Source organism: Gracilibacillus sp. JCM 18860, from assembly GCF_055395245.1.
The window spans coordinates 3,493,339-3,724,024 of the sequence record NZ_AP043868.1 but is presented as its reverse complement, the minus strand read 5'-3'; the positions used below and the strand labels follow the sequence as shown (position 1 = coordinate 3,724,024).

The following is a 230,686-nucleotide window of genomic DNA, read 5'->3' as shown; positions in this document are numbered from 1 at the left end:
AGAATTTGCTCATTCCCCATATATATTTTTTCAATACCCTGATGGCTTGGTCCATACGTTAATCCAACCTCTTGAAAAGCCTTATATGTCTCATCTCGTGATAATACTTTCTGACTACAATCTTCCTTAAGAGTAGGTATATCCAGTGTGACAGTTTCTTCCGTCTTACAAATATCTGCACGACCTCGATGATAAATGACATCATCTGACAAATCATCCCGCATTTCATATACTATCTCGTCATCCTTTATAGCTGATAAAGTCATATGCATCTTTTGAGGCCCGTCTTCAACCAAGAATGGCTTTAACCAAACCATTTTATATAAATGGATGCTTAAGGGCACTGGTTGAACGACCTGTTCGATTGCCACTCTTGCCATTTCTAAATAAGCCATCCCTGGCATCATTCGTTTCTCATGCACTAGATGGTCTTTAAGAAAACATTCACCACCAGAAAACGTGGAACTAAACTGTAAACCTTGAAGATCCGAATTATTTTCCTGTAGAAGGGGGTGAATATTGGTCTGGTGTAATACTTTTTTCTCCGCCTTTTTCTTCTCATCACTTCGTTCATAATACTTCTTAGCAAACGGATATGATGGGAGGTGGATACGCTTCGGCTTTTCTAGCCCATATAATGCGTCCCAATCGATTTCTGTGCCTTCTACCCACGCCTTGGCAATCTTGTTCAGCTCACCATCAGACACCCATTGACTCACCACTTCTTTTGGAACTTCTTCCTTGTCTTGTTCAAGTAATCCATCGTTTGCCTCTTTACTCTTTTGCCCTTGCAAGGTATTAGCAGAAAGCTTTCCTGCAGCAAAATCCCTTAAGGCGCTAATAAGCTCACTCATACTATCTACCTGAAATATGACTCGTTCTACCATTGCCTCTCTACCAGTTTGCAGCGTATAGGCTAATGATGATATTGAAAGCTGGTGTAACTGTCCTTGTTGTTCCTTCTGGTTAAGAAAAGACTGCAACTTCTCAGCATATGCAAGTAAACGATCCTTTTTTCGTGCAGATAACGGAATTAACATAGAGCTCCCCCCTTAATCCTTTACTTCACTTGGTTTATGTTCCTGTACCACTAGATGCGCATTGGTTCCACTATGGCCAAACGAGTTAATCGCAGCGAGCAAGGGTTTCCCTTGCTTGGAAACCCATGTCTCTGTTTCTGTGTTAATGTAAAAAGGAGAACGATGTAAGTCAATTAGCGGATTTAAGGTTTTAAAATTAATTAGCCTAGGAATTTGACGTTGAGTAATGGATAACAGTACTCGTATTAAACCGATGACACCCGCTGCCGCACCAGTATGACCGATAGAAGACTTGGTACTGCCTATGGCGCAATAATGCTCTTTCGTCGTATATCTTTTAAAGGCACGGATAAGTGCATTTACCTCAATTGGATCACCCAATTTTGTTCCTGTCCCATGTGCTTCGACATAGGAAATATCATTTGGATCAATTTCGTACTTTTTATATATATCCATTAACAATCGTTCTTGCGCTAAACCATTTGGGGCAGTAATCCCATTGCTAGCACCATCCTGATTTATTCCCGATCCAACAATGACACCATAAATAGGGTCACCGTCTATTTCGGCCTGGTGAAGCGGTTTTAATACAACAATACCTACCCCCTCTGATAAAACAGTACCATCTGCTTTTTCATCAAAAGTAAAACATTTCCCTGTCGGAGATATCATATCTATCCCTGACAATGCTACAAGCGAAGAGGTGTCCAAGTTAGCATAAACGCCACCAGCAATTGCCAGATCAGTCTCCCCCTTACGTAAGCTTTCACAGGCGAGATGAATAGCTGTGGCTGAAGAGGAACAGCCAGTATTCACGACCATTGCCGGTCCCATTAGGTTTAAGTAATAGGATAGACGGGAGGCAACAATTGCATCTGACGAACCTGTAAAGGATTCATGATAATAATTTGCTGGCTCTGCCCCAATAAATACCCCAACAGGTGCTTCTGACAATTTTTTAGGATTATATCCTGCATCCTCCAATGCCTTCCAGCTTTCTTGTAGTATAAGCTTTTGGTGAGGACTCATCGATGCTGCCTCCCGGGGTGTAATATTAAAAAAGAGTGGATCAAATGCATTCTTTTCCGTTAAAACCCCACCCCATTTACTGTAAGTTTTCCCTGACTGTTTTACCTTATCGAAATACTGTCCTTGATCGAGATAATTAGGGGGGAGTTCATGTACACCATCATGCCCATTTTTGAGGTTTTCCCAAAAGGTAACCAAATCTGGTGCATCAGGAAACTGGCCAGTCATTCCTACTACAGCGATAGCCTGCGCGTTATCTTTTACCATTTTTGTTTCAATTTTTTGACTATTTTGAAGAGGAATCGATGGATTTCTCTGTGACAATTCTTGCCTAGAGTCATCCTCAGATGAATGTCCTTGATCATTATCCAGTTGACTTAATATATGATCATGATATAAATCCGCAATATAGTCTGTTAGACGTTGAACCGATGTATAGTCAAATAAAATCGCACTGTTTAAATCAATTTTGAAAAACTCATTTAACTGGTTAATAAAGGCTACGCCTAGGATGGAGTCCACCCCATATTCAGAAAAGGCAACTTCCGGTGAAATTCGATCACGGTTCACCTTAAGAGCGATGGCTAGCTGCTCTATCATGATACCTTTTACATAGTCTGTGATCTTTTTATCGGAAGGATTCACCTTGGTATCCGCTTTGGGGACGACTGAGTAGTCTTCCGTGACCACATGCTCTACTTCCCTTTTTACTTCTTGTGGTGCAGGTAGTCTAATCCAACCATCACTTTCTGCTACAATAATCCGCTGACCATTTTTAGGGCCATGCTCTCCTAAGAAAGTTACTTGTTTAAATCCTTCCTCCTCCATTACCCTTTGCCAGGTTGGGGGATCAATCAATGGAGACCCGTCTATTCGCAAATCGTCATCTTTGAAAAGCCACCAGCCATCCAATAGACCAAAGGTCACCGTGGCAAATAGATTCTTTTGGGTCATTTCATTTAAAAGGATCAATCCATTTGGTTTTAGAACCGATTTCACCTGTTTAAGGGTTTCTTTGATTGATTGAGTGGCATGAAGTACATTGCTTGCAATTACGATATCATAAGAACCTGCTTCAATCCCTTGCGTAGACAACGGTTGCTCCACATTCCAGGTTTGAAAAGTCAAATTGGAATAAGCTTCGCCATACTGCTCTTCTGCAAATAAAAGAAATGACTTAGAAATATCCGTATAGACATAATCTATATGATTGGAGTAAGGCTTGATTCGCTTTAAGACAGTAGCACTCGTTCCTCCAGTTCCTGCTCCTGCTTCAATAATTCGAATGCGCTTCTGGGGATGCTTAGCGACCCTTTCCTTAATATACATCTCCATAACATCTGCCAATATAGAATTAAAATAATCAGAAATGGCATTTTCTTTATAGATGCCCTCCACGTTTTGAATGGAAGAATTCGCAAAAAGCACATCTGTAGCTAAAATCCGACCTTCTAAGATGTCAGGTAGCTTTCTAAGACAGGAATCCAACAGTTTTATCTGAACCTTCCAATCTTGATCTTCACTATATTCAGAAACCGTTTTCTGCCAATCCTGCCATATTATATCCTCTGACTTTATATCTGCTACTGTTGACACTTGATCTTCCTTATAATGAATATAACCATGACCCTCTAAGATACGTAAACACTCGGACAGCCAGCTATGATATTTTGTCTTGATATTACTTTTGTTGTATATATCCTTAATGTTAACGGTTGTTCCTCTTGGTGGAAGACCAAGAGGACAGAGCTGTACAAATAGTAAGGCTGCCACTCTCGCTTCCATCTGAGTTACCAGCCCTTCTTCAATCGCGCCTTGATAAACTCTATCTGGCCATTGTAAAAATGAATGAAGCATAGGTTCCGTCGTCGGACGATAAATCGCCACTTTACCTGATTTTACCTTCATCATTTCCTTTACAGCAGAGGTAGGTCTTAGACATAGATTTTGCTCTAACAGACCTTTGGTAAGAAGGTTTACACTTTGGACAAAACAGTCAAACCCTTCCCGGTCTTCCAATGAACTAGTGTGATTTTCCAAAGACGTGCCTGCAACTGACGAATTCCAAAAACCCCAATTAATTGTACCGACCGGAAACCTTGATCGATGTTTTAGGCTACGCACCCAGGTATCTGCAAATGTCACTCCTGTCGCATAAGCAGAAAACTGTGAAGCACCCGAGAACGAATAGGCCTGTCCTGAAGAAAAATAAAGCATAAAATCAAGCTCTTCATCCACGAAAGCCGAATAAAAGGATAATCCCCCTATCGTTTTCACATTAAGAATATTCATAAACTCCGCTTCTGTTGTCTGACGAATTGTATTTTCGAAGGAAAATACTACCCCCGAGAAGATTGCACCATGTATAACGTGAAATTGCTCTTTAATCCTGTTTACTGCCATCTTCATTTGCTCTTCATCCGTCACATCTGCTTGAATATAAGACAGTGAATCTTGAAAAGGCTCCATTTTCTGCTGGATTACTTGATCCTTCTCTGGCGTTCTTCCAATCCAAATGACGTGAGCTTCATAGTCAGCAATTAAATAGCGGGTAATAATCCGACCGATGGTACCACTTCCACCAACTATTACATAAATCCCTTTGTTCCTAATTCCGTTCGTTTCAAGGTGTCTCCTATCATCCATTTCATAAAAGACTTGATGATAACGCCTTCCATCGTCTAACTTAATTACTTCACCACGATGTGAAGGTGGTTCACTGACAACCTTTTTGATGACATCTTCTTTTACCTCTTGGATATCTTTAGTAGAAAGATCTAGGTTACGTATCCTTAGCCGATGATCACCCTGTGCCGCGGAATAAACAAGCCCAGTAATGCCTCCACCATAAGGACTAACTGGGTGTTTGCTTAACGTATAGTTATCCGTAGTCACTATATAAAAGTCGATCGGCTTATTCATCGGTTGACTGTCATTTAACTCTTTCAACAGACGTAATAGCTGTACCTCATTACGGACCTGGCTTTGTTTTATTTTTTGGGGTTCAAGTCGATCCTCTTTATCGGCATGTTCCGCAAGAAAAAAAAGACGATCTATTGACCCACAATCAGCGAGACAGTAATGGAAAGCTGATTCATCATAAATGTCGCATTCCCATTGATCTGAGGCGTGTTGCTGAGTGATGTCGCCCAGACAGATTTGTACAATATGTGGCCTAGTAATCCCCATATGGTAATAGTCAATTATTGCCTCTTTTAAAGTAGCTGCTGATTTCTCATAAACAATGACAACCTGTTGATCAGGTGGTCTTTCACTAGGGACTACTTGCGCCTCTTCCCAAACCGGCAAATACATACATCCATTCAAAGAAGATGATGGTTGCTTCTGATTAGAAGTTTGCTTTGAATTTAGGGTGACATCAGGTTGTTCTACTTCCTTTCCAACATCTGAAAACCAACATTTTTGCCGATTAAAAGGATATGTAGGTAAGCTGATACGACGAGGAGTACCATCGCGATAAAGCATATTCCAATCAATCTCGAGGCCTTTCACCCACATTTCCAACAATTTCTCATATTTTCCTTTTGTTAACCAATTACCTATAATGACCTTCATCTCATCATCCGATGATATCGTCGATAACACTGCTTTTCCTGCCTGGGCTGTTCCATGAAATACTTCATTGTTTTCTTCTCCAGCCAGAAATGCCGTTAATTTCTTCTTAAGTTTTTCTATGGAATCAGCAGTTAAAGCTAGTCTCTCTTCCATTGCCTCTCTACCAATCTGTAGTGTATAGGCCACATCCATTAAATGGCGTTCATCAAAAGATTCCATCGTTTCCACCAGGCGTTCAACCCTCTGCCTGAGTGCGGAGGGATCTTTAGCAGAGAGAACAATAATGGCAGGGTGAGCATGCTCATGATGCTCCATTATTTTGTCTGGATTAAATTCCTCTACCACTACATGCGCATTGGAACCACCAGCCCCAAAAGCGGAAATGCCCGCACGTCTTGGATACTTTTTTTCCTCCCCTTCCACATTAATTACTGGTCTTTCCCAATTTTCTAAGGTTTGTTGTACTTTAAAAGGTGTATGATCAAAATCAATGTGCGGATTTAAGACTTCGGTATGTAAGGAAGGGACCCGCTTCTTATATTTCATTTGTAGTAACACTTTGGTTAATCCAGCAATCCCTGCTGCCCCTTCGCAATGACCGATATTCGATTTTACCGAGCCAATCGAGCAAAACTGTCGATCACTGGTATAGTTATCGAAAGCTTTTTTTAGACCAGTAATTTCAATCGGATCACCTAGGACTGTTCCCGTGCCATGGGCTTCGAGATAAGTGATGGTTCGTGGATCAATATTCCCTTGCCTTAAAGCTCGTTCTATTACTTTTGTCTGGGCATTTGGATTAGGAACAGTATAGCCATTAGTCTTACCACCGTGGTTAACTGCTGTTCCTTTGATCACACCATAAATATTATCTTTATCGCGAATCGCCTCGGCCAAGGGTTTTAATAAGACTGCCCCTACACCCTCACCGGGAACATAGCCATCTCCATCCTTTCCAAAACTCTGGCACCGACCATTACTTGATGCAAAATTTCCTTGGCCAAGCAATAGATACTTATTGGGGTGAATGGAGAGATTAACTCCTCCAGCAATTGCCAGTTCACATTCCCCACTTTTGATGCTCTGACAGGCAAGGTGCAATGATGTTAAGGACGATGAACACATGGTATTAACTACCAAACTTGGCCCTGTAAGGTTGAAAAAATAGGAGACCCGATTAGCGATCGCTGATAGATTACTCCCTAGAGCAAGGGCATTTCCCTTAGCTTGCTCCTCGGAACCATACAACGGATATTCCTCATACATTGCGCCTACAAATACCCCAACCGCATCAGCAGTATGTAAGCCTTCTTTGGAATAGCCAGCGTCTTCCAATGTTTCATAAACACATTCTAGGAATAGGCGTTCCTGTGGATCAAGTACTTCTGCCTCTCTTGGGGAAATATTAAAAAAGAGCGGATCAAATTGATCTACTCCCTCGATAAATCCACCCCATTTACTGTTGACTTTACCCGGTTTATGCTTGTCCTCATCAAAATACAATTGATGATCCCATCGATTTGGGCTGATCTCGGTGATACTGTCTATTCCTTCTTCAAGATTCTCCCAAAATTGCGCAATGTTATTCGCACCTGGATATCGACCGGCTAACCCAATGATGGCAATCCCATCTTTTTGTTCCGAAGAGACCGTTTCGGACTTATCGTTTTTCGGTTCCTTTCGTTTCTTTGAAAAAAGTGACGGCTGCAAGTCATCTTGTCTTACAGCCGAATTCTCCTCGATTCCGTAAAGCTTGGCCAATATTTGCGAATGGGAGTTTACTAGATAGTTAGCCAATTCACGAATCGTTTGATATTCAAAAAATAGTGTCTTAGATAACGGTCCAAAATGTTCCTCTAGTTTTCTAGTTAGTTTCATAATCATAACGGAATCAATGCCATAATTCTCTATGGGCGCATTGGAATCTAATCGATCCACAGGTATTTCTAATACAGCAGATAAGCGCTTTTTAAGATAGTCAAGCGCAATCAACTCAAGCTGATCCGTTTTTGATTTTAAATTAGGACTGCTTTGTATCTTATCCACATGCTGTGATATATACTCTGCCAGCTCTTTTAGAGTGCCCTTTGCCATAATTTGAGCAGGTGTTAGCTCTATACGGTATTGCTGAAAGAGGCGTTCGGTTAATTGCTTAAGCAATACCTGATCTAATCCCAGCTCTAACCATTCTGCATCTTCACTAATAAGGGTTGTCTCTAGACTGAGTAGATCTACCAGGATTTGCTGCAATTCTTGCAGTATTTCAACCTTGGGACTAGATGAAAAGATTTTAGACATTCTTTTAACGGCCTCTTCCTTGTTAATGGTATTATTTTTAATTTGCTGGTATAAAGACTTAACCGTATCATTCATATGCTTCACCTCTTACCAAATAGTTTATGCCTAACGGTGGAATTGGAGCAGTTCAATAAACTGGTTCTCTGTCAGTTCGTTACTAGTAATCTGCTCTATCAAATTCAGATAGAACTTATCATCATTCTTCGTTTCTTCCCACTCCCCTACAAAATGACACAACTTATCACGATCACCTGCAAGCACCATCACTTGTTGATAAGGAGTGGACAATGCTTGATAAAAGGCACGAATGCCCGAATTTGGCGTTAATGCGACCATACCTGTTTCTTTCCACTGTCTCTTCTGTTCGGATGTAACTTTCATACCACCATCTTCCCATAGTGGCCAGTTAATCGAGATGGTACGTCCTTTTCTTCTATCGTTTTCGACAAGGGAGTGACGATAGTATGCATATTGATCCACAAAAGCATTGGCGGTGGCATAATCAGCTTGTCCGATGTTCCCCATCACACTTGCAATGGATGAAAAGATCACAAAGAAATCCAGGTGGCAATCCTTGCTAGCTTCATCCAGATTCACGGTACCCAATACTTTAGGGGCCAACACTTTGGAAACCTGTGCTTCTGATTTTTGGATGAAGAATTGATCATCAGTTACACCAGCACCATGAATAATTCCACTAAGATCTCCATATTCCGCTTTTATATCCACAATACAATGCTCAACAGCTTGCAAATCTGTCACATCAAGCATACAATAGCTTACCTCTAACTCGCTATCTTGGAATTCATTTAGCCATTGTTGCATATCCATAGTAGGCTGGGAACGCCCTACAAGAATAATAGCACCCTGACGAACATGTTGTGCTATCTCTTGGACCATGGTTTTGGCAATTTCTCCATTTCCACCGGTAATCAGATATACTCCCCTTTCTTGCCATGGCAGTGATGCTTTCCTTTCCGAGGATGGTACCTCTTTCCAAGTCAATACGTGCCGTTTATCGCTCTCTTGATAGGCAACCTGTGGTGTCGTCATTAACTGTCGATTAGCATGAAGAATACTTCGTATATGTTCACTTTTCATCTCATCATTTAAAACCACGCACTGTCCCACAATATTTGGATTTTCTAAATGTGCGGTTTGCAACAACGCTCCAAGTGCCTTACCAAAGGATTTTTCCGACTGGTTAAATAGAAGAATTTGAACAGGCACAATATTGGTCGGTTTTTTCTTCAGGACTCCTTGTATAATATGAAATGCCTGTAAGGCATCTTGGACAAATTGTTTTGCCAGATCAGATTTGTCACGATCATAAGGAATTACATGACACTCTTCATCTAATAATTGGTCGTTTATTTCCTTTGCTTTTTTTGGGTCTGCCCCATAAATAATCACATGACCGTTCTCCTCTTTAAAGGAGTGCTTTGTGGATAGGTCTTCGTTTTCCTCCCAATCCGGATAAAAGAGTATCATATCTTGTACTGGCTCTTTTTTTAATGTTAAACCTTTAATGAGTAGAACACAGTCACCCCTATGATCACAAACATCTATATCCACTTTGATTATGCCCTTACCACTATTCCTTTGGCGAACAAAAGCCCATTGTGATTCTAGACAGTCTCCAATGAGTAACAATTCATCCATAGCAAATGGTAATGACAAACCCTGTCCCGCCTCTGATAAGGTCAATCCAACGGCAGATTGTATAGCTACATCCAGTAAACAAGGATGTAAAGTGTACGCATCCTGTTTATTTTCCATGCATGCAGGCAAATGGATTTTGGCCAACGCTTGCCTCTCTCCCATATAGATCTTTTCAACACCTTGAAAATGAGGACCATATACAATTCCCATCGATTGAAAAGCCTGATAGCAATCCTCACCTGTCCATATCCGCTGTTGGCATTGTTCCTGTAGCTCGTATAAGTCCAAACGATGTGTCTCCTGACTAAAAGAATTTAGCTCTATTTTCCCATCACAATAAATGTTATCTTCCCCATCCATCTGCTGATAGATAGAATAGGTCATCGATTGATCATCTTGTGGGGAAATGCCAATAGTTAAGGGAGATTGTACGTCTTGTTTTCTAATAGGTTTAGCCCACATGACATCTTTTAGACACACCTCGCCATTACCTTGCACATTCTTCATAGACTTAGCTACAAAGCTGGCCATCTCTAAGAAAACAACACCTGGTAATACACCAATGCCATCAATGATATGATCTTGAAAATAAAATTCCTTTTCCTGTAGCATCACGCTATACTTAAGGCCCTTAACATCAGAGATATTTTGATAAACGAATGGATCCATTCTATTATTCTGATAGGTATCCCGTTTTTCTTCTATCCAGTAACGCTCTCTTGCAAAAGGATAAGTCGGCAAACTAATACGTGACGGTTTTTCATGCTGATAGAGGAAGTTCCAATTAATCGTTGATCCGTTAACCCATGCCTCCATTAAAGAACGATATTCCCCAATTTCTATCCATTGAGTAATTGATTCTTCTGGGGTAATAGAGGAACCACCATGAGCCGCACAACTTCCAGCTATCCAATCATGTTTCTCTTCCTGATGTATAAAAGAATCAAGTTGTTTACGCAAATCCTCAATAGAACTAACTGCAAATGCCAGCCTCTCTTCCATTTCCTCACGTCCTGTTTGCAACGTAAAAGCGATATTGCCCAAATGACCATCTGTATATGCATGCTGCTCGATAGCATTGACTAACCGCCTTGCCTGTTCCGTTAACTGTTCTTCTGTTTTGGCAGACAAGACAATAATTACCGGATGATTTGGTGTTATAGACATGTTGTCATTCTGGGCGTTGCGCGGAATATATTCCTCAATTAACAGGTGGGCATTCGCTCCTCCAGCACCAAAGGAGGAAATACCAGCTCGTCTAGGGGATTCTTGCATTTTTCCATCCTTATAAATGACTGGTTTCTCCCAATTCGCTAGTTTCTGTTGAACCATAAAAGGCGATCTTTTAAAGTCAATATCAGTATTAAGATCCTCAGCATGAAGGGAAGGAACTAATTGACGGTGCTTCATTTGTAATAGCACTTTCGTTAAACCTGCAATCCCAGCCGCACTCTCACTATGCCCAATATTAGACTTAACGGAACCAATCGCACAAAACTGACGATCATCTGTGTACTTTTCGAAGGCAGTGGTTAAGCCATGAATTTCAATGGGATCTCCAAGGGCTGTTCCCGTACCATGTGCTTCGATATAGCTGATAGTACGCGGATCCAAGTTAGCTCTTTTTAATGCCTCCATGACCAGCTGTGCTTGAGATTTTGGATTAGGTACGGTATATCCATTGGTTTTCCCTCCTGCATTAATCATACTGCCCTTAATGACTCCATAGATATGATCACCATCCGCTTCAGCTTGATCCAATGGTTTTAAAACAACTGCACCTATTCCTTCACCATCTACAATCCCATCCGCCTTTTGACTAAAAGGCCGACTTGTGGATCCAGGGGACAGCATAGTCATTGCGGACAGCTTAAGAAAATGATCTGGATGAACAATTAAATTAACACCTCCAGCTATAGCGCAGGTGCTGATACCACTATAAAGGCTCTCCAGCGCTAGATGAATAGCTGTTAATGAGGAAGAACAGGCTGAGTCAATCGCTAGACTAGGTCCTTGGAAATTCATCATATAAGATACTCTGTTGGCTATCGACCAATAACTCGCACCAGAAGGATAATGACCATTCATTGCTCCAACAAATACTCCTATTTTTCGGTCTTTACTAAGATTTGCCGGCGTATAACCTGCATCTGAGATACTTTCATAGCAAGCTTCCAAGAACACCCTTTCTTGAGGGTCCATTCGCTTAGCCTCTGCAGGTGAAAGATGAAAGAAATAGGGATCAAATTGATCAATACCTTCAATAAAACCACCCCATTTAGTATACATATAATCATCTTTTCCAGGCTCCTTGTCATAATACTTGCGCCAATCCCACCGCTCCTTTGGAATTTTAGTAATAGCTTGTTTACCTGATCTTAACAACTGCCAATATTCATCGATATTACTCGCCTTTGGATAGCGTCCGGCGATGCCAATAATGGCAACATCGAAAAGAGGTGTTCCAGATTTAGCCTCTTGCCTCTCGACGTGTCGTAAACTATCATGTTGACGTCTCAATCTTCTTTTTACTTTGCGTGGTGGTGAGGAAGCCTTATGAATCGGTCGGTCTACTGTTTCAGCTATTGTCAATAAGTCTTTCACCTGCTGCGAATAATTTTTAATTAAATAGTCGGCTAGTTCATCCAAAGTTTGATACTCAAATAATAGCGTGCTACTGATATCTGCAAAATTTTTTCGTAAAGCACTGGTCAATTGAGTGACCAAAATAGAGTCAAACCCATACCTCTCCAAAGCCTCTCTACTATCAATCTGTTCGGATGATAGATGTAAAATATCCCCGACTAAACGTTTAATATATGCCACACAGGCACTATGCAATGTGTCTTCCATCTTGGTAGACTGTGTGGAAGACACTGGTACTTGCTTTTGTCGAGACTCCACACGTTTCGGTTGTTCATCGATCGGTTTATTTTTCCTTATCACGCCATTGCTTTCTGCTAGAATTATATGTTGCTGCCCATTGACAAGGGAGGGAACCATCGTACGAAAACCTTCTGACGCTAAGATTCTTTTCCACTGATCCACTGTAACTAGTGGGGACCCCGGAATTCGCAATATACCATCCTCGTATAACCACCATCCATCCAACAAACCAAAGGTAAAATGATTAAATAATGTTCGGGCCGTGGTTTCTGTTAATAAGAGTAATCCATTCTTTTTTAACAACGCCTTCGTATTTCGTAATGTCTCCCTCAGTACCGGGGTGGCATGGAGGACATTACTGGCAATAACTACGTCATATTTCCCAAGCTCCATCCTTTGATCCTCAAGGGGTTTGGTTACATCAAACAACCGATAATTAATCCGCTTATTCCAGTCACCAAAGTACTTTTCAGCCGATAACAAAAACGCCTTCGAAATATCTGTGTAAGCATACTCATCAATAATCTCAGCATATGGCTTAATTTGCTTTAATATTTCTTCAGTACTTCCACCTGTTCCTGCTCCAATTTCTAGGATCCGGACGGGCTTATTATTCTGATGGAGCTGTCTCTGTTGAAGATAGTTTACCAAAATGGCAGCAAGGTTCTGATTATAGTAATCTGCAATTGCATTTTGCTTATATATCCCTTCCACTAATTCAATGGAAGAATTAGGGAACAAAATATCTGTTGCCGTAACTTTTCCTATTAATATATCAGGTATATTCTCCAAGGCAGTCTCTATTAAGGTGAGATGGGAATGTATAGCTAGCTCAGCGCTCCAAATCCGCTTAAAATGATGCCACTCCTGCCAGCTTGCCTTGTTATCAACCGAGTTCGCTACAACTGAATAGACTTGATCCTCCCTCGAGAGGTATTTGTACTCCTCAAAGAGAGTCGCAGTTTCTTCCATCCATCGACCATAATTAGGTTGAAGCCCTCGGGTTAAATCTGTCAAACTACCCTGCTCGTCCTGAAACCATCCAGCCTTTTGTAGCTGACTCCACAACAATTTCACCAACAGGGGCTGAACTTGATCCATACGGTGAATAATTTCCATAACGGCTTTTCCTTCTTTTTCTCCCAACTTAGGCACCGTAGATAGGAGACTATCCATACAAGGTATAATCTCCTCCTGGAATATAGAGAGAATCTCAGTTGTTTCTTTTTTCTGCTCCTGCCAAGGACGGAGGGTATGAATATAAGCTAGTTGTGGAAGAGGGTGTGACAGCAAAAAGTCCAGTGCAGCCATTCCCTCTGGTCCTTCAATTGAACCAATTCCAGCTTGAGTCATTTTGTTCTGATATTTTTCTTCCGCTACTGCACCGACACTCCCCCAATAACCCCAGTTCATAATCTTCACTGGACAAGACCATTCCCTCTCCATCGCTAAAGCAAACGCATCCTTAAAGTTGCAACCTGTTGCATAATTACTTTGTCCAGCTGCGGTTGCAAAAGATTGAATGGAGGAGAAGAACAGCACAAAATCAAGGGATTCATCGGCAAATACTTGGGCCATTCGAACACTGACATTTACCTTGGCAGTTAATGCCTCTCGAAAAGTTTCTTCGTCCATCTTTACGAGTGCCTGATCTCTTAAGACAATGGCTGAATGAATCACACCCTGTATCTCTCCATATTTCTGCTTAATTTGTTGATATGCTTTTTCCAGTGATTGTTTATTAGAAGCATCAGCTGTAATATATTTAGGAGCCGGACCAATGGTAGCTAATCGATTGATTTTGGTACGAATTGCTTCATCTTCTTCCCTCCTACCAATCCATATCACCCTCGCCTGATAGTGACGAATAACATGCTCACTCCAGACTTCGCCAATGCCGCCTGCTCCTCCAATTACTACATAAAGGCCACCTTTTTTGTAAGGAGCTTTGGGTACTACGGTTTGCTCAATCTGAATTAAGCGCTGATGGTACCAGGCCTCTTCTCGGTAAGCCAGCGTTTTATGTGGTAGACTTTGTATATTGGTAAGGGGCTGAAAATTATCTCCCTCTTCTAAGTCCAATAGGCGAATTAGCCAACCTGGATATTCATTTGCTAATGAACCTGCCAAGCCGTATAAAGCGGAAAGATTAGGCTGAATTGGCTCATGGGGATGAATCTGTTGCGCCCTTACTGTCACTATCGTCCATTTCAATTCTTTCGGTCCATAGTCCAATAAAAGTAATGCCTTAATCACCTTAAACATGGCCATCACCGTTTGTTCTTGATCAGAAATTAACGCATCATCTGTTACCAACGATACTGGTAGTTCCGGCATGCACCAGATTAACTCAGTCATATCAATTGGTTTAAATTTGGCCATAATTCCTTTAATGGTAGTCTCAGCATCAAAATATAACACATGGGCTTGTGGGTATTGTTGTGCGACAAAGGCTGTTTTCTTATCTGCCTTTTGACCAATAATAACAACAGGGTGTTTTGATGAATTTGCTTTCTGTTCACTATTGTATTGAATTCGTTCCCAGACTGGTGTAAGCATAAGGTGACCTGGTGATCTATTCGGTTCCGCCTCTTCTGTCATAACGCGGGTGATCAGACCATTTATCGTTAGACAAAGATGTCCCTCCTTATCACAAAGGACAATGGTCAGCTGGTCATCAGTCTCCCGACGAATCCATGCCCACATGGCTTCTTTCGTCTCCCTATAGATGGTCGCTTCCTCCATCGCAACGGGCACGGATGTTTGAAGCTGGGTGAAGTCTGCCTCAAGTCCTATGGCTGCCTGAATGGCTGCATCCACCATTCCCGGATGAAGTCCTTCCTCCACCCATGGAGAAGAAAGCATAAGCTGAGCCAGCACCTCTTCCTTTCCTATATATAGTTTTTCGATGCCTCGATGGCTTTCGCCATACTGAATGCCAATGTTAGTAAAGGCTGTATACACGTCTTCCTTGTCTAGCACTTTGTCTCCACAGGTTTGCTTTATTTTTGAAATATCCACTGGTGGCGAAGCTACCTCTGTGATGAGCTCCGCGCTTCCTTCACTATAGACTACTTCTTCCCCTTCCTCCGATTCCCGATAGACCTCGAAATGGATAGTCTGGTCCTTTTCCACCATTAATCCCATATGTATCTCTACCGGTACTTCTCCGACAATGAGGGGACGTAGCCAGCTTATCTGCCGGAGGCAGAGTCCTTCTTCCTCCAGCCGCCCGCCAACTGCCTGAGAAACAGCTGCTCGCACCATTTCCAAATAGGCGCTTCCTGACAACATCCGCTCTCCTTTGACCACATGATCGGATAGAAAAGGTTCTTCCCCTGTGAAACGCGCTGTAAACCGCTGTTCATAGAAGTCCGATGTATTTCGATGCAAGAGGGGATGAATAACTTCCGTTATTCCCTTCTGCTCTTTCACTGGTAGCCAATACCGCTCGCGCGTAAAAGGATAAGTTGGCAGACTGATTCGTCGTGGCTTAACCTTGCGGTATAATCGGTCCCAATCAACCGGCATTCCCCTTACCCACAGCTTTAGGAGTTTGTCATATTTGCCCTTTTGCTGCCAAGTCTCTAGGATCGCCCCCATATCCTCATCTGCCAGAACCGCCATGGCCGCTTTATGTGCTTTCACTTCTCCTCGATAATAATCGGTCCTATCCGATTTTGGGGAGATAATATCGGTCAATTTGGTCTGAAGATCAGCCACAGAAGTTACCACCACTGCCAACCGTTCATCCATTGCTTCTCGACCTACTTGTAACGTATAGGCAATATCCCCTAGTTCCTGATCGGTCCAGCCTTCTTCGGTGATGACGGAAAGCAATTGCTTCGCCTGCTCCAACAGCTGTCCTTCACTTTGGGCGGAAAGAACGATTAAATATGGGCCTGGATAAACATTCGTTGTCTCTTTTTCCACTTCTGGTTTATATTCTTCAATTACCACATGGGCATTGGCGCCACCGGCACCAAAGGAGGAAATACCTGCCCGTCGCGGACGCTCGGAGGGCTGTTTCCATTCAGCTAATGTTTGTTGTACCGCAAAAGGAGTCGAGGCAAAATCAATATGCTGATTTAAGACCTCCGAATGAAGGGATGGCACGAATTGTCCATATTTCAGCTGAAGGAGGATTTTACTGATTCCCGCAATCCCAGCAGCACTCTCTGCATGTCCAATATTGGATTTCACTGACCCTATGGCACAATACTGGTGTTCTTGGGTATAGGCCTCAAAGGCCTTCGTTAATCCGGCAATTTCTATCGGGTCACCAAGAGCGGTCCCTGTACCATGAGCTTCAATGTAGTCTATAGTCTGGGGATCAATCTTTGCCTCCCGCAATGCGTGTTGAATCACCTCTGTCTGAGCATTAGGATTAGGAACCGTATAACCATGGGTCTTCCCTCCATGATTAACCGCCGTTCCTTTGATCACACCATAGATATGGTCGCCATCCTCTACTGCTTGAGTGAAAGGTTTTAAGAGAACTGCTCCTACGCCTTCACCAGGGACGTAACCGTCCCCTCCTTCGCCAAAGCTTTCACAACGTCCCTTGCTTGATAAAAATTCCCCCTGATTTAAGGCGATATACTTATTAGGATGAATGGAGATATTCACTCCTCCTGCAATGGCCGCTTCACAACTGCCCTGTTGTATGTGCTGGCAGGCTAAATGGATCGCCGTTAAAGAGGAAGAACACATGGTATCCACCGCCATACTCGGGCCATGAAAATTACAAAAGTAGGAGACCCGGTTCGCTATCGAGGCAGCGTTCCCGTTAACCGCCACCGGTCGGCCCTTCAGCTGCTCTTGTGCTCCATATAATTGGTACTCTTCATACATTACGCCGACAAATACCCCCACCTTCCCAGCATCTCCTTGTCCTTGGCCAAGCGTTTGGCGGGTATATCCAGCATCCTGCAGCGTTTCATACACACATTCTAAAAAGAGGCGCTCCTGTGGATCCATCCGTTCTGCTTCTCGTGGGGAAATATGAAAAAACAACGGATCAAATCGGTCAACATCCTGGAGGAAACCCCCCCACATCTCTCCGTTTTTCGGCGTTTGCCAAAGATCTAAGCGTTCCTCTGGCACGGGGGTCACACAGTCTTTTCCAGCTTTTAAGTTAGCCCAGAACTCCTGCATATTACGAGCACCTGGATAACGCCCTGCCAAACCGACAATGGCAATATCAGATGAAGAGGTGGAGGTCGTCCGAAAGCTTTTCGGTCGCCTGCGCGAACGCCTCTGATGTTTTTCTGTGACCACTGGTGGGGAAGCAGGCTTAGGCTGACTGTCGCCCAAGACTTTTGTCAATGCCTCCCGATGATGTTGAAGGAAATAGCCTGTTAGTTCCTCCAGCGTTTTATATTCAAAGAACAAGGTTTTAGGTAATGGACCGAAGAATTCTTCTAACTGCTGAGTTAGTTTTAATACCACCACTGAATCCATACCATATGTCATAAAATCAGCATCCGATTCTATTTGCTCTGTAGGTAACTTTAATCCCGCTGAAAGAAAGCTTTTAATATAATCCGTCGCCTTCTCAGTCATCGAATCTTGATCTGGTGTCAAATTAATTACTGACATATCATCTACTTGAGGAGCTTTTTGAATAGGAAGACGAGAAAGCATCTCCTGAAATCGACTACGCTCTCCTGCCATAACCATTATTTGTGAATAGGGGAGGGTAAGTCCTTCATAGAATGCCTTCATCCCCCGAGTGGTCTCCATCGCGACCATTCCAGTACTTTTGCGCATCATATCTTCCGTTTCCGAATCGAGGTGCATACCACCATCCTGCCATAACGGCCAATTAAAGGAGATAGTGCGCCCTTGTCGTTTCTTTTCTTCTACTAGTCGTTGGCGATAGTGAGCATAAGCATCCATAAACGCACTCGCCCCCGCATAATCCGACTGTCCTACATTTCCCATCCCACCTGCTAATGATGAGAAGATAATAAAGAAGTCAAGCGGGCAATCTTGGCAAGCTAGATCTAGATTGACCAATCCATGGGTTTTAGGAGCCATCACTTCCAAGAATTGTGAGGGAGACTTTTTAATAATAAAGTTATCCCTAATAATACCTGCACTGTGAATGACACCATGGAGCTGACCATATACTTTCAGAATATCCTCTACGAAGTGTTTCACTGCTAAGCGGTCGGTCACATCTATCTGACGATAGACCACCTGCATCCCCATTGCCGTTAATGCTTGAATGTTTACCTCCTTTTTCTTATCCATAGGGGAACGACCTGTAAGAATTAACGTACTTTTTGAAGTATGTCGCGCTATTTCTTTAGCAAATAGGAGTCCCAAACCTCCCATACCCCCTGTTATTAAATATACTCCTCCCTCTTTCCAAGGAAGAACAGATGATTTGGAGGTTGTCTCTAGAACTTGCCAATTGGCGATATAACGTTTTCCATTCTCATAGCGAATATTGTCTGGATGAGAAGAAAGTGCATTCTCCTTTAACTTCTCTGCAACCTCTTTCGCTGACTTATTCGTCTCCACAGCGATCATTTGCCCAATCATATGCGGATTTTCAAGATGCGCTGTCTGAAGAATTGCCCACAACCCATCATATAGTTCCTTTTCTTGAAGTGGAATAACCACTTGAACCAATATTTTCTGTTTATGGTCTGCTTTCATCATTTGCTGTAAAACTTCAAATAGCTGAAGAGCATGTTGTTGGAAGCGTTCACTATGATAACCTTTAATCGTCTGTAGTTCTATACATTTTCCCTTTTCCAGAAATTGCGGTAAATGATCCGAAGAAAGGTCTGCCATACCACAAAGGATGATCTTGTGTTCATCATAACTTGCAGCCGTTGCTTTCACTGACTGCTCTTGCCATTGTGGATGAAGTAAAAGATGGTCAATGGAGTCCTCGATACTAGGAACCCCCATTACTTCAACTGCTAGACCTTTGATTTCAAGACAAGGATGTCCCTCCTTATCACAAAGGACAATGGTCAGCTGGCCATCAGTCTCCCGACGAATCCATGCCCACATGGCTTCTTTCGTCTCCCTATAGATGGTCGCTTCCTCCATCGCAACGGGCACGGATGTTTGAAGCTGGGTGAAGTCTGCCTCAAGTCCTATGGCTGCCTGAATGGCTGCATCCACCATTCCCGGATGAAGTCCTTCCTCCACCCATGGAGAAGAAAGCATAAGCTGAGCCAGCACCTCTTCCTTTCCTATATATAGTTTTTCGATGCCTCGATGGCTTTCGCCATACTGAATGCCAATGTTAGTAAAGGCTGTATACACGTCTTCCTTGTCTAGCACTTTGTCTCCACAGGTTTGCTTTATTTTTGAAATATCCACTGGTGGCGAAGCTACCTCTGTGATGAGCTCCGCGCTTCCTTCACTATAGACTACTTCTTCCCCTTCCTCCGATTCCCGATAGACCTCGAAATGGATAGTCTGGTTCTTTTCCACCATTAATCCCATATGTATCTCTACCGGTACTTCTCCGACAATGAGGGGACGTAGCCAGCTTATCTGCCGGAGGCAGAGTCCTTCTTCCTCCAGCCGCCCGCCAACTGCCTGAGAAACAGCTGCTCGCACCATTTCCAAATAGGCGCTTCCTGACAACATCCGCTCTCCTTTGACCACATGATCGGATAGAAAAGGTTCTTCCCCTGTGAAACGCGCTGTAAACCGCTGTTCATAGAAGTCCGATGTATTTCGATGCAAGAGGGGATGAATAACTTCCGTTATTCCCTTCTGCTCTTTCACTGGTAGCCAATACCGCTCGCGCGTAAAAGGATAAGTTGGCAGACTGATTCGTCGTGGCTTAACCTTGCGGTATAATCGGTCCCAATCAACCGGCATTCCCCTTACCCACAGCTTTAGGAGTTTGTCATATTTGCCCTTTTGCTGCCAAGTCTCTAGGATCGCCCCCATATCCTCATCTGCCAGAACCGCCATGGCCGCTTTATGTGCTTTCACTTCTCCTCGATAATAATCGGTCCTATCCGATTTTGGGGAGATAATATCGGTCAATTTGGTCTGAAGATCAGCCACAGAAGTTACCACCACTGCCAACCGTTCATCCATTGCTTCTCGACCTACTTGTAACGTATAGGCAATATCCCCTAGTTCCTGATCGGTCCAGCCTTCTTCGGTGATGACGGAAAGCAATTGCTTCGCCTGCTCCAACAGCTGTCCTTCACTTTGGGCGGAAAGAACGATTAAATATGGGCCTGGATAAACATTCGTTGTCTCTTTTTCCACTTCTGGTTTATATTCTTCAATTACCACATGGGCATTGGCGCCACCGGCACCAAAGGAGGAAATACCTGCCCGTCGCGGACGCTCGGAGGGCTGTTTCCATTCAGCTAATGTTTGTTGTACCGCAAAAGGAGTCGAGGCAAAATCAATATGCTGATTTAAGACCTCCGAATGAAGGGATGGCACGAATTGTCCATATTTCAGCTGAAGGAGGATTTTACTGATTCCCGCAATCCCAGCAGCACTCTCTGCATGTCCAATATTGGATTTCACTGACCCTATGGCACAATACTGGTGTTCTTGGGTATAGGCCTCAAAGGCCTTCGTTAATCCGGCAATTTCTATCGGGTCACCAAGAGCGGTCCCTGTACCATGAGCTTCAATGTAGTCTATAGTCTGGGGATCAATCTTTGCCTCCCGCAATGCGTGTTGAATCACCTCTGTCTGAGCATTAGGATTAGGAACCGTATAACCATGGGTCTTCCCTCCATGATTAACCGCCGTTCCTTTGATCACACCATAGATATGGTCGCCATCCTCTACTGCTTGAGTGAAAGGTTTTAAGAGAACTGCTCCTACGCCTTCACCAGGGACGTAACCGTCCCCTCCTTCGCCAAAGCTTTCACAACGTCCCTTGCTTGATAAAAATTCCCCCTGATTTAAGGCGATATACTTATTAGGATGAATGGAGATATTCACTCCTCCTGCAATGGCCGCTTCACAACTGCCCTGTTGTATGTGCTGGCAAGCTAAATGGATCGCCGTTAAAGAGGAAGAACACATGGTATCCACCGCCATACTCGGGCCATGAAAATTACAAAAGTAGGAGACCCGGTTCGCTATCGAGGCAGCGTTCCCGTTAACCGCCACCGGTCGGCCCTTCAGCTGCTCTTGTGCTCCATATAATTGGTACTCTTCATACATTACGCCGACAAATACCCCCACCTTCCCAGCATCTCCTTGTCCTTGGCCAAGCGTTTGGCGGGTATATCCAGCATCCTGCAGCGTTTCATACACACATTCTAAAAAGAGGCGCTCCTGTGGATCCATCCGTTCTGCTTCTCGTGGGGAAATATGAAAAAACAACGGATCAAATCGGTCAACATCCTGGAGGAAACCCCCCCACATCTCTCCGTTTTTCGGCGTTTGCCAAAGATCTAAGCGTTCCTCTGGCACGGGGGTCACACAGTCTTTTCCAGCTTTTAAGTTAGCCCAGAACTCCTGCATATTACGAGCACCTGGATAACGCCCTGCCAAACCGACAATGGCAATATCAGATGAAGAGGTGGACGTCGTCCGTAAGCTTTTCGGTCGCCTGCGCGAACGCCTCTGATGTTTTTCTGTGACCACTGGTGGGGAAGCAGGCTTAGGCTGACTGTCGCCCAAGACTTTTGTCAATGCCTCCCGATGATGTTGAAGGAAATAGCCTGTTAGTTCCTCCAGCGTTTTATATTCAAAGAACAAGGTTTTAGGTAATGGACCGAAGAATTCTTCTAGCTGCTGGTTCAGTTTTAATACCATAATGGAGTTAATACCATACTTCTCTAAGTCCATATCATGAGCTATTTCTTCTGCATTAACCTTAAACAACAAGGAGAGGTTCTCTTTTAAATAGTCAATCGTTTTTTCCCATAAACGCGAATTTTCTTTAGAAGGTTTGGTTGACTGCACAAACTGTACAAGATCATAAAGCGTACTCTTCTCTGCAAAATCCAAAGTGGTTAACTCTAACCCAAATTTGTTATTTAACCGATCTGCTAATTGGGTTAACTTTAAAGGATCAAATCCATTTTCACTCAAAGGGACATCATGATGAATCTCTTTGGCATCAATAGCCAACACTTCTGCAGCTATTTTTTTTAATTCCAACAATAGATCACTAGTTTCAGAGTCTCTCTCCTTATGTTGGTACAACTGTTTAAATTGCTTAGAAGCTTCTTCTGGTCTAATCTCTTTTTCTTTTAATTGTCGATAGATATGTCTCCACTTTTCATCCATTTTTTTCCTCCCCCTTATCTTGAAGTCATTAGAATTTTCTCAACATCTTCTTCCGATAATTCTCCTTTCCAAATTCTCTCGGAAAGTTGACGATAAAAAGCCTCTTGTGCCATTAAACCAGCAGTCTGTCTTGTTTCAAAACCTAAGATACGTACACATACCATGCCATCCTCATCATATACATCGATATCGAACAGTTGATCATTTTCATTACGCTGGATATGTACCCACACCTGGTTGGGACAGGGTTGATAAATAAAGATAGCTTTAAGCCTAAAAGGCAGCCTATCTAATGGAGCTTTTAATACAATAGTAAAACCTGCGGTCGCTTGGAAAACAGCATCCAACAATCCCGGATTAAGGTAACACTCGCTACCAATAGACTCTGGTGGTACTGTTAACTTCGCGATGGTCTGATTCTTGTGGAGATAAAGACATTCTATTCCACGATGGGAAGGACCATAATTTAGACCAGCTGCACGAAAAGATGGATAAATTTGCTCTGATGAAAGGATATTCCAAGGATATTGAGACTTTATTTTTTCAAGGTTTTCCCTTTTAGGATGCTTTAACTTAGATACCTTCATCATACCTTGAGCATGTGTTATAGCTGTTTGATCATCAAAATAATCTGATCCGCTGTAAATATCATATTCTACTAATCCATCCTCTTTTGATATCAAGGCAATATGTACCTCTACTTGCTCATCATCGACCACTAAAGGTTCCATCCATATATGCTCTTGTAAATAAATAGAAGTTGTACCTTCTTCTAAAGTACTCGCAATCTCTCGATCTATCCCCTGCTCAAGGGCAGCTCTCGCCATTTCCAAATATACCGATCCAGGGAGCATCTTCTTCCCCTGCACGTGGTGATCGGCTAAATAGGGTTCTTGTCCAGTCATAATCGTTGTAAACCTTTGAGTCGACAGATCAGATGTATTACGATGAACTAAAGGGTGTAGTGAAGTTTTACTTAGTGTAGGTATACTTTGTTTAGGAAGCCAGTAGTGTTCCTTAGCAAAGGGATAGCCTGGTAAACGAAGGCGCCGAGGACGATCCTCTTTGTAGAGTATCTGCCAATCTATCATTTGACCTGCTAACCAATGTGAGATAAGTGTTTCAGGATCAGCTTGTCGAGGAGTATCTTTCATACTCTTCCTCTTTTTTACATAGCTCGTGTATAATCCTTTAGGTTGCTCATCATGGAGATATGCTGCTAACATATCAATAGCTGTACGTTTATCATTCATCCAAAACGCAAGACGATAAACCATTGCCTCCCGACTGGTTTGTAGAGTAAAGCACATATCGGTGAGATTAACATTTTCTTGTAATTCTAACCATTCTTTCATGATGCCTGCATATTCTTTAAGTTGTTTTTCTGTTTTGGCAGATAAAACAAATAAGGTAGGCCTACTGTCGTCGATAATCGGTTTTGACCCTCTTTCATTCTTTGTTTCATAAGCCTCTATTACCAAATGAGCATTGGTACCACTAAATCCAAATGAACTAACACAAGCCCGTCTTGGTGAATTCGCATCCCAAGGGCGTGTTTGTGTATTTACATAAAAAGGGGAGGTATTAAAATCAAAGTGTTCATTAGGTTCTTTAAAGTGAAGAGTAGGCACCAATTTCTTATTCTGCATACATAACAGTACCTTCTGTATGCTTGCTACACCAGCAGCTGCAGATGTATGGCCAATATTAGATTTAACGGAACCAATCGCGCAATATTGCTTTTTATCGGTTTTTTCCTGAAAGACAGTTGATAACGCTTTAAGTTCTATAGGATCACCCAATTGAGTACCCGTCCCGTGCATTTCTGCATAACTAATAGTAGATGGGTCAATATTGTACTTTTGGTAAATACTACGTTCTAAATCTATTTGGCTTTTTACACTAGGGGCAGTTAAACCATTTGTTTTTCCATCTTGATTACTTCCAAATCCTATAATCACGCCATATATTAAGTCATTATCTGCCTCAGCATCCTGTAAACGTTTTAACACCAGAGTACCAACGCCTTCACCAGGAACCATGCCATCACTAGATTGATCAAAAGCCTTGCACCGCCCCTCTGGTGAGAGCATTTGTGTCGCGCACATTTCAATATAAGGCTTAGGGGTGAGGTACAATGTTACCCCACCAGCAAGAGCCATATCAATTTCTCGATTAAGTAACGCCTCGCAAGCAAGGTTAATTGCTACCAAGGAAGACGAGCAGGCAGTATCAATAGAAAGGGCCGGACCTTTTAAATTAAGAAAATAGGCAATACGCGCCGATGCAATGGAAGCATAATTACCAGTCATATCAGTTAAACCATATTGCTGTTCACATAACATTCGATAATATTCATTTGCCATAATTCCTAGGTATACCCCACAATTCTGACCATTCAATGACTCTGGCGTATAACCAGCATCCACAAAAGCCTGATAGCCCTCCTGAAGAAAGAGGCGTTGTTGTGGATCCATGGTTTCCGCTTCTGAAGGGGCTATATTGAAAAACCGGGGGTCAAAGCTGGCAACATCATCTATCATCCCTAACCACTTACTATATATTTTCCCCTCATCACTAGGGTAAGGTTGATAGTATGAGGCAACATCCCAACGAAAGGAAGGAATTTCGCGAATGGAATCACGACCTGCTACAAGGTTTGACCAATAGGCGTTGAGATTATCGGCATCTGGATATTTTCCAGACATTCCAACGATGGCAACAGCTTCTCGATGATTATTGCTAGCCATATGATTTTTTAATTGATTTTTTGCCTCTTTGGATGAAATCTTTCCCTCTTGTAAGGCTTTTAAGATAGCTTTTTTGTTTACCATGTCCCTTCCCCCCTTAAACCAGATTGTATTCTTGCAAAAGATTATACGCCTTGTTCATTTCCAATGTGCCTTGCTCCACTTTTTCCAAAATCTCCTCCAATGTAGGTGACGATAATAGCACTGATTCTTCATCATCTTTTTTGTTTTGATGCTGCATCCAATTGGCAAACTCACGTAAGGTCGGATAGTCATATAAGGTGGTTGCCTCCATTGTGACCCCATAACGCTTATTTAAAACTCGGATCCATTCTACACCCAAAATAGAGTCTAGACCCAAGTCTGAAAATTGAACATCTTCATCAATATCACTAGGATCTAGGTACATAATTTCAGCCAGACTTTCCGCCAATTCGGTTATTAAAGTCCCATTAGCGGTTGATGGCTGTTGATCTCCCTCATGAATAGACTGGATATACTGTGTTAATTCGTGAATGGTCGGATAATCATAAAGAGTTGTAGCATCTAGTGATAGATTCAACGTCTTATTAATAAGACGCATCCATTCCACGCCCAATATAGAGTCTAAGCCCATATCATAAAAGTTCCGATTAATATCCACCGTTGTTTCCTCCATAAATAAGGTCTGAACTAGACTATCGATAAGCATATCTTGCAGTTTTAACCCATCTTCTTCTGAATATTGGGAGACCTGATGTTCAACTACAGGTTGATCAATCTTTGATAAAGTTTGTTGTGATAAAGCCTGGACCCGTTGACGATCAGACCATTTAGGCATGTTTGTCAACGATGGTAGTTGAATCTGTTCCTGTTTTAACTCTTGTTGTTTAGTATTCGTCAAACTAAATGATGGCTTTGTTTTAGGTGATAGACTAACCAATTCTTCTGGCAGCGGTGAGGTATTGACACTAGGCTCTTTCTTCGATGATTGATTGTTTTTTTTCGGCCAAAAGCTTTTACGTTCAAAGGGATATGTAGGTAAATTAATCCGTTGTGGTAGGTTATCCCCATATAACAGCTTCCAATTCACCTCGCCACCTTTTATCCAACAAATAACAGCTTCTTGCCATTGTCCTTTTTCAAAATTGTTCATATGTTTCTTTATCTTCTCATTTTCTTTAGTTAACGTACCTGTCAACAGATTGGATGGTGATTTTCCTTGGTGATAGATTCTAAGAGTTTGTAAAACCTCTTCCAAAGAATGGGCGGTGAATGCCATTCTATACTCCATAGACTCACGACCAACCTGCAAGGTATAGGCCAACTGTCGCAAATCTATTTCGGAGTTATTTTGAATAAAATGGAATATCCGATCCGCATAGACTTTCAATTGTTTCTCATTTTTAGCTGAAAGCACTATCATTACTGGTTGATTTGGCTTATTATGATTATCGTTCTTATCTAATACTTTCTGCGGCAGATACTCTTCCACTACAAGATGAGCATTTGTTCCACTAAAACCGAATGAGCTGACAGCAGCACAGCGTGGTTTTCCTTGGAGCGTTTTCCACGGTTGTTTTTTCGTATTGATATAAAAAGGGCTATCCGTTAAATGAATGTGCTCATTTAAACGATCATAATGGATTGTTGGTGGAAGGGTCTGGTGTTTGATAGCCATAAGCGTTTTAATCAATCCCGCAATACCTGCTGCTGGCAGCAAATGGCCAATATTGCTTTTAACAGACCCTAATGCGCAATACTGTTTTTTAGTAGTGAAGGATTTAAAGGCCTCTGTCAGTGCATCTACTTCAATGGGATCACCTAGTTTAGTACCCGTTCCATGTGCCTCAACCAGTGTGATATCGGTTGGGTTAATGTCAAATTTTTTATAAACTGCTTTTTCCAATTCCATCTGTGCCTGCCCATTAGGTGCCGTTATTCCGTTTGTTTTGCCATCCTGATTGACACCCCAACCCTTAATAACACCATAAATTGTATCCTTATCTCGAACTGCATCACTTAATCTTTTTAGCAGAACCACTCCCACTCCCTCACCAGGAACAAATCCATCCGCCTGTTGATCAAATGTCCGACAATGCCCCTGTTGTGACAGCATCCCGGCCTTACTAGTCATAATATGGAGGGAAGGATCAGCTATCATACATACCCCTCCAGCAAGTGCCATATCACTGTTGCCCAATACGATGCTGTTACAAGCCTCAGCAACGGCTACTAAGGAGGATGAACAGGCAGTTTCAATTGCTAAGGCAGGGCCACGCAAGTTGAGCAAATAGGAAATTCGAGCAGCTAAAATGGATGTCGTACTACCCATGAGAATACGTGAATTTAAGTCTTTTTCACTGAATAATTTTTCATAATCACTTGTTGCACAACCCGCAAATACACCACATTTGCTGTTTGAAAGGTCTGAAGGCTTTATACCGGCATCCTCTATACAACTCCAACAGCTTTCTAAAAACAGTCTTTGTTGTGGATCCATAGTCATTGCATCCACTGGTGGGATGTTGAAAAATGTCGGATCAAATTTATCAAAATCTTCAAGACTTCCCATCCATTTGCTTGTGCTCTTCCCCGGTGCTTCAGGATCAGTATCATAATAGTGTGCAATAGGCCACCTAGTAGAAGGAATTTCTGAAATACAATCTCTGCCATTGATAATGTTATCCCAAAATGCACCTATATTATCTGCTTTAGGAAACTGCCCTGAAATACCTACAATTGCAATATCTGTCTCCTTAGAATGCTGTTTCTCATGAACTCGTTGTGGACTGGTAGCAACATCTTTAGAGCTATATCGAGTTTGTAAATGTTCGGCAGCCTGTTCCATCAACATAACAGCAATATCTACCACATGACGATTTTTCCAGTCTTCATAAGGTGTACCTTTTACCCATTGATTAAACGCCCCTAAGGCTGGCCCACAAAATATTTGGAAGTTATCTTTTTCAGATAGATCCCCATTAAGTGTGGCCCTGTTACAATAAGCAAAATACCATTTGAAAATAAGCACCAGCTTAAAGCGCGGATTCACCTGCGCTTCGGCTAAATGCTGTGGGTTTTTCTTTTTCTTGTATTCACAAACCAGTTCCCATACTTCTGCAAAAGTGCGTTTAAAATAATGGCTTTCAATTTCTTGTTTAATCTCTTGAGGGATTTCTTCAATTGAATTATACTGCATAAACAGTTCATAGAGCTTATTAGCCCGGTTAGAAAATTGGGTATGCTTACTAACTACTTGGGCTTTAGCACCAATTTCAAACATATCTCCAGCAGCTGTTACAGCTGTATCATGAATGGAAATAGAACTTAGTAACTCTTTAATTACATCGTGTGCTCCACTTTCAACCGTACACTGGTTGATGGAGCCTGTGAAAACAAAGTCTGCTCCCATCATAAAGGCTGATGCCACCGCCTCTGGAGTACCTATCCCACCTCCACATCCAACAAGGATCGGTTCAGGATATAAATGGTTTTTCTGAATTTCCTTTCGAAGTGCTAGTACAGAAGGAACAAGTGCAGACAACACACCTTGGTCGGTATGACCACCAGAGTCTGCCTCTAAAGCAATATCATCAACCATTGGTATAGATTTCGATAATACCGCCTCTTCTTCTGTAATCCACTTTTCTTCTAACAATTGTTCCACTAAGTCCTCAGGTGGTGGTGCCATCAATTGTTTGGCTATTTCCAATCGAGAGCATTTGCCTATGATTCTTCTAGGAAAATATAGACTGCCATCCCTCTGCTTCTTTATCCCTTTGATACGAGCATAAACGAATGGTGCCGTTATGGTAGAATAAGCGGATGCTTCAATAAAAGGAACCTCATGGTTGATAAATAATCTTGCTTGCTCCCATTCTTCTTGCTGATTATTCATATTAGCAATCAGGCACATGCCATAGGGCTTATGTGGTCCTAAAGCAGATTGAATATTTTGAATATGTGATGCTACCCTGTCCCCATCTAAACCAGCACTACCAAAAAAGCTTAGCAATTCAGCTTCTCCCATTGAAATCACCATGGCTTCTGAAGCGACCCCTTGTGCCATTGAACCCGCCATATAGTTCGATTTGCAACGATAGCGGGATTGAAACAACGGGTTTCCAAGACTTTTCGGACTATTTGCCATTTCTGAACCATTTGTATTCTGCTTAGGTAGAGAAGGTCCCTTTAAAAAGGAAGTGGCGGATGCTTTATTTATAGTCTGTATCTCTAAACTCCTTTTCTTATCCCCTTTTTCGTTAGGTAACAAGGAATTCTGTTTAGAAGGTCGCTTTTTTCGGTGATTCAACTCACTAGAAACATATTGAGCAAAGTCACGTATGGTCGGGTAGTCGTACACTTTGGTAGCTTTAACATCTATTCCATAAGTTTTATTTAAACTCTTAATCCACTCAACGCCAACTATAGAATCTAATCCTAATTCGATGAATTTTTTACCTGGTAAAATCATCTCACGATCAATATATAAGGCTTCTGCTAAACTATCTGCTAATTCTTCCTCCAACTCTTCCAAGTCCTCTTTCTCACGGGACTGCACTTCTAAACTATCTTGCTCAACATCATCTATCGATACATTTTCAACAGGAAGAGAAGTCGTTTCATTAATTTTATTATCATCTACATTAGTAGATAATGTGTCAATATTTTTTGAATCAGAATAATCTTCTATATAATTCTGTTTAGCCTCTACTACTTCTGTAGGAACCCAATAAGAATCCCGCGCAAACGGATAAGAAGGCAAATGAATTCTGCCAGGCTCTTCCTTCCACATTTGCTCCCATGGTATATCATAACCTTGACAGTAAAGGTTAGACAGCCCTTGCATAATCTCTTGATATTGATCTGAAGTTTCTACTTTTTCGAGTCGTTGTATAAGATCACGCCCAAACAATTCCATAACCTTTTGACCAATAAATTCTTCTGAAACGATATTCCTATAGCTATTAGGCAAGGATTCCCCAACATTAAACCTTTTCATTAGGTATAGAGCATCCGTCTTGTCTTTTACTACTACTACATAACGATGACGAAAATGCTGGCGACCATGTAAAAGGGTATAACTGACTTGTAAAAGATCCGCCTTCTGCCCCTCCGGGCCTTCCAAATAGGCGATTAAATCGGTTACCTTTTCAGCCAACGCCTCTTCGGTCTTTGCCGACAGTGCCAACAAATAATATGGGAGCGATGTTCCCTTCTCGTCCCGTTCCTCTTTTGAATAGCTCTCTACTACCAAATGCACATTGGTTCCACTCATTCCAAAGGCGCTTACTGCTCCTCGACGAGGTTTTCCCGGGCTGTCTTTCCATTCTTGATTGGTCTTATTGACATAAAAAGGGCTATTTTCCCATTGGATATATTTATTTTCCTGTTCACAGTGCAAGCTAGCTGGAATGGTTTCATGTCTTAAAGCCTGCACCATACTAATGAGACTCACCAGTCCGGAGGCCGCAAAGGTATGTCCAAAGTTGGTTTTGGTGGACGTAATCGCACAAAACCCTTCTTTTTTCGTATAGCTTTGGAAGGCATCCCGTAGGCCATTGACTTCCACTGGGTCTCCCAACCTTGTCCCCGTGCCATGGGTGACAATATAGGATAAGGTTTCCGGATCAATACCATACCGATCATACACCGAACGGTAAAGCTGGGATTGGACCACCCCGTTCGGGGCGGTAATACCGTTGGTTTTGCCATCATAGTTCATACCACTCCCCCGGATTACCGCATAGATCGGATCTTGATCCGCTTGCGCTTGTGAAAGGCGCTTAAGCACCACCGCTGCCACCGCTTCTCCTGGTACCATCCCATTTGCACGTTCATCAAAGGCATAACATCGCCCATCTGGGGATAACATGCCAGCTTGATCAATCGCTTCTAGCGTCTGTGGCAGGAGCACTAGATTCACCCCAGCGGCAATGGCTGTGTCACAATCCCCCATACGTAGGCTTTGACACGCCTGATGCAATCCGACTAATCCAGAGGAACAAGCGGTATTGATCGCCATATTCGGGCCACTAAGATTGAGCACATAGGAAAGCCGTGCGGCCAATATCGCATCATGATTAGAGGTAATCGGACCATCGAAGCCACTGAGATACTGGTAATCGCCATTTTCTACCCCAACAAACATGCCAATCTGTTGACGCGCTAATTGCTTTTCCCCATAGCCTGCATCCTCTAATGCTTTCCAAGCTTCCTGGAGTAATAAACGCTGGCGCGGGTCCATGTTCTGCGCTTCCCGTGGAGAAATCCCAAAAAACGTGGGATCAAATTCCCGTACGCCTGGCACCATGCCGAGGCGCCATGGTTCCCCCTCTTCCGACCAACGGGTCGTTGGTTGAACCTGCTCTTCTCCTTGGACCAGACGCTCCCACAGTTGCGCAATATTTCGTGCCCCAGGAAATCGGCCACTCATCCCTATCACGGCAATAGGTTCCGTATCTGGCTGGGTTGGTGCCGCTGGCACCTGAGGAGCGGATGGAGATTTTCGTTCCTCTAGCTTTTCTGATCTGACTGGCTGAGACGATTCCTTCGGCGCTGGCTGGTCCTCGGTTGATAAACGCAAGGATGGCTTTTCCCTTGTCGTCCCTTCCCTGTAAAAGTCGGCCATGGCTTCTTTGTGTTCCGTCATATAATAGTCCGTCAACTTCCCTAACGTAGGGTAGCCAAAAAAGAGAGCCGGGGTAATCTCCACCTGATAATGATCGGTCAATTGTTCGGCAAAGGTGGCTAAGGTAATCGAATCAAAACCAAAGTCCGCCAGGTTACTCTCTACCTGCAATTGGTGCCGCGGGATTTGTAATAGCTGGGAGGCGATTTCCTTTAAATCCCACTCTACACATTGGGGAACACTTAACCCCTTCATTTCTTCGCGCCGTCCTTGCCCGGCTGGCACATCCAAGACATCAGGTTGCTTCGGTAATGGCTCCACTGTCTCCGGCTGGTTTATCCCTAGAAATCGGTAGACTCGCTCCGGTTGACCAGCCAGAACCAAATGCTGAGTGGAGGACTGACCGAGTAAGCGCTCAAAAAGAGCGAATCCTTCCTCTGTTTCCAAGGCTCGTTGGCCACTAGAAGCGAGATAGAGATGGGTCTGTTCCTCGTCTCCTAGCCCCATTCCCCCTTCTTTCCATAGGGGCCAATGGATCACGAGCGTCTTCCCAGGGTATATTGCTTGCCTTTGATCAGCATAGGCCAGGAGGAAACGGTTAGCGATCGCATAATCTCCTGCCCCCATATCTCCCAAAATTGCCGAGGAGGAGGAAAAATAACAGACAAAATCAAGGGATTCCGAGGCGAAAACCTCATCCAAGACCTGGACCCCTTGCACCTTCGGAGCTAACACATGTGCAAAATCAGCCGCAGACTTTGCCAAAAGAGGCGCTGTACTCGCTACCCCCGCCGTATGAATGACCCCGTCGATTCCTCCGAATCGATTCTTAGCCTCTGCAAGGACCGCTTCCATTGCCGCTCGATCACAAACATCCGCCTGACAGTACACCACTTGGCTGCCTGTTTCTTCCCATTGCTTGATCTCCGCCGCTAAGGAATCGGATAACGGGGACCGTCCTGTTAACACCAAATTGACAGATCGCGAGCGAGTGAGGTTAACCGCCAATGAACGGCCTAAGCCCCCTCCACCGCCGGTGATAAGATACGTACCACCTTCTTGAATCTGCCCTTCCCCTTCCGTGATATCCGTCGACTTTATTCGGCAAACATGCCGTTTCCCTCCGTCATAGAGCACACTCTCTAGATCAGGGGTTCCGAGCTCGTCCGCGAGCCTATCCAGCCACTTCGTTATGTCCAGCGCTTCGGAGGTGGCTTTTTGTAGGATTCCTGCGACCTCCATCTGAGGGAACAGAAAACCCAGGGATCGCTCCCAGCCCATCCAAGATTCGAGATAGCTGCGTTCCAGTGGACTCGTCCACTCCCCTGCCCAGACGAAACGGGCTGGCTTCGCTTCCTGCGTTGCCTGGAATAGGTGGAAAAGGGGCCTATAATCGCTAAGGAAGTGCGGTTCCTCCAATGGCCACAGATAGAGTAAAGCAAAGCCCGTCCCCCAGTCAGCCGCTATGCGCTGAAGGGTTTGGCGGTAAGCCGCTCCATCCTCTCGAGGGAGCTGGTAAGAATGGGCATTTTCCCGAGAAGCTTTCGGTCCCTGGGCAATAAAAATGACCTCCGTCCCAGGATAACGGGTTTGAAGGCCTGTACGCCATAATGATTGATAGCTAGGATCGGATAGAAAACAGACCCACACCTTCGGTGGGGCCCATCGCTCATCCGGTAGCTCTTGTTGTTGCCAGTTTTCCGCAAATGTCATTAACCGGGTTTCCTCCGCCGATTTTCCCATCGCTTCCGCTACTGGAGTCTGGGAGGAATCGGACACAAAAGAGGCTTCCTTCGTAGGAGCCTTAGCCGTCTCTGGTTGCGGTACCCAATACCGATCGAGCGAAAAAGGATACGTAGGTAGTGGCACCCGGCCATATCGACCTTCCTTAAACAAAGCGAGATAATCTAATTCATATCCCTGAACATATAAATCGGCCACAGTAGAAAGGTTGTCCATATAGTCTTCCTTATTAATTTTGCACTGAGCAATACAATGGTTACCAAATTTCTTTAATGCCGGCAGTTCCCTCTGTTCCCTTTCATATATAACATGAGTAAATATAGAAGAAGTAGATTTTCGCTCAAGCCATTGTGCTAATTGAGCAACCATATCCTGCTGATTACGTACTACACAGGCTAAACGATGATTAAAATGCTTTCGACCTACCATTAAGGTATAGCAAATATTCCCAACATCCTCTGTATTGCTCTTACTATAATCAATCAGTTGTTGAGCTTGCTTTTGCAAAGCCTCCTCAGATCGAGCCGACAAAACTAATAAATAACCAGGCATATCCGGATGATTGCGGACTACTTCTGGTGCCTCTTCAATCACCATATGAGCATTCGTGCCACTCACTCCAAATGAGCTTACTGCGGCACAGCGTTTAGCACCTGATTTAACTTCCCACTCCTTTAATTCAGTATTGACATAAAAAGGACTATCTTTAAATTCAATATTGCTATTTCCTTGATCAAAGTGTAGTGAAGGGGGGATTTTGCGATGTTTTAAGGCCAAAAGAACCTTAATAACACCAGCAATTCCTGCAGCCATTTGCGTATGACCAATATTGGTTTTAATCGAGCCTATAGCACAGTAGGACTTCTTATCTGTGTAGTGTTTAAATGCCTGTGTCAACGCTTGATATTCAATTGGATCCCCCAATTTAGTTCCCGTTCCATGTGCCTCTACCATCTGAATATCCTTCGGGTTGATACCAAATTGTTTATAAATATTCTGCTCTAACTGAACCTGGGAACGAAGGCTGGGTGCTGTAATACCATTAGTTGTACCGTCTTGATTTATACCAGAACCCCGGATGACACCATAAATGTGGTCACCATTAGCAAGGGCATCTTCTAATCGTTTCAGTAAGACTACACCAACTCCTTCACCAGGAACAAATCCATTGGCTCGATCATCAAACGTATAGCATTGTCCTGAAGGAGATAACATTCCAGCCTGATGTTCTGCTTTATATAACTCAGGTGTGCAGCGTATAGATACTCCACCAGCTAATGCCATCTCTATTTCACCTGTCCATAATCCTTGACAGGCCACATGCATCGCTACCAATGAACTGGAACAAGCTGTGTCTATCGCAATAGCTGGACCCTGTAGATTCAGATAATAGGCAATCCGAGCTGGAATGACAGAACCTAGATTCCCCCAAAAGGCTTGGGGTACCTCATTGGAGGGGTAATTATGCATTAGATGGTGATAATCACCCTCACTACCTCCTACATATACACCACACGACCGACCTTGTATACTTTTTCCAGCATAACCAGCATCCTCTAGGGCTTGCCAACATGCCATTAAAAATAGACGTTGCTGAGGGTCCATATGGTTTGCTTCTACGCCTGAAATATTAAAGAAGAAGGGGTCAAATTGATCAATATTCTCAATAAAGCTACCTATTTCCCACCTCTTTACAGTTTCATCTTTATCATTTTGCCCCCTCCAGCGAGTTGTATGGTCAACCAAATTAGTTCCCTTAGATAAATGCTCCCATAATTCATGCACATTTTCAGAATTAGCAAACCTGCCACTTATCCCTACAATAGCTATCGGGCCTTTCTTTTCAACATCTGACCCACGTTCTTTATAGCTTCTCTTCTCTTCTTTTGCTCCTACCACTTGTTCTGAAGAGGTTTCTTCCATAGATGATGGCGTCTCCTGTCCAAAAGAAGTAGTAATAGCTTCATTGTAATGAGTCAAAAGAAAATCCGTTAATTGATCAATGGTCGTAAAGTCAAAAAGTATGGTTGTTCCTAACTCAAGTGAAAAGGTGCTGTTAATTGTTTGAATGAGGTTAATTCCACTAATTGAATCAACACCGTAATCGCGAAATGCTGCCCCAAAATTAATGTTTTGAGCATCAGTTGATAAGGCATGTGATAAATGTTCTGCCATCCAGTCTTTCAATGCCCTCGCAATGTGATCATTCTTTACGGTGGTGACAGCTGGTTGTTTTTGCTCCCCTTGTTTAAAAGGTTGTTTTAGCATGGCTACTTGGCGCAGTTGGCCATCACTTAAACCCATAATAATCTGTTGACCTTTTTCATGGTCTTCTGCTACAGGAAATTGAACCTGTTTAAAGCCTTCTTGCTTCAATACTTCCTTCCATCCATTTGCAGATATAGCTGGACCACCAGATAGGCGCAATGTATCGTCTTGGAATAACCACCAGCCTTCCAAAAGACCAAAGGTCAAGTGTAGAAAAAGAGAGTTTTCACTAAGCTCATTTAAAATCAGCATACCATCCTTCTTTAATACCGCTTTAACCTGTTGCAAAGATTGCGCAATCTCTTTTGTGGCATGAAACACATTGGTCGCAATGGCAATATCATATGTATCAATTCGAATGCCTTGCTCCAAAGCTTCAGCCTCTACATTGTATACGGCATAATTGACAAAAGGATAAGCTTCTTTAAACCTTTTTTCCGCATAAACAAGAAAAGCTTTGGAAATGTCGGTATAGCAATATTCTTCTACATTGTCCCTATAGGGCTCTAAATTTTTCAACACAGAGGAACTTGTGGCCCCTGTACCTGCTCCGATTTCAATGATCCTTATACGCGCATTCGGATCCTGATGTAAAAGCTCCTGTATATATTCAACGACTTTCTGAGCAAGAATATTATTAAAATAATCAGCAATGTCATTATTTTGGTATATTCCTTCCACCAGTTCCATGGAGGAATTAGGAAACATAATATCTGTTGCCAGTATCTCACCAGTCAAAATCCGTGGTAAGGAACGAAGGGTATGTTCTACCAAAATCGTCTGTGCCTTAGCATCTTGATTAGTCAACCAATACTGTTTTTTCCTTTCCCAATCCTCCCAATCATCCATTTCCTGCGTAAAAGCAGGGTTCACACTATAGCGATTGGACTCATCACAAAATACACAGTGATTATCCATTAAAAACTGGAGACTGCGTTTCAACCATTTAGCATAAATTGATTGCAACCCCAGTTTCTTTTGCATATCCTCTAATGTCAACTTTTGATCATTTAAAATGCCAAGAGACTGTAATTGCCGTAACAATAATTTCGTAAGTAGTTCTTCCATATCCTCCATTTGAAGACCAAATGATGATAGATTTGTAGGTTCTTGATCAGTAGTTGCATCCTTCTCTTGTACCCAATAACTCGTTCTACAAAATGGATAAGGAGGAAGCGGTACCTTTCTATTTTTTTGATATAAGCCTGTCCAATCCATAGGATGGCCTTGTACATACAACTCGGATAATTTCACAACATAATCCTGATATCGATCCATATGTAATATCGTTTGATTAGACAAAGTATGAATTAACTGTTGTCCATAATTTATCAGTTCGAGATCTGATTGATAAGTAGTAACCCGATGACACCACGTCTCGTCTTCCTCAAGCCCCGCTTCTATCACTTTAAACAGTTGTTGCCTAAGTTCCGTCAAATTACTAGCAATAAAGGTACAACGAACATCATAATGACTTCGTGCCACCGATAAGGTATAAGCTACTTCTTCAGCAGAGTAATGCTCGCCTTCACTCTTTATCCAGAAAGCAAGATCGACTAGCTTTTGACGTAAAGCTTCTATGTTTTTAGCAGATAATAAAAATAGATAATATGGCTTAGGGATGGATGATATTGATTGCGGTGATTGGTCTACCCATTCTTCAATAATTATATGAGCATTGGTCCCATTGGAGCCCAACGCATTTAACCCTGCCCTTAAAGGTGTACCTGAAGAAGCTTTCCATGGAGTCAATGTAGTATTAAACACAAAAGGACTGTTTCTTAATGGATCCTCTTGATCTAGTTCTATTAAACGGTTTGGAGGTAAAACTTGATTTTTCATTGCCATCAGAATTTTAAATAATCCAGCCATACCAGCTGCCAGTGTAGCATGGCCAATGTTAGGTTTATGAGATCCGATAACACAATATTGAGTTTTATCTGTAAATTCTTCAAACACTTCAGAAAAAGCCTTTAGCTCCATTCGATCACCCAATACGGTACCAGTACCATGTGCTTCAATATAGCCTATCGTTTCAGGGTTAATCTGTGATTTAGTATAGACTTCTTTAATTAATTGCTTTTGGGAAGCAACACTTGGTGCTGTCATTCCATTAGTTTTACCAGCTTGATTAATAGCAGATCCCTTAATAACCCCATAGATATGGTCCTGATCTCGAACTGCAGCATCTAGCCTTTTTAGCACAGCCATGCCTGCACCTTCTCCCAAAACCATTCCATTGGCCTCTGGATCAAACGCTTTACATTGCCCCTCCGGTGATAATAAACCAGCCTGAGAAGACATCTTAAAAAATTCAGGCGTACTTGCAATAAAAACTCCACCAGCTAGTGCCATTTCCGATTCACCCTTGCAAATACTATCACAAGCTAAATGAATGGCAACCAAAGAGGAAGAACAAGCTGTGTCCACTGTCAGACAAGGACCCTTAAAATTAAAGAAATACGAAATGCGAGATGCAAGCATTGACATCTCATTCCCCCAAAAGGTGTATGTATCCATCTCATCCTTTAATTTTGACCTGTAGTCAGATGTTCTTCCTCCAATAAATACGCCAACCTTTTTTCCAGCCAATTTTTCAGCAGGGTAATCAGCATCCTCAAAAGCCTTATAGGTTTCCTCCAAACATATGCGCTGTTGTGGATCCATCCTTTCTGCTTCCTCTGTGGAAATATCAAAAAAGTCTGCATCAAATTGATCAATATGCGATAACATTCCGCCCCATTTACTGACTGAGCGATTTTTTTGGTTCGCCTGTGTTGTGAAGTACACCTTTTCATCCCATCCAGGGCGTTGAATTTCTTTCACACAACAATCTCCTGCTTTAAGATGTGTCCACAACTCCTCAATATTTTCAGAGTCTGCAAACTTACCAGCTATTCCGATAATTGCAATATCCGTAGATGAGTCGTCACTTATAGCATTCACAGAGGTGGCGCTTTTTTCTTCTATAAAGTATTGCTTTTCTATATGTTCAGCTAGCTCAGGAATACCACGAAAATCAAAGATTACTTCAACCCCTAATTCTAAATCTAGACTATCATTTACCGCTTCAACAAAGTCTACTGCCATAATGGAATTCATACCTAGCTCTAGAAAACTTTTATTGAGATCCAAAGGCTGATCTGTACCAACCACTTGAATAAACTTTTCAATTAATTTCTCTTTAATCGAATGTTCCGTTCCTTGATTACGCCTCATTTTTCCATTCAGTCCTCCTTTTTATAGTAAAAGCAAGGATATGTTCCGCAACCTCTTGCCAACGAGAACCCAACATCATGTCATGGCCCATTTCAGAAAAGATTATCGGTTCTGTTCGGTAAAATCGCCCAATCGAATGAGTGGTCTTTTTTGAGATCATAGCATCCTCATCCGTTCCTAGCACTAAAAGGGGAACTTGAGCTATTGTATTCTTAGGTACTACTCGTTTTAGGCAATCACTGCTAGCTTTTATTGATTCCGGTTGAAGCTTCTGGTTTAAGTCGTATTTTTCGCCAGGCTTTTCGTCATATAAAAATAAATCCACTGGAAAGTTGGTGGTTTTGCCCTGATTATATAGTTGCAGTTGAAAAAATTTCTTAGGGTGCTTGAACAACAGCCGTATTAAATCCTTCAGCATTCCTCCAGGCGGAATCGAAGCCAGTAAAACAGCTGAATCCACTCTATCCGGATGCTGATGCATGATTTTTTGTACGACTGCTCCTCCCATGGAATGACCAATAATAATAGGTTTTTGTTCAAAGGTTTGTAATACACGGTAGACATCTTCTACATAATCATCCATTGTATAGGTATGTAGTTTTTCATACCCATCACTTTGGCCATGTCCCCGAAAGCTTATGGCATAGGACTGGAAACCATGAGCTTGGAAAAAAGGAAGGAAATATTCCCTCCAGCACCAGGCAGCATGATTTGCCCCATGAACAAAAAGGAGTGGTGGTGTTTCATTCCACTCCGAGGAGGTAGTTTGAATGACTTCTATTTCTCCCATATGGTCCTTTCCCTTCTATTGAAAATCAAATAAACCTAGTTGATTTTTTCGCATACGAAATTTAATAAAATGCTCACGATTTAGTTGAAGATAAATATTATTCTTACGAAGATGCTCCATCGTTTGTCCCGGTGGCATCCCAAATGAGTGTCCGGGAAAGATACAAACATCATTTTTTATTTCTCTTTTCAATCGTTGAATGCTAGAATACATGGCTTCCGGTGAACCTCCAGGTCTTATGCAGACACCACAGCCTTCTGTAAACAGGGTATCTCCTGTAAAAAGGCTGTTTCCTAGGTGAAAACACATGCTACCCGTTGTATGGCCCGGGGTTAATAGACAACGAAACGATAATCCTCCCAATGAAAGAGAGTCGTTATCGTTGATAGCGTGCAGTCGCTCACATCGAAAACCGGAAGCATTAATCTCCTTTTGCGACAAAAATACATCCGGTTGCATAGCTTCACTTAATGTTGGTACCAGATTCGTATGGTCGTAATGAGAATGAGTCAAAAGAATCGCTCGAAGTTTAGCATTATTTTTTTTCAGTAACTTGGTTATTTTTTCTAATTCCCATGCCGGATCAATCACAATAGCATTTCTTGAGTTTGGCTCCACAATTAAATAAGAGTAATTAATAAAAAATTGATAACTCATTTTCAGAGAATATTGTTTATAAAGCATTCTTGTTGCTTTTTTCGAAAAGGATTTCAGCCAAACCTCCGAGATTTCTCGCTTCTGACAACTCAATACTAGGAATTTGTAAGGAAAGTGCTTCTAATGTCATCATAATAATTTCCGCTCGATCAACAGAATTGGCACCTAAATCCGCCAACCTGTCTTCCCACTCAAAATGATGTTGTTCAAGTTCTGGTACAATTTCACGTGTATGCTGTACTAATATAGAAAAAATGTCTTCTTTACTCATATTATTTCCTCCTTAGATAGTAACCGTTTGTAGTGATCCTGATTCTTTTACAGCCAAAAGCTGTTGAAAACGTTCGGTTAGTAGCTGCGCCGTCTCATCCATTAAATATTTTCCAATATGATCCACATGACGGTTATGCCAATTTTCTAAATCGGTTCCTTTGACCCATTCATTAAAGGACCCTAAAGCAGGTCCGCAATGAATCTGAAAATCTACTTTAGATTCCTGCTGATCGTTTAGTGTCAATTGATTGGTATAATGGAAATACCATTTAAATATTGCAGCCATTTTTTGTTTAGGGTTTTTTTCGAACTTCTGCAAATCTTCTGTCGTGTAGTGGTCTCTAATTTTTGCATAAACCTCTTCGTATTTGCACTTAAAATATATTTCTTCAATATGCTCCCGCACATGCTTATCTATAGATTCCCACGACTCATAATGACGGTACAATTCCCAAAGCTTATTGGCACGCGCTGGGAAAAAGACTCCTTTTTTCAAGACTTGAATTTTGGCACCCAGTTCAAAAAGATCACCAGCAGGTGCATATTCCGTATCCTGTACATTCATTTGTTGCAACAAATTTTTTGCAGAATCACTAGTATTCGCTTCGATGGTACATTGATTAATGGAACCTGTTAGAATATATGCAGCACCGAGGGTAAAGGCCGCTGCTGCTGCTTCAGGTGTTCCAATCCCACCTGCTGCCCCAATACGAATCTCTCTATTATAAGCGTATTTTGTTTGAAGGCGATCCCGCAACCGAATAATGGTCGGAAGTAATGCATAGGCCACACCAGCATCTGTATGCCCACCGGAATCAGCTTCAACGGTAAGGTCATCTGCCATTGGAATTTGTCGAAGCCATTTGGCCTCCTGGGAAGTAATTTTCCCTTCCATCTGTAGCTTATTGAGTAGACGTTCAGGTGGAGGACTTAAAAAAGCCTCAGCGACTTCCGGCCTCGAGACTTTAGCAATAATACGATGATGACATCGAATGGAATTATCTGAAGAAGGCTTTAATCCTTTAGCTCGATAGATAATTAAGGCAGGTGTTATACCGAGAAAAGCGGATGCCTCCATAACTGTCACGTTATATTTTAATAGTAGATGGACGATTTCTTCTTCCCTTTGGGGATGATTAAACTGATGAACTAGATTAATACCATATGCTTCCCCTTGATTTAACCCCTTTTGGATAGTGATAATCGCTTGTTCAATTTCCACTGGTTTTAATCCACCACTACCAAAAAAGCCCATCATTCCTGCTTTGCCTACTTTCACCACTAAATCGGTAGAAGAAATGCCTCGGTACATCCCACCAGTTAAGTATGCATACTTAAGGTTGTAATCCCTCTTAAAACTATCACTTCCTAAGGAAGAGGCCGTCAAGCATAACCGAGGAGGTGAATCGGAAGGTGGAACATTTTGTTCAGTCCTTCTTCCCATAGCTTCTTTATCCTTTGTCAACCTATCCTCTACGATCAAAGGCTTTGATTTATTTTTAATTTGACCAATTAAACTGGTTAATACATGACCCGGGCCTAGCTCTAGAAAATCTATCTCTCCCTTCCCCATTAAATAACGGATACTTTCGGTCCATTTCACCGGATGATCAATTTGAGCAATAAGATTAGCTTTTATATTCTCCCCATAAGGCCTAGCCTCAACATTGGATATGATAGGGATAGCTGGGGGAAAGAAGTGAAACTCATTTAAATAAGAGGAAAATTCCGATTTTACTTGTTGCATATAACGAGAATGAAAAGCACCACTTGTTTTTAAAGGGATAAACATCTGCACATTGGGCGTTTTTTCGAAAATTCCCTCTGCTTGTTTTATCTCCTCCTTCGGACCAGATAAAACTATTTGTGTAGGTGAGTTGAAGTTAGCAATATCCAATTGATCCAATCCGTTTAATGCTAATACTTCCGCAATTTGTTGTTCATTCAAACCGAGAACTGCAGCCATACCACCACCGTAGCATTGGCTCATCAACTCCCCTCTTTTTTTAACTAGCTTAAGACCTGTTTCGAAGTCAAATACCCCTGCCGCAAAAAGAGCATTATACTCCCCAAGACTATGACCTGCCACATAATTTGGCTTTTCATCTGTTTCTCTAGTCTTTTTAAGATAGTGAAATGCATTCACGGTATACAATGCTGGTTGTGTGTATTGAGTTTGTCCTAAAATCTCATCTGGGTTTTCCAAACAAACTGTTCGAATAGAATACCCTAATATGTCATCAGCAAGCTTCGTTAAGCGGGAGAACTCTGCAAATAATTCTTTACCCATCCCCTTTTGCTGGGACCCTTGCCCCGGAAAAACATAAACGGTCATTCTCTCATCTCCTTCATTTTGTTTTGCTAACTCCATTGAATGGAGTAGAACCATATCAAGTTATGTATTAATCCCATCTAATATAGGAATACCTTGGCATAATAATTGATAAATAGAGTCCTTTGACCAATGAACCCCTTTAGGATGAGTAATCGAACAAACATAGGATGAAAAGATAAACGATGTCGTACAAAACTGTGGAAAGTAATTGAAATAACTTGTTATAACTGGATGAGCTACTTCTACTGTACGGATCGAAAAAATATCAATTGGGGATGTAAATCCCGTTTTTAATACTTTGGACAAGCTTTCTTTGACTGACCAGAAAAGTGTGAGCGAATGAACCGAAGAAAAAGGTAGTGATTTCATCACCATATGTTCTTCATCCGTCATCTGTCCAGCTAATACTACTTCTTTATCTGTTTGAATTCTCTCAATATCCACACCTAGGGGGCAGACATCACCATAGGCTAATGCCATACCTAAATCATCGCAATGGGAGATAGTGACTTGAGTTTCTAACCCATGAACAATCGGTTGGTGGAAAATGCCTGGTTCAATTTCTATAGAACTTAACCTTTCTTCACCACTTAGTAAAGAAACAGCATTTTTCCCTGCATATCTGCCCGCTAAATAGCTTTTGATTCTATTTTTAAACGTCAATTTATCTAAATAGGCAATTTCCTTCGGATGCAGAAATACTTTTGTTTGTAGGTAATCATCATAAGAATTGGAATAGCAAAGGCAACAAGTCGATAGAAAATTTCGTTCTTCCTCTTCTTTAAATACGAGATGGGTTGTCCACAGCATCGGCAAGCTTTCGATGTACATCAAGGCCATCCTTTCACCAATAAAATATGCTTTACATTAATAGAATAGATGGATAGTAGCAAAAAGGAGTATGAAGTTAGCCAATTCGTCTCTTCTTATCCTATTTTTTGGAGCTATCACGTTATCTCTCAAACCATGCCTCTATTCCAATAAGACCCTCATGTAAATCACATGTTTCAAAATCACTCTCTTTAACAAATCCCAGAAATTTCTCCTTCGTATAGGCTTGCTTAATCACTACATTCCGAAACATCCACTTGATAATCATAGCATTCAACCCTTTGAAGCCCATATCTTTCGTTACAAATTTATTAATGTCAGCTTTAGGCACATCCCCTTTAAAATCGATAATGACTACTTTTCCTCCAGGTTTTAAAACCCTTCTCATTTCATTTAAACATTTAACCGGTTGAGCAAAATTCTTAAAAGCGGCACGACAAACGATTAAATGAAAGCTTTGATCATCAAATGGCATATTTGCTGCATCACCATGACGGAAATCAATATTTAAACCTGCTTTATCAGCATTGTTTTGTGCCATTTGCACTAACTTATCACTAATATCCAACCCGGTAATTTGAAAATCGCCTAATTTAGCCAATTCCATCGATAAATATCCAGGACCAGGAGCAAGATCAAGCACAGAATCTCCATCAGATAAGGCTTTTAATACCTTATTTGCATCTTGTGTGTATTTTTTGATTTTTTTCTTAGTGTTTTTAGCATACCACTTACCTATAAAACCGTTCATTTCTGGTCCCTTATAACTTTTAGTAGGATTTACAGACATTTCTTTTCACTCCTTCAAATAGTATTATTCCTTTCCTAATGGCAATAGATCGACGTACAATACAACCATTTCAAGATGGCATAGCCTTGTGTTCTTTCATCTCTGTTATTCCCCATTTCCATTTACCTGATCGATAATATAACCAACTACCTACTGCTAGTACGATAAAGCTGGCTAAAACAGCGTACCATACACCCGTTACATTCAAGCCCACTTGTGTAAGTATTGCAGCTACTGGTACCCTTATAACAATGAGAGAAACTAAAGAAAATAATAGCGTAACTCCGCTTTTTCCAGCTCCATTAATAATGCCATTGCAAGCATATAAAAGTGCAAAGAAGAGATACCCTAAGCTAATGATTTTCAAATAATCTACACCAATATTGACGACTGATGGGGTAGTGATAAAGATTTTAATAATATAATCTGGGAAGAGAAAACAGGATAGAGCAATTAAAAACGTAAAAGGAATATTAACAAGTAATCCTCCACGAAAAAGGCTTTTGATTCCCTCCATTTTTTTCCCATGTACAAATTGCTTTGTTAAAATTGTTATAGCTATCATTACCGCAATCGCCGGTAAAGCGACAATGGAATCAATTCGGCTAATAACATAAAACGCTGCAGTTGCGTCACTTCCAAAAGGGTTAACAAAAATAATAATGCACGTGTATCCTAAAGCTAACAGAGATTGTTGAATAAAAACAGGCATACTCACAGGTAATAAGGAGAATAGAATATCACGATCTAATCTCCATTGTGTCGGTTTAATGAATAGGCCCTTATAATTACGCAAGAGATATCCCAATGAAATAAAAAACGCCACTACTGAGACAATAAAAGAAGCAAATACAGCCCCATACAATCCTAACTCAGGGAAAGGCCCAAACCCGACGATCCACATAGGTACTAATAGTAAATTTCCAGCTGTAGCAATCGCTATAAAGAGCATTCTCGCAAAGGTATACCCTACATCTTTCAATAAGGATGTAATTAAAAATGAGAAATACATAATCGTGAACCCTAATGCCATAATCCGTAAGTATCCTGTAGCTAGCTCCATAACGCTTCCAGGAGTCCCCAATATGGTAAGAATCCCTCGAGCAGCTAAAAATACCCCTATGGTCACCAACAACACGCTTAAAACTGAAAAGGTCCATGACACATTAATTTGTTTTTGGTTATTATCTCGATCTATCTTTTTTTGAAAACCTTGTAACATTGGCTTTGAAGTTAATTTGGCTGCTCCATTAGCAATTGCGGACATTGCTAAAACGATAGGAAAGCATGCCCCTACAGCTGCGACAGCCTGGCTTCCTATCAAATGGCCGACCCATATAATATGTATAAGGCCATCTACCATCACTAATGCACTTTCAATAAAAATTGGGAAAGCCAACTTTATAATTTTACCTCTCACTCTACCTTCTCCCTCCATGAACTCCTTGGATTTTTTGTTTACTACTTTTCCCTACATCATGAATTGACAATTTGGAATATACACTTTCCAACGCTTTGACATTATCCGCGTATGGTGAAAGAATACTAAAAATGGATAGATCATTTTGTTGCTTAAATTGAGCTTTTGCTAGATTAGCTAGAGTACCCGATGGACCTAAATCTATTAAGATCGCCCCATCATGATCCACCACTTCTGTTAAAGCACTAGTAAATCGAATTGGTTCTCTTAGCACTTCCCAAAAATAGGTAGCATTCATATTTTCCTTCCTATATCCAGTCACAGAGGAATAGAATGGGATAGTTGGTGTCTGATAATGTAATTCCGACAAGCGATTTTGGATAGCCTTACCAGCCACATCAATGTAACTAGAATGGAACGGAAAGGTTACAGGTAGCCTAAGAAAAGTAATTTCTTTTGTACGAAGATATTGCTCTATCTTTTTTACCCCCTCCAAATTGGAAGCGATTACAAAATGAGATTCATTGTTAATCGCGGCGAGATAGGAATGATGATGAAGAAGAGGTACCTCTTCATAAAGACTTGGAGAAGCTAGGATCGCAATCATTCCCCCTGGCTGACTAAATTTCTTTATAAAAAGCACTTGATCAATTAAACTATTTAAGACGTCTTCTTGGTGAAATACATTGGCCACTACTCCAGCTGCATATTCCCCTAAGCTTGATCCTATTACCGCATGTGGACGTATTCCTTTTTTGATCAGTAAATTAGCTAAAGCAACTTCAATCATAAAAATAGCCGGTTGCGTGTAGAACAAATCACTAAATTCATCGCTTTTCAATCGATGTTCATCATAGATATACTTTATTACCGAATTCCCTGTGGCCCTTTGAAAAGTAGCATCCAACTGATCCAAGTTCTCTTTAAAAATTGATTCCTGTTCATACAGCTCCTTTCCCATTTGAAAAAATTGAGATCCTTGTCCTGAAAACATAAAAATAATTTGGTCCTTCATGATTTCATCACACCTTACTTTCGACATCACTCTACTATGGATGTAATTATTCAAATAGACTAATAGAAGGAGTACCTTCATAAAAAGATAAATAGGAAATTACCGGAACTACTAAAGTTACTATTTAGCATTTTTCATATGCACATGTTCCACAGTCGCAATGGAAAGGAGCTTAATTATCGTTTTACTGATACTAAAAAAGCCCCCTCCAATTATATTGGGGAGACCTAGTGCAATTATTTAACAATGCATTACTGCCCGTCGAGAAACAGTGGAAATTCTCTACGGGGAAAAATAGTGCAGAGATGAACAGTAAAAATGGCAAACTGAATACTAGTCCACTCACTCCCCCTCTTTTTTAAGACCTACCTGAAGGCGGAAGTGGAACCGTCATACCAGCTATCAGTTTGTTCACAGATGCTTTAATATTATGTTATCTATAACTGCACTTTGCAATTTGCAAATATGTACATTCTAGCTTTATCTAACGTGCCGAAACATCGATTAGACCGCTAAAAATGATTATAGTTTATTACAAAAATTATTATAACATCCATTAATTATTAGTCAAGAGAATTTATGGCATTTAACTTTTTCTTAAAATAACATTTAAAAAAAGGTGCAATTTAAGTAAAATAATGTTAATATATAGAAAACATGGATAAAACTAAAGTTGTTTCGGCACTTTAGTTAAGATATGTTGTTATATTTTATTTTGTAGTGTACTGGTTCTAATAGATTTGTACATGAATAGGCGAAGCCATGTTTTTATGAGGTTTGGCTTTATATAGAAAATTTTCCTTATTCTCCTTTGAATTACTTAGATCAAAAAAAGTGCATAATATATCACTATATCCAAAACACATTCAATTGCCTATAGAATGTGTTTTTTCTATTAAGTTAATTTGGAATACTTAGTTGTTCACTGAAAAGCTTAATAAGCTTTCATATACAATGAAGGAGAGATAATCTATGAAAAAGAAGAAAATAGTAATGTTGAGTGTGTTGGGATGTGCTATGGTTTATAGTTTATTAAGTAATAAACCAATTGACAGAAAGAGCTTTAATAAAAGAAAAGGAGGTATTACAAGAAGAAAATATATCGAAATTCATCGACAACCCTATCAAATCTAATGTTTATCAATAACTAACCTTTCATTGTATTGCATATTTCAAATAGCTTTTTTTATTTAATTAACTATATCTCTTTATGAGGAGGATGACAGATGTTAACAAATCGTCGTTTCTTTACTTCTGAATCAGTTACTGAAGGACATCCAGATAAAATTTGCGACCAAATTTCAGACGCTATTTTAGATGCCATTCTAACGAAAGATCCAAATGCACGTGTTGCAGCAGAAACTTCTGTTACAACAGGGCTTATTTTAGTCACTGGGGAAATTACAACGTCTATTTACGTTGATATTCCTAAAATTGTTCGTAAAACGGTGAAAGAAATTGGATATACTCGTGCGAAATACGGTTTTGATGCCGATACTTGTGCTGTATTAACCTCTATTGATGAACAATCATCCGATATTGCTATGGGTGTAGACAACTCATTGGAAGCTCGAGAAGGCAAATTGAGTAATGAGGAAATCGAAGCAATCGGTGCTGGCGATCAAGGTCTAATGTTTGGTTTTGCTTGTAACGAAACGGAAGAGCTTATGCCAATTTCCATATCTTTAGCACATCAATTATCTCGTCGTTTAACAGAAGTACGTAAAAAAGAAGTTCTTCCTTACCTTCGTCCAGATGGCAAAACGCAAGTTACTGTAGAATATGATATAAATAACCATCCTGTCAGAGTCGACACGATTGTTATTTCAATCCAGCATGATCCTGAAGTTTCACTAGAGAAAATTAAACGTGACATTAACGAACAAGTTATTCAACCTGTCATACCGAAAGAATTACTAGATAACGAAACAAAATATTTTATTAATCCGACTGGCCGCTTTGTTGTAGGTGGACCTCAAGGGGATGCCGGTTTAACTGGTCGTAAAATTATCGTCGATACATATGGTGGATATGCTCGCCATGGCGGTGGTGCATTTTCAGGTAAGGATCCTACAAAAGTTGACCGTTCCGCGGCTTATGCGGCCCGCTATGTTGCAAAAAACATCATAGCTGCAGGTTTAGCAGAAAAAGCAGAAGTCCAGCTAGCATATGCAATTGGGGTAGCACAACCTGTATCCATTATGGTCGATACTTTTGGAACTGGTAAAATAAGTGAGGATATCCTTGTTAATTTAATCAGAAGTAACTTTGACCTTCGTCCAGTAGGTATCATTAAAATGTTAGACCTACTTCGTCCAATCTATAGACAAACCGCAGCCTATGGTCACTTTGGTCGTACAGATATTGTTCTTCCTTGGGAACGTACCGATAAAGCAGCATCTTTACTTGAACAACTTCGAGAATCAAACCCTTCATTGGTCTAAGTAGATATTTCCATATTTCCACAAAGTACAAAAAAGAAACCTGTACGAGATACGTAAGGAGAGAGACTAACCCTTACAATTTTTTCAAAAAATCACAGACTCTTTTTAAATAGATTTATTCCGTTTAATTTCCTTTATTTCTGCCCATAGCTTTACGATTTCATCACCCATTCTTCTCAATCAAAAAAAGATAGAAGATAGATCATTTAGATCCATCTCTATCTTTTTGTTTTTCGCTTATTTCCGTACAAATATAACTGACGACCAACCATTTATTATCTTATGCTTCGTCTCTATTTTAGCATTCTTCTAATAAGATAACAGAGTAAGAAGAATGATAGGGGATTGCAAGATGATTGAATCATAGCTTCTCTAACACAATTTTATTCTAGATAAAGTTAGTCTATCATTTTAATTTCTTGTGAAGATTCTCTTACTACAAGCTCTGGTTGAAAGATAATATCTTTAATAGTGGGAGATTCCTTAGATTTAATTTCATTAATGAGAAGCTTTGCTGATTCTTTTCCTATATCATATGAAGGTTGCCTAATAGTAGTTAAAGGAGGATTAATATGTTTCGCCCATATCGTATCATCGTAGCCTACAATACCAATATCTTCAGGCACTTTTTTATCTAATTTTTTTAATGCCTCTATCAATTCAAGCGTTAACATATTGTTAGTGGAAAATACCCCATCTATCATGGCATGATCTACTAAATATTTTTTTATTTGTTGGTTTGCTTTTCTAAGACTTGTAATTTCTAAAATATAATAAAAGTTTTCCGTCAAACCATGAGAAGTAAGTGCTTCTTGATAACCCTCTATTCTTTCCTGCCAGGTACTAATATTTTCATGTTTAAAAGTAATTGCCAATATATGCTTTCGACCATTTTCCAACAAGTGATTGACTGCCATAAAACCACCTTTAATATTATCAACAACGACATTGTTTGCATGGATGCTAGGTATTTTTCTATTGATGACGACCATGGGATACTTATTTGCTACTAATTTTTCATATAGGGATTGATTTCTAACGGTTGGGTTAATAACTATTCCATCAACCTGCCTCATCTGAAATTCTTTAATATATTGCTCTTCAAGTTTTGGATCACCATCAGAGTTACATATCATGAGGTTATAACCTTGCTCTTTACAAGTATCCTCAACACCTTCTAGTACTTTAAACCAAAATTCGTTTCGAAAATTAGACAAAACAATGCCAATTACATTCGTTTTCATTGACTTTAACCCTTTTGCTAACGCATTAGGTCGATACTCTAACTCTTCTACTACTTTTAATACTGTTTTAATAGTTTCAGGGGTATTATGATCAAGATTACCATTTAAGATCCGCGAAACTGTTGTTTTGGACACTCCGGCTTTTTCAGCAACATCAGCTATTGTCACCCTCACAGCTATCACCAATTTCCCATTTATTCATTATTTTCCAATTCCATGCACTTATCATATCATAATAAATACATATCTCCTAAATTATCCCTTTAAACCGCCTGTAGTGATTCCTTCGATTAAATACTTCTGAAAAAATATAAATACACCGAATAAAGGAATTAACGATAAAGTAGACATAGCGAACATTGGCCCCCAGGCACTCTCTCCAGCGGAATCCAAGAACATTCTAAGTCCCAGGGCCACCGTATATAATTTGATGTCGCTAATGTATAACAACTGACCGAAGAAATCATTCCATGTCCATATAAAAGTAAAAATCATTGTAGTTACAAGAGCGGGAATAGACAATGGTAAAATTAGATACCAATATGTCTTAATCTTTCCACATCCATCTATCTCTGCTGCTTGTACCAATTCATTTGGAATCCCTCGTATAAATTGAACCATTAAAAAGACAAAAAACCCTTCCACTGCAAAGAATTTCGGTAATACCAGTGGATAATACGTATTGATCCAGTCTAAATGATTAAACACGATATATTGCGGGATGACAGTAACATGGAATGGTAGCATAAGAGTCATCAGCATCAATGCAAATAGGATAGATTTAAATTTAAACTTCAATTTGGCAAAAGCATATGCTGCCATGGAACAAGCCATCACATTACCAATAATCGCTAATACCACAATCAACAGCGTGTTGCCAAAAAATAATCCAAATGTATATCCAGACACACCTTTCCAGCCCTGTGTGTAATTATCCATTGTCCATTCTGACGGAAAAAATGATACAGAATTAAAAATATCTGAAGGTTGCTTAAAGGAACTGCTAACCATCCAAAACAATGGATAAAGCATCACTATCCCTAAAATGATAATAAAACTATGGATAACAATTTTCTTTATCTCCCTCTTATGTTTGGGTTGCTTAGACTTCAGAACTACTCTGGAACTACTTTCCATTTTTATCACCTCTAGCCTTGATAATAGACCCACTTTTTCGATGTAGCAAAAACAATAGCAGTTGCAAGTGCAATAACAATTAGTAAAATCCAAGCCATTGCTGAAGCATATCCCATCGCAAATTGAGTAAACCCTTTTTGATAAAGGTATAATGTATAGAATAAAGTTGAATTTAGAGGACCACCAGTTCCACCTGAGACAATATAGGCAGGAGTGAATGCTTGGAATGCTCCAATAATCCCCATTACTAAGTTGAAAAAGACAACCGGAGTAATCAAAGGCAGAGTTATCATAAAAAATTGCTTTAATGGCCCCGCGCCGTCAATCTTTGCTGACTCATAAAGCTCGATTGGTACTTGCTTCAGTCCCGCTAAAAAAATCACCATAGATGCTCCAAATTGCCAAACCATTAATATAATTAAAGTGTAAAGTGCAGTATCTGGAGTAGATATCCAGTTAATGCCCTCCAATCCGAACTTATCTAGAATATTATTCACTAAGCCATTGCCTCCAAATATTTGTCTCCACAGAATGGCAATAGCTACACTGCCACCAAATAATGATGGGACATAGTAAACGGCCCGATATATTCTCAAGCCACCAATTCCCTTATTTAACAATACCGCTATAAATAAGGCAAAGGCCAACTGTAAAGGGACGCCTATTAACACATAAATAAAGGTGACTTTTACACTTTGCAACCACTTCGGATCTGAGAAAAGCGCCTCATAATTTTCAAGACCAATCCAAGTAGGAGCATTAAACATGTCATAACTAGTAAATGAAAAGTAAAGGGATGCCCCCATCGGAATTGCAGTTAATGTTAAAATACCTATTATCCAAGGAGTTAGAAATAGGTAGCCTATCCCATTATTCTTCCAAAATAATTTGAATTTTCCCATAGCGAATACTCCTTATCCCCAGAATCTCAACATTTAACGTGTTATAAAAAATCAGATTCAATTAAGAATAAAGAGATTTTTTAGCATAATTGAATCTGATCTTTAACTGTTAAACTTGGCTATTGTTCCAATATACTTCTTGCCTCATTCAAGAAGTCTGCCACTGCCTGTTCTACCGATTTTTGACCGAAAGCAATTGCTTCTGCATTGTCGGAAAATAGGGTTTCCACTTGATTTACCCCTTCTGGAGCATAAGCAGCAGGTTCAGCTAATTCCACAGTAGTTTGAATATATTCCACTGCTCTTTGCTCTGGTAGGGTAAGTTCTTCCATCACTAAATTAGAAGCCTTTGTACCTGCTGGAGGGCCTTGTTCCGTTTTGAATATTTTTACAGATTCATCATTACTAACAAAAAACTCAATAAATTTGGCAGCGGCATCTTTATGAGGGGAGTCTTCTGTAATACTGAGATAGGCCCCTTCGATATATTCACCATTTGGACCACCTTCAATATGTGGATGACGTACTATATTAATTTCACCTTCTGCCATCTGTTCTTCATATAAATACATCTGGTTGGCTGGTAATCCAAGTAATGCTACTTTTTTTGTGGCGAACATATTCGCTTCTAATGGCAACCCCTCATACTCATTGCTAGTAGCGGCATCTGGTATCACACCATCTTGTCTCATTTGATCCCACATTGTCCACCAATCTGTTAATACTTGTTCATCAAAGCCTAATTTTCCATCCTCAGTAAAGAGATCTTGACCACTTTGCCGTGCAAAATATCGAAACAATGGTTGTAGCTGGCCACCACTTCCATCCTCCACAGCCCATCCATCTCCGCCCATTGCTTCTTTAATTTCATAGGCCTTATCGACAAAGTCATCCCAAGTCCAATCAGATTCAGGATAGTCAATTCCTAAGTCATCAAAGACTGCTGTATTATACACAAAACCAGGCATGGTAATTCCTTTGGCAACCATAACAATATCTTCCCCAACCTTCCCACTATCTAGAGCAGCCTCTGGAAAATCTGATAAATCTAGTTCTCCATTTTCCACCTTATCATTCAGTACATGCAGTGCACCTCTCCTAGCATAATCTGATACATAAAATTGGTGCATACTAACAACATCTGGAGCATTCCCTCCCGAAACTTGTGTAGTTAACCGATCCCAGTAATCTTCCCAGCCTCCAAATTGTCTATCTACTTTTATATTAGGATACGCTTCTTCGAATAAATCAATGATTTCATTGTATTTTTCATGACGGCCTGTATCTCCCCACCAGGAAAAACTTATCTCAATTTGCTCACCAGACTTCGTACTATCGTCATCTGATTCACCTTTATCTGCTTCCTCATTATTACTAGAACAACCTAATAGTAATAAAAAGGTAAATGTTATCATGATGAACAACCATAAACTTTTCTTCATTGTTTGATCTCCCCTTTTTCAATACATTAGCCAAACAATACAAATAAATAGAAAAAATTGATCCACAAACTTAGCCAAGCTATCAGTAAACGACACAGATCAAACACATTCTAATGAATAAGGTTTTTACTTATTGCTGCGAAATCTAATTCTCCATCTTCCTTTTCTGCTAATTTATACAATTGTAAAGCAAGGGATGCTATTGGTAATACCGATGTTCTGCCTTCATCTACTGCTATTTGTACATCCTTTTTCATTAATTTCAACTTAAAACCAGGATCAAATTGTTGATTTACAATGGAATCAAGTTTATTCATTAACATCCATGACTGACCAGAGCTATCCCCAATTACTTCCTTCAGTATGGCAGTATCTACATCTAGTTCTTTTGCTAGGCTAATAGCTTCAGATGTTGCAATCATATGAATGCCTGCTAGCATTTGATTGATCGCTTTGATTGCTTTACCAGTACTTACATCACCAACAGAATAGACATTCTTCGCCATTGCACCTATTACTTCCTCTACTTCATTTAGTGTAAATGGATCACCTCCCACCATCGCGGTTAATGTTCCATTTTCTGCACCAGAGGTTCCCCCGCTAACAGGAGCATCTAGTATTCGAATCCCATTTTCGCGATAGACTCTATCCAAATTTTTGATGGCATCAGGCGATCCAGAGGTCATTTCTATTAAAATAGCATTTTCCTGAAAGGCTGCTATTATTTCCTCTGAAAGTAAAACTTCATTTAACTCTTGATCTGTTGGCAGAATCGAAATAACAACCTCGCTGCTTCGTATTACTTCTACTAAATTAGAATGAACTTGTGCGCCTTGTTTTTGGAGAACTATTACAGGGTCGGGATTTACATGTTGAGCAACCTGTAGTTCAAACCCTTGTTTTAGTAAATTTTGCGCCATTGGTAATCCCATAGCTCCTAACCCAATAAATCCTACCTTTTTCATAATTATCCCCCCACCTATTAGATTACTATTGAACCGTATCGTCTAATTCCCAGCCAAGTTTCTCATACAACTTTTTACGTCCTGCTTTATCCCCGGTTAATTCCTGATGAGCATATTTGGCAACTTCCTTGGCATATTTACTTGGTACCACTACTACCCCATCCCCATCTGCTACGATGACATCATTAGGATAAACAGCCACACCACCAATAGCGACGGGAACATCTTTCTCATAATAACGGATTCGCGTCTGATCCATTCCTTGCGAGACAAACCTTGACCATACGGGAATCCTTTGCATGATTACTTCATCGGTATCACGGATCCCTCCACCATTTGTAAGGTAACCTACTACCCCTTTATGGAGATGGTCTAAGGTATTATTGGAACCTAATATCCCTACATCTGTTCCAGCTACATCCATGACGATGAAATCCCCTTCTTCGATATCGTTTGCCCACTCATCTGTACAAACTTCACTGTAATACCATTTCACCCACTTCGTATATTCGTCCCCCGTCACGTTTGGGACAGGCCCTTCAAAAGGTAAATAACGGGCGGTCCTAGCTATCCCTACTACTTTTGTACGGAATAGTGGACGAATATGATGATCTACGGTGCCATAACCATGTAGCCCTACCCAGTCCATCCCATCACGTACGTCGGTTACTCGTAAGTCTTTGTACAAATCTAGTATTTCTTCACGATTAAATTTACTCATCTTTCATCACTCCTAATTATTTATTGGAAATCGTTACACCAATGAACACGAAGAAACCTTAGACCACTCTATATAAAGGAGGCTTATCCTGTAATACCCTTAGTAGATTTTTCGCTGCAACTTCCTCCATTTTCAGTCGAGTTTCTACGCTTGCACTCCCAATATGCGGTAAAGTAACCACATTAGGTAAAGACACAAATCGATTGGTGCTATCTATTGGTTCTTGTTCAAAAACATCAAGACCGGCTGCCCAAATTTGTTGATTCGTTAGAGCATGGTAGAGTGCATCTTCCTTTACAATTCCACCTCTTGACGTATTAATCAAAATACAGGTATCCTTCATTAAACTAAATTCTTTTTCCGCAATCAGGTTTTTCGTTTCTTCACTATACGGCACCAACACACATATATAGTCAGAAGTTTTTAATAACTCCTCCCATTCAAGATAATGAACGCCTAGTTCCTTTTCATGCCTTGGCCGCCGATTCCGATTATGGTACACGACATTCATTTTAAAACCTTTCGCCCTTCTTGCTAAAGCAGATCCAATACGTCCCATACCAATAATTCCTAGTGTTGCGCCATAAATATCTCTACCTGTTAATTGCATAGGGGACCATGTTAACCATTGGTTCGTTTTAATATAGTCAACCGCTTCTACAATTCGACGGGCAGTAGCCATTAATAAGGCAAACGTTAAATCTGCCGTTGTCTCTGTCAAAATATCAGGGGTATTCGTGACAATAATGCTGTGTTTCTTAGCTTCTTCGAGATCTATATTGTTATAGCCAACAGCCATGTTGCTAATCACCTTTAAATTGGGGGCCAAGCTTATTATTTCTTTATCAATTGTTTCAGTGAGTAAACAATAAAGACCTTCTACCTGAGACACTTCTTTCATTAATACCTCTTTTGGTACAGGTAGATCTTCTCTTCCCCACATGGAAACCTCACAGTACATTTCCAATTTCTCTTTCACACAAGCCTCTAACTTTCTCGTCACATATATTTTCGGTTTCATAAAGAGCTCCCCTTTTCTAACTAATCATGAGAGGGAAAGATTAATATTCAATATATACTGTTTTTAATTCTGTAAAAAACTCAATATTAGAGCTACCAACAGAGAATGCCCCAAAGCCAGAATTTTTGGTGCCTCCAAAAGGTAAATGAGCTGCGCTTGCCGTTCCATGATTGATATGCACCATTCCCGATTCGATTTTTTCCGCAAAGGAATGAGCAACAGTAAGATCTTCTGTAAAGATAGATGCTGCCAGCCCATAATCTACATCATTCGCAACAGATAAGGCCTCTTCCAGATTGTCTACCTCAATGATGGTTATAACTGGGCCAAATATTTCTTCCTTAGCTATCCTCATAGTAAGATTTACATTATCCAATAGTGCCGGCTTCATATAAGCACCTTGCTCATAGCGATTAGTCTTTAACACTTCTCCACCGTATATAAGATTAGCTCCTTCTTGAATACCTATCTCAATATAGCTTTGCACACTATCCAAGTGCTTCTTATTTACTAGTGGGCCCATATTTGCTTTATCATCCCAGGCAGGACCAATATTTATTTTTTCTAATTCATTGATTAATGCATGGACAAGCTCCTCTTTTTTGTCTTGTAATACAATCACTCTACTAATTGAGGTACACCGTTGCCCGCTGCAATTACAGGCAGCACTGATAATTTGCGTAGCTACTTGATGGACATCCGAATAGTCCAGTACAACAGCTGGATTTTTTCCGCCTAATTCTAATTGTGTTTTGGCAAACCTTGAAGAAGTCAATTGATTAATTCGTTTGCCTAAATCAGTAGAGCCAGTAAAACTAATCCCCTTCACATCTGGATGAGCAACTAGTGAGTCGCCAACGGTAGACCCACTGCCCACGATTAAATTAACTACACCATTGGGAATTCCAGCTTGGGTAAGTAATTCCATTATTTTAGCAGACGTCCATGGTGTTGCAGTTGCAGGCTTATAAACAACCGTACATCCATAAGCTAGTGCTGGTGCTATTTTGCGAATTGGGGTTACCATAGGGAAATTCCATGGAGCGATTTCTGCGATCACACCTATAGGATTTCTGGTAGTAGCATTCCAAACATTTTTTCTTTCCGCAGGCAGTGTATTTCCTTCCATTCTGAAAGCTTCTCCAGCACAAAAGCGCGCTTCCTTTGCCGCTCTAGTTACTTCACCAATAGATTCACTTAAAACTTTTCCTTGCTCTGCCGATACCATAAAAGCTAGTTCATGAAGATTTTCTTCTAACAAATCTGCTACTTTATAAAGAATAGCTCCTCGCTCAGGGCCAGGTAATGTAGACCAAGTTTCAAATGCATTACTTGCTGCCTTTACTGCTTGGTTAACATCTTCCTTAGTAGATTTAGGGAAAAATGCTAATGCTTGCTTATTATTGGCAGCATTATAAATGGTATAAACCTCTCCACTTGTGCTAGATACCCACCTGCCATTTATATAGTTTCCATAAGAATATGGCTGAAGATTTTTAAGGAACTGTCGCATTTTTTCTCCCAAGGTCATGACATTCATCACTCCTCACTTAAACCATGACAGATTTGCAAATATTTATTAAATCATTTACGGTTGGTTTGACAGGGTTAATCGGGGTGTTTCCAGATAACATCGCTTCTTTAGCAACTTCTTCTAAGTCTTCTTCTTTGACATGAAAGTCAGATAAATTTTGGCTTATCCCAATATCCTCGTTTAGTTTTCTAATAGCATTGACAGCTCTTTCAGCAGCTTCTCTATCAGATAAGCCAGCTATTTCCTCACCAAAAATTTCAGCAATTTCAATGAATTTTTTTGTATTTCCAATTAAGTTAAATCGCATTACTTCTGGTAATAATATGGCATTTACTAATCCATGTGGAATATTGAATTTTGCACCTAATGGAATGGCTAAAGAATGTGCGAGACCAAGTCTTGTCGTGTTAAATGCCATAGCTGCCATTGTACTCGCCAATAACATGTCTTTTCTAGCATTCAAATTCTCCCCTTGTACAACAGCCAGCCTTAAACTTCTAGATATAAGTTTCATAGCCTCTTTGGATAATGCTTCAGATATTGGCTGTGTTTCTTTATTAACAAAGGATTCTAACGCATGAGTTAATGCGTCCATACCAGTTGTAGCCGTAAGATGTGGAGGCAAGGTCAGGGTTAGTTCCGGATCCACTAACGCAATAGTTGGGCAATTAAACATACTGCCAACACTTAATTTCACTTTTTTTGTTTTATCAGATAATACCGAAAATCTCGTAATTTCACTACCAGTACCAGCAGTAGTTGGGATAGCAATAACTGGGTTACCCTGGGTAGGTACTTTATCTAAGCCAACATAATTACGGATGTCTCCACCATTACCAAGTAAAAGTCCAACTGATTTTGCAATATCAAGTGAGCTTCCACCACCAACCCCAATCACTACATCACAGTGACTTTCCTCTGCCAGCTGGTAAGCTTTATCCACTGATTCTATCGTTGCTTCTGTGCCAATATCATTAAACACTAGGTATGGAATGTTGGCTTTCTTTAGTGGAGCCTCGACTTTTTCAATAATTCCAGCGTGTAAAACACCTTGATCACCTACAATCAGCACTTTATTCCCTCTTACCTCATCTATATAATTTGCTAGATGGTCTACTTTACCAGCACCAAATTCTATTTTTACAGGCATTTCATATCTGAATTTTTCATTGACAAACATTGCTACACACCTTTACCTTCTGTATTATGGTTGAGCATTAAGGCATCCTTTAGCGATACGCCATATTTCATACCTATATTGGTTAATTCTCTTTGTACGTTCTGAGATAAATTAATACCATTCTTTTTCCTTTGTTCCGATCTTCTGCTTTCCATCTCACCAGGTATGAAAATTTCCTCAACATCTTCTGCCTTTGGTTCTGTTTTAATATCACGGATATATAGGTCCATTCTATGTTTAAATGTTTTAATATCCATAAACTTATTCACGTCAATGGTTATAAAAAAGTGACCAACGTTCTGAGGGGCCTTCCAATTTTCATACATGTTGTTGACATATTTCCCAAACCCAGCTCCGGTTAATACACCTGAAAAAATATCGATAAACATCGAAATGCCATAGCCTTTGGGCCCTCCTAATGGTAAAACAGAACCCTTCAATGCCTCTTCTGCATTTGTAGTGGATTTACCATTTTTGTCAATGGCCCATCCATGTGGAATGGCTTCTCCTTTTTGCGCGGCAACTATAATTTTACCTCTTGCCACTACACTTGTTGCCATATCTAATAAGAATGGTTCACATTCTCCACATGGAATGCCAACAGCTAAAGGATTCGTCCCGATAAATGGTTTTATCCCTCCCGTTGGTGGCATCGTCTGTGACGCATTGGACATAACGATGGTAACCAAATCTTCCTTTAAGCCCCTTAAAGCATAAAAGGCTCCTGTTCCAAAATGATTAGAATTTTTTACTCCAACCATTCCAACACCGTTTGCTTTTGCCTTTTTCATCGCTAGCTTCAATGCTTTATCTCCCACTACTGCACCAAAGTGATTGCATCCGTCTATTAAAGCGGTGGACTCATCTTCTTTTTCGATTCGGATTTTTGCTTTGGGGTTAATCATTTTTTGCTCGACCCTTTTTAAATAGATAGCTGTTCGAACCACACCATGAGAGTCTACACCACGCAAATCAGCTTGAACCAATGATGCAGCTACGATATCAGCTTGTTCCTTCTCCACTCCCGCTTTAACAAAAACACTAGAACAAAATTCCTGCAACCTTTTGTAGTGATAATGATTGAGGGTTGTCAATTCCATTCACACCCTTTTTCTTTTAAGATTGCATCTACCCAAGTTCGATCTACACTGCCATTTTCTATTGCTTGAAATATTTCTAACTCATTTTTCTCTTGAGATTTTATGTGTTCCAGTATGTCTAATGTTAAGGTCTGCGGAATAGCAATCACACCATCTTCATCGCCCAACACCAAATCACCTGGTTGTATGACCATTCCATCGATTGATATTGGGACGTTTATTTCACCTGGTCCATCCTTGTATGGTCCTCTATGTGTTACTCCTCTAGCATAAACTGGGAAATCGCCATTCCAAAAAGCTGAGGAATCTCGGATTGCTCCATTGATGACAAAACCTTTGATTCCTTTTTTTATCGATAATTTCATCATGATTTCCCCAACAATTGCATTCGTTGTATCCCCGCCAGCATCGACAACTAACACATCCCCAGGTTCTGCAAGATCAATCGCTTTGTGTACCATTAAATTGTCCCCTGGTCTTGTTTTGACAGTTAAAGCTGCGCCTAGTAATTTTCCCAGCATACAATAAGGTTTCAATTTAGTTCCACCAGAAAACATTCTGCTCATGTTGTCGCTCACATGTGGTGTCACCACATTTTCAAATTTTTTAATCACTGTTGAACTAACCTTCGACTCTCTTTTTAAAATTCTAAAGCCTATATTCTCCAAACATCCTTCACCTCTTTTGCCTACTACTAATATTGCGGATTATTGAACCGTATCGTCTAATTCCCAGCCAAGTTTCTCATACAACTTTTTACGTCCTGCTTTATCCCCGGTTAATTCCTGATGAGCATATTTGGCAACTTCCTTGGCATATTTACTTGGTACCACTACTACCCCATCCCCATCTGCTACGATGACATCATTAGGATAAACAGCTACACCACCAATAGCGACGGGAACATCTTTCTCATAATAACGGATTCGCGTCTGGTCCATTCCTTGCGAGACAAACCTTGACCATACGGGAATCCTTTGCATGATTACTTCATCGGTATCACGGATCCCTCCACCATTTGTAAGGTAACCTACTACCCCTTTATGGAGATGGTCTAAGGTATTATTGGAACCTAATATCCCTACATCTGTTCCAGCTACATCCATGACGATGAAATCCCCTTCTTCGATATCATTTGCCCACTCATCTGTACAAACTTCACTGTAATACCATTTCACCCACTTCGTATATTCGTCCCCCGTCACGTTTGGGACAGGCCCTTCAAAAGGTAAATAACGGGCAGTCCTAGCTATCCCTACTACTTTTGTACGGAATAGTGGACGAATATGATGATCTACGGTGCCATAACCATGTAGCCCTATCCAGTCCATCCCATCACGTACGTCGGTTACTCGTAAGTCTTTGTACAAATCTAGTATTTCTTCACGATTAAATTTACTCATTTCCCATCGCTCCTTTTTCAATTTATCGTTTTCCAAAAACCTTTTCCATTTACGTTTGCTACATCATTTTCGATATTTGAGAGCAAGTATGATAAGACTTTTCCTTTACTCTAAGCTGTTTATTAGATCATGTGTCTTGGAAATCGATTTCTAAACAGAGATAAAAACATAATTAAAAAGGTTATATTCCCATTTATATTGATTGATTTTTAATTAATTCCACTTTTCTATAAAATTTTAAAAAAACACTGAAAGTTATAGAAGTTATCGTTTTTTAATTGATAGTGTTAAAAATAGGATAATCGTATAGATAGAGCTTTACGTTTGTTGATTGGGATATGCTATATGCCTATCTAAACTTGCAAGTAATATATAAATATAAACGCTGGTACAATCTTTGCAATTAAAGACCCTAATTAATTTCGTTATCTTACTCCCCTCTCAAATCCCTATATTTTTCAAAGTTAAACCTAAACAAATTAAAGTATAATCTGGCAATAATTGTGCTATGATGTGACCAAAGGTAATGGAAGGAGATGGTAAATACAAACCATTTAATGTAAGCGTTTCATTTATGGGTTTGATAGATTAACGATGAACAGGAGGTTTTTATAATGAAAAAATTATCGAAGGTTAGCATTATAGTAATTCTCATGTTTTCAGCTTTTTCCTTAAGTTTTACGAAAGAAGTTTCGGCAGGGATAGCAGATGAAAAGTTTCTTGGGAATATTATCAGTCATTATGTGCCATCTGACTTTGGTGTTTATTGGGATCAGGTAACACCCGAGAACTCAACTAAATGGGGAAGTGTGGAATCAACGAGAGATAATATGAACTGGACGAATGCGGACACAAGCTACAATTTTGCCAAAAGTAATGGTTACCCATTTAAATTTCACACATTAGTTTGGGGGAGCCAGGAGCCGAGTTGGGTTAGTGGCTTATCTACTTTCGAGCAAAGGGCAGAATTACTAGAGTGGATTCAAGCATCTGCCCAAAGATATGGTGATGCAGAATATATTGATGTCGTTAATGAGCCTTTACATGCCCCTCCTTCTTATAAAAATGCCATTGGTGGCGATGGAGCAACTGGATGGGATTGGGTTATATGGTCTTTTGAACAAGCAAGACAAGCCTTTCCTAATGCAGAATTACATTTAAACGATTATGGTATCATTAGCGATCCGAATGCTGCTGCCCAATATATAGAAATTGTTAATCTGTTAAACGAAAGAGGTTTAATCGATGGAATTGGTATTCAATCACACCATTTTAATATGAATAACGTCAGTGTCACTACAATGAACCAAGTATTAGATATGCTTGCTGCTACGGGTGTCCCAATCTATGTGTCTGAATTGGATATGAGCGGTGACGACCAAACACAATTAGCTAGATACCAGGAAAAATTCCCCGTCCTTTGGGAGCATCCAGCTGTTAAAGGAGTGACATTATGGGGGTACAAAGAAGGGGAAACATGGGCACAGGATACGCATCTAATCACGAGTTCAGGCGAGGAACGGCCAGCTCTTCAATGGCTAAAGCAATATTTTAGCTCATCAGGAGAAACTGGTGCGTACGCTAATTTCGAATCGGGTTTAGATGGTTGGAGTGGCACGAATTTAAACGCTGGCCCGTGGTCGACTGATGCATGGAGCTCTAAGGATTTGCGTTCATTACAGGGTGATATTAATATGTCTAGCGGGGATCAACATTATTTATCGAAAAAAGGACATTTCTCCTTTGCTGGTAATGAGCTAAGAGCCACTGTAAAAGGCGCTTCTTGGGGTAACTATGGTAATGGACTTGGCGTGAAATTATTTGTTAAGCATGGAGAAAATTATGACTGGAAAGCAAGTGATTGGCAAACAATCCGTGCAGGGGGAGAAATTAATCTAAGTTTAAATTTATCAGGAGTCCATAAATCAGATATTCGTGAATACGGTGTGCAGTTTATTGACGGCAGTAATTCATCAGGAGTGACAGCTGTTTATGTAGATAATGTTTATTTGTCTAATTAAGGTACTTGGAATGAACCGACTTTTCTCGCACAAAAACAGCTACTAATCTGAAGTGACTCCATAAAGTTAAACAAGTTATTTTTTTAGACAGCTTGCGAGGTCTGAACCCGGTATTGAACTGAGCTCAGGCCTTTAAGTTTTGCATTGATACGTTTGTTGTTTTAGTAATCGATATACTTTGCTAATTCTTTCTTAGAATGTTCTACACTTTCGAATTCGTTTAGATAAAGAAATTCTGATCTCATAATGCCAAAGAAGTTTTCCATGACTGCATTATAGTAACAGCTTTACGTGGGATTCTGCGAGCCTCAAGAGTCCTTTCACCAAAAATTCATGCCCTAGTTCATAGACTACTTGCGCTTTATTGGTGATTTTTCCTTGTTTTGAACTAAGGCATTCACCATACGCACAAACTCTTCAGTTGGTGCTTATTTTTTGTTGCTTTTTTATTTTCCATGGGTGGACGCCCTTTTTTTTGACTTTAAGGCGTCTATATCCGTGATATTCAAATTGCTTCACCCACATTCGAACGATTTAATGAATCGCCCCTAATGATGTTGAAATATCTCGCACACTTTCCCTGCCACTTTGATAAAGTAATACAGCGTTCATTTTTTGTTCTGATGTAAATTTAGTCACAAAATAATCCACCTCTAATTGCTGGTTATGTCTAACAATTGGGGTACAGTTCACTTTTCATACATTTGCAAGTATAGAGGGTCTAAAACAATTAGTAACTCTTTTTGAGGAAAACAACTGGATAAAAAATCATGGAATTGCAACTAGTCTTCAAAAAAAGTTAAACCATAAACAGTTAAAATCTTTCATTCATGCAGTAAAAGCACAAAGAGGAAAACAAATTGGTGAAGAGGCTGCTGATTACCTTCACAGAGATGCAAATGAATTAATGGAATAATTCGTGCCTCATAGTGGATTAGATGCAAAAAAGCAAAAATAGAGTAGTAGCACCTTAGCTACTGCTCTATTCGTTCATTGTGATTCAAGATGATGAAGATCTCTTCTCATTCTTCTGGTTTTGAATTTTTTTTTGTAGTTTGCATGCTTTCTTCTGGTGCTTGTGTTACGCGTTTAATAAAGAACGAGAGCACAAGACTGATGAATGCAAAGAATAACATGGTAAAGTATGCGTCATTAATACCTTGAATAGATGCTTCCATTATCAAATCTTCATCTGTTCCGGTGGCACCATTTGTCATCATTTCTTGGAGGTGATCCTTCGTTCTGCTTGTCATAATTGTAACAATTAGTGATGTACCGATTGCTCCTGCTACTTGACGGGTTGTATTTGATATTGCTGTTCCGTGAGCGTGTAAACTGTTCGGTAATTGATTTAAACCTGCCGTTTGAAGAGGCATCAGGAATAGTGCCATACCTAATCGACGGCCGGCATACATTAAAATCAATACGGTGTAGCTTATCGAATCTGTCAAATTAGTAAAGGTATAAGTCGTAAGCAAGATGATGATTAATCCGATAATCGCGAGCCACTTCACTCCAAATCGATCAAACAGCTTTCCAACCATAGGACTTAATAAACCCATTAATAGAGCACCAGGTAACATTAACAAACCTGATTCAAAAGCAGTAAAGCCCCTTGCGTTTTGTAAATACAGTGGTAATAAAATCATATCTGCATACATGACAAACGTTACAGTACAGTTAATAATAGTCGTTAAGGAAAACATATTATAACGGAAAGCTCGCAGGTCAAGAAAAGGATCATTTGATTTAAGCTGCCTCCAACTAAATATCCAGATGGTGCTAAAGCCGACAAAGAGCGATATTACAACTTCCCAATGCCCCCAGCCAATATTACCTGCCTCACTAAATCCGTATAAAATACCGCCAAACCCAATAGTAGACAACACGAGACTGATAAAATCCATTTTGCTGGTTGTAGTTTCCGATACATTCTTCAAAAAGATCGACGCGCAAATAATAATGATAAAAACAAATGGAATCATTCCATAAAATAAAACGCGCCAAGAGAAATTATCTAATATATATCCGGCTAATGTTGGGCCAACAGCAGGCGCAAAAATAATTGCCAGTCCAACTGTTCCCATTGCTGTTCCTCGTTTTTCTGGTGGAAATAATGATAATACGACATTCATTAATAATGGCATCATGATACCTGTTGATGCGGCTTGGATCAGTCTACCAATAAGTAATACGGCAAATGTTGGTGCAATTGCCGATACAATTGTCCCTGCTAGGAAAATTATCATGGCCGCTAAATATAATTGTCTTGTTGAGAAGCGTTTCATTAAGAATCCGGTGACTGGGATTAATACACCGTTGACTAGCATATAGCCAGTAGTTAGCCATTGTCCAGTAGACGCTTCTATATTGAATGCTTCCATCAGTGGTGGAAGTGCAACTGTCATAGTGGTTTGATTAAATAATGCAAAAAAAGAGCCTAGAATCATAATGGATAAAATCGACCATTTTTTCACATTATCACCAGTGTTATCGCTAGATGTCAATCTTGTTCATCCTTTCTGTAACCGTCATTGTCTATAAAACTACTTAATTTACAAACTGTTGTCTAAATACAAGCACAAGGAATATTATAAGGGTTATCGTACTAGCATTCAACAAACAATAATTTATAAAGTGTAAATTAGTTTACAAAGTAGCTAATAGTGTAGCAAAATAGAAACAAATACTACATTAAATAATTAAATGTAAATAGTCTGGAGAAAAAAGAATGGTAAATAAAAAGGAGAAGATCGACCCACGTATCCTTCGTACAAGAAAGCTGCTACGAGATGCCTTTATCGAGTTGCTGTTAGAAATGGATATCAAAAAAATTTCAGTTAACAGATTGGCAGAAAAAGCAACCATTAATCGCGTTACCTTTTATTTGCATTACAAGGATATTACCGATATGATGGACAAGATGGCGGATGATATGGTAGAAGATATTTCAAATGTAATTGAAGAGGCAAGAGTCAATCGGACATCCAATCAGCCTACAGGTGAAGTATTGGCCAAATGTCTGGAATACATTGCAGCTAATGCTAACTTTTATAAAGTCGTTCTGACAACAAGGGGAGTTCCATTATTTAAAGATCGTCTCATGCAACTTTTGGTGGAGAAGATCATGTCAGGAATAGAAAATAGAGGCAGTGAATCTTTTGGTGAGAAAGCAGGTATCCAAAAAGAAATTTTAATCTGGTATGATTCTTCGGCGTTGATAGGTACTATCGTTGCATGGCTAAAAAACGACATGCCCTATAGTCCAAATTATTTAGCACAGCAGTTCGCTTTAATTCATAACCGGCATAAATGAAGCTAGCACATAAAATGATTGAAACGCTTTTCGGGTTTAATTATTTCGTATTGAACATTAATCCGTATTCAAAATAGAAAATTATACTACTTATATCTCATGAAGGTGGATATCATCTACTAAAACTATAGCTACAAAAACTTTGACAATGGGGCTTTCACTTAATACGTTAAAAACACACAAAATTTAGCATTTTAGAATTAAAAACAAAAAGACAGGGAAAACCTGTCTTTTCACTTTGCTAATAACATTTTGTAACTTGTGTATATAAAACCTGACAGATGTATGATAACCTAACACCCTAGAGTTTAGATACATACTTGGCACACCAGCAACTACTTCTGCTTGGAGATAGTGGCTGTTTTTAGCAGTTAAGCTAATGCTAGCTTAAAGTAGAATCATTAGACTTTCTAGCTTTTAATTAATCCATACTCTTCTTCCGAATTAACCAGGTTATGATAAATATTTTTCCTTGAAATTAACTCATGATGTTCCCCTTCTTCCACTACTAATCCTTTTTCTATCACAAATATATGGTCCGCATTTTTTATCGTTGACAGCCTATGTGCAATGATAATTGTTGATTTACCCCACATATATTTTAACGCCTTACTTTAGAGCCATAAAATCACCCCCGGAAGTTAGATTTTTCACTCTAACTTTCGGAGGCAGTTTCTCATTATTTTTTTCCAATAATATTTTGCTCTTTTGCCATTTTCTTCGCTATCCTTGGTGCATCCCATAGTGATGGGAGAAGAAGTAATGAAACTGGCGCTGCTGTTACAACAATAAAGTTTTGCAACATATCGACCGTTTCTTCGCCAATCGCTAATAAGGAAACAGCAACAACTCCAAACATTAGTGCCCAAAAGACGCGAATTAAACGACTAGGCTCATCGGTACCACTTAAAGTCACCGCAACAGTATAGGACATTGAATCGGCCGTTGTCGCAACAAAAATAATCGATACAATGATAAAACCAATCGCCAGTACGATGCCAAATGGGATTTGATTCATGATTGCCATCACAGTTGCCGGCATACCACTTTCATTTAGTGCAGTTGAAACAGAACCAGGGTTTTCCATTTCATAAAAAATACCTGAACCACCAACTACAGTGAACCAAAAATTACTAACAATCGGAGCAATAATGGATACTGCGATAATCAATTCTCTTATTGTTCTTCCTCGAGATATCCTGCTGATAAAAATAGCCATCATTGGACCATAGCCGATAAACCAACCCCAGAAAAAAATCGTCCATGACCCTAGCCAAGCCTGATCTACCCGATATAAGCTCATAGTCAAAAAGTTTTGCAGATAAAAGGCTTCCGAACCGATAAATAGATCGATAATAAATAAGGTTGGTCCGAGAATTAACATAGCAAACATTAAAACAACAACCAAACTAACATTTACTCGGCTTAGCCATTGGATACCACGCTCAATACCAGTTGCCGCCGAAATCGAAGCAATCACAGCTAAAAAAATAATGATCAAAGACTGTGTGATAAAAGTATTTGGAATACCCCATACCGCCTCCAATCCATAACCAACTTGAAGCCCAAGGAAACCGATTGGTCCTATTGTTCCAGCTGCTGTTGCTATAATGGAGACAATGTCAGCCGAAGAGCCAATAAAACTATTTTTAAATATTCTCTTACCAAACATTGGGTATAAAAAGGTGCGCGGCTTAAGTGGATAGCCTTTGTGATAATGGGCATACATAAGCACAATCGTCGCTAAAGTACCCAAGCTTGCCCATGCTGTGAAGCCCCAGTGTAGGTAACTTTGTGCCATTGCAGGAAATGAAGCTACCATTGTTCCTTCTTCAATACCTGTAAATAGCGGTGGCGTAGTCAAAAAGTGAAACATTGGTCCAGCCGCGGCCCAAAAGACTCCCCCACTAGCTAAAAGTGTACACAAAATCATAGCAATCCAACGAAAATTGCTATTCTCCGGTTTCTCCATTTTGCCAAGCCGTACTCTTCCATAATTGCTAAAAGCTAGTATCAATCCAATGACAAACATCACGAGCAGTAACACTTGCCAATAGGCACCAAAATACTTTGCTGCAAAAAAGAAGGATTCACTGATCCACTGCCCCACTAATTTTTCATTTAAAATGGAAGCGATGACGAATAGAACAAGCAGTCCTCCACTTACAATTAAGGTTATCCAATCCAATCTTTTTTTCTTCCTAGTATGGTCATCCATTCTTTTCCTCCTATAATAAATCCACCACATAACTTTTTATGTCATTTATTATTCGTGTCCTTTATCCATAAACTTATTAATTCAAAAAAGTTAAAGATAAATTTATATGTATTTAAACACAGACAATAAATTATAGATTAGTGAGGAAAATAAGTCAAAAACATACTGCCAAACTGCCTCGATAATATAATAAGTTCTACAAAAAAGCGTTAATCCTTCCTGAATTAACGTTACCCGATAGCAAAACCTTCCCCCACCCCTTGGATAGGCATAATGAAGGAATTAAAGGGCAATAGATCCGTTGAGGCATGGGAGGGATAGTCTCCAAGGACGGCGTGGAGAATGCGTGCAGTATATTTTGGAGATAAATGGAGAGTTTTTAAAGGCTCCTCTATTCCCACATGCCTTCATGTAGCCTTTATTATCAATATTCATTCCATCCATCGGTCATTGTTCTTAGAAGTGGTTTGAAATCCTGCGAATAAGCGAGCATTTGTGATTAAATAGAAGCTAACTGAGGGAGTTTTAAGTGAATTCCTTCACTTTCTAATGGTATTAGCTATAATAAAAAATTACTTATCCCAATAAAAATGATAGTGAGAGTACTGGTCAAAGCCTATGGATTTATAAAAGGATCATTATTATGAGTGAGAAGTATCATTAGTATCATCCATATGGATACCTGAAGAAGTCTTTACAGAGTATACAAACGCATGCTCTATGGAAGAACATGCGTCTCAAGAAAGGCTCTTTTATTAATATTTTTTAGAGGATCAGGTAACCACAGCGCACATTGCGTTCTTTTCGTCGTGTGTTGCCTATTATACTCTCTCCCCACTAATTGATTTAAAATCAACCTTAGAATTTTTATAAAGGTGGTACAAAAGACTAATGAATACATAAGTCCAAGCAATGATTGCTATATACACCATAAACCTAGGAATCACCATTAATATTGGTAAATTTATGGCTTTGGATAGTTGCAATGTACTAGTTGTATACATGGCAATTGGGAAAACCATTCCCCATAATTGTGGTTCATAAGAAAGTGGATAGCGATTATATAAATGTCTCCATATCATCAGTATAAACAATAATGGTATCCACCATGTTCCTGTAATCCAAAAGAATAGTGTAAAGCCTTTTAAAAAAGGGGTAATTTCAACCAGCAAAGACCATTTTTCTGCATGAAGAATTAGTGTAGAACCAGCTAATGTAGTAATTGCAACTGCCCCCATGTTAATCCAATACGGTGGTGTAAGTGCTGCGAATTCCAATTTTAAAAAAGTGAACCTGTAAAAAATAAGCGTAATAATATTTAAATAGAGCATACAGCCAAGGAAATACATGCATAATGTCAAAAATAATACAATGACTTGACCATTTTCCATAGATGGTGTTAGAAGCGTACCGAGTATGGAAATGGATTGTGTTGCAACAGCTGCGATCAACCAAGCCCCATTTATCCCCTCCGTAATGGAAGGCTTATCCTTTCTAATGGTGACAGCTGTAAAGAATGTATACATAATAAATAACCATAGTATTATGGCAAGTCCCCATAAATAAATAGCAATAGCAAATTGTTCAGCAATTATGATTAGTTGACTTCCAAATACACAAGTCCCAGCAACAAAAGTAAAAAAACCAGGTCCGAGAGTGTGGCTAGTTATGTCGGCCAGTACCCTTGGAAAAAAGAATATTATCCGGAAAATAGTGAGCACCCATAAAGTAATATAGGCGAACACATTCATGTATAACAGGATAGTGGAAAATAAAACCATATCAAGGAGATAGGCACCGATAGACAATGCACCCGTAGCCATTACAAGTGCAAAATAGCCAGGGAAAAAATTTTTTAAATTGTACTTTACTAAACGTAACACATACTCACTCCCGATTGTTGAAGCTACTTAATTAGTTTCCATTTAATTTTTACTTTTGGTCTCTCTTTAATCAATAGCCATACATCTAAAAGGAAAACAGAGATAATAAATGATAGTATTGCCTTGTTCATACTACTGCTCAGATTGCCCACAGGAGGCTTATTTATGGTTAATGCCATGAAAAATTCAATAATAGCATACAGAAAAAAAGACATCATTATAAGTAACAGGCTTAGGTTAAGGGCTTTCAAATCAACTCCACCTCCACTATTTATTAAAACAATTATAAACAAAAAGATGGATATTTACTGTGATTGTCATCACTTAACATCCTATATTGAGAGAGTTTATAACAATTTTACTCTTACTGTTCAAGCCTTATACCTTTCATCAAAAAAGTGAAGGCCTCTGTATAATTTAGCAGAAATTAGAGAAAATAAAAGGAAAGTATCTGTCAAACTATCACTAATTATACAAATGGAGGTGTTTTACTTGAATCAGCCTTACCAGTGCCCTAAATGTAAAACAAACCGTTCTCGTTTTAATGTAATCGAACAAGTAGCCAAACCAGTGAAATTAAACGCAGCTACTGGAGAAGTGATTAATAATTACGAGCAGGAAACGTTAGAGGCTTTTCATGTCGCGTACAACGGTCCTAACAGGAGAATACAATGCGGTATATGTGGCTTAATTGAAGATGAAAACACCTTTATTAAGCATGCCCAAACACGATAAATAAATCATGGAGGATGAAAATATGACCAAAAATCGTAAAGGACCGAAACAACAGGAACAACCTGATTTACCTAAAAGTGCTCAACAGCCCTATGGTGAACCATTAGCAGGATCACATAAAGTAAAAAATAAAAATCATACCCGTCAAAAAAATGATGCATCACATGATATGTGAGAATTCTGGAGTAGGAATTATTCAACACAATTTATCATCAAAAGTACTTTACTTCCTGATATTCAAAAACCCTCAAAATTTCTTGACTATAAACGGTTTTAGAGGGTTTGCCTTATTATTCTACTATGTTTAAAACGTGTATTGCTCATTCAACATAAGAACCCTTTTACTAAGTTACACCTCATAAGGTGCTTCAATACCTAATAATTTCAACCCTTCTTTTAATACAATTTATGAACGGAATGTACAAGAGACTTGATTGTTTTTGCTCATGATCTTCTAAAATACGAACGGAGCCATAATAATATTTATTAAACGCCTTGGAAAGTTCAAGTACATATTTTGCTATTTGTGTGGGTCATTCCCTTTAAATGCTCGTTCAATAATATCTGGAAAAGCAATTAAATTCGTTATAATGGACCAAGTTTTCCATCAACTATATCTATCTCTCCATTACTTTCCTGATAATTCCCTTTCCTTAATAGGGATGATGCTCGTGCATGACATATGGATCTGTTTCTCCTTCAAATCTCAACATATCTTCCAATGAGAATTCAATATCATTTAAACGATAGTTCTTTAAATCATGGAATATAACAGCACCAACCCCAACCTGTTGAGCCATCATCGCTTTTGACTCAAGCATAAGTTCTACAAAAATAGCATTAATCCTTCTTGAATTAACGCCCCCGTTAGTTATACATAAAAACTTATACATTAATTGCATATTATATAAATAATGTGACAATAAGGAATTATTTCTTACCTTTTAGTTCTAAAAGTATAGGTGCTATATTTAGTAAGATAGAAACAATTGTCAAAAACCATAATGCCCTTTCCATACCAGGTACTACATCTGATAAAGCTGCCCAATCTTCCACTTTTACCCACCGAGATACAAGACTGTATTCTGCACAAAGAGTTAATGCTGTAAATGATAATCCCATCGCCATAGCAAGCTTATAATCCTTTCCTGCTTTATACATATAAAGATTTATAAAAGTTGCTACTATAGCAATCACCCCTAATATTACCCACATAACGATACCTCCATATAGTTTTATTTATGTCCTGTAATAATACTAATGTGCTTCATCTCAATTTTTTGCATTACTTTTTTATTGGACACTTAATACGGCTAATCTTATCTCACAGTAAATGCTCAATCCTTTTGTAATTGCTTATTGAACAAATCTGTTTCGTTACTTTAATAACTCCATGCTAACATAATATTCCAAGAGACAACATAGAATTTAAATAAGAAGGCAATCATTTTAACTGATTGCCTTCTAAACTTTTCCCCCCTTTGTTAATAGTTTTATATTTATTTTGATAAGATATCACCTTTTTTATAAATCTTATATCCTGCTAGTATACCTACCAAAATCAATAAAATAGCGAATAGGTTTATAACAGTGAAATTAACTATATAGTCACTTCGAGAATAGCTACCTGCCATTGCAGCCTGAAAAGCAATCCGTCCCATCATAGGAAATACCTCATCCAAAATATTTGTTATAAACAATATACAAATTCCTATAACAGCTATTAGATTGCAAAAGAAAAAAAGAATTTTATTCATCTTAACTTCCCCCTACCATTTTTATTTCTCTAAATTTAACTAATTCTTGTTGAACTCTACTGCTCGCTCGTACAATAAAGCGACTTCCTTATTAAACAATCATACCCGTTAAGGCAGTAAGAAACGTTTCTATTAGCTCGTCTAATTGAATATAAGGTTTAAATAATCTCCATGTCCTCTTATGAGTTCAATTTCATTTTCAGAAGAAATCCAAAAGTAATGAAATGTTAAACCTTCTTCTTTGTCTCCACCAGTAGGTTTATAATCCCATTTATCTTCGACAACGTTTACAGTTAGCTTATAAAAAAATCGATTATGTATCGCACCATCATCATTCTCCCAAAAGTCTTCAGTGATTAAATCTACAACCTTAAAATTCCTTAGTCCCGTTTCCTCTTTCATTTCCCTAATAACTGCATTTTTTGTATCCTCATTAGGCTTAACTGTTCCTTTAGGCACCTGTATGCCTGCTTCGGTGATTGGATGTTGAAAAACTAGTACCTGTGTTTTCCCATCTTTTATTCTTGTTACATAACCATAAGCCTTTTTAATTGGATTCATCCATATTTCCTTTCTATCTCTAAATATTTTTAATTAATTTTATTAACAACCCTTCTCATTTCCAAAAAAATACGCAGCAACAGACACCTTATTGTGTCACTCGCACGCTTTACATCTAAATCACCATTTTAATATTAAACCCCTGCCATATTGGGGAAATTGTAACTCTTAATCGTAACTTCATTTTTATACCAGTCAGCACTCGCTCAGCAGGAGGACGAATAGAATGCATTTCAGCCCGAAGGACCCCAACTTGTGACGCTAACACCGACCGATGGAAGTCTCACTTTATTATACAAAAATACCTAACCATATTGCGATAGCAAGAGCGAGGCAAAGCAGCCGCTTCTCAACTGCTGTTAATTCCTCTACATTCTCTCCATTTACTCTTAAGACAATCCTGATTGCATAAACTAAGATAATACCAACACCTATTGCGGCAATCGGACGTGTACAAGCAATCCAGATGAATAGCAATCCTACAATCATGAAGTAAAGTAAAACAGGAAATTTGGCTCCTTTAGTTCCCATACGTTCTACTGCCCATACGACAGACGTTCGTTTCATTGGTTTTGCTTTTTGGTCTGCATGTCTGTCAGGAATATGATGAAACATGACCCATGCCATGCACCAAACGGCATTAACGAGCGCATTTTGCCATGCCCAAACTGGTATAGATTCTAGCATTATCCATGGCAAGGCAATGGCTATCGCTAGCATGGTAGGAAATAAGCTGAACCATTCTCCTATAAAAGGAATATAAGCAAATTGAAATGGCTTCAAAGAATACGACACTGCACCCCATATACCAACTAAGGTTAAAATGGCGAATTCTAGATAACCGAATATAGTAAAGAGAAAAGCCATTAAAATTAAGAAAACACTCATCATTGCACCAAGCTGTTTTAGCATGGTGATCGTCATTGTATTCGTTTGGATCACTCTACTTCCACCAGAAAGTATACCTGGACTATATTGATCTGTTCCCGATTGATGGTCCGCTATATCATTTAACACATGCGTTAATACACCATGGATCAAAATAGCACCTACCAAAAGCACAGAGGTGGTTCCCAATAAGGTTAACCACGAAATTTGATAATAGAAAATCAATGGCAGGAGCGTAGATAGGATCGTTGCTACACTGGAGAATACAACGGCAACTAGACGTAATAACATACCAATTCCTTTTAGACTAAATGCTGATTGGGCTGGAATCATGGCAGACATCCTTTTTATTTTTAATTATGGGGTACAGACAATACTTTAACGAAAATATTCGAACAAATATCTATATAACCAAAATTCTTAATAACTTCATCTATGCGAGTAACGTGTTGCTTTAATAATGCACTATGCATACCTTTATTTCTAATAATCGGTAAAGTTTGTCGAAAAGAACTTTGTTAAGTTTTTAGAATTAAGTTAACATTAAAAATTGGGAATTTTATCTATCCAACTAGCAGAACGAACCTGCAAGAATAGGAGCTTTGTTTATAAAAGGCTACAGCTATCTTACCTGCTACGACAGAAAAAGACCGCCACAATTGACGACCTTCTTGTTATACATTTGCACCCTTTATTTTTTAAGAAGGTATTCCTAACATTTTTGATACAGAAGAGAGGATAAATCCAATACCTATAATGAAAATAATCAATCTTACTAAATAAGGTAATTTACCAAAATGCGGAGGAAAAAATGAAATAATACCAACTACTAAAAACAAAATCCCTATAAACAAATTTACTATAATTTCCAACTCTATCACCTACAATTTGACTTTTTCTAAATTAAAAAAGATGGTACAAATGAAGTAGTAAATCATAATTGTTACTTTTTAAGCTTGTTTCAAAAGCATTTCCGTGTTCAAAAGAAGGATTGAATTAGTAACGCTATTCTTCTTACTATGAAAATCAATACCCAATATGCATCCCCCTCTCCTACTCCGTTATATTCAACGAGCATCTACTTATAACGTTCATCTAATAATTGTATTATCTTTTGGTTCTGTTTCACTTGAGTTTCACTATTTGATTTGATTTTGTAAATCCATATCAATAACAAAACTACCGCAACAGGTAAACCGATATATACAAACAAAATCCAAATAAATGCTAAACCCTCCATTATAATCCCCCTTTTTTTGTTTGTATCTTCCCTTTTACGCCGGTAATTAGATAAATTACCACTTTCCATTCTAATTTCATTGACCAGATAAGGTACAGCTTATATTGCCGACCTCGTTTATCTCTTTTTCAATTTAAAAACAATAAAATCAGGACATCTAAAATCCTCTTCGAATGTTGGATATTTATTTAACATCTCTTCACTTGGCTTGGGCTCAACTAATCCTTCTAATGTAAAACCCGCTTTGAGGAAGGCATTCACGTAACTGGTTAGGGTTCGGTGGAATAATAGGATTTTTTCCTGTCCTCCCATCCTTTGTTCATAGGCACCTTCATAGAAATATTGATCTACATTCCAGTGCAATTTTTCGCCGTCATCTTTTTTCTCCCATCCACTAACTGGAGTAATAAAACAGGGATGTAAAATCGAGAAAATAAAACTGCCATTGTTTAGTAATAAACGATACATTTCTTTGAAAACCTTTTCATAATTAGCAAGGTCTTGTATGACCATATTCGAAACAATTAGATCAAAGCTCTCGTTTTCTAAAAAATTTAAATCCTCACAATTCCCATGTCTATAATCAATTGATAAATTAGGAGAAGTTCGTTTCCTAGCAATTTCTATCATCTTTTTTGAATAATCAACTGCTGTAACATGAGCCCCAGATTTGGCTAAAATTCTACTAAAATATCCTTCTCCACAGCCAGCATCTAAAATCTTTTTGTCGCTTTCTTTGCCAATCAGTGATAACAATGTTGGATTTAGAAAAACCTCCTTATGAAGGTCTCCTTGTTCTGCATGACTCTCAGAATATGTATCGGCATACCTATCCCACCTCTCAATAGCTTCCTCCGTACCGATAGATTTTTTCATTTTCCACCCAACCCCTTTATTTGTAACTCTCATTCTTAAAACTTTATCATTTTCACAGGTTTAAGTACATTCTTTAAAGGAATTTTGCACAGTATATTTTCACAATAACTAACACCAGATATAATCCAATTGAAATCAGCAGTCCCTTTTTTTAAGTTAAAAAGATTTAGAATTGAAAATCCCCATTCTTCATTAGCAGGACTTCAGTTCCATCTCCTTCTATCCCCACCACTTTCATATCTTCGGTACCAAAGGTCACATTGACTAACAAAAGTGAAGTATTGAGACCCGCTGCCTTCAACTCTTCCTCAGATTGGCTAATGCCATTTTGAATATTGGAAGGAGAGGCATTTCCGATTCCAATATGACAGGACGTATTTTCATCAAACAAGGTATTGTAAAAAAGAGTATCTGTCTGAGCAAGAGGTGATTGATTAGAGACTAGGGCAATTTCACCTAGATAACGTGAACCCTCGTCTGTTTCGATTAGCTGTTGTAATACTTCCTGTCCCTTTGCGGCATAATAGTCGGTAATCCGTCCCTCTTGAAAGGTGAAATAAAAATCATCAATGACCCTTCCCCCATAGATAAGAGGTTTAGTACCTACCAGTTTACCGTTTACCTTATTTTTATGGGGAGCAGTAAATATTTCTTCCGTAGGTATGTTTGGAAAGAAAAGTATTCCATTTTTATCTATGACACCTCCACCGAGATAAAGGTGATTTTTCGGTAGACCGATTAATAAATTCGTTCCACGGCTATTTGTAAAATGTAGTGCTTCCAATCGGCTCTCGTTTAAGAATTTTTTTCGGGACTCAAAGGCCCTATTGTGACTCTCCCAATCATTTATAGGATTTTCCCCATCTGCTCGAGATCCTTTTAAAATTAACTTCCATAATGATTGGACAGCTTCTTCTTTACTTAGGTCGGGAAACACTTTAGTTGCCCATGCAGCGTACGGGACAGCTAGAAGGCACCAACGTATCTCGTGGGATCTAATTTTCGCATAATAATCACTCAATTTGGTACGAGAAGCTTTTTGGAAACGACTTATCCTTTCTGCGGGAACCTCCTTAAAGACATCTAAGTTTTCAGAAATAATATGGATGTAAGCAGCACCTGCATCGTCCCATTCCTTAAAACGGGCAGCCTTCCAATCAGGAAAGTGATCGATGGCACTATCAGCTGCATGTAAGTAGAATTCTTTGGTTGATTGTTCATCTGTCCAATCGATAAACACATCGGAAGCTCCTGACTCATAGGCAACAGTTTGGATTAGACGTGCAAACGTAGCATTTTGTATATCACTATGAATAATCAATAATTGATTTTTTTGCAGATTTACACCAGCTCGTACAGCAAGTTCTGCATATTTTTTTAACTGTACTTCACTTATAAATTCATATATTTCTTTCATTATTTAGTATCTCCTCTGTGATGTTTTTGTATAATTTTAAACAGAACTCTAGCCTACTTAAACTTCACCTATACTATCCCTTAGCATTATCTTTTTACCATTTTAACATAATATCCCAATACGCTTTTAATTTTAGACAAAAAAAAAGACGATCATTAAAAGATCGTCATGGGTGTAGAGCAAGGTTTGTATCTTAGACGTATCACTATTTCTTACTTAGATAGTACTGAAATAAACGTATTTAAAGCTAAACGGTTATTTAACATACTTGAACAAAGTATTCTTCTCTCCCAAAACCCTTCTAATGTTGAGACTTCTGTGATTCCCCATTTTATTTTCAATCAGAATTTTGAGTGTACCTGAGTTATTCATTTGCGCTATGGAGCCATGTCTCGTCTGTCTTTGTTTCACTTCATCTCCTCGTAGAAGAGCTACAATTAGAAAAAATCCTTTTTGTACCGAACAGCTAAGTAGATTGCTGAGGCAAGGAATGCAAAGGAATATTTAAATAAGAAGAAAATTTGCCACATATATTCTTTTGGGAAAATCACATCACACAAAACAATTACACATAAGATTAGGAGGGCACTTTTTAATTTTATTTGATCTGTTCTCTCATCAGCTTTACCCATTTTTTTCTGTAATACGTAGGATAGAATTCCCGCGACAAATAGCAACACAAAACCGCTAACAATGAGAATATTCCAATTTCCTTGCGATTGTTCCGCCCAAGACTTTAACGGGTTAAACATTGCGTTAGAGATATCCGAGATATTAATTATCATTTTGATCATTTCCTTTCACATAAGTAAAAATATCGTTTATATCGACTTTAAAATATTCAGCAATTCGATAGGCTAACAGCAGAGTCGGAACATAATTTCCTTTCTCCATGACAAAGATGGTTTGTTTGGAAACCCCGACTTTCTCTGCCAACTCTTGCTGAGACATTCTGGCAAGTACACGATATTCATAAACCCTATTTGATATCGAATCGCCAAAATCTTTCTTCATGAACATCACCTCTTGTCTCAAATTATAAAATATTTCATTATAAAAGTAAAGTATACTTATACAAAAGATTATTCTACTTTATCTTTAAAAAGAAAAAAGCAGATCAGACGCATATTTCGGAAGGGGAATTTTAATTTTCTATAATTATAAAAATGTACAAAATGGTGATCCTTGCAGGTATGTTCCTAAATGTTTAGACAGATATATCAAATACTTTATTCTACAGAAAGAGGCCTCTTTTCTCTATGAACATCCTTTCATGCATGTCTTTTTACACAAAATATTTTTCACTCTCATTTTTCCAATATTGACCCAATTATAAAAACTCCTATATAATAACCTTACATTTAGTCTCATTAGGAGTGATCGCCATTCAACAGTTAATCAAACAGAAAGTGTTGATCTTACTTATAATCTCCATTCTATTAATTAGTTTCTATATTTTTTTCCCACTTCTATTATCAAGCATGTTGTCCAAGCAGCATTCGATGTACCTGCCCCTTGCCTGGGGGTATGTTTTTTCCATATTTGTTTTGACGTGGAGCATTGGGCTGTTTTATACGTATTACATGAAAGCAGTTGACCGCAAATCCTTAAGTGAACAAGCTAAGGATTAGGAGCGTCTAATTATGAATGTTACCTACCTTGTATTCTTTGCGATTATCTTAATTGGAACATTAGTTATTACACATTGGGCGGCGGCGCGTAGCCGGACTACCCACCAATTCTATGTGGTCTCCGGTAGTTTAACAGGTTTTCAAAATGGTCTAGCAATTGCAGGGGATTACATTAGTTCAGCATCTTTTCTTGGAATTACAGGATTAATTGCCTTTTATGGATATGATGGTTTTTTATATGCAACGGGTTTTCTCATTTCGTATGTGGTGTTGCTTCTTTGGGTGGCAGAGCCTGTTCAGCGTCTTGGAACCTACTCAGTTGCAGATGTAGTGTATGAACGGTTTCCGAAGCGGGGGATTCGGGTAATGGTCGCGATTAGCAGTATTCTCATTTCCATTTTATATATGATTCCACAGCTTGTCGCATCAGGTCTTCTCGTTCGATTATTGTTAGGTGTTGATTATACAGCCTCTGTTTGGATCATCGGTATATTAATGACTTTATACGTCGTTTCAGGCGGGATGGTTGCGACTTCTTGGGTACAGATCATTAAAACAGTGCTGCTTATGGGTGGCACATTACTTGTCGTACTGATCTTACTCTCATGGGTGAATTGGAATATTCCACAGTTGATTCATGATGCCAAAACTCAAAGCCCTCACGGTGAGTCGTTCTTTTATCCTGGGCATTTATTTGATCATTCGATGGAAAAAGCATCCCTTACCTTGTCATTAATTCTAGGTACATCAGGCTTACCTCATATTTTGCTTCGATTTTTAACCGTAAAAAATGCGAAGGAAGCTCGTATGTCCGCCATGTCAGCCACTTGGGGGATTGGGCTATTCTATTTAATGGCCCTTGTGTTAGGAGTTGGAACCATTGCGATTGTAGGATGGGATTCCTTAGTCAGTTCTGATCCTAGTGGAAATCTAGCGGCACTTTTACTTGCAGAAGTGGTGGGTGGTGACTTTTTAGTAGCATTTGTGATGGCTGTTGCTTTTGCCACGATTATTGCAGTAGTGACGGGACTTATTTTTGCTGCGACATCAGCTTTTTCTTATGATCTTTATCATCACATTTGGAAACGAGAACAGACAGGTGTGAAAGAATTATTACTAGTTGCTCGTAGTGGCGCTGTCGCCATTGGGCTCATTTCTATTATTCTATCGATTGAGATGGAGGGTGTGAATGTTGCTTTTTTAGTCTCTATGACGTTTGCAATTGCGGCATCTAGTATGTTCCCACTACTTATTCTAACGTTTTATTGGAAGCGCTTCAATATAATAGGGGCATATTCAACATTATTAACAGGCTTTGTTGCTGCTATCCTGTTTATTTTCCTCGGTACTGAAGGTGCGGGTATTTTGCCATTAAGTAACCCTGCGATTTTTTCCGTTCCCTTAGGCTTTTTAGGAGGACTTATAGGAACATTATGGGCGAAACAAAAGCCAAGCTACAATGATGAATCCTTTATGTTACGTGTGCATATTGACAAGCAGGAGGTTCCACCACATGATTGAGTTGATGGTGATATTACTTGAACGTATTGGACTTCTATTATTAGTTGCGTTTATGTTAACCCAAATTCCAGGATTCCGGTCATTGTTGGATCGGGACATAGCTTGGGACACCGTATTTTATCATGCCCTTATTTTTGGTCTTATGGGCATCTTAGGTGCACACACAGGAGTCATTATGGATCAGGAATCATTAGTCATCGAATCATGGAAGCTAACGGTGGATAATCATGAAATTTTAATAAGTTCTGGAATGGTTATCGTGATGATTGCAGGGCTTCTTGGTGGTCCTTATGTGGGTCTTGGGTCTGGATTAATAGTCAGTTTATATATGGTTTATATTGGCGGAGGTGCGTGGTTTGCTAATAGTCTGATCAATCCATTTGCCGGGTTGATTACGGGATGGACGGGTCAGTTTTTTTCAGATGAAAGGGTCATAGCTCCTGTAAAGGCGTTATTTATTGGGATGTTCCCGCCTGTATTGTACATGGGCATGATCTTAATGTTTATCCCAGATCAAGAGGCAGGAATTAGAATTGTCAATCATATTGGAATTCCGCTCGTCCTTACAAATGCAATTGCCCTTGCGATTATTACGATGATGATTCGTTCTGCTTTAAAAGAAATGGAACGTGAAGCGGCGCTCGAGACAAACCGGGCGCTATCCATTGCGGAGAAAACTCTTCCACATTTAAAGGATGCGACACTAGACAGTAATGCCAAAGCGATGGCTGATTTACTGTATGAAGAGTTAGATGCTGCGGCAATTGCTATTGCGGATCAACATAAGGTGCTAAGTTTTGTTGGGGAAGGACAGGATCATCACCAAGTTGGAGATCCAATCAAGATGCAGTTGTCACAAGTAGCGTTAAATACAGGAGAAATTCAGGTAGCGTATAATCAAAGTGAACTTCAGTGTTTGCATGAATCATGTCCACTTCAGACGGCCATTATGATACCCCTTTATCGCTCAAGAGAAGTTATTGGCTTAATTAATTTGTATTTTAAACACTCCCAACAAATCCGAGCTGTTGAAGTGGAATTGGCAAAAGGACTTGGAACCATCATTTCTAATCAGCTGAGCGGGTTTGAAGCAGAGAGAATGAAAGAACTATTAAAAGAGACTGAAATTAGAAATCTCCAGGCGCAAATTAATCCACATTTTTTATTTAACACATTTAACTTAATCCATTCGTTAATGAGGGTTGATTATGAGGAAGCTCGTCGCATTCTAGTTCGGTTTAGTCAATATATGAGAGCTAATCTAAATATCGCAAGTAAATCACTTATTCCGTTAACAGAGGAAATGAATCATGTCGATGCCTATTTGGATATTGTGAAGGCTCGCTTTCCTGATCGTCTAAAAATCTATCGAAAAATTGATGACAGCATTATAGATGTTCTCATACCTTCTGCAACCTTACAGCCACTAGTCGAAAACTGTATAGAGCACGGGTTAAAAAATGTGACATATACAGGTGTTATCAACATTCATATTGGACAAAGCTTGGAAGGAATAACGATGGAGGTTTCCGATAATGGGGTTGGCTTTCCTGAATCATTACTCACAACAATCGGGAAGAAGCCTTATTCAAATCGAACTGGAAATGGTACTGCTTTATATAACGTGAACGAACGACTTAAAGGCTTACTTGGAGACGAGGCACAGCTAATGTTCCGTAATTTAAAACAAGGTAGTTCGGTGTCATTTACCATTCCGATTGAGGAATACTAAACGATTAGAAAGGAGCGTGAGGTCACTTGAGTATACATGTGTTAATTGCAGAAGATGAACGTTTAGCAAGGGAAGAATTAATCTATCTTTTAGAAAATGAACAGGATGTCGTCCTTTGTCCAAGTGCGAGAAATGGAGATGAGTTAATGAAGCATTACCAAGATCATGCACCTGACGTGTTATTTTTAGATATACACATGCCTGGTATGAACGGTATTGAAATAGCGGAAACTATCCGACGAGCAAATCCGCTCAATCAGCCCCTGATTGTTTTTACTACGGCATATGACCATTACGCCGTTCAAGCTTTTGAACTTCAAGCCATTGATTATTTACTAAAACCTTTTGATCAAGAGCGATTCAGTGTCACCATGCAAAGAGTGAGGCATGCTCTGAATGCACGGTCCCCTAAGACTAAAGCAAAAGTGGATAAATTAATTATACAAACTGATGAAAAGATGGTCGTATTAAATCCGAGTGATATTGGCTATGCGGAGCGTATTGATCGTATGATTAAAATTTACACATTAAAAAATGAAGTCATTATAACGAAAATGAGCTTGAAAGAATTAGAAGAGAAGTTAAGTGCATTTCCTTTTTATCGCCCTCATCGTAGTTATCTTGTGAATTTGGATGCCATTGAGGAAATCACTCCTTGGTTTAACGGAGCTTATAATGTCGTCATTCGGGAACCACTCCACTCAAAAATCCCAGTAAGCCGAACCGCTGCGAAAGAGTTTTTTGAAGTACTTGAAAATATATAAAGGTGAGAGAAAAAGGTAATAACGAAAGCTATTTGTAGTAATATTAATATTTTTAATACCAACATTTTAAACCAGCTATTCTACATTTCAAACAAGAATTTCTACAATTTAAGCATGTCTACAATTGAATAAAGGACTCTGTTAATATACTGAATACAAAAGTTAGAGTATTCCGTATTTTTTTCTGATTGAATGAAAGCGTTTTCTATATCGGATACTCTATCAAAGAGAAAGGGTGAGGAAATTGAATCAAAAGAAGCAGCTCAATGAGAGACAAAAGTGGTATTGGAAAAAAAATATTCGATTCATTATAAGTTTATTGGTTGTTTGGGCAGCCGTTGCTTATGGCGGTGGTATTCTATTCGCAAAACCGTTATCTAATATTCAGTTATTCGGTGTCTCCTTTTCCTTTTGGATTGCACACCAAGGTGCGATCATCGTCTTTTTCTTGCTTATTTTAACTTATGCAATCAGAATGGACCGGCTGGACCGAGAATATGCCAAGTTACTTAAAGAGGATAGGGAGGGATAAGGATTGAGTGTTGAAGCGATTACGATTACGTTGGTTGTTATTACGTTCATTATTTATACAGGGATTGGCTGGTGGTCACGGGTTAAGGATACATCAAGCTTCTATGTGGCAGGTCAAAATGTTCCGACCGTCGCAAACGGGGCAGCGATTGCGGCTGACTGGATGTCGGCAGCATCCTTTATTTCGATGGCTGGCCTTGTTGCCTTTTTAGGCTATGATGGAACGATCTACTTAATGGGATGGACAGGTGGTTATGTTTTATTAGCATTACTGCTTGCTCCTTATTTACGTAAGTTTGGGAAGTTTACGGTTCCAGATTTTATTGGGGATCGTTTCTACTCAAGTAGTGCTCGCGCTGTTGCCGCGATTGCGACAATTTTCATTTCATTAACCTATATATCAGGACAGATGCGTGGTGTAGGGATTGTCTTTAGTCGGTACTTACAAGTCGACATCATTGTCGGTGTTCTAATCGGGATGGCGGTTGTTGGTTTCTTCGCACTACTTGGCGGAATGAAAGGTGTTACTTGGACTCAGGCAGTTCAATATTTCGTTATTATTATCGCATTCCTAATCCCGGCTTGTGCGATTTCAGCTCAGTTAACAGGTAATCCTGTACCGCAATTAAGCTTTATTACAAGCGATATTGTAGAGCGACTTAGCCAAATTCAAATTGATCTTGGGATGACGGAATATATGGCACCATTTACTAATTTGTCGATGTTAAATGTATTCATGATGACGTTAGCTCTTATGGCTGGTACAGCAGGTTTACCTCACGTCATCGTCCGTTTTTACACAGTTAAAAGTGTACGTGCTGCTAGATGGTCTGCTGTTTGGGCGATTATCTTTATTGGACTATTATACTTAACAGCTCCTGCAGTTGGGGCATTCGCAAAGTATAATTTAATTGATACGATTGCGGATAAACCAGTTGAAGAAGTTCAAGACATCGAATGGGTGAAAAAATGGGAGACAACGGGCTTACTTCAGTTTGATGATAAAAACGGCGATGGCAACGTCAATTATACAGCTGGTGATGATAATGAAGTGATGATTGATGGAGATATCATTGTATTATCGACACCAGAAATTGCGAACCTAGCGCCATTTATTATCGCCCTGGTTGCTGCAGGTGGGCTTGCAGCCGCCTTATCAACCGCCTCAGGATTACTGATCACGATGACCAGTGCCGTCTCGCATGATATTTACTATAGGATTTTTAATAAATCAGCAAGCGAGGCGCAGAGATTGCGTGTCGGAAGGATCACGTTATTAATTGCTTTACTCGTTGCGGCCTATGTTGGTATTAACCCACCAGGATTCGCAGGTGAAGTGGTTGCCCTTGCCTTTGGGCTTGGGGCTGCAAGTTTATTCCCAGTCATCTTGCTTGGAATTTTTGATAAACGAATGAATAAGGAAGGCGCGATCGCAGGTATTCTAACCGGTTTGGTCTTTACATTGTTTATGATCGGAACTATTCTATCCGAATCCATTTTTGGTACAGAAGGGGCACTCATTGATAGTTTCTTTGGCATTAATGCTCAAGGTGTCGGAGTTGTCGGAATGTTATTAAACTTCATTGTGAGCTTTATTGTGTCAAGAATGACAACAGAGCCACCTCAAGAAATTCAAGAGCTTATTGAAGATGTAAGAGCACCAGAGATTGATGAGGATGTAAGCTAAAAACTTTAGATAAACGAAAGGGGTAGCGTGATGAATTGGACACTCATATTTGGTTGTTTAGCGATACTTGTGTATTTATTAAGTCCTTGGATGAATATAAAAACAGTGCAACGGGTGATTGGCATAACATTATTTCTTGAGATCTTCTATCTCTCCGGCCACTACATTAGGGAATGGCCGTTTCCAACACCGATAATATTATTGCAGTTATTAGTCGTGTCTGGCCTAGGTGTGGCGTTAGGAGTCTGTTTTTCAAAAATTTGGCCTTTACCGCTTCATAAAGGGGTTGAGCGGATCTTTCGAACATTTTTAATCATCATTCCATCTTTGGGGCTAGGGATGGGACTGCAAATTCTGCTTCAAGGTGCTTACGCAACACAGGCAATTTATCTACTCTTTGCGTTAGCAGCATGGATTGGATCAGGTCAATTTATTAAGGTAGAAGATAGTGAAGAATCTGTTTCTAATAGTAAAATAGCTAGTGGAGTGTCTTAATAACTATCGCTACCTATTCTATAAAAACAGTCTTAAAGTTAAATGTTTCACTTTAAGGCTGTTTTATTTAGCAATGATTATAATCCAATTTGTATTCTAGTTATCCAAATCAAAAGTTTATTTTCTAATTTTTCATCTCATTCCCCGTCATAACTAAGTTGCTACATTCTGGCATGTCTTATAACTGTCAATATTCTCTTCTCTAATAGATCCTTAAGTAAACTGATCGGCCCATTAACCTTTAGCATAATCCCTCTTTCAACTTTGATTTTTCTAAGTACGATTGTCGAAGTTTAGCATTTTTCTTAATTAATTTGATTTCTCGTAAATTAGAAGGACATGTTACCTCTATGAAAATATCGGCCCAGAGTTAAGGCAGTATTTATGTGATAGTAATATGTGAGAATTCCTTGATTATCAAATTTACCAATGGAATGGAATCGAATCTTTACAGATTCTAGATGAAAAGTGACATTAAAGGACAAGTTGACCAAGCTGCTCATATAATAGCGTTTCAGTGAAATTTGGTTCTACAATCGCGTGATAAAAATCGATCAGTGAAAAAAAAGAACACAAAAAAGGCGATACGCTCCGTAGAGAATACCGCCATATCGATGTTTCAAATACCGGTGGTCGGGGTCGAACCGACACGTCCGTGAGGACACGGGATTTTGAGTCCCGCGCGTCTGCCAATTCCGCCACACCGGCATAAATAAAATGGAGGCGGCAACCGGATTTGAACCGGTGATAAAGGTTTTGCAGACCTCTGCCTTACCACTTGGCTATGCCGCCTCGATAAAATCATTATATGGTTATTAGGTGAAAATGTTAATTAATAATGGAGCGGAAGACGGGATTCGAACCCGCGACCCCCACCTTGGCAAGGTGATGTTCTACCACTGAACTACTTCCGCAAAATGGCTGGGCTAGCTGGATTCGAACCAGCGCATGACGGTACCAAAAACCGTTGCCTTACCGCTTGGCTATAGCCCAACATTTGAAAGTAAATGGGGCGGCCAGTGGGGATCGAACCCACGCATGCCGGAACCACAATCCGGTGCGTTAACCACTTCGCCATGACCGCCATCATACAAAAAACAGGGGTAGTAGGAATCGAACCCACACTGGAGGTTTTGGAGACCTCTGTTCTACCGTTAAACTATACCCCTACGAAAAATAATACATATATTAATAAAATGGTGGAGGGAGTAGGACTCGAACCTACGAACCCGATGGGAGCGGATTTACAGTCCGCCGCGTTTGGCCAACTTCGCTATCCCTCCAAATAAAATAAATTAATTGAGAAAAAATAAAAGGTGGTGGCTCGGGACGGAATCGAACCGCCGACACACGGATTTTCAGTCCGTTGCTCTACCGACTGAGCTACCGAGCCATTTTCAATGAATGATTTAATTTTGATAAGTAAATTTAGTGGCGGTCCGGACGGGACTCGAACCCGCGACCTCCTGCGTGACAGGCAGGCATTCTAACCAACTGAACTACCGGACCATTGTAGAAAATACTTGAAAGTATTTTGGTTGCGGGGGCAGGATTTGAACCTACGACCTTCGGGTTATGAGCCCGACGAGCTACCAGACTGCTCCACCCCGCGATGATAAGAAATATTAAATTGAAATCCATAATGTTACAAATAGTGTAGTCTACGGTGACCTCTGCATCTACTAGCTTACTCTTAGATGTAGGGTGCTTCGAGGTTACTCGAAGTTTATTCGGTGGATGTTTTACTCGTTGCTCCACCCCGCGATGATATGAAATATTTAATTAAATGGTGGAGGATGCAGGGCTCGAACCTGCGACCCCTTGCTTGTAAGGCAAGTGCTCTCCCAGCTGAGCTAATCCTCCGCCGCACAGGATGTGCAAGTGCATGCATTGCGACAGGACGTCGCGATCTTAGCATGCCATCCTTAATAAAGTAGCAATAACTAATGATTACTGTGGTTATTATGGTGACCCGTACGGGATTCGAACCCGTGTTACCGCCGTGAAAGGGCGGTGTCTTAACCACTTGACCAACGGGCCTATATTTAAAGTGGCGGAGAGCGAGGGATTCGAACCCTCGGTACGGCGTTGACCGCACACACGATTTCCAATCGTGCTCCTTCGACCACTCGGACAGCTCTCCATTGGCTCCACAGGTAGGATTCGAACCTACGACCGATCGGTTAACAGCCGATTGCTCTACCACTGAGCTACTGTGGAATGGAAATAAATTGCTTGGCAACGTCCTACTCTTGCAGGGGCGTGAGCCCCAACTACCATGGGCGCTGGAGAGCTTAACTACTGTGTTCGGTATGGGAACAGGTGTGACCTCTCCGCTATTGCTACCAAGCTTGTACTGCTTATAGTTAATAAGTATTTAAATATTTTTAGTGACAAAGAATATTATACTATGTATTTCAAAAAAATCAAGCTAAATTATAATATACTTTCAAAACTAGATAAGAAGTAGACAAACCATCGGTTTTTCATCCAAAGAACGTATAGATAAGTCCTCGATCGATTAGTATTCGTCAGCTCCACATGTCACCATGCTTCCACCTCGAACCTATCTACCTCATCGTCTCTGAGGGATCTTACTCACTTAAAGTGTGGGGAAGTCTCATCTTGAGGGGGGCTTCATGCTTAGATGCTTTCAGCACTTATCCCTTCCACACGTAGCTACCCAGCGATGCTCCTGGCGGAACAACTGGTGCACCAGCGGTGTGTCCATCCCGGTCCTCTCGTACTAAGGACAGCTCCTCTCAAACTTCCAACGCCCACGACGGATAGGGACCGAACTGTCTCACGACGTTCTGAACCCAGCTCGCGTACCGCTTTAATGGGCGAACAGCCCAACCCTTGGGACCGACTACAGCCCCAGGATGCGATGAGCCGACATCGAGGTGCCAAACCTCCCCGTCGATGTGGACTCTTGGGGGAGATAAGCCTGTTATCCCCGGGGTAGCTTTTATCCGTTGAGCGACGGCCCTTCCATTCGGTACCGCCGGATCACTAAGCCCGACTTTCGTCCCTGCTCGACTTGTAGGTCTCGCAGTCAAGCTCCCTTCTGCCTTTACACTCTTCGAATGATTTCCAACCATTCTGAGGGAACCTTTGGGCGCCTCCGTTACTCTTTAGGAGGCGACCGCCCCAGTCAAACTGCCCACCTGACACTGTCTCCGAACCGGATCACGGTTCTGGGTTAGAAGGTTCATACAGCCAGGGTGGTATCCCACCGGCGCCTCCACGTAAGCTAGCGCTCACGCTTCCAAGGCTCCCACCTATCCTGTACAAGCTGTACAAACATTCCATATCAGGCTACAGTAAAGCTCCACGGGGTCTTTCCGTCCTGTCGCGGGTAATGCGCATCTTCACGCATAGTATAATTTCACCGGGTCTCTCGTTGAGACAGTGCCCAAGTCGTTGCACCTTTCGTGCGGGTCGGAACTTACCCGACAAGGAATTTCGCTACCTTAGGACCGTTATAGTTACGGCCGCCGTTTACTGGGGCTTCAGTTCAACGCTTCGCTAATGCTAACGCATCCCCTTAACCTTCCAGCACCGGGCAGGTGTCAGCCCCTATACTTCGCCTTTCGGCTTCGCAGAGACCTGTGTTTTTGCTAAACAGTCGCTTGGGCCTTTTCACTGCGGCTTACTCGTAAGTAAGCACCCCTTCTCCCGAAGTTACGGGGTCATTTTGCCGAGTTCCTTAACGAGAGTTCTCCCGATCACCTTAGGATTCTCTCCTCGCCTACCTGTGTCGGTTTGCGGTACGGGCACCCTTTTCCTTGCTAGAGGCTTTTCTTGGCAGTGTGAAATCCGGAACTTCGGTACTCATTTTCCCTCCCGATCACAGCTTGTGATTGCCAGACGGATTTGCCTATCTGACTCACTCACTGCTTCGACGCACACGTCCAGTCGTGCGCTTTCCTTATCCTACTGCGTCCCCCCATCACTCAAACGGAATTGGGTGGTACAGGAATATCCACCTGTTGTCCATCGCCTACGCCTTTCGGCCTCGGCTTAGGCCCCGACTAACCCTGAGCGGACGAGCCTTCCTCAGGAAACCTTAGGCATTCGGTGTAGAAGATTCTCACTTCTATTTCGCTACTCATACCGGCATTCTCACTTCTAAGCGCTCCACCAGTCCTCACGGTCTGACTTCACTGCACTTAGAACGCTCTCCTACCATTGTTCGTAGAACAATCCGTAGCTTCGGTGATACGTTTAGCCCCGGTACATTTTCGGCGCAGCGTCACTCGACCAGTGAGCTATTACGCACTCTTTAAATGATGGCTGCTTCTAAGCCAACATCCTGGTTGTCTAAGCAACGCCACATCCTTTTCCACTTAACGTATACTTTGGGACCTTAGCTGACGGTCTGGGCTGTTTCCCTTTCGACTATGAACCTTATCACCCATAGTCTGACTCCCAAGGTAATATGATTGGCATTCGGAGTTTGACTGAATTCGGTAACCCGGTGAGGGCCCCTAGTCCAATCAGTGCTCTACCTCCAACATACATCCCTTGAGGCTAGCCCTAAAGCTATTTCGGAGAGAACCAGCTATCTCCGTGTTCGATTGGCATTTCACCCCTACCCACACCTCATCCCCGCACTTTTCAACGTACGTGGGTTCGGGCCTCCAGTCAGTGTTACCTGACCTTCACCCTGGACATGGGTAGATCACACGGTTTCGGGTCTACGACCCCCTACTATCTCGCCCTATTCAGACTCGCTTTCGCTGCGGCTCCGTGTCTTCCACTTAACCTTGCAGGAGATCGTAACTCGCCGGTCCATTCTACAAAAGGTACGCCGTCACCCATAAAAGGGCTTCGACTACTTGTAGGCACACGGTTTCAGGTTCTCTTTCACTCCCCTCCCGGGGTGCTTTTCACCTTTCCCTCACGGTACTGGTTCACTATCGGTCACTAGGGAGTATTTAGCCTTGGGAGATGGTCCTCCCGGATTCCGACGGAATTTCACGTGTTCCGCCGTACTCAGGATCCACTCTGGAGGAAACACGCTTTCGACTACAGGGCTGTTACCCGCTGTGGCTGACCTTTCCAGATCGATTCGTCTAACGTATTTCTTGGTAACTCCGTATAGAGTGTCCTACAACCCCAAAAAGCAAGCTTTTTGGTTTGGGCTACTTCCGTTTCGCTCGCCGCTACTCGGGAAATCGCGTTTGCTTTCTCTTCCTCCGGGTAATGAGATGTTTCAGTTCCCCGGGTCTGCCTCCTCTATCCTATGGATTCAGATAGAGGTTCTACTCCATGACGAGTAGAGGGTTTCCCCATTCGGAAATTCTCGGATCAATGCTTACGTACAGCTCCCCGAGACATATCGGTGTTTGTCCCGTCCTTCTTCGGCTCCTAGTGCCAAGGCATCCACCGTGCGCCCTTTTTCACTTAACTATACTCATGCTTCAGATGAAAAAGTCGTTGGTTTTTATTTGATGTCTTGTCATCAGTTTCGTGTTGGCTTCTTTTGGTGCCTTCACGTCCTGATTTCTTCTTATCTAGTTTTCAAGGTACAGCTTCCACACGAGGTGGTGACTTCTGTATTCGTCACAAGACGTGACGGGTTTTAACAGAAGATCCTCTGAGCATCAATCGCTCAAAACTGAACCAAACAACCAAGTACAATCTATGATGATCTACGCTAGTAGACCATTTCCTATTGTGTCTAGCTCCAGCACCCAGCGACTAGCACAACTTCCCTCACCTCCGTACGATAAGTCAACATCAAGTCGCTAAGCTCCTTGTGTTTCCTTTATCTCCTTCGGTTCAGTCCAGTTTGTACGTCGCTAACCGGGTGCTTCCGCCTTTCACTTTATCCTTAGAAAGGAGGTGATCCAGCCGCACCTTCCGATACGGCTACCTTGTTACGACTTCACCCCAATCATTGGCCCCACCTTCGGCGGCTGGCTCCAAAGGTTACCCCACCGACTTCGGGTGTTGCCAACTCTCGTGGTGTGACGGGCGGTGTGTACAAGGCCCGGGAACGTATTCACCGCGGCATGCTGATCCGCGATTACTAGCGATTCCGGCTTCATGTAGGCGAGTTGCAGCCTACAATCCGAACTGAGAATGGTTTTATGGGATTGGCTTCACCTCACGGCTTCGCTGCCCTTTGTACCATCCATTGTAGCACGTGTGTAGCCCAGGTCATAAGGGGCATGATGATTTGACGTCATCCCCACCTTCCTCCGGTTTGTCACCGGCAGTCACCTTAGAGTGCCCAACTCAATGCTGGCAACTAAGATCAAGGGTTGCGCTCGTTGCGGGACTTAACCCAACATCTCACGACACGAGCTGACGACAACCATGCACCACCTGTCATTCGGTCCCCGAAGGGAACTCCCTATCTCTAGGGACATCCGAAGATGTCAAGACCTGGTAAGGTTCTTCGCGTTGCTTCGAATTAAACCACATGCTCCACCGCTTGTGCGGGCCCCCGTCAATTCTTTTGAGTTTCAGCCTTGCGGCCGTACTCCCCAGGCGGAGTGCTTAATGCGTTAACTGCAGCACTAAGGGGCGGAAACCCCCTAACACCTAGCACTCATCGTTTACGGCGTGGACTACCAGGGTATCTAATCCTGTTCGCTCCCCACGCTTTCGCACCTCAGCGTCAGTTACAGACCAGAGAGCCGCCTTCGCCACTGGTGTTCCTCCACATCTCTACGCATTTCACCGCTACACGTGGAATTCCGCTCTCCTCTTCTGTACTCAAGTTCCCCAGTTTCCAATGACCGCTTGCGGTTGAGCCGCAAGATTTCACATCAGACTTAAGAAACCGCCTACGCGCGCTTTACGCCCAATAATTCCGGACAACGCTTGCCCCCTACGTATTACCGCGGCTGCTGGCACGTAGTTAGCCGGGGCTTCCTCGATAGGTACCGTCAAGGTACCGCCCTATTCGAACGGTACTTGTTCTTCCCTAACAACAGAACTTTACGATCCGAAAACCTTCTTCGTTCACGCGGCGTTGCTCCGTCAGACTTTCGTCCATTGCGGAAGATTCCCTACTGCTGCCTCCCGTAGGAGTCTGGGCCGTGTCTCAGTCCCAGTGTGGCCGATCACCCTCTCAGGTCGGCTATGCATCGTTGCCTTGGTGAGCCGTTACCTCACCAACTAGCTAATGCACCGCGGGCCCATCTGTAAGTGGTAGCTTGCGCCATCTTTCCACTTCGGTTCCTATGAACCAAAGTACTATCCGGTATTAGCCCCGGTTTCCCGGAGTTATCCCAGTCTTACAGGCAGGTTGCCCACGTGTTACTCACCCGTCCGCCGCTCGTTCCACTCACGTCCTCCCGAAGGATTCAGTCAGCTTCCCGCGCTCGACTTGCATGTATTAGGCACGCCGCCAGCGTTCGTCCTGAGCCAAGATCAAACTCTCCATAAAATAGATGCACCGAAGTGCTTGTGTTGATCAAGCTCGCTTAAAGCTAGCATGTTCTTACTTTTTTGTACTGGTTGTTTTGTTCAGTTTTCAATGATCAATGTTCGCCGTCTTTTTGCGACAGCTTTTACATAATATCATCATCACATAATATTGTCAATACATTTTCTGAATGTTTTTTCATGTGATTTCCCAATAAAATGGTGACGCCGTTTAAGCGACAGATATAAATGTAACATGGTTCAAAATCCATGTCAACATTAAATTTAAAATTATACAAGAAAGAGGACACTTCCACATCATATGCAGCTTTAGGCAATATGTTCATTCTTTTCCCTAATAATTTTAAATTGCTTGTACATCCAAAAAAAAGAACAGAAGAAAGATATCTTCTGCCCTTCCTAAACCCCTCTATTCAATGCCCTACAATTAATGATTGGTTGATCCCCTTATTTTTCTACATAATAGAAATAGACATGATAGAAAATAGACTGCTCTCCTACTATAGAATGTCTAAACGAGCAATCAATGCAATTAATACTTGTAATAGAACTTGAGCATTAACCGCAATATCCGTGTCATTTGTAGAAACTTTTACACCTCGAGAATTCTCAATATAAGTGTGTTGTTTATTTACTTGACTAGACTTAATTTTTTCAAATAAGTCCTGAGAAACTTTGTCAGCCTTATCCCCATCCAAGATAGAGATACTAAGAATCAAAGCAATCGCTGCTTGCAAACCAACCTGAACATTAATTGCAGCTTGCGTGTCGGTTGTTTTAACTTCTACATCACAAGAATCCTTTACCACAATGGTTTCAAAGGAATGTTGAACAGATTTAATTTCTTGGTTTCCATCTTGCGTATCAGAATCATCAAACGGGTGACAAGACTTAGGGTCTAGTGCATTCCATTTTTTTGCAGCAGGTTTTCTACCTGTATTATAAACAGGTCTACTATTCAAATATTGTACATCTCTCATATGATCAATCCCTTCCTTGATATACTACTAACATATGACGCAGTTCAACAATTGGAGAAGGCGAATCTATTGATACATCTTCATCAAAAATGGTTACTCTTCATCTTTTTTTGCATTTTTTTGAAGTGTTTGAACATTGTGTTTTAATTCTTCTACAAGCTCTTTTAGCTGTACTTTCTCTTCTTCTGATAGGCTACTACCATCTAGTTGAACTTTATGACGTTTAAGCGTTGCGCCTACTAACATATCGATGATTTGAGAAGAAACATTTTTAAAATCATCGTTACTCACACTATCACCTCCTCTAATGAACCCGTGGTAGTTTTTCTAGGATTATAAGTGAGTATGATGCCTGCAGATAGCCTATTTCATTTGCTATTGCTTCCTACATTGCTTTCATTTCTTCCATAGTACAGTATGTACACCTTCGCTTTTTAGTAAGGGCGAGTAACAGAGATTTCAAAGCAATGGGTCATTATTTCTCTATGGTTCTTTTCCCAAATTAGAAAAACTCGGATACATTAGCTTTTCTTATTATTTGGACTTCATTTCGTCGCTTTACTTCCTGCAAAAATTTAATGCTTTCCTAACGTACAAAAAAGCTTGTAGAGAAAGCAACTACTCCCTCTACAAGCCTTTATTTCTTCACTTGATATTTACGATGATAAATTTGATTCCCTTTCGTTTTCTCTAATACAACGGAAATCTTATCTTTCCCTACTAAATATTCGATCAAGCTAACTAAGTTATAAGTATATGGTTCCACTTCCGGCAAGGTTTTTATTTCACCAAACCCCCAAGGCTCTTCTCTAGTCGATAACAATTCCATTAAATGCTCCGCACAGCTATCCAGCCTACTGTTTATTGAAAATTCAATGGCAATTAACATAAGGGCCACTCGTTTTTCCGTTTCTTCTGTGCTTCGAATTAATTCTTCATATAACTTATACACTTCCGGATCTATTCTCTTCACCTGACTCCAGACCATTACCTCAGGATAGTAGCCCCTTTCGATAATTGCGATTCTGCCTAAATAGTGTAAAGATCGTAACAATCGGCTATATGCATCTAAATTATCACCAGTACCATGCAAATTTTTGGCCTCACTATAGCTTCTTGTTAGTTTGGAAAATTCTATCGTGAGCCTTAACTTACGTTTGTCTTCAGGAAAAGCATTTAGACTCTCCTTTAAATTTTTTACATATAAGTTTCTATCATATATAACTCGTCCATCAATAATCCACTCTATCGCTCGACGATAGGAGCTCGTATCGATCCATTCCTCCAAAAGCTTGCGATCGATAATATGTAAGGCTGCAGATTTCTGCTCATGTTCATAATGCTTTACTAACCAGTTCTCTGCTAAATCTTCTACAATCACTAACAGAATCGAATCAAAATTATCTGTTTCTGGGCTAACTTCCTCATTCCTTTCCATTATCAGAATGCCTAATGTGTTGTCATTGCTGGCTCTTTCCTGATAAATCGGTCGTAAAATGTCCTCCAAGCATACTCCTCCTTCAGTCTTTTGTACTATTTTATTTCGCTATAAAGACAGCGAATCCCTTTTCCATTTTCAAAATATTTTAAAAATTGCTTTTTATTTACCCTTCTTCTTCTTACCTCAATCATCCTTTTCCAATTAGACAAACTCGGTATTTGCTACATCGCTTTACTTCCTGCAAAAACGTATAAAAAAAGACTTACAACGAGGTAAGCCTTCAAACCGTTAAGGATTCTTTGATTGTTTTCTTCATATATTTTTTCACAAGTGTAGCTGCCTTTACCTTTAAAGGTAATTGCTCAGAAATCGAATAGTGAAAATTCCCTTCCTGAATCGCTTCTTTTAAATCTGCTGCGGAATGACACTCTTTATCAAAAACATTTGCGATACAGCCATACTGTAAAAACTGATGAGTATCACTTCCACCTACTATAGGTAGATGAATTTGATCTGCAAGTGCCTTTAGCTCAGTGCTACATGCTTCAACTCCTTTTGCAAACAAGTCCTTCCCATTCAAATCAAGGGCATCTAAGCGCGTTAACTCCTCATATCCCACATTTCTAGCAAGTGGTGTACTGTCACGAAAAGGATGTGCACCAATCTTAAGAACTTTTTTAGAATCCGCTAGATCCATTAAGGCTTGAAAGGAAATAAACTTATCCTCTGCTAAATGATTGTTTAACTCCCTTCTTATATAAAGAATTTCTTCTCGATCGCCGATCAGCAAAATATGTCCATTTTCTTTGACGTCGACCTCGATTCCAGGAAAAAGCTTCAACCCTTCTATATCATAATAACCATGCTGATAAGAAAAATGATGATTTAAATAATCATAAATTTCATAGAAGCGACTTGTATTAAAATGCTCTGTCATGGCAAGTGCCGTCAAGCCATTACTCTTTGCCTCACACATCATTTCTTGGAAATATTCTGGCATGAAGCTCGATTTTTTGGATATTTTAACATGACTGTGAAAATCAATGATCATCTAGACAACTCCTGTATGAGATTTTTACAAAAATATAAATAAACAAACGACGTATAGAAATGAACCGATTAAAAAAAGATAGTCCTTCCGAGTCATTTGTAATTCTTCTAGCTTTAATCGTTTTACCTCGGGGTGATTAAAGCCATACATACTTCCTTTCGTTTCTAAGGCTTCTACCGTCGTTCTCGCCCTTTTCGCTGTGGATAGGAGCAATGGATAAAAAGAAAGAACAGCGAGCTTAACAAAATAGGCGATGGACCGAATAAAGAGAAAGCCTTTTTTATCTGGTGCTTTCCCGCGTAATCGGAAGGATTGAAATACGTGGTGGTATTCCTCCAATAACGATGGAAGCATTCGATAGCCATAAGCAATACTAAATGATACCTGGCCAGGCACACCAATCTTTAATAAACCATTGCTCAGCTTATCGGGATTCATGGAGCAAAATACGGTCACACTTGCTAATGTAATGACAGAAAGTTTTGTCGTTAAAATCAAGAGTGGTAGCATCGTGGTTAAGTTCCCGCCAAAAAATAAAGCAATAATTAACAAATAACCACCTTGCCCAAGTAGCCCGAGACATAATATCACGATAATCAATGGACTAACTTTTGCTATATATGTTGTAATGACCATAAAGACAAGCATGCCTATCAAAATATATTCCTGATGAATAAACCATGGAGCAATGCCAAAATAACAATACCATAGGAATAACGTACGGGGATCCAATCTCGCAAAAAAAGTGTCGCCATTCCCATAAGCAATGTTTAATAATTCAATTTTGGCTTGCTCTACCGACAGCTTTTCTGTAAATTTACGCGTATAGTCCATCTTTTACATCCTTCTTTTGATAATGTTGTACAAAATCATCTACTGTATAGACTGGCTGTTCCCATCCTAATCCACGGGAGAGCTCATAAATTTGTGGGGCAGATAATCCCGCCTTTTCTAACAATCTATAATTCTCAAAAACAGATTCCCGATCACCATCATGAATAATCCGTCCTTCATGCATGACGACGATTCGATTAGCAAACTCACAAGCAAGCTGCATATCGTGTGTGGCAATGACAACGGCCTTTAATTGATGCTTTAATTGATCAAGAAACCTCGAAATATGCTTTCTTGTTGCAATATCAAGATTGGCAGTCGGCTCATCCAATAGCATGATTTCTGGATTCATCCCAACACCAATGGCGAGTGAGGCTCTTCGCTGTTGTCCACCACTTAACAACCTGCTATCTCTCTGTCGTAGTTCAACTAATTCGAACTGCTCCATTAATTCCTGTACTCTTGCTTCATAGTGAGGTATTTTTCTTGCCTTCATATAAAATCCGATATCCTTCTGTACAGAATCATCAATAAACATTTGCTCAGGGTTTTGATGGATATAAGTAACGAGCTCTGCCAAGAACTCTGGTGATGTACGCTTAGTATCATTCCCAGCAACTAGCACCTCTCCAGATTCTTGTTTGACAAGCCCTGTCATTAAACGCATCAGGGAGGATTTGCCTGCCCCATTATTTCCGACTAAAGCGACATAATCTCCTTCGTTTATCGTAAAATCAATCTCATGTAACACACGCTTTTTCTCCCGCTTAATCGTTTTATAAGAAAAACACACCTCATTAAAAGTGACTAATGGCTGAGGATCCCACGGTTTTGTGGGGAGAGAGCTTTCCTCCTTGTTCACTTTATCAAACAATGGATAGGCCTCCTCTAGTGTAATTGGTAGCGGCTGACGAACATCCAGTGTATGTGCCGCTTGTGTTACTTGTGGAGGATAAATATGATGCTGTAGTAATAAATCCACCTCATTTAATGCGTTCTTTACTGGTTTCTTAAAATGAATCGAGCCTTGATTCATTAACACCACTTCCTTCGCATAGGTGGCTACAAATTCGGTATGGTGTTCAATCACAATAATCGTTTTGCCTAATTCTTCATTTAAATACTTTAAAATTTCATAGATCTCTTTTGCATGCTGGGGATCGAGCTGGGCAATGGGCTCATCGATAATAATTATTTCTGGGTTTAGTGATAAAACACTAGCTAATGCTAACAAATGCTTTTGCCCACCACTTAACTGCCAAATAAAGTCATTCTCATTTTCTAATAAACCTACTAATTCGAGCGCCTTGTATGCTCGTTCTTTATAATCGGCAAACCCATAATGCAATGGCGCAAAGCAGGTATCCTCTATCACCCTTGGGCTGACGATTTGATTTTCAAAATCTTGATAAACATAGCCAACATGCTGAGATAGGGCTGCTACCTTGTGCTCTGACGTTTTTAATCCATGGACAACTACCTCACCAGAATAATCCCCAACATAATAATGTGGAATCAACCCATTGATCAATTTACATAGGGTAGACTTTCCACTCCCATTTCCACCTAGAATGGCAACAAACTCCCCCTTATCAATCTGTAAAGACACATTACGAAGTACAGGCTTGTCCGCACCTGGATACTGAAAGGTTACATCATTTATTTCGATCATTAAGATACCTTCTTTTCTTTATCATTCCAATTTGTTTTCTTACGTAGCATTACGACGATAGTGATGATTGCAACCATTGCCGCTACTGCCATACTCACCCATATATACCATTCACCAAACATTTCTAAAAAGTCTGCTTCCCATTCCATATTGAAGTCAGATTCAGATAAATATTCGAAGAAGAAGGCAGATATCGCTAAGAAAACGGCAAGGATGACAAGTCGTAGACCGATAATTTCCTTTAAGGAATACTTGTCATTCCGATCACGAGGCTTCATTCCTAGTAATGGTTCTATTTTCCCATACAATCTTGGTACTAAATAAACGGTAGGGATAAGGGCAAATAAAATACCCGAGAATAATAGGTCATTGAAGAAAGCAAAGCCCTCTACGATAACCACACTCTCTGCTAAGCCTGGCACTGCCTCTAATTCCTCGACACCAATCCAGACCTTTAATATATCTACTGTTACACTTATGGCCTGATGAATGGCAACACCTAGCATTGCTGCGATACCAACCTGAACCTTGTTCTTAGGATCACGGACAAAGGTACCTGCGATATACATCGCCAACGAGAAAGCAATAAACTTCTCCAGTTCACCAAATCCTCCGAATTGACCGAGCATAATTTCCCCAAAAATCACTTCCCCTAACGATGCACCAATCGCCGCATATAAAGGATGGAACAAAATACATAATGTTAATGGAATAAAAGCGAAATATTCAATCGAAAACTCGATCGGTCCTAAATAGGCACTTGGTACTAGCTCTGTAATCATATTGGATAGCCCGTACAAGGACATCGACAAAATAAACACCATCATTTTTTGGGATTGCGTTAAAGTGTAACGCTCTTCTATAGTACTCATTTTTCTAACCTCCTCTTAATGGATACCTTCATTGTAAAGAAACATTGTTAATCTAATCTTTCGCCAAGGTTAATTACATGTAAATTTGTTAACTTTTTTTATCATTATGTAAATTTTCTTTCACATAAGCAGAAAGTCATTCTTTATTTGATACGATGAGAAAAAAGGATAGAGAGTGGGGAGCATTTAATGAAAGATTTTGATTGGAATGAGCACACATTCACCGAAAGCCAAGTAAAAATAGCGAATTATATTCAAAAGCATATCCAGCATGTTCTAATTTCAACAGAGCAAGAAATTGCAAGGGAGGTAGGTGTCAGTATTGCCACCGTTTCAAGATTCTGGCGTGTGATCGGCTTCCAAAATCTAAAAAGCTTTAAAACAGCGATAAGACATGAATTAGAGGTCTCGCCAGCAGGAAAAATCAAAAAGGTAAAAATAACCGACAGTGCATCGAATCTATATTTAACGATGGAAAAAAGTATCGGGCTATTGCAGGAAACCATCGACCACCTAGAATCCGATCAATTTAAGCAAGCTATTTCTCTACTAAGACGTACGAGAAGAATTAGAGTGCTCGCTCTAGGTCCTTCCAAGGGATTAGGAGAATTACTAGTCTATCGAATGACGAGGTTCGGCATGGACATTCAACTCATTCGAAATCAAGGCAATGAGCTTTTTGAAGATATGATCCATTTAAAAAGAGAGGATCTCCTTATTATTTTTGCCTTTACGAGACTCTTACCAGAGGCAAAGGTCTTACTATCCTACCAAAGAGAAATTCATTATCACAGTCTATTAATCACAGATCAGCTGATCGCGGATTTCACCTCTCTTGCCACCATGACATTGTTTGCAAGCAGAGGCGATGCTAATGAATTTCATTCCATGATTGCCCCGACACTACTAGTCGAAAACCTTGTCCTTGCACTCGGAATGGAAAATAAACAGGATAATATCAAAAAGCTAGAGCATTTGTCTGATTTGAGGAAAAAGTATGAGAAGGAATTACCACGATAGACCATATTTTTAAAAAATAAGACAATTTTCACAAAAATATATTGATACTTTTAACCTATGAACTTATACTATAGATAGACAATTAGTAACATAATAGCAAAGGAAGGAATCACAATCATGGAAATCATACAATCGATGAAACAAAATGACCTCAAGCACAAGAACACGCTAATGTTCCTTACGATGGGGATCTCGTTGATAGCTGGGCTGATACTATCCATCCTACAAAACGTCACGTTATCAGTTATTTTTTATGGGGTGCAATTAGCTCTTATTATCCTAATCTATTTCAGCTTTAAAAAATTCGATCAGAAGGCATTTCTTTTGCCTTATATTTTTATCGTAATTTTCTATCTTTCAGACCTAGTTTATATTGCATTAAATGGTGCTACCTCTGCCCTATTTCTGATTGTTATCTTTTTAAATATCTTCTCTGCGATCCATATGAACAAGAAGATCTTTTATACTGGATACTCGTTAGGGATCGTTGTGATTGCTTACAACTTTATTAGAATGGACCCTTCTAATACAGAAATGATGCAGATTTTTCAATATACGGTCCTTATCCAATTGTTAAGTCTTCTTATTTTTCATTTTGTGATCAAGATGGCTAATGGACAAATGGAGCAGCTTACCGAGTTATTGCAAACTTCTCAGCAACACAACAACTCCAAGCAAGAGCAGAATCAACTCATTGAAAGCTCCATTTCGACTATCTTAGAAAAAATTACCACCATTAACACACAATTACAAGAAAATGTGTACGCACAAAATGAACTAAATACGACCATTCAAGAAATATCGCAAGGCAGTCAAACACAGGCGGAACAGATTTCGAACATATCAGACGCTACCAATGACACACGTCAAAATATTGATATCGTACATCAAACATCCCAGAGCTTATATGAGGATTCGAACAAAGCAAGTAGTTTAGCCGCTACCGGAAAAGAAAAGATGGATACATTAAATCACCATAACGAAACATTAGAGAAAACGATTGGTCAGCTAAGTCGCACCTTTGCCGAACTAACCGAAAAGATTAAAGAAACGAATCAATTTGCAGACAACATTAAAGAAATTACCGAACAAACGAACCTACTAGCATTAAATGCCTCTATTGAAGCAGCACGTGCTGGAGAAGCTGGAAAAGGCTTTGCTGTCGTAGCGGATGAGATTCGTAAGCTTGCTGATTTAACGGGAGAAACAACGGAGAAAATTACCGGGAACCTCGCTTCCTTGAACCAGTCGAATAATTCAGCCGTAAACCAAATGGATGAAAGCATGCTTAATTTTGTTAATGGAATGGAAATATCGAACGAGGTTACTGGTTATTTCGAGGATCTCACATCAACGATTGAAACATTAAACAGTGCCTTACAAAACTTCACCATGCTTGCCGAGGATGTTCAGCAGCAATCTAATGGCGTAGAATCATCCACCAATGATCTAGCAGCGATTATTCAACAATCATCTGCTAGCTTAGAAGAAATGAGTGCAACGATTACGATCCTGACAGAAAGTAATCAAGAAATTGCCAAACTATTAAGCGAAACCGTAGAGGACACTAACTCATTACGTACAAATATCGGAACCTTGTAATAAACCATAAATTTACTTCCTACCTAGTTTAAATATTAGTAAAACTCGCATTCGCTCGTCTTTTAGCGAATGCGTTAGCTTTTCTTATACGTTGGACTTCAAAATTTTCGCTTCGTTGCTATAAATTTTAAGCTTTCCTAACGTATTTAAAAAACATCGCCCCTTTGGCTGGAGCGATGTTTTTTCTTTATCCCCAGATTTCTTTGGAGATATCTACAATATATTTTAATTTATTCCATTGTTGTTCTTCAGACAGCTCATTTCCATGGTGAGTGGAGGCAAAGCCACATTGTGGGCTAAGGCAAATTTGGTCAAGTGGTACAAATTCGGATGCCTCTTGAATTCTTCTTTTAATCTCTTCTTTATCCTCAAGCTCTCCATTTTTAGAAGTAAATACCCCTATAACAACCTTTGCCCCATTTCTCGGAATATGCTTTAATGCTTGGAAATCTCCGGAACGCTCATCATCATATTCAAGGAAAAATCCATCAACCTTTTCCTTGGCAAATAAAGTAGGAGCGATCAAATCATAGCTTCCCGAAAATGCCCAATCAGATCGGTAATTCCCACGACATAGATGTGTCGTAATTTGCATATCTTCAGGCTTCACCTCAAGCACACCATTTACTACCTTTAATGCAAGATCAATCAGGGATTGTCTATCTTGATCTGATTCAGCAAATGGTAGATTCGGAGACGATAAACCAGCAATATAAACATCGTCAAATTGTAAATATCTGATACCTACATCATAAAATGCTTTCACAGCATCCTGATATACCTTAATAATATCTTCTGCAAACTCGTCCCAGCTTGCATAGTACTCTTCTCCAATAATTCCAGTATTGAAGAACTGGTTAGGACTTGGAATGGTGAACTTCGGTACGGCTCTTCCGTCGATTTGTTTGATTAGGAATTTAGCATCCTCAATAAATGGGTGGTTTTCATTCCAAGAAACCTTGCCTGTTAAACGCACATTATACGCATCGGTTACTTGGTTAGCAAATTGATAGCCTTGCTCTGGCACATAGCCCTCTACCCCATTGATGTATTCCATAAAATCCGTATGCCACCATAGTCTCTGGAATTCCCCATCAGTTACAGCTGTTAAACCTACTTCAATCTGCTTATCGACGATTCTTTTCACTTCAGATCTTTGAATCTCTTTTAACTCGTCATAGGGAAGATTTCCTTTTCGGTATTTGGCGATTGCCTCATGTAAGGATGCTGGTCTTAATAAACTACCAACATGGTCGGCGCGAAATGGTGCTGTTTTTGTAATAGTTGTCATTTTTCTACCTCTCTCCATATGTATTTTAGAATCCCGAATCTTATCCTTCCAACGCGCAAAAAACCTCTTCTTAAAAATAAGAAGAGGTTTATACTTTTACTCACTGCTCTTCTTATCTTCTAGCGATCGCTACTGGAATTAGCACAGTACTTGGAATAGTCTGTTGCTGAGGCTTCAAAGGGCCAGTCCCTCCACCTCTCTGGATAAGAATCGTTATTTAATTGATATTATCAATGCTAACTTACCCTTTGGAAAAAGTCAACATTTTTTATGGAAATTTCTATTTTTGATTAAACCGATGAAAATACTAAGGTTATGGAAAAGGATGGGCAGATATTTTTCCATATGCTATATTAAAGAATAAGGTGGTGAACACATGACGGAGATCTTAATTGTAGAAGATGAAGAAAAATTAGCGCGAGTGTTAGAGCTCGAATTACAATATGAGGATTATCAAACAACGATTGCTCCTGACGGAAGAATAGCATTAGAACTATTGCAACAAAATAAATATGCACTAGTACTACTAGACATTATGCTTCCAAGTATGAGTGGATTGGAAGTACTTCGACGATTCCGAAAAATAGACCCATCTACCCCTGTTATTCTTTTAACCGCAAAGGATGAAGTGCATGACAAGGTATCAGGACTTGACCTTGGAGCAAATGATTATATTACCAAACCATTTCAATTAGAGGAACTTTTAGCAAGAATCCGTGCACAATTACGAAATCAAAAGCCTCGATCCACTTCCTTCGTCAGTATCGATGATTTAACAGTTGATAAAAATTCGAGAGATGTAAAACGCGGGGATTCCTTTATCGAGTTAACTCGAAGAGAATTCGACCTTCTCTGCTTTTTAGTCGAAAATAAAAACCAAGTATTTAGCCGTGATCAGTTGTTAGACAAGGTATGGGGATTTGATTATGTTGGCGACACGAATGTCGTAGATGTTTATATTCGATATTTACGAAATAAAATCGATAAGCCTTTCGATAAAAACACGATTCATACAGTCCGAGGCGTAGGCTATACGGTAAAGGATTCTGCGCTATGACATTACGAACGAAAATACAAATTTTCTTATCTGCTTTAATGATTGTATTTATTTTGCTGTTAAATGGATCTGTCTATTTTCTTTACCAGAATAGGATGAGTGAGAATGAAATCGATCGTGTCAAAAGCGATGCCATTCAAATTATGGAGGCACTTGCCAAGCAGGATAAGATTGCAGCCGACACGAATACAAAGGAACTACTGCAGGCGTTTCTTCCAGCCAATGGATTGATTCGGATTTTTAGAGAAGATGGGGAATTTCTCAACCGAACAACAGCAGACGGTAAATTCTTTGACTGGCCCTATCACTATACAACCAAAGAAGAGATCACGTTAAGTAAAGATAAAAATGGCAACAGTTATGTGCAAGTGGCCACACCGATTATTTGGAATGATGGCTCTGTCGTAACACTTCAAGTAAGTGAAGCATTGTATTCGATGGATGATACCTTAAGCACACTTCAATTCGTTTTATTTGTTGCATCCTTTTTCATGCTGATTCCTGCGATTATTGCAGGCATTGTGCTCGCTCGATATATCACGATTCCTATTAAAAAGTTAACGAATGAAATGAAAAACAATCCGAAAAACGGAAGATGGGAAAAGCTTACGAATCTCCATTCCACAAAGGATGAACTCGGAGAAATGCAGCTCTCCTATAATAAGATGATTGATCGCATTTACGAAAATATCGAAAAACAAGAGCGATTTGTTTCAGATGCTTCTCATGAATTAAAAACACCACTCTCTGTGATCACAAGCTATACCGAGTTATTACAAAGACGAGGAAAGGATCGCCCAGAACTTTGGGAGGAGGCAACAAATGCTATTCTTTCAGAGGCAGAGCGAATGAAGCAATTAACCGAGCAAATGCTTCTTCTAGCTAAAAATCAAGAGCAGGAAAACATTCGTTTTGAGCTTGTGGATATATCATCCATTATCCGAAGCATTATTCGCTCCTTGTCTGTCGCTTACGATCGAGAGATTATTTTATATACGGATCAAGTGAATACAGAAATTAGTGCGGATAAACAGAAGATTTATCAGGCAATCTATATTTTAGTGGACAATGCGTGTAAGTATAGTGATAGCGATATCCACCTTCAAGTAAAGGAAGGGCCAACTGAGCTTACGATTTCCGTCAAGGATTTCGGGGAAGGTCTAAGTAAAGAGGACCAACAACATATCTTTGACAGGTTTTATCGGGTTGACAAAGCAAGAAGCAGAAAGTCAGGTGGAACAGGGCTTGGACTTGCCATTTGTCATTCGATTATTCAAGCACATGGTGGTACGATTACGATTGAAAGTGAACTAAACGAAGGCTCCACCTTTACGATTCATTTGCCTAAATGAGATAACACACTGCATTTTCTCATCAAATTCTCATTTTTCTCTCATTAGCTACTCAGTTTGAACGAATATAATCGAAGTATATCAACTAGAGGAGTGGTTATATGAAAAACAAAACATTTTATCTTATTCTATCTGGGGTCATTTTAATAGGCGGTATCTTTGCTATTCTACAATTCACGTCAAGCCCTGCCAGTGCCTACTTATCAGAAGAAGAAGCAAAAGCAAAGGTCCAAGAACAATACGCGGGTGAGATTAAGGAATTAGAGTTAGAGGAAGATGGAAACAAAAAGGTCTATGAAATTGAAATAGAAGGTCAGGATAAGTACTATGAGTTACATTTAGATGCAGAGACTGGCGAAATTTTAAAGCTAGAAGAAAAGAAACTTGCTAACTCATCAAATACTAATTCATCAAAATCAAAGGAGGAGCAACAAAATAATACCTCCTCCGATAACAAAGAGGAGACTAATTCCACTAAGCAAACCACTCTCATCTCTTATGATGAGGCGAAAAAGATAGCACTCGAAGAATACAATGGCACGATTACCGATTTTGAACTAGATGAAGATGATGGCAAAAGTGTATACGAAATTGAGGTACAAACAAAATCCGAAGAGGTCGATCTAGAAATCGATGCCTATACTGGTGATATAATCTCTATTTCAAAAGACGAGCTGGATGATTAAATACTAAGTTAGATGAAAAAGAAGGCTTTCCCTATAATGGGGAGCCTTCTTCTATTATTCTTCCACTCTTAATAGTCGTAAAGCATTCAAGATGACAAGGACCGCTGCGCCTGTATCACTTAGTACTGCCATCCACAGTGTAAGCCATCCTGGAAAGATAAAAACTAATGCGACGAATTTTACTATTAAGGAAAACCAAATATTTTGTTTAATAATGGCTAAAGCTTTTCTACTTAGTTTAATCGTGTGTGGTAATTTTTCTAAATTATCCGCCATTAACACGATATCTGCTGTTTCCATAGCGGTATCTGTTCCTGCACCACCCATAGCAATTCCTAAATCGGATGTGGCTAATGCAGGGGCATCATTAATACCATCGCCTACCATTGCTACCTTGTAGCCTTCTTCTTGCAATTGTTTGATAGCATCCACCTTATCCTCTGGCATTAATTCCGCAAAATAACGACTTACATTGGCTTCTTTCGAGATCCTTTTTGCTGTACCTTCATTATCTCCTGTCAGCATAACGACATGGTTTATGCCTACATTTTTTAAACCATTCAAGGCATTAATCGTTGCTTTTCGAATAGTATCAGCAACAGAGATTACCCCTACTATTTCTGTTTCTGTGCCGATAATGACAACCGTTTTCCCTTGAATCTGTATCTCTTCCAATTCATTTTTGACCGAATCCAGAGATATATTCCGCTCTTCAAATAGCTTCGTATTTCCAGCGTAATACACTTTGCCATCTATTGTTGCTTGAACACCTTTTCCTACAATATTTTTAAATTGTTCTCCTTTTTTAGTTTGAATTCCGTTCTCTTTAGCATAATGCACAATCGCTCTTCCAATTGGATGTGTAGAGTAATCTTCTAAGGTATAGGCAATAGATAATAGTTCTTCTCTTGTAGCCGTGTAAGCCGATATCCCTCCAACTTGTGGTTTACCTTCCGTTAATGTCCCAGTTTTGTCAAAGGCAATTGCTTTTAAAGCCCCTGCTTTTTCTAAAAACGTTCCTCCCTTAATTAATACACCGTGCTTCGCCGCATTACCGATAGCCGAAACGATCGCGACCGGTGTAGAGATAACTAACGCACATGGACATGCCACCACTAATAAAGCAAGACCTTTATACACCCACTCACTCCAGCTACCCATGCCAGCTAATGGTGGTAGAACAATAACAGCTAGTGCAACAGCAAATACGACCGGAGTGTAGATGCTTGCAAATTTATCGATAAATGCCTGGGTAGGTGCTCGTTGTTCCTGTGCTTCTTCTACTAAATGAATAATTTTAGATATCGTCGTATCCTCTATCACCTTCGTCACTTTTACTTCAATGGAACCACTCTCATTAATCGTACCAGCATAAACCGTATCACCAACTGTTTTATCAATAGGGATAGACTCCCCTGTAATAGGTGCTTGGTTGACGCTTGTTTCACCTTGGAGCATTTCCCCATCTAATGGAATTCTATCACCAGGCTTGACGACGATAATATCCCCAATAGACACTTGATCGACAGGTTTTTTAACAAGCTCTGAACCAACCTTGATCCAAGCTTCTGATGGAGAAAGATCCATCAAGCCTCGAATTGATTTTCTCGTGCGTTCCATAGATAGATTCTGTAAGGCAGTCCCTAATGCGAATAACCAGACAACCGTGGCCCCTTCAAACCATTCCCCAATCATTGCTGCTCCTATCACAGCAGTGGACATCAATACATTCATATCTAGTGAACGACTTTTCACAGCAAAATAAGCACTTTTTACAGGTTTATATCCACTGATTACGATTGCCAAAGCATAAAAAATCGTTGTTAGAAATGGAGGTAATACAGTATGAGTGCCAATAAATCCCATTACAATGAATATACCAGAAATGGTAATAGAGCCAAATTCCCCTTTTGATTTCATTGCTTGTTTGGAATCGGTATTGTTTTCTAGTAATGATGCATGGTAACCAATCTTTGAAATCTCTGAAACGATATCCGCTACACTGTTTTCATGCTCGACTTTCATTTTTCCTGTAGAAAAACTGACACTTGCACTATTCACTGCAGGAATGTTATTTAAGTGATTTTCTATACTTTGAGCACAGCTTCCACAATCCATGCCTTCCACAAGATATGTTCTTAATTTTTCGTTTTGATGTAATGGCTCAACCGTAAAACCTAGCTTTTGGACGGTTTCTTCTACTTGATTAAAAGAACCAAGCACTTGTAATTTTGCTGTACTGTAATTTACCTTTGCCTCTTGGACTTCTTTTAGGCCACTCAGTCCTTTTTCTATCGTTAACGCACAAGACGGGCAGTCCATGCCGTAAATACGAAATTCCTTCCTTTCAGCATGGACGTTTGTTATCATGCTTGGAACTTCTTCAATTTCACTGCTGCAACATGCAGTCGTTTCTTGATCTTTTGTGTGACCACAACATTCATCTTCTTCATCTATAGCTTTCTCTTCACTACTACAACATGAATCTATTTCACTCACTTGTGTCGTCATTTCTTCAAACTGTGTATGACAACAAGGCTTTGCTAAATTCTTTGTTTGTGAACTGCTACAACATTTATCGGCCATTAGCAATGGCCTCCTTTTATATGATTTTCACAAGAAGCAACTTCATTTTGAACATCCAACAAGACTTCATCAAACATCGACAGCAAGTCACGGACCTGCTGGTTACGCAAGCTGTAATAGATATATTTTCCTTGCTGTCTTCCAACAATTATGCCGCAACCTTTTAAACATGCAAGGTGTTGTGAAATATTCGATTGACTTGTGGCAATATCATCTACAATTTGTGATACCGTTTTTTCTTTATTTTTTATGCAATCAAGTATTTGAATTCGTGTTTTATGAGAAAATCCATGTAAAAATTTCACTTTCGTATCCACATCAATCGTTCTCATATGCTCCCTCCTTATATATTAGTTTTGACTAATATGTGATATCATATTAGCATTTTCTAATATGTGTGTCAAAAAATAGATCACTAAAATAAATTAAGAGATAATCAAATAGCTGACTCTGTTATTGTTTAAATGCTGAAAATCGGGTATATGATTAAGAATAGAGCATCAAACCGTCTGGTGCGGGAACAACAACGGTAAGTGCACAGCCTAAGGGAGCGACTAGAAAATAACCATCCTAAATGCTACTCAGGCAAGAGTGGTTGCTTGAATGAAATGACAGTATAGCTACAATTAGTGTCGCGAAAGAGATCGAATACCCCCAGAATTAGACGAATAATCTAATCTGGGGGTCATTTAGTGACAAAATATATCGAAGAGCCGAATGTATATGGATGGCTTCTTATCAGACAAAAATTAAATAAATAATAAAAACACTAAGTAAATAAATTAGTGAGCTGACGAACAACACTCTAGCCCATTTTTTCTTATCACTTGCCTTAAATCCTATTAATGCGACAATAAACCAGCCGATATTCAAAACAGAAATAACAAGATAAAAGAACATGCTAAAGGAATCTAGCATAAATGGTAAGATCACTAATAACCCGATATAAATAGCCGTTCGGCGAATCGTGGTCTGATAGCCCTTTATGACAGGAAGCATCTGCAATCCTGACCGTGCATAATCTTCCGACTTTCTAATGGCAATCGCATAAGTATGTGGCATTTGCCAGAGGAACATAATCAAAAACAACGAAAAAGGGATCACATGCAGTGTACTTGTTTCAACCACTGCCCATCCCATCACTGGTGTTACCGCACCAGAAAAGCTTCCAACATGCGTATTCCATGTAAAACGCCTTTTGGTCCAAACGGTATAAACGACCACATACGTATACCAACCAATAAAGCCTAACAACCCTACCTCTATATTAATCGTGAAAAGTAATATTTCCCCAATAATACTAAGAACAATCCCTATTGTTAGAATCGATCGTAGTGACATCGATCCTGTTACAGTCGGTCGGTCCTTTGTCCTTTCCATTAATCGATCGACATCTGCTTCAAGCCAATTATTTAATGCTAGCGAACCGGCTACTAACAAATTACTGCCAACCGTTAATAAGACAAAATCCCCGATATACTCCATAAAAGAGAGCTCATAATATTTTAATGCAATAAAGAAACCAAACAATGCTGGCATCACATTTGCAATCAATACAAAACGCTTAAAAAGATGCTTTAAATCTAACAAGTAACGCAAAATCATTTTCTCTACCCCTTGATATTTACCAAACCATTAATTTTTCTTATTCCACTTTTCGAATCATAATTTGCCAGCTTGTGCCTGTCCCAATATTATAAGCTTTCGCAAAGGATCCTTGGTTAATTGCAATTGCCATATTATCTAACGAATTCACATATAACAGCGGTTCTCCTACATGAATAGCAGCAAATGACCTTTCAAAAGCGATAATATTACTATATACCTTACGACTCTCGTGGAGAATCTTCACTTCTATTTTATCACCATATTGAATATCTAGGCTCAAAAAAAGCTCACGGCTTATATTTGTCCAGAGATTACCAAATCGTACGTCTAGAATATCGATCGTACCATGAATCGATTGCTCGACAACCTTTGGTGAAAAATAAGGTAAGTGAACGATATTGTCTACAGCGAGTTCCTGTCCTACCTCGGTGAACGTGATGACTCCAGCAGCAAGCCTTGCCCCTGTATAGGCATAAATATCCCTTCCATGAAAGGTATGTGATGCACCAGACGTTGGTAGGCGATTGACCTTTTCATCAATTTCACGAATCGCCTCGATCCCGATATTTTCAGCGATATGTGTCAATGTTCCGTTATCAGGTGTCACAATATATTGGTTAGCCTTTGTTTTAACGACAACACTTTTACGGTCAGATCCGACCCCAGGGTCCACTACGGATACGAATACCGTCCCAGCTGGCCAATAGTTCACCGTTTGCCAAAGGCGATAGGATCCAGCCCAAATATCAAATGGTGGAATATCATGGGTATTGTCAAAAATCGGAATTACTTTACTGACATTGTGTGCAACACCCTTCATTGCACTCACTGCCCCATCCTCTAATCCGAAGTCAGATTGTAACACTAATGCATTCATCATGATGATTACCCCCTCCATTATTTTAAACTAATTATACTATTTTCATGAAGGGAATACTATTCATACAATTATTCAAACAAAACAAACCCCCAGTCACCTCAAAAAGCTTTTTTGAAGTCACTAGGGGTTAGCAAAAAGGTTATCCTTTGACACCACCTGCTGTAATTCCTTCTACTAGATATTTTTGAAAGAATAAAAACACTAATAATTGCGGAATAATCGATGCGACAGACATGGCAAACATTGGTCCCCAAGCAGATACAGAGGAAGGATCGGAAAACATCTGTAAGCCTAACGCAACCGTATAAAGCTTCGTATCATTCAAATAAACTAAGGGTGTCATAAAGTCATCCCAAGTCCAATAGAAGGAGAAGATTGCTACAGTCGCTAATGCTGGGATGGTTAAAGGTAAGACGACACGCCAAAAGATCCCGAATGTGCTACACCCATCCATATATGCCGCTTCGTCCAATTCTCGAGGAATACCACGGATAAACTGAATCATTAAAAAGATAAAAAATGGCACCCCTCCAATAAACGCCGGGACAATTAACGGTAAGTAAGTATTTACCCAGCCAATATTATGGAATAAAATATATTGTGGGATTAGCGTTATTTGTTGAGGTAGCATTAAGGTAATAATCATACAAACAAATAATGGTGTTCTAAAACGGAAGTTCACCCTAGCAAATCCAAAAGCAACAAGAGTGGACGAAAATAAGGTTCCAATCACCACTAATGTAGTGACAAATGTCGAGTTAACGAAAAAGGTAGCAAAGCTTAAATCACCGAAGCCTTCCCAGCCCTTTAAATAATTATCCCACCTGATTTCTGAAGGGATTAACGATGCTGCATTCCGGAAAATTTCACTCTCAGGCTTTAAGGAGCTTGCAATGGTCCACAAAATGGGATATATCATCAATAGACCTAATCCCCAGATCGATCCATGATAAATGACTGTTTTCCGTTTACTACTATTCACCTTCATTACCTCCTTCCGATTCATAATATACCCAGCTTTTCGCTGTCCGGAAGATAAATGCCGTAAAAATGGCACAAATCAGCAATAATATCCACGCTAATGCCGATGCATATCCCATATCGAAATGAGCGAAGGCTTTTTCATACAAATAAACTGCATAAAATAATGTTCGATCCATTGGCCCACCCTGAGTGATCAAGAAGCTTTGGGTAAATGCCATGAACCCTTGAATTGTCTGCATCACTAAATTAAAGAAGATAACAGGTGATAGCATAGGAATCGTTATTTTGAGAAATTGGCGAAACGGACTAGCGCCATCAACCGCTGCTGCTTCATACAATTCTCTTGGTATTGCCTTCAAACCTGCAAGAAAAATAAGCATGGGGGAGCCGAATTGCCACACTACTAAAAGGATTAAGGTGGAAAGGGCAAAATCAGGGCTCGTTACCCAGCTAATCGACGGGATCCCGAACAATGATAAAATATCATTAATCGCACCATCACGACCAAATAGCTGTTTCCACACTACTGCTATTGCTACACTTCCACCGAGGATGGACGGCACATAGTATAAGGTTCGATATAACCCTACACCACGACGCTTCGTATGGAACAACATGGCAACAAATAAGGCAAAGGCTAATTTAAGTGGTACACTACCAAAGACAAAAATAAACGTTACCTTTATCGCTTGCCAAAATCGACTGTCATTTGTGAACATGTTTAGGTAATTATCCAATCCAATCCACGTTGGGGAGGATAATAAATCATAATCCGTAAAAGAAAAGTACAAGGATGCAAGCATAGGTCCTACAATAAAGCCTAAAAAACCTATTAACCATGGTGCAATAAAGGTGAAACCAACCAAATCAACCTTCCATTGCTTATGTAGCTTGCGACTATTCTGATGATATTTAACGACATCTGCTTGCTCTTTCATTTAGACACCTCCAACCATTAAGGTAGAAGCCACCTCCTCATAAGATGACTTCATATGTTGATTATTTATTTTTGGCTAATATTTCTGATGCTTTTGTTCGAAAGTTCTCTGCTGCCTCTTCAGGCGTGATTTCACCGTAATGAATCGGATCCTGTACTTCATTTTCAAATAATGATTCAATCTCTGTTGAACCTTGTGGATCTGGTGGATCAATTTCACGACTATATTCCTGTGCTAATTCTACATACTCAAACATTTTCCTTCCTGCATCTGTTGCATTTTCCTTTAAGTGCTTACGTACTTCTCCGGCAATAGGTACTCCCCGCTCTGCATTTAAAATTTCATTTGCTTCGATACTATTCGTAAAAAAGCTAATAAATTTTGCTGCTTCCTCCTTATGTTCTGAGCTCTCCGATACCGATAAAAATTGGCCTGGCTTAATATAATGACCAAGTTCGCCACCCTCTAAAGTAGGTTGGAGCATTAAATCCAATGGTCTCCCAGCCGCAGATTCGATGGCGATAATTTGATTGCTGTGCATATCCATCACGATCGCTGTTTCTTCATTCACTATCGGGAATTGCTCGACATTCGTACCCGCTGTCTCAAATACATCTGGTGGGGCTGCACCTCCAGATTCCAGCATATCTACAGTAATCTGTAGGTAATCCACTAATAATTGATCATCCTCATACCCAAGCTCTGTCCCGTCCTCACTATATAGCCACTTGCCATGCTGTCTCAAATAATGTTTAAATCCCATGACTCCTGCATTAGGATGAACCCCATACACACCATCACCTAATTTATCAGAGAGCTGTTTTGCCTTTTCCTTTAACTCCTCCCACGTATAACCAGGCTCTAATGGAGCTACCCCTGCTTTTTCAAACATGGCATTATCCACTACTATGGCATGTGCATTTGCGCCAATATTTACGGCATACAGCTTGTCATCGATAATTCCACCATCAATATAGGTATCCTCAACATCACTTAAATCAAGCGCATTACTATCGACGAAAGGGTTTAAATCGGCTAACAAGTCCTTCGCCACATATTCTGCTAAATATTTATAATCCATTTGAACAATATCAGGTAAGTTGCCACCTGCAGCTTGTGTAGCCATCTTCTCCCAATATCCATCCCAGCCAGTAAATTCCGCAGAAATCGTTACATTGGGATTTTCCTTCATATATAAATCAATCACTTCTAATGTGCGGTCATGCCTGTCCTGTGAGCCCCACCACAGCATCCGCAATTCTACTTTCTCGCTATCTCCACCTGCTTCCTCCGAGTCGTTTGATGCTTCATCATTCGAGCAGGCAACTAATAAACTAATGAATGCTAAAGCTAGAAATAAAAAATAACTCTTTTTGATCATGTGCATTCTCCCCTTTTCATAAAATAATTATGTTTGTTTCAAGCCATGAATATGATCAATGGCGCGATTTCCGATGATCATTACGATAAAAAATGTCAAGCTTACCCCAATAGAGAATAACAGCTGTGGAAATGCTAAGGATACATAGATCACACCGATAAGTGCTATGGCAAAGCCAATCGTTTTGATAGGATTTAACATACCTACTATAAAAGCATATTTCATATATCCGAACAGACTTAGTTGATAACGCAAATAAGTTGGAATAATGTACAAAAGGGTAATCATGAACCACACCGACATAATGTACATACCAACACTAATGATATAACCGAAAAGACTATCTTGATTCATAAAAAACTGCATATCAAAATAAATAACAAAACCGATTAATCCGAGTACAATGGCGAGTTGATTAACCTTAACGAAATGAGAGCGATAGCTTCTCCAAAATAGCCTCCATATCGATGGTACATGTTTTTCTGTTAATAGATGCTGCTGCACTTTACAAACCGCCAAAGTCGCGGGGACGATTCCGAATACAATCAATCCAAAAATCGTAAAAAGGAACCATAACAGATTCAAATAAACTAATTGTAAAAGATAAATGCAGAAGACCCTTATGATGTCTGTTAACTTTTCCATACGCCTTGGCACCCCTCCCTTCTATGGTTGTTATTTTTTCTGTTATCTTTTAAAATGAATGAATAAATTAATCATTACATTAAGTATATAGTGACCATTTGTTTAAAAAAGGGGTTACAATTAATATTTTCACTAAAAAGTTAAGCGTTTACATAATTAAGTATCCTTCCTTATGATTTCGTATAAAATAAGATACTTTTCGGTCCATGAAAGGAGAAAAAAGAAGTGTACAACATATTACTTGTAGATGATGAGAAAGAAATCCGTTATGGTCTGAAGAACTATTTCCCTTGGAATCACCTCGGCTTTGAAATGGTCCATGATTGTGAGAACGGTGAAAAAGCACTCGAATATCTATCGCAAAATCCGATTGATGTTGTTCTTACTGATATTAGAATGCCTGTTATAGACGGGCTTGAACTTGCGAAACAGATCTATCAGCAACACCAACCAGTTTATACTGTTATTTTGAGTGGGTATCGTGATTTTCAATATGCGAAGGAAGCGTTAAAATTTGGCGTGGTAGACTATATCGTTAAACCAGGTAAATATGAGGAGATTCACGAGGTATTTTCCACCCTAAAGAAGAAACTAGATTCGACGTTAACAGTTCAATCTATGAAAGGAAATTATACCGATAATATCATTCATACGATAAAGAAATATGTGGAGGAGCATTATGCTAGCATCTCACTCGACGATCTAGCTAGTCTATGCAAAATGTCTCCAAATTATTTGAGTACCTTCTTTAAGGAAAAGACAGGGACTAATTTTTCCACCTATTTAACCGAAATTAGAATGAAAAAAGCATCACAAATGTTAAATGATTATGACTATAAAACGTATGAAATCAGCCAGCTTGTCGGATATAGCAATCCCAAAAACTTCACGAGAACGTTTAAGAAATTTTATGGAATAACTCCGAGAGAATACCGCCAATCAAGCGATCATCACGCTAGCTTACAATGAAAAAAATATTAATCAAAAATATCGTTCTTTTTTTGTTTCCTGTGTTAATACCGGTATTCTTACTCGGATCATTTGCTATTTTTATTACCGACAAATATATGAAAGAATCGATTACAACCAATAACCTGAACCTACTTCAGCAGCTAGACCAACAGACAAGCCTTGTTCTAAACGACATGCACCTATTACACTTGGACTATAATTGGAATCCTGAGATCATTTTATCCCTTCAAAATATACTAGACTCAGAATATTTATCCCTTCAACAGAAGCGGAATCTCGAATATGGTGAAGGGACATTACGACGAAAGGAAATCGCCACACCTTATATTCATTCCATCTATATTTATTATAAGAATGAAAAGAATCGTGTGCTCACCTCTACCAATGGGGTTATCTCTATCAGCTCCATGCATGACACGGAATGGTTGAAGGAGTTTAATCCTTCCTCTAATCAGGAGGAGCTATGGATGAAGACCCGAAGCATTTCAGAGTTTTCATTTGAAACACCTGAGCCTGTTATTTCGATTTATAAAAATATCTTTAAAACAAATGCGAAGCAAGCGGAAGGCATTATTGTATTAAATATTTACCAAAGCTATTTCGAAGATTTAATGAATGAACTAAATCATTATGAGGATCAGAATATTTTCGTCTTAGATAAACATCAGCAGAAACTATATGAGAATAAGACGAGTAATCGAATCGATCCATCTGAATTAGATTTAGAGAATCAGGATGAACACTATTCCATCACGCTAGATGGACGCAGATATATTGTCCATCAATTATTCTCTGAAGAATACGAGCTTCGCTATATTTCTGTCATTGAAGATCGTATTATCTACTATATCCCGAATCAATTAACATGGTTTACGATACTATTAGTTCTATTGTCCTTGATCTTAGGGGCTACAACCATTTATTATTTATCTCAAAAAAACGCCAAGCATGTTCAAAAAATCATCTCTATCTTAAATACGACGAGTCAAAATGGAAATTGGACGAAGAAGCTATCGTTTAAGGATAACGAATATCAGCTTATTGTCGAAAGAATTTTAAAAAATTATGTGAACCAAAGCAATTTAGAAAAGGAATTGAAGGAGAAGAAGTATCAGCTCCAAGCTGCTGAATTGTTAGCCCTTCAAAATCAAATTAATCCTCATTTTTTATCGAATACACTTACGATCATCTATTGGAGAGCGATGGCATTAACAGGACAACCGAACAAAGTAACCAAAATGGTAGAAACCCTAACAGATATACTCCATTTCTCGATACGAATGAAGCAACATACCGTCACCTTAAAGGAGGAAATACATCACACGCAAAATTATATTGAAATTATCAAAATACGTTCGGATCATCCTTTTTCAATTATTTGGGATATCGAAGAAAAGCTGTTGGATAAACAGGTGCTAAAATTTATGCTGCAACCGATAATAGAAAATAGCTTGTCTCATGGAATCGATCATCAAGCCAATCAAAAACTAATAATTAAAATAAAAATCCAAGCTATCAAGAACCATGTCCATGTTACCGTTTTGGATAATGGAAAAGGGATACAAAGGGAAAATCTGCATCAATTAAGACGTGCTATCAACACTGAAGCATTGTCATCCAAGCACATCGGCTTAGCAAATATTAATAAGCGCCTCGATCTCATCTTCAATAGTCGCTATACATTACGTATTCTCAGTAAGGAAGGATGGGGAACCTCGATTACGATTGTTCATCCATTGAAATAAGGTGAAAAGCACAGCCTTTTATAAAAAATGCAGGCTGTGCTCTCCTATCACGACTAGAGTCCACTACTCTTTAGTTCACTCGTATTTTGCTTTGGTCGGTACCCCAATTCCTTTATTGCATTGGTGAGATCCCATGGTTTATCGGGATTATCAGAAACCCCATAGTAGGTACCAAACCCTCTATCTGATTCGATTGCTGCAGTAAAAAGATTAATTAAATCTACTTTTGACAATAACGTCCTTTTTAACCGTTCATTTCCTTCTACTGCCTTCAGCTCCTCCTCCTTCGGTACAGATCCAATTCGTATATTAATAACAGAAAGCTCTGTGTTTAAGGAAAAGATAAAGCCAGCCTGCTCAGAGGCAAGCTTCAGTACCCCGTATAAGCCCTTTGCATATGGATAATCCTCTGTTGTAATTTCTCTTCCCAATTTAGATAATCCATTCTCTTCCATATAATCTGTGACATGATTACTACTAGCAAAAATCACTTTCGGTATTTTCTTTGTGTTAGCAACATGCATCGTATAATAGGTCGCTTTAAAAAACACGTCGGTCATTTGATCAAAAGTGTCCACTTCCTCAATTGCCTGACTTGTCTCCATCCGTAATAAATTAATGATCACATCAGTATCTTCAGGAATTTTTTCCAAAAGCTCTTGATATTTGGTAGCATCCACATATTGGTGGGATGCATCAGCTTGGCCAATCGCTCTGTCAAGGTTCAGGATATTGTAGCTGCTTTTCAAGCCATGAAATAATGCTTCGCCAACTACACCCGCCCCACCTAAAATTACCAATTTTTTCACAATATCGATTCCCTTCCAATAGGTAGTAATGGTAGCGAGGAAACTGCAACAAATGGCTGACAGATTTAACTAGTTAAGCTTCCTCTTCACTGTGCCTCGCTACATTGGACAGTTTCGAACTTTTTCTTGCTTCAAAATCTCCATATATTAGACAAATCGTGCTTCCGATCGCTTCAAGATGGTCAATAAATTCAGATATTGGACAACTTGAGCGCCAAACTCCGTGATACTGTCCAATATATTGGAAATTTTCGCTTCCGATCGCTTCGAGATGTTCAATAAATTCGAAATAATCATCAATTTGAACTTCTTCCCAAGTCAAAATGCGGTTTATCTCCAAGGTTCCCCTCTTTTTCAAAGTGCCCTTCATACCAGTTACATAAGAAGCACAACCGCCTCTCTATTCCATATCATTTCTTATTTCGGATCAGTTTCACCACTTCCATTAAAATCATACTCGCTAATGCTAGGCCAAAAGCAATGGCGAATTCGCTCAAGCCAAATTCAGCAGGTATATGGAAGATATCACGGGCAAACGGTAGAATCGTAATCGTATAAAGTAAAAACCCAACGAGTACAGCACCAATCACATACTTATTTTGAAAAATGCCAGCACCAATGGCTGTTTGAACATTGGACCTTGCTGGGAATGTTTGTAACGTACGCGATAAGATGAGTGTCGTAAAGGCCATAGCGACTCCCATCTCATCCGAGTGCTGTAAACCGATATAATGAGAGATTATGACCGCAACGCCGATTAATATCCCTCTTATCGTCACAGATCGTAAGGTGCCACCAGCAAATATTCCTTCCTTAATATCGCGAGGCTTTCGCTTCATCACATTCGGTTCTGGTTTTTCTACCCCTAATGCAATAGCAGGAAGTGAATCATTGACTAGATTTATAAAAAGTAACTGTAAGGCGGTAAATGGATTTGCCCAATTCATAATCACCGCGAATAAGATAGCAATGATCGCCCCTAAATTTCCGGCAAACAAATAGGCAATGGCTTTTTTAATATTATCAAATACCGTTCTACCGACACCGACTGCCTTCACAATGGAGACAAAATTATCATCGGTTAAAATCATCGCAGCAGAATCCTTCGCCACATCCGTTCCGCTTCCCATACCAATGCCAATATCCGCTTGCTTCAGAGCAGGGGCGTCGTTAACACCATCCCCGGTCATTGCCGTAATTTGTCCTTTTTCCTGCCATGCCTTCACGATGCGAATTTTGTTCTCTGGGGATACGCGGGCATAAACGGTAATCCTCTCAAGCTTTTCATCAAGCTCTTGCTCTGACATTTTATCTAACTCTTTACCAGTAACAGCAATGTCCCCTTCCTCCATCAAACCAATTTCGCGACCAATCGCTTCCGCTGTTGTCTTGTGGTCCCCTGTGATCATAACAGGCTGTATACCTGCCTTTTTTGCTTCTTCAATCGACCCATACACTGCTTCACGAGGTGGATCCATCATCGCCATTAGTCCGATTAAAACAAAATCTTTTTCATCTTCTACCGATAAGCTTGGATTTTCTTCGTCTATTTTTTTATACCCAAATGCTAATACTCTTAGCGCTTGCTTCGAATAAGATTCATTTTGCTCTTGTAATTTTTGCAACCATTCTGTTGACAGCTCTCGCTTTTCTCCATTTACTAATACATACTGAGCACGCTCAAGCATAACATCAGGACCACCCTTGATGAGCATAAGGGTTTCTTTATCGATTTCGTGTACGGTTGACATCATTTTTCGATCTGAATCAAACGGTAGCTCTGCTTTTCGAGGGTACTTGTCCCTCATCTCCTTATAGGATTGCTTTTTATTCTCTGCCAAATGAATCAAGGCAATCTCTGTAGGGTCTCCTATTTCCTTTTTATCTTCATTAATATAGGAGTCATTACATAAGACGGCTGTTTGCATTAATAATTGTTCACTTTTATCCCATTTATTATCGGAAAAAGGCTTATCCACTTCAGGTAAATAAAAATCGGTCACGGTCATTTTATTTTCTGTTAACGTACCTGTTTTATCTGTACAAATGACACGAGTCGAGCCTAATGTTTCGACAGCAGGTAAACGGCGAATTATCGCATGCTGCTTAGCCATTTTATTCGTCCCAACAGATAACACAATCGTTACAATCGATTGCAATGCCTCTGGAATCGCTGCAACCGCAATGGCAACAGAGAACATCAGTGCATCTAGAATGGCCTTTGTCATATCTACATCTGCATCACTAAACCACAGTCTTCCAACTTGAACTGCAAAAATAATGATACAAATCAACAGTATGGCAATCCCTAGCTTCTTACTAAAGGAATCCAATTTACGTTGTAATGGGGTTTGTTTCGCTTCTGCTGTTTCGATCATTTCGGCAATTTTACCAATTTCCGCTTTTTCTCCTGTAGCAGTGACAACAAATGTCCCCCTGCCATTGACGACGAGAGAACTACTAAAAACCATGTTCACTTGATCCCCAATCGTCACTTCTTCCTCTAACGGGGCTGTTGTCTTTTCAACTGCATCTGATTCACCTGTTAGCATCCCTTCGTTTACTTTAAGAGACTCTGCTTCTAATAAACGACCATCTGCCGGAATGTAATCACCAGCCTCGAGCTTTACAATGTCTCCTGGTACTAGCTCTCGTGCCATAATGGTTTTCGTCGAGCCATTGCGTACGACCTTTGCTTCAGGTGCGGACATATCCCTTAATGCATCCAATGAGCTCTCTGCTTTTTTTGTCTGAACAACACTGATAATGGAATTTAACAAAATAACGAGGAAAATAATGATCGATTCGATCACTTCACCTAACACGAGCTGGACGATCGCTGCAATGAGAAGAACTACAACCATTGCATCCTTGAAGGTTTCTAAAAACAATTTCCATGTGGGGACCTTCTCTCTATCTGCTATTTCATTATATCCCTCTTCTTCTAATCGTTTTTTGACTTGATCCTCCTGGAGTCCTTTCTTATCAACCTCTAATTGTTTTAAAACATCTTCCTTTGTAGTCTGGTAATGGTGTTTCAATAGTTAATCCCCCTTGTCGTTTTCTAATGTTACACATACTCTTTCAATTCGATAATCCGTGATTTCCACAATCTCAAAGACTAAATTTTTATAGGTAATAGTCGGTAACTCTTCCTTTTGCGGTATATACCCTAATTGGCTCAAAAGAAAACCATTTAATGTTTCAAATTCTTCTGTAGGAAGCTCCACCCCGAACATCTCCTCTAGTAAATAGAGATGTGTTGTACCATCTACCTCAAACTGATGCGAATTTATTTTTTTCCAGCCAAAGTTCTCCTGCTCTCCTGGGAGATGATGCTCACTACTAATTTCCCCAACGATTTCCTCGATGATATCTTCAATTGTTACCATACCATCAATTCCCCCATATTCATCGACAACCATAGCAATATGAACATTATTCCTTTTCATCTCACGAAATGCTTCGTCGATTGACTGTGATTCGAGAACAAACAGTGGCTTTCTCAAGATAGGCTTAATCGATGGAGAGTCACTACTAGTCATGAGAGAAATCATATCTTTTGTATGTAGGACACCGATGATATGGTCGATATCTCCTTCATATACAGGAAATCGCGTGAAACGCTTATCGTTCATGAGCTGATAGATTTCTTGTATCGACATGGTGATATCAATTGCACTTATTTCCGTACGGTGTGTCATAATATCTGATACTTCTTTATCATTTAATTCAAATATGTTATGAATCATCTGTTTTTCATCTACTTCGATCGTACCTCGTTCACCACCAATATCTACTAGCATGCGAATTTCCTCTTCATTCGCCTCTTCTTCTTTGGCATTTGGGTCAACTCCAAACAATTTCACGACAACATTTGTAGAGAAATTAAGGATCTTCACAAATGGTGAACTTATTTTAAATAGTATCATTAATGGAGAGACAACGAGATAAGCAATTTTTTCGGCCTTTTGCAATGCCAATTGCTTTGGGACAAGCTCGCCAATCACTAGCGTAAAATAAGATAGTAAAATCGTAATTCCTACAACTGATATCGTTCTTAATAAGGCCTCAGAAAGGGGGATTCCAACCGATACTAGCCATTTTGCTAAAGGGTCTGCAAAGCTATCTGCGGCAAAGGCACTTGCTAAGAAGCCAGCAAGCGTAATACCAATTTGAATCGTAGCAAGAAAACGACCAGGCTCCGCTAGTAAAGTCTGAAGCTTCATCGATTTTTTATCCTTTTCTTTTGCTCTTTTTTGAATTTTATTATCATTTAATGCGACTAGCGCAATCTCGGATGCAGCGAAGAATGCATTGATAAGAATAAGAATAACTAGTACGGTAATCGCTAATACCATATCCTCAACCTCCAAATAAAACTGTTATTATTGGTATACCCTAAATTGTTTAAAATACAACCATAGAATGTTTATGATGACACCTGATTCCATTAGTTTTACATAGCAAAAAAAGCCAATATATGTGATAATTAAAGCAGAAATAATATAGAAAGAAGTTGGTATCAGATGCAGTTAGAGATAGATAAATCTTCTTTACCGGTATATGAAGCATTAGCAAGTGATGTTAGATTAGAAATTATCCAATTATTATCGAAAAACAAAATGAACATAAAAGATTTATCGAAGGCATTAGGCATCAGCAGTCCCATCGTCACCAAACACATTGAAAAGTTAGAAAAAGCAGGGATTATTCGGACAGAAAAAATTCCAGGAAAATCAGGCTTACAAAGAATTTCGATCCTTAAGGTTGACCATATCGAAATTAATTTTCCGAAAAAAATCTATCATTCCTTTGCTACCTATGAAACTTCGGTTCCTGTCGGTCATTATACAGATTATCATGTGTTGCCAACCTGTGGACTGGCAACAATAAAGGATTTCATAGGACCAGTAGATGAAACAAAATATTTTATGGACCCAAAACGTATGGATGCACGGATTTTATGGTTCACTCAAGGATTTATAGAATATAAAACCCCGAATTTTTTAAAGGAAGAGGACGAGCTACAACAGTTAGACATCAGTATGGAGATTTCATCTGAGTTCCCGTTTTCCAATGAAGTTTGGCCATCTGATATTACGTTTACCTTAAACAATGTCGAGCTCGGAACATGGGTAAGCCCTGGAGACTTTGCTGATACACGTGGGAAGTATACCCCAGAATGGTGGCCACACAATATTAATCAATATGGGCTACTAAAAACGATTCGTATTACCCCGCACGGTACGTATATGGATGGAGAGCCTATGTCAGATGTAACTATCTCTGACTTAGATACAAGAACAGAAGGCTGGAAGCTTAGAATCGAAGTAAAAAAAGAGGCAGAAAATGTAGGCGGGGTAACCTTGTTTGGCCGAGAATTTGGTAATCATAATCAAGATATTAATTTTAAGCTTTATTATATTTAATCAACAATGTAAACGCTCAATATTTAGTATGGAGAACCTGGTAGGGCCTATCAGGTTCTTTTTTTATACGTTAGGAAACCATAACATTCTTGCCGGAAATAATGCAACGATACGAAAATTTTGAAGTCCAAAGTATAAGAAAAGCTAACGCATCCGCTAAAGAACCCAGCGAATGCGGGTTTCCCTAAAAAATAAGCTAGAAATTAGTCGAATTTTCTTCAAAATAGTTCATTCATAAGGTAAAATATAAAAAGATCAGTAGGATAATGAAGGGAGGGGTAGAAAACCGATGAAAACGATCCTTATCGCTGATGATTCCGCCTTTATGCGCAAATGGCTACGAAATATCTTAGAAAAGCACGCCTATGTCGTCATCGCAGAAGCTGCGAATGGAATTGATGCGGTGAGGCTTTACCAAAAACACCACCCAGACATGGTATTACTAGACATCATCATGCCGGTTACGGATGGCTTAACGGCATTAAAAAAGATTAAACAGCTGGACCAGTGTGCGAATATCATTATCGTATCCTCCCTCGCTACAAAAGAAAATGTGATGGTCGCCCTTCAGCACGGAGCAAAGGATTTTATTATCAAGCCATATTTTCATAACCTAATCCCTACCTTAGAAAAAATCTCCAAGCCCTAGCAAGCATTTTCCGAAGCTACAAAGAAAATGCTTCTATTCATCTCTCTAAAACTAGTTATCTCCTATTTAGTTAAAATTATCATGAAGAAGTGTGAAGCAAGCAAATTATGGGAATCCTACCTATATAGCCCTTAAGATGTTCGAACAAATCATTACACTTTAGACGTTTTTCACGTTATTGTAATATTATAGGCTTTGGTGAGGAGTGAACATAAATGGAAATAAAAATATCAGATGATGCATTAAATTGGTTTAAAGAGGAAGTCGAGTTAACGGAAGGTGATACCGTAAAGTTTCAAGCAAAATACGGGGGATCAAGCCCTATTCACGAAGGTTTCTCCCTAGCATTTCAAGTGAAGGAGGAACCGGTGGAACCTATCTCTCAAGTAGAGAAGGACGGCATCACCTTCTTTATAGATACAACAGATGCGTGGTATTTCGAGGGATATCATTTATTAGTCAATTATGACGCAGAATTAGATGAAGTCGTTTATGATTATGAAGAGATCCACTAATTTTGGCACCATTGTCCCGCTTTTTTTTAAAGTGGGACAAACTAACATTTATCGTGATTAGAAAAATATTGTGTTATGATTATGTTAAAGTGAGACTTCCAATTTTCCCGATGGTTAACATTGTTTAAAACATCTTAAGGAGGCGTATCTATGGGGGCACAAGAATTCCGCAAGGCGATGAGTAAATTTGCTACCGGAATAACGGTTGTGACAACGGAATTTGACGGTAGTGTTCAAGGAATGACAGTGAATGCATTTATGTCTGTTTCCTTGGACCCTCAATTAATTACTATTTCATTAGATCATCGAACTAATTTTTATGAAAATGCAGATAAAATAAAGCGATTTGGTGTAAGTATTCTTCGTGAGGAGCAACAGGAAATTTCTATGATTTTTGCCAAACAAATCGATAAAGCGTTTCATGATTTTACAATGCTTGATCAGATCCCTGTTATAAATGACGCCTTAACCACACTGGCATGTACGGTGATTAATACAGTGGAAGCTGGCGATCATTTACTATTAATCGCCAAAGTGGATGAGATAAAACTAGATGAAGGAAAACCTATACTCTATTATAATAGTAATTATCACAAACTAGAAAATCCTTAAGCAGGATAAGGAAATGAAAAATCATGACAATTCTCTCAATCATTAAATTATGTGCAACATTACCAAGGAAGAAAGCTCTTTTTCAATTGAATCGTGTAAGTATGCGAGATACACTAGTGTTTTTGTTTTTATTATTCTTTTTTTCCTTTTTACCGAATGCCATTCTTATTATCATCCAATTTGATCCGAGTGTGTCACAACTCTCGTATTCTCAATATTTGCTACAGGTAATCGTTTTTTATCCATTTTTGATGATGTTTCTCGTAATTTCGGGTATTTCGATATTAGCATTAGGCGCATGGCTTATTTGTTTTATGCTAAGGAGAAAGCTTAAATACCAGCAGCTATGGAAAATGACAGGGTTTGCTTCTTTTCTACCGCTATTAGCCTATGTTGTCTTATATTTTACCCCATTGCCAAATATGGCATCAATTACGCTATGTGCTATCTGGTTATATGTTCTTGTCTATCAAATGATAATCATTTATCCGACAAAAAAGTGAGGAGTGAAAATCAGTGACAGCTAACCCTTGGAAGATCACATCAACGCAAACAACCCAAATTGATCGGTTCAAGATAACCATCGATGAGATCATGCTCGCAAATGAAGAGGCAAAAAATTTCTCTTATATACAGTTTCGTGATGGTGTATGTATTCTGGCCATAACAGAGGATCAAGAAATTATTCTGTTGAAGCAATACAGGCATGCTGTTCAGTCATGGGAATTTGAACTCCCTGCTGGCATGATAGAGGACGAGGAAGAGGCTCTTTATGCTGCCAAACGCGAACTGTTAGAAGAAACGGGTTATCAATCACTGGAATGGGAATCCTTCGACTACTTTTTCCCATCCCCTGGGTCTACAACGGAGAAAATTCATTTGTTTTTTGCTAAAAATGCGTTTAAGGTGAGAGACCAAGCATTAGACCCTACAGAGGATATCTCTGTTTCCTTGATTACTCCAGAGGAAATGAGCGGGATGATTACAGATGGCAGATTTAAGCATGGAGCAGGCTTAGCATGCTGGGCAAAATATATATCAAAATATCAGCATTCATTCCTATTATAAGTAAAAACAGTCTAGCAAATACGCTAGACTGTTTTTTATCTATTCCTGAATCATATTTCGAACCTTTTCTACTTCTTCTTGTGGCACAATGTAATAATAGATACCATCAATTTTTGTACCAGATCCTTGTACCTGATAGTTGGTTATTTTTTTCCTTGTATCACTATAGCCATCAAGTAATGCTTTCATATCATCGAACTGGAGACTTGTCGTCATGTTATTTCCCATCACCTCGATGACTTCATGAATTTTAGTGACATTGGCAATGTTTGCTCCACTATCGATAATGCCAGCAATCACCTTACGTTGTCTTTCTGTTCGGCCAAAATCACCTGCTGGATCTTGTTTTCTCATTCGAACATAGGCCAAAGTTTTTTCGCCATCCATCTCAATAGGACCTTTTGTAAAATTATATTTTCCGTCAGACCACTCAATTTCGTTATTTACCGTAATCGTACCGACAACATCTACTAACTCCTTTAAACCTTCCATATTAATTCGAACAAAATAATCAAGCTCTATCCCTAGGAAGTTTTCTACCGTCTGAACAGACATATCTGCTCCACCAAAGGCATAGGCATGATTAATCTTATCCTCATAACCTTCACCTACAATTAACGTACGTGTATCACGAGGAATACTAACAATCTGCATTTCATCCTTCTCTGGCTTTAAAGTTAGCACCATTAATGCATCCGATCTTCCTTTATCATTTCCTCTTTGGTCTACTCCTAGAAGTAGAATATTAAGAGGCTCTGTCGCATTTAGCTTTTTCTTAACCTCTTGCAAATCAATCGAATCAACTGGCTCATGCATTTTCGTATCAACCGTTTTCTCTACATTGTTAATAATAGTCCAAGCATATATGCCTACCCCAACAATAATAAGAAAGATAATGATTAATGGTGTCAAAAGCCACCACTTTTTTTTAGACTTTTTTCGATTAGCTCTCGTTTCCACCTGGTCTTCATCCTATTCTCTTAACTTTAGTCATTATTCTCACATAAATTATAGCACATCGCCCAGAAAAAGTAAGTATTTTTCTAAAGTTGTCAAAAAACAGCTTATTTTGCGAATCCCAAAATAAGCTGTTCTCATGTTCAACAAATTAAGAGTTTAAAAGACTACGATCAGGATAGATCATAATTTTAATACTCGTATCCTTTTCAATTCTAGCTTTTTCAACGGCTTCTTCTATTTGATCCAGAGAATATTGATGGGTAACGATCTGTTCTATATTCATTTCCTGATCACTCAAGCCTTGGATTGCCGCGGGATAGGTGTTGACATATCGAAAAAGTCCATGAACATCATACTCTGAGTCAACTAAATGCGTAATATCGATGCCAATTTCCTCTGCTGCCGGCAGACCGACGAGAACTATCCTTCCACCTCTTCTTGTCACGGTCAAGACGTCCTGTACTGCCCGCGGATTTCCAGACGTTTCTATTGATACATCCATACCTTTTCCAGCTGTCAATTGCTCTAATCTCTCAGCTAATGATTCCTTAGATGGGTCAATCACAGCAGCTACTCCTAATTTCTTGGCTAATTCTAAGCGAAATGGTACAACATCTGTTGCATAAATCTCTTTTACCCCATATAGCCGAGCCGCTTGTATTGTCAACAGTCCTATTGGGCCAAGTCCTGTAATGAGCATACGATCACTAGGCTTTACCTTTCCCCGGTTCATGGCATGCATCCCAACGGAAAACGGTTCGAGTAATGCCCCCGTTTCATAGCTCATCCCATCAGGTAATGGAAAGACAAAATCACTACGGACAGCGACATATTCCGCCCATGCACCATCAACTGGTGGTGTTGCCATAAAAACCACATCTGGACATAAATTGTAGCGACCTTCCTTGCAATAATCACATCTACCACAGGTCACACCTGGCTCTACCGCAACCCTTTCTCCAACTGTTAGATTTCTGACACTGTCACCAACTGCCACTATATCGCCAGCCATTTCATGACCTAAAATGATTGGCTCCTTCACCTCATATCGACCAATTTTTCCATGCTCATAGTAATGAACATCCGAACCACAAATTCCTATACAGTGTACTTTGATTAGGACCTGATCTGCTTGGATTTCTGGAATCAGTACTTCTTTCACTTCTATATCCAAAGGTTTATTTAATACGGCAGCCTTCATCCTATTGCTCACATCTGTCACTCCTTGTATGCTAAATTACAGGATTCTTTTTCATCAGAGCTTAATCCAACGTCTTTCCTCCGCAGATTGTTCAATCGCATCAAGCAATTTTTGATTTTGGACACCATCCTCAAAATTCGGTGCTGGTTGGTAATCCTCTGCAATCCCTCGGAAAAATTCGTCAATTAAATGAATAAACGTATGCTCATAGCCAATGATATGCCCAGCAGGCCAGTACGCTCCAACATATGGATGCACTTCCTCGGTACAATTGATTAAACGGAAGCCTTGTTCTCCTTCCTCATCACTCGCTAAGTAGAGTTCTAGGTTATTCATATTTTCCATATCCCAACGAACAGAGCCTTTCTCCCCATTGATTTCAAATTTATTCTTATTGCGATTACCATTAGCAAAACGAGTTGCTTCAAATGTCCCTAGTGCTCCATTCTCAAATCGAGCGAGAAACGCTACAGCATCATCCACCGTGACCTCACCCATTTTCGTTGAATCGCCTTTCGCACTTAAACCACCCGTCATTTCACCAATTGGACGTTCTTTAATAAAGGTTTCCATTGTCGCAACAATTTCGGTAAATTCTCCAATCAAAAAACGAGCAAGGTCAATACTATGTGCACCGATATCCCCTAAGGCACCAGATCCAGACACTTCCTTTTTCAAGCGCCAGACTAGTGGAAAGCTAGGATCAATGATGAAATCCTGTAAATAATGAGCACGATAATGGAAAATACGTCCAAGCTTGCCTTGTTCGATCAGCTTTTTGGCAAACTGTACAGCAGGGGCAAAGCGGTAATTATGACAAATCATGTGCTTTACCCCGTTCTTCTTCACTGCTGCCAGCATTTGCTCTGCTTCTTCCACAGTTAGCGCAAGAGGCTTTTCTGTAATGATATGCTTACCCGCTTCTGCTGCCGCAATCGCAATTTCGGCATGTGTATGGTTCGGTGTCACAATATCAATCACATCAATATCATCTCGCTCCACTACTTTTCGCCAATCGGTTTCATAGCTTTCCCAGCCCATTTTTTCTTGTGCTTCCTTCACGGCCTCTTCATTTCTTCCAGCAATGACTTTTAGCTCAGGCTTTAATGGATTGTCAAAATAAAATGGTAAATCACGATAAGCATGACTATGTGCTTTTCCCATAAATTGATATCCTATCATTCCAATTCTTACAGGTTTACTTGTTATGCCCACCACATTTCACCAACCTTTTCTTTGATTAATGCATTTTTCAATACTTCTACGGCTTTATGAAACCCTTCCTCAACAGACATTAAACTATCCTCATGCTCGATCGAGATAGCTCCTTCATAACCGATCAGCTGTAATGCACTGATGATTCGCTTCCACTCTTCCTCTCCATGACCATAGCCAACGGTTCGGAATATCCATGCCCTATTTAATTCATCACTGTATGGTTTCGTATCAAGTACACCGTTTGCTTTTGTATTTTGCTCATCAATTCCTGTATCCTTTGCATGAAAATGGTACAGTGCCTTATGCTTCCCTAACTCTTTAATGCTGACAACAGGATCCATCTGCTGCCAATATAAATGGCTTGGGTCAAAGTTAACACCAATTTGGTTTCCACAGACTTCTCTTAATTTTAGGGCGGTTTCATTATTGTAGACAACAAAGCCAGGATGTGGCTCAATCGCTACTCGTACACCGTGTTCCGCCAAGAAGTCATTTTGCTTCTTCCAATACGGAATGACGCGCTCTTGCCATTGCCATTCGAGTACTTCAGGGTGATCATCTGGCCATGCAGCAGTTACCCATACTGGATACTTCGAATGCTCTGATTCTCCTGGGCATCCTGAGAAGGTGATCACCGTATTTACCCCGATCTTTTCAGCAAGTAGGACGGTTTTTTCAAATTGCTTATGATGCTGTTCGCTTATTGCTTTGTTCGGGTGAAGGGGGTTTCCATGACAGCTAAGGGCACTAATTTCTAAGTTTCTTTGCTCAAATGCTTCTTTAAAGGCAGATAGCTTTCCTTCATCTGCTAATAATTCATCGGGATTACAATGGGCATTACCTGGATAGCCCCCTGTGCCAATCTCCACCGTCTCAAGACCTGCTTCTGCTACCTTATCCAAAGCTTCCTCCAATGACTTATCACCAAATAGTACAGCAAATACACCTAACTTCATTTCCATCACCTAATCCTTTCTGCAAAATGATTGGTAAAACTCACTCATCGTTTTTATGCAAAATAGTCCTCAGCTATTCCTTCTGGTAACGGCTCTGGCTGTTTGCAATGGCTTGGAACAATATAATGCTTCCCATCTGATGAGGCATCATGTATCCCATGCATAATATCTAACACATGGTAGGCGAGCGTTCCATCTGTTCTTGCAGTTCGTTTGGCTAAAATAGCATCGACCATCTCAGCAACCCCTAAGCCCCGGCTATTATCGGTAAACCCATGTGTTAAAGGAACCTCAGTCCAATCACTGTCGTCTTTTCTCCGAATCATAACAGGGCCACCGAATGTATTCGGATCTGGAACGATCATGCTTCCTTCTGTCCCATATATCTCGATATGTGGTAATCGATGATGCCATGTATCAAAGCTCATGACCATGGAAGCGACGGCACCATTTTCAAAATCTAAAACACTATTAATCTGTGTTGGAGTATCGACCTTAATCTTCTCGCCATACTTTTCTTTACTAGTAATCGTACGTTCCTTATAGGTCATTTGAGCAGACCCTGTTACGCGACTGATTGGCCCAATTAATGCAATAAGGGCTGTTAAATAATAAGGACCCATATCGAATAAAGGACCACCACCTACCTGATAATAAAAGGCAGGATCCGGATGCCAACGCTCGTGTCCTGGGATCATCATAAACGCCGTAGCTGAAATAGGCTTGCCAATCACACCATCATCCAAAAGCTTCTTACATGTTTGAATCCCTCCCCCTAAGAAGGTATCAGGTGCATTTCCGATATATAATCCTTTTTCTTTGGCTAACTCTAGCATTTTATTCGCTTCTTCTCTTGTAACTGCTAGAGGCTTTTCGCCATATACATGCTTGCCATTTTCCAATGCCTTTATCGCTATCTCCGCATGAACAGCTGGTATCGTCAAATTAATAACAAAATCAATTTCAGGATCTAACAAAAGCTCCTCTGTCGTATAGGCCTTTGGAACCCCATATTCCGCTGCATGACTTTTGGCACGATCAAGCACCAAATCTGCCACGGCTTGAATCGTGTAATTCTTAAAGCGCTTTGCATTTTCCAAATAGATTCGACTAATATTTCCACAACCAATAATACCTACATTTAATTGATTCATGCTTCCACTCCTATCTGCTTGCCCAAGTCATACCTCTTTGCATTAATTGAAGTACCTCTGGCATTTTGACAATTTCCGCGACATGACCTAATCCACAGTAATAAACCTTTCCCTCTCCCCATTTTTTCGTCCATACAACTGGCATATCCACTTCTCCATTTGTTTGATATGGTCCTTCTGCAACAGGGAAACGAGTCGTAGCATGAACATGAATGGCCGGATCAACATGCATATAATATTGCTCAGATACTACTGTAAAATCCTCCATTCCTTCTGTTAACGGATGATCTGGATCCTTGATATGCACCTTGTATTCTACTCCATCATTACCAGGGTGTGCGACCCATTGGCCACCAACCATAAATTGATAGTCTACCTCCATCCGAAAGGAATCACCCATTCCACCATGAAGTCCTGCCAATCCTGTGCCTTGTTCAACCGCTTTCAATAACGGCTGTAGCTGATCCTGTTCGATTGTACCTTGTGTCCAGTTTGGTACAATCAAATCATATTCTGTCAGATCATCTTCTTTCAGTGTCTCTAACGTATCCGTGATTTTAACCTGAAAATCCTTTTCTTCCAATAAACCTGCTAGTATATCTGCTACTTGTTTTGGTTCATGTCCTTCCCAACCACCTTGAAAGATTAATGCTTTTTTCAAGAAAATTACCTCCTATGTTAAAATATTATAGTTAAAATAATCAAAATCAGCTTTTTTATGCTGTCCACTCAGATCCTGTGCGGCCATACCGACAAACGTTCCTGTAAATCGTACATAATCAGAATCGTCGTCTGATAAGTGACCAATGTCTATTTTTTCGCCAATCTGCTGCCATTCATCTGTATCTAATCGGTAGTAAAATTGTAATAAATGATCATGAATGACTGCTTTTAAATAGATTGGTTGATCGTTAGGAAGTGCGATATCCTTTTCTAGCAATTCATCATAGCTTCCATATTTTGTTTCGATGATTCCAATACATTTTCCTAAGGTTTCGTGTTCTGTTATGCGTAAATACACATGATCCTCTGTATCATAATGAATCATCAATCCTGCCATTTGCTGAAAATTTTCTGGTTCAAATTCTACAGAGGTCTCTAATTCTACTTGGAAATGCTCAAGTCGCCTCATTACCATACTCTGACGATGAAACGAATTCATCGATTCTTCCCCATATAGACGGAGATAACCAGGACGGTCTTTAAGCGAATACCATTTTTCTTCAAAAGTCCTTCTTAATGCATTCCAATGTAAAGCTAGTGTCTCTTCATTAAAATCATCGTGAAGCGGAATGGTTGCTGCTTCTGACACTGGCAGATCAGGTGCCGGTACTTCCTTGCTTGGGTTTGGACCATTTTCGATACGAAGCCAATCATCGTCTGTCCAGTAGCATTTTTGTATAGCCGTTTCTCTACCTAAAATACATTTTTTATCGATCACAGGTCGCCCACATAAATGTGCCATATACCATTCTCCATTTTGTGTTTCGACCAAGCAACCATGTCCCGCTTTTTGCAGCTGATCTTCATCAGACTTATCAGAGGTTAAGATCGGGTTCATTGGATCCACCTCATATGGACCAAAAAGCGATCGAGAGCGAGCCATTGTTGCTGCATGATCATATTCTGTGCCACCTTCGGCTGTTAATAAATAGTAGTAGCCATTTCTTTTGTATACGTGTGGTGCTTCCGTTTTTCTTAACTCTGTCCCTTTAAAGATATTTCGTATTGGTCCGACTAATTTTTGCTCTTTAACGGAATATTCCTGTAGAGCAATACCCGCAAAAGAGTTCGTGCCCTTGCGATGATCCCAAATCATATTGACTAACCACTTCTTCCCATCCTCATCATGGAATAAGGATGGATCAAAGCCACTACTATTTAGATAAATCGGGTCTGACCATGGCCCTGTAATACTTTCTGCTGTCACTAAATAGTTATGGGTATCCTTAAATGCTCCCTTTCTACTCTTCACATCCGTAAAAATAAGATAATAAGTTCCAGCTGAATAGGAAAGACATGGTGCCCAAACACCGCCTGAGTTCAAATTTCCTAGCATGTTAAGCTGGGAGGAACGTGTAAGAGGATAACCTATCAGTTCCCAGTTCACTAAGTCCCTAGAATGATAAATTTGTACACCTGGAAACCATTCAAAAGTAGATACAGCTATGTAATAATTATCCTCTACTCGAAGTATCGATGGATCCGGATTAAACCCAAGTAATACAGGATTTTGAATCATTTTCATGGTTGACTCTCCTTCCTTCCGCCTCTAATTGATAGCGTTATCATATTTTATCATGGTTCTATCTGTTTTTCTATATTCTATTATAACTAAGTTTATCCAAACAACAAACTATTTTGCCATATTTATGACGAATTTTTTTTATTTTATGTACTATCCTACCAAACTAGAACTTATAATATAATAAAAATAAAAAGGAAGCGATAGGATGAAACGAAAAATCACGCTGATAGTCTGTTGTTTTATTGGAATAGTATGCCTTCTGTTTGCTTCAGCCTATTACCTTATGAATGCAAGAAGTTTTCAGATTTTTGGAGGACTAACCAATCAAGTAGAAACAGATGAGTTGGTGGTGGCTCTAACCTTTGATGATGGGCCGACTGAAAAGGTAGATGCTATTCTCGCATTATTGGATGATTATCAAGCAAAAGCTACGTTCTTTTTAATAGGGAAGGATATGAAGAACAACCCACAACAAACTAGAAAAATTGTAGAGGCTGGCCATCAAATTGGAAATCACACCTTTTCTCATGAAAGAATGATATTCCAATCACAACAATTTATTAAGCAGGAAATAACGAAGACAGATCAATTAATTCGCGAGGCAGGCTATCAAGAAGAAATTGATTTCCGTCCTCCTTTTGGCAAAAAGCTTTTCGGTCTACCCTATTATTTATCGAAGCACGATCGAGAAACGATTACATGGAACATAGAACCAGATACAGCAGAGGATAAGTTAGCGTATGTGCAAGAAAAAATAGAACCAGGCTCCATTATCCTTTTACACCCGATGTATGATCAATCAGGTGAAGAGCTTCAGCTATTGGAAGAAATCCTTCAATTATTAACGAGTCAAGGCTACTCCTTTATTACAGTGGATGAATTGCAGAATTTATAAGATAGACTAATTGTGAATTCTAATCAAATTCTCATTTTTCTCTTATTCTTCTCTCATTTCTAAAAGGTATAGTGAAGATGAATAGAAATGAAGGAGGAAGAAAACATGAAAAAAGTACTATTAGTAGGAGCAGCTGTCACAACCGTTATTTTTGGTGGAGTCACGATTGCATGGGCTTCCACTGATAATCAGGAAGCGATAACGGCCGAACAAGCTTTGAAAACAGCATTTGCGCAGGCTGACGGATTTATCGAGGAGGTTGACCTTTCCTTCGAAGAGGATGATCATTATTACGAAATAGAAATCGAAAGCAGAACCGGTGAATATGAATTTCAAGTCGATGCCTCTACTGGAAAACTACTGAAATCACAGGATCGTACCAAGGAAGATGCAGAAGAGTATGATGATACGCATTATCCAAATAAGCCAGCCAATCTAACATCCTTTACTGAGTATAGTACAGTCGTCGAACAAGTCGACACAAACGGATTAACATTCCATTTGGAAAAAGATAATCCCGGGAGTCGAATTATGTTTCTTGTCAATGGGGATAAAGAGAAACGGTACAAAATCATCTACAAAAAAGAGGAGCATTTTCTAAAAATTATTGATCTAATGGAAAATGACCAAGTATACAGTGGATTTATTTCTTAGGATAGCGATCTATTTGCATTCCACTCTAGATAGGAAGATAATAGGATAGAGAAAGTAGAGAAAGGAAGCAAATAATGGGATCTACACATGAATTTACGCTAGGAGAAGAAATCGCCAATGCTATTACCCATGGCATTGGAATGGTATTAAGTATTGCGGGATTAGTCATTTTGATCGTAAATGCCTCACTATTCGGAACACCATGGCATATTGTTAGCTTTACTTTATTTGGTGTGACGATGGTATTACTTTATACATCCTCGACTCTTGTACATAGCTTACCAAAGGGAAGAGCGAAAAATATTTTTGAAATACTGGATCATTCTTCGATTTATTTTTTTATTGCCGGATCTTACACCCCATTCTTATTCATCATTGTTAAAGGCTGGGAAGGCTGGACACTTTTTGGCGTCATTTGGGGGCTAGCCATTGGCGGGACTGTTTTCAAGGTGTTTTTCGTCAAGAAATTTTTAATGATTTCTACCCTTCTTTATGTTCTGATGGGCTGGCTAATTGTATTTGTATGGCCACCACTTGTCAACAACCTACATCCCAATGGGTTAATGCTTTTAATTATCGGCGGTGTGCTGTACACAGTTGGGGCTGTCTTCTATGTTTGGCGAGGCTTCAAATACCATCATGCAATTTGGCATTTATTTGTATTAGGTGGTAGCATTACACACTTCTTTAGTGTACTATTATATGTTTTACCACTTTATTAAAATGCTGCTGTTACACTCCCTTTAGATAGCTGAAGGGAGTATTTTTTTACTCAGAGCATCGTTTGTTATTTTTATTTTGGTTATCTCGTTTGATCGTTTGATACAACCATTATTATCTTGGTTATCTCGCCCCTAATAGACCAACCCCCTGCTCCCCCTTAAACGCCCTTAATCAAGAAATCAATTTCAAGCCAACAACCGATCCGATGATTAATAAAAGGAAGAAGATTCGTTTTCTATCCTTCGGTTCATGAAAGAACAACATACCAACTAGTACTCCACCTGCTGCACCTATTCCTGTCCAAATTGCATAAGCGGTACCCATGGAGATCGTTTCTAGAGCATAGGTTAAGCCAACAAAGCTAATCATAAAGCTTACGATCATCCCCAATAAATCGAATCCCTTTTTCGTCATATGCCATCTGCTAATCATCATCACACCCGCTGTTTCGAATAAACCTGAAAGAACAAGTATAATCCAGTCCATTACGCTTCTCCTCCTTTATCCGCATGCTGATCTGTCGTTATTTTCAAACCAATTACTCCCACTAAAAGAAGCACAATAAGCAAAATCTTTCCGAGATGGAATTCTCCGCCAAAAACGAGCATCTCCATGGAAACAGTTCCTGCTGTCCCGAGCCCAACAAACACTGCATAGCTCGTACCTGCAGGAAGCTTTTGTCCACTCATTATCAGAAAATAAAAGCTGATAACAATAGCAACAAATGTGCCTGACCACTCCAGAACACTATCCGCATGTTTTAAACCAATCACCCATATTACCTCGAAAATTGCTGCAATAAAAACCTTTAACCATTCCTTATACATAAAAAAACCCCCTCTTCTTAAAATAAAAAAGCCTAAGAGATTGATTCATCTCCCAGGCTTTTATCCCTCCGTGTCACAGCTAGCAGCAGCTGTGTGTCTTCTCTCGGACCTGACCAATTTTTATTGCGGAACCCTAGAAGACCTTATTTATTCACTTTGTCTTTTATTCCAAATAAACCAAACTACAAATAATAGTATCGTAACAAAAGCCATAAGTAAAGCAATGCCAATTTGATCGGTTATTCCTAAGAATAAATAGCCGATTCCAGCCGCTAATGCACTGATAAAGGCATATGGTAGTTGGGTGATTACATGATCCATGTGATCCGAACCAGCACCGGTTGAGGATAAGATCGACGTATCAGAGATTGGTGAACAATGATCTCCAAAGACAGAGCCTGCAAGCACTGCTGCCATTGCAGGGATCACATAAGATACATCATATAAAACAGCTATTTGTGCGGCGATCGGAAGCATAATTCCAAAAGTTCCCCATGATGTCCCAGTGGCTAATGCCATAAATCCGGCTAGAATAAATAATAATAAAGCTAAATAGTCAGGATTAAAGGCAACCTTATCGATTAATTGCGCCAAGAAACCACCAGTATCAATAATTTCAATGATGGCACCAATCATCCATGCTAATACTAAAATATAAATTGCTGGCATCATGGACAGTGTGCCCTTCCAGCTAATTTTCGCAATAGAAAGCTGGCGGTTTGGTAATCGTAAATAGAGCAACAATGCTGTTATTACAGAAAATAATCCTCCAACAAATAACGAGAGATTCACGTTCGTATTTTCAAAAAGCTTGAGCACCGTTGCCTCTTCATCTAATGCCATTTTGCCCGTTACTAACATAGCTGCAACCGTTGCAACAATAAGAACGGCAATAGGAATAACAAGATCGATTATTTTTCCATGCTTATTGAAAATATGAACTTCCTTTGCTTGTACTGCGGCTATATTCTTTGCAGGATCTAACACTTCTCCAGTACGAAGAGCGCGCTTCTCATGTTTTTTCATTGCCCCTATATTAATATTCAATAAGGCTACAAGAAGAACGAACACGATCGCTACTAGTGCATAAATATTATAAGGAATCATTTTCACAAATGCCTCTAATGGCTGATATTCGACGATTTCGTTTGCGACAAAAATAGAGCCTAGTGTGCCAATAATATAAGCGCCCCAGCTGGATATCGGTGTAATAACCGTTACAGGTGCGGAGGTCGAATCAATAAAATAAGCAAGCTTCGCGCGGGATATTTTATGACGATCGGTGACAGGTCTAGCTATTTGCCCTACTGCCAAGCTATTGAAATAATCATCAATGAAAATAAGGATCCCTAATGCAAATGGCATAATTTGTGCATTTTTTCGTGTTTTGATTTTATTTATTGCCCAATCCCCGAAGGCCTTGCTTCCACCAGATGCCGTCATAAAAACGGTCATGATACCAAGCAGGATGAGAAAAACTAATAAATAAAAATTCCCAACATTCCATCCATCTGTAGTATAAAAAATATCACGAAACACAAGCCATATTTGTTGTATCGCAAGAAGAATATCGAAATCATGTATGAGTAATGCACCAACGATGATGCCTGTTCCTAATGATAATAATAATTTCCTTGTCCACAGGACTAATACAAGCATTAATACTGCAGGAATTAATGAATAAAGTGTTCCTTCCAAATTGATAACCTCCACGTTCTTTCATTCCAATTGATACAGAAAAAAAAACAGCAATAGTATTTATTCTATCACTGTTTTATCTATCATATAATTTTACTTTTTATAGTGTACCAATTTCTTATCCATATGTCATCTGTTTTTTACTTTTCTTGCTCGATTCTTTTTCTTCTAGCAGCTGTTAGAATAACAAGACTAATCCCGATCACAAGTATCAATCCACCAATTAACAACCAGTTATACGTAAATGTAGCAGTATTAGGAAGGTAATGCTCCTCTGACGTCACTTTATCCGTTTTGTTTTCTTCATTCTTCACTATCGGTTCTTCCTTTTTTTCTTGTGCTACCTGATTGGTCGATTCCATAAGATTTTCTGGTAAAAAAACAGCAAACTTCGCTAATCGGGTACTATCTACTGTAAGCCAGCTCTGGTCTATCACACCGCCCATTTCCTTCCAGGAAGAGGAGTTTTGATCCCAATGGTATATTTGATGATCTTGATCTGGGTCTTCTAGTAAAAAGGATAGTTGAAATAGCGATGTAACAGCTTGACCTTCTTGTTCAAATATTACCTCATACACATTTGTCTCCGCTTGCTCTGCTTTTTCAAGCTCGGATGCTTTAACTTTGTTCATATACAAGGTTAGCGACTTATCTGTCTGGAACGATTTCAAATCAAATTTCAAACGAACATCCGGTTTTATAATATGAACTTGACTATTTCTATCCTTTAACCTCTTCAACTGTTCTGGTGAAGAGACAACTTTTGTCTGGTCCTTTTCCACTGGTACATGTAACTCTAGCACTCCATTGTCAGCTAAATTATTGGTGGCTTCCTCTTGTAGAAAAAACCCATCCTTTTCTGATACAAGATCTGTCGTAATGAAGCTTGCTAATCTCGTTACATGTAACTCATATAGCTCTTTTGTGCCGTCTTCTGCCGTTACCTCGATCTGGAAAAAATTATCGCCCGGTGCTAGCTTCTGAACTTTTGTGAGATCTTTTTCTCCATTTATCGTAACCGTTGCGGAACTGGAATGAGCAATTGGAGAAAGGGTCAGTTCTTCGATTGTCTCTGCTACTTCTACCTCATATTTTTTTACATCAGGAGAAAAGCTTGGCGTAAGCTTTCCATTATCTAGCTTCAAATCTTCTAGGCTGGCATCTGAGCTCTTTCCCAGTTCATAAGCTGCTATCGTTCCACTAACTTCATGTGCAACTAATAAAACTGGATTCCCTGTTGGACTTTTCTCTCCAGGAATAAAGGTCAATCCCTCTGGTGCAATATCTCCACTATCCCTTGTTACCTCCATATCTAATGACTGAAAATTTCTTGTTGTAAAATAGGAATCAAAAGTTGGCGCATTTGGATTTGTTAAATCATACACCATGATGCCACCTTGACGCTCTAAACCGATGAAGGCATAATCTGTTCCATTAACACGCCCAGTGATGACACTTTCTGGTTCTACGCCTTTATCATCACTCCTCGATTCAAAGCTATCGTCATCATTATTCGAATGAAAATAGGTTGGGTTAAATTCGGCTATATATCGTTCAAACTCAGATCCACTATCATATACGAGTTCCAGCGTATCTGCACTCCATAAGGAAAAAGAGCGTCCGCCAAAGCCATAGATCGCTTCGTACTTACCAGTTTCATTCATTGGATGAGAAATAGAGGTTTTTAAACGACCAAGCTGCTCTTCTTCAAACAATCCATTTTCGACTAAGCTATCTAATTCCTTTTGTGTATAACCTTGATATAGGTCTCCACGAAGCTCATATTTATCCTGTAAATCCTTCACACGAGCTTCCTCTGAAAAAGCATCCCAATCCTGGGCATCCCCTTCATTTGCTGTTAGGATATAGGATTTTCCGTTTATTTCGATCAAATCCATTCCATCCGGCTGATAAAGGGATAGAACCGGCCAATTACGGATATTGACCTGATCATCTTTATCGGAACCATCTAATTGATTGGATGAAATAGAATAATCCTTATACCCAAGGCTTTTCACTGTAGTAAATTTTCCTGTTATTAGATTTAGCTTGGCCATGGCATTTGCTTCCTGTAAAACAATATAAGCATAATCACTTGTTGGCTCTACGACAATGTATTCTGGTTCAAGATCCTCCGCATATGTACTTTCAGGGTGTACCTTTCGAACATCCTCTTCCACTATTTGGTTAGAAAATCTTGCAGTAGTGACTTTTAGCTCCACACCCTTTTTCACTCCACCTGACACATCAATAATGCTTACAGAGCCTTCAGGGTTTACTGAATAATCATCACTCGGCTCTCCTTCATTAGCAACTAAAACCTTTTTTCCATCAGGGGTAATTGTGACCATATCTGGTAAAGCTCCAACTTCTACTGTTGTTAGGACATCACCGGATGTAGTCAAAAAAACAACATGGCCTGGATTTACTTTATTCACTGCAGGAACGCTTATCGCAATAAAGCGACCAGCTGGATCGTTTACCACGCTTGTAACATCACCGGCTTCAATCCCTAAATCACTTAAGGTAATCCTCTTTAGCAAAGGGATTTCCTTCTTACCTTCACCGAGTACAGACAAATCCATGATGTCTAATGATTTCTCAGAACCATTAACCGAAAAAGCATGTTTAGTTGTAGGATCATATGCCACTATTTCTGTTCCACCATCATCGATCGGGGCACCACTGTTATACCTTCCGATAAAATTAACCGCTAGCGACTGTTCCTTATCCGAATAATAACTTAATTCATTCTCTGCTGCATTTATCATGAGTGGCTTGAAAGTAAAGATAGTAAAAAACAGACAACTAACGATGAGAGCACGAAAGAATTTCAACATAAAAGCTCCACTCCTCTATTTCATATATCTCTACAATTTTAACGCTCGAAAATGAAGCTATTATGTAGAAAAAGTAAAATATTTGTAAAGAACAAGGAAATTCCTCATTCATCTACGCGAAAGATTATTCAAGATATTCATTTCATTCTCGACAAAATTAAATGATGGAATTATTTCCTGGGGAATATTGTCACAATACGTAGTTTATTTAGAAGAGGATGTATATTTCCTTTCTTTAAAACACATTATAATGTGTGAGACAGATTGGGAAGAAGAGGTGAAGAAATGGAGTTTTGGAGAGCAATCGGATTAAAATTGTTATTTACAGTTATTACCATATTGTCATTGCTTGCTATTTTTAGTGAAGCAAATCTACGTAGTATGATAGGAATCACCCTATTTGTTTTTGCTGTTTCCTTTTTAATTGGTGATTTAGTTATTCTACGAAAAGTAAGTAGTATCACGGCTACCATTATCGATTTTCCTCTCTATTTATTGCTATTATGGATCTCTTGTGACTTTTTCTTATTTGCTGATATATTAGAAACATACGGCATTCCACTAATGGGGGCCACTTTTTTGACAATACTTGAGCCATTTGTTCATATAAGATTACGTTATGCAGCAAGAAAATCTAAACCTAACTTTTCCAGCCAAGCTTACCTAACGGAGTCTAGTCAGGAAATTATAGAAAAAGATGAGGAAAATGACTAGAGGTCCTCATCTTTTTTTCTTATGGTATCCAGTTGGCAATTTGCTCGGCCCTCACTCTCCAGCCTTCTGGGAATCCATTTGTAGCAATCATCTTTGCTATTGGCTGAACTCCGGCCAAATATCTGCTTAACACTTCTAGCGATTTAAAAATAAAGTCCAGACCATGACTTTTCAAAACAAAGACAGAATAATAACTTAATAATGAGAAATGGCAAATGCAGGCATCACTGTAGCTAGGTAATCTCAAAGCCAGCAGTCTTGTCTTCACTGTCGGTGCCAATGTCAGCCCAATTTGCATGCTTATCTATTTTATCTAGAGTGTTTTGGACACTGTCCGGAAGATTAAATGTTTTAGTTGCAGCTACCAAAACATCAAGATCAGCATGTCCAACAATTTCAATTGCTGTAAATCATTAGGAAATACCACTAATACTCCATGTACCAAAAGTAGCTTGTAAACCTTTTACTTAAGCTGCCGTCAAATTCTGTGCGTTCTCTTTCGAAATACACTATTCCCATTTAACTCCTCTCTTTTATTCTTACTTACACTTAAAGGAAGTTACAATTCGAAAAAAACAACCATATGAGTTATTTTTTCTGGTAAAGTTTAGGTTTTACTATGCAGCAATTAATTTATATGAGCAAATGTAAAAAAGGTGCTACTATCAGAGGAATCGATAGACAAAAAAGGGATTTCAGATATTATTTAGCAAATAAAAACCTAATTTCATTTCTTTAAGATTGAAATTAGGTTTAGTATCTAATAGTAAATATGTAACTCTTTTAATCCCTTTTTTGAGAGAAACTCCTTAGACAGAACTTATAAATCAAAGTTAGTAAAAGAAGTGATAAGTGTAGTAATGGTGCTAAACTTAAAATTACTACCGCTGTTTGTTCGTGAAGCATCATATTCCTATTAATTATAATCTGAATCACTAGGGCTATTGTAATAAAACCTAGCATTATATAATGTAAGATTTTATTGTTAGATGAAAAATATGCAACAAAGATAAAAAAGGTAGAAATAAAATGAAGAATTTGAACTTGCAGAGCTTCTGTTGTTGTAAATGAAATAGGGATGTCAGATGATATAAATACCTGATATAAAAATACCAAAATACCTAAACAATATCCCACTACGAACAATACAGATGAGAAAGTAATATTTCGATCTGAATTCATATCATTACCTCCAACTTTTAAAATTTTTCTTCCGTATTTGGAATAAACGAGTAAATTGTAAACAGACAGGCTATATAAGAAAGCCTATATCTGTATAAATTCCTATTTTCCGTTCTATAGTAATTTTTAAAGAAGATCCTAACACACTCATCAATGCTGCAATAGTAGCACCAGAAAATATTAAAATACCAGTGTTTTTAGTCTCTCCAAATTTTAACCAGTCATTTACTCGGTCCCAAATAAACAATAACTCACTTCCAATATCCCCCATTAAATCCTCCATCTTTATAGTGACAATGTTATTATAACTGCAAAGGTATTATAAACATATCTGAAAACAAAAAATGTTCACCAGAGTATGATTCCTTTCATTAAAAGAAAAGTAAGGGCTTGCTTAACAATACTCAGCTTCCAAAATCCAGTTGATGGCATCATTACTTTTCTAGAGATTTCTCTATTTTATCATGGTAAACTGAAGCTGAAATATAAATGATTTTCTTAGTAAAAAGAAAGGGGAACATAAGTGGACCAGCACATTAACATATTAGTAGTAGAGGATGATAATGATATTAACCAGCTTTTATGCAAAATTATTAAAAAAAGCAGCTATTTCCCACAACCTGCTTATTCTGGTACAGAGGCAATGATCTATTTAGATAAGCAAAAATGGGATTTGGTACTGCTAGATTTAATGCTTCCAGGCATGAATGGAGAAGAAATCCTAGAAATCATGTTTAAGAGATCTATTCCTGTCATCATCATTTCAGCAAAAAATGAACAAAAGACAAAAATTAATAGTCTTCGAGCTGGTGCAGATGATTTTATTTCAAAGCCATTTGATGTAGAAGAAGTATCTGCCCGTATTGATTCATTATTACGAAGATATAGATATAGTCATAAAACAAATAGAAGAAGCAAGTTGATGTATAAAGATATCCAGATTGATTTAGATGCCAAATCAGTAATAGTGAATGATATTACTCTACCTTTGACAGTCCGTGAATATGCGATATTAACCCTTCTTTTGTCATCTCCCCAAAAGGTCTTTTCAAAATCGAATTTATTCGAAAGTGTATGGAACGAACCTTATCATGGGGATGATAATACAATAAATGTCCATATGAGTAATTTACGGCATAAGCTCAGTAAGGCGAATCCAGAAGAAGAATATATAGAAACTATTTGGGGAATGGGATATCGACTGAAATCTTAAGGTTTTCTTAAGGTTTATCTTAAGCCTTTCTTATGGTTTAATGTTTATACTATTTTTAGTAGAGACAGGGAGGCTAATCATGATGAATGAATACATTTTAAGAACCAACAAACTCTCCAAAAAGTACAAAAATCATTTCGCACTGAAGGATATTGATATTACGATCAGAAAAGGAGAAATTTATGGATTCATTGGTTTGAATGGTGCAGGAAAATCAACGATGTTACGGTTAGTAACTGGACTCACCTTTCCAACAAGTGGATCTATCGAGTTATTTGGAAACGATAATCCAAAATATTTAAGAAGTGCACAAAAAAGAATTGGTGCGATTATCGAAAATCCAGCCCTGTTCTCAAATATGACTGCTACTGAAAACTTGGAGGTCCAAAGACTTCAAAAAGGTGTTCCTGGAAAAGAGTGTATTTATCAAACATTAGAGCTTGTGGATCTTAAGGAGACTGGTAAGAAAAAGGTGAAGGACTTTTCCCTTGGAATGAAGCAGAGGCTTGGGCTTGGAATGGCATTATTAAGTGATCCAGAATTCTTAATTCTTGATGAACCAACTAATGGATTGGACCCTATGGGAATTGTCGAACTGAGAAGATTAATAAAGAAATTAAATCGCGAAAAAGGACTGACGGTTTTAATTTCAAGCCACATATTAAGTGAGCTCCATCAGTTAGCAACGAGTTTCTGTATCATCCATGACGGAAAACGGTTAGAAGAACTTTCCTCAGAAGAACTGGACGAAAAATGCAGACAGCATTTACGAATTAAAGTCGATCGCCCAGCTCTAGGGGCTACAGTATTGGAAAACACATTAGCCACGAACGATTTTGAGGTAATGCCAGATGGGTCCATTAAACTATACGCTTATCTTGAGGATGTCGTTACCGTTTCGCGTGCATTAACAAACAATGGGCTTGTAATACAGCATCTCTCACAAAATGGGGACAGTCTGGAAGGCTATTTTTCCATGCTTATAGGAGGGGGAGAGCATGACTAATTTAATCAGGGTCGAAATTTTCAAATTAGTACAAAGCAAAACGCTTTGGTTACTCATTATAATCATAACAGGATTAAGTACACTGTTACATTCTCTAGTGATAACAGACTGGTGGCAATTATCGGGAACAGAGTTTGATCGAGCACAATTAAGTGAACTAAATGCATTATCGGCTTTTACCTTACCATTACTGTTTAGCTTCATCGTCAGTGCATTAGCTGGTTTTCATGTCTCAACCGAGTTTTCACAAAGCGGTGTAATCAAAAACCAAATAATAAGTGGTCATCATAGAGCCTACATTTATATGGCGAAATATCTTGTTTTTTCACTTGGCTCTATTATCGTGACCATACTAATACCACTTTTGACAGCAATTATTTTAGTCTTACTATTTGGCCACGGGGACCTTATAAACCTTTCCAATTTCACGTATCTAGGAAGAGCATTTAGTTTATTTACATTACAATTTCTATGTTTTACAGCAGTTGTGTTATGGATAGCTATTGGTACAGGAGATAGTGGACAAACCATTATTTTTACACTGTTATTATCCATTATAATGTTTATCATCGAAAAATTTCTAACCTATCCAGTTATTCAGCTGTTGTACGAGAATAGCTTCTTCTATCAATTTAGTGAAGTTTTCCACTATTCTATGACCACCGGTGAGATTCTAAAGTCGATTGTCATTGCCATCATATCACTAATTGTCATCCTTATCGGGGGAATGTTTGTTTTTAACCGAAAAGAAATCAAATAATGAAAGGTAAGCGGGTGGGAAGATGTTAGTTGTAACCATCATTATACTATGTGTAACTATTTATTTACTCAGTCGCTTCATTGCTTTTAAAAAAGAAGTGAAAAAGCTAACCAAACAGCTACAAATCTATCGTAATCGAAAAACTAATAAAAAAATCGATTTAGCCCTTTTCGATCAAGATATCGAAAACCTCGCATTCGAAATGAATAAGCTTATTGATTTGTACATGAACGAGTATAGAAAAAGAGTTCATTTTGAAAACGAGCAGCAACAGGCAATTGCGAATATGTCGCATGATTTACGAACACCATTAACTTCTATTTTAGGATACATTCAGATGGCTGAATCCAACAACGCTACAGATCTTGAAAAAAAAGAATGGTTAACCACCGCAAAAAATCGTGCCAAAAGATTGGAAGCATTGTTAAATGACTTTTTCGAGCTAAGCATTATCGAATCAAAGGACCATCTACTAGAAACAAAAACAATCAATTTGAGAAACCTTACCATTGATATCTTAATGAGCTTTTATGATCGTTTTAGTGAAAAAGGGATGGAACCCATCCTTCATTTGCCAAAACAGGATATATTCATTATCTCTGATGAAATAGCCGTTACGAGAGTGATGGAAAATCTAATTTCCAATGCCATAACCCACTCAGATGGCACTATTATGATTAGTTTAGAAGAAAAAGAATCAAAAGTAAGATTACTAGTTATAAATGACGCCTCTTCATTAACGGATAAGGATATCGAGCGAATGTTTGACCGATTTTATATGGCAGATCAGTCCCGTTCAGGCAAAAGCACTGGACTCGGCTTGTCGATTGCCAAAGCTTTAATGAAAAAAATGAATGGGACCATTTCTGGACGTTTAGATCAGGATCAGCTGTCAATCATCTGTGAATGGGAGTTAGCAAAGAATAAATGACCATGGGAGTGTACGATATGTGTAAGAAAATAGGTTTTCTTTTAATATTAATTATTTTGTGGAATCAACCTTTACTCGTTCTAGCGTCTGGGTCCTTCAATACATCAGAAGTGGATCAATATGTGACCAATTACCTTGAAAGAAATGGACTTCCTGGAGCTTCAATTGTAGTCGTAAAGGACGGTAAGCTAGTATACGAAAAAGGATATGGTCACGATTCTGATGGCAATCCCATCACAGAAAAGTCGTTGATGAGAATTGGTTCTGTTTCGAAAACATTTACAGCATTTGCTGTATTACAACTAGTGGAACAAGGTAAAATTCAGTTAGATGAGCCAGTAGTAAAATATCTATCAACGGTTAAACTCGATGATCCCAGATGGAAAGATGTAACGATACGACAGCTTTTAAGTCACACTTCAGGTCTACCGAATCCAACGATTGTCGCACCTGCTAATACGTTAAAGGAAGGTGTAAAACGGCTACAGGACTGGAAGCTTCAGTCAGATCCTGGAACGAAATATGCCTATAGCAATCCTAATTACTGGCTCCTAGCTTTTTTAGTAGAAAAAGTAAGTGGTATGGATTTTGTAGATTATCTTAACCAGCAAGTTTTCCAACCACTTGGGATGCATGATTCCTTTACAGCTATAAATTCTGGGGATTTTGTAAAAGGATTACCTAAAGGATATGTAACTGCTTACGGAACTGCCATACCTTGGAAAGAGCTTGAAAAAATGTTCATGGGGTCAGGAGGCGTAGTTTCTACAGCATCAGATATGGGAAAATGGCTTTCGATGCATACGAACCAGGGGAAACACCAAGCAGGAGAACAGCTATTATCACAAAAGCTATTAGATGAATCCTATTCTTCACAACCTGGGAGTGAGAAATATGGACTTGGCTGGTCCTTAAGTTCTTCCAATACAAAGCCTGCCCGTCTATCGCATAGTGGTGCGTTAACGACTTATCAAGCACAACAAGATATCGTGCCGAGTAGCGGTTACGCTGTAGCAGTTTTACTCAATAGCTTTACCCCTACACTTGAGCACGCTTATGAAATTAGTTCAGGAATTATTCAACTAACAGAGGAACAAAAACCAGAATTAAAAGCCCCTGTCCCAACAATTATTGACCTTTCAATCGGTTTCCTTACAGTGATTTGGTTAGTTCTGGGGATAAGAGGAGTTCTACGAAGCGGAAAATGGGTGGCTAAACGACAAGAACAACCGGCTTGGAGATTTTATGCAAGACTCACCCCTCAAATCGTTCCTGTTCTCGGGATTGGATGGTTGTTCTTTATTGTTCCAGCTTTACAAAATAATAGTTCAACCACAACCGACGCATTCGGCCTCTACCCTGCTGCCATGGTTCTATTATCGATCATTTTTATCACAGGAGGCTGTTACCATATGGAGAGTGTTTTATAAGGTAAGGCAAAATAGGAGACTTTAACTTTCATGCAAGATAAATATAGATAATGGTCAAAAAAGAAAGAATGGTAGAATAGAACTCCAATTTTATGGTAGTTCTATTTTTTATATTTATTTCTCTGTCTTTCTTTGATAGAAGATATGCCATTTCTTTCACTTCTAATCATTATAGGTCTATAATATCATGAAACACTCTTGAATATTTAGGTTTATATAACTATAATAATAAGGGTGGCATACGCAATTAGTATGACTTAGAGAGTGAAAGCCTGAGTAAACAGTAATTTGTTATAATCATAATTACTTATTTGAAAGTGATTTTGATAAAAATAAAAAAAGGAGGACTAAATATGAAGAGAACAACAGAATTTGTTCTAGGATTAATAGGTGGCATTTTTGGCTTTATTGGTGCTATTTTAGCACTATTCGTTGGAGGAATCGATGCTGCATTCAGCAGTGATGGAACAAGTGAAATAACAGCCTTAGGTTGGCTAGCATTTTTCTTCTCTGCTTTAGCCATTGTTGGATCCGTTCTTGTTAAATCGAAGGCCAAAGCTGGTGGCATTTTATTAATAATATCTGCTATTGGAGGTATCATCAGTATTTCAATGTTCTACTTAGTTCCTGCTATTCTAATAATTATTGCAGGGTTTATGGGATTATTCAGAAAAGACAAACAAGAAAAAAAAGAATCAGTAGCATAAATTTTAGGGGGTAAAAGTACATTGAAAAAATTATTTCATATCGCAATGGTATTATTTTTTGTTTTTTTATTAACTGCATGTGGAGAATCAGAAATTGAAAAAGTAGATTCAAAAACAACTGATGAGTCTACTGAAGAAAATAGTAACGAAACTACGGAGAAGAAAGAAGCGCCAGAAACACAAAATCTCTCTATTGGTGATACTGTTGATTTTGATGGTGTAAAACTCACGTTAAATGAAGCTAGAATTGAACCAGGTGGAGAATTTGATCAGCCACAAAATGACCAATTTATTGTTGTTAATTTGACTGCTGAGAATACTACAGAGGAAGAACAGGTTATTTCATCCATCATAAACGTCGAGTTAAAAGATAGTGAGGGTTATGCATATAGTACCACCTTTCTGACAGAAGGGATAAAAGCACAGTTAGACGGATCAATTGAGCCAGGCGGTACTCTACGTGGTGAAATCCCGTTTGATGTCCCTACATCTGATACGTATGAATTACATTTCTCGAACCCATTTACTTCTGGTAAAGCAATTTGGAAGATACCTTCTGACCAATTAGTAAAATAGTAACGAGGCGCACATCACGTGCGCGCTCGTGCTAGCAATATGCAAAAAATTATCTCACCTTCAATAGAATCTTCCCGATATTCTGATTCGCTTCCATTCTCTCATGGGCTTTCTGTACCTCTTCTATAGGAAATACCGTATCGATAATTGGTTGAATACGTCCATTTTCGAATAGTGGTAGGACCCTTGATGAAAAATCCTCTGACAGCTCTGCTTTGTATACATCACTACGAGGTGTTAGTAATGTCCCCGTTAGTTGAACTCGTTTTGCCATGATGTCCATAAGTCGAACCTTTTCCACAGTACTACCACCAAGCACACCAATTAAAACCCATCTTCCATCGACCGCAATGCTTTGGTAATTTCTCTCCCAATAGCTGGCTCCAATAAAATCTAAAATTAAGGAAACACCTTTTCCATCTGTCTCTTTTTTCACTTCTTCTTCAAAGTCTTGTTCCTTATAATTGATGGTAACGTCGGCTCCAAGCTCTCGACATACCTTTAATTTATTGGCAGATCCTGCTGTTACCAGCACCTGGGCCTTGCTTAACTGTTTGGCTAGTTGAATCGCAGCAGTTCCAACTCCGCTTCCCCCTGCATGGATAAGAACTGATTCGCTCGCTTGCAGCTTACCGATCCAATATAAGGTTTGGTATGCCGTTAAAAATACCTCAGGAATGGCCGCCGCCTCTTCAAAGGATAGGGAGTTAGGAATCTTGATCGCCCGTTTCGCTGGCATAATCGCATATTCCGCATAGGCTCCACCATTAACAAGTCCCATTACACGCTCTCCAATTGAAACCTGAGGATCAGAGGACTCCACGACAACTCCCGCTACCTCAATTCCTATAATAGGATTCGTCGCATAGCCTGATTTTCCCTCTCGTTGAAGTATATCTGTTCGATTAATGGCTGTTGCATGTACTTCAATTAATAGCTGATTTTCCTCTATTGTTGGCTTCGGTCTCTCTACATATGCTAGTTGATCAGCTCCCCCAGGATTTATCGCTACTACACCTTTCATTTATGGAACACTTCCTTCCAACATCCACTTATTGAAATATTTGCTTCACTTTTTCATAGCTTTCTAATGTGCCAATATCGATCCTTTTCCCTTCAAAAGTATATCCATAAACATCCTTTTGTCTAATAAGCCATGGGATAAAGTGACCAGGTGCATCTGGATTATTTCCTTCTTCTAGATATTGTTTAATGAGCGGGGTTGTCTCTTTTTTGTATAGATAAAAAGGTGGAGCCGCTAGACTTGATTTTGGTATTTTAGGCTTCTCTTCAAATGACAACACCTTTCCGCTTTGATCCACTTCGACAACCCCTGTATGCTGTAACTCTTTTAGGCTACCCAATGAGTGAACAGTTATACAATCCGTTCCTTTAGCAAAAAAATAATCGATAAAATCGGTTAAAGCAAATTCGAATAAATTGTCCCCTGCTAAAATTAATAGATCATCATTGATTTCTTTTTCCTCTAATACGAATTGAAGATCTGCTATCGCACCTAAGCGGTTTTCATTAGAGGTTGTTTGATCATTGACGACTATAATTTTCTTTTTCCCATTATACCGATCTGCCCATGTTAAGAAATCTTGATAAAATCGAGCATTCGTGACAATGAACACTTCATCGATTATTTGTACATCATCTATTTTATCGATAATGTAATCGATAATCGTTTTTTTCCCGATCTTTAGTAAAGGTTTTGCCGTATGCTTTGTGAGTGGATAAAGCCTTGTTGCATAACCGGCTGCTAAAATAATTGCTTTCATCATTGTCACCCCTCTTCTACTTGCTCTATCAATCTTGCTCCATCACCAATTTCACAAAAATAAACCTTGTACTGATCTTTAAATTTTGGATGCTGTGTTGGATAGATCGTTTCGATCGCATGTTTGATTTGCTGCTTATATTTAGGATTAACGAATCCAATACAACAACCTCGATAGCCTGCTCCACTGAATCTTGCACCATAAACACCATTTAATTCCTTTAAAATTTGATAAATCGTAACGAGCTCTGGACAACCACATTCATATTGATCAATCGAGCTTTGACCTGAAGCAAACATTAGCTGACCAAATCGGTGAATGTCCCCAGCTGACCAAGCCTTGATCCCTTCTATTACTCGTTCCTGTTCTGTATAGTAATGGTCCAATCTTTTTTGAAATCTACCAGGAACTTGATCTCGATATGTGTGATAAATTTGATCTGGAATATCACGAAGTTTAACCTCCGCAAGATTCGTTTGATTAAGCGTACCTAATTCCTGTAAAAGCCAACCACCAACTCGACATTCATCCACTCGATTATTGTAGTCTGTACTAATTAAAGACTTACTAACACCTGAATAGACAACGATCACCTCAAATTCAGGCATATCGTTAGGTCTATCCATTAACTGATGATTTCCCATTTTACAATCAACAGTCAAGAGATGCCCTTTCCTACTTAATAAATTCGCTGATTGATCAAGAATCCCATTTTTTAGCCCGATATAGCTCGTTTCTACATCATGACTATAGTAAACGAGGTCCTCCTTTTTTACCTTCAATTGATTCACATGACATAGTGCCAATAAATAGGCGGTAGTTACAGCAGCGGAGGAACTTAATCCTCCAATTGGTAGCCTGCCACTAATTACGGCACGAAAACCTGTCGTTAATTTCTGATCCTTGCTTAAGGCAAGCACTGCACCTCGTGCATAATTTCCCCAAGAGCCTGGTAGCATTTCCGGGACACGATCAATATGGAAATACTCTTCATCAGGAAAATCAGCACTTTGAATCCGAACATAACCATCATCACTTGCAGAAAAAACCATCTCTACATTTTCATCTAAAGCGAGTCCTGTCACGATACCGCCTTGATGATCCACATGTGCACCTAATGGACATATCCTTAATGGGGAAAGAACAGCGCTTAATGTGTCATCTCCATATACATCCTTATATAACTGTATTAACTCATGCATTTTTATCCCTCTTTACTTTCCTTTGAGATGTGGAGAATCTGGCATTAGTTGCATGAATTCAATCCTATTCCCATCAGGATCTGTTGCCCAGCACTGGTAATTGTGATCGACACCTTTTGTAGGCTCCACATCTAATGGCCAGCCTTTCTTGTTCAAGTGATCCGCTATCTGGTGAATATCCTCCACCTCTAAGCATAGATGATGATAACCAGCAGCATTTTCTGGCTGAAGATTGCCATCCTTCCCATGGTAGAAAAGCTCGATAAATTGCCGTTCACTAATTTTAAGATAGACAATCCAAGGTTCATCCTGTTCATTATGGAGTTCAAACGCTTTTTCCAGTCCTAGTACATCACAATAAAAGCTTAACGATCTTTCCATATCCCGCACAAAATAAGCTGTATGACCAATTCCCTTTATCACCATAGATTCCTCCTCTATTTTTAGCTAAATCGTATCATAACTGTCTTCATGACGCCATTGCTTTTTGCTTTAATGGGGACGACTAACAAATCTTAATCGTACTAGCAAGCCTAAATAGATGGCCATCGATGAGAAAATAGAAAATGCTGCAGTTAAATAAATATAATCATAATCAAATAAGAAAGCGATTTGTCCGAATACAATGGCGCCAATACCTACACCAAGATCAAAAAACGAGAAAAAAGTAGCATTTGCCATCCCTTTTCGATTGGTGCTTGCTTTATCAATCGCCCACGCTTGTAATGCTGGTTGAACGGTACCAAAGCCTAATCCATAAAGTGCTGCAGCTAAAAACAGGATGAAGGAATTGGGTAACCAAAATAACAATAGCATGGCGATAAGAATCAAGGAGGTTCCCGGTAGGAAAACGACGATATGTCCATAACGATCATATAATCTACCAGCGAAGGCTCTAGTAATCATTAAGAAAAGTGCATAAATAAGAAAGTAGACCTCAATGCCAGCAATGCCCTCCTGCTCTGTATATAAAGGTAGATAAGAAGCAATCCCTCCAAATGCGGTTGTAATAAAAAATAATAGAATCGATGGCTGTAGGGCTGTCTTTTCAAAAAGATCAAATCTAGCTTTTTTTATCTTCTCACGGGATTCTACTTTTTTATATGTAATCTGAGTAGAGAGAATAAAGGCAATGATTCCAAGACTTGACGCGATTAAAAACAACACCGTAAAGGAGGTGACTCCATATAGGGACAGACCAAGAGCTGGACCGATAGCCAGTGCAATGTTACCAGATAAACCGAAATAGCCCATCCCTTCTCCTCTTCGCTTCTGTGGAATGAGATCTGTTGCAATAGTGCCAGTAGCTGTTGTCGAATAGCCCCAACCGATTCCTTGAACACAACGAATAAAAAATAACAGGATAACACTAGAAATAAAAGCAAAGGAACCAACAGATAGAACAAATATCCCTAAGCCTAGCATGTACACAAATTTTCTCCCTACTGATTCTAGGGAATGCCCTGCATTCGGACGAAATAACAATGCTGAAAAGGTAAACACACCAGTAATAATTCCAATCATTTGATCATTTCCACCAAGGTGCTGCACAAATAAAGGAATGGTTGGTAGTGTCATCTGAAAGCCTAAAAATATAAAAAAATTTGCCATACAAATGAGGGCAAAATCCTTCGTCCATATTTTTTCTTTTTTTACTTCCTTTTCTAGAAGTTGCATTTATCTTACTCCTTTTTTTCGATACTCGAAATATATTTCTATTGTACAACAGATAGGTGGAAGTTAAAAACGAAAGGGCTTGCAAAAAAATCCCTGATAATTCCCTTAATTAACCATTGACATACCTAGCATCAAATGCTAAAGTTAAGCATATTAAAAATCTAATATTAAAGTAATTCACTCGGAATTATATACAAAATAACGTCTTATCAAGAGAGGTGGAGGGACTGGCCCTTAGAAGCCTCGGCAACCATTAAGTGGTATTTACTTAATACAGGTGCCAATTCCATCTAAGCTATGCTTAGAAAGATAAGAGAGCGGATCATGATGACCAAAGTCTCTCTATCTTTTATAGAGGGACTTTTTTTATTTCACTTAAAAGGAGTTAAAGACAATGGGGACTATTCTTCTCGACGGAAACCGAACACCTTTTGGAAAATGGAAGGGTGGATTGGCAAACTATTCAGCAACAGAATTAGGAGCTTCTGCCTTACATGCCTTAATTCAAAAAAATACAGAAGCACACCATCCAGATGGCGTCATTCTAGCACAAGTAATCCAAGCAGGAGCGGGGCAGAATCCCGCAAGGCAGGTGGCTTATCAAGCTGGCATCGATATTTCGACTCCAGCTATTACCTTAAATAATGTCTGTTTGGGGGGGCTTGCTTCGATTGCAGATGCTTCCAGAAGAATTCTGTTAAATGAAGGAGATTATTATGTGGTAGGTGGATTTGATTCGATGACAAATGCTCCTCATACCATTCCCGTTAGACTCGGTACAGGAATTGGGAACACGGAGTTAACAGACAGCCTATTACATGACGGTTTATGGTGTGCGCTAAGTGATCAGTCGATGGGTGTATTAACAGAGAAGCACAATCAAATCTATCAAATTAACCGCCAAGAGCAAGATGAATATGCTTTTCTATCTCAACAAAGAGCAGCTAGAGCTCAAACAGACAAATTGTTTCAAGCAGAAATTGCACCGATTGAGAATGTCTTAGCGAAAGATGAAGGCATCCGTGAGAATACTAGTCTTGAAAAGTTAGCGAGCCTCTCCCCTGCTTTTACGAAGAATGGAACGATTACAGCAGGCAATGCCTCCCAAATGACAGATGGGGCAAGCTTTGGAATCATCACCTCGGAGCAAAAGGCAAAAGAACTAGGGCAACAGCCACTTGCTAAAGTCATGGATTGGACAGAAATAGCAGGGCCTGACACGAGCTTACAAACAAAGCCAGCAAAAGCAATTGAGCAATTGCTCCAAAAAAACGACCTAACAATAGATGATATTGATTTGTTCGAAATCAATGAAGCATTTGCTAGTGTCGTGATTGCAAGCTGTCGTGAACTAAACATCGATTACAGTAAAGTGAATGTCAACGGTGGTGCTATCGCTATTGGACATCCACTAGGTGGCACTGGTCTTCGTCTCGTATTAACCCTTGCCCATGAATTAAAAAGACGTGGAGGTGGGCTTGGTATTGCTTCCCTTTGTGGTGGTGGCGGCCAAGGTGGCGCTATTTTAATAGAAGTATCCAATTAGAAAGGAGATTTTTTCATGAGTACCCGTTTGTTAAATCAATCCCCTTATTTGTGGGAACCAACAGAAGAACAAATCCAAGCTTCACATATACAAGCATTTGCCAAATTTTGTGGGCAGTCTCTTTTTCCTTATGATCGTTTCCATCGCTGGTCGATTTCCCATATCGGCGATTTTTGGTCCCATGTTTGGGATTATGCAAAAGTGATTGGAAATAAAGGAGAAACCATTTACACCCCTGCTGAGTCGATGGCAGACGCCACCTTCTTCTCAGAAGCGACACTTAACTTTACCGAAAATCTATTACGTGGACCGGATGAAAGAATAGCTGTTTATGAGGCAAATGAGACTGGTGTCACACGTTCTGTCACAATGGGAGAGCTACGAACACTCGTCGCGAAAGCACAGAGAGGTTTAATCGATTTAGGTGTTCAAAAAGGAGATCGTGTCGCAGGTGTAACGACAAATAACCTTGATGGATTAGTGGCTGTACTTGCGACAGTTTCCATTGGTGCAATCTGGACGTCTTGTTCTCCAGACTTTGGTGTAAAAGGAATGGTGGACCGTATCGGACAAGTCAATCCGAAGCTTCTTATCACTGCCTTACATTATCAATATAAGCAAAAGTCTTATCAAATTTCAGAAAAGATCACAGATGTTTGTAACCAAATGAAAAGTATTGAAAAAATCGTGACCATTACAGGAAAACTTAACACAGTATCAGCAGAAACTATTTCGTGGGATCAATTGCTCGATAATCGTGCTACTAAACCTAAATACGAGTCATTTCCTTTTGATCAACCACTTTATATTCTCTATACATCTGGAACAACAGGCTTACCAAAAGCCATTGTACATTCAACAGGCGGAACGTTATTACAGCATGTAAAGGAGCATCAATTACACAGTGATCTTCAACCTAATGATGTCCTATTTTGGTATTCCAACACTGCATGGATGATGTATCCATGGCTTATTTCTGGCTTAGCAAGTGATGCATCCATTTTATTATATGATGGCTCACCGATCACCAAAGAATCGCTCACCCATCTATGGGATATTGCCGAGGAAGTTGGATTAACTCATTTTGGCACAAGTCCTAAGTACTTAGATACCTTAATGCGTGCAGGTGTTCATCTTAAAGAAACCCATTCTTTACCCAGACTGAAAAGTATTCTTTCATGTGGTGCACCATTAGCAGCAGAGCAATATGATTGGATTTATGAAACGATCAAAGACGATCTATACCTTGCTTCAATATCTGGTGGAACAGAAATTATGGGCTGCTTCGTGATGGGAACAATCGCTCACCCGATTAAACGTGGTGAAATTACTTGTAAAGCACTCGGGATGGCAGTAGATGTTTTAGATGAGCGTGGTGCCTCTGTCTTTGCACAAAAGGGAGATTTAGTTTGTACACAGCCTTTTCCAAGCAAGCCGCTCACCTTCTATGGAGAAAATGGTGATCAACGCTATCGTGACAATTATTTTTCCAAGCGTCCTGGAATTTGGACACACGGAGATTTTGCGGAACAAACAATTGACCAAAGCTTTATTATTTATGGACGTGCAGATACGACCTTAAATCCTGGCGGTGTTCGGATAGGTACAGCAGAAATTTACAGAATTATCGAACAAATCGAACAAATTAAAGATTCCATCGTGTTTGGATTACCTTGTGAAAATGATGAGGAAATTGTCCTATGTATCGTAGCGGATGAATTAACGAAGGAATTCGCGCAAGAAATACGCCAGCAAATTCGTTCAAAGGCCTCCCCAAGACACGTACCGAAGCGAATTTTTCTAGTAGATGAAATTCCCTACACAATTAACGGAAAGAAAGTAGAAGGTGCTGCCAAAACAGAATCGATTGGACAAGAAGTAAAAAATAAAGCATCACTAAGCAACCCGCATAGTTTACGACACTTTACGAGATTAACGGAAAAGGAGTGCTTCTAATGACGAAAAGACCAAAAGGTGCAATCATCGGTGTCGGCGAATTAAAGCCTACGAGATACTCTGAAGGAAAAACAACCCTTAGTCTCCTAACAGAAGCAGCTCTATTAGCAATAAAGGATGCTGGTATTTCGAAGGAGGATATTGACGGATTACTCGTTGGACCACAGGTTGGCGAAACACCTCAGCATGTACCAGCAACAGTCTCAGAATATATTGGGCTAGAACCAACGATGTCCAATACGGTGGATCTAGGTGGGGCAACAGGTGCTGGAATGGTATGGCGTGCTGCTGCAGCAATTGAAGCAGGAATGTGTGAAACCGTCCTTTGTGTGCTAGCTAACAAAAATGAAAAAGGTGAAGCATTGCGCTCCCCTAACAGAAATCCCATTCGAGAATTTGATGTTCCTTTTGGTGCATCAGGAGCTAATACCTCCTATGCCTTACTAAAGCGCCAGCACATGGAGGTTTATGGCTCGAAACAAGAGGATTTTGCCCAAATTGCCTATTGGGCAAGAAAAAACGCACAGCTTAACCCCAACGCCATTTTTTACGGAAAGCCATTGGAGGTAGAGGATATTTTAAATTCTCCTATTATCTCGGACCCTCTCCATTTATTGGAAATCGTCATGCCTGTGGCAGGTGGTGCTGCTGTGATTGTTACCTCTGAGGAAAAAGCAAAAAAAGCAAAAAATAAACCTGTTTATCTAAAAGGTGCAGGAGAAAAAATTACACATCGAGCGGTGAGTCAGGCTCCAGCAATTGATGCTTTGCCGTTTGGTTACTGCATTCCACATGCATTAAAACAAGCAGAAATAGCGATCTCGGACATCGACCTTTTATCCTTATATGACTGCTACACAAGCGTTGTTGCGGTGACATTAGAAAGTACGGGGCTGTGTAAGCCAGGGGAATTCGGTGATTTTGTCCAAAAGCATAGCTTCGGTCATGATGGAGATTATCCTTTGAATACACACGGTGGTCAGCTCGGATTCGGACAAGCCGATTTAGCCGGAGGAATGTCTCATGTGATTGAAGCAGTTATTCAGCTTCGTGGTGAGGCAGCAAACAGGCAAATCGCTCATGCAAAAAGGGCACTCGTAACAGGAAATGGAGCAACATTAAGTGAAACAACGGCACTAGTGTTAGGAGGAGAACAATGAGTTCAGCACCAAATATATCATTACCAAAGCCTACGATTACCCCAATCAGTCAGCCTTTTTGGGATAATCTGAAGCAAAAGAAGCTAAGCCTTCAAGTGTGTCAGTCATGCGATAAGTGGATTTTTTACCCGCGTCACCATTGTCCATACTGCTTTGGGACTTCGCTTGTTTGGCGTGAAGCCTCAGGAAAAGCAAAAATCAAATCATGGAGTGTCGTACAACGAGCAGGACACCCTGCATGGCAGGAGAGAACCCCCTATGTAGTGGGAGTTGTCGCGCTAGAAGAAGGACCATCAATGCTAACTCATTTATGGGTAGACCAAAAGGATTTAGCATACCAAAAGGAAGTAGAGATTTCCTATGAAGAGATCAACCAACACGTATTACCATTTTTTAAGCCTCGCTCAATCGAATAGAAAGGAGGAAACCAATTGATTTTAACATACTTTATTTTCGTTGCTGGATTTTGGATTCTTGGATTAATTTTATGGAAGATTATTTATTCAAAGAAGGGAGAACAATAGATTATGCTTGCAAGCTCTAGTTTATTACTTTGGACTGTTATTATTTTATTAGTTGTTTATTTTGGTGTAGTTACATGGATTGGAAAAAGAGGTAGTGCTCATAGTAAATCAATGAATGGATTTGCAACAGCCAGAGGAAAGGTGAATCCTTGGCTTGTAGGGGCTAGTTTTGCCGCATCCTATTCTAGTGCAAATTTATTCATTGGTGTACCAGGCTTAGCTTATCAATATGGTACATCTGTGCTTTGGTATACACTTGGATGCTTCGGTGTTTCATGGGTGGCCCTATTGTTATTCACGAAGACCTTTTGGCGCTATGGCAAGAAATTCGGTCGAGTATCCACACTGCCTGAATGGCTCGGGAAACGATATAACTCGAGAGCACTACAAGTGCTTGTTACGATTTTAATCCTGTTTAATGTCTATTATATTGTAGGACAAAATGTCGGACTTGCTACCATCTTTGAAACAGTGATCGGCATCCCCTACTTCTGGGGAATTATTATAGGGGTAACGATTACGATTCTTTATATCGGTCTTGGTGGGGCTTATGCTCAAATGATTACAGATGGTATTCAAGGGATTTTAATGGCGATTACTTCCATTCTAATCGTTATCTCCCTGTTTTGGACTATAGGGGGAGGCCTTGGTGTATTTGGCAAATTAACGGATGGGCTGAATGCCATCGATCCGAATTTAACTGGTGCTGTTGGTGCAGATGGTCCTTACAATAGTGTGCTGGCCATCATGGCTGTTCAATTTTTACTATTTAGTTTTATTTTAATGCCACACTTATTAAACAAGGTGCTATCGATCGAGACAGAGGAGGAATTAGCTCCATTTACCCTATCTGCTGGTTTAGTGTTATGTGTTATTTCCACACTTATGGTCATTGGCGGGCTTGCAGCAAGAGTATTATTTCCCAACTTGGAAAGTGTCGATGCAGCCATCCCAGTCTATGTACTAGAATCATTCCCTAGTATTATTGCAGCAATTATGATCGTTGGGATTATATCGGCTATACTTTCTAGTACGGATAGTCTTTATTTAGGGGTGACGACTAGTATTGGGAATGACTTTTACCGTGTGCTAGCACCAATTCTTTCATCGAAAAAAATAGCTGAAAAGGAATTAGAAAGAAAATCACTAAATGTCGCGAAGGGATCCCTTATCTTTGTTGGGCTACTCTCCTTATATTTTTCCTTGGAGCGCCCAGATTCTCTATCCTTTCTAATACAGTTTAGTTTCTCAGCGATTATCTCTGGTATCATTGCACCAATCACCTTGGGCTACTTTTGGAAAAAGGCGAATAACTATGGAGCGATTGCTGCTCTCATTACTGGGGCCAGCTTATATGTTATCTTCACATCCTATGAAATCATTGGCAACATCTATCTAGCGATGTTCTTCAGTTCTGTAGCAGCCTTTGCTGTAATGGGAATCATTAGTGGATTAACGGCAAACGAAAGCCATGAGGATCTCGTCTTAAAAAAGACAATTTAATATATGCCCTAAGCGAAAAGAGTCGATTTATTCTTCGACTCTTTTTTTGCGTCTCAGACTCTATTTAATTTACTTCCACAGCTATCTCGAACGACAAGCTTTGTTGGAACGACTACTTTTAATGGGAGATTTCTTCCATTAATTTTATCCAATAAAAGCTTTACGCCTGTTCTCCCCATCTCTTCTGTATAGACTTTAATGGTAGTTAACGGCGTACTTGTAAATTGGGCCATTTCAATATCGTCAAAGCTTACAATCGCAATGTCCTCAGGCACTCGCAAATTCGCCTCTTGAATGGCTCTTAACGCACCGATTGCCATAGGATCACTTGCAATGAAAAAGGCCTCTGGTAAGTCTCCTCTATTGATCGCCTTTTTCATTAATTGATATCCATTCGAAATCGTAAATTCTCCTATAAAAACATGATTGGGATTATAGGTTCCATACTGTTCCATCATCTTTCTGAAGGTTTTCTCTCGAGGGTCTTCTACATTGGTATAACCAGTATAAGTGTGCTCTAATTGCTTTCCTCCGATAAAACCGAGTTGTTGATAGCCATTCTGAAATAAATGATGAATGATGTTACTTGTCGCTACTTCAAAATCAATGACAACAGAATCAAACGTCTCTTCATCTGGTGCATAGTCAATATAGACAATATTTTTTATTTTCTCTTTTGCGTTTTGAATAGCTTCTGGTCTGAACCTTCCTACGATAATTAAACCATCGAAATCGTCTGTTAACTGACTTGCTTGAAATGATTTAATCCGGAACAGCTCGGTAACATGGATTCCGTGCTGTAAGCATTCCTTTTCAATACCTTGTCGGATTGGAAGAAAATAAGGATCGTTCAATTCCTCCTCTAGTGATTGGCATAAAATAATTCCTATTTTTATTTGATTCGTTTTATCTGCTGATTGCTGCTCGAATCTTCGCTCTCTCACCGTTTTATAGCCAAGCTCCTTGGCTGTTTCGAGAATACGCTTTCTTGTATCAGGTGCAACCGATAATGTTTGATCATTATTTAACACTCTAGAAACGGTTGTTGCTGATACGTTGGAGCGTAATGCAATATCTTTTATCGTAGCCATATAAACAACCTCACTAATATATGTTTTTCTCTTCCTATTAGTATAACACTAATCTTTGATAACTTACTTACCTATTAGAAGTTAACGAGAGGAATAGATGACTTTTGGATCAGTTGATAGATTTGTAACAATATAGTGAGACTTCCATCAGTATAGATTTCTCCTCCTACCACCGATGGCTCGCATCTGTCAGCCTTTGTATAACTTATCAATCTTATATGACTAATGATAGAAAATCCCCACTATCCTTTACTAGCATAGTGGGGCTAACCTAGAGCATATAGTATCTAACCTTTTATACCTGTAAGTGTTACACCTTCGATAATATGTCGTTGTGCAAAGAGGTAAACGATAATAACTGGCACTACCGATATCGTTGCTCCTGCCATCATATAGGACCAATTTGTAACATATAAACCTTTGAAATTGTTAAGCAATAATGGAACGGTGAAATTTTCCGGTGTGGACAAATAGATTAATGCGTCAATGAAATTGTTATATGTCCCCATAAAGATAAAGATACCGACTGCAGCTAATGCAGGACGTATCAGCGGCAAGATCACACTCCAATAGATGCGAAATGGATTGGCACCATCCATCACTGCTGCTTCCTCTAACTCCTTCGGTATCCCTCTGATAAACTGGCGTAATAAAAAGACCGCAAAAGCATTGAATAATGCTCCAGGCACAATGAGCGTTAAATGAGTATCTAGCCAATTAATCTTATCCATAATTAAATATAAAGGAATCATCGTTACCTGTTTTGGAATCATCATAGTTGCTAGGAACAGGATGAACAATAAGCCAGAACCGCGAAAACGGAGCTTCGCAAATGCATAGGCAGCCATAGACCCTGTAAAAAGCTGGGCGACCACGACAACTACCGTAATGTAAAAGCTGTTCCAATAAGCTCTTCCAAATGGCATGGCCGTAAAAGAATCAACATAGTTTGACCAAACGATTGGGTCTGGTATCCAAACAGGTGGTACGGCGAATATTTGAGACATGTCCTTCAATGAACTACTAATCGTCCATAAAAAAGGAAAAACCATAATTATCGCGCCAATTGTTAAGGCAATGTGTAACAGAATTCTAGATGGTGCGATTTTTTTCTTTGTCTTCGCCACTGGTATCACTTGATTGATGGATTGTGTATTAGTCTTCATAATGGACCCACCTTTTTTGAAGCTTGAATTGAACAAGAGTAAAGATAAGGATTACTACGAACAGTATCATCGCTGCTGCAGAGCTTTCGCCAAAACGAAAATCTACAAAAGCATTATCATAAATGTGAAATACCATCGTATAACTCGCTTTACCTGGACCTCCATTTGTCATAACAAAGGCTTGATCAAACACTTGGAAAGAACCGATAATTGCCATGATCGTGACAAAAAAAGTAGTCGGTGACAGCATTGGGAGGGTAATCTTAAGAAATTGCTGAAATTTAGAGGCTCCATCGATCTCCGCAGCCTCATAATAAGATTTGGAAATCCCTTGAAGTCCTGCTAGAAAAATCACCATATTATAGCCAAGCTGCCACCAAATACTTAAAATGGCAATGGAAATCATGACAAGATTCGTATTAGTTAACCAGTCAGGGCCATTAATACCGATCATGGCTAAAACTTGATTAAGAATCCCCAGGTCTCCATTTAAAATCCACATCCAAATAACCCCAATCGAAACAGAGCTTGTCACAACTGGCATGAAATAAAACAAGCGATAGATCTCTTTTCCTTTAATTTTGTTCAGAGCAATCGCAAGTAGCATAGACAATAGAATTCCAAATGGTACAGTAAGAACGGTATATAATATCGTGTTATAGGTTGCCGTCCAAAAATCTGCATTCGTAAATTGATAGATAAAGTTATCAAGTCCTACAAATGACCTCTCCCCAAAACCATCCCATTTCATAAAACTTAAAACCAATGCAGAAACGAGTGGAATAACTGCAAAGAAAATTAAACCTATCAACTGTGGTGTTAAAAAAGCCAGCCCCCATAAGGCATTATTTTTTCGCATGTTGCTCACCTCTTTTAAATTATATGGAAGGAGGAGCAGGACACCCTACTCCATCACTGATTCTTATAATCCTCAATCATAGACTTAGCTTTTTCAGAAACCTTTGTAATCGTATCCTCTGGAGTTTGTTCACCTAAAAACATTAAATCAAAGATATCGATCACTTCTTGGTCTAGTCCTGGAATAACGGATTGATTTGCTTCCACTTTTCCAATATCGCGAGCATCGATCAAATAACTTGAATGTTCTGGAACTTCAGCATTTTCGATAATATCATCCACACTAGCAATAGATGGTACGGCATTTCCGTTTCCTTCAAGCCTTGCTCTCTGGCCTTTTTCAGAGGTATAGAAAGAGAGAAATTTCTTCGCTTCTTCTAAATTATCTGAATCCGTCGTCGTAGATAAATAGGCTGTTGCTATGACAGCAGGCTCCATTTTTTCTCCTGTATTCGTTGGCCATGGAATATAATCAAATTCGAGGTTTTTATTCTCACTAAACATCGGTGTATACCAGCGTCCTGCTGCTGCAAAGGCTGTCTGATTGGACATAAACATGGCATCAGGTCCCTGTCCTTCAGGTAAGGATCCCGCATACTTAAAGTTGCCATTTGAAACATTTTCATTTAAATAAGCAATAGCTTCTTGTGCCTTCTCATTTTCTTGTAGGATGATATTTCCTTCTTCGTCATACATTTTTCCACCATTTGTCCAAACCCAGCTAAACAAGTGGGAGGAAGTATTTTCTGCGACAAAGCCATATTTTCCAGATTCGGTCACTTGCTTATTTATCTCAGCAAATTTTTCCCAGTTCCATTCCCCTGCTTCATACAATTTCTGTGGCTCATTGGGATCTAAGCCCGCCTCTTCTAATACCGTTTTGTTGTAATACAGAAGCATTGGATTGGAATCCACTGGTGTACCGTAGATCTCTTCCTCTTTCTTAGCGGCACCCCATAAACCTTCTGCAAATTCCTCTGGTTTTACAAAGCTTTCATCCGAATTCAAAAACTCAGATAATTCTGCTACACGGCCTGTTTCAATTAGCTGGGACATGTATTCAGCACCAACATAGAACAGATCTGGTGATTGACTACCTTGAAGCTGTGTTAATAATTTTTGTTTATACGTATCACCAGGTCCTGGTATTAATTTAATAGATACATCTGGATTATCTTCTTGATACGCATCAATCGCTTTTTGATATACTTTGATTTCCGCTGGGTTCCCCCATGCCGTCATCGTTAGCTTTACCTTTCCATCACTAGAACCTCCTGAGGATGAGCCACCTGAATCAGAGCTACAAGCTGACAACAATAATACAATCAATACCATAGCTAATAATCCTTTTCCTAACCAACTTGATTTCCCTCTCATTTCCATTCCTCCTCAACACGTAAATATTTAGTGTTATTTTAGTAAATAATTCTTACTAATTACGAATATCATAACAGGAAAATAAAACGCTTTCAATATTTTTTTGGTATTTATTTGTGCAAACATACCATATTCTTTGCACAAATTTATGCATAAAGCACATGTAAGTAAGGTTAAGGCAAGTTTGTAAAAGTGTTTATTTAGTAATTTTTTGATGCTTTTTTGTTTAAAATAAAAAAATCTACTAGCTTTTTTTCTGCTAGTAGATTTCTTTCGTCATTCTCTCCATAGCTGTTCTAATAGAATGACAAGCCCAGTACCGATTAATAGACCATTACTAAAAAGGTTCTGTACATAGGATGGAAGCCCTGCAAACACCTCGGTTGGTAAAAACATTGTCCCCATTCCAAACAAATAAGCAATACCAAGGATTGTTATTTTTCTTTTATCTAGCTTTTCTAGTGTTACGTTATTTATCGCAAGACCGACTAGTTGGACAAATGATGCCATTAGTGCCGCATTCGCTATTGGTGATGGAATACTGGATATCACGGTGACGATTGGCGGAAAAAACGCAATGATAATCAATAGAATCGAAGCATAGAGAAAAGGTCTTTTATTTTTTTGCCCTGTTAAACTAATAAATCCAGCAGATGTCGCAAGTGGAACATTAGCAATGGCAGAAAAGATTCCTGCTATACCATGGTTCATTCCAGATAAGGTGGTACCTCGATTTACTTCGTCCTTGTAATGTTGCTTCTTCATGCCTAATATTTGATTGACAGCCACAATCGATGCCACCACATTCGAAATTAAAATAATGGCAGTAACAAAAGCTATCGGTATGACACTGTAATCAAAAATAGGCATACCAAAAGCAAACCATTCAGGCATTGCGAATAGCTTCATCTCCCCAATAGAGGATTCCGCTCCAATCATCAAGGCATATAAGATCCAACCTATTACAATACCAATTAGCACTGCATAGCTACTTAACCAGCCTTTGGCAAAAATCGATAAGCCAAGCACAACAAAAAAAGTAATAAATGCTAGCATTGCTGCATTTAGCTGTATCTTTTCCGAATTACCTTGCAATCCTAGCATCCCCTCAAGGAAAGTCCCACTTAATTGAACCGTTAGTAAAAAGAAAAACGTTCCTGTAACGAGAGGGGTAAATATCGGAAGAATCCATTGTGATATTTTCAAAATACCAAATAAAAATAAGAAAATTCCTGTCATAATCATAGTCGTTTCTAAAATTTGCAAGGATTCCGTTAAAGAAATTCCTTGTTGCACCCCAGTTACTGCCATCACAGAAAAAATACTTATCCATATCCCTGCTGGTCCTTCCATAATAGGGAGCTTATGCCCCAACCATCCTTGTAAAAAAGAGGCGACTCCAACAGTGAAAAAAGTTCTTTGCATCAAGCCAGAAACCTCTACAAAATCTAATTGATAAATAGCACCAATAACGATTGGCAATGCTACCGAGCTTGCAAGTAGGAAAACAAACCATTGGATCGTTTCTAATGTAGAACTGGCAAATGATTGGTTATTCATTTTATTGCTCCTAACTTCCCTTAATTAACCAATTTATTATAACACGAGGGGAAAAATTTTTGGGTGGAGGAGATTGGAGAGATGATGGTATTATTGTAATTGTAAGCTCTCTTGTATTTCAAGGCTAGAGAATGCGTTTTTCTAACCTCCCTTGTCTATTCACTTTGTGATAGTGCTTTGGATTCTGTCTTATGACATTAGAAAAACTTGCATTCGCTCGTCCTTGGTCAGAATGCCTAATTTTGCTTATACTTGGTACTAAAATTTCAGCTTTCCTAACACATAAAAAGAACCAGCTTACGAGAAGCTGGCTCCATATCATTATGATTTTTTACTTTTTCGATTTAAGATTAGGATGATACTTCCTAGCAACAGGAAGAGAAGACTAGTGATAATCCAATTAAATGTATTGGTTGCCGTCGATGGTAGCTCATTGTTTGAATGATCCGTTCCCCCTGTGGAAGCTTGTTCCGCTTCTGCTAGGACTCCATAAGTTGAGAAATGCTCGACGGTTACGGTAATGGTTCCATCTGTTACTTCTCCTCCAATATGTTCCCATTGCTCTAATTCTTCATTGTAGTAATAAATAGCTACCTCTTCTTTTGAAAATTTACTAGTTTCGTACTCAAGTGTTAAGGAATAATCTCCACGATAATCCTCGTAGCCTTCTGGGAATTCAAAATCAAACTGATAAATATCCCCTGCTATTTTAAATCCATCCGTATGGATTGGTGATGCTTCTTTTATCAATAGCTTTGTTCCGTTAGGTAAATCAACTGGTAATCCTATTTTGACTTTGGAACCTTCTATTACGATTGTTTGGCCAGGTGCTACACTCACTTTTTCACCAAGCTTTACTATTTTTTCATCAAGTTCACTATTATCACCAGACCCAGCTCCATCTTGATTAGACTGATCATTGCCTTGATCCTGATCTGATCCTTCATCACCATTGTGTTCCTCGTCTTTATCTTGATCGGACCCATCATCACCATTATCTTCCTCTTGATCTTGATCCGATCCATTATCATCCCCATTGTCTTCTTCGTCCTGCCCTTGCTCTCCATCATCTTGCCCATCATCAGGCTGCTCACCACCGTCATCAGGATTTTCTTCCCCTGAATCATTATTTAAAGCTTGTGCATCCCATCCCTTCAGTATATTAGGGACCGTCCATTTAGCAGCTTCTTCATCTGTCAATTGTCTACGGTTTTCATTAATCACAGCACCTGGTCCATAATTCTCATACTCATATAATCTAGCATCCTCTGGTTCCAGACCGCTCATCGAGGTCCAGCCCTCTTCCTTAATATGAGCACCAAGCTCACTATGCTTGATCAAGACACTACCTCTTGCTTGTGGATTCCCACCTGCTGGCCACGGACGCCCTAAATAGACGGTGCCATCCGCCGCATCACTCGTAAATTTACTATCTAGTATCAGCATGCCATATTTCTCAGAAAGTAGTGTGCTCGCAGCAGTGACATAGCCATTATTTGAATCAGAGCCTCGATCATAAGAGTGAATAATCGAATCCTCAATTACAATACTTGCGGCACCGAAGATGAAATCAACATCCCCTTCAATATAAACCTGATAATAATATTGAGTACCAGAATGGGTGTATAAGGTGTCTTGGTTTCCAATAAATCGAACATTTCGATAATATTGACGATCACCACTAGCATAAACCGCGACTGCTTGATTTCCTTCTACATTAATACTCTCATCAAAGGAATTTTCTAATGTTAGGTTTTGAACCGTTAAATCATCTGCTTTTAAATAAACACTTGCACTGCCACTTGTACCTAATGTTCCACCAACTCCATTATCTCTACCTGCATAATTGTCGTACGTAATGATCGTATCTGTTTCACTTTCCCCTAACAGGGTAATAAATGGCTTGTTGTTAGGAATCGTGACAACCTCTTTATAGATTCCATTCTTGATAAAAATGGTAACTGGGTCTGTATTGTTTTCTGGAACGGCATCGATTGCTGCTTGGACGGTTTCATAATCTCCACTACCATCCTTGGCCACTGTTATATGGCTTTCTATCTCATTCATTTGCTTCATTTGTCCTTCCAATTGATGAATATTATTTGCTTCTAACGTTCTTCCATTTATATCTGTTGAATTGGTATTTGCCACTTGAACGTAAACCTTGTTTGTGTAATTCCCCGTCTTTCTAGCGATTTCTAGAAGCTGTGCTCCCCAATGGCCACCCCAAGCATAGCCATTTCTTCTCTCTTCTTCGATCTCCATAATGTCATGCTTAATGACACCATCACGACCAGAGAAGATTGGCTTATTTGTACCAATTTCATAGAATCGATACCAAGCAGTAGAATTAGGGTCTTCTACAAAATACTCATTGTTTGGATCGCCACTAACATAACGAGTATTTTCAAGCTTCACTTCATCAAGCCATTCTAGAGCAGCTAATATAGCACGATTGATTTCTTCTGTTGGAGGACGTGACATCAAATAGCGAATGATTCCAACAGATTCTGATCCAGAAATGGAAGGATGCTCATAGGAACGGGCTCCTCTAGGTTCATAAGTGAATGGGTCATGCTGTGCACACCATGCTGTTAACTGACCATCTACTTCAATTTGTGCATTTAGAATATAGTCTATTGCGATATCAATCGATTCCTTTGTTTTCCTCACATATTCTTCACTAATCAGATCAGAATTAAATGGATATTTTTGTTCAACAATTAAATCCATCATTTCTAGCACATTTATCATTGCCTCATCATTAAATGTCACATAGTCTGAGTAGTTACCTCGTTCTGGATAAACCTGTGCAAATCCACCCGTATCATATTGTAATTTAAAAAGAAATTCTAGTCCTTTTTCGATACTTTCTTTATATTTCACATCTTTTGTCTCCTGGTAGACTTGTGCTAAATACATGATTTCAGAAATAGTAGCATCATTATCGATCGTACCAAGCTCAACACCATCTTCTACCCACTCGGAACGCGACTCTTCCCCATCCCATGGACGTGTATAGATGTGGGACCAGTTTTTCGTCCAACCACCATGCTCCATTTGCCATGTAAGTAAGTTATTTGCTTCCTCAATGGCAGTATCTAAGTCACCAGAAAATTTCGTTTCTTCGATCTCTTGCTCATATTCAGCATATTCATTCCAATCGTCTAGGCTGTGAAGAATAACTACCGTCTGCCCAAATTTATTCGTCGTATGTGCCGCTTTATCGATACGTAAATTTTCAAAGCCTGGTGAGAGTAAATCCCATTTTCTTGTTGGGACTACTACTTCTAAATCATTGTAGTCAAACTCTTCAAAATGGCCATTTAACGTCACAGCCATCACATTGGAGGATACAGCATGAACTCCTACTAATTCTATCTCTCGACCCTCTTGATCGGATAACCATTCTCTTGCTTCTCCCCAAGTTAGGGACCCATTGTTCGTTGAGATAGTATCTCCTGTAATGTTTTCGATCATTTGGGCAGCCTCTTTTTTCGTTATCGTTTGATCTGGTGAAATGCTATCATTTTTCACTAGATGATCGGCATAGCCTTGTTCTTTCGCAGCTTCTAATACATAGGCATACCATTCCTCTCTTGAGACTTCCCAAATATTTTCTTTATTTTGTAAGTTCTTGAATTTCTCTTCATAAACAAATCCAAAGCTATCATTGACTAATGCCATAAATTCGAGTCTTGTGATTTCTTCCTCATTTGCTGCTGGCTCTTCATCAATCATACCAAGCTGTTTCATTTTCTTTACTAATAAGCCACCTGCTACTTCTTCCAAATTGGAGTCTTCTACTTCTACTGGGGCCTCTCCACCACCATCTGCTAAATTATGAACACGTAGATGGTCAATGTTCGCACCACCACTAGAACCAACTCCTGTTGCTCGGATCACATTTTCACCAGCTTTTAGCTCCGCTTTCGTTGTAGTATACGTCCATTCTGCCCAACCACCTGTTGGATCGAAGGCTAGCTCTTCTTCTATTATCTGATCATTTACCTTTATCTCTGCAGGACGCGAATCGGTTCCTCCATGACCATAGCGAAAATCTAAATAATACTCTCCATCAGCTGGAACATTCACTGTCCATTCTACCCAGCTTCCCGGTTGATTTGGACTAAAATCAATAAAGCCCGTTCCCGTAAAACCTGTATGCTTATTATCTACAATAACCCCATCAGATTCGAAAACCGCATCCTCTGCTTCATAAGTATCATCAACCTCCATGAAAACACGCAAATGGTCAATATTCGCTCCACCACTTGGCGCAATTCCTGTTGCTCGAATCGTATTTACGCCTGCTTTTAAGTTAGCTTTTGTGGAAGTATGTTTCCATGCTGCAAAATCACCTGTAGGATCGAATGCTAATTCTGGATTGACCACCTCTCCATTTACCTTAATCTCCGCAGGGCGTTTATCTGTACCACCATGTGCATAACGGAAATCTAACGTGTATTCCCCATCAACTGGAACTTCAACCGTCCACTCAATCCAGCCTCCTGGCGCATTTGGATTGTAATCAACAAAACCTGTACCCGTAAATCCGACATGCTTATTATCGATAATTGCATGATGGATCTCCGCATCCTCTGCTTCATAAATGCCACCTGCTGATTCTGATGGTTCCTCTTGATCCGAATCTGGATCTTGTTCAGGATCAGTCGGTTCCTCCGGAGGCTCAGGGTCTGTCGGTTCTTCCGGCAAGAATCCCGCCACTCTTATATCATCCACATAGTGGCCCTGTGCACTACTATTCGGTGTAAAGGTCTCGATAAAATTCACTTTCGTTGTCGATTCATTGAGGGCAGCTTCTTCTAATTTCAACTCCCCATCAATAAAGACATTTGCTTTTTGATTATCTAAATCTATTTTCACTTTAATGTTATACCACTGATTTTCCACTACCTCTACTAAAGGCTCATAATGATCACCAGTTCGATAAGTGATACTGTTATTCTTTGTTTCGATGATTACAGGAGTTGCATCCCCTTTAACTCTGACAATTTTCGTAGAGCTCGTATAGCTTGGTTGCATGAATTTCAAATCAACTGTCACGGTTCCTACAAGATCATCGAACGATTTACTTAAAATCACATTCGTTTCTTCACTTGTGTCCTCTAAATAGACACTTTTATTCTCAGCAGAAGGTAAATCAACCACCGAGACGGTTCCACCAGCTTCTGAAACAGTTACATCTGTCGGCTCTTCACCTACGACATCTTCATTAAAATTCTTTTCAAAAACTATTTCTCCTTCTGGGTCGACCTCTTCCTCTACCTCTGTTTGTTGAGAAATCAATAGATTATCAATATTATGACCAAACGCTCCACTTCCTGGTGTAAAGGATTCGATAAAATCAATGGTTGTTGCAGGACGATAAAAATTGGCATTTTCTAGCTTCAATTCGTCATTGATATATGTGCTAGTAGTTTGAGCTTGTAGATTGACTACTAATTTTACGTCATACCACTGACCTTCTTTTACTTCTATCAGATTTTTATAGGTATCATCACTGTTACGATAGGCGATATGACCATCCTTTGTTTCAATGATGGCAGAGATTCCATCCCCTTTGACACGTAACACCTTTGCAGAGCTTTTATAGCTAGGCTGTTTGAATTTTAATTGTATGGTTACTATTCCTGTTAACGCTTCAAAGGATTTAGAGATTTGTACAGAATCACTCTCACTCGTATCCTCCAATTGAACAAATTTATTTCCTGTTTCGTCTTCCGCAATCGTTACCGATCCACCCGCCTCAGAAATATCTAATTCTGCTGGGGTCTCACCTACCGCTTCGTCATCAAAGTTTTCGTTTAGGATAACAACGTTGTTAAAATTGCTCTCCGCTTTTACTACTTTCGTGGGTAATGCAGGCAATATAGTTGTGACTAATAACACGAATATCATAAAGAGATATCCAATCCGCTTCCAGGTTCTCATCCTTTCTTTCTCCCTTCCTCTATAAATTTAGTATGAATAATTAAACCATTACCTCCTTCCTCTTATAAACCATTAGAGATCTTTTCATCTCTGTACTGCTTTGGGGTCATGTTGACATATTTCTTAAAACACCTAATAAAATTAGATGCAGTAGAAAACCCGACTTGTTGTGCTAAATCATTGATCGAGATTTTCGTATCAATCAGCATTTTTTTCGCTTCATAAATACGCCTTTGTAAAATATATTGATGGATCGTCATGCCGAATTCTTTTTTAAAAAAATGACAGAGATAATACTTATTAAAATGAAGCTTTTCTGCAAGCTCTTCAAGCTGCCAATTTGTGCACCAAATAACATTGATTTCTTTTAATATTCTTTCTTGAAGCTCTACCCTTTCATTTTTCGGTAAAGTATTTTGTGATGGATGTGGCTCAAATGATGTATGTATCTCTCTGCTTAAATATAGAAGTAATTCTGCTAAATAAAGCTCTAGAGCACTTTTTTGTCCCCAGGAATGTATATCATTATATTCCCGTAGAAGCTTATCCATAATATGTCGAAATGGACCTTTGCGCCACATAAATAAGTGGAGTAAACAGTGTGGAACAGGTAAATCATCTAACAATTGTCTGAACTTGCTGAGAATAGGCTGATTGGAGAGAAGAAAATCATCAGTGAACATGATCACGACTCTTTCATATACTTGATCCTCTAACAATCGCACTTTATGAAATTCTGTACTATTAAAAAAAAGTACCTGATCTTTTTTGACATGATAGACCTTTTCTTCAAAAATAAACTTCGCTTCTCCATGCTTGACCCAGACAATCTCATAGCCTAGATGTGAGTGAAAATCCTTCGCTGTCTTCTTACCTGTTTTGTCCTCAATTTTAAAAGAAGGTATCGCCACTTGTTTTCTATTCATCTAAATATCCCCACTTCCTTTCTCATCCTTGTTTTTAAAAGAAAACGGTTACATTCTGTATTATAACACAGTGATTTTCATCGTTATATCTAAATATTGTTGAAAAAATATTCCTATATTGCTCTCGAATGCTAGAGATTTTCCAATAGGTTAAGCAAGATTTCATTAAAATAAAAAAACACCATTTTCAGTAATAAAATGGTGTCTCTTTATCAATTTGTGATAATTTTTTGTTTCCTTTGGTGAAAAATAGTAAAACACCCATCGAGGAATACAGAAAACAATAGGATAATAAGTAATACCAATTCTACATTCATTTTTACAAATAACTCATTGACAAGAAACAAAATAACTAGCAAAACAAACGTCAGGTTATGTACAACAAAACTCACTTTATACATATTCGGTTTATTTCGACTGCTGACATATGCCAACCACACATAGGCTACCAACACAAAACAATACGCAAGCATCCATTCCTCTAAAAAAAGATAGACTATGGAAAGGGACCAAAACAAGAAGGGAAGTAGAATTTTTATTTGGAAGCTCCTCCTTTCTATGGCGGGATAGTGATGTGTACTACCCTTTAACCATTATTTCTCCACATCTAGCAGTTGCCATATTTCAAGTCTTTTGGATTCGTTTCTATCATATTGTACATATTTCTGCCGTTCATAGTACCATTGATGAAATTGCTTGATAAAAGCTTGTGGCAGATCATCGATTGTCTCTACATGAACCGGAGTGGAACGATTGGTGGTGCTGATGGATCCCATTCCCCATTTTCGCTGTAGCCAGTTACGGGAGACAGTGAGCTCAATAATTTTGCTTCTCTTTGAAATAAACAACCTTGTCGAAAATCCACCATTCCTAAATTGAAATTGGTCTTTATCCACACCAAAGCTTGTATGGTAATAATCTAACACACTACTAGCATTTAGCCAGATAAATACGAGGATGGCGATAATCCACCAAGCTTCTTCGACGCCATAAAGACTTGGCTTTAAAAAATACAATCCGATAAAAGTCCCTATCCATAGCCAGCTTGGTCTAATAATCCTCATCCACAACGACATTTTAGGAAGCTTTTGCATCTCCCTTGTACTTAAGGTATAAGAAGGGAGAATTTGCGAAACAAGTTGCATAGCCTTGTCAATCGGTAGAAACGGGTACAAGGAATTGACATCTACCTCCACCCCGTCATTGCTCGTTTTGGCAGTGCTAATTAATTTTACTTCCGCTAGACCAAAGACCCGTTTCAGCATTGTTTGCTTTACCTCCAATGCTTGTACCTTTTTCTTCTCAATCGAAAAATAGGTTTCCTCTAGAACTCCCCTTTGGATAAAAATATGGGTATCATTTGAGGATATTTCAAATTTCCCGTAACGAATCATTGTTCGAAGCATTCCAACAACTACGGAAATCATAACGGCTAGAATAAGAACTGTAAGCAGGAACCATTGATTGTTTAATATCTTCTCTAACATTCCTTGCACTTTTTCGTCATCAGGAAGAAAGGGCTGTAAGTTCTCATAGAGTCCAGATAAGATAGGGATTAGCGCCAAAAAGCTTAGTGAAGTGAAGCTTGCCTTGATAAGATCCTTATTCGATGATTGAAAATGGATGGTACGATTATCTAACTCATTATCTTCATCCACCATTTCTTTTACCACACCCGAGCTTTCTTCCACTACTTTCTCCTCAGCTATCTCTACCTTTTCTTCTCCCACTTCCACTAAATCGATTAGCTGAGCTGCTTGTTCCTTCGTAAGCACCTCAAAAACGATGGAATCATCGTCACCGTCCATTGCGGTCTCAAATGTAAGAGAAGTGAGGCCTAAGAGCGCATGAAAGAAAGATTTTTCCCTTCGCACATTTTGCACCTTCGAGAATGGAATCGTTTGGTTCTTTTTCGTCCAAACACCTGATTCCAAATAAAAACTCTGATTCTTCACTTCATACTTCAGTGTCCACCAGTTAAAAAATATATGAAGAAATTGGTAAAGGACAGATAACGCAAAAATATATCTTCCATATTCAAATAACCAAAAATCAGATCCCCTTTTCCAGACAAAGAGAAGTAATGCTAAAATAATAGAATTTCGGATCAACTGATAGATTTGGTATAAAATCGTCAAGGGATGATATCTCATGTTTGCTCCACTTCCTTGATCTTGGCATATTCAGCAATGTTATCTCTCAACTCATAAGCAACCTGTTCTTCTAATGCCGGAATCGAATAGGAGGAGCCCATTGTTTCCACCGTAATGGAGCGTAATTGATATCGCCTTAGAATAGGACCCTGTGTAGTGGAGACACCTTGTATTTTTGTCATAGGAATCGTCACCCATTGCTCCTTCCATATCCCTTTTTTGATTTGGAAAAATTCCTTATCCACCTTAAAATACCAGCTTTTATAAAGAAGATCTGGCTCTATAACCCCCCAAATCGACCCTAACACTAATACGATCGTTAATGCGATTAGAATCCAACCAATCCAATAGACCCAATCAAAGTAAGCGTCTAGAAAAAATATAACGGCTAGTATGATAATACCTATAAGGTCTGAGATCAATTCAGTCATTCGCCAAACCTTTGGTGCTTTCTCTGATATTTTTCCAGGTAATGAATGGTCAACCATTTACAACATCCTTTACTTCAATTTTTGGTTTGGAGCGTACATTCCAGTATACAAACATTCTCATTACTCTCTCTAAGGGACCTTGCTTAAATCGTTTCATATACCAATGGCTTGCGACGACTTGGATCGTATAAACAGATAATCCGAATAATATCCCAAGCCAGATACCCATTTTCGCAAACAAGCCAAGTCCATATCCATAAAAGACGGTCGTACAGATCATCGTCTGTAAAATATAGTTAGAGAGAGAAAGCTTCCCTACCTTCTCAAAAGCCCTCATTACCCTATGATCATGAAACTTACTATATAAATAAGCAAACAAGAAAATATACCCTATTGCTAGAATACTCCCACCAATAAGGGAGAAGTCAACAAAGCTAGTGAATGCTGGGGAAAGCTTAGCTAAAATACCAATCGGAATCAAGATAATGGCTGTCATGGCATAATTTTTTCTTTTATTCTGAAAATCGACTAGCCAGCCTTTATGAGCAGCGTACATCCCTAACAAAAACAGTGGCAAAATCGTAACAGGTGCTAGCAAAAGCACAACGAATATTTCGATATCACCTAATTCCATTGGATCTTCATGGAAGCGATGATTCATAATTTCCGTATAGCTTCCGTTTTGATAAATAGTGAATGTTTCCTTTAAATATTCTTGAATCGTATCCTCTGAATACAAAATATCATTACCTAGATCCTCAACACCAAAGCTTAGTAGAAAGAGGATCGCAAATGTTATTACCATCCAAATAAAGATGGTCTTAGCTTTTCTTTTTAAAAACAACAATAGCACGATACCCATTAATCCATAAGTGAAAAGAATATCCCCTTCCCACAAGAAAAAAGTATGTAGAAGTCCAAAAACTACTAAGGCTAGAAAGCGTCTAAAAAAATATCGTTTCACCGGCAGTTGTCTTTGCTGCAGCTTTGTCATCATTAGAATAAGTGCATATCCGAATAGAAATGCGAAGATTGGCATAAAGGAAGTTTCCACTAGAATCTTCGTTACATGATAGCCGGCTAAATCCCATTTTGGTAAATCAAAAAAAGCTATTTCATCCTTGCCATAGATTCCATATTGAAAAATGAGTAGATTGGCTAACAAAATTCCAAATAGGCTGAAACCTCTCAAACCATCAATCAACGAAATTCTTTCCGTTTTTATATTCATGGTAGGTTGCTCCTTTGTTGGTCATTATTTTCCATTTAACTATAACGAATAATATTTTAAAAATCAATATTTTTTTATTGTTTTACGATAAATTTATATTGTATAATAGGATATATAAAGATTTAGATGAGGTGGAGAAATTGAATTTCAAAGTGCTATTTAAAGTGGCATCAATTATTTGTCTAATAGGTTTTTATTTATTTATTCCAATAACAATTTTTGTGATAGCCTATCACATTGGCTACATCTGGTTTCCAGAAACCAGCTTCACGAAAAGCTTCGGTATTTATGAACCCATGGTTAGTTATTTAACGATTACATTTACCGAACAACCAGAGCTTATCATGGAAGAAAATTATCAGATCCTATCCTTTTTCAGCTCTATTACACTTTTTTTGACAGGTTTAATTCTCTTTTGGGTTTTGTATAAACTGTTTCAAAACATTCACAAGGAAAGCCTATTTGTCGATAAAAATGTCATTTTATTTTATTGGTTAGGATGGACCATGCTTATTTTAGGTACTATTTCTTTTTATTTGGATGGACTTCTCTTTGACAAAACATTAGCAATGCTAGAGATTGAAAATGCGACTGTTTCCTTTTCAAATATAGATTATATTGAATCCATATTCTCTGGTATTACCTGTCTATTGATCGGGGCAGCACTTAAGACAGCCGTAAAAGCAATCGAGGAAAACAAATACACGATATAAAGTGAGCGATGGAAATGATTAGAATTAGATTAGATGTCATGATGGCAGAGCGTAAAATGTCGTTAAATGAATTATCTGAAAAGGTAGGGATCACCCCTGCCAATTTATCCATTTTAAAAAATGAAAAAGGGAAAGCGATTCGAATCAGTACGCTTGATGCACTTTGTAGAGTGTTGGAATGTCAGCCTGGTGATTTGTTGGAGTATACAGAGGATGAATAATCTAAGTATATCTTGAGCAATCGAGAAGAAATCCTTGGTGGTCGTTTATGATAAACTGTTGGTGAATGAATTTTATTATCTTTTGTTAAGGAGGTTAGAACATGAATAATTCAGTTCATGATAATGTCCTAAAGCTTTATCAAACACTAATAGATGCTTGGAATAATCGTGATGCAAAAAAAATGGCTGAACAATTCACAGAACAGGGAGTACAAATTGGCTTTGACGGAAGCAAGGTAATTGGACAAGAGGAAATATTTTCACACCTTACCCCCATCTTTGAGGATCATCCTACTGCCCCTTTTATTACTAAGGTTAAGAATATAAGGTCTTTGGGGAGTAATACCGTAATTTTACATGCTATTTCCGGGATGGTTCCACCTGGAAAAACAGATATTGAGCCTGCAACGAATGCTCATCAAACACTAGTTGCCGTGAAAAAGGGGAGTGATTGGCGTATTGAGCTCTTTCAAAATACCCCCGCTCAATTTCATGGTAGACCCGAGCTAGTTGAGGAAATGACTGAAGAGTTAAGTCAGTTACTTTAGACTGTTCTTTAAAGATCGATAAAGTAACCAACATCCATCAAAAGTTTTATCTTATTCTAAAAGGAGGGCGAAGCTACATATATTTTGGACCAGAACAGAGTTCTATCCTGTTCGTCTATCTCTAAAAATTTTAGCAGGAGCCAAGACTTACTGTGCTCCTACTTCCTTTCTTTGTCTTACTTCTTTAACTTTTTGCCACATCTTACACAATGGTCATCATATATTGAAATTTTATGAATACCTCTCATTTTACATTTTATTATTTTCTTTAACCATTCCACCAGAATACCTCCTCTTCTCCGTTGAGCTCTAGGCTCCCTTCTCTAGGAGTCATGCGTGAATGTAAAAATAATCGTCCCTTATAAATTCGAATTCATCACCCTGAAACTGGGGGTTTTCTTACATTCCATCCTAACCATTAAAAATCAGTGATCTTTGTTTAAAAATCAGAGATGCTATTGACCGGAAATTAGTCGGTTATTAAGCTAAGCATAACTTCTATGTTTGTGACTCCCTTAAAATGAAAGCGTTATCAAACTAAAGGACTAGATGGTTGGTATGCCTTAAGGAGGTGATAAATGGAAAAGTTAGAGATTTTGACCTACACCTCAGACTTACATATAGATCAATGATAACAGGAGGGATTTTTGGAATGAAGAGAATTTCTGTATTACTGATTATCGTCATGATGGTAAGCCTTCTACCCGTATCCAAACCCGAGATTTATGCAGAGATGGATGATGCTTATCTATTTGATTTCGGTTCAGAGGATAGTCCTGTAGCAGAAGGTTATGAACAAGTGAGCAATTCCATGCTATATGAGGAAGCAAGAGGTTATGGCTTGGATAAAACAGTTGACCAACGTGACAGAGGAAAGCCCGATGACGTGAGACGTGATTTTATCATTGGGGAGGATTACACTTTTACGCTTGATATACCGAATGGCGAGTATTTTGTCCGAATCATTGCAGGTGATGAGATTGCCTTTAATCGTTCCAGCTTTATCATTAATGGTCAAGATCATGGAAACATTACCTCAGATGGTGGGGAATTTGCTGAATTAACAACAAATGTAACCATTACAGACGAGAAATTAACGATTAATATTGGGGAGAATGGACGAATTAATGGCTTAGAAATTGTGCCAATGACAGCCATTGATACCTTAGCAATCGATGCGATTACCTATTCCCCCGATAGCACTGTAAGCTTATCATGGGAGCCAAACTCCGCTGCAAGCTATTATACTATTTATCGTAAACCAAAAGATGCTGACACGTATGAGAAAATCGATGAAACAACTGATACAAGCTTCACCGACACATCTGTAGAAATTGGTTATTCCTATACGTATGCTGTAACAAGTGTACATCAGTCGGGAATAGAATCAGAAAAAAGTAATGAAGTAACCGCCAAAATAGTAAATGATGAGGTAGCACCACCTCAAGCACCAACTGGAATATCTGTGGAGGATTTAGAGCTAGAAAAAGTAGCATTAAGCTGGGATCCGGAAGAAAATGCAAACCAATATTATATTTATCGGGCTAGCTATGATCCTGATGATTATCCAGAAGGTGCGGTTACATTTGAAAGAATTGGATCTACAACAAAGACAAACTTTACTGATGAAAGTGTTTTAACCTATAACCACTATTATTACCAGGTGCGAGCGATCAATGATGGCGGGGTATCAGAAGCATCAGAAGTGGTGGAATCTCCTATTACAGAAGTGTTAAAACGACAAATGGAGCAATTAGACCGTGCATTAGTTGCAGTCGAATCCGATGATGGGGTTTATGTTGGCTGGAAGATGCTTGGAACCGATCCAAAGGATGTGAAGTTTCATCTGTTCCGTGATGGTAAAAAAGTAAATAAAAAGCCAATTGAAAACAGTACGAACTTTTTTGATGAAAACGGAACTGCAGATTCCACTTATCAAGTACGAGTAATCAAAGGTAGTGGCTCCAAATTAACGAAAAAGGCAAAGGTTTGGTCGAAAAATTATTTAAGTGTCGCACTAGATAAACCAGAGGGTGGCACTACCCCAGACGGTGTGGAATATACCTATAGTGCCAATGATGCAAGTGTTGGGGACCTTGATGGTGATGGAGAATATGAAATCGTCTTAAAATGGGATCCATCGAATTCGAAGGACAACTCCCAAAGCGGCTATACCGGAAATGTTTATCTTGATGCATATGAGCTAGATGGAACGAAATTGTGGCGTTTAGATTTAGGAAAAAACATTCGTGCAGGCGCCCACTATACCCAATTCCTTGTCTATGATTTTGATGGTAACGGAAAGTCTGAGGTTGTATTGAAAACAGGAGATGGAACCATTGATGGGCAAGGGAATGTTATTGGCGATCAAGAAGCAGATTATCGTAATAGTAGCGGCTTTGTTCTTGAAGGACCGGAATACTTAACCGTATTCGAAGGAGCAACAGGAAAAGCACTTTCGACTGTTGATTACACTCCTCCAAGAGGGAATTTGAATGACTGGGGAGATAACTATGGTAATAGAGCAGACCGCTTCTTAGCTGGCGTTGCCTATCTTGATGGAGAACGTCCAAGTATTATTATGGCTCGTGGCTATTATACGAGAGCCGTACTTGCAGCCTACAACTGGCGTGATGGTGAATTGTCACTTGAATGGGTTTTTGATAGTGATGACGAAGGAAATGAAGAATATGCAGGTCAAGGGAATCACCAATTAGCAGTAGCCGATGTTGATCAGGATAAAAAAGATGAAATCATCTATGGAGCCTCTGTCATTGATGATGATGGTACAGGCTTGTATTCAACTGGCTGGGGACATGGGGATGCCCTACATGTCAGTGACCTAGATCCTAATCACCCCGGATTAGAAATTTTTCAGCCACACGAAAGCACGCAAATCCCCATTGGCTATGGGATACGTGATGCAGCAACAGGTGAAAAGCTATTCGGCGTTGACCTTAGATCTGATGTTGGTCGAGGCTTAGCAGCAGATATCGACCCACGTTATGATGGTGCAGAATTTTGGGCCTCGACTAGCTGGGATGGAAGTGCGGGAAATGGACTACATGCAGCAAACGGAGAACTTATTTCACAAGAAAAGCCACGCTCGATCAATCATGCTGTTTGGTGGGATGGAGACCTCGGCCGTGAATTACTGGACCATACCTTTGATCCAGACAATGATCCACATGGTGTAGGTCGGATTGATAAATGGGACTATGAAAAAGAGGAGCTTGTAAACTTACTAACACCAGAAGGAACAAGAACTAATAACTGGACGAAAGGTAACCCGTCTCTCCAAGCCGACATTTTTGGCGATTGGCGTGAGGAAGTGATTTGGCCATCTTCAGATAGTGAAGAATTACGAATATATACGACAACCGATTTAACAGAGGAAAAAATTTATACACTAATGCACGATCCTGTCTATCGATTATCTGTTGCATGGCAAAATGTCGCTTATAATCAACCTCCACACACTGGTTTCTTCTTAGGCTACAACATGAAAGAAGCACAAAGACCAGATATTGTAACAGGTGATAAATTATTTGGGCGAGACAAGGAGTGATATGGAAACAGCGAGAGAGTTGCTCTCTCGCTGTTTTTTTGGATAGGTGTTTTGATGATAATGTGTGAGCTTAAAGCATGGAATGTGGTGTAATCTATTTATATTGTGAAATCGAATGGTAGGATTGTGCGGTCATTATGATGATTGTGGCATTCCTTAAATGGGATTGTGAATTCGTATGTTTTTTATCGATCGTACTGCCCCTGTAAGTTTTCCTACAGAGACAGTTTATAATAGAATGAATATTTATGCACCATATCGCTCTTCCTCGATTTGTTCTAATGTTTTCCCACGGGTGTTCGGTGTCATTCCTATACCAATAACTAAATGGATTGCTAAGAAGATGATCATCACCATTCCTGCTACAGTAAAGCTTAGCTTTTCCATTAAGATAGGTAGGATGAAAGACCAAACAGCAATACCACTTCGCACAATAAAATACATGAGCCCTTGAGCCGTTGCACGATATCTAGTGATAAATAATTCGCTAGTCCATAATGCATAGAAGGCTTGAGCTCCAATCCCTGCTGCAGATCCCCATAGCACTACAAATAATATTAAGGTTACCCAATTCATTGGCATAAAGGTTAAGATTAGCCAAGCCACCACTCCCATAACTGCACCTAACCCAAATAGGAAGCGTTGACTTACCTTATCCCCTAGCTTCATAAAGCCAAAATAGGTGGTGAGTACAGTAAGGAGCCATAGAAATGCTTGCAATAAATTAGCTTGACCATTACTCAAGCCACCTACATTTTCGTAAATGTACGGCATAAAATAACCCATCGCTCCTGCCGTTAAATTCCAAAATAGGTAAATACCGATCAATAAAAAAAGAGCTTGACGATTCACTTTCAAAGCAAAGAGATCTTTGACAGAGCTTTTCTTCAACTTGGCTTCTTTCAGTTCTAATTTCTTCTTTTTATTATCCTCAGACCAAATTTGTGATTCAGGTAAATCTCGCCTTAAATACCACGTAATAAACGCAACGACGAATAAATGGAAGAAGATTAGTCTTGAACCAAGCAATTCAAGTGGCTCAAGTAAAACAGCTAAGAAAAACGTAATGGTCGGGCCAATGGACCAAGCTAATTGCGCAGCTCCGACACGTGCGGCTCGTTGTTTGGATGGTGCTTCCTCTGCAATGTATGTCCATGAAACAGGAACCGCTACCCCGACTGCTATTCCAGTGATGATCGTACCAATGAGGAGCATCGGGAAATTGAAAGACAGCATAATCAATAAAATACCAAACATATAAACAAGCAAATCATAATTAAAGACAATCTTTCTACCAAATTTGTCGGTAATATATCCACCTAGCAATGCCCCAATTGCTGCACCTAATGCATTGGCACTTAGCGCACTCAATAGTCCGACACCGACACTATCAATATTTAAATAAGCTTGCCATAATGTTAAACTACTTGCAGCAGCAATGATGGCACCAGCTTCAATATAATTGGCCATCGCTATAGCAATGGTTGCTTTCCAGCCTGTTGTTACTCTTTTTTTACCATTTCTCATGGTTGTTCCCCCTACTCTCTTGATGTAATGTTAATCCATATGAAATACTTCTTTAAGATCGATCGTAACAGGACTTTTATCTGAATTCGTTTCCATTAATGGTTCCATAAAAGCCCACCATTTTTGATTGATCTCGGTTGTGGCCATTTTACTCCACTTCTCCTCATCTTCGATTTCCACATAGCCAAATAAGGTACTCGTAGCTTTATCCAAGAAAATAGAATAGTTCTTCGCCCCATGATTGTGTAATTCCTCCACCATTTCTGGCCATATCTCTTGGTGTTTTTTCTCATATTCCTCGTGCTTATCTGGATATACTTTCATCAAAAACCCTTTACGAATCATTTTCTCACCTCTCTAAATTGTTGTTATCGCTTTCATTAGTTTCAATATAATCTATGATTCTATAAGTAAGAATAAAACCTACCGCCAAAAAAGTCAACCTAAACAAACGTAAATAAAATGAAACAAAAGTAAATTAACTAGAAATACCTACCATATCAACATTTGAAATCTATGGATCTTAGTCTTGAAATTAGCAAAAACGACTATCTCTCCCAATCTTCGTACAAAAAATGGAAGCTATACGTCAAGATTAGAATGGAAAAAATTACTTTATATGTTTTCCCACATGCAAAATCGGGAATCATTAATATAATGAATAGGTTTTTTGGATGATTATAAAAGAAGTATAAGCAAAACTAGGCATTCGCTAAGGGACAAGTGATGGCTAAGTTTTTCTGACATAAAATAATGATAGGAGGATAACGGATGAGCAATCGATTTACTAATAAAGTCGCCATCGTCACTGGAGGAAGCTCCGGAATTGGACGTGCTTCCGCTTTGGCCCTTGCAACAGAGGGCGCAAAGGTTTGTTTAATGGATATAAAAGAGGAAAATGCCGAAAAGGTGAAAGAAGAAATAGAAGCATTAGGTGGACAAGCAATGGTTATCGATGTCGATCTATCTGATTCCCAACGAGTACAACACGGAATGAAAGAGGTTGAAAATAAATGGGGACAGCTTGATATTGTATTCGCAAATGGAGGAATAAATGGAGTTCTCGCACCTATCGAGGATTTATCTCCTGAGGATTGGGACAAGACGATCCATACGAATCTAAAAGGAACCTTCCACACGATCAAATACGCTATCCCTTTAATGAAAGAAAACGGTGGTAGTGTTATTATTACAAGCTCTGTTAATGGTAATCGTGTTTTTTCCAATTTTGGCATGTCCGCTTACAGCACTTCAAAAGCAGGTCAAATGGCATTTGGTAAAATGGCAGCATTGGAGCTAGCACAGTATCAAATAAGAGTGAATATTATTTGCCCTGGTGCTATCGAAACCAATATAGGTAAAAACACGGAAAAAACCCCAGAGCTAAAAAAGATTAATATTCCTGTTGAATATCCTGAAGGGGATAAACCGTTAGAGCATAAACCCGGAAAACCAGAACAAGTAGCTGATCTTGTCACATTCCTTGCTTCAGATGATTCTAGTCATATAACGGGGACAGAAATGTTTATTGATGGAGCTGAGTCTTTGTTGTAACAGATAAAAAGTAAGTGCCTCGTACATAACTAAATAGGAAGAAGGAGAATCCGAACAATCTTCTGACTGAGCGTAGTCAAAATACGCAAACTCCTGCGGGAACAGCACGAGCTGAAAATCCACTTTGCAAAGCGGTTTTCTATACAAAGTTAGCTGATCGCAGTACCCACGGTATAGGAAACACTGTGAAAGTTTACTTGAGCAGGTGTTGACTTATGCCCATGGATAAAAGCGAAGTATTTTGACAAAGCAGTTTTAGTGCACAAATATAAATGTTCGGATTTTCCTTTTTTACTACTCTTTTGCCCCAAGCCCCATTTTAGACTAAATTAAATGAGGATATTTTTTCATAATATTTCAGTATTGCACTGTGATCCTTATCTGCTTCTCCATCACTTATTAGCTTCTCGATAAATTCTGTTACCATTTTAGTTAATGGCATTTTCACATCTAAAGATTGGGCAGTTTCTAAGATGTTTTTTAAATCTTTTCTGTGTAGTTCAAGAGTAAATCCTGGCTCAAAATTACCCTCCATCATAAGTGGAAACTTACTTTGTAATGCATTACTTCCTGCTAAGCCAGAATGAATTGCTTCATAAATGCTTTCTGGATTCACCTCACATTTCGCTCCCAATAAGAAAGCTTCTGAAACCACAGCTATATTTACGGCAACAATTGACTGGTTAACAAGTTTTGCCACATTACCACTACCAATTTCTCCAACTAATGTTACATTGCTTCCCATCGCTGACAAAAGATCATAATAATTTGAAAAATCCTCTTTATAAGCACCTACCATTATGGATAATGTGCCATCTATCGCTCTTGTTTCTCCACCACTCACTGGGGCATCCATCATACGAATACCCTTTTTAGCAAGTATTGAAGCAATCTTCTTTGTAGTTACAGGAGAAATGGAGCTCATATCAATTACCATTTTCCCTTTTGATAATCCATAAATAGCTCCATTGTCTCCAAGAAGCACTTCCTTAACCTCTGGTCCATTTGGGAGCATGGTAATAAGTACATCAACCTTTTTTGCCACATCCATCGGAGAAAATGCTACTTCTACTCCCTGCTTGCTCAGCTCTTGAACAGAAGCTTGACTTCTATTATATACGACCAAGTCATATCCACTTTTTATTAGGTTTATAGCCATTGGTTTTCCCATAATCCCAAGACCAATGAATCCAATTCGTTTCATTCTATCACCCCTAAATGATTATTAACCTTTCACAGAACCTAACATCACACCTTTAGCAAAATGCTTTTGTAAAAATGGATAAACAACTAAAATAGGTAACATCGACAAAATAATGGAAGCCATTCGAATAGTTTCAGACGGTGGCTGTGTAGAGTCACCGGCTACAGCACCCCTTGAGGCAGCACCAATTGTCTCAGAGTCAATAACAAGAGATTTGACTAAAACCTGCAATGTCCATTTATCGGAATCCGTTAGATAAACTAAAGCTTGGAAATATTGATTCCAATGGGCTACAGCGAAAAACAGGGTGAACGCTGCTATAACAGGCATGCTCAATGGCAAGATTATTCTAAAAAAAACGCCTAATTCGTTACAACCATCCATAATTGCTGCTTCTTGAAGCTCTGCAGGTAGATTATCTATAAAACTTTTTACCACAATTAAACTCCACGCATTTGTTAAATTAGGTAAAATCAATGCCCATAAGGAATTCAATAAACCTAGTTCCTTTACGAGTAAGTAATTTGGTACGATCCCCGCACTAAAAACAAGTGTAAAAATTACACATCCCATTATAAATTTGATCCCTGGTACTTTTCTTTTTGTTAAGGCGTAAGCCATCGTTAAAGTAAATACTAAATTTAGTATTGTTCCAACAACCGTAATAAAAGTTGTACTTAGCAATGAATTAATGAAGCTAGCCGTAGATAATATATATTCATAAGCCGCTAAAGACCAATTTTCAGGAAAAAGATAAAACTTTAATGGTATATAAGAATCAGGATCTGTAAAAGAAACACTTAAAACATATATAAATGGAAATAAACAGATAACAGCTATAATCACAAGCAAAATGTAATTAACCCAATCACTAACTGTTAATTTATTTTTATAGACAAAGCTCAACCTTACAACCTCCTTCACAGGATTTAATATAGCCCTTCATAACCAAATCTCTTGACAATCCAGTTTGAGGAAACAACTAAAAGTAATCCGACAATCCCTTTAAACATTCCAACTGTTACACCAACACTTATTTGGCCCCGTAATATACCTTGCGTATAGGCATAAGTATCAAATACCTCTGCTACTTCGCGAACTACTGGACTGTACATTAGCAATACCTGTTCAAAACCTACATCCATCATGCTACCAAGACGCAAAATTAATAAGATAATGATCGTTGGCCTTATGGCTGGTAGTGTTATATGCCAGATCTGTCTCCATCTATTTGCTCCATCCATTACTGCTGCTTCGTATCTTTGTGGGTCTACTCCTGCAATTGCGGCTAAGAAGATAATGGTCCCCCACCCAGCATCCTTCCAGATGCTTTGAAGGGTTAATAAAATCCAAAAGAATTTAGGATTTGACATCAGAGCAGCTTGTTCCATATCCCATTGATTTAACAATTTATTTAGTACCCCTACATCTGCTGACAGCATGAAGTAAGTTATACTTACTACAACAACCCAAGATAGAAAATGAGGTAAATAAACGATCGATTGATTTACTCGCTTAAATACTTCATGCCTCACTTCATTAAGCATTAATGCAAGAATTATAGGGAGAGGGAAGTAAAATACAAGGCTAAAAAGATTAATTAATAAAGTATTTCGGAACATCATATAAAACTGTTCACTTGAAAACAAATCAGTAAAATTCTTAAATCCTACCCATTCACTACCTAAAATCCCTTGAAACGGATTATACTCTTGAAAAGATAGTATTAATCCCCACATAGGAATAAATTTAAAGACAATTAAAAACAGTAAACCAGGTAAGATCAAAAGGTATACATATCTATATCTTATCAGCTTTTTTAATAGCTCATTAGATTTAGAGGAAAGCTTTGTTTCCACTCCAAATTCGTTCATCTACCTTTCTCCTTTCTATACAAAAATTAAATGGATAACCTTCTTTAAGACGGGCTATCCATTTAATTGAAAAGATCTTACTTAATCAGAAATTGACAAGAAACGCACGTTTATTAGAAGTGACTTGTTTTACAAACAAGCCTTATCCATGGATAATTATCAAATGCTTAGCCCATAGCAAATTAGTCTAATTGCAATTCCCGCTCCTTATATGGTTCATAAGCTTCAGCAAACTCTAAAAATGCTTGTTTTATTTGGGCATCATTTCGTAATCCCTCCACATATGCTCTAAAGTCATCCATCGAAATATCTCCAACAATTGCTTGTGTTACTTTACTATCAAATTCACTTTGATAATTCGGCCAAACATCTACCCAAGTAGAGGAATATAACCAATCAAATGGATTCTGTTTACCCAACTTTTCATACCCTGCTACTTCCTCTTGTTTTGCGAGATTCTCCTCTTTAGACGCACCTGGATAATGTACCTCAGCCCACTTTTTATATCCAGGAGTAAAAGGCTGCATAGAAGTTGTATTTATTTGCTCCGTTCCTAAATCATTTAATACCTTCATGCCATCTTTTATTTCATGATGCACCCCTTCTATTCCGTAATATGCAAGCTCTGTCAATTCTTCACTTGCTGTTTTTTCAAAATAATGAAGTATTTCCATTACCTTTTCCTCTGGAACCTTTTTAGAAATATAAAATGCTCCACTCGAACCAACAGCTAATTGCGCTGTATAACCACCTGGCCCTTCTAAAGGTGGAAGTGTCATCAGCTCTCCTTCTGGCTGTATTTTTTTGATATCTTCCGTCCAAGGAAAGTCCCTATAAATACTGTAGGTATAACTAGCAAGTCTTCCTGATCGAAGCATATCTTGTCTTTGGAAACCATTCAGACCCGAGAATTCCTCTGCAACAAGTCCATCTTTATAAAGTCCCCTCAGCCATTCCACCATATCGGTATACTGAGGTGTTAAAGTATCTTTTATCATGCCACCTTCTTCATTGTAGGTTGGAGTTGCGGCACCAAATGCGATCATTAATGGACTTGTAACCCCTTCTGCTACACCAATAGTTCCTTGTCCACTAGGATCATTCTCCACAATTAAGGAAAGTGCTTCCTTATACTCCTCTAATGTTTTTGGAATGGCAATATCATATTTTTCTAGCCAATCCTTTCTTATCTTGATACCCGGCTCAATTAAAGCTCTTGACCTAGGGATTCCCCAGATATGGCCATCCCTAGTGACATAATCCCATATACCTGGCGTGATATTATTTTTTAAATTAGGAAATTCAGAGAAGTCATCTAGAAAAGGAGCTAAGTCCCAAAAAGCCCCCTGATCAATAGATTGAAGTAATGTTGGTTTTGTAAAATCTAGTTGCCAAATAACCTCTGGTATATCTCCTGAAGCCAGAACTAAGTCAAACCTTGTATCATATTCAGCATCCGGTACCCATACCATTTCTAATTCTGTATTTGTCCTTTCTTGTAGCTCCGAAAAAAATTCATTATCCATATCAGGAACTTCTGTAAACAATCCTGCCATCATTTCAATCTTTAAGGTATCATCGTTTTCTTCCGTATTCTTGCTATTCTCTTGATCTTCATTATTACTCGTCACTTTTTCATTACCGCAGCTAGCTAGAATAAAAATGAATATAACAACAATGAATCCACATAAAAGCAACCTTTTTACTGAACGATTCAAATTATTTCCCTCCTACAGATTCATGCTTTTAGTATAAGTGCCTCATAACTAGTTAATTTATCGATCTTAATCGATAACTGATTATTGTGCCTTTCATAGGAAATGTCACTTTCGTGCACTAAGCTATAAACATGTTCCATTTCCTTAAGATTTATGGCTAGATTAATTTCATTCATTACAATCGGCTCATGATACGTAGTCCCATTAAATCCAGAGAGATTTAATACTTGCAAAATATAGTTCTGATTATCATATTTGTTTAAAAAAATCTCTACATTTTCAGGAGCATTTGTTTCCAAAATGTAATCCCTTCCAATTATCTGATCCATTATGTCTGATAGAATTCTTTTATGGTCCTCAAATCCATGCTGGTAATAGAGGTTACCAATATCCCATGGAAGATAAACATTTGTGCTACTATCTTTGTGATTCCAGCCCATCCCATAATGTTCACCCTTGTAATGACCTCCAACTCTTTCAGGGGGACCAAAACGAGAAGTTTTTATATAGGGCAATAATAATCTGACATTTTGATCAAATACTAGTTTGGTAAACTTCCCATCAAGGAAAATCCAATCTCGATCATGAAAGCTCGGAAACATTTTTTTGTTCCTCACTTCCAAATAGTCTGCACGCGTTTTTGACTTTACTCCTTGATAACGACCACCAAAAATATAATGGAGCATATTTTGATTAGCTTCATCTTTTATAAAAGATTGCCCTGTTGCAATAAGTGAAACTCCATTACCTTGAACATTTTTTACTACTTTCCACTCATTTTCACTTAAACTACTTAGATTAGGAAAAATAATAAGCTTATATTTGTCGAGTGGTTGTATAGGAGCTAATAAATTATCTTTCTTTATAACGTCGAATATAACATGCTCTTCCTTTAGCATTTTATAAATACCCAAGTATTCCTTCATCGAACTGCTTTCATTAGGCTTAATTAGTAGTACGTCTGCCATAGAAGAAAAATTTCCAAAATACTCTTGGTTTTTTTGATGAAATGCAAATATTTCTTTTACCGCCTCAAGATTATTTCGATCAGGATAATCTTCGAATACACCTATGATACAAAAATCCAATCCTGAACCACTTGCTAAACTCTCATACAATCTTATCTTGACCTCATGTTTGGAAACACCAACAAAACGATAAAAAATATCGACTGCATTAATGACACAGTTACTTATCAACTTATTTTTCCACGAATTCTCAACTGATTGTACATTTTCTGAAGCAGAATATAACCATTTGGGATAGTGTCTATCTATTGCTGTATTTGACTCCTTTCGCACAATATCTACCTTATGATCGTGGTATGTTGAGATTGCTATGTTGTTATTTTTAGTTTTTACTAAATGATGAATTCGTTCTAACATTTCTTTTGTCGTTACGCTTTTAAATGTAAGATAATCTTGAAATACCTTATCCTCTAGATTCTCGTCAACTGGTAAGTCATGGCCAAACATGGCCTTAAACCTTTTCCGGCAACTTTCACAATGGCAAATGCCGTAATAATTATTGCTGTAATCCCTAGTTTGATAACCAAACATATTAAAAAATATTCCGTCCACGGCATACTGCTCGATAACCTCTTCCATTATTTTTAAAGAATATTCCCTCTGATAAAAACCATTTACACATGTATGAACCATTTGGTTGTAATTAACTATTTCTTTATCTTTGGTTCTATAAAACCAATCGGGCTGTTCTAGAAAAATGCTTTCATGCGCCTTACTGAAATCAAATCTTGCGATAAATTTAATCTTATTTTCATGACATTTTTGAACCACTTCTTGAACCAGATCTTTCTTTAGATAAGGTGATTTATAATGGTATTCTAGTTTTGTTGGATAAAAAGCCTCTATCCCCCCAGTATTTAACATAAGTGTATTTGCTGAAAAATCCTTGAGCTGTGTAATTAATAAATCTACATCTAAATCAGCATTTTCTTCACTAATATTGGTTTGTATAAGCCTAAGATGATTTTCTGACCACCAATTCAATATGATTCACCTCCCTATATTAATAAAATGAAAGCCTGGTACCATGCTTCGTTATTTAGCATAGCATCCGTTAACTCTATTTGTAAGCGCTAACTTTTTTGTATTTATTCTGTTTTTTTTGGATAAAAAAAAACACCTATATGATAAAGGTGCTACTTGGTTGCTTTTTAAATTGCCCAGGAGTTAATCCAGTCATTTTTTTAAACAATTCACTAAAATAACGATGATTAAAATAACCAACTTCTTCACTAACTTCTGCTACACTCTTTCCTTCTTTTAGCATTACTTTTGCTTTTTCTATCCTGATTTTTGTTATATATTTAATATAAGTTAGCCCGACTTCTTCTTTAAATAGAATGCTAAAATAGGAAGGGTTCATTTGAACAATGGAAGCTACCTCTTCAAGAGATATATCCTTCGAAAAGTTTTTGTCAATATATGCACATGCTTTCTGGACAGATATATGTTTTTGTTTACTCCGTAATACTTTCATCCAATCAAGCATTTCCATAAAATGACACTTTAGCCATTTTTCAATTGCATCTAATGAATTTAATTTTTCCAGTTCAACATGTGGTATATAATTGTCTTTTTTCCACGTGTACTCAACGCCTGTTTCTTTCACTACTTCTAAACCTAAATAAATCAGCCTTAAACATTCTTGTTTCATGACATCTGGTGATAAATTATTGTGCTTTATATCATTTAGAAATTTTTCTACAAGTGTTGAGATACTTTCACTATTAGCTGACCTAATGCTAAAGATAATGCTTCGTTCTAAAGTTGTTAATGTATCAGATAGTCGATGATTAAAATCCAGTTCATTGAAGGCTATGATCCCAGTTTCTTTAACGAACCCACCCATTTTCAAAGCATCCTGTGCTTCAACGTAAGACCTTCTTATATCCTTAGGATGGCGATAAGTGGCACCAATACCAATTAAAACATTTAATTCCGTTAAGCCTGCTAAGAAATCTGATAGTTGATTCTTGTCTCCACTTTGAATCCAAATAATGATCGTTTTTTTTCCTTCAGTAACAAGTAATGTCTTAATATCTAGAATTTTTCTAGATGACATTAAAGCTTTCTCAATATCAAATGAGCAATTCGGCTGACATACCCCAACAGTAACTCCAGTGATTTCTGATGCCTTCATTCCAACTACCTCGTACCACTGATCCTCTGTTAACATATCTTGATTTAAAATATCTATTACTTTTTTCGCTGTGATAAGACTTTGGGAGTCATGCCACTTCTGTTTTAAATCCTTTAATTCATTATTGGCTTGAATTTTTTTCATTGCCTTGTCCAAGCAATTTTCGATTCCTTCTATGGTTATTGGCTTTTCAAGATAGTCAATCACATCAAGTTGTATTGCCTTCTTATAATATTCTATCTCATTAAAGCCGCTCATAATAATGCAATATGTGGACGGAACTATTTTACTTATTTTCTCTATTAAAGTTAAGCCATCTAGACCAGGCATACGTATATCAGTCAAAATAATATCAGGCTGATGGTCTTCTATCAGTTCCAATGCATCTATACCATTGGTAGCTGTACCAACTAATGTTAGTTCCCATCTAGCCCAATCAATAAGATCTTGAACGGCATCCAGCACTAAAATCTCATCATCAAAGATAACTACTTTAACCATTATTTTACCTCCTGATCCAATGAAATTCTAATCGTTACGATCGTGCCTTTATCGTGTTCACTTTCAATTTCCAACGAATAATTCTTTCCATATAAGAGTTCCAAACGCTCTTTTACATTTTTAATACCATATCCTTTATTCAAAAGATTTGTATTTTTCATCCCTATACCATTATCCTCGATTATAAAAATCATTTGGTCGTTTTCCATATAACCTGTTAGTTTAACGTATCCTTCTCCCATTTTTGCTTCTAAACCGTGGTAATATGCGTTCTCTACAAAAGGTTGAAGTATTAATTTTAATATCATCTTATTCTTCATTCTAGTCTGAACATTTTCAATATATTTGAATCGATTTCCATAACGTATGGTCTGGATAGAACTATAGTGTTGAATATGATCCAACTCTTCTTGAACAGTAAGTAATTCTTTTCCTCTGTTTAAACTTAATTTAAAGCTTTCAGATAAGGAAATTGTCATTGTTGCAATCTCACGAACATTGTTTTTGATTGCCATCCAATAAATGGCGGAAAGGGTATTGTATAAAAAATGTGGCTTTATTTGTGCCTGCAATGCTCTTAATTCTGATTCTTTCTCTTTCAATCTGGATTGTAACAACTTTTCATTTAAGTCGATATTATTTTTTACAAGTATTTTAATTTGCTTACCAATATTTCCAACTTCATCATTACCTAATCCCCCCAAATCTTGTTGATAATGAGTTATATTTGCAACCATTTTTTTTAACTTTATCAATGGCTGAAGGATAGTGTCGGACAGATAGATAGAAATAAAAACGGCAATGATAACCATTAATCCAGCGAAGGTAAAGGTAATTACCCCAATTTTATTAGAATCTTTCAATAAATAATCCTCATTAATTAAATGGATATAAGACCAGCCAGTGATCGGGTTCGTATAGCTACTACTTAAGAATCCCTTATTCTCTAGCGCTTCAAATTGTGAATTCTCCAACTCGTTGAGTACTGTATTAGAAAACTCCTTGTTTTGATTATTAATGTAAACTGATACAGGAGAAGAACGCTCGCTACGATCTACTATCATAAAGGTAGTTTCTCCATAATTCATGGAAATTGCCTCAAACATTTTCTTACTTAAATTGATAACGAGCACACCCAGTGCATCCCTAGATAAATCATTTGGATTTCGTAATAATTTCACAGAAGAAAAACTATCATTACTTCCATTTAGTATATTATGGCTAAGAAAAATCTCTTTCCCCCTTGCCTCTTTAGCACGATGGTACCAATCCTTTGTTTTGATCTCTTGAACATTATTGAAAAAATAAGATCCTTTTCTAGATATACCATAGCAATACGACTTATCCTCGACATCAAAAAGGCATACAGATTCGATATATTTAGTATTTAATGTATATTGTGAAAGAATATCATTTAGAATAATGGCAGTTTCATAGTAATCAGTTGAACCATTTGCCACAAGCAAGAGTTCGTTTCTAATCTCTTCATTCGATAAAATTAACCTATGTAAATTAATAACACTTTCATATGTGAGCTCTGACATTTCGCTAGAAGTCCTTAATAGATCTTGATAATTTTGAATATGATTTTCCACGATTGTTTGTTTGGATATGTGATAGGAAACAGCACCTAACAAGAACATAGAAGGGATGGATAGTAGGATCAATGCAACCCAAAAACGAGTTCTTAGCTTTTTAATTCCCGGTTTCTTAAGGAGCTTATCTCTCATTCGTTTTCCCCCTATATCGAGCATCACACCTTACTGCTAATTCCAAATCCATCACTTTTATAGCAAGCGCTTTCATTTTTTTTATCTATTATACTATAGATTTAAATAAAATTATGCTCCAATGCTATTAGTTGGGACATAAGAATAAAATTAAAGGACTAAACAATCTCATGAGACTTGTACAACATAGAGGGGAAAAGTGTGGCTGGTATTGTATTTACTCTGTTTTAATTATAATTCGCTATTGTTATATTGGATTTGCAGAAAAATATGAGTGGGGGTACTTGCTGGGAGAGAAGAAAAAAAGGGCAAGAGGTATTTTTTAGTCATTATTCTTGATAGGAGTATACTCCCTCTTCCCCTCCCTTGAGATTGAGTTATCTATTATGACTGTTTATCATTCACATTTAATCTCGGAGCACTAATCCTATCTAATTGTTCAACCAAGTTTAGTAGAAGAAAGCCATTACCTTCAGCACTTTTCCCATTTCCAAGTGGCAGAGTTCGTCTAATTAGTTGAGCATAGATCTCTGATTCGATGAGGGACCGATCAAATTCTTTTTCACTTAAATTAATGATTAAGGCTAAAGCACCTGCTACAAAAGGTGCAGCCATGGAGGTTCCTGACAGTTTTGCAAATTTATTATCTAGGTATGTTGATAAAACATTTACACCAGGAGCTACAAGATCTACTTCATTATGACTATTCGAAAATGGAGCAAGCTGTAAGTTCGTATTCACCGCACCGACGGAAATAACTTCATTATATGCTCCAGGATAGGCATATTCAAATGTATCCTCTTGGCCATCCCCTTCATTTCCTGCAGCTACTACAACGGATACATTATGATTAACAGCATTTTGAATCGCCTCACGCATTTCAGGTACATCATTAGGACCACCTAGTGACATGCAAATCACTCGAGCTTGTTCATTTTTTGGACCTCGCCATTCCACTGCATAATTGATCGCATTTATGATCCATCCATAATCACCAGCACCATCTTCTGTTAATGCCTTTATACTTAAAATTTTTGCTTTTGGAGCTACCCCAACGACCCCATCACCATTAAGGCTTGCTGCAACGATACCCGACACATGTGTTCCATGACCATTATTGTCTTCAAAGTTGTTAACATCTCCATTATGATCTGTTGTAAAATTCCTTCCACCAATTATTCGATCCTTAAGATCCGGATGATCGGTGTCGACCCCAGTGTCTATAACAGCAACCACAATGCCTTCACCCTCATTGCTTTTCTCCCAAATGGCAGGTGCCTGTATAAGTTGGACCCCTTCTGGTGTTTCATTTGTACTATCCTCAATCGACTGAATGGTATAAGGTATCAATTTAACTTTATTTTCCACCATCTTCCTCCTCTTTCTAAAATATATTAAAGTTTATAGCATATACATTTAACATTTTTAGGTAATTCTACATCAGAAGATAGAGAAGATATAAACATTATCGAGCAAATCTACTTTTTAATCAGTTGATTATTAATACTAGCTTATTATCTACATACAATATTTATTCCTATTATATCATAAGGTGGTATTAATTAACATTTACAGAGTGCAATATCGCAATTAGTTCTTTAACCATTAATGAATAATTTGTCTATTTTTCCATCATATTAGAGAAGACTACACTATCATTTGAGGAGGAATTGATATGAAAAAGGGTAACAATATCTCAAGCATGCAGGATCAAAACCAATTGGCACAAGCACAGCAATCGATTTTGCATTTGCAGCATGCCATTCACCAAGCACAAAGTCACCCAAATGAGGAGATCATGCAACAAATAAAGCATTCTCTAGAACGAGCGAAAAAATCACTAGCACAAGCTGAGAGTGTAACCGATGACGATAATGCACTAGACTTAGTTCGAAGGGAATTAGCACAGCAAGAGGAAACATATCAGGAAATCTCAGATCGAGGAATTTAACTTAAGCTTTTATTGCATCGACAGTTTTAATTGCAACAGAGATATTGGACAGGTAACTAGCTCCCTGTCCAATATCTTTGTATATCAGTCACTTCCACCGTGAAATTCTAAATTCTTGTCCAATATATTCGTTTATTAGCCAATTTCATCACGGGATTCCAACGCTTTGTCCGATATCTTCGTTTATTAGCCACCTCTAACGCGGGGTCTCAGCTGTTTGTCTGATATCTTTCATTTCATTCAAATTCTGGACTTCGGTAAATACTTGTTGTCTTCAAGAGTAAATCACCAAAGCTAAACTCTGGTGATTCATTTAAAAACTACTTGTATCTTCGAAATTTTTGTATAGAAGAAAAGCCTAATCATACAACGATATAGGCTTCCCCTCCATTATGAAGAGACTTCCTGAATATCAAAGGAAAGAATTCGTTCCGTAGCAGGATTATAAAGGACGGTTCCTCTCACCTTGATTTGCTCCTGTGGAGATTGTAGTGTGTATTCATATACCTCTCTCGTTTGATTTGCTGCTGGCTGTGTCTTAGAAATGGAATTGTAATTTGTCACATTATAACCTGGATAGGCTACTTGAACGACCTCTAGCAAATATTTACCCCACTTTTGTTGCTCTAACGGCGGCGATGGCTGAAACTCAATAGAAATAACTCCTACGGAAGGGTTTGCTCCTAATGTTTCAAAGGCTCTACGATGTAAATTGATCGTTGTTTGAGGAGATCCAGGAACTTTATCTACGATGGTGACAATAATCTCTCTTCCATTTTGAGGATTACGTATTTTCAATGTTTGTCCACACTGGTATGGAGAATTTTCACTGACAGCTGCCGTCAAATATTGCCCATAGGACCACGGAATCCCACATTGCGTTACATTTCCCCCATTTGTCCATGTTGCTCTCCCTTGAATATAATTTTGACGATAGACTTTTTCTTGATAATATGGGTAAGGAGCATTTGAATACATAGGATAAGGGTTATAAAAATCTTGATACATATTATCCCTCCTGTTTTTATCATTTAGAATATTGTATGACTGATAGTAGGATATTTGTGACAAAAACCTAAATAGAGGAGTTTAATTATGAAAACAGAAAAAGAAAGGATGCTAGCTGGTGAAATGTATAATCCAGCTGACCCGGAGCTTGCACAAGATCAGAAAGAAGCGAGACGTATGGTTAGGTTATATAATCAAACGACAGAAACCGAGGAGGAAAAGCGAATTAACCTATTGAAGCGACTACTCGGTTCAACAGGTGAAACTGTTTATATGGAACCAAATATACGCTTTGATTATGGCTATAATACATATGTAGGGGAAAATTTTTTCGCTAATTTTGATTGCACCATATTAGATGTTTGTGAAGTACGCTTTGGTGACAATTGCATGCTTGGCCCTAACGTAAAAATTTATACAGCCACACATCCACTCCAGCCAGTGGTTAGAAATTCTGGGAAGGAATTTGGAAAACCTATTACGATTGGTAACAATGCTTGGATTGGTGGTGGTGCAATCATTAATCCTGGCGTGACTATAGGGGACAATGTTGTCATCGCCTCAGGATCAGTCGTAACTAAGGATATTCCAGATAATGTAGTTGTTGGCGGTAATCCTGCGAAGATCATTAAAGAGATTGAAATATGAATGCTAAAAAAGCTTTAAAATTTTCTGAAATTCAGTGATAGACATAATGGCCTTGTTGGGAAGGTCAAAAATATATATCACATGATACGTCTGCCTTCAGAATATGGAGTTGACGTACATCTCGATGCTAATATGCTCCCATTGGAGAAGTGAATTAAATTTCACTTCTCCAATTTTTCCCTTCAATAATTAGTTCTATTAACCTATATAAAAACAGATAGAAGTTGACAAAAAATCATATTAAATTTAAATTTATATGAGTATTATTAAATTATCTGCTTGCATTTTTACATAAAATATCCTTATAACAAACAAGACTAACGTCACTTAGAAAGGAAGGTTTTTTTGAGAAAAAGGTCGATATTCATTACCACCACCATTATTTTTCTATTACTCATACTATTTCCTACCATGATAAGTGCAAATGAAAAGACTTATGATGTCGGAACAACAAACCTACTCATTCGATCTGGGCCATCCATTGAAAGCGAAGTTCTAGGAAAATTAAATCCAGGAGATCAGGTGAAGGTTTTTGATGAATCAAACGGATGGTATCAAACGTATTATAACGGAAAGGAAGCTTGGGTAGCTTCTCAATTTTTATTTCAAGGTAAACAAAAATCAGTAACCTCCCCAAGTTCGGAATCTGTCTCCATTAGTGCGACAGGTGTGAGAATTCGGTCGGGACCTGGCACAAGCTATAGCATCATTGGCTTCACAACACTTGGTGAAACCTTTTCCGTATTAGACAAAAATAATGATTGGATCAAAGTGTCTCTTCCTAATGGTAATATTGGGTGGATTGCTTCATGGTTAACCAATCAACAAGCATCAGAAGCTATACCTAAAGCTCGATCAAATAAATCCATTCAAGAGCCTTCAAAATCAATATCGGGTAATGCAAGCTTAAGTGGCTACAATATTATCTTAGACCCAGGTCATGGAGGGAATGATTCAGGTGCTATCGGTGTGGGAAATGTCTACGAAAAAGACATGGTGATGGAAGTTGTTGATGATATCACAAATCGCTTGAAGCAAGAAGGAGCAACTGTTCTTCTAACCAGAAGTAATGATACAAGGATTGAGCTGCCAAAAAGGGTTGCGATAAGTCATGCCTATCAAACACATGCATTTATTAGTCTTCACTTTAATGCTAGTCCAATAATATCAGCTAATGGGATAAGTACACATTATTACAGCAATCAGAACCTTGCCTATCAGGTTCAAAATGCAATAGCACAGCACCTCAACCTTTCTGATAGAGGAATAAGGCAAGATAGTTTTTATGTGCTAAGGAATAATCAAAATCCGGCTATTTTGATAGAGATGGGCTTTATTACAAATCCAAGTGACTTACTAAAAATTCAATCAAAAGATTATCAATCTAGTATAGCTGAAGCCATTACACAAGGTTTAATTTCATATTTTAAAAATTAGTTTAATACTATTGCTCCGATTACTTGATATTATTATTAACCATACCCTTTTATTTTCAATCAATGTTGGAGTGATTTAATTGTTCATTTATGTTAAAAGAGATAAAGTCCAAATCTACCATCAGTCAAAAATAGAGATGTCAGATATTGAAGAACACATATATCTAAAAAAAGGACTAGAATTTCTATTAAAAGAAACGAAGAAGGATATCGAGTTATATCAATCATTAGAACTAAAAACGAGAGAAGATAATGTATTGCTTAAAGAATTCATTGCAAAAAAAGAGAAAATAGAAAAAATGCTTGAAACATTTAAAATAGAAAATGAAATGGATTGGAAATAACAATCATAAAAAAGCTTCCAGATGGGAAGCTTTTTTATGATGTAGATCGTAATATATTCATTTTAATTTCCAACTTTTCCAATGCATCTTCAACATCCTGTTTCTGTTTAAGCAGCTTTTTTTGATGATCCTGGAAAATTTTTATTCTCTCATCTAATGTTTTATCACCTTCCATATATAGGTGTGCGACATGTCTTAAAACCCCAATGGACATTTTGGTTTTCCTCATACAAGTAACTAGCTCCAGCCAAAATAAATCCTCTTCCTTAAAAACACGATAACCATTTTCATCCCTTTCTATAAAGGGCAACAATCCTTCTTTGTCATAGTAGCGAATCGTAGAAGTTGGTATAGAGACTCTTTTTGCAGCCTCTTTGACTGTTAGCATTATTATTCCCCTTTCCAATACCATCAATTTTATAGAGAATATGCACCATTCTCTTTCCCTAGTAATTGTTATAGTTGCCTTGGTTCTATTCTACAATAATTAAGCGCATTGTTTAAACCAATTAAGCATAGCGGTGGACAAATATAAGAAGTAAAGATTCCTCCTATTATTTGCCTTAAAGTGCACTTTCAAGTTTATAATTTGTTTAATGAAAAGATTTACAAAAAAATACTTTTTAGGAGCTAGGAGGAATAATATGTATAGTTTTTTAGCTGAATATTCACCGACTTGCACAGCATTATCTATTTTAGACAAGGATGGTATGACGTTAGTTACAAGAGAAGTACATATACCAAAACCTTCGTTTGTCAAAATATTAACTAGGGAAATGATACAGCTAGCACACGAGCAGCAACTTTTCCATAATGATATTTCTAAAATTGGTGTAGTAATTGATTCTGTTGAATCTCTTAATATAAAAATAGAACAATTTATTGAAGATTTGGAAACCTCTTTTGGCTTCCAAGCAGAAGTAGGACTAAATAAGGATTCCGTGAAATCAAGTTTATTGGATCTGAAGGATAAGTAAAAGCTTCCAGTTCTTGATCATGAAAGCTTTTACGATAATTTTTTATCAATTACTCTGTCCATTAATTTTCTTGCAACTATTTCCTTTTCAAGTAATTCAATGAAATCATTGCTTAATTTGTATAGCCTAGCCTGGTGATAAATTTCTAATAATAATTTATCAGGAATTGTTTCCATTTTTTCCTCCTTATCAAAAAAAATTGAGAGGTAAAGTTTTTTAATCTTCACCTAGTAATTATGATTTTTTTGAATGAAAGTGTTACTTAGATGAAGTTTAACAATTCGATAAATTATTACAATATATTTAATAGTAAATGATACATATTTACTATTTCATTATTTGAAAATATGTTTATTTAGTTAAAATGAATGGGGATTTTTTAGTTTCTATTACTAAAAGCCACCCAAATACATTTATTAAATGGGGAGATAAAATTACAAAAATATTAAATTTTAAGTTGTTTTTCTTATAAAAATGTGAAAATAGTGAAATAACAAAAAAAAATGTCGTCTTAATATGGAAATATGGGAAAGACATCCTAAAATATGAAAATATGTCGAAAAGGAGGATTAGAATCCAAAATGTCTACCCATACAAAATATTGCTAAGGAGGGCATTGTGTGAATTTTAAATCTAATCGTAATATTAACTATGGAAAGAAGTTGGATAAACGTACTAAACAACGAAGAATGAGTACTAAAAAAATGATGGTTGCTTCAGCAGCAGCAGTACTTATTTTTTCGACAGGGCCTGCTACCTCTAGCGGAATTTTAGGAAAAATAACCAATTCTTCTATTGAGGTACAAGCAGCCAGTTTAGGTGAAGTACAATTACTTACTGATGTAAATATTACAGCAAATCTTACGGAAAACACTGATACTTATACGTTAGATTTAAATTTAACAGGAACTGGTTTAGCTGATGTGGAATTAGTTTCACCCGATCGTGTTGCAGTATTTTACTCCCCAGAATTAGCTGATTTATTAACAGTTAATGCACCCGCCAACATATCCGTAGAAATTTTACCCATAACTCTAAGTGATCTACCTGTAGTAGAAGGTACAATAGGAGAATTGACAAGCACACTTAATACTACAGTAGGAGAACTAGTTTCAGCGGTTGATACTATTCTTGACAATCCATTAACTGCTCCATTAATCAATGTAAATGGATTAGAAGAGTTAGAAACAGCTTTGGAAGCACTTAATAATGTAGATAATGCATTAGCAGATTTGCTTCAATACAACGATAGTGTACCTGTTCAGGTGAATCCAGATGGTTCCATTGTAGTTAACTTTGGAGATGGATTAGGAAATCACTTAGAAACGGCTGTACAAGATGTCATTATTCAATTACTTAATGATGTAGTCAGTGCTATTAGTGCATTAGAAGTAGAAATTCTTGGTGGATCTATATCCGTACCTTTAGAACCAGTCAAAGATATGTTAACCCCATTACAAAACTTAATAGATAACCTATCAAGTGGAGCGATAGATTTATCTAATGATCTTGCATCTGCACAAGTAATGGGACAAACATCAGTGGATCTCTCAGCAACTATTCCTAATCCTTCTGGCTTAAGTGGAGATGTTCCAATTTATGGTGCAGGAATTAGCGATTCAGTAATTGATTTACCACTATTATCAAGTTTAGAATCAGGTGATTCAATTACTTTTGCAGAACCGGTTGATACTGACGGCGACGGCTTAACTGACGAAGAGGAAGAACAAGCTGGGACAGATCCTAACAATCCAGACTCCGATGGCGATGGTATTAACGACGGGGACGAGGTAGATAATGGAACGGATCCTCTTGATCCTAATGATCCGGCTGATGGTACTGACTCCGATGGCGACGGCTTAACTGACGAAGAGGAAGAACAAGCTGGAACCGATCCTAACAACCCAGATACCGATGGCGATGGCATCAATGATGGAGACGAGGTAGATAATGGAACGGATCCTCTTGATCCTAATGATCCGGCTGATGGTACTGACTCCGATGGCGACGGCTTAACTGACGAAGAGGAAGAACAAGCTGGAACCGATCCTAACAACCCAGATACCGATGGCGATGGCATCAATGATGGAGACGAGGTAGATAATGGAACGGATCCTCTTGATCCTAATGATCCGGCTGATGCTACCGACTCGGATGGCGATGGCCTAACTGACGAAGAGGAAGAACAAGCTGGGACAGATCCTAACAATCCAGACTCCGATGGCGATGGTATTAACGACGGGGACGAGGTAGATAATGGAACGGATCCTCTTGATCCTAATGATCCGGCTGATGGTACTGACTCCGATGGCGACGGCTTAACTGATGAAGAAGAACAACAAGCTGGGACCGATCCTAACAACCCAGATACCGATGGCGATGGCATCAATGATGGAGACGAGGTAGATAATGGAACGGATCCTCTTGATCCTAATGATCCGGCTGATGGTACTGACTCCGATGGCGACGGCTTAACTGACGAAGAGGAAGAACAAGCTGGAACCGATCCTAACAACCCAGATACCGATGGCGATGGCATCAATGATGGAGACGAGGTAGATAATGGAACGGATCCTCTTGATCCTAATGATCCGGCTGATGCTACCGACTCGGATGGCGATGGCCTAACTGACGAAGAGGAAGAACAAGCTGGAACCGATCCTAACAACCCAGATACCGATGGCGATGGTATTAACGACGGGGACGAGGTAGATAATGGAACAGATCCTCTTGATCCTAATGATCCGGCTGATGCTACTGACTCGGATGGCGATGGCCTAACTGACGAAGAGGAAGAACAAGCTGGGACCGATCCTAACAACCCAGATACCGATGGCGATGGCATCAATGATGGAGACGAGGTAGATAATGGGACCGACCCTCTTGATCCTAACGATCCAGCTGATGGTACTGAAACTGACTCGGACGGCGACGGCTTAACTGACGAAGAAGAACAACAAGCTGGAACCGATCCTAACAACCCGGATTCCGATGGCGATGGCATCAATGATGGAGACGAGGTAGATAATGGAACGGATCCTCTTGATCCTAATGATCCGGCTGATACTACTGACTCGGACAGCGACGGCCTAACTGACGAAGAGGAAGAACAAGCTGGGACCGATCCTAACAACCCAGATACCGATGGCGATGGCATCAATGATGGAGACGAGGTAGATAATGGGACCGACCCTCTTGATCCTAACGATCCAGCTGATGGTACTGAAACTGACTCGGACGGCGACGGCTTAACTGACGAAGAAGAACAACAAGCTGGAACCGATCCTAACAACCCAGATACCGATGGCGATGGCACCAATGATGGAGACGAGGTAGACAATGGAACAGATCCTCTTGATCCTAACGATCCAGCTGATGGTACTGAAACTGACTCGGACGGCGACGGCTTAACTGACGAAGAAGAACAACAAGCTGGAACCGATCCTAACAACCCGGATTCCGATGGCGATGACATCAATGATGGAGACGAGGTAGATAATGGAACGGATCCTCTTGATCCTAACGACCCTGCTGATGCTACCGACTCGGATGGCGATGGCCTAACTGATGAAGAAGAACAACAAGCTGGGACCGATCCTAACAACCCGGATTCCGATGGCGATGGCATCAATGATGGAGACGAGGTAGACAATGGAACAGATCCTCTTGATCCTAACGATCCAGCTGATGGTACTGAAACTGACTCGGACGGCGACGGCTTAACTGACGAAGAAGAACAACAAGCTGGAACCGATCCTAACAACCCAGATACCGATGGCGATGGCATCAATGATGGAGACGAGGTAGATAATGGAACGGATCCTCTTGATCCTAACGACCCAGCTAATGATACTGAAGAACAAGTGAATCCAGATCCAAATCCATCAGATCAAGACAGTGGTTATTCTGAAGCAGGTGAAAACAATGACAATCATACAGAACTTCCGAATACATCCACTAATATTTTTAATCTAATCCTTACGGGATTAGGTGCTATATTACTAGGTATCGCTACTAGTCTATTTGCACGTCGTAATAAAACCGAATAATCAAAGTAACATTAACGTAGTTCTTCTGTTAAGAAGGACTACGTTATTCCTAACTATACTCCATAAATAGGGAGGAATAAGGATAGTGACATTAGAAAAATTTATTCCAACAATAAAGCATGCTAAGAATTCTTTATTTTGTTATAAAAATCAAGCAGACAATTCCAATACAAGATTATTTACACCCTACATGAAATATGTCATTTTTCTTTCTGTTACCGATACAGATTCTAGGGCACGCGTTTTCACAGGTATAAGTACTTCTATTGAATATGCATATAAAAATGCTGAAAGAAAATGTCTTTTATATATTAATAAGAATGATTTACATCCAAAGTGGGCAAAAGTAGATTTGGCTATAAATATGGAATTATTATCAAAACGCGAATTTATGCGCCTTTATTCTAGTCAAACTCCTTTACGTAAGGGTGTCGCATTGGATTCACATTTTAATCTAGCTTTTTTAGAACAAGAATTTGAAGCAAATGATCTAATACAGAACGGTTCATTCTCAATGCGAAATATAAATATTTATCTAAAAATGTACCGTAATGCACGATTTCCAATAATTGAATCTTACATAAGAGAAATTGTTTTATTTGATACAGTTAGTTATTTCTGTGATGAACAAAACTATTATCCATTACATTCTAATAGTTTTGATCATGGACGACGAGTAATCAATGATGTAAATAAAGCTCTTATTTATGACATTATTGATCAATCATCTTCTTATCTGGCTAAACAAATTAAGCCAAACGGAAAATTTGTTTATGGTTACTATAGTCATTTTCATGAAAAGATCGAGGTCTATAGTATTCATCATCATGCAAGAACGATTTACTCGATGATCGATGCATTTTGTCTAACAAAAAGAAAAGAATTGGAATTACCCATAAAAAGGGGATTAGCTTTCTATTTCCAAAAGTCTATAAGCCTGATAAATCACCCTGCACATAAAGTAGTTGTACAATACATCGCTGGTAAAAAGAACAAACCAAGCGTAAATCTAGGGGCTATGGGAGCAACTATCATCGTAATCATAAAATATACAAAAGCTTTTCAAGACGATAGATACCTACCTATAGCTAAATCAATTGGGGACACTTTGTTATCCTTACAAAATCAATCAAGCTATAGTGATGGAATACATTCCTACTATAATTGGGAAGCCCTACTTAGCTTGCTTTATCTATATGAATTAGATAACGACATAAAATGGTTAAACTCAGTCACCATTGCTTTAGATTATAGTATTGAAAATGGTGATTGGAAGAACATCGATAATTGGTTAATTCACACAGTCAATCAGCTAACGAAATATAAGCCTGAAGACAAATATTTTAAGTTTGGATTAAGAAATGCAGAATTCCAACTTGATTTTATTCAAAAACTACACGTCAGTTCACCAGCTGTTTTAGAAGCACTTTTAGTAACAACTAACATTATTGAAAACATTCAATATTTACAAAAGAGTTACTTATTGGTGAATTACCCATTGTATGAGTTAAACAAAACGATTCAATATCATATAAAGCATCAACTAAATGAATATTTTTTTCCTGAGGTATCCATGTATATGAAATTCCCAAAACTAGTTAATGGAACATTTTTTAATCGTGAGAACTCCTTTAGATCTAGAATAGATGAAATAAGAGATTATGTATCAAGTTACTATCACTACTACCAAAAGATTTCTCAACCAAAGAAAGTATATTCATAGAAAACACTATCTATTGTCACAATAAAATATCAGCATCACAAGGAGATGAGTACTATGAAGAATAAAAGTGATATAAAGTACCCGAATTACGCTTCAAAGAAATTCTCTATAAAATTGGTGAATCTGATGCATCTCATTACAGATTTACCATCATTTTACTCTTATCAAAACGAAGTTCTTTTTAGTACCAACTATTTGAACAGTAATAATGATTATGGATCTATTTTTAATTCTATAGAAAAAAAACTAAGGAAAAACAATACAGACCTTAAGGTTATAGAATTAAAATTTGGTGACTACTATTTCTTAGTATTATTACCATTTTTTAAAGGTATGATTGGAATCGGACCATATAAAAGAGCTATTAACACTACTAATAAAGCTGATTTTAGCCATTTAAAATGGATAGTTGATCCAGCATTAGAATATCGCGAACTGACGAATGCACAAATTGAGAAGTACAAAGAAATTATTCAACTTGGTGACCATTTCTATAACACCACATTAGAACCCATCGGTGAACAGCCACCATATCAACAGATTAATGAAACATCAGAAGAATACGAAAGTTATTCTATTCAAAAAGAAAATAAGTTCTTAATGTTATTAAAAAATGGAAATGTTAAAGCAATTGAAGCCTATTATGACTTCCGTAATAAATCGATGCCTCATACTACGGATATTAGAAATAAAAAGAATAATTTAATAGTCTTGGCGACGACTCTTGCAAGAGCTGCTATTGAAGTTGGATGTAATCCTCAAGAGATGATTGCTCTTCGTGAAGCAATAATAAAAGACATTGAGTCTCCTGCAAGTCATAAACGTTTTGTTGAAAAAGAAATAAAAATATTAAAACTTTTTTTAAAAAAGATACAACAGCATCAATCGGAAGGACTTACGAAAAGCACAAAAATGATCGTAAACTATATTCAGAATCATTTATCTGAATCTATCACACTAAAACAGTTGGCTGAACACTGTGATCGGCACCCAAATTATATTTCTTCATTATTTAAACGAGAGAAAGGGATGACGATTCAACAATTTATCATTTCAGAACGAATAAAAAAAGCAAAATATTTAATTCAAAACTCTTCACATCTGTTAGTTGACATTGCACACTTATGTGGTTTCGAAAGTCAAAGTTACTTTACTCATCAGTTTAAGAATAAAGTGGGATGTACTCCTCAAGAATACCGAAATGAGTTTAAATAAGGATTAAAATGAAGAATACATGTTCTAATCACTAAACATGAAGGAGTAGTGTCATATTCTTTTAATAGATTGCGCCCTTTAGAATAACGAACTCACAGTCTATTCTAACATCATTATAGCAAGGTGCTAGTATGAATAAAACTAGTAAAATTAACCAAGAAAATGATATCCTTTTAACCTATTTATAATATCGGACGAAAGCACTTGTTATAAAGGAGTAAAGTGAAAAAAATTTAGGAAAATTGAACTAACCTAGTCGAATAGAAATGTAAATATGAAGTAAATAACTGAAATGATACTATTCTGCAATAGCAATAATGAAAAAATCTTTCATGCTCATACGACCAAAATCAATATACCAGAATAATGTCTGTTAAACTATCAATATATTAATAAATATTGCACTAACTAAATTTCTTTATCAAATAAGTAGTGAAGAGCCAAATTATATAAAACCTATAGTTTGGCTCTTCACTTTATTTCTTATGAAATGGTTAACTATTACTAATAATTTACCAAATGTATCCATGAATAGCTTACACACCATAATTTAACTCCTGTAAATATTAAATAACGATTTTATTCTAGTAATCCTCTCTCTATCCAAAGTATTATCAAAGGACTCCATTAGTCGGACACCTTTACCAAAATGATATTCAGTAGCTTGAACTTTTTTATGTATGCTTGCAAAATTATCCGATGTAATTCCTGCTCCTGGCATAATTAAAGGACCATTCTTCCGCTCCGATAATAGGACTAATTCCAGAAGCATGTTAACTCCAGCTAGACAATTGGGCGCTCCACCTGATGTTAGAATTCTTTTAATATGTTTTTTATATGGAATTAGGGTTAAGTAAGCCTGTTTTACATCAATAGCATGGTCGAATGCCCGATGAAAAGTTATTTCTATTGTTGGATATTCTGTGATAATTTTGTCCAACAACTGCACATCAATCGTTCTTTCTGCTGTTAGTCCACCTATTACAAAGCGATTTGCACCGACAGACTTTAATTGTTCAATCGACTGCATCATATCCTTTACATCCGATTCACTATAACAAAAGCCTTGAGCATGTGAACGAATCATCACCTGAACGGGGATCTTTACATGTTCTATTATTTCCTTTGTTGTCTTTAAGGATGGAGTTAATCCATCTCGTTCAATACATGAGACTAACTCTAATCTGTCAATACCTACTCGCTCGGCTTCTATGGCATCTTCTAGATTCTGGACGATTGCTTCTAACATCGGTTACCGTTCACTTCCCTTCTGATCAATTCGGTCAATAATCTTACCCCAAAGCCACTTGCCCCATCTACATAGTAGCCTTTCACCTTAAAAGGCTTGACAACATTCGCCATATCTATATGAATCCACTTACTATTATCTGTAATAAATGAATGAAGAAACATAGCTGCTGTAATCGAACCACCAAATGGAGAGGAAGAAATATTTTTAATATCTGCACATTCACTTTCTAATAAATCATTGTACTCTTCGACCAGTGGCATTGGCCAAATAAAATCACCTGTTTGTGCACTTATTTCTTCATAATAAGAAATGGATTCTAGTTGGTTGCTATAAATGCCAGCTCTATTTAAGCCTAATGCTTGTCCAATGGTACAAGTCAATGTAGCGATATCCGTTATCCAAGTAGCGCCCACTTTCTGGGCATATAATAGAGCATCTGCTAAGATTAGTCGTCCTTCCGCATCGGTATTCCCTACTTCGACAGTTTTACCATTTGCATATCTGATAACATCAGATGGTAGGTAGGAATTAAAACTAGGTATGTTTTCTACTAATGGTATGATTGCTTGTAAATTTACTGGTACTTGTAGACTCTCCACTAATTTCATTGCGCCAATGACTGAAGCAGAACCACCCATATCCATTTTCATATCAACAATATCACTAACCTGCTTTAAATTCATTCCGCCAGTATCGAAGGTGACACCTTTACCAACTAACGCCATCTTTTTCTTTCCACCATTGTCATAATCCAATAAGGCCACTTTTGGAGAATGGTTACTTCCCTTTCCTACTTCATATGTTGCATGAAATCCATGATCTAACAATGCTTGCTTATCTAGAATAGTTACTTTAACCTTCGTATCCTTAAAGAGTGCGTCTATTTTTCGGGCATAACTTATGGGGGTTAATTTATTTGCAGGCTCATTACATAGGTCTCTTGCTACACATACAGCATTAGCTACTAATAGTGCCTCCGCTTCTAATGCATTATATATTGGATCATATGTGATCCTAATCTTGCGTTCTTGCGCAGTTGACTTATATTTTAAAAAGCGATAGCTTGCTAAATACCAGCCTTCAAAAAATGCATAAATACACTGCTTTCGTTTTAAATACTTTAATTCATAAAAGCCATCGAACAGAACTTTTAATGAAGTAATCGAAAATTTTTCTGCTTTTTTCCTTAATTCGCCTGCTATATATTTAATATATTCAATCTCTGATGTGGATAAAGGAACAAAAACATAAAATATTAACTGATCATCTTGATGAATGGGCTGAACCGGATCATCCTTTAATCCGTTAATAAAAATATTTCTAACTTCTTTATCTGAATGAATAAAATGAACGGATGTTTTCAACTTTTCCCCACCTCCATCTTCATCGAGAAATTTTTTCATTGTTTATAAATACAATTCAATATGTCCAACGTTTCTACCATTATCGTTGGTGATACAACTTGATTTCAATCTATCTAAACGCTCGATAGTTTCTTCATTGTCATAGTTTAATTTCTTTAATAGTTCTGCCACAATTAATGACCATAACATTTCTGTGCCACTATGCACCTTCAAAGCAATACTAATCTTTTCTTTTTTTAGCGCGAGACAATATACACCTTGCGCTCCGCCTTTTGCCACAATATTCTCATCTTCTAATAAAGCACTACATATAAAATGATGGGAGGCGACGATATGTGGACAATGATTCATAACCGTAACTATTTTTTTAACAGCCAATTGTCTATTTTTCGTTTTAAGACTGTCAGGCTGGGCAAATTTCAAATAAGAAATTGCCATGTTATATAATGGCACAGCAAAAACAGGAACACCACATCCGTCTATTCCTGTCACAACATTGTTGATAGATGTTTCTGATAAGCTAGCAACGGTTGCTAATATTTCCTGCTGTAAAGGATGGGCTATATCCTCATAACTATTATCTAATTGATGTTCTCTTGCATATGCTATAAAGCCTAAATGTTTTCCAGCACAGTTATGTAGAAAAGCCCGCTTCGGCTTATTTGCTTTTATGTAATCCAACTTAGGAGCTTCATTCAAGGGATAACTCTCCTTACATATCAGCTGCTCTTCTGAGATCTTAAGCTTTTTTGCTAAACTTAATAAGGCTCGTTCATGATAAAGCTCCCCTCTTTGTGAAGCTGTAAACAATGCAGCCTCTTCTTCCGTTAACTGATATCGCTCTATTAACTTACTCTCAAATATAGGTATTGCTTGTAATGGCTTCATTGCAGAACGATAAAAGGTAGGGTTCTCTATATCACCTTTTTTATAAATAATTTGTTTATATTGATCAATGACACATATGGAACCATGGTGAATATTTTCTACCGACTTATTTCGAAATTCTTGAGCAATAATAGGATATTCCATATTTTTAAAACCTCTTTCCTCTGCTGTAAATAAAGAATGCATAGAATCCATCTATGCATCCTTTATTCCTACCATTTATATAAAATTGTACATTGATTTTACTACTACCTTATCTGGTAAACTATATTTGGCGAAATCGTCATTACCAATGATCGACTCCGTAAAAAGGACACGTTTTTTCTTGCCCGGAATTAAACAAAAATTGTTTGTACTAAAAAAGCCATCTTGATCTGCCTCTAGCCATACATTAATAGCTAAATGACTACAAGACAATTCGATTCCATTTTCAACATATTCCACTTCGATTTGTGGATCAATGCATGCTACATCCTTTGGTTTCACTAATAGATGTTCTACAGAGTCTATTACTTTTTCACCTACTTTTAATTGGGCAAAGATAACGAAATCCTCCAGTCTCCCTTGTAAAAAAGTAAGCTTCTCTTGATGAATTTTTATTGATGTATTTTTTTGTATCGTAACATTCAAGCTTTTTTCCATGACCATGTTGCCATTGAAATCTAATGCTTGGATGGTAAGTTCAGCTGCTTGGTCTAATAATTCATCTGAAACAGCATAGAATGATAATTGATGATCACCTTGATCAACAATCAGAATCGTTTGTTTAAACCGATCCCTCACATCATATTGTAATGCTTTCCATCTTCCGTAATAATCCATGCTTGACCATGAAGCAACTGGCCAACAATCATTCATTTGCCAATACAATGTCCCCATACAATAAGGCTTGTGTAAACGATGTGCTTCAATAGCTGATCTAATCGCTTTGGCTTGTAAAGCATGACTTAAAGATAAGAAGGAAGTGAAATCTTTGGGTTCTTTATAATACATATCCATATAGGTTTTAATCAGATGATTTCCCGCTCCATTTTTTTGATGATGTAACATTACACTTGAATCTAATGCAAAATCCTTTTCCTCTGCGTAGGTAAGAACCGTTTTCTCTTCTGGAAATGATTGAAAGCCATACTCGCTCATAAAACGACCAACATTATCTTTATATGCCTGTAATGGTTTTTGACCATGCCACACATCCCAGTAATGGATATCACCGCTTTTAATTGTTTCAAATGAAGCATGCTGTGCTTCGTCCGCTGTTAATGCCTGCATTGGTGAGCTAGGCCAATATGCGGTTAATTCATCATATTTGTTGACCACATCAGGTAATAAATAATGAAAAATTTGGTCATATGCTTGCCATATTTCTTTACGTTGTTGATCGTTGTATCGTTGCTTCCAGCCCCAACCAGCATCCTCGATATACTCTGCCCACGCTGCATCCATTTCATTGTTTCCACACCAAAGGGCGATACAGGCATAATTACGCAATCGTTTCACATTATCAATGGCTTCTTGTCTCACGTTGTTTAAGAATGCTTCATCTCCTGGATACATACTACATGCGAACATAAAATCCTGCCAAACAAGAATACCATATGCATCACATAACTCATAAAATACATCTGGTTCGTAAATCCCACCTCCCCAGACACGTAACATATTCATATTGGAAGCGGCAGCTGTGGCAATTTCATGTTCATAGGCATCCTTATCCACTCTCGTTAAAAAACTATCATTCGGGATGTGGTTAGCACCTTTCATAAAAACAGGTACACCGTTTAATTCAAAATAAAAACTATTACCATTTTGGTCCTGCTCTTGAACCAAATGAATCGAACGTAAACCTGTTTTTACTTGCTTAGAACCATATGTGGTTCCTTCTTCAGAAAGCTCTAAGGTGAATTGATACAAGTATGGTTCCCCCAATCCATTACTCCACCACAAATGGGGCTCCATGATAGAGAATGGTAATTCAACAGCTTGTAGCCCTTTCTCTAGTGAAAACTTTTCGGAACGAGTGAATCCATGTTGATCAAAAATAGTAAGCTTTATATCTCGCTTATTTGTTGACTCTACTTCTACAACTGCCTTTAATTCAGCTACTTCCTTTGTAACTTGAGATTGTTGAATAAAGACATCTCTGATTCTAGTTTTTGACCATTTTTCTATATACACCGCTTTCCAAATACCACTTGTTACAAACCGAGGTCCCCAGTCCCAACCATAATGATATGGTGCTTTTCGAGCAAAAACACTTAACTTTTTCTCCTCTACTTCACCATCTTCGGAATGATCATTATCAGCAGGTAAGTTATATCCTAGCTGATCAGGCTTATCAAAATCATGCATGATAGGGGAATGGAAATAAACAAGTATCGTATTTTCCCCTTCCATAACATATGGTTTTATATCAGCCTTCCATATACGAAACATGTTATCAGCAGATAATATTTTTCTATCATTAATAAATACATCTGCATAAGTATCCAGACCTTCGAATACAAGTTCCATCTTATCCTCTATCAGATCTCGTTTAGAAAGCTGGATCGTTGTACGATACTCCCAATCTTTTTTATCTACCCATTGCACATCTAACTCATTTTTGCCATAAAAGGGATCAGGAATTAATCGGTGTGCGAATAAATCTGTATGCACACAGCCTGGAACCGTTGCTTTCTTCCAATCCCCATCCTTTGCTTCTTTAAAGTGCCAATTTTGTAATGCTATTTTTTTACCGTTTGACATTATCCTATCCCCTTAAGTGTATTTCTTTTTCTCCCCTTGAATCATAAAAACCTGTTAAGATTTTCTTAGCAAGTGAAGAAAACTCATATTCACCTTCACTATTTCGTAATATGCAAAGTAATAACTTCGTAAGGTTTGGCTCTAATATTTAAGCAATCACTCCTTTTAGCTTCTTTGATAGGTTTTTCCAGTAAATTGGTCTCAGAATAAATAGCTTCATCCTGTAGCTTAAGTGCCATCATTGTTTCATTTCCTTCCGCTTCATATAATCTCATAATCATACCCTTTTCATTTTCGGCTAATTTTATTGTATCTAAGATCATACTCTTGCTGTCCATGCTGATAAAGGAATGAGCGGGGGGGTATTTCCCTTTCTGCTTTTCTGCCTGAATGATAGGGTCCTTTGTATTAAGCTCATGACCCTTACGTACTGTATAGGCACTTCTCCAATCACCGATATGTGGATACAATGTGTAAACAAACTCATGTTTCTCTATATCAGCATTTTCATCTGGCCATTTAGGTGCACGTAATAATGATAAACGAATATTTCTCCCTTTTATGTCATAGCCATACTTACTGTCATTCAATAAGCTTACACCATAATTACCTTCCGATAAATCCGCCCATTTCTGTCCACATACTTCAAATTGTGCTTGCTCCCAAGATGTATTATTATGTGTCGGGCGTTGTATGGTCCCGAACGGAATTTCATATGTGGCGTGAGCGGATAATATATTTACAGGAAAGGCAACCTTTAATAATTTATGCTCCTCTTTCCAATCCACTTCCGTATGGAAGTCAATCAACTTCGATGTATGATGGAAGACTACCCTTTGTGTAATGAGCGAATGGTTCGCTTTCCATTGAAAGGAAAGCTCATCAGCCACTGTACCTGAATAAATTATTTTTGCATCGATTAATTCGATTGCATCTAACTTCTGTGATGCAAAGTTAGGATCCACATCCCATGCATCCCAATCTGTTGGTAAATCGTCAAAGAGCTGGAATTCATTTGCAAGTTGACCTGATTCTATTACTTCTCTTCTAGCTTCCTTGTCGTATAAACTGGTAATAAAACCTTGATCATTAAATAGAATCTTATAATGAATCGTTTCCCATTCTTTCATAAACCCTTTTGATTCTACTAGTGAATTTGTATTAGACTCTGTGAGCCAGACGGTTTGATAGCCAAATGGTGGAACATTAGGAATCACTGCTTGGATTTCTATTTCTGTATCATTTAACTTTATATAATCTGCTTGATAAGGCTCTCCATTTTGACTCACTATCGCCTTATTTAATAACTCTTTCCCACCTCTTAATGTAAAAATACGATCTCGACTCCAACCAAGGCTATTAAATAGAACATAAGGTGTTCCAGGTCCTTCTATATAAACAGAAGAGACAATCTGTTTAATTGCTTGTTGTTGTAATTGTTGACCTTCATATAATACTTTTTCATATTGTTTTTGCGATAATTGATAAACGGGTTCAATAGAAGTACCAGGTACAATATCATGAAATTGATTGAGCATAATTAATTTCCACAATGTATTTATTTGTTCTTTAGGATAGGCTTGATCGAAATACATATAGCAGAAAGAATGCCAAATCTCAAGGTTACGGAATAAATGCTCTACTTGTCTGTTATATTTTTTCGTTCTCGCATGGGTTGTGTAAGTACCACGATGTAATTCCAGATATAAATCACCGTACCATTTAGGTAAGTCTGGATTCCTCTCTATCACACGATCAAAAAAATCATGCACTTTACTAAATTTCACATCAGGTAATCCTGGCAGTGACTCCGAACGAGTTAGTGCTTCAATCATTTCACGCGTAACGCCACCACCACCATCACCGTATCCATACACGAGCATTCGCTCATCATATTCTTTCTTCTGGTTAAAATCATTCCATGTTTCTTGAATATCCTTCGGAGTCGTTTGTTGTCCTAGGATCGTGTGTAAATAGGATAGGATGCTTGTACCGTCGATCCCTTCCCAATAGAATAAGTCGTAGGGAAAGCGATTGGTATCATTCCAATTTAGTTTAGTTGTCATAAAATAGTCGATCTCTGCTTTTTTTAATAGTTGGGGTAAGGAAGCACAATAACCGAATGTATCAGGTAACCATTCTACTCGCGGAGCAACACCAAATTCCTCTTGAAAGTATTTTTTACCAATGAGTAGCTGCCTTACTAATGATTCCCCTGATGGTATATTTAAATCTGGTTCGACCCACATCCCACCGATAATCTCCATCCTACCGGCGGCTACTTGTTTTTTTACACGTTCAAATACCTTCGGGTAGTGTTTCTTCACCAATTCAAATAATTGTGGTTGACTTTGTGCATATTCAAAATCCTTGTATTCCTCTAAGAGAGTACTGGCTGTAGAAAAAGTACGGGATGCTTTACGAATCGTTTCTTTTAAGGGCCATAACCAGGCAACATCAATATGTGATTGGCCAATTGCTTTAACGGTACCTTCTCGATAACCAGATAGTGCTTTCAATACATCGCGTACTTTCTTATCCTGTATGTGGAACAAAGAGCGCTCGATCGCTTCTATATCGGTAATAAGTCGAAATGTATCAGCAACTTCTGATAAGGTTTGGTACAATACATGAAAACGAGAAGTCTCTTCCTTCAATAAACCTAATGTGGAACAAGCAGTCTCAATCGTAAACAATAAATCCTGTACTTCTTTTCTAACCTTTACTACATTACTATTCTTTAAATATATTGGCGGTGGGCTCGTTTCTGCACTGGCTACTTGATTAAAACCCCTTAAATGGTCCTCTGGGATACCTATAGGATTAAACAATTCTAGTTCAATCTGTAATGATGGTTCATTTAATAAACATGTCGGTAATTTATAAAAGGATCGATTGCGATCAAAGCCTTGTAGGGGTGTTCCATTGATAGAAAGTAACGCCTCATAGTGTGAAGGCTGCCCACCTGGTCCTGCAGCTTGAAAAGCAATGCCAACATGATCCCCCTCCAAATTAGATGGAAGATGAACAGCTGTTTTTAAAAATGCGGTTTCCCCAGATTGAATGAGATGATCCCCAAGCGTCACTTTTTTTTCTCTTACAAACTCGTAGGTTTCCGCATCTTCATAGATATATATTTCGGTATGCCAATTTTTAATCGTGATTAAATCGATATATTGTAGCTCTCTCAACTGTTTTATTAAACGATAAATTCTTTGCATAAATATCCCTCATTATTGAATAATTAGTTCTTTCTCTATGAAACGTTTAGGAGAATCGCCTACCATAAGTAATACTGTACCTTGCTCTACTTTTTGCTTCATGTGCAAATCCCATATGGATAGATCTTCCTCTGTTAAAGCTAACGTCACCGTCTTTGTTTCATTCACTCGAAGCCATATCTTTTGAAAATCTTTTAATTCTCTAATTCTTTGGGTAACAGAGGATTCGATATCTCTTATGTATAACTGCATCACAACATATCCGTCATAAGGTCCATCATTTGTAACGTCAACTGGCAGTTCTACCATCTTACCTTCGCTTAATAACTGGTGATCAATGAATAGCTTTTGCTTTGAACAGAATTGATAACTAAAAGAAGAATAAGATAGCCCATCCCCAAAACTATACATTGCCTCTCCTGATTCATCATAGTAATCTCTTTTTCCACCACTATCTTTATAGTTATAGTAAACGGGTAGTTGGCCTGAAGAAAATGGAATAGAAATTGGTAATCTCCCACTAGGGTTTACTTCTCCAAAGATAACCTCAGCTATAGCTCTCCCACCTTGTTGACCAGGATACCAAGCAATTAAAATAGCATCCAAATATGGTTCAATATGTTCGATACTATGCGGGCGTCCCTGGACAAGTACACCGATCATTGGAATGTTTAGTTGCGCTAGCTCTTTCACTAGCTCTTCTTGGACTCCACCTAATCGGAGATTTGCCACATCCACATTTTCGCCACTATCCATTTGAGACTGATCTGGATTTATTACTGCCCCATTTGTATGAAAGGACATACCAAATTCTCTAGCACTTGAGCCACCTAAAGCTAAAATTATTACATCGGATTGACGGGCCAATTTTTTGGCATGTTCAAAATCTGACTTATCCTCTGAACGAATATCACACCCTTTTGTATACAACACGGTATCTTGGTCTTTGGCGATAGAAGTAATCCCATCTCTTATTGTCACAACTGAATCTCTTCGTTGAGGAGGTGTGTAATCTCCAAGCATGTTATACACATGATCTGCGTTTGGTCCAATAATCGCAATAGTTGGCTTATCTTTATTTAATGGTAGGAGATTTTGCTTATTTTTAAGAAGGGTAATAGATTCTCTAGCCATTTCTAGATTTAACCTTTTCCCTTCTTCTCGATCAACAATCTTCTCTTCTAGAGGGGCTTCGGAAAATAAGCCTAATAGAAATTTCACATAGAGAACTCTCTTTACTGCCATATCGATAGTTGCTTCTGTCATTTTGCCATTTTCCACCGCGTATTCCAATTGGGTATAGATATCATCCCATAAGCTTAAATCTACTCCTGCTTCCATGGCATATTTCGCTGCTAATTCTTTATCACCGCTAAGATGAAGTAATCTCTCTAAAGCAACTCCATCAGCCATTACAAAGCCTTTAAATCCAAGTTCATTTCTTAAAATATTTGTTAATAAATATCGATTGGAATGGCAAGGAATACCATCGATTTCGTTGTATGCCGCCATACATGCTAATGCACCGGCCTCAATACCTGCTTTCATTGGTGGAATATGTATTTCTCTCAATTCACGTTCACCGATTAAGGCTGGTCCTGCGTTATGTCCACCTACCGCAGAACCTTGTGCAGCAAAATGTTTTAAAACAGCAAGAACTTCCCTCTTTTCTCCTTGCATCCCCTTTACGACTGCTTCTGTCATTCTGGAAGAAAGATATGGGTCTTCAGCGAAACACTCTTCCGTTCTACCCCACCTCGGGTCCCTTGCTATATCTAATGTGGATACAAGTCCAAGATGAACCCCTTTTTCCTGTAGCTCTTTGGCAACATAGTTTGATACTCTCTGTTGAAGTTTTGGATTCCATGTTGCTCCAGAACCAATATGTGTTGGGAAGACGGTACTGTCTAATGCTTGGTGGCCATGAGGACATTCCTCTGAGAATAATACGGGAATACCTAATCTTGTATGCTTTTTTAAATATTGTTGAATCATCGTTGTTACATGCAGACAATCCTTTAAAGGGATGCCATTATCAAAATGAATACCAGACCATGGATCTGCTCGAAACAAGCCATACAATGCTCCTATTCCTTGAAATGTTTCCACATGTTGTTTAAAGAGATCTGTTAATTCATATTTGCCCCCCTCTTTTTTATATACTTGCCAGCCATAAAGCTTTTGGTTTAGTTGTCCGACTTTCTCTTTTAAAGTCATTTGCTCTAGTAATTGATCGACTTGTTGTTCTATCAAAGTTTCCACCTCTGACCAAGTGTGAATTTAAAAACATGTGCAATCGGCGTGGATGTCTCCTTTAATGTTGGCATATTTATTTGAATAGATGCTCCCTTCTGCTCAAAGTCAAGAAGCGTATCTCTTCCAAGCCATTCAACCTGTAAAATCTCATGATCAAATGGGATGGAAATCGTATTCTGACGGTACGCATCATCATTCTCATGATACAGACGAAAGCAATACACGTGATTATTTTTTGTCGTATAGGCAAGGTTATCTTCAAAATACGGTGCGATCATACGCGTCCCATATATCGCCTCACCATGAACCTTTAACCAAGCACCCATTTTTTTTAATCGTTCGATTGCCTTTCTCGGTAATCTGCCATCAGGCTGTGGCGGAACATTTAATGCTAAGTTTCCACCCTTCGCAACGATTTCGATCAGTGTATGAATAATTTCTCTTAACGTTTTATACTTATCCTCAAATTTGTAAGAAAAGGAAGTCGCAATCGTTATACAGCTTTCCCAAGGTACATTAATGGGATGTGTTGGTACCGTTTGTTCTGGTGTTATGTAGTTTTCATATATTCCACCAACTGTTCGATCAGCGGTTAATAACCATGGCTGATGCCTGCGGGCTTCTTCTACTACTTCACCTAAGCGAATATCTTGGTTCCTCTTGCCTACCCAGCCGGCATCTAGCCACAATATATCAATTCTCCCGTACTTCGTCATTAATTCCATTATTTGATGATGTGTGAAGGAGATAAACCTTTCCCACATCCAAGGATATTGATCTGGATCATAGGAGGGGCCTCGCCACATATGTTGTTTTCTGTCCATGCCAGGCGCCCAATAATACGGTGTATGCCAATCTGCCTTAGAAAAATAAGCGGCAATCGCGATTCCTTTATCACGAAATGCATCAAAAACATTGCGGGTAATATCCGCATATTTATGTTTATGAAAAGGGCAGTCCTTGCCGGTAATTTTATAGTCTGTCTCGTGCGTATCCCACATCGAAAAGCCATCATGGTGCTTTGTAGTAAAGATTAGATATTTAAATCCAGCTTCAGCTGCTAGTTGTGCCCATTTCTCTGGTTGAAATCGTATCGGATTAAAGGTTTTATTTAAATCAAAATATTGCCTCTTAAATTCCTCCATATCATCCGTCCAGTCAACATCATCCCGTGACCAATCTCCATCCTCATCACTTAATGCCCAAGATTCTACTAAGCCTATTTGTGAATATGGACCCCAATGCATCATAAGTGCCAATTTTTGATCTTTAAACCACTCTAACCTTTCTTTTAAGATGGCACTTTCAGGTTCGATCCAATTTTTTTCGGATGAATAATGATGGACACCTTGTTCTTGTTCTTCGTTCATACTATTCATCCCCTTCTGTATTTCGATAAAGGACTACCTGGAACATACCAACCAATCCTGCTTAAGACAAACTCACTAAACATCGAATTTGCCCATGAAAACCATGGTCTTGTGAATTGTGTAGGATCATCAACATGGAAGCCTTCATGCATGAAATTTGTTTCTGCATCTGTTTGCTTAAATAATTCCATCATTTCTTGTATTTCTTGTTCGTTAATCGATGTTAGCCCTTGTATTGCCAGTGCAATATGCCAGATATAATGATCAGGCGTATGTGGACTTCCAATTCCCTTAGCAATCTTCCCTTCAAAATAGTAAGGATTTTCCTCACTTAAAATAAATCTCCTCGTATTTAAATAAATCGGATCATCCAATGCACAGTAACCTAGATATGGCAACGACAATAGACTCGGTACATTGGCATCATCCATCAACACATAATTCCCTAATCCATCTGTTTCGTATACATATATTTCTCCATAGTCTGGGTGTTCAATGGTTCCATATGTGTTGATTCCATTTTCTATTTCTTCTTTTAATTTCTTTGAACCTTTTGCAATGGTTATATCCTGTAATACTGCTTCTGCAATTTCTATCAGTTGTTGTAAAGAGACAACGGCAAACATATTCGCCGGAATTAAGTAACCATATTGACAGGCATCATCACTTGGTCTAAACCCACTCCAAGTCATTCCTGTATAGCCTACAGGTGCCCCAAAGCCATCATGAGATAAGGTGTCTTGTGGTGGACAATGATCGCGAACAAAATGATAGTCAGATTGTTCATGATTCTGTTCGATTGTCCATACTTGTAAGATTTTTTTAACTGCTTTACTGAATGTCTCATCGAAGTGTGACGTGTCACCAGTTGATTTCCAGTAAAGATAGGCTAGTTGTATAGGGTAGCATAATGAGTCAATTTCGTATTTCCTTTCCCATATCCAATCTGTCATTTTTGTTTGGTCATCATGAAACCTCTTTCCATTTGCGGACTCATTGAATGCATTCGCATATGGGTCATGTTGGATAAAAAAGAACTGTTTTTGAATGACTCCTTTAATCATTTTTGCAATCGTTTCATCCTGATCTGCAAGTAATAAATATGGTCTGACTTGTGCAGCTGAATCACGTAGCCACATTGCTGGAATATCCCCAGTAATGACAAACGTCGATCCATCTGTTTGTGATCGAATCGTCGTTTCATACGTATTCACAAAAGTTTTTTTGAACATTTCCCTTATTTTTTTATCATGAGGGAATTGATCGACAACATCTTCGATAAACTCTTTAATAGCTGGTGTAATCACCTGTGTCATTGCATCTCACTTCTTTCTATTAGGAATCATACCAATCGTTTTTATTTCATATGGTTTCAGATTTATTTGATGTTTATCTATCCATTCGTTTACTTTTTCTTCTATTACATTACTCTCATATTTTGTGTCAATAAGCGGATTTGCCTTTATTTCAAGTGATCCTGGTTGATCCATCATATTGAAAAAACGAATCATGACATCCTTTTTATTGGTAGCTACTTTAAGTGACGTTTGAGCAATAGGATGATCTGACTTATAGGAAAAATATTGATAATTACCTGAAAGCTCACCAGTTTGTACAGGAAGTTGTAAGGTAGACCATGGCACAGCATATTGATAAGCATCATGATAGACTATTTCTCGATTCCGATTACCAATATGAGGGAAGATTTTAAAGGACGCTTTATGTGCACCCAAGCATTGCGCTTCAGGTGTAGGAAAATACCCCCAATCTCCTAATTCACCAACGGCCCGAAGCAAGGTAATAGCAATCGTGTTTGCTTTATCTCTTAGAATTTCATATTCATTAAGTCCTTTATTTGCAATCGTTATTCCTTTCACATCATCATGCATGCTAACAAAGGCTTGCTGGTGCTGAGAGTAATCTGGATTTGTCCATTCCTCTGACGGTACATTATTCCGTTTGGCTACTTCAAAAATACTATCTGCATAATGATGACTCGATTCTATCGTTGTTGGAAATAAGACTCGTAAACGATGGTCTTTCGCATTATTATCATAAGTAACTTCGACATTAACCCCTGTGCCATTCTTCTCTAGGCTCACCTTTGTTGTAATCGTCAATAGAATTTTTTTATTACTACGCTTCGATTTCCGGGTGTTAAATCCTACTAGTTGTTGCTGCTCTTGTTGTAGCATTGCTTCTGCACTTTCTGGTATTTCCCATTGGTGGATAATTTCATATGTTGCTCGAATAGATGTATTCTCAATCAGTTCAACCGATGCCTCGCTATCTTCTGTTGTAATCGGCAAATCTTCTGAAGCTTGTTTATACATATACTCATTACCGATATCACCAGAATTTTCATAGATTAAAAGATTAGGAAACACTTCTTTTGTTTGTTTATCTAATATGGTAAGCGAGCCATTTGGATTTATTTCTACCTTTAAAAAGTTATTTTCTAACGTATTTGCTTCTTGTGCGATGCTTCTTTCGTCTGCTTTAGTACTTTTAGCTATTTGAACAAAGGCAAATGTACGATGGCTGAAGGAAGGAACATCTTTCGCTTCAAACGAAACCGTTGCTCTTTTTGCTAGGTATGGTTGACGGAATTGATGCTTTGGTAAATCATAATCAAAAACAATCTTTACATCATCTATATGATAGGCGTATTCCTTACCATCCAGATCAACTAAAGCATAGCCGTCTAAATCAAATTCCTCGATGGATTTGCGATTAACACCATCAGCAAAATAAGATCGTATAAAATCTATTTCAACAGTAGCCACCCCAGTTTTCGGAAGGCCTGTTGAATTGAAAAGCACAAACGGTACTGACTGATTACTATATTGTATGAAACTAGAAGTATCTATTTTCGCACCAATTTTTTTTAATGTTGCTTGCTTCAGACTCTCAGCCATATGTTTACTTTTCTCAAAGCGTGTGACCATTTCACGATGGACCTCATCTACACTACAACCGCAAATACTGTCATGTGGATGATTTTGCATTAATGTTTTCCATGCATACTCTAAAATATCGTGATCATAGTCTTCACCAAGTAAATAAGCAAAGGTTGCTAATGGCTCTACTTCCTTTTCTAGAAATGTCTGTACTTCATGATTCATTCTTTTTAAATACAGACGAGAGGAGGCGGTATTTACAAGGGTTCCCCAGCCGTCAGTATGTTGACTTCTTAATTCACCTTTTACTTCTTTTAGTTTTGGCTTCGATAATTGTCGGTCTATTGCATTTACGTAATCATTAAAATTAGAATGAATAAATTCATAATCTGGATATAATTCTTTTGCTGTACGAATTGCTGCAGATAAATCAACTTGTACTGGCTGGTGATCACAACCATTAAGCATTAAGAAGTGATCAGAAGCAGCATATTTTTCCATCGCTTCGAGATGACCATCCCAATATTTCTTCGCAAGGTCTCTCTCGACAGGTATCTCATTCCCATTACAGTACCAATTCGCGAATAAAATACCTGTCACTTCAGAACCATCTGGCGCTTGCCATCTCATTTCTGAATATGGTGATTCATACATATCTGATTCACCTACTAAATTGTTAAATCCAGTGGGCTTCACACCACGACCAAATGCCGCATGTTTTATCCCTGCTTGATGTAGGATTTGTGGTGCTTGCCCCATATTGCCAAATGAATCAGGAAAATAGCCAATTTTTGATAGACTTCCCCACTTCCTTGCATCTTTAAAACCATACTGCAAATTACGAATATTTGCTTCACTACTTGTTAAAAATTCATCCTGTAATACATACCAAGGTCCAACATGAATACGACCATCTTCTATTAAACGCTTTATTTTCTTCTTTTTTTCTGGTCTCACTTCCAAATAATCGTCTAAAATAATAGTCTGCCCATCTAAATGAAAGCTTTTAAAATCCGTATCAGCCTCCAATATCTCTATTAATTGATCCATAAATTCAATTAATAGATAATGATGCTTTTCATATGGTAAATACCATTCCCGGTCCCAGTGTGTATG

At 38.8% G+C, this 230,686-nt stretch carries 162 protein-coding genes, 14 tRNA genes, 3 rRNA genes, 8 pseudogenes and 3 riboswitches (2 of these 190 running past the window's edge); of the genes and pseudogenes, 56 read left to right on the top strand and 131 right to left on the bottom strand.

Going from position 1 to position 230,686, the window contains the following annotated elements; translation table 11 throughout:
• The 16 genes and pseudogenes from ACZ5R4_RS18345 to ACZ5R4_RS18270 all read right to left on the bottom strand — a co-directional run.
• Nucleotides 1–1,040: the start of an SDR family NAD(P)-dependent oxidoreductase gene (locus ACZ5R4_RS18345; protein ID WP_464367766.1), read on the bottom strand. The gene continues 7,135 nt to the left of window position 1, outside the view; 1,040 of the gene's 8,175 nt are visible here — the first part of the coding sequence; it begins with the start codon at nucleotides 1,038–1,040; its stop codon lies off the left edge, out of view.
• A 12-nt stretch (nucleotides 1,041–1,052) separates the two neighbouring features.
• Nucleotides 1,053–4,658: pseudogene (locus ACZ5R4_RS18340) on the bottom strand (SDR family NAD(P)-dependent oxidoreductase); the annotation flags it as partial.
• Nucleotides 4,659–5,474: 816 nt separating this feature from the next.
• Nucleotides 5,475–7,622, bottom strand: a pseudogene (locus ACZ5R4_RS18335) (beta-ketoacyl synthase N-terminal-like domain-containing protein); the annotation flags it as partial.
• A 90-nt stretch (nucleotides 7,623–7,712) separates the two neighbouring features.
• A pseudogene (locus ACZ5R4_RS18330) lies at nucleotides 7,713–7,943 on the bottom strand (phosphopantetheine-binding protein); the annotation flags it as partial.
• 105 nt (nucleotides 7,944–8,048) lie between these two features.
• Nucleotides 8,049–22,745, bottom strand: coding sequence for an SDR family NAD(P)-dependent oxidoreductase (locus tag ACZ5R4_RS18325; RefSeq protein WP_464367765.1), 14,697 nt, complete (start codon nucleotides 22,743–22,745; stop codon nucleotides 8,049–8,051).
• A 14-nt stretch (nucleotides 22,746–22,759) separates the two neighbouring features.
• Nucleotides 22,760–23,695 (bottom strand): annotated as a pseudogene (locus ACZ5R4_RS18320) (polyketide synthase dehydratase domain-containing protein); the annotation flags it as partial.
• A gap of 207 nt (nucleotides 23,696–23,902) precedes the next feature.
• Nucleotides 23,903–25,483, bottom strand: a pseudogene (locus ACZ5R4_RS18315) (type I polyketide synthase); the annotation flags it as partial.
• Between the two features lie 109 nt (nucleotides 25,484–25,592).
• Nucleotides 25,593–39,338, bottom strand: a complete 13,746-nt coding sequence (locus ACZ5R4_RS18310) for a PfaD family polyunsaturated fatty acid/polyketide biosynthesis protein (RefSeq protein ID WP_464367764.1) — start codon at nucleotides 39,336–39,338, stop codon at nucleotides 25,593–25,595.
• Nucleotides 39,328–40,128 carry an alpha/beta hydrolase gene (locus ACZ5R4_RS18305; RefSeq protein ID WP_464367763.1) on the bottom strand — a complete coding sequence of 267 codons (801 nt, stop codon included), beginning with the start codon at nucleotides 40,126–40,128 and terminating at the stop codon, nucleotides 39,328–39,330. Before ACZ5R4_RS18305 ends, ACZ5R4_RS18310 begins: the two co-directional genes overlap by 11 nt.
• A 15-nt stretch (nucleotides 40,129–40,143) precedes the next feature.
• Entirely contained in the window at nucleotides 40,144–40,812 is a 669-nt protein-coding gene (locus tag ACZ5R4_RS18300) for an MBL fold metallo-hydrolase (RefSeq protein ID WP_464367762.1), read from the bottom strand.
• Complete coding sequence (locus ACZ5R4_RS18295; RefSeq protein ID WP_054861643.1) at nucleotides 40,802–41,056, bottom strand: acyl carrier protein; 255 nt, start codon at nucleotides 41,054–41,056, stop codon at nucleotides 40,802–40,804. The genes ACZ5R4_RS18300 and ACZ5R4_RS18295 overlap by 11 nt, the downstream gene beginning before the upstream one ends.
• Before the next feature lie 12 nt (nucleotides 41,057–41,068).
• Nucleotides 41,069–43,393: an ACP S-malonyltransferase gene (fabD, locus tag ACZ5R4_RS18290; protein WP_464368513.1), complete on the bottom strand. Its 2,325-nt coding sequence runs from the start codon at nucleotides 43,391–43,393 to the stop codon at nucleotides 41,069–41,071.
• A gap of 60 nt (nucleotides 43,394–43,453) precedes the next feature.
• Complete coding sequence (locus tag ACZ5R4_RS18285) at nucleotides 43,454–44,224, bottom strand: 4'-phosphopantetheinyl transferase superfamily protein (RefSeq protein ID WP_464367761.1); 771 nt, start codon at nucleotides 44,222–44,224, stop codon at nucleotides 43,454–43,456.
• 121 nt (nucleotides 44,225–44,345) lie between these two features.
• Complete coding sequence (locus ACZ5R4_RS18280) at nucleotides 44,346–45,014, bottom strand: methyltransferase domain-containing protein (RefSeq protein WP_054861646.1); 669 nt, start codon at nucleotides 45,012–45,014, stop codon at nucleotides 44,346–44,348.
• Nucleotides 45,015–45,084: 70 nt separating this feature from the next.
• Nucleotides 45,085–46,434: an MATE family efflux transporter gene (locus tag ACZ5R4_RS18275; RefSeq protein ID WP_181397603.1), complete on the bottom strand. Its 1,350-nt coding sequence runs from the start codon at nucleotides 46,432–46,434 to the stop codon at nucleotides 45,085–45,087.
• Nucleotide 46,435: 1 nt separating this feature from the next.
• On the bottom strand, nucleotides 46,436–47,449 hold the full coding sequence (locus tag ACZ5R4_RS18270) for an acyltransferase domain-containing protein (RefSeq protein ID WP_277679248.1): 1,014 nt from the start codon (nucleotides 47,447–47,449) through the stop codon (nucleotides 46,436–46,438).
• A gap of 972 nt (nucleotides 47,450–48,421) precedes the next feature.
• Here ACZ5R4_RS18270 and ACZ5R4_RS18265 point away from each other — a divergent pair.
• Nucleotides 48,422–48,583 (top strand): hypothetical protein, encoded by a 162-nt coding sequence (locus tag ACZ5R4_RS18265; RefSeq protein WP_347836746.1) that lies wholly within the window; start codon nucleotides 48,422–48,424, stop codon nucleotides 48,581–48,583.
• A gap of 92 nt (nucleotides 48,584–48,675) precedes the next feature.
• Nucleotides 48,676–49,893 (top strand): methionine adenosyltransferase, encoded by a 1,218-nt coding sequence (gene metK / locus ACZ5R4_RS18260; RefSeq protein WP_054861650.1) that lies wholly within the window; start codon nucleotides 48,676–48,678, stop codon nucleotides 49,891–49,893.
• 398 nt (nucleotides 49,894–50,291) lie between these two features.
• Here the strand turns inward: metK and ACZ5R4_RS18255 are convergent, their stop codons facing one another.
• The 12 genes from ACZ5R4_RS18255 to ACZ5R4_RS18200 form a co-directional block, all read right to left on the bottom strand.
• Nucleotides 50,292–51,320, bottom strand: a complete 1,029-nt coding sequence (locus ACZ5R4_RS18255) for a LacI family DNA-binding transcriptional regulator (RefSeq protein ID WP_464368512.1) — start codon at nucleotides 51,318–51,320, stop codon at nucleotides 50,292–50,294.
• Nucleotides 51,321–51,392: 72 nt separating this feature from the next.
• Nucleotides 51,393–52,274: a carbohydrate ABC transporter permease gene (locus ACZ5R4_RS18250; protein ID WP_464368511.1), complete on the bottom strand. Its 882-nt coding sequence runs from the start codon at nucleotides 52,272–52,274 to the stop codon at nucleotides 51,393–51,395.
• An 11-nt stretch (nucleotides 52,275–52,285) separates the two neighbouring features.
• Nucleotides 52,286–53,176 carry a carbohydrate ABC transporter permease gene (locus ACZ5R4_RS18245; protein ID WP_277679251.1) on the bottom strand — a complete coding sequence of 297 codons (891 nt, stop codon included), beginning with the start codon at nucleotides 53,174–53,176 and terminating at the stop codon, nucleotides 52,286–52,288.
• Between the two features lie 119 nt (nucleotides 53,177–53,295).
• The gene (locus tag ACZ5R4_RS18240; protein WP_464367760.1) at nucleotides 53,296–54,618 is read right to left on the bottom strand and encodes an ABC transporter substrate-binding protein; all 1,323 of its coding nucleotides are present in this window, start codon (nucleotides 54,616–54,618) and stop codon (nucleotides 53,296–53,298) included.
• A 110-nt stretch (nucleotides 54,619–54,728) separates the two neighbouring features.
• Nucleotides 54,729–55,583, bottom strand: coding sequence for an NAD(P)-binding domain-containing protein (locus ACZ5R4_RS18235; RefSeq protein ID WP_054861653.1), 855 nt, complete (start codon nucleotides 55,581–55,583; stop codon nucleotides 54,729–54,731).
• Between the two features lie 25 nt (nucleotides 55,584–55,608).
• Nucleotides 55,609–56,304 carry an RraA family protein gene (locus ACZ5R4_RS18230; RefSeq protein ID WP_109985174.1) on the bottom strand — a complete coding sequence of 232 codons (696 nt, stop codon included), beginning with the start codon at nucleotides 56,302–56,304 and terminating at the stop codon, nucleotides 55,609–55,611.
• Between the two features lie 58 nt (nucleotides 56,305–56,362).
• A complete protein-coding gene (locus tag ACZ5R4_RS18225) occupies nucleotides 56,363–57,325 on the bottom strand; it encodes a 2-hydroxyacid dehydrogenase (protein ID WP_109985175.1) in 963 nt (320 codons plus the stop codon).
• 40 nt (nucleotides 57,326–57,365) lie between these two features.
• Nucleotides 57,366–58,856 carry an aldehyde dehydrogenase family protein gene (locus ACZ5R4_RS18220; protein ID WP_109985176.1) on the bottom strand — a complete coding sequence of 497 codons (1,491 nt, stop codon included), beginning with the start codon at nucleotides 58,854–58,856 and terminating at the stop codon, nucleotides 57,366–57,368.
• Between the two features lie 19 nt (nucleotides 58,857–58,875).
• Entirely contained in the window at nucleotides 58,876–60,039 is a 1,164-nt protein-coding gene (locus tag ACZ5R4_RS18215) for an iron-containing alcohol dehydrogenase (RefSeq protein ID WP_464367759.1), read from the bottom strand.
• A 2-nt stretch (nucleotides 60,040–60,041) separates the two neighbouring features.
• Nucleotides 60,042–61,139 (bottom strand): Ldh family oxidoreductase, encoded by a 1,098-nt coding sequence (locus ACZ5R4_RS18210; protein ID WP_181397611.1) that lies wholly within the window; start codon nucleotides 61,137–61,139, stop codon nucleotides 60,042–60,044.
• Complete coding sequence (locus tag ACZ5R4_RS18205; protein ID WP_109985178.1) at nucleotides 61,130–61,807, bottom strand: RraA family protein; 678 nt, start codon at nucleotides 61,805–61,807, stop codon at nucleotides 61,130–61,132. Before ACZ5R4_RS18205 ends, ACZ5R4_RS18210 begins: the two co-directional genes overlap by 10 nt.
• A gap of 39 nt (nucleotides 61,808–61,846) precedes the next feature.
• Nucleotides 61,847–62,542 carry an RraA family protein gene (locus tag ACZ5R4_RS18200; protein ID WP_464367758.1) on the bottom strand — a complete coding sequence of 232 codons (696 nt, stop codon included), beginning with the start codon at nucleotides 62,540–62,542 and terminating at the stop codon, nucleotides 61,847–61,849.
• Nucleotides 62,543–63,195: 653 nt separating this feature from the next.
• Between ACZ5R4_RS18200 and ACZ5R4_RS18195 the strand changes: the two are divergent.
• A pseudogene (locus ACZ5R4_RS18195) lies at nucleotides 63,196–64,101 on the top strand (endo-1,4-beta-xylanase); the annotation flags it as partial.
• A gap of 36 nt (nucleotides 64,102–64,137) precedes the next feature.
• Nucleotides 64,138–64,563 (top strand): annotated as a pseudogene (locus ACZ5R4_RS18190) (glycoside hydrolase family 5 protein); the annotation flags it as partial.
• Between the two features lie 83 nt (nucleotides 64,564–64,646).
• Here ACZ5R4_RS18190 and ACZ5R4_RS18185 read toward each other — a convergent pair.
• Nucleotides 64,647–64,850 (bottom strand): annotated as a pseudogene (locus ACZ5R4_RS18185) (IS3 family transposase); the annotation flags it as partial.
• Nucleotides 64,851–65,585: 735 nt separating this feature from the next.
• Entirely contained in the window at nucleotides 65,586–67,013 is a 1,428-nt protein-coding gene (locus tag ACZ5R4_RS18180; RefSeq protein WP_054861622.1) for a DHA2 family efflux MFS transporter permease subunit, read from the bottom strand.
• Between the two features lie 281 nt (nucleotides 67,014–67,294).
• Here ACZ5R4_RS18180 and ACZ5R4_RS18175 point away from each other — a divergent pair, with 281 nt between their 5' ends.
• Nucleotides 67,295–67,879: a TetR/AcrR family transcriptional regulator C-terminal domain-containing protein gene (locus ACZ5R4_RS18175; RefSeq protein WP_054861620.1), complete on the top strand. Its 585-nt coding sequence runs from the start codon at nucleotides 67,295–67,297 to the stop codon at nucleotides 67,877–67,879.
• Between the two features lie 410 nt (nucleotides 67,880–68,289).
• Here the strand turns inward: ACZ5R4_RS18175 and ACZ5R4_RS18170 are convergent, their stop codons facing one another.
• From ACZ5R4_RS18170 to ACZ5R4_RS18160, 3 genes are all read right to left on the bottom strand, one after another.
• Nucleotides 68,290–68,475, bottom strand: coding sequence for a hypothetical protein (locus ACZ5R4_RS18170; RefSeq protein WP_464367757.1), 186 nt, complete (start codon nucleotides 68,473–68,475; stop codon nucleotides 68,290–68,292).
• 83 nt (nucleotides 68,476–68,558) lie between these two features.
• Entirely contained in the window at nucleotides 68,559–70,097 is a 1,539-nt protein-coding gene (locus ACZ5R4_RS18165) for a BCCT family transporter (protein WP_109985184.1), read from the bottom strand.
• Between the two features lie 821 nt (nucleotides 70,098–70,918).
• The gene (locus ACZ5R4_RS18160; RefSeq protein ID WP_245902361.1) at nucleotides 70,919–71,980 is read right to left on the bottom strand and encodes a tellurite resistance/C4-dicarboxylate transporter family protein; all 1,062 of its coding nucleotides are present in this window, start codon (nucleotides 71,978–71,980) and stop codon (nucleotides 70,919–70,921) included.
• A 165-nt stretch (nucleotides 71,981–72,145) separates the two neighbouring features.
• Here ACZ5R4_RS18160 and ACZ5R4_RS18155 point away from each other — a divergent pair, with 165 nt between their 5' ends.
• From ACZ5R4_RS18155 to ACZ5R4_RS18145, 3 genes are all read left to right on the top strand, one after another.
• Nucleotides 72,146–72,382 carry a hypothetical protein gene (locus tag ACZ5R4_RS18155; RefSeq protein WP_347836711.1) on the top strand — a complete coding sequence of 79 codons (237 nt, stop codon included), beginning with the start codon at nucleotides 72,146–72,148 and terminating at the stop codon, nucleotides 72,380–72,382.
• A 90-nt stretch (nucleotides 72,383–72,472) separates the two neighbouring features.
• Nucleotides 72,473–72,715, top strand: a complete 243-nt coding sequence (locus ACZ5R4_RS18150) for a DNA alkylation repair protein (protein ID WP_109985185.1) — start codon at nucleotides 72,473–72,475, stop codon at nucleotides 72,713–72,715.
• Nucleotides 72,716–72,737: 22 nt separating this feature from the next.
• Nucleotides 72,738–72,890: a small acid-soluble spore protein P gene (locus tag ACZ5R4_RS18145; protein WP_054861617.1), complete on the top strand. Its 153-nt coding sequence runs from the start codon at nucleotides 72,738–72,740 to the stop codon at nucleotides 72,888–72,890.
• Nucleotides 72,891–73,083: 193 nt separating this feature from the next.
• Here ACZ5R4_RS18145 and ACZ5R4_RS18140 read toward each other — a convergent pair whose 3' ends face one another.
• The 11 genes from ACZ5R4_RS18140 to ACZ5R4_RS18090 all read right to left on the bottom strand — a co-directional run bounded on the left by ACZ5R4_RS18140 (nucleotide 73,084) and on the right by ACZ5R4_RS18090 (nucleotide 80,468).
• On the bottom strand, nucleotides 73,084–73,239 hold the full coding sequence (locus tag ACZ5R4_RS18140) for a hypothetical protein (RefSeq protein WP_347836725.1): 156 nt from the start codon (nucleotides 73,237–73,239) through the stop codon (nucleotides 73,084–73,086).
• 129 nt (nucleotides 73,240–73,368) lie between these two features.
• On the bottom strand, nucleotides 73,369–73,536 hold the full coding sequence (locus tag ACZ5R4_RS18135) for a hypothetical protein (RefSeq protein ID WP_464367756.1): 168 nt from the start codon (nucleotides 73,534–73,536) through the stop codon (nucleotides 73,369–73,371).
• A gap of 109 nt (nucleotides 73,537–73,645) precedes the next feature.
• Nucleotides 73,646–73,930, bottom strand: coding sequence for a hypothetical protein (locus tag ACZ5R4_RS18130; protein WP_054788347.1), 285 nt, complete (start codon nucleotides 73,928–73,930; stop codon nucleotides 73,646–73,648).
• Nucleotides 73,931–74,214: 284 nt separating this feature from the next.
• Nucleotides 74,215–74,472, bottom strand: coding sequence for a hypothetical protein (locus ACZ5R4_RS18125; RefSeq protein WP_054861614.1), 258 nt, complete (start codon nucleotides 74,470–74,472; stop codon nucleotides 74,215–74,217).
• A 141-nt stretch (nucleotides 74,473–74,613) separates the two neighbouring features.
• Nucleotides 74,614–75,033 (bottom strand): NUDIX domain-containing protein, encoded by a 420-nt coding sequence (locus ACZ5R4_RS18120; protein ID WP_054861613.1) that lies wholly within the window; start codon nucleotides 75,031–75,033, stop codon nucleotides 74,614–74,616.
• 291 nt (nucleotides 75,034–75,324) lie between these two features.
• Nucleotides 75,325–76,254: a prenyltransferase gene (locus tag ACZ5R4_RS18115; protein WP_464367755.1), complete on the bottom strand. Its 930-nt coding sequence runs from the start codon at nucleotides 76,252–76,254 to the stop codon at nucleotides 75,325–75,327.
• 745 nt (nucleotides 76,255–76,999) lie between these two features.
• Nucleotides 77,000–77,161, bottom strand: a complete 162-nt coding sequence (locus tag ACZ5R4_RS18110) for a hypothetical protein (protein ID WP_277679832.1) — start codon at nucleotides 77,159–77,161, stop codon at nucleotides 77,000–77,002.
• 117 nt (nucleotides 77,162–77,278) lie between these two features.
• Nucleotides 77,279–78,037: a class I SAM-dependent methyltransferase gene (locus ACZ5R4_RS18105; RefSeq protein WP_109985187.1), complete on the bottom strand. Its 759-nt coding sequence runs from the start codon at nucleotides 78,035–78,037 to the stop codon at nucleotides 77,279–77,281.
• 166 nt (nucleotides 78,038–78,203) lie between these two features.
• Entirely contained in the window at nucleotides 78,204–79,454 is a 1,251-nt protein-coding gene (locus tag ACZ5R4_RS18100; protein ID WP_464367754.1) for an aminopeptidase, read from the bottom strand.
• 437 nt (nucleotides 79,455–79,891) lie between these two features.
• On the bottom strand, nucleotides 79,892–80,239 hold the full coding sequence (locus tag ACZ5R4_RS18095; protein ID WP_054861610.1) for a hypothetical protein: 348 nt from the start codon (nucleotides 80,237–80,239) through the stop codon (nucleotides 79,892–79,894).
• Nucleotides 80,229–80,468: a helix-turn-helix transcriptional regulator gene (locus tag ACZ5R4_RS18090; protein ID WP_054788350.1), complete on the bottom strand. Its 240-nt coding sequence runs from the start codon at nucleotides 80,466–80,468 to the stop codon at nucleotides 80,229–80,231. Before ACZ5R4_RS18090 ends, ACZ5R4_RS18095 begins: the two co-directional genes overlap by 11 nt.
• A 629-nt stretch (nucleotides 80,469–81,097) precedes the next feature.
• Between ACZ5R4_RS18090 and ACZ5R4_RS18085 the strand changes: the two genes are divergently transcribed.
• The 6 genes from ACZ5R4_RS18085 (at nucleotide 81,098) to ACZ5R4_RS18060 (ending at nucleotide 87,815) form a co-directional block, all read left to right on the top strand.
• A complete protein-coding gene (locus tag ACZ5R4_RS18085; RefSeq protein ID WP_464367753.1) occupies nucleotides 81,098–82,606 on the top strand; it encodes a solute symporter family protein in 1,509 nt (502 codons plus the stop codon).
• Entirely contained in the window at nucleotides 82,599–84,338 is a 1,740-nt protein-coding gene (locus tag ACZ5R4_RS18080; RefSeq protein WP_464367752.1) for a LytS/YhcK type 5TM receptor domain-containing protein, read from the top strand. Before ACZ5R4_RS18085 ends, ACZ5R4_RS18080 begins: the two co-directional genes overlap by 8 nt.
• Before the next feature lie 26 nt (nucleotides 84,339–84,364).
• Nucleotides 84,365–85,102 (top strand): LytR/AlgR family response regulator transcription factor, encoded by a 738-nt coding sequence (locus ACZ5R4_RS18075; RefSeq protein WP_464367751.1) that lies wholly within the window; start codon nucleotides 84,365–84,367, stop codon nucleotides 85,100–85,102.
• A gap of 235 nt (nucleotides 85,103–85,337) precedes the next feature.
• Nucleotides 85,338–85,634 (top strand): DUF4212 domain-containing protein, encoded by a 297-nt coding sequence (locus ACZ5R4_RS18070; RefSeq protein ID WP_425454589.1) that lies wholly within the window; start codon nucleotides 85,338–85,340, stop codon nucleotides 85,632–85,634.
• Nucleotides 85,635–85,637: 3 nt separating this feature from the next.
• Nucleotides 85,638–87,320 (top strand): sodium:solute symporter family protein, encoded by a 1,683-nt coding sequence (locus ACZ5R4_RS18065; protein WP_109985193.1) that lies wholly within the window; start codon nucleotides 85,638–85,640, stop codon nucleotides 87,318–87,320.
• 30 nt (nucleotides 87,321–87,350) lie between these two features.
• A complete protein-coding gene (locus ACZ5R4_RS18060) occupies nucleotides 87,351–87,815 on the top strand; it encodes a hypothetical protein (RefSeq protein ID WP_464367750.1) in 465 nt (154 codons plus the stop codon).
• A gap of 624 nt (nucleotides 87,816–88,439) precedes the next feature.
• On the opposite strand, the gene ACZ5R4_RS18055 is transcribed toward ACZ5R4_RS18060, so the two are convergent.
• The 24 genes from ACZ5R4_RS18055 to ACZ5R4_RS17940 all read right to left on the bottom strand — a co-directional run bounded on the left by ACZ5R4_RS18055 (nucleotide 88,440) and on the right by ACZ5R4_RS17940 (nucleotide 102,069).
• Nucleotides 88,440–88,523, bottom strand: a tRNA-Leu gene (locus ACZ5R4_RS18055).
• Nucleotides 88,524–88,533: 10 nt separating this feature from the next.
• A tRNA-Cys gene (locus ACZ5R4_RS18050) sits at nucleotides 88,534–88,607 on the bottom strand.
• A 47-nt stretch (nucleotides 88,608–88,654) separates the two neighbouring features.
• Nucleotides 88,655–88,729: transfer RNA gene (locus ACZ5R4_RS18045), tRNA-Gly, on the bottom strand.
• Between the two features lie 4 nt (nucleotides 88,730–88,733).
• Nucleotides 88,734–88,808 (bottom strand) — tRNA-Gln (locus tag ACZ5R4_RS18040).
• A 15-nt stretch (nucleotides 88,809–88,823) separates the two neighbouring features.
• Nucleotides 88,824–88,899, bottom strand: a tRNA-His gene (locus ACZ5R4_RS18035).
• Between the two features lie 14 nt (nucleotides 88,900–88,913).
• A tRNA-Trp gene (locus ACZ5R4_RS18030) sits at nucleotides 88,914–88,984 on the bottom strand.
• 28 nt (nucleotides 88,985–89,012) lie between these two features.
• Nucleotides 89,013–89,098, bottom strand: a tRNA-Tyr gene (locus ACZ5R4_RS18025).
• 34 nt (nucleotides 89,099–89,132) lie between these two features.
• Nucleotides 89,133–89,208: transfer RNA gene (locus ACZ5R4_RS18020), tRNA-Phe, on the bottom strand.
• Nucleotides 89,209–89,247: 39 nt separating this feature from the next.
• Nucleotides 89,248–89,324, bottom strand: a tRNA-Asp gene (locus ACZ5R4_RS18015).
• Between the two features lie 26 nt (nucleotides 89,325–89,350).
• Nucleotides 89,351–89,427: transfer RNA gene (locus ACZ5R4_RS18010), tRNA-Met, on the bottom strand.
• 175 nt (nucleotides 89,428–89,602) lie between these two features.
• Nucleotides 89,603–89,678, bottom strand: a tRNA-Val gene (locus ACZ5R4_RS18005).
• 102 nt (nucleotides 89,679–89,780) lie between these two features.
• A tRNA-Glu gene (locus ACZ5R4_RS18000) sits at nucleotides 89,781–89,855 on the bottom strand.
• 11 nt (nucleotides 89,856–89,866) lie between these two features.
• Nucleotides 89,867–89,958, bottom strand: a tRNA-Ser gene (locus ACZ5R4_RS17995).
• 2 nt (nucleotides 89,959–89,960) lie between these two features.
• A tRNA-Asn gene (locus ACZ5R4_RS17990) sits at nucleotides 89,961–90,035 on the bottom strand.
• A 13-nt stretch (nucleotides 90,036–90,048) separates the two neighbouring features.
• Nucleotides 90,049–90,165: ribosomal RNA gene (gene rrf, locus ACZ5R4_RS17985) — 5S ribosomal RNA — on the bottom strand.
• Nucleotides 90,166–90,316: 151 nt separating this feature from the next.
• Nucleotides 90,317–93,230 (bottom strand): 23S ribosomal RNA (locus tag ACZ5R4_RS17980).
• A 428-nt stretch (nucleotides 93,231–93,658) separates the two neighbouring features.
• Nucleotides 93,659–95,220: ribosomal RNA gene (locus tag ACZ5R4_RS17975) — 16S ribosomal RNA — on the bottom strand.
• Together the 16S, 23S and 5S rRNA genes with 14 tRNA genes alongside form the textbook arrangement of a ribosomal RNA operon.
• A 499-nt stretch (nucleotides 95,221–95,719) precedes the next feature.
• Complete coding sequence (locus ACZ5R4_RS17970; RefSeq protein WP_109983031.1) at nucleotides 95,720–96,199, bottom strand: spore coat protein; 480 nt, start codon at nucleotides 96,197–96,199, stop codon at nucleotides 95,720–95,722.
• Between the two features lie 93 nt (nucleotides 96,200–96,292).
• Nucleotides 96,293–96,490, bottom strand: a complete 198-nt coding sequence (locus ACZ5R4_RS17965; protein WP_054861032.1) for a hypothetical protein — start codon at nucleotides 96,488–96,490, stop codon at nucleotides 96,293–96,295.
• Nucleotides 96,491–96,836: 346 nt separating this feature from the next.
• On the bottom strand, nucleotides 96,837–97,706 hold the full coding sequence (locus ACZ5R4_RS17960; protein ID WP_109983032.1) for a nucleotidyltransferase-like protein: 870 nt from the start codon (nucleotides 97,704–97,706) through the stop codon (nucleotides 96,837–96,839).
• Between the two features lie 214 nt (nucleotides 97,707–97,920).
• Nucleotides 97,921–98,691 carry a PHP-associated domain-containing protein gene (locus ACZ5R4_RS17955; protein WP_054861034.1) on the bottom strand — a complete coding sequence of 257 codons (771 nt, stop codon included), beginning with the start codon at nucleotides 98,689–98,691 and terminating at the stop codon, nucleotides 97,921–97,923.
• 24 nt (nucleotides 98,692–98,715) lie between these two features.
• Entirely contained in the window at nucleotides 98,716–99,525 is an 810-nt protein-coding gene (locus tag ACZ5R4_RS17950; protein WP_277678940.1) for an energy-coupling factor transporter transmembrane component T family protein, read from the bottom strand.
• Nucleotides 99,509–101,197: an ABC transporter ATP-binding protein gene (locus ACZ5R4_RS17945; protein WP_277678939.1), complete on the bottom strand. Its 1,689-nt coding sequence runs from the start codon at nucleotides 101,195–101,197 to the stop codon at nucleotides 99,509–99,511. The genes ACZ5R4_RS17950 and ACZ5R4_RS17945 overlap by 17 nt, the downstream gene beginning before the upstream one ends.
• The gene (locus ACZ5R4_RS17940) at nucleotides 101,197–102,069 is read right to left on the bottom strand and encodes a DUF8171 family membrane protein (RefSeq protein ID WP_464367749.1); all 873 of its coding nucleotides are present in this window, start codon (nucleotides 102,067–102,069) and stop codon (nucleotides 101,197–101,199) included. Before ACZ5R4_RS17940 ends, ACZ5R4_RS17945 begins: the two co-directional genes overlap by 1 nt.
• A gap of 189 nt (nucleotides 102,070–102,258) precedes the next feature.
• Here ACZ5R4_RS17940 and ACZ5R4_RS17935 point away from each other — a divergent pair, with 189 nt between their 5' ends.
• Both ACZ5R4_RS17935 and ACZ5R4_RS17930 read left to right on the top strand, forming a co-directional pair.
• Entirely contained in the window at nucleotides 102,259–103,089 is an 831-nt protein-coding gene (locus tag ACZ5R4_RS17935) for a MurR/RpiR family transcriptional regulator (protein ID WP_054861036.1), read from the top strand.
• Between the two features lie 117 nt (nucleotides 103,090–103,206).
• Nucleotides 103,207–104,691: a methyl-accepting chemotaxis protein gene (locus ACZ5R4_RS17930; RefSeq protein WP_109983038.1), complete on the top strand. Its 1,485-nt coding sequence runs from the start codon at nucleotides 103,207–103,209 to the stop codon at nucleotides 104,689–104,691.
• Nucleotides 104,692–104,878: 187 nt separating this feature from the next.
• Here ACZ5R4_RS17930 and ACZ5R4_RS17925 read toward each other — a convergent pair whose 3' ends face one another.
• Nucleotides 104,879–105,982, bottom strand: a complete 1,104-nt coding sequence (locus tag ACZ5R4_RS17925) for a 5-methyltetrahydropteroyltriglutamate--homocysteine S-methyltransferase (RefSeq protein ID WP_054788560.1) — start codon at nucleotides 105,980–105,982, stop codon at nucleotides 104,879–104,881.
• A gap of 109 nt (nucleotides 105,983–106,091) precedes the next feature.
• A riboswitch (SAM riboswitch) is annotated at nucleotides 106,092–106,192 on the bottom strand.
• Nucleotides 106,193–106,358: 166 nt separating this feature from the next.
• Between ACZ5R4_RS17925 and ACZ5R4_RS17920 the strand changes: the two genes are divergently transcribed.
• The 3 genes from ACZ5R4_RS17920 (at nucleotide 106,359) to ACZ5R4_RS17910 (ending at nucleotide 109,077) form a co-directional block, all read left to right on the top strand.
• Nucleotides 106,359–107,039: a response regulator transcription factor gene (locus tag ACZ5R4_RS17920; protein ID WP_277678937.1), complete on the top strand. Its 681-nt coding sequence runs from the start codon at nucleotides 106,359–106,361 to the stop codon at nucleotides 107,037–107,039.
• Nucleotides 107,036–108,391, top strand: a complete 1,356-nt coding sequence (locus ACZ5R4_RS17915; RefSeq protein WP_054788559.1) for a HAMP domain-containing sensor histidine kinase — start codon at nucleotides 107,036–107,038, stop codon at nucleotides 108,389–108,391. Before ACZ5R4_RS17920 ends, ACZ5R4_RS17915 begins: the two co-directional genes overlap by 4 nt.
• A 101-nt stretch (nucleotides 108,392–108,492) precedes the next feature.
• Nucleotides 108,493–109,077: a PepSY domain-containing protein gene (locus tag ACZ5R4_RS17910; RefSeq protein WP_054788558.1), complete on the top strand. Its 585-nt coding sequence runs from the start codon at nucleotides 108,493–108,495 to the stop codon at nucleotides 109,075–109,077.
• Nucleotides 109,078–109,131: 54 nt separating this feature from the next.
• Here ACZ5R4_RS17910 and ACZ5R4_RS17905 read toward each other — a convergent pair whose 3' ends face one another.
• From ACZ5R4_RS17905 to ACZ5R4_RS17870, 8 genes are all read right to left on the bottom strand, one after another.
• On the bottom strand, nucleotides 109,132–111,663 hold the full coding sequence (locus ACZ5R4_RS17905; RefSeq protein ID WP_464367748.1) for a heavy metal translocating P-type ATPase: 2,532 nt from the start codon (nucleotides 111,661–111,663) through the stop codon (nucleotides 109,132–109,134).
• The gene (locus ACZ5R4_RS17900; protein WP_054861039.1) at nucleotides 111,663–111,995 is read right to left on the bottom strand and encodes an ArsR/SmtB family transcription factor; all 333 of its coding nucleotides are present in this window, start codon (nucleotides 111,993–111,995) and stop codon (nucleotides 111,663–111,665) included. Before ACZ5R4_RS17900 ends, ACZ5R4_RS17905 begins: the two co-directional genes overlap by 1 nt.
• Nucleotides 111,996–112,401: 406 nt before the next feature.
• A complete protein-coding gene (cyoE, locus tag ACZ5R4_RS17895; RefSeq protein WP_245902238.1) occupies nucleotides 112,402–113,268 on the bottom strand; it encodes a heme o synthase in 867 nt (288 codons plus the stop codon).
• Nucleotides 113,269–113,308: 40 nt separating this feature from the next.
• A complete protein-coding gene (locus tag ACZ5R4_RS17890; protein WP_109983085.1) occupies nucleotides 113,309–114,154 on the bottom strand; it encodes an SAM hydrolase/SAM-dependent halogenase family protein in 846 nt (281 codons plus the stop codon).
• A 136-nt stretch (nucleotides 114,155–114,290) separates the two neighbouring features.
• Nucleotides 114,291–115,139 carry a carbohydrate ABC transporter permease gene (locus tag ACZ5R4_RS17885; RefSeq protein WP_109983040.1) on the bottom strand — a complete coding sequence of 283 codons (849 nt, stop codon included), beginning with the start codon at nucleotides 115,137–115,139 and terminating at the stop codon, nucleotides 114,291–114,293.
• Nucleotides 115,126–116,073, bottom strand: a complete 948-nt coding sequence (locus ACZ5R4_RS17880; RefSeq protein WP_109983041.1) for a carbohydrate ABC transporter permease — start codon at nucleotides 116,071–116,073, stop codon at nucleotides 115,126–115,128. Before ACZ5R4_RS17880 ends, ACZ5R4_RS17885 begins: the two co-directional genes overlap by 14 nt.
• 61 nt (nucleotides 116,074–116,134) lie before the next feature.
• Nucleotides 116,135–117,454, bottom strand: a complete 1,320-nt coding sequence (locus ACZ5R4_RS17875; RefSeq protein ID WP_464367747.1) for an ABC transporter substrate-binding protein — start codon at nucleotides 117,452–117,454, stop codon at nucleotides 116,135–116,137.
• Nucleotides 117,455–117,481: 27 nt separating this feature from the next.
• Entirely contained in the window at nucleotides 117,482–118,099 is a 618-nt protein-coding gene (locus ACZ5R4_RS17870; protein WP_464367746.1) for a YesL family protein, read from the bottom strand.
• Nucleotides 118,100–118,324: 225 nt separating this feature from the next.
• On the opposite strand from ACZ5R4_RS17870, the gene ACZ5R4_RS17865 reads away from it, so the two are divergent.
• Nucleotides 118,325–119,068 carry a response regulator transcription factor gene (locus tag ACZ5R4_RS17865; RefSeq protein ID WP_054861043.1) on the top strand — a complete coding sequence of 248 codons (744 nt, stop codon included), beginning with the start codon at nucleotides 118,325–118,327 and terminating at the stop codon, nucleotides 119,066–119,068.
• A complete protein-coding gene (locus tag ACZ5R4_RS17860) occupies nucleotides 119,065–120,816 on the top strand; it encodes a sensor histidine kinase (RefSeq protein ID WP_464367745.1) in 1,752 nt (583 codons plus the stop codon). Before ACZ5R4_RS17865 ends, ACZ5R4_RS17860 begins: the two co-directional genes overlap by 4 nt.
• A gap of 53 nt (nucleotides 120,817–120,869) precedes the next feature.
• Here ACZ5R4_RS17860 and ACZ5R4_RS17855 read toward each other — a convergent pair whose 3' ends face one another.
• From ACZ5R4_RS17855 to ACZ5R4_RS17840, 4 genes are all read right to left on the bottom strand, one after another.
• Entirely contained in the window at nucleotides 120,870–121,625 is a 756-nt protein-coding gene (locus ACZ5R4_RS17855) for an NAD-dependent epimerase/dehydratase family protein (protein WP_464367744.1), read from the bottom strand.
• A gap of 73 nt (nucleotides 121,626–121,698) precedes the next feature.
• Nucleotides 121,699–121,947, bottom strand: coding sequence for a hypothetical protein (locus tag ACZ5R4_RS17850; protein WP_464367743.1), 249 nt, complete (start codon nucleotides 121,945–121,947; stop codon nucleotides 121,699–121,701).
• Nucleotides 121,948–122,035: 88 nt separating this feature from the next.
• Nucleotides 122,036–124,666 (bottom strand): cation-translocating P-type ATPase, encoded by a 2,631-nt coding sequence (locus ACZ5R4_RS17845; protein ID WP_464367742.1) that lies wholly within the window; start codon nucleotides 124,664–124,666, stop codon nucleotides 122,036–122,038.
• 3 nt (nucleotides 124,667–124,669) lie between these two features.
• Nucleotides 124,670–125,986, bottom strand: a complete 1,317-nt coding sequence (locus ACZ5R4_RS17840; RefSeq protein ID WP_109983047.1) for a hemolysin family protein — start codon at nucleotides 125,984–125,986, stop codon at nucleotides 124,670–124,672.
• A 168-nt stretch (nucleotides 125,987–126,154) separates the two neighbouring features.
• Here ACZ5R4_RS17840 and ACZ5R4_RS17835 point away from each other — a divergent pair, with 168 nt between their 5' ends.
• The 6 genes from ACZ5R4_RS17835 (at nucleotide 126,155) to ACZ5R4_RS17810 (ending at nucleotide 129,901) form a co-directional block, all read left to right on the top strand.
• The gene (locus ACZ5R4_RS17835) at nucleotides 126,155–127,057 is read left to right on the top strand and encodes an ArsR/SmtB family transcription factor (RefSeq protein ID WP_277678118.1); all 903 of its coding nucleotides are present in this window, start codon (nucleotides 126,155–126,157) and stop codon (nucleotides 127,055–127,057) included.
• A gap of 289 nt (nucleotides 127,058–127,346) precedes the next feature.
• Nucleotides 127,347–127,706, top strand: a complete 360-nt coding sequence (locus ACZ5R4_RS17830; RefSeq protein ID WP_054861048.1) for a response regulator — start codon at nucleotides 127,347–127,349, stop codon at nucleotides 127,704–127,706.
• Between the two features lie 215 nt (nucleotides 127,707–127,921).
• Entirely contained in the window at nucleotides 127,922–128,221 is a 300-nt protein-coding gene (locus tag ACZ5R4_RS17825) for a HesB/YadR/YfhF family protein (RefSeq protein WP_054788549.1), read from the top strand.
• 150 nt (nucleotides 128,222–128,371) lie between these two features.
• Nucleotides 128,372–128,833 carry a flavin reductase family protein gene (locus ACZ5R4_RS17820; protein ID WP_054788548.1) on the top strand — a complete coding sequence of 154 codons (462 nt, stop codon included), beginning with the start codon at nucleotides 128,372–128,374 and terminating at the stop codon, nucleotides 128,831–128,833.
• 23 nt (nucleotides 128,834–128,856) lie between these two features.
• Nucleotides 128,857–129,336, top strand: coding sequence for a hypothetical protein (locus ACZ5R4_RS17815; protein WP_277678117.1), 480 nt, complete (start codon nucleotides 128,857–128,859; stop codon nucleotides 129,334–129,336).
• Nucleotides 129,337–129,349: 13 nt separating this feature from the next.
• Nucleotides 129,350–129,901: an NUDIX hydrolase gene (locus ACZ5R4_RS17810; RefSeq protein WP_464367741.1), complete on the top strand. Its 552-nt coding sequence runs from the start codon at nucleotides 129,350–129,352 to the stop codon at nucleotides 129,899–129,901.
• Nucleotides 129,902–129,940: 39 nt separating this feature from the next.
• Here ACZ5R4_RS17810 and ACZ5R4_RS17805 read toward each other — a convergent pair whose 3' ends face one another.
• From ACZ5R4_RS17805 to ACZ5R4_RS17775, 7 genes are all read right to left on the bottom strand, one after another.
• On the bottom strand, nucleotides 129,941–130,861 hold the full coding sequence (locus ACZ5R4_RS17805; RefSeq protein ID WP_109983051.1) for an LCP family glycopolymer transferase: 921 nt from the start codon (nucleotides 130,859–130,861) through the stop codon (nucleotides 129,941–129,943).
• Nucleotides 130,862–131,009: 148 nt separating this feature from the next.
• On the bottom strand, nucleotides 131,010–132,062 hold the full coding sequence (locus ACZ5R4_RS17800; RefSeq protein WP_054861094.1) for an alcohol dehydrogenase catalytic domain-containing protein: 1,053 nt from the start codon (nucleotides 132,060–132,062) through the stop codon (nucleotides 131,010–131,012).
• A gap of 54 nt (nucleotides 132,063–132,116) precedes the next feature.
• Nucleotides 132,117–133,271 carry a Gfo/Idh/MocA family protein gene (locus tag ACZ5R4_RS17795; RefSeq protein ID WP_109983087.1) on the bottom strand — a complete coding sequence of 385 codons (1,155 nt, stop codon included), beginning with the start codon at nucleotides 133,269–133,271 and terminating at the stop codon, nucleotides 132,117–132,119.
• On the bottom strand, nucleotides 133,268–134,236 hold the full coding sequence (locus tag ACZ5R4_RS17790; RefSeq protein WP_054861095.1) for a TIM barrel protein: 969 nt from the start codon (nucleotides 134,234–134,236) through the stop codon (nucleotides 133,268–133,270). Before ACZ5R4_RS17790 ends, ACZ5R4_RS17795 begins: the two co-directional genes overlap by 4 nt.
• A 53-nt stretch (nucleotides 134,237–134,289) precedes the next feature.
• A complete protein-coding gene (locus ACZ5R4_RS17785) occupies nucleotides 134,290–135,390 on the bottom strand; it encodes a Gfo/Idh/MocA family protein (protein WP_464367740.1) in 1,101 nt (366 codons plus the stop codon).
• A gap of 10 nt (nucleotides 135,391–135,400) precedes the next feature.
• Entirely contained in the window at nucleotides 135,401–136,051 is a 651-nt protein-coding gene (locus ACZ5R4_RS17780) for a ThuA domain-containing protein (protein WP_109983054.1), read from the bottom strand.
• 12 nt (nucleotides 136,052–136,063) lie between these two features.
• On the bottom strand, nucleotides 136,064–137,638 hold the full coding sequence (locus ACZ5R4_RS17775) for a glycoside hydrolase family 43 protein (protein ID WP_464367739.1): 1,575 nt from the start codon (nucleotides 137,636–137,638) through the stop codon (nucleotides 136,064–136,066).
• Between the two features lie 205 nt (nucleotides 137,639–137,843).
• Between ACZ5R4_RS17775 and ACZ5R4_RS17770 the strand changes: the two genes are divergently transcribed.
• From ACZ5R4_RS17770 to trhA, 3 genes are all read left to right on the top strand, one after another.
• Nucleotides 137,844–138,533, top strand: a complete 690-nt coding sequence (locus ACZ5R4_RS17770; protein WP_054861054.1) for a polysaccharide deacetylase family protein — start codon at nucleotides 137,844–137,846, stop codon at nucleotides 138,531–138,533.
• A 105-nt stretch (nucleotides 138,534–138,638) separates the two neighbouring features.
• Complete coding sequence (locus ACZ5R4_RS17765) at nucleotides 138,639–139,187, top strand: PepSY domain-containing protein (protein WP_464367738.1); 549 nt, start codon at nucleotides 138,639–138,641, stop codon at nucleotides 139,185–139,187.
• 74 nt (nucleotides 139,188–139,261) lie between these two features.
• Nucleotides 139,262–139,909, top strand: a complete 648-nt coding sequence (trhA, locus tag ACZ5R4_RS17760; RefSeq protein ID WP_464367737.1) for a PAQR family membrane homeostasis protein TrhA — start codon at nucleotides 139,262–139,264, stop codon at nucleotides 139,907–139,909.
• A gap of 172 nt (nucleotides 139,910–140,081) precedes the next feature.
• On the opposite strand, the gene ACZ5R4_RS17755 is transcribed toward trhA, so the two are convergent.
• The 4 genes from ACZ5R4_RS17755 to ACZ5R4_RS17740 form a co-directional block, all read right to left on the bottom strand.
• Nucleotides 140,082–140,396 (bottom strand): DMT family transporter, encoded by a 315-nt coding sequence (locus ACZ5R4_RS17755; RefSeq protein WP_054861056.1) that lies wholly within the window; start codon nucleotides 140,394–140,396, stop codon nucleotides 140,082–140,084.
• Entirely contained in the window at nucleotides 140,396–140,737 is a 342-nt protein-coding gene (locus tag ACZ5R4_RS17750) for a DMT family transporter (RefSeq protein WP_054788542.1), read from the bottom strand. Before ACZ5R4_RS17750 ends, ACZ5R4_RS17755 begins: the two co-directional genes overlap by 1 nt.
• Nucleotides 140,738–140,784: 47 nt before the next feature.
• Nucleotides 140,785–140,885, bottom strand: a riboswitch (guanidine-I (ykkC/yxkD leader).
• Nucleotides 140,885–142,435, bottom strand: coding sequence for a Na+/H+ antiporter NhaC family protein (locus ACZ5R4_RS17745; RefSeq protein WP_109983058.1), 1,551 nt, complete (start codon nucleotides 142,433–142,435; stop codon nucleotides 140,885–140,887). It overlaps the preceding riboswitch by 1 nt.
• Nucleotides 142,436–142,575: 140 nt before the next feature.
• Nucleotides 142,576–145,275 carry a choice-of-anchor I family protein gene (locus tag ACZ5R4_RS17740; protein ID WP_464367736.1) on the bottom strand — a complete coding sequence of 900 codons (2,700 nt, stop codon included), beginning with the start codon at nucleotides 145,273–145,275 and terminating at the stop codon, nucleotides 142,576–142,578.
• 285 nt (nucleotides 145,276–145,560) lie between these two features.
• Here ACZ5R4_RS17740 and ACZ5R4_RS17735 point away from each other — a divergent pair, with 285 nt between their 5' ends.
• On the top strand, nucleotides 145,561–145,989 hold the full coding sequence (locus ACZ5R4_RS17735; protein ID WP_054861059.1) for a DUF2512 family protein: 429 nt from the start codon (nucleotides 145,561–145,563) through the stop codon (nucleotides 145,987–145,989).
• A 19-nt stretch (nucleotides 145,990–146,008) separates the two neighbouring features.
• Here the strand turns inward: ACZ5R4_RS17735 and ACZ5R4_RS17730 are convergent, their stop codons facing one another.
• Both ACZ5R4_RS17730 and ACZ5R4_RS17725 read right to left on the bottom strand, forming a co-directional pair.
• The gene (locus ACZ5R4_RS17730; RefSeq protein WP_146202418.1) at nucleotides 146,009–146,287 is read right to left on the bottom strand and encodes a hypothetical protein; all 279 of its coding nucleotides are present in this window, start codon (nucleotides 146,285–146,287) and stop codon (nucleotides 146,009–146,011) included.
• Between the two features lie 954 nt (nucleotides 146,288–147,241).
• The gene (locus tag ACZ5R4_RS17725; RefSeq protein WP_054788537.1) at nucleotides 147,242–147,442 is read right to left on the bottom strand and encodes a hypothetical protein; all 201 of its coding nucleotides are present in this window, start codon (nucleotides 147,440–147,442) and stop codon (nucleotides 147,242–147,244) included.
• A 252-nt stretch (nucleotides 147,443–147,694) separates the two neighbouring features.
• On the opposite strand from ACZ5R4_RS17725, the gene ACZ5R4_RS17720 reads away from it, so the two are divergent.
• From ACZ5R4_RS17720 to ACZ5R4_RS17690, 7 genes are all read left to right on the top strand, one after another.
• On the top strand, nucleotides 147,695–148,384 hold the full coding sequence (locus ACZ5R4_RS17720; protein ID WP_109983060.1) for a response regulator transcription factor: 690 nt from the start codon (nucleotides 147,695–147,697) through the stop codon (nucleotides 148,382–148,384).
• A gap of 82 nt (nucleotides 148,385–148,466) precedes the next feature.
• Nucleotides 148,467–149,390 carry an ATP-binding cassette domain-containing protein gene (locus ACZ5R4_RS17715; RefSeq protein WP_109983088.1) on the top strand — a complete coding sequence of 308 codons (924 nt, stop codon included), beginning with the start codon at nucleotides 148,467–148,469 and terminating at the stop codon, nucleotides 149,388–149,390.
• The gene (locus tag ACZ5R4_RS17710; RefSeq protein ID WP_464367735.1) at nucleotides 149,383–150,150 is read left to right on the top strand and encodes an ABC transporter permease; all 768 of its coding nucleotides are present in this window, start codon (nucleotides 149,383–149,385) and stop codon (nucleotides 150,148–150,150) included. The genes ACZ5R4_RS17715 and ACZ5R4_RS17710 overlap by 8 nt, the downstream gene beginning before the upstream one ends.
• Nucleotides 150,151–150,172: 22 nt before the next feature.
• Nucleotides 150,173–151,081: a sensor histidine kinase gene (locus tag ACZ5R4_RS17705; protein ID WP_054861060.1), complete on the top strand. Its 909-nt coding sequence runs from the start codon at nucleotides 150,173–150,175 to the stop codon at nucleotides 151,079–151,081.
• A 17-nt stretch (nucleotides 151,082–151,098) separates the two neighbouring features.
• Nucleotides 151,099–152,511, top strand: coding sequence for a serine hydrolase domain-containing protein (locus ACZ5R4_RS17700; RefSeq protein ID WP_464367734.1), 1,413 nt, complete (start codon nucleotides 151,099–151,101; stop codon nucleotides 152,509–152,511).
• 353 nt (nucleotides 152,512–152,864) lie between these two features.
• A complete protein-coding gene (locus ACZ5R4_RS17695; RefSeq protein WP_054789255.1) occupies nucleotides 152,865–153,218 on the top strand; it encodes a DUF4064 domain-containing protein in 354 nt (117 codons plus the stop codon).
• A gap of 21 nt (nucleotides 153,219–153,239) precedes the next feature.
• A complete protein-coding gene (locus ACZ5R4_RS17690) occupies nucleotides 153,240–153,794 on the top strand; it encodes a DUF4352 domain-containing protein (protein WP_054861061.1) in 555 nt (184 codons plus the stop codon).
• 49 nt (nucleotides 153,795–153,843) lie between these two features.
• Here ACZ5R4_RS17690 and ACZ5R4_RS17685 read toward each other — a convergent pair whose 3' ends face one another.
• The 5 genes from ACZ5R4_RS17685 to ACZ5R4_RS17665 form a co-directional block, all read right to left on the bottom strand.
• Complete coding sequence (locus ACZ5R4_RS17685; RefSeq protein ID WP_464367733.1) at nucleotides 153,844–154,818, bottom strand: NAD(P)H-quinone oxidoreductase; 975 nt, start codon at nucleotides 154,816–154,818, stop codon at nucleotides 153,844–153,846.
• 28 nt (nucleotides 154,819–154,846) lie between these two features.
• Entirely contained in the window at nucleotides 154,847–155,578 is a 732-nt protein-coding gene (locus ACZ5R4_RS17680) for a nucleotidyltransferase family protein (RefSeq protein ID WP_464367732.1), read from the bottom strand.
• A 5-nt stretch (nucleotides 155,579–155,583) separates the two neighbouring features.
• Complete coding sequence (locus ACZ5R4_RS17675; protein WP_277678096.1) at nucleotides 155,584–156,780, bottom strand: GHMP family kinase ATP-binding protein; 1,197 nt, start codon at nucleotides 156,778–156,780, stop codon at nucleotides 155,584–155,586.
• A gap of 12 nt (nucleotides 156,781–156,792) precedes the next feature.
• Nucleotides 156,793–157,203 carry a VOC family protein gene (locus ACZ5R4_RS17670; RefSeq protein ID WP_054861097.1) on the bottom strand — a complete coding sequence of 137 codons (411 nt, stop codon included), beginning with the start codon at nucleotides 157,201–157,203 and terminating at the stop codon, nucleotides 156,793–156,795.
• A 69-nt stretch (nucleotides 157,204–157,272) separates the two neighbouring features.
• Complete coding sequence (locus ACZ5R4_RS17665) at nucleotides 157,273–158,457, bottom strand: MFS transporter (protein ID WP_109983065.1); 1,185 nt, start codon at nucleotides 158,455–158,457, stop codon at nucleotides 157,273–157,275.
• Between the two features lie 203 nt (nucleotides 158,458–158,660).
• Nucleotides 158,661–158,773: riboswitch (SAM riboswitch) on the top strand.
• Nucleotides 158,774–158,851: 78 nt separating this feature from the next.
• On the opposite strand from ACZ5R4_RS17665, the gene ACZ5R4_RS17660 reads away from it, so the two are divergent.
• The 5 genes from ACZ5R4_RS17660 to ACZ5R4_RS17640 all read left to right on the top strand — a co-directional run bounded on the left by ACZ5R4_RS17660 (nucleotide 158,852) and on the right by ACZ5R4_RS17640 (nucleotide 165,146).
• Nucleotides 158,852–160,003 carry an acetyl-CoA C-acyltransferase gene (locus ACZ5R4_RS17660; RefSeq protein WP_277678095.1) on the top strand — a complete coding sequence of 384 codons (1,152 nt, stop codon included), beginning with the start codon at nucleotides 158,852–158,854 and terminating at the stop codon, nucleotides 160,001–160,003.
• Nucleotides 160,004–160,018: 15 nt separating this feature from the next.
• Entirely contained in the window at nucleotides 160,019–161,959 is a 1,941-nt protein-coding gene (locus ACZ5R4_RS17655; protein ID WP_109983067.1) for an acetoacetate--CoA ligase, read from the top strand.
• Complete coding sequence (locus tag ACZ5R4_RS17650) at nucleotides 161,959–163,119, top strand: thiolase family protein (RefSeq protein WP_109983068.1); 1,161 nt, start codon at nucleotides 161,959–161,961, stop codon at nucleotides 163,117–163,119. The genes ACZ5R4_RS17655 and ACZ5R4_RS17650 overlap by 1 nt, the downstream gene beginning before the upstream one ends.
• Complete coding sequence (locus tag ACZ5R4_RS17645; protein WP_109983069.1) at nucleotides 163,116–163,535, top strand: Zn-ribbon domain-containing OB-fold protein; 420 nt, start codon at nucleotides 163,116–163,118, stop codon at nucleotides 163,533–163,535. Before ACZ5R4_RS17650 ends, ACZ5R4_RS17645 begins: the two co-directional genes overlap by 4 nt.
• 111 nt (nucleotides 163,536–163,646) lie before the next feature.
• Complete coding sequence (locus ACZ5R4_RS17640; RefSeq protein WP_109983070.1) at nucleotides 163,647–165,146, top strand: sodium:solute symporter family protein; 1,500 nt, start codon at nucleotides 163,647–163,649, stop codon at nucleotides 165,144–165,146.
• Between the two features lie 53 nt (nucleotides 165,147–165,199).
• Here ACZ5R4_RS17640 and ACZ5R4_RS17635 read toward each other — a convergent pair whose 3' ends face one another.
• The 10 genes from ACZ5R4_RS17635 to ACZ5R4_RS17590 all read right to left on the bottom strand — a co-directional run bounded on the left by ACZ5R4_RS17635 (nucleotide 165,200) and on the right by ACZ5R4_RS17590 (nucleotide 181,894).
• Nucleotides 165,200–166,237, bottom strand: a complete 1,038-nt coding sequence (locus tag ACZ5R4_RS17635; RefSeq protein ID WP_464367731.1) for a LacI family DNA-binding transcriptional regulator — start codon at nucleotides 166,235–166,237, stop codon at nucleotides 165,200–165,202.
• Nucleotides 166,238–166,524: 287 nt separating this feature from the next.
• Nucleotides 166,525–167,403 (bottom strand): carbohydrate ABC transporter permease, encoded by an 879-nt coding sequence (locus ACZ5R4_RS17630; protein WP_109983072.1) that lies wholly within the window; start codon nucleotides 167,401–167,403, stop codon nucleotides 166,525–166,527.
• A complete protein-coding gene (locus ACZ5R4_RS17625) occupies nucleotides 167,393–168,262 on the bottom strand; it encodes a carbohydrate ABC transporter permease (protein WP_109983073.1) in 870 nt (289 codons plus the stop codon). Before ACZ5R4_RS17625 ends, ACZ5R4_RS17630 begins: the two co-directional genes overlap by 11 nt.
• 53 nt (nucleotides 168,263–168,315) lie before the next feature.
• On the bottom strand, nucleotides 168,316–169,638 hold the full coding sequence (locus ACZ5R4_RS17620; RefSeq protein ID WP_464367730.1) for an ABC transporter substrate-binding protein: 1,323 nt from the start codon (nucleotides 169,636–169,638) through the stop codon (nucleotides 168,316–168,318).
• Between the two features lie 276 nt (nucleotides 169,639–169,914).
• Nucleotides 169,915–171,198: a purine/pyrimidine permease gene (locus tag ACZ5R4_RS17615; RefSeq protein ID WP_464367729.1), complete on the bottom strand. Its 1,284-nt coding sequence runs from the start codon at nucleotides 171,196–171,198 to the stop codon at nucleotides 169,915–169,917.
• Nucleotides 171,199–171,519: 321 nt separating this feature from the next.
• Nucleotides 171,520–177,120: a pectate lyase gene (pelA, locus tag ACZ5R4_RS17610; RefSeq protein ID WP_464367728.1), complete on the bottom strand. Its 5,601-nt coding sequence runs from the start codon at nucleotides 177,118–177,120 to the stop codon at nucleotides 171,520–171,522.
• Between the two features lie 95 nt (nucleotides 177,121–177,215).
• Nucleotides 177,216–178,079 (bottom strand): AraC family transcriptional regulator, encoded by an 864-nt coding sequence (locus ACZ5R4_RS17605; RefSeq protein WP_277678092.1) that lies wholly within the window; start codon nucleotides 178,077–178,079, stop codon nucleotides 177,216–177,218.
• Nucleotides 178,080–178,672: 593 nt separating this feature from the next.
• Entirely contained in the window at nucleotides 178,673–180,232 is a 1,560-nt protein-coding gene (locus ACZ5R4_RS17600) for a PH domain-containing protein (protein ID WP_464367727.1), read from the bottom strand.
• Nucleotides 180,229–180,720, bottom strand: a complete 492-nt coding sequence (locus ACZ5R4_RS17595; RefSeq protein ID WP_464367726.1) for a PH domain-containing protein — start codon at nucleotides 180,718–180,720, stop codon at nucleotides 180,229–180,231. Before ACZ5R4_RS17595 ends, ACZ5R4_RS17600 begins: the two co-directional genes overlap by 4 nt.
• Nucleotides 180,713–181,894: a DUF418 domain-containing protein gene (locus tag ACZ5R4_RS17590; protein ID WP_464367725.1), complete on the bottom strand. Its 1,182-nt coding sequence runs from the start codon at nucleotides 181,892–181,894 to the stop codon at nucleotides 180,713–180,715. The genes ACZ5R4_RS17595 and ACZ5R4_RS17590 overlap by 8 nt, the downstream gene beginning before the upstream one ends.
• Nucleotides 181,895–182,034: 140 nt before the next feature.
• On the opposite strand from ACZ5R4_RS17590, the gene ACZ5R4_RS17585 reads away from it, so the two are divergent.
• From ACZ5R4_RS17585 to ACZ5R4_RS17570, 4 genes are all read left to right on the top strand, one after another.
• Nucleotides 182,035–182,607, top strand: a complete 573-nt coding sequence (locus ACZ5R4_RS17585) for a DUF2975 domain-containing protein (RefSeq protein WP_146202419.1) — start codon at nucleotides 182,035–182,037, stop codon at nucleotides 182,605–182,607.
• Between the two features lie 14 nt (nucleotides 182,608–182,621).
• Entirely contained in the window at nucleotides 182,622–182,828 is a 207-nt protein-coding gene (locus ACZ5R4_RS17580; RefSeq protein WP_109983092.1) for a helix-turn-helix domain-containing protein, read from the top strand.
• A gap of 101 nt (nucleotides 182,829–182,929) precedes the next feature.
• Nucleotides 182,930–183,376, top strand: coding sequence for an SgcJ/EcaC family oxidoreductase (locus ACZ5R4_RS17575; protein WP_054788381.1), 447 nt, complete (start codon nucleotides 182,930–182,932; stop codon nucleotides 183,374–183,376).
• Nucleotides 183,377–184,028: 652 nt separating this feature from the next.
• Nucleotides 184,029–186,944 carry a rhamnogalacturonan lyase family protein gene (locus ACZ5R4_RS17570; protein WP_464367724.1) on the top strand — a complete coding sequence of 972 codons (2,916 nt, stop codon included), beginning with the start codon at nucleotides 184,029–184,031 and terminating at the stop codon, nucleotides 186,942–186,944.
• Nucleotides 186,945–187,190: 246 nt separating this feature from the next.
• On the opposite strand, the gene ACZ5R4_RS17565 is transcribed toward ACZ5R4_RS17570, so the two are convergent.
• Both ACZ5R4_RS17565 and rhaM read right to left on the bottom strand, forming a co-directional pair.
• Nucleotides 187,191–188,471, bottom strand: coding sequence for an MFS transporter (locus tag ACZ5R4_RS17565; protein WP_109985225.1), 1,281 nt, complete (start codon nucleotides 188,469–188,471; stop codon nucleotides 187,191–187,193).
• A gap of 30 nt (nucleotides 188,472–188,501) precedes the next feature.
• A complete protein-coding gene (rhaM, locus tag ACZ5R4_RS17560) occupies nucleotides 188,502–188,816 on the bottom strand; it encodes an L-rhamnose mutarotase (RefSeq protein WP_054861076.1) in 315 nt (104 codons plus the stop codon).
• 426 nt (nucleotides 188,817–189,242) lie between these two features.
• On the opposite strand from rhaM, the gene ACZ5R4_RS17555 reads away from it, so the two are divergent.
• A complete protein-coding gene (locus ACZ5R4_RS17555) occupies nucleotides 189,243–190,025 on the top strand; it encodes an SDR family oxidoreductase (protein WP_464367723.1) in 783 nt (260 codons plus the stop codon).
• A 319-nt stretch (nucleotides 190,026–190,344) separates the two neighbouring features.
• On the opposite strand, the gene garR is transcribed toward ACZ5R4_RS17555, so the two are convergent.
• The 8 genes from garR to ACZ5R4_RS17515 all read right to left on the bottom strand — a co-directional run bounded on the left by garR (nucleotide 190,345) and on the right by ACZ5R4_RS17515 (nucleotide 201,591).
• The gene (gene garR, locus ACZ5R4_RS17550) at nucleotides 190,345–191,229 is read right to left on the bottom strand and encodes a 2-hydroxy-3-oxopropionate reductase (protein WP_054861077.1); all 885 of its coding nucleotides are present in this window, start codon (nucleotides 191,227–191,229) and stop codon (nucleotides 190,345–190,347) included.
• A 21-nt stretch (nucleotides 191,230–191,250) separates the two neighbouring features.
• Nucleotides 191,251–192,135, bottom strand: coding sequence for a carbohydrate ABC transporter permease (locus tag ACZ5R4_RS17545; protein WP_109985223.1), 885 nt, complete (start codon nucleotides 192,133–192,135; stop codon nucleotides 191,251–191,253).
• Between the two features lie 23 nt (nucleotides 192,136–192,158).
• Nucleotides 192,159–193,103: an ABC transporter permease gene (locus tag ACZ5R4_RS17540; protein ID WP_109985222.1), complete on the bottom strand. Its 945-nt coding sequence runs from the start codon at nucleotides 193,101–193,103 to the stop codon at nucleotides 192,159–192,161.
• Between the two features lie 182 nt (nucleotides 193,104–193,285).
• Nucleotides 193,286–194,821, bottom strand: a complete 1,536-nt coding sequence (locus ACZ5R4_RS17535) for a type 2 periplasmic-binding domain-containing protein (protein ID WP_464367722.1) — start codon at nucleotides 194,819–194,821, stop codon at nucleotides 193,286–193,288.
• A 20-nt stretch (nucleotides 194,822–194,841) separates the two neighbouring features.
• Nucleotides 194,842–196,833: an alpha-amylase family protein gene (locus ACZ5R4_RS17530; RefSeq protein WP_464367721.1), complete on the bottom strand. Its 1,992-nt coding sequence runs from the start codon at nucleotides 196,831–196,833 to the stop codon at nucleotides 194,842–194,844.
• A gap of 136 nt (nucleotides 196,834–196,969) precedes the next feature.
• Nucleotides 196,970–198,490, bottom strand: coding sequence for a response regulator (locus ACZ5R4_RS17525; protein ID WP_054861083.1), 1,521 nt, complete (start codon nucleotides 198,488–198,490; stop codon nucleotides 196,970–196,972).
• Nucleotides 198,490–200,220 carry a sensor histidine kinase gene (locus ACZ5R4_RS17520; RefSeq protein WP_181397617.1) on the bottom strand — a complete coding sequence of 577 codons (1,731 nt, stop codon included), beginning with the start codon at nucleotides 200,218–200,220 and terminating at the stop codon, nucleotides 198,490–198,492. Before ACZ5R4_RS17520 ends, ACZ5R4_RS17525 begins: the two co-directional genes overlap by 1 nt.
• Nucleotides 200,221–200,604: 384 nt before the next feature.
• Nucleotides 200,605–201,591, bottom strand: coding sequence for a S8 family peptidase (locus ACZ5R4_RS17515; RefSeq protein ID WP_464367720.1), 987 nt, complete (start codon nucleotides 201,589–201,591; stop codon nucleotides 200,605–200,607).
• Between the two features lie 304 nt (nucleotides 201,592–201,895).
• Between ACZ5R4_RS17515 and ACZ5R4_RS17510 the strand changes: the two genes are divergently transcribed.
• The gene (locus ACZ5R4_RS17510; protein ID WP_054861087.1) at nucleotides 201,896–202,171 is read left to right on the top strand and encodes a hypothetical protein; all 276 of its coding nucleotides are present in this window, start codon (nucleotides 201,896–201,898) and stop codon (nucleotides 202,169–202,171) included.
• Between the two features lie 390 nt (nucleotides 202,172–202,561).
• Here ACZ5R4_RS17510 and ACZ5R4_RS17505 read toward each other — a convergent pair whose 3' ends face one another.
• A complete protein-coding gene (locus ACZ5R4_RS17505) occupies nucleotides 202,562–203,179 on the bottom strand; it encodes a DUF3889 domain-containing protein (RefSeq protein WP_277678082.1) in 618 nt (205 codons plus the stop codon).
• A gap of 87 nt (nucleotides 203,180–203,266) precedes the next feature.
• On the opposite strand from ACZ5R4_RS17505, the gene ACZ5R4_RS17500 reads away from it, so the two are divergent.
• The 3 genes from ACZ5R4_RS17500 (at nucleotide 203,267) to ACZ5R4_RS17490 (ending at nucleotide 205,607) form a co-directional block, all read left to right on the top strand.
• Nucleotides 203,267–203,827: a maltose acetyltransferase domain-containing protein gene (locus ACZ5R4_RS17500; protein ID WP_054861088.1), complete on the top strand. Its 561-nt coding sequence runs from the start codon at nucleotides 203,267–203,269 to the stop codon at nucleotides 203,825–203,827.
• Nucleotides 203,828–204,172: 345 nt separating this feature from the next.
• On the top strand, nucleotides 204,173–205,264 hold the full coding sequence (locus ACZ5R4_RS17495) for an N-acetylmuramoyl-L-alanine amidase (protein ID WP_109985215.1): 1,092 nt from the start codon (nucleotides 204,173–204,175) through the stop codon (nucleotides 205,262–205,264).
• Between the two features lie 79 nt (nucleotides 205,265–205,343).
• Nucleotides 205,344–205,607, top strand: coding sequence for a hypothetical protein (locus ACZ5R4_RS17490; protein WP_054861090.1), 264 nt, complete (start codon nucleotides 205,344–205,346; stop codon nucleotides 205,605–205,607).
• 34 nt (nucleotides 205,608–205,641) lie between these two features.
• On the opposite strand, the gene ACZ5R4_RS17485 is transcribed toward ACZ5R4_RS17490, so the two are convergent.
• Nucleotides 205,642–205,995, bottom strand: a complete 354-nt coding sequence (locus tag ACZ5R4_RS17485) for a MerR family transcriptional regulator (protein ID WP_245902366.1) — start codon at nucleotides 205,993–205,995, stop codon at nucleotides 205,642–205,644.
• Nucleotides 205,996–206,251: 256 nt separating this feature from the next.
• On the opposite strand from ACZ5R4_RS17485, the gene ACZ5R4_RS17480 reads away from it, so the two are divergent.
• Nucleotides 206,252–206,584 carry a hypothetical protein gene (locus ACZ5R4_RS17480; protein ID WP_054861092.1) on the top strand — a complete coding sequence of 111 codons (333 nt, stop codon included), beginning with the start codon at nucleotides 206,252–206,254 and terminating at the stop codon, nucleotides 206,582–206,584.
• A gap of 29 nt (nucleotides 206,585–206,613) precedes the next feature.
• Here ACZ5R4_RS17480 and sda read toward each other — a convergent pair whose 3' ends face one another.
• Nucleotides 206,614–206,760: a sporulation histidine kinase inhibitor Sda gene (gene sda / locus ACZ5R4_RS17475; RefSeq protein WP_109985213.1), complete on the bottom strand. Its 147-nt coding sequence runs from the start codon at nucleotides 206,758–206,760 to the stop codon at nucleotides 206,614–206,616.
• A 444-nt stretch (nucleotides 206,761–207,204) separates the two neighbouring features.
• Here sda and ACZ5R4_RS17470 point away from each other — a divergent pair, with 444 nt between their 5' ends.
• From ACZ5R4_RS17470 to ACZ5R4_RS17460, 3 genes are all read left to right on the top strand, one after another.
• Complete coding sequence (locus tag ACZ5R4_RS17470; RefSeq protein ID WP_464367719.1) at nucleotides 207,205–210,633, top strand: adhesive domain-containing protein; 3,429 nt, start codon at nucleotides 207,205–207,207, stop codon at nucleotides 210,631–210,633.
• 85 nt (nucleotides 210,634–210,718) lie between these two features.
• The gene (locus ACZ5R4_RS17465; RefSeq protein WP_109985393.1) at nucleotides 210,719–212,356 is read left to right on the top strand and encodes a hypothetical protein; all 1,638 of its coding nucleotides are present in this window, start codon (nucleotides 210,719–210,721) and stop codon (nucleotides 212,354–212,356) included.
• A 54-nt stretch (nucleotides 212,357–212,410) separates the two neighbouring features.
• Nucleotides 212,411–213,571 carry an AraC family transcriptional regulator gene (locus ACZ5R4_RS17460; RefSeq protein WP_464367718.1) on the top strand — a complete coding sequence of 387 codons (1,161 nt, stop codon included), beginning with the start codon at nucleotides 212,411–212,413 and terminating at the stop codon, nucleotides 213,569–213,571.
• A 550-nt stretch (nucleotides 213,572–214,121) separates the two neighbouring features.
• Here ACZ5R4_RS17460 and ACZ5R4_RS17455 read toward each other — a convergent pair.
• The 9 genes from ACZ5R4_RS17455 to ACZ5R4_RS17415 all read right to left on the bottom strand — a co-directional run.
• Nucleotides 214,122–214,820: a copper homeostasis protein CutC gene (locus ACZ5R4_RS17455; protein WP_464367717.1), complete on the bottom strand. Its 699-nt coding sequence runs from the start codon at nucleotides 214,818–214,820 to the stop codon at nucleotides 214,122–214,124.
• The gene (locus tag ACZ5R4_RS17450; RefSeq protein ID WP_464367716.1) at nucleotides 214,814–216,226 is read right to left on the bottom strand and encodes a M17 family metallopeptidase; all 1,413 of its coding nucleotides are present in this window, start codon (nucleotides 216,224–216,226) and stop codon (nucleotides 214,814–214,816) included. Before ACZ5R4_RS17450 ends, ACZ5R4_RS17455 begins: the two co-directional genes overlap by 7 nt.
• Before the next feature lie 3 nt (nucleotides 216,227–216,229).
• Complete coding sequence (locus ACZ5R4_RS17445) at nucleotides 216,230–217,261, bottom strand: asparaginase (protein ID WP_464367715.1); 1,032 nt, start codon at nucleotides 217,259–217,261, stop codon at nucleotides 216,230–216,232.
• A gap of 33 nt (nucleotides 217,262–217,294) precedes the next feature.
• On the bottom strand, nucleotides 217,295–219,823 hold the full coding sequence (locus ACZ5R4_RS17440; RefSeq protein ID WP_277678079.1) for a beta-mannosidase: 2,529 nt from the start codon (nucleotides 219,821–219,823) through the stop codon (nucleotides 217,295–217,297).
• 98 nt (nucleotides 219,824–219,921) lie between these two features.
• Nucleotides 219,922–223,044, bottom strand: a complete 3,123-nt coding sequence (locus ACZ5R4_RS17435; protein WP_464367714.1) for an alpha-mannosidase — start codon at nucleotides 223,042–223,044, stop codon at nucleotides 219,922–219,924.
• A gap of 12 nt (nucleotides 223,045–223,056) precedes the next feature.
• Nucleotides 223,057–225,324 carry a glycoside hydrolase family 3 N-terminal domain-containing protein gene (locus tag ACZ5R4_RS17430; RefSeq protein ID WP_464368510.1) on the bottom strand — a complete coding sequence of 756 codons (2,268 nt, stop codon included), beginning with the start codon at nucleotides 225,322–225,324 and terminating at the stop codon, nucleotides 223,057–223,059.
• The gene (locus ACZ5R4_RS17425) at nucleotides 225,294–226,670 is read right to left on the bottom strand and encodes an alpha-L-fucosidase (RefSeq protein ID WP_464367713.1); all 1,377 of its coding nucleotides are present in this window, start codon (nucleotides 226,668–226,670) and stop codon (nucleotides 225,294–225,296) included. Before ACZ5R4_RS17425 ends, ACZ5R4_RS17430 begins: the two co-directional genes overlap by 31 nt.
• Before the next feature lie 5 nt (nucleotides 226,671–226,675).
• Nucleotides 226,676–227,986 (bottom strand): glycoside hydrolase family 125 protein, encoded by a 1,311-nt coding sequence (locus tag ACZ5R4_RS17420; RefSeq protein ID WP_464367712.1) that lies wholly within the window; start codon nucleotides 227,984–227,986, stop codon nucleotides 226,676–226,678.
• A gap of 6 nt (nucleotides 227,987–227,992) precedes the next feature.
• Nucleotides 227,993–230,686 carry the 3' portion of an alpha-mannosidase gene (locus ACZ5R4_RS17415; RefSeq protein ID WP_464367711.1) on the bottom strand. It continues 36 nt past the right edge of the window, so the window shows 2,694 of its 2,730 coding nt (coding positions 37–2,730); its start codon lies off the right edge, out of view; the stop codon is at nucleotides 227,993–227,995.

Coding starts and splice junctions, on each gene's coding strand:
- ACZ5R4_RS18325 (WP_464367765.1), bottom strand. CDS start 22,745: ATGGATGAAAAGTGGAGACATATCTATCGACAATTAAAAGAAAAAGAG.
- ACZ5R4_RS18310 (WP_464367764.1), bottom strand. CDS start 39,338: ATGAGGCGTAATCAAGGAACGGAACATTCGATTAAAGAGAAATTAATT.
- ACZ5R4_RS18305 (WP_464367763.1), bottom strand. CDS start 40,128: ATGGGAGAAATAGAAGTCATTCAAACTACCTCCTCGGAGTGGAATGAA.
- ACZ5R4_RS18300 (WP_464367762.1), bottom strand. CDS start 40,812: ATGCTTTATAAACAATATTCTCTGAAAATGAGTTATCAATTTTTTATT.
- ACZ5R4_RS18295 (WP_054861643.1), bottom strand. CDS start 41,056: ATGAGTAAAGAAGACATTTTTTCTATATTAGTACAGCATACACGTGAA.
- fabD (WP_464368513.1), bottom strand. CDS start 43,393: ATGACCGTTTATGTTTTTCCGGGGCAAGGGTCCCAGCAAAAGGGGATG.
- ACZ5R4_RS18285 (WP_464367761.1), bottom strand. CDS start 44,224: ATGTACATCGAAAGCTTGCCGATGCTGTGGACAACCCATCTCGTATTT.
- ACZ5R4_RS18280 (WP_054861646.1), bottom strand. CDS start 45,014: ATGTCTGTAAATCCTACTAAAAGTTATAAGGGACCAGAAATGAACGGT.
- ACZ5R4_RS18270 (WP_277679248.1), bottom strand. CDS start 47,449: ATGAAGGACCAAATTATTTTTATGTTTTCAGGACAAGGATCTCAATTT.
- ACZ5R4_RS18265 (WP_347836746.1), top strand. CDS start 48,422: ATGAAAAAGAAGAAAATAGTAATGTTGAGTGTGTTGGGATGTGCTATG.
- metK (WP_054861650.1), top strand. CDS start 48,676: ATGTTAACAAATCGTCGTTTCTTTACTTCTGAATCAGTTACTGAAGGA.
- ACZ5R4_RS18250 (WP_464368511.1), bottom strand. CDS start 52,274: ATGGAAAGTAGTTCCAGAGTAGTTCTGAAGTCTAAGCAACCCAAACAT.
- ACZ5R4_RS18245 (WP_277679251.1), bottom strand. CDS start 53,176: ATGGGAAAATTCAAATTATTTTGGAAGAATAATGGGATAGGCTACCTA.
- ACZ5R4_RS18240 (WP_464367760.1), bottom strand. CDS start 54,618: ATGAAGAAAAGTTTATGGTTGTTCATCATGATAACATTTACCTTTTTA.
- ACZ5R4_RS18235 (WP_054861653.1), bottom strand. CDS start 55,583: ATGAAAAAGGTAGGATTTATTGGGTTAGGAGCTATGGGATTACCAATG.
- ACZ5R4_RS18230 (WP_109985174.1), bottom strand. CDS start 56,304: ATGAGTAAATTTAATCGTGAAGAAATACTAGATTTGTACAAAGACTTA.
- ACZ5R4_RS18225 (WP_109985175.1), bottom strand. CDS start 57,325: ATGAAACCGAAAATATATGTGACGAGAAAGTTAGAGGCTTGTGTGAAA.
- ACZ5R4_RS18220 (WP_109985176.1), bottom strand. CDS start 58,856: ATGACCTTGGGAGAAAAAATGCGACAGTTCCTTAAAAATCTTCAGCCA.
- ACZ5R4_RS18215 (WP_464367759.1), bottom strand. CDS start 60,039: ATGTTTGTCAATGAAAAATTCAGATATGAAATGCCTGTAAAAATAGAA.
- ACZ5R4_RS18210 (WP_181397611.1), bottom strand. CDS start 61,139: ATGGAATTGACAACCCTCAATCATTATCACTACAAAAGGTTGCAGGAA.
- ACZ5R4_RS18200 (WP_464367758.1), bottom strand. CDS start 62,542: ATGAGTAAATTTAATCGTGAAGAAATACTAGATTTGTACAAAGACTTA.
- ACZ5R4_RS18180 (WP_054861622.1), bottom strand. CDS start 67,013: ATGATTCTAGGCTCTTTTTTTGCATTATTTAATCAAACCACTATGACA.
- ACZ5R4_RS18175 (WP_054861620.1), top strand. CDS start 67,295: ATGGTAAATAAAAAGGAGAAGATCGACCCACGTATCCTTCGTACAAGA.
- ACZ5R4_RS18170 (WP_464367757.1), bottom strand. CDS start 68,475: ATGTGGGGTAAATCAACAATTATCATTGCACATAGGCTGTCAACGATA.
- ACZ5R4_RS18165 (WP_109985184.1), bottom strand. CDS start 70,097: ATGGATGACCATACTAGGAAGAAAAAAAGATTGGATTGGATAACCTTA.
- ACZ5R4_RS18155 (WP_347836711.1), top strand. CDS start 72,146: ATGGTTAATGCCATGAAAAATTCAATAATAGCATACAGAAAAAAAGAC.
- ACZ5R4_RS18145 (WP_054861617.1), top strand. CDS start 72,738: ATGACCAAAAATCGTAAAGGACCGAAACAACAGGAACAACCTGATTTA.
- ACZ5R4_RS18135 (WP_464367756.1), bottom strand. CDS start 73,536: ATGCTTGAGTCAAAAGCGATGATGGCTCAACAGGTTGGGGTTGGTGCT.
- ACZ5R4_RS18130 (WP_054788347.1), bottom strand. CDS start 73,930: ATGTGGGTAATATTAGGGGTGATTGCTATAGTAGCAACTTTTATAAAT.
- ACZ5R4_RS18125 (WP_054861614.1), bottom strand. CDS start 74,472: ATGAATAAAATTCTTTTTTTCTTTTGCAATCTAATAGCTGTTATAGGA.
- ACZ5R4_RS18120 (WP_054861613.1), bottom strand. CDS start 75,033: ATGAATCCAATTAAAAAGGCTTATGGTTATGTAACAAGAATAAAAGAT.
- ACZ5R4_RS18115 (WP_464367755.1), bottom strand. CDS start 76,254: ATGATTCCAGCCCAATCAGCATTTAGTCTAAAAGGAATTGGTATGTTA.
- ACZ5R4_RS18110 (WP_277679832.1), bottom strand. CDS start 77,161: ATGGAGGGTTTAGCATTTATTTGGATTTTGTTTGTATATATCGGTTTA.
- ACZ5R4_RS18105 (WP_109985187.1), bottom strand. CDS start 78,037: ATGAAAAAATCTATCGGTACGGAGGAAGCTATTGAGAGGTGGGATAGG.
- ACZ5R4_RS18100 (WP_464367754.1), bottom strand. CDS start 79,454: ATGAAAGAAATATATGAATTTATAAGTGAAGTACAGTTAAAAAAATAT.
- ACZ5R4_RS18095 (WP_054861610.1), bottom strand. CDS start 80,239: ATGATAATTAATATCTCGGATATCTCTAACGCAATGTTTAACCCGTTA.
- ACZ5R4_RS18090 (WP_054788350.1), bottom strand. CDS start 80,468: ATGAAGAAAGATTTTGGCGATTCGATATCAAATAGGGTTTATGAATAT.
- ACZ5R4_RS18085 (WP_464367753.1), top strand. CDS start 81,098: ATGAATGTTACCTACCTTGTATTCTTTGCGATTATCTTAATTGGAACA.
- ACZ5R4_RS18080 (WP_464367752.1), top strand. CDS start 82,599: ATGATTGAGTTGATGGTGATATTACTTGAACGTATTGGACTTCTATTA.
- ACZ5R4_RS18060 (WP_464367750.1), top strand. CDS start 87,351: ATGAATTGGACACTCATATTTGGTTGTTTAGCGATACTTGTGTATTTA.
- ACZ5R4_RS17970 (WP_109983031.1), bottom strand. CDS start 96,199: ATGAGAGATGTACAATATTTGAATAGTAGACCTGTTTATAATACAGGT.
- ACZ5R4_RS17955 (WP_054861034.1), bottom strand. CDS start 98,691: ATGATCATTGATTTTCACAGTCATGTTAAAATATCCAAAAAATCGAGC.
- ACZ5R4_RS17950 (WP_277678940.1), bottom strand. CDS start 99,525: ATGGACTATACGCGTAAATTTACAGAAAAGCTGTCGGTAGAGCAAGCC.
- ACZ5R4_RS17945 (WP_277678939.1), bottom strand. CDS start 101,197: ATGATCGAAATAAATGATGTAACCTTTCAGTATCCAGGTGCGGACAAG.
- ACZ5R4_RS17940 (WP_464367749.1), bottom strand. CDS start 102,069: ATGAGTACTATAGAAGAGCGTTACACTTTAACGCAATCCCAAAAAATG.
- ACZ5R4_RS17935 (WP_054861036.1), top strand. CDS start 102,259: ATGAAAGATTTTGATTGGAATGAGCACACATTCACCGAAAGCCAAGTA.
- ACZ5R4_RS17930 (WP_109983038.1), top strand. CDS start 103,207: ATGGAAATCATACAATCGATGAAACAAAATGACCTCAAGCACAAGAAC.
- ACZ5R4_RS17925 (WP_054788560.1), bottom strand. CDS start 105,982: ATGACAACTATTACAAAAACAGCACCATTTCGCGCCGACCATGTTGGT.
- ACZ5R4_RS17920 (WP_277678937.1), top strand. CDS start 106,359: ATGACGGAGATCTTAATTGTAGAAGATGAAGAAAAATTAGCGCGAGTG.
- ACZ5R4_RS17915 (WP_054788559.1), top strand. CDS start 107,036: ATGACATTACGAACGAAAATACAAATTTTCTTATCTGCTTTAATGATT.
- ACZ5R4_RS17910 (WP_054788558.1), top strand. CDS start 108,493: ATGAAAAACAAAACATTTTATCTTATTCTATCTGGGGTCATTTTAATA.
- ACZ5R4_RS17905 (WP_464367748.1), bottom strand. CDS start 111,663: ATGGCCGATAAATGTTGTAGCAGTTCACAAACAAAGAATTTAGCAAAG.
- ACZ5R4_RS17900 (WP_054861039.1), bottom strand. CDS start 111,995: ATGAGAACGATTGATGTGGATACGAAAGTGAAATTTTTACATGGATTT.
- cyoE (WP_245902238.1), bottom strand. CDS start 113,268: ATGATTTTGCGTTACTTGTTAGATTTAAAGCATCTTTTTAAGCGTTTT.
- ACZ5R4_RS17885 (WP_109983040.1), bottom strand. CDS start 115,139: ATGAAGGTGAATAGTAGTAAACGGAAAACAGTCATTTATCATGGATCG.
- ACZ5R4_RS17880 (WP_109983041.1), bottom strand. CDS start 116,073: ATGAAAGAGCAAGCAGATGTCGTTAAATATCATCAGAATAGTCGCAAG.
- ACZ5R4_RS17875 (WP_464367747.1), bottom strand. CDS start 117,454: ATGATCAAAAAGAGTTATTTTTTATTTCTAGCTTTAGCATTCATTAGT.
- ACZ5R4_RS17870 (WP_464367746.1), bottom strand. CDS start 118,099: ATGGAAAAGTTAACAGACATCATAAGGGTCTTCTGCATTTATCTTTTA.
- ACZ5R4_RS17860 (WP_464367745.1), top strand. CDS start 119,065: ATGAAAAAAATATTAATCAAAAATATCGTTCTTTTTTTGTTTCCTGTG.
- ACZ5R4_RS17840 (WP_109983047.1), bottom strand. CDS start 125,986: ATGGTATTAGCGATTACCGTACTAGTTATTCTTATTCTTATCAATGCA.
- ACZ5R4_RS17835 (WP_277678118.1), top strand. CDS start 126,155: ATGCAGTTAGAGATAGATAAATCTTCTTTACCGGTATATGAAGCATTA.
- ACZ5R4_RS17830 (WP_054861048.1), top strand. CDS start 127,347: ATGAAAACGATCCTTATCGCTGATGATTCCGCCTTTATGCGCAAATGG.
- ACZ5R4_RS17825 (WP_054788549.1), top strand. CDS start 127,922: ATGGAAATAAAAATATCAGATGATGCATTAAATTGGTTTAAAGAGGAA.
- ACZ5R4_RS17820 (WP_054788548.1), top strand. CDS start 128,372: ATGGGGGCACAAGAATTCCGCAAGGCGATGAGTAAATTTGCTACCGGA.
- ACZ5R4_RS17815 (WP_277678117.1), top strand. CDS start 128,857: ATGACAATTCTCTCAATCATTAAATTATGTGCAACATTACCAAGGAAG.
- ACZ5R4_RS17800 (WP_054861094.1), bottom strand. CDS start 132,062: ATGAAGGCTGCCGTATTAAATAAACCTTTGGATATAGAAGTGAAAGAA.
- ACZ5R4_RS17790 (WP_054861095.1), bottom strand. CDS start 134,236: ATGAAGTTAGGTGTATTTGCTGTACTATTTGGTGATAAGTCATTGGAG.
- ACZ5R4_RS17785 (WP_464367740.1), bottom strand. CDS start 135,390: ATGAATCAATTAAATGTAGGTATTATTGGTTGTGGAAATATTAGTCGA.
- ACZ5R4_RS17775 (WP_464367739.1), bottom strand. CDS start 137,638: ATGAAAATGATTCAAAATCCTGTATTACTTGGGTTTAATCCGGATCCA.
- ACZ5R4_RS17770 (WP_054861054.1), top strand. CDS start 137,844: ATGAAACGAAAAATCACGCTGATAGTCTGTTGTTTTATTGGAATAGTA.
- ACZ5R4_RS17765 (WP_464367738.1), top strand. CDS start 138,639: ATGAAAAAAGTACTATTAGTAGGAGCAGCTGTCACAACCGTTATTTTT.
- trhA (WP_464367737.1), top strand. CDS start 139,262: ATGGGATCTACACATGAATTTACGCTAGGAGAAGAAATCGCCAATGCT.
- ACZ5R4_RS17755 (WP_054861056.1), bottom strand. CDS start 140,396: ATGGACTGGATTATACTTGTTCTTTCAGGTTTATTCGAAACAGCGGGT.
- ACZ5R4_RS17750 (WP_054788542.1), bottom strand. CDS start 140,737: ATGTATAAGGAATGGTTAAAGGTTTTTATTGCAGCAATTTTCGAGGTA.
- ACZ5R4_RS17740 (WP_464367736.1), bottom strand. CDS start 145,275: ATGTTGAAATTCTTTCGTGCTCTCATCGTTAGTTGTCTGTTTTTTACT.
- ACZ5R4_RS17735 (WP_054861059.1), top strand. CDS start 145,561: ATGGAGTTTTGGAGAGCAATCGGATTAAAATTGTTATTTACAGTTATT.
- ACZ5R4_RS17730 (WP_146202418.1), bottom strand. CDS start 146,287: ATGCAAATTGGGCTGACATTGGCACCGACAGTGAAGACAAGACTGCTG.
- ACZ5R4_RS17725 (WP_054788537.1), bottom strand. CDS start 147,442: ATGGGGGATATTGGAAGTGAGTTATTGTTTATTTGGGACCGAGTAAAT.
- ACZ5R4_RS17715 (WP_109983088.1), top strand. CDS start 148,467: ATGAATGAATACATTTTAAGAACCAACAAACTCTCCAAAAAGTACAAA.
- ACZ5R4_RS17710 (WP_464367735.1), top strand. CDS start 149,383: ATGACTAATTTAATCAGGGTCGAAATTTTCAAATTAGTACAAAGCAAA.
- ACZ5R4_RS17705 (WP_054861060.1), top strand. CDS start 150,173: ATGTTAGTTGTAACCATCATTATACTATGTGTAACTATTTATTTACTC.
- ACZ5R4_RS17700 (WP_464367734.1), top strand. CDS start 151,099: ATGTGTAAGAAAATAGGTTTTCTTTTAATATTAATTATTTTGTGGAAT.
- ACZ5R4_RS17695 (WP_054789255.1), top strand. CDS start 152,865: ATGAAGAGAACAACAGAATTTGTTCTAGGATTAATAGGTGGCATTTTT.
- ACZ5R4_RS17685 (WP_464367733.1), bottom strand. CDS start 154,818: ATGAAAGGTGTAGTAGCGATAAATCCTGGGGGAGCTGATCAACTAGCA.
- ACZ5R4_RS17680 (WP_464367732.1), bottom strand. CDS start 155,578: ATGAAAGCAATTATTTTAGCAGCCGGTTATGCAACAAGGCTTTATCCA.
- ACZ5R4_RS17675 (WP_277678096.1), bottom strand. CDS start 156,780: ATGCATGAGTTAATACAGTTATATAAGGATGTATATGGAGATGACACA.
- ACZ5R4_RS17665 (WP_109983065.1), bottom strand. CDS start 158,457: ATGCAACTTCTAGAAAAGGAAGTAAAAAAAGAAAAAATATGGACGAAG.
- ACZ5R4_RS17660 (WP_277678095.1), top strand. CDS start 158,852: ATGGGGACTATTCTTCTCGACGGAAACCGAACACCTTTTGGAAAATGG.
- ACZ5R4_RS17655 (WP_109983067.1), top strand. CDS start 160,019: ATGAGTACCCGTTTGTTAAATCAATCCCCTTATTTGTGGGAACCAACA.
- ACZ5R4_RS17650 (WP_109983068.1), top strand. CDS start 161,959: ATGACGAAAAGACCAAAAGGTGCAATCATCGGTGTCGGCGAATTAAAG.
- ACZ5R4_RS17645 (WP_109983069.1), top strand. CDS start 163,116: ATGAGTTCAGCACCAAATATATCATTACCAAAGCCTACGATTACCCCA.
- ACZ5R4_RS17640 (WP_109983070.1), top strand. CDS start 163,647: ATGCTTGCAAGCTCTAGTTTATTACTTTGGACTGTTATTATTTTATTA.
- ACZ5R4_RS17635 (WP_464367731.1), bottom strand. CDS start 166,237: ATGGCTACGATAAAAGATATTGCATTACGCTCCAACGTATCAGCAACA.
- ACZ5R4_RS17630 (WP_109983072.1), bottom strand. CDS start 167,403: ATGAAGACTAATACACAATCCATCAATCAAGTGATACCAGTGGCGAAG.
- ACZ5R4_RS17625 (WP_109983073.1), bottom strand. CDS start 168,262: ATGCGAAAAAATAATGCCTTATGGGGGCTGGCTTTTTTAACACCACAG.
- ACZ5R4_RS17620 (WP_464367730.1), bottom strand. CDS start 169,638: ATGAGAGGGAAATCAAGTTGGTTAGGAAAAGGATTATTAGCTATGGTA.
- ACZ5R4_RS17615 (WP_464367729.1), bottom strand. CDS start 171,198: ATGAATAACCAATCATTTGCCAGTTCTACATTAGAAACGATCCAATGG.
- pelA (WP_464367728.1), bottom strand. CDS start 177,120: ATGATATTCGTGTTATTAGTCACAACTATATTGCCTGCATTACCCACG.
- ACZ5R4_RS17605 (WP_277678092.1), bottom strand. CDS start 178,079: ATGAATAGAAAACAAGTGGCGATACCTTCTTTTAAAATTGAGGACAAA.
- ACZ5R4_RS17600 (WP_464367727.1), bottom strand. CDS start 180,232: ATGAGATATCATCCCTTGACGATTTTATACCAAATCTATCAGTTGATC.
- ACZ5R4_RS17595 (WP_464367726.1), bottom strand. CDS start 180,720: ATGGTTGACCATTCATTACCTGGAAAAATATCAGAGAAAGCACCAAAG.
- ACZ5R4_RS17590 (WP_464367725.1), bottom strand. CDS start 181,894: ATGAATATAAAAACGGAAAGAATTTCGTTGATTGATGGTTTGAGAGGT.
- ACZ5R4_RS17580 (WP_109983092.1), top strand. CDS start 182,622: ATGATTAGAATTAGATTAGATGTCATGATGGCAGAGCGTAAAATGTCG.
- ACZ5R4_RS17575 (WP_054788381.1), top strand. CDS start 182,930: ATGAATAATTCAGTTCATGATAATGTCCTAAAGCTTTATCAAACACTA.
- ACZ5R4_RS17570 (WP_464367724.1), top strand. CDS start 184,029: ATGAAGAGAATTTCTGTATTACTGATTATCGTCATGATGGTAAGCCTT.
- ACZ5R4_RS17565 (WP_109985225.1), bottom strand. CDS start 188,471: ATGAGAAATGGTAAAAAAAGAGTAACAACAGGCTGGAAAGCAACCATT.
- rhaM (WP_054861076.1), bottom strand. CDS start 188,816: ATGATTCGTAAAGGGTTTTTGATGAAAGTATATCCAGATAAGCACGAG.
- ACZ5R4_RS17555 (WP_464367723.1), top strand. CDS start 189,243: ATGAGCAATCGATTTACTAATAAAGTCGCCATCGTCACTGGAGGAAGC.
- garR (WP_054861077.1), bottom strand. CDS start 191,229: ATGAAACGAATTGGATTCATTGGTCTTGGGATTATGGGAAAACCAATG.
- ACZ5R4_RS17540 (WP_109985222.1), bottom strand. CDS start 193,103: ATGAACGAATTTGGAGTGGAAACAAAGCTTTCCTCTAAATCTAATGAG.
- ACZ5R4_RS17525 (WP_054861083.1), bottom strand. CDS start 198,490: ATGGTTAAAGTAGTTATCTTTGATGATGAGATTTTAGTGCTGGATGCC.
- ACZ5R4_RS17520 (WP_181397617.1), bottom strand. CDS start 200,220: ATGAGAGATAAGCTCCTTAAGAAACCGGGAATTAAAAAGCTAAGAACT.
- ACZ5R4_RS17515 (WP_464367720.1), bottom strand. CDS start 201,591: ATGGTGGAAAATAAAGTTAAATTGATACCTTATACCATTCAGTCGATT.
- ACZ5R4_RS17510 (WP_054861087.1), top strand. CDS start 201,896: ATGAAAAAGGGTAACAATATCTCAAGCATGCAGGATCAAAACCAATTG.
- ACZ5R4_RS17505 (WP_277678082.1), bottom strand. CDS start 203,179: ATGTATCAAGATTTTTATAACCCTTATCCTATGTATTCAAATGCTCCT.
- ACZ5R4_RS17500 (WP_054861088.1), top strand. CDS start 203,267: ATGAAAACAGAAAAAGAAAGGATGCTAGCTGGTGAAATGTATAATCCA.
- ACZ5R4_RS17485 (WP_245902366.1), bottom strand. CDS start 205,995: ATGCTAACAGTCAAAGAGGCTGCAAAAAGAGTCTCTATACCAACTTCT.
- ACZ5R4_RS17480 (WP_054861092.1), top strand. CDS start 206,252: ATGTATAGTTTTTTAGCTGAATATTCACCGACTTGCACAGCATTATCT.
- sda (WP_109985213.1), bottom strand. CDS start 206,760: ATGGAAACAATTCCTGATAAATTATTATTAGAAATTTATCACCAGGCT.
- ACZ5R4_RS17460 (WP_464367718.1), top strand. CDS start 212,411: ATGAAGAATAAAAGTGATATAAAGTACCCGAATTACGCTTCAAAGAAA.
- ACZ5R4_RS17455 (WP_464367717.1), bottom strand. CDS start 214,820: ATGTTAGAAGCAATCGTCCAGAATCTAGAAGATGCCATAGAAGCCGAG.
- ACZ5R4_RS17450 (WP_464367716.1), bottom strand. CDS start 216,226: ATGAAAAAATTTCTCGATGAAGATGGAGGTGGGGAAAAGTTGAAAACA.
- ACZ5R4_RS17445 (WP_464367715.1), bottom strand. CDS start 217,261: ATGCATTCTTTATTTACAGCAGAGGAAAGAGGTTTTAAAAATATGGAA.
- ACZ5R4_RS17440 (WP_277678079.1), bottom strand. CDS start 219,823: ATGTCAAACGGTAAAAAAATAGCATTACAAAATTGGCACTTTAAAGAA.
- ACZ5R4_RS17435 (WP_464367714.1), bottom strand. CDS start 223,044: ATGCAAAGAATTTATCGTTTAATAAAACAGTTGAGAGAGCTACAATAT.
- ACZ5R4_RS17425 (WP_464367713.1), bottom strand. CDS start 226,670: ATGAACGAAGAACAAGAACAAGGTGTCCATCATTATTCATCCGAAAAA.
- ACZ5R4_RS17420 (WP_464367712.1), bottom strand. CDS start 227,986: ATGACACAGGTGATTACACCAGCTATTAAAGAGTTTATCGAAGATGTT.